A 230,686-nucleotide genomic window follows, 5' to 3' on the forward strand; every position below is an offset into this window, starting at 1 on the left:
CGAGGCCTAGCAGCCACAGGCGGTGATCGCTGAAGGTACTCAATCGCTCCTCGGCCTCTTCCCTCGCAGCCAGGTGCTGATCCAGATACCGGAACCCGACCCTCCGTGCGGCCTCGTGCAGGACGCTCTCGGGCACATCGTTTTCATACAGCGCGTCGAACCGGGTCAGCCAGAAGCCTTGCTCGGTCAACGCGATCCGGTCGAACGCGCGAGGATCTTCCACGCTGAACTCGACGAACTCCAGGCCATCCGGATGCGCGCGCAGGCCCGTCACCCGGCTGCCGCGATCCCACAGCGGAACCCATGGCGGCCCGTCGGGTGCGCGGGCACCGTGGTACGCAAGGAACGGCGGGCCCAGGCAGACCGTGCGGAACGCTTCGTGGAGGCACTCGCCCATCGCCAATTGCACCAAGGGCGCAGACGCCCCAAGTCGCTGCAGTGTCGCCATCCGCAAAGTCTCTGCCACCACCGTCATCCTGCGTCCTCCTTGATCTGCTTTGGGCCGATGTTAGCCATGCCCGCCCTGTGCAGCCGCTCTTGTATTCTTGCTTCCACGCCGCGCGACGTTCATTGGCGGACTGCGCGGCCGCTTCAAGCCATGACTCCCTCTCACACCGACTTCTTCACCGACAAAGGCTATGTGCGGTTGGAAGGCTTCCATCCGCAAAAGCAGATCGCGGGCCTGCGGCAGAAACTGCTCGACGAGATCAAACGCCTGAAAGCCTTGTCCGGTGGAAAGAGCCTGCCCGGCGCGCTGCAAAAACTCCCCGTCTTCCAGCAGATCGGCAAGCTGTCGGCGCTCCTCAAGGTGCCCGGCGTGCACGAAGCGCTGGTGACGCCGACGCTGATCGACTGCGTCACCCGCCTGGGCGGGTGCGCTCCAACCGCCATCCAGGACACGCAGCTGCTGCTGTCCCCGCCCCTTCAAGGCGCCTCGACCCTCACGGGCCTGAACTGGCACGTCGACGTCTCGACCCGACCGCAAGACCCGTTGCCGGGTATCCAGGCCTTCTTCCTGATCGACGACGTGGCGCCCGGCGGCGGCGCGACGCTGGCGTTGGCCGGGTCGCATCGCGTCGGCACGCCGGGGCGGGTTGCAGCTTCCGAGCTGCGGCAGCTTCTGAAGACGACCGGCGACCTGGCGCAAAGCCTTCACCCGCTGGGCATCGACCTCGTCGAGATGTCAGGACGCGCCGGTGACGTCTTCCTGATGGACCTGCGCCTCTTGCACACGCCCTCCGTCAACTCGACGAAGAACGTGCGGATGATGGCGACGACGCGCTGCTTCCTGAACACCTGAAGCGAGTTCACGAAGGGCCTCGCATCACCAAACAGGTTACCCACCGCACTGGCATCGCACCCGCCTCAGGCGTAAGCTGACCACCACCCGGCCAGCCATGGCCATGCCGCCAAGCGGCACCCGCTGCGCCGAACTGTGCGAAAGGACCCACCATGCTGTCCGACTCGTCTGTCACGACCATGCTCCCGGTGAAGGACATGGACCGCGCGCGTGCCTTCTACGAGGGCTGCCTGGGCCTGAAGGCGGGCGGCTTGCGGCCCGATGGCAAGTTCGTCTACACGGTGGGCGGCAGCACGCTCGCGCTGTTCCCCAAACCCGAAGGCACCAAGGCCGACCACACGGCGATCAGCTTCCAGGTGCCGGACATCGCCGCCAGCATCGACAAGCTCAAGCGCGCCGGCGTGGTGTTCGAGGACTACGACTTTCCCGACCTGAAGACGGTCGACCATGTCTGCGTACTCGGTTCGGAAAAGGCGGCCTGGTTCAAGGACACGGAAGGCAACTTCCTGTGCATCCACGAGGACCTTGCGCCGGCGTAGCTGGCTCGCCGTGAGCAGCTACGGCGCCAGAGATTGGCCGTCCGGCAACTTCCGTCCCGCGGCGCGCCGTGTCGAGGCGAACACGCTGGTGCCCAGCCACCGCCACAGGTCTTGCGCGTCGCACCTCGCCCCATCGACACGGATCTCGCGCGACTGAAGCGCCTGCTCAGGCGTGCGATCGCCCGTCCACACTTCGGTCAAGGCGCGCACGGAGGCATCCACCACGAGCGTCAGCTCACGCCCCGGGTCGTCGCGGCACAGATCGGCCACGCCGTCCTCCACCACGAGCCACCACGTGCGCTCGCGCGTCCGTGCGTCGCGAAGCTGGAAGTGGATGATCACGGGTCGGGGCGGGAACTCCTGAATGCACGCGAACCGGCGCATGTCCCACATGAGCAGGCCCGCATCCAGTTCATCGTCGCGCAGGCGGCTGCCGATCCACTGCGCACCCCAATGGCCCAGTGCCATGACGATGGGTCGAAGTTCCTCGCCGGCCTCGGTAAGGCTGTATTCCCACACCTTGCCGACGGTGCTGCGGCGCACGACACCGAACTCCTCGAGGCGATGAAGCCGCTGCGCCAGCAGGCTGGTGGACATTCGCGGCACGCCGCGATGCAGGTCGTTGAAGCGCTTGCTGCCGCACAGCAACTCGCGCACGACCAGCGGCGTCCATCGCTCGCACAACACCTCGGCCCCCCTGGCGACGGTGCAGAACTGACCGTAGGTGTTTTCCATCGCCTCGTCTCCAGAGCGGCAACGCTTCAGATTCTGGACTTGTTCGCTCGCCTGGTCACGCGCAAGCTGCCCCCGACTTCCTCATTCTTTTCGGAGACGACTCATGACGATCCAACTCACACGCATGGACGGCGGGACGGTGGACCTTTCGCCGGAGATCCTGCAGTCGTTCAAGGCCACGTTCAAAGGCCAGGTGCTGACCGCGGAAGACCCGGCCTACGAGGAGTCGCGCAAGGTCTGGAACGCGATGATCGATCGCCGCCCGGGCCTGGTGGCGCGCTGCACCGGCACGGTCGATGTCGTGCAGGCCGTCCGGTTCGCGCGCCAGCACGGGCTTCTGAGTTCCGTGCGCGGCGGCGGCCACAACATCGCAGGGCTCGCGGTCTGCGAGGGCGGCCTCATGATCGACATGTCGCCGCTCAGAGGTGTCTGGGTCGATCCAGCGCGCCGCACGGCGCGCGCACAAGCGGGCTGCACGCTGGGCGACGTCGACCGCGAGACACAGCTGCACGGGCTCGCCGCCGTGCTCGGTTTTGTGTCTGCCACCGGGATTGCAGGCCTCACCGTGGGCGGCGGATTCGGCTACCTCACGCGTCGCCACGGCTGGACCTGCGACAACGTGGTCTCGATGGAGGTCGTGACGGCCGGCGGCGAGGTCCTGCGTGCGTCTGCGGACGAGAACGAGGACCTGTTCTGGGCGCTGCGTGGCGGCAGCGGCAACTTCGGAATCGTCACCTCCTTCGAGTACCGGCTCTTTCCCGTCGGCCCCGAAATCCTGGGCGGTGCGATCGCATGGAGCGGCGACGACGCCCGGCAGGTTCTCGACGCCTACCGTGCGTTCAGCGCAGAGGCCCCGCGCGAACTGACCAGCGTGGCCGTTCTGCGGATCGCGCCGCCGGCGCCCTGGCTCCCGAAGGAGGTGCACGGCAAGCCGATCGTGGCCATCTTCGTCTGCTACACCGGCAAGGTCGAAGAGGGAGAAGCATTGATCGCACCGCTGCGCGGGCTTGGCCGGCCAGTGGCCGACATCGTGACGCGCCGGCCCTACACGCAGATGCAGAGCCTGCTCGACGCCACGCAGCCCAAGGGACGGCGCTACTACTGGAAGTCGCACTACCTGCCAGGCATCGATCAGCGGACCATCGACCTCGCCGTGACGCATGCGGGCCGGATTCAGTCGCCCCATTCGGCCATCCTCCTGTTCCAGATACAGGGTGCGCTGGGCGAGCTGCCTGCCGGGCATTCGCCGGCGGGCAACCGGGACGCGGCCTATGTGCTGAACATCGCGGGCTCCTGGGAGAAGCCGGGCGACGACGACATCCACATCCAGTGGGCGCGGGACTGCTTCGAAGCGACGCGCGCCTGCTCGACAGGCGGGGCCTACATCAACTTCCTGACGGAGGAAGAGGGTCAGGACCGCATCGAAGCCGCGTACGGCCGGGCCAACCTGGACAAACTCGCGGCACTCAAGCGCAGGTACGACCCCGAGAACTTCTTCCGTCACACAAAGAGCGTCTCCGGCTGAACCGATCGTCGGCGACTTATTGACGGCCCTTCACAGCTGCATCCAGCGCAGGCGCCCGGTGACCTAGTCCCACGCAGGAAGCTGCAGCAAGGCATCCGTGGGACGGTCCAGGATGTCGACGCCGGCGAAAGCGGTCCCGCCCGGCAAGAGCCGGGCGTCGCAAATGACTTCCCAGCCGTGGTTTTCCGTGCGCCGGGCCAGGCACACCTCCTCGCCGGCCGCAAGGAGCTTGACGCATTCGCCGACGCTGACTCGCTGTGCCGTGCCAAGGGCAAATTCCGTCGAACCGAACTCCTTCTCCACGACCGGGTGAATGGCGACGAGGTCCACCTTTCCGTCCTTGAAGTGAACAGCGGTAATTGCGTGCTGGGCCATCTTCGACCTCCATTCGTGCAGAGAGAGCCCCGACAGGCCCACGCTTCGACTGTACGCCCGCAGCGGCAAGCTCTGCGTCGTCGTGGCGAAAAGCCGATGCCGGCAAAGGGGGCGACTGGCTCGCCAGCCGGCGCTACAAGCTGCGGGCGATCTGCTCGCGCAGCCACCGATGCCCCGGGTCGCGATGCCGGCGCTCGTGCCACAGCATCGCCATCTCGTAGCCCGGCACCTCCAGCGGCGCCTCCACCACGCGCAGCCCTGGCGCGCCGCGCGCCAGGCGCTCGGGCAGCATGGCGACCATGTCGGTGCTGGCCAGCACCGACATCATGAAAAGAAAGTGCGGCACCGACAGCGCCACGCGCCGCGTGAGGCCCTGCGCCGCCAGTGCCTCGTCGGTGGGGCCGGCAAAGCCGCCGCCGCTGAGCGACACCACCACATGCTCCAGCGCGCAGAACTGCGCGAGCGTGGGCCGGCGCTTCAGGCGCGGGTGCTCTGCCCGTCCGGCCAGCACGTAGCGCTCGTGGAACAGCACGCGCCGGTGCAGGCCCGGCGGCGCGCCCACGCTGGTGTGGAAGAACAGGTCGATCTCCGCCTGCTCGAGCTGACGCGCCATGCGCGTAGGCACGGCCTCGACCACGGCCAGCCGGGTGTGGGGCGCGGCCGCGCGCAGGCCGGCCAGCGCGGGCAGCAGGATGGCCGACTCGGCGTAGTCGGCCGCGGCCACGCGCCAGGTGGTGGTCGCCTTGGCCGGGTCGAAGGGCTGGCTGGGCGCCACCGCGCGGCCCAGCGATGCGAGGGCTTCGCGCAGCGGCTCGCGCAGTTCGTCGGCGCGCGCGGTGGGCCGCATGCCGCGCTGCGCGGGCACGAGCAGCGGGTCGTCGAAGAGCTCGCGCAGCTTGGCGAGCTGCACGCTCACCGAGGGCTGCGAGAGGTTCAGGCGCTCGGCCGCGCGGGTCACGTTGCGCTCGGCCAGCAGGGTGTCGAGCGTGACCAGCAGGTTGAGGTCGATGCGGCTGAAATTGTTCATGGCGATACCTGGCATTCAAACTATTCATTTCCAATATAGCTTGGCAATCCCTAACCTGAGGGCATCTTCACTCGAACCCTTTGACACCGTGAACATCCTGCTGGTTATTGCCCATCCAGAAGCCGCCTCGCTGAACGGCTCGCTCCATCGCTTCATGGTCGAACGCCTCACGAGCGCCGGCCATTCCGTGCGCGTGTCCGACCTGTACGCGATGCGCTGGAAGCCCGCGCTCGACGCCGACGACTTTCCCGCGCGCGACACCGCCGCGCCCTTCGACCCCGTGCTCGACTCGCTGCGCGCCTTCGAGGGCGGCACGCAGACCGCCGACATCGCCGCCGAGCAGGAGAAGCTGCTGTTGGCCGACGCGGTGATCCTGCAGTTCCCGCTGTGGTGGTACTCGATGCCCGCCATCCTCAAGGGTTGGATCGAGCGCATCTACGCCTACGGCTTTGCCTACGGCGTGGGCGAACATTCCGATACACACTGGGGCGACCGTTTCGGCGAAGGCACGCTGGCCGGCAAGCGCGCGATGCTGGTGGTGACGACCGGCGGCTGGGCCTCGCACTACGCCCCGCGCGGCATCAACGGGCCGATGGACGACCTGCTGTTTCCCATTCACCACGGCATCCTCTACTACCCCGGCTTCGACGTGCTGCCGCCCTTCGTGGTGCACCGCACGGGCAAGGTCGATGCCGCAGCCTATGCGCGCATCACCGGCGAGCTGGGCGAGCGGCTCGACACGCTGTGGACCACCGACCCGATCGCGTTCCGCCCGCAGAACGGCGGCGACTACGAAATTCCGGCGCTCACGCTGCGCGAACACATCGCGCCGGGCCGCGCGGGCTTCGGTGTGCACCGCAAAAACAGCGAATCTGAAACTTTGGTTTTCGAGCCCGGCCGCCTTTAACCACGCCGGGAACAGGTGGATTCGCGGGAGACTTCAAATCGTCGCGACAACGCAGCAAGATGCGCATCCGCCGATTCGTCCGAAGGAGCTTGTCCATGTTCGCTACGCCAGAACGCACCGTCAAGATTCCGGGCCCCGACCATGCGATCACCATCACGCCGAATCCGTTGCGCGTGGTGGTGTCGGTGGGAGGCCATGTCATTGCCAGCTCGCGCGAGGCGCTGACCTTGCGCGAATCGCATTTCGGCACGGTGCATTACCTTCCGCGCAAGGACGTGCGCATGTCGCTGCTGGAGCGCACCACGCATGCGACCTATTGCCCGTACAAGGGCGAGTGCGCCTACTACAGCATTCCAGCCGGCGGCGAGCGCTCGGTGAATGCCGTGTGGACCTACGAGTCACCCTATGAATCGGTCGCGCCGATCAAGGACTACGTGGCCTTCTATCCGGACCGCGTGGGCACGATCGAAGAACGCTGCTTCTGACGACCGCCCCACTCCGTTCGTGAAAAAACCGGCCCTTGCTTTCGCAAGGCCGGTTTTTCTTTCCCTGGCCCGCCGACACCCGCCCCGTAGGGCCGAGTGCGCGCGCCTGCCTGTCAGACCGATCGATTACAGCGGCAGTGCTTCGCCGCGTGCGGCGGCACGGGCCTCGGCGCGCACGCTGGCGCGGTCCAGGCCGCTGGCCAGCACCGGGGCCACGCGGGAGGTCACGGCCTCGCTGTAGGGGTTCTCGCTGCGAGCGGCCACCACGGCCTGGGCGCGGACGGCGTCGCGGCTCACGGTCGACACGAACACCTGGGCGGGGCCTGCCTCGGCGCCGGTGGCATAGGGGTCGGCGCTGTGCGCGGCCACGACGGCTTGTGCGGCGACGTCGGCGCGGCTGGCGGCCGAGGTCAGGCGATGCACGCCTTCGTAGGTTTCAGCGTGGGCGGCACCGGCGACGGCCATCAGGGCAACAGCAACGGCGGAGAGGATCTTCGAGGCGTTCATGGCGGTTTCCTTCTTCAATTCAGTTCAGTAGTACAAGTGTTGGCTTGGATGGTTTGAACCGGTCTGGGGTGGGTCACCGTCCCTCTTCTTGAAGGGCGGCCAACTCGCTCGGGGCCTGTTCATCCGGACCGGCTTTTGGGGGCCGGTCCGTGAGATGAATTGTGCGGCGTGATCTAGGTAAAAACCCGCAGCAAAAAGAACCACGGCGTTCCCGAAAAGGAAACAATGCGGCGCGCCGGCGCGGCCATCAGCCCCAGGTCAGCGGGTCGAGCCGAAGATAGAAATCGAGCCGGCCGTCGTCGGGCGCGTCGATGCCCAACTGCGCGAACAGCAAGGCATGCGCGGCGCGCGCGTCGGCCGCATCGCGCCAGCTCTCGCGCGCATTGCCCAGCAGCAGCGACAGGTCGACATACCGATCCGCCGTGCCGAGCCGCCCCACGTCGATGAGGCCGGTGCATTGCAACGTCTGCGGGTCGACCAGGAAGTTCGGCAGGCAGGCATCGCCGTGGCACACCACGAGGTCTTGCGCTTCCTGTGCCAGCCGGTGCGGCAGGTCGGCGTGCAGCCGCGCCAGCAGCAATGGTGGGGGAACATCCTGCTGGTCGGGGTCGAGAAACTCCGGGTTCACCGCGCCGCGCGCGACGACATCGGCGGCGCGGTCGAACATGGCCGACAGCGGGCGCGCAAACGGGCACTCGCCCGCCGGAATCTCGTGCAGCGCGCGCAGGCGCCGCGCCATCGACGGCCAGGCACGCAGCAGATCCGCCGCCGGCAGGTCGCTGGCCGGCACGCCCGGCACCGCGGCCGTGAGCAGGCAGGCGCCCTCGGGCGTCGCGCGCCAGTCGAGCACGCGCGCGGAGCCGACGTTGTACGGCGCGAGCCATTCGGTGCGGCGGCGCTCCTCGTCGAGCTGCGCGACGCCCGCACCGAGCGACACCTTCGCGAAGGCCGCGCCGTCGCTGCGGCGGAACACCGCATCGCCCGACTCGCCCTCGCTGGCCGGCGTCCACGTCGTGCCGGCGGGCAAGCGGGGCAACAGCTGTTCGATCGTGCCCATGCCTCAGTGCCCCACCGACTTCGAGAACACGTTGACCACCACCACGCCCGCGATGATCAGCCCCAGCCCGACGATGGCCGGTGCATCGAGCGTCTGGCCGAACCAGAGCCAGCTCACGACCGAGATCAGCACGATGCCAACGCCCGACCAGATCGCATAGGCGATGCCGGTGGGCAGCACGCGCAGCGCGAGCGAGAGAAAGTAGAACGACACCGCGTAGCCCACCACCGTGGCAACGCTGGGCCAGAGCCTGGTGAAGCTGTCCGAGGCCTTGAGGAAGCTGGTCGCGAGCACTTCGACGACGATCGCGACAGCGAGGTATGCATAGGTCAGGGTCATCGCCGGACTCTAATCGCGCGCGCTCTGCGCCGCCTCGGTGGCCTTGCGCGATCCGGGGCCGAAGGCGCGTGCGTTTGACGCTCTCTCAAAGCTGTGCGCACAGCACCGGAAGCTTCAGGGCGGCAGCAGCAACGGTCCGCAGTTGCTGTCGGTGACGAACACCGCCATGAGCTTCGCGGGCTTCACCGGGTCGGGGTTCTCCGCGAACATGTGCAGCGTGTTCGGCGGCTCGAAGAAGGTCTCGCCGCTCTTGAAGGTGCCCACCGGGCCGCCGCCCAGCTGCGAGCGGATGGTGCCTTCGACAATGATCGCGGTCACCGAGCCCGGGTGGCGGTGCGCGGGCGAATAGGCCAGCGGTGGAAAGTCGACCAGCACCGTCGTCACCGACTTGCCGGGCACATGCGGCAGTGCCTCGCACGACAGCACCTTGACCTGCGTGGCCGGCCGCGCCGTCGCCTCCGAGCCTGCGGGCACGGGCGCAGACGCGAACATCGGCCGCGCCACCGAACTGCACACGTCGGCGAACCACTGCACGGCCTCCTGCTGGCCGGTGCGCGGCATCAGCGCCCAGCCGGCGGCGAGCACCAGCGACAGCCCCGCGAGGCCCGCGCCGATGGAGGGCGTGCGATGCCAGCGTGCGGCCTTCATGACACGACCTCCTGCGACAACCGCAGCGCCGCATGCCACCCCAGTTCGCGCTTTGCCTTCTCGCTGCTGACCTCGGCGCTGTCCTCCGCGATGTTGAAGATGCCGCCGCGCGCACGCCGCATCGCGAGCAGCGCCGCCCAGGCCGCGGCCTCGACATGCACCGGGCTCGCGCCCTTCGGTGCCGCGTTCGATGTGCCCGGCCCATGCAACTGCCCATAGCGCAGCACCGTGCCCGTGAGGCCGACGGCACCCAGCACGCTGCGCTCCAGCGCCGCCACGCCGTCGATGCTGATGCGGCGACCGCCTTCGGCCCCGAGGTCGAGCAGGTCGTCCTCGGTGTGCGGCGTCGGCCCGGGCGCATAGGCCCAGGCGATGCTCTGCGCAATCAACTGCGTCGCACCGGCCGCCAGCGCCGCCGCGACGAGGTGCCGTGTGCCCTCGATGCGCACGCGCGCATTGCGGACCACCGCCTCGGCCATCAGCGCCGGGTCCAGGTCCCGGGGCAGATCGGTGAGCTGATGGATGACCACCGTGGGCGCGATGCGCACCAGCGCGTCGTGCAAGGCCTGCGCGTCGAACACGTCGACGACGACCGGCGTGGCGCCGCGTGCTTCCAGCGCCGCAACGCGATCGGCACGGCGGGTGCCCCCGTACACCGCGTGGCCGGCCTCGACCAGCAGCGGGATCAGCGCCGAGCCCACGGCCCCGGTCGCGCCCGCCACGAATACCTTTTCGCCCATTGCGTGTCCTTCTTTCCTGCTGGCTGTTCGAAGCCATGAGCTTAGGATCGGAATGCACCAGACGAAAGAACCAAGAATTCTCAAAATGACTGGGCCATGATCGAACCACCAGACAACGCCCTCCCCGGCATCGACCGCTCGACCGCGACCCCGCTGCATCGCCAGGTCTACGAGCGCTTTCGCACGGCCATCGAACACGGCGTGCTTCGCCCCGGCGACCGCGTGGCCTCGGCGCGCAGCCTGGCCAGCGAGCTGGGCGTGGCGCGCGGCACAGTGGAAGCGGCCTACAGCCAGCTCGCGGGCGAAGGTTATTTCTGCGCGCAGGGACAGGCGGGCACGGTGGTGTCGCCGTCGCTGCCGGTGCAGCGGCCGGTGCGCGCCGGTTCACGCCCCGTTGCAGATGCGCCAGCACTGGCCGGGCCCGCCGCCCCGCCACCGCTGCAACTGGGCATCCCCGCGCTCGACGCCTTTCCGCGCAAGCTCTGGGCGCGGCTGATGGCCCGCCGTGCGCGCGCCATGGGCGCGGCCGACCTGTTCTACGGTGACCCGGCAGGCCATGCGCCACTGCGCGAGGCCATCGCGGCCTACCTGCGGGTGTCGCGTGGCGTGGCCTGCCAGCCGGCGCAGGTCTTCGTCACTGGCGGCTACCGCGCGTCGCTGGCGCTGGTGGCGCGCACGCTGCTCGCCCGGGACGACCGCGTGTGGATCGAAGACCCGGGGTACGCGCCCACGCGCGACGTGCTGCACAGCGCCGGCCACCGCGTCGTGCCCGTGCCGGTGGACGACGAAGGCCTGGTGGTCGCGCGCGGCGTGCGCCGCTCGCCGAAGGCGCGCATGGCGGTCGTCACGCCCTCGCACCAGGCGCCGCTGGGGGTGTCGATGTCGCTGGCGCGCCGGCTGCAGCTGCTCGGCTGGGCCTCGCGCGCCAAGGCCTGGATCGTCGAGGACGACTACGACGGCGAGTACCGCTATGCCGGCGCGCCGCTGCCCGCGCTCAAGAGCCTCGACGGACACGACCGCGTGCTGTACGCGGGCAGCTTCTCGAAGGTGCTCTACCCGGGCCTCGCGCTGGGCTACCTGGTGGTGCCCGAATCGCTGCGCGAACGCTTCGAGGACGCGGCGCGCATCGCGTCCAACGGCTGCCCGCAGATCACGCAGGCCACGGTGGCCGACTTCATGCGCGACGGCCATTTCTCGCGCCACCTGAAGAAGATGCGCCTGCTCTACGCGCGCCGCCGCGCCCTGCTGGTCGAGGCCTTGCAGAAGGCCTTCGGCGACGGCGTGCGCATCGACCTGCAAGCCGGCGGCATGCACCTGATCGCGCGCTTCGAAAGGCACCGCGACAGCGACGTGGTGCTGGCCCGCCGCGCGCAGGCGGCCGGCCTGAACTGCCAGCCACTGTCGGCCCGGGGCACCACGGCCGTTGAAAGCCAGGGGCTGCTGATGGGCTTCACCAACGTCGCCTCGCCCACCCAGGCGCGCCAGCTCGCGACCCGGCTGCGCGCGGCGTTGGGCTGAGGCTCAGGCGCGCAGATCGACTTCGGGCCGCATCGACGACGCGCCGTTCCAGCGCACCTCGAAGCCCGCGTCGCGAAACTGGCCGACCACCAGTTCGCCGACGCGCTGCATGTCGGCATCGCCGCCCTCGGGCGCGCCCCAGAACGCGAGCGAGAGCTGGCTGGTGCGCTTGGCGCGGTTCTGGTCCTGCCGCGTGTAGAAGCAGAAGCCGTGCACGCCGGCCTTCTTGCCGCCGCGTTCGCGGAACGCTTCGGAGCAATCGGAGAAGCCGTCGGACTGCGTGTCGCCCGCGTCCTGCAGCGCGACCAGGCCCGCCTGCGTCAGCGCGGCGAACACCTCGGCGATGCGTGCCTCGGCGGCGCGCCACTGCGCGGCGCTCATCTTCACCGGGTCGGGCTCGGGCGGTGGCGGCTCGGGCAGCGCGTGGCCGGTGATGCGCGACAGCAGCTGCGCAACCTCTTCCTCCATCGCGTTCTCCGTGATGTGGTTGCCGTGGCTGTCGCGCACGTCGGGGTTGGCGCCCGCGTCGATGAGCAGTTGCACCGGCGCCGTGGTCGGCGAGAACTCGGCCGCGAGGTACAGCGCGGTGCGGCCGCCGGTGCCGGTGTATTCGAGCGGGCTGCCGGCCTCGAGCAGCAGTTGCAGCACGGCGAGGATCGGTTCGAGCTCGGCTTCGTTCGTACCCGCCGCGGCACATTGCAACGCGGTGAAGCCCTGCTTGTTCACGGCGGCCATGTCGGCACCGGCCGCGATGCAGGCACGCACCGTGTCGACATCGGCTTCGCCCGCCGCGTCGAAGATCTTCTTCGGATTCATGGCATCTCCCTGTTGGTTTTTGGATTCTGCCGCAGGCGCCTGGCACTTCACAGACCGCGCGAACCTCGCTACATTCGACGCCTCGATCAACAAACCGGACTGGAGGTGCGCGATGGAAGACACTGCTATTCACTCTCCCTCCCACGTACGGTTCGTCGGGTCGCATCCGAACTGCTGCTGAAGCGCTTTCCACGCTCCAGGTGCCGCTGAAGGCACCACCAGCCAGCCCGTTCGACCCTCGCGGTGTCCTGCCGCGACACGCCGTCCGATTCAGACAAACAACGCCACGCCGGCACACGAGTGCCGCGCGCGGTCCGTTCCCTTTTCGAATCAAGGCTCACCATGCTTGAAACCCGTGCCGCCGATGCGCGGCAGTTCGTGACTTCTCTTTTCGATCCGCAGCGGGCGTCCGCTGACGAATGGGCGCAGGCGCTGGCCTACTGGCGCCAGCGCCACGACGAAGACTTTCCGGGTGAGCCGCAGCCCGACGACGCCCACACCCAGCAGGACGTGCGCCAGCACACGCCGCTGCACGTGGTGCACCGCGCCTTCGCGCGGGACGCACAGGGGCGCATCGTCGGCAGCCTCAACATGGGCGTGCGCCGCGAAGGCTCGCCCGACTACGCGACCTTCGCGCCTTTCATCGACGTGTGGGGCGGCGTGCTGCGATCGCACCAACGCCAGGGCGTGGCCAGCACCTTGCTGCACCGGCTTCTGGCGCTGATGGAGACGCGCGCCCCCACCACCGCGACCTTCAAGGCCCACTTGCCGGAAGGCCGGGCGTTCCTCGCGGCCATCGGCGCGACCGAAAAGCACCGCAGCATCGAGAACCGCATGGCCTTCGACAGCCTCGACTGGGCGGCGCTCGCACGCTGGCGCGCCGACGCCCTCGCGCCCACGCACGGGCTGCGCCTGGAGATCCACGCAGGCCGCGTGCCCTTCGATCGGCTGGCCACGCTGATGGCGCCGCTGTCCGCGCTGCTCGAAGACGCGCCCACCAGCGCGCTGGAGCGCGCGCCCCTGCGCTTCGAGCTGGAAGGCTTCCACGCCTGGTACGCCGAAATCGACAGGCGCGGCGGCGAGCACTTTCTCGTGCTGCTGCGCGATGCCAATGACGAGGTGGCCGCCGTGTGCGACGCCAGCTGGAACCAGCTGTACCCCGACCGCATGTTCCAGCGCCTCACCGGGGTTGCCCGCCATTGGCGCGGCAAGGGACTGGCCAAGGGCGTGAAGGCGATCATGCTGCAGCTCGTGCGCGAGCGGCATCCCGAGGTGGCGATCGCCGTCACGCAGAACGCGGAAGTCAATGCGCCCATGCTCGCCATCAACCGCCAGCTGGGCTTTGCCGCGCACAGGCATGATGGCGCCTACCAGATCGGCACGGAAAGCCTGAGGGCCTTCCTCTCGACCCGCCCCCTGGCTGTGCCGGAGGCGCACGCATGAAGACACCCCAAAGACTGCAATCCCTCGTCGACGAAGGGCTGATCGACAGCGTCGTGCGCCAGCTCATGAGCGGCAAGGAAGCCATGGTCTATGTCGTGCGCTGCGGCGAGGAAACGCGCTGCGCCAAGATCTACAAGGAAGCCGATAAGCGCAGTTTTCGCCAGGCCGTCGACTACACCGAGAACCGCCGCGTCAAGAACACGCGCGAAGCGCGCGCCATGGCCAAGGGCACGAAATTCGGCCGCCAGGTGACCGAGGCCATCTGGCAGAGCGCCGAGGTCGATGCGCTCTACCGCCTGGCCGCGGCCGGCGTGCGCGTGCCCACGCCGCACAACTTCCTCGAAGGCGTTCTGCTCATGGACCTGGTGACCGACGCAAACGGCGACGCCGCCCCGCGCCTGAACGACGTGGCCTTCTCGCCCGAAGACGCGCTGCTGCACCACGCGAGCCTGCTCAAGGAAGTGATGCGCATGCTCTGCGCGGGCATCGTGCACGGCGACCTGTCGGAGTTCAACGTGCTGCTGGCCGAAGACGGCCCGGTGATCATCGACCTGCCGCAGGCCGTGGACGCGGCCGGCAACAACCACGCCAAGCGCATGCTGCTGCGCGACGTGGAGAACCTGCGCAACTTCTTCGGGCAGTACGCGCCCGCGCTGCTGCAGACGCACTACGGCGACGAGATCTGGCAGCTCTACGAGCGCGGCCTGCTGCGCCCCGAGACCGAGCTCACGGGCGCCTTCGTGCGCGAGACCGGCCCGATCGACCTCAGCAACGTGCTGCGCGAAGTGGACGACGCACGCGCGGAAGAAGCGGCGCGCCAGCTGCGGATGCAAGCGCCGCGACAATAGCGGGCTGACTCCGCCCGCCCCGATGACTTCCAACGCCCTGCCCCAGCGCCCCCCCTTTGCTTCCACCGCCTTCCGCCACATCGCCCGGGCCGCGGCCTTCGTGGCGCTGGGCCTCGGCCCGGCCGCGCACGCCGGCGCCATCCGGCTGGAAGACGACCGAGGCCGCGTGCTCGAACTGCAGGCGCCGGCCAAACGCATCGTGTCGCTGATGCCCTCGCTCACCGAGACGGTCTGCGCGCTAGACGCCTGCGACCGGCTCGTGGGCATCGACCGCCACGCCAACTGGCCGGCGGCGGTGAAGGGCCTGCCGCAGGTGGGCGGCATGGACGACGCGAACATCGAGCGCATCGTCGCGCTCAAGCCCGACCTCGTGCTGCTGCGCCCGCGCAGCCGCGCCGCCGAGGCACTGGAGCGCCTGGGCATCAAGGTGCTGGCGCTCGACGCCAAGACCCATGCCGACATGCGCCGCGTGATGGAAACCGTGGCCCGCGCCACCGGCAAGCCGGGCGCGGGCGAGGCCTTCTGGCGCACCCTCGATGCCCGGCTGAACGCAGCGCGCGCCCGCGTGCCGCTGAACTGGCAGGGGCGGCGCGTGTACTTCGAGGTGCACGGCGGCGTGGCGGCGGCGAGCGAAAGCTCCTTCATCGGCGAGACCCTGGCGCGCCTGGGCCTGGCCAACGCGGTGCCGGGCTCGCTCGGCCCCTTCCCCAGGATGAACCCCGAGTTCGTGGTGCGCGCCAACCCCGACGTGCTGATGGTCTCGGCCCTCGGCGAAATCTCGGCGATGGCGGGGCGCCCCGGCTGGTCGGCCATGTCGGCCATCCAGCGCGGGCGCGTCTGCAGCTTTGCCTCGGCGCGCTTCGACCTGATGATGCGGCCCGGCCCCCGGCTCGACGAGGCGGCCGACGCCATCGTGAACTGCCTCGCGTCGTTGGACGCGCCGCGCAACTGATCCGCAGCACGCCATGCATCTCGACATCGTTCCCGCCGCGAACTTCAGCACCGACGAACTCACCGCCCTGTGGAACCGTTCGTACGAAGACTACTTCGTGCCGATCGCTTTCGACCGCGCGATGTTCGAGCGGCACGTGCGGCGCGCCCAAGCCGACCTTGGCCTCTCGCGCGTGAGCGTCGTCGACGGTGAGGCCTGCGGCCTCTCGCTCGTCGGCCGGCGCGGGCCGCGCGCCTACCTCGCGGGCTTCGGCATCGCGAGCGCGCAGCGCCGCCGGGGGCTGGCGAAGCAGCTCATCGAGGCGCAGCTGCGCGACCTGTCGGCGGCCGGCGTTGCGCAGGTGCAGCTCGAAGTCATCGAGCAGAACCCCGCGCGGCAGCTGTACCAGCAGGCGGGTTTCGTCGAAACCCGCACGCTCGAGGTGCTCGAAGGCAGCTTCGAGCCTCGTGCCGATGCTGCCTCGACGGCGCCCGGCACCGACGCGCTCGCCGCCCTGCATGCGGCCTGCGCGACCGTCTCGCGCCCCACCTGGCGACGTGAATGGCCGACCGTGCAAGGCGCGCTCGCGCACGACGGCGCCGCAGCCCTCGGCGCGGCAACAGGCGGCTACGCCATCCTCCTGCCGCCGGCCTTGCCGCTGCACATGCTGCTGGACGCCGCCGCGCCCGACGAAGCCTCGGCCCACGCCTTGCTCGACGCGCTCGCGCAGGCACGCCCCGGCGCGCGCTGGCGGCTGGTCGACGAGCCCGAGGGCAGCCCGATGCACCGCGCCCTGGCCGCACGCGGCGCCACCGTTGTCATACGCCAGATCGAGATGACCGCGACACTCCAGCCCCAGCCCACCTCTTCTTCCGATTCCTCGCGCCCCGTCCGTTCATGAAGTCCCCCAAGCGAACCTCGTCCACCCCCTTCATCCGCGTGGGCCCCAGCGGCGTGCATGGCCTGGGCGCCTTCGCCACGCGCGACCTGCCGGCCGAAGCCTTCCTGGGCCTGTACGAAGGCCGCCGCTACACCAAACAGGAAGTCGCCTCCAAGCTCTGGGACGACCAGCTCACCTACCTGTTCACGCTGACGACCGGCGAGACCATTGACGGTGCCAAGGGCGGCAACGCCACGCGCCACCTGAACCATTCCTGCGAGCCGAACTGCGAGGCGGTCGAGGAGTACGACGAGGCGGGCGAGATGGTGCTGCGCTTCCAGACGATGGAGGCGGTGGAGGCCGGCGACGAGCTCTTCATCGACTACTCGCTCACGGCCGACGACGGCTCGCCGCCATCGAAGTACCCCTGCCATTGCGGCTCGCCGAACTGCCGCGGGACGATGCTGGCGCCGGTCGAGGCCGTGGCGGAAAAAGACGGGCCGGCCACAGCGGCCGATGTGGCGCCGGCTGCGTCAGACCCGCGCAGGCAACTCAGCGACCTGCCCTGGTGACCTAACGGCGAGCCGCCAAGGCTCAGGGCGACTCGCTCTTCACGCTGCGCAGTTGCGCCTCCGCGCGTTCGAGCTCGGTGCGCAGCGTGCGAATCTCGCGTTCCAGTTTCTCGATGCGCGCTTCGCGGCTCATCGGCGCCAGCGCCTGGCAGCGCTGCTGCAGCGCGCTCAAGGTGTCGGCCAGCTCGCGCCGGCGCAGCATCTGGCCGCGCGAACGGGCCAGGGCCATGTCGCGCTCCAGCACGGCTTCCTGCGCCTTGCACTCTTCGGCATTCAACGGCTGCGCGGCCGCCTCGGTTTGGGCAAAGGCGGCGGGCATGGCCAGGGTCAACGCAAGGGCCAGGAGACGGGGTTTCGGACGCATGCCGTACGGTACCCGAACTGCCTGGCGGAACAGGCCTTCAGCCCTTCAGGCTGCAGCTGTTCTGGCGATGCACTTGATCTCGATCAGCCAGTCGGGGCTGCCGAGCCGCGCCACCTGCACCAGCGTCTGCGAGATCTGCGGCTCACGGCCGAACATCTCGGCGCGCAGGGCGAAGAGCGCGTCGGCCTGGCCGAGGAAGCCGTCGATGTCGGTGACGAACAGGGTTTCGTCCACCACGTCGGCCATCGAGGCGCCGAAGGATGCGAGCACGCTGCGCACGTTGACGTAGGCCTGACGCACCTGCGCCGCGATGTCGCCGGCGCCGAGGGTGCGGCCCTCGCCGTCCACGCTCACCTGGCCCGAGAGATAGATCGTGTCGCCGACCTGCACGCCGTCGGCAATGATGTGCTTGAACGCGCCTTCGCGCACCACGCGGCGGGGAGTGACGGACATGGGGTTTCCTGGGTTTCGTTGGGAGCGCCGCAGTATCGAAGGCGCCACCTGCAGCGGTGCGCCACGCGGCGGATGCCCCTTCTCGTCCCAAGTCGATCCACGAGCGCCGAGGCGCGCCCCACGATCCTGTGATTCAGGCGCTGAGGTAGCGCGCGTCCCACTGCGCGGCCAGCTGCCGCGCCCGGTGCAGCGGCGTGCGGGCGCGCTCGAAGTCCATCACGCAGGCGACGTCCGCCGCGGCGGGGCGCGCGGGGCTTTCGTTGCTGCGGCCGTCCGTCAGCAGCCAGAGCCAGCGCTGGCGGGCCTCGTGCTTTGCCAGCAGCTGCTGCGCGCGCAGCACGCCCAACGCCAAGGGCGTGCCACCACCGGCCGCGATGGGCGCAACCCAGTCGTCGTTCCAGGCGCTGGCGCGGCGCGGCGGCAGGCGCAACTCGACCACGTCGCCGGCAAAGCACAGCAGCGCCACATGGTCGCGCCGCTGGTAGGCCTCCTGCATCAGCGCGAGCAGCTGGCCCTTGGCGCGCGCCAACTGGCCGTCGTGCCGCATGGAAGCCGAGCAGTCGAGCAGGAAGCAATGCAACGCACCGCTGCGCGCCTCCTGCGGGCGATGGCGCAGGTGCGCGGCCTGCAGCCGGTCCGCGCCGCGGGCGACGAGCGTGCGCGGCCAATCGAACGCGGTGCCGGGCGCGGCGGCGCCGTGCCAGGCGTCCCGTTGCGTGCCCTGCCTCCGGTCACCCTGGCGTGCGCCAGCGGGTGCGGCGTCCCGGAGGCTCAGGCTTTTTTTGGGGCGGCCTGGGACGCGGAGATCAGCGGGCGCAGCGGCTTCACGCGCTCGATGCCGACGGACTCGGGCGGCATCGCGCCCCAGTCGCCGTCGCCGGCATGACGTGCAGGTGCATCGCCCGGATTGCGGTGCGGTGCGGGTGATGCCATGGGAGGCGCCACCGCCGCATCAGCCGCCGGGTGGCGCCGGTGCAGCAGCACCGCCTCGGCGACGCGCTGCACGTGGTCGTCGGTGATCGATGCCGCGCCCTCCCACGCCGCGAGTGCACGCGCCGAGCGCAGCATCACGAGGTCGGCGCGCAGGCCGTCCACGCCGGCCGCGATGCACAGCGCGCCGACGGCTTCGTGCACCGCATCGCCATACGGCAAGGCCGCCGCGTCCGCCACGCGCGCGCGCGCACGCACCAGCGCCGCCGCGAGTTCGGCCTCCTCCTTCGCATGCGCCGCGCGAAAGCCTTGCGGATCGGCATCGAAGGCCAGCCGCGCACGCACGATGGCCTGGCGCTCGGTCGCGTCCTGCAGGTTGCGCAGCCGCACGCACAGGCCGAAGCGGTCGAGCAGTTGCGGGCGCAGCGTGCCCTCTTCCGGGTTCATGGTGCCCACGAGCACGAAGCGCGCGGCATGCCGGTGCGAGATGCCGTCGCGCTCCACCACGTTGACGCCGCTGGCCGCCGCGTCGAGCAGCGAGTCGATCAGCGCGTCGGGCAGCAGGTTGATCTCGTCGACGTACAGCACGCCGCCGTGCGCGCGCGCCAGCAGGCCGGGCGCAAACTTCAGTTCGTGGCCGGCCAGCGCCTGCCCGAGGTCGAGCGTGCCCACGAGGCTTTCGAGGCTCGCGCCCAGCGGCAGCGTGACGAAGGGCGCGCCGGGCAGCAGCTCGGCGAGTGCGCGCGCGGCCGTGGTCTTGGCGGTGCCGCGCGGGCCTTCGATGAGCACGCCGCCCAGCGCGGGATCGACGGCGGCCAGCAAGAGCGCCTGGCGCAGCTGCGGCTGGCCGGCGATCGCGGCAAAGGGGAACGGCACCGGCATCGGGGCGGCTGTGGTCATCGGGGGCTTCCTTCCATCTGCTGCTCGTGGTCGAGCAGCAGGTTTTCCAATTGGTCCTTGTAGTCGCCGGGCGACTGCCAGAGGCCGCGCTGCATGGCTTCGAGCAGGCGGTTGAGCATGTCCTGCAGCGCGCGCGGATTGTGCGCGTTCACGAACGCGCGGGTGGCCTCGTCGAGCACGTAGGCGTCGGCCACCATCGCGTACTGGTGGTCGCCCACCACGCGCGCGGTGGCGTCGAAGCCGAACAGGTAGTCGACCGTGGCGGCCATCTCGAAGGCGCCCTTGTAGCCGTGGCGCTTCACGCCATCGATCCACTTGGGGTTGACCACGCGCGAACGGATCACGCGGCTGATTTCTTCCTTCAGCGTGCGCACGCGCGGGGCCTGCGGGTTGCCGTGGTCGCCGTGGTACATCGCGGGCTGCTGCCCGCTCAGGTGGCGCACGGCGGCGGCCATGCCGCCCTGAAACTGGTAGTAGTCGTTGGAGTCGAGCAGGTCGTGCTCGCGGCTGTCCTGGTTCTGCAGCACGACGTTCATGGCGCGCAGCCGGCGCACCAGCGCATCGCTGGCGGGCACGCCGTCGCTGCCCTGGCCGTAGGCATGGGCGCTGCCGCCGACGTAGGCCTTCGACAGGTCGTCGTCTGTCTGCCAGTCGCCATGGTCGAACAGCGGCTGCAGGCCCGAGCCGTAGCTGCCGGGCGCGGAACCGAAGACGCGCCAGCCGGCCTGCGTGCGCGCCTCGCCGGGCGCCAGGCCCTGCGCTTCGAGCGCCGTGGCCTCGCGCAGGATGCGCGCGCGGATCGGGTTGCGCTCGGCGTCTTCGTCCTCCTGCGCGGCCACGGCCTGCACGGCGGCGTCGAACATCTGCACGGCATTGGGAAAGGCATCGCGGAAGAAGCCCGAGATGCGCAGCGTGACATCGATGCGCGGACGGCCGATGCCGACCGTTGGCAGCACTTCGAAATCGACCACGCGCTGGCTGCCCGGCGCCCACTTGGGCCGCACGCCGATGAGCGCGAAGGCCTGCGCCAGGTCGTCGCCGCCGGTGCGCATGGTGGCCGTGCCCCAGACCGACAGGCCCAGCGCCACGGGGTAGTCGCCGTGTTCCTGCAGGTGGCGTTCGACCAGCTGAGCGGCGGACTTGAGCCCGAGCATCCAGGCCGTGGGCGTGGGGATGGCGCGCGTGTCGACCGCGTAGAAGTTGCGCCCGGTTGGCAGCACGTCGGGCCGGCCGCGCGAGGGCGATCCGCTCGGGCCCGGCGGCACGAAGCGGCCCTGCAGTGCACGCGACAACTGACGCAGTTCTTCCCCGCCACACGCATCGAGCGCGGGCGCGAGACGGTGCGCGATGCGGCCCATCACGGCAGCGGTGCGCGGCAGTCCGGCCGGGCAGGCGTCCGCTTCGAGCAGTTGCTGCGCCAGCAGCTCCAGCCGCTCGCGCGTGTCGCCCTGGTGGCGCCAGGCCTCGTCGCTCACGGCCGCCAGCAGCGCGGGCCGCGCGCCCTGCCAGGGTTTCGCCGCGTCGATGTCGAGCGGGTCGAAGGCGTCGCCGGGCAGCAGGTCGGCCGCGAGCGCGCCGAGCAGCCCGGCGTTCTCGCCCGCGCCGTCGCCGGCCGGGTAGCGCGCGAGCGCGAGCAGCGTGTCGCGCCGCAGCCGGGCGCGCGGCGACTCGCCGAACACATGCAGGCCATCGCGGATCTGGGTTTCTTTCAGCTCGCACAGGTACGCATCGACGCGCGCCAGCACGGCATCGTCTTCCGCGCCCGGCATCCCCAGTTCTTCGACCAGGTGCTGCGCGCGCACGGTCGCGAGGATCTGGGCGCGCAGCACCTTGGCGCGGCGCGCGTCGACCAGCAGCGCGTCGTAGTACTCGTCGACCTGGCGCTCCAGGTCCTGCAGCGGGCCGTGGTTCTCGGCGCGCGTGAGCGGCGGCATCAGGTGGTCGACGATCACGGCCTGCGTGCGGCGCTTGGCCTGCGCGCCCTCGCCGGGGTCGTTGACGATGAAGGGATACACGTTGGGCAGCGGCCCGAGGATGGCGTCGGGCCAGCAGGTGGCCGACAGTGCGAGGCTCTTGCCCGGCAGCCATTCGAGGTTGCCGTGCTTGCCGACGTGGACGACCGCGTCGATGGCGAACACATCGCGCAGCCAGAAATAGAACGCGAGGTAGCTGTGCGGCGGCACCAGCTCGGCGTCGTGATAACTCGCATAGTCGGCCAGGCCCAACGGTCCCAGCGCGCGCGCGGGCTGGATGCCGACGAACACGCGGCCCAGCCGCAGCCCGGCGATCATGAAGCGGCCCTGGCGCAGCATCGGGTCGTGCTCGGGCGGGCCCCATTGCGCGTCGATGGCGGCGGCCATGCCCTCGGGCAGCGCCGCCAGGCGCGCGCGGTAGTCGGCGAGCGCGTAGCTCTGCCACGCGGGCCGCGCGGCCCACTGCGCGGAATCGTTGGCGATGCCTTCTTGCAGCGTGCGCATCAGCGCGTCGCCGTCCGCGGGCAGCGTGTCGAGCGTGTAGCCCTCGGCCTGCATCGTGCGCAGGATGGCCATCACCGAAGCCGGCGTGTCCAGCCCCACGCCGCTGCCGATGCGGCCTTCGCTGCCGGGGTAGTTCGCCAGAATCAGCGCGACGCGCTTCTCGTCGGCGCGCAGGCGGCGCAGGCTGCACCAGCGGCGCGCGAGCTCGGCCACGAAGGCGATGCGGTCGGGCTCGGGGCGGTAGCCGACCACCTCGGTCTGCGTGAGTTCGCAGCGGTGCGACAGGCCCTTGAAGCTCACGGCGCGCGTGACGATGCGCCCATCCATTTCGGGCAGCGCGATCTGCATCGCGATGTCGCGCGGGCGCAGGCCCTGGTTGTCAGCAAGCCAGTCCTCACGGTTGCCGCCGCTCACGATCACCTGCAGCACAGGGGCGTCGCCCGCGAGTGCCAGAGGCTCACCGCTTTCGTCCGAAGCGCCCTGCCCCAGCGCGGCGAAGGCGGTGGTGTTGAGCACGATCTGCACGTCGTGTTCGCTGCACAGCGCGCGCAGTGCGGACAGGCACAGCGGGTCTTTGAGCGAATCGAGCGCCACGGGCAGCGGGTTCAGTCCCTCGGCATGCAGCGCGGCAGCCAGCGCATCGAAGGCTTCGGTGTTGCCCGACAGCAGGTGCGAGCGGTAGAACACCAGCGCGACCACGGGTGCATCCGCATGCCAGCCGGCGCGCAGGTCGTCGATGCCCGCGACCGTGTGCGTCGCGTCTACGCCGCCCGGCACATGCAGCGCCACCTGCGGCAGGCTGCGCGGCGGCAACGGCGCCTCGCCATGGCCCAGTCCATGGAAGGCCACCGCGCGCAGGAACTGCGCCGCGTTGCCCGCGCCGCCCGAGCGCAGGTACTGCCACAGCTGCCGGCTCACGCCGCGCGCCACGGTGCCGCGCGCGAGCAGGTCTTCGTCTTCCTGCAGGTCGCCCGAGAACATCGCGAGTTGCTGGCCCTGGCGCTTCGCCAGCTTTTCGAGCTGCTGAAGCCCGTAGGCCCAGGCCGATTCGGCCCCCAGGTGATCGACCACCACCACGCGCGCATGCCGCAGCACCTCGTCGACGTACAGGTCGAGCGACGCGGGCTGGCGCAGGTGCATGAGGTTGGCCAGCCGCAGCGACGGATAGCCGGGGTCGGTGGCCGCCAGCGCCGTGCGCGCGGCGGCGAGCAGCGCGAGCGTGGTGTCGGCCGAGCTGAGCACCACGATGTCGCCCGGCGTCTGGTCGAGCCGGGTGACGACGCTCGGGTCGTCTTCGACGAAGCGGCCGGGCTGGGTGCTCAGCAGGTGCATGCGGTCAGGCGGGAACGGCCGCCACGCCTTCCAGTGCCTTGCGCAGCGCGCCTTCGTCCAGGTCTTCGCCGATGAACACGAGCCGCGTGCGCTGCGCCTCGCCGTCGCGCCAGCGGCGGTCGAAGTGGTGGTCGAAGCGGCGGCCCACGCCCTGCACCAGCAGGCGCATCGGCTTGTGCGGCACGGCGACGAAGCCCTTCACGCGGTAGATGGTGTGCCGCTCGACCAGCCCGCTCAGCACAGCGATGAGACGGTCCCGGTCCACGGGCGGCAGCTCGATCACGAGCGAATCGAACTCGTCGTGGTCGTGGTCCTCCTCGTGGTCGTGGTGGCTCTCGCGCAGGTGGATGGTGCTTTCGGCGGCGCGGCCCTGGCCCAGCAGCAGCGCGAGCGGCAGCTTGCCTTCGGTGGCGCCGACGATCTTCACCTCGGGCGGCAGCTCTTCGCGCACCAGGGCCTCGACCTGCGCGCGCGCGGCGGCGTCCATGAGGTCGGTCTTGTTGAGCACCACGAGGTCGGCGGCCGAGAGCTGGTCTTCGAACAGCTCGTGCAGCGGCGACTCGTGGTCCAGGTTGGGGTCGGCGCGGCGCTGCACGTCGACCTGCGCGGGGTTCGCCGCGAACTGGCCCGAGGCGGCGGCGGGGCCGTCGACCACGGTGACCACCGAATCGACGGTGAAGATGTTCGCGATGTCGGGCCACTGGAAGGCCTGCACCAGCGGCTTGGGCAGCGCCAGGCCCGAGGTCTCGATGAGCACGGCGTCGATCTGGTCGCGCCGCTCGGCCAGCTGCAGCATCACGGGCAGGAACTCTTCCTGCACGGTGCAGCAGACGCAGCCGTTGGCCAGTTCGTACAGCGCGCCTTCGCGCTCGTTGCCTTCGTCGTCGCAGCCGATGCCGCAACCGCGCAGGATGTCGCCGTCGATGCCGAGTTCGCCGAACTCGTTGACCACCACCCCGATGCGGCGGCCCTCGGCATTGCCGAGGATGTGGCGCAGCAGCGTGGTCTTGCCGCTGCCGAGGAAGCCCGTGACGATGGTGACGGGGATCTTGGCGTTGCTTTGTGTCATGGAGTGAATGCTTTCAGGCGCGCAAGGCGCACGGGGAATCGGGCGCGCGGCGCGTGCGTGGCGCACGCGCCGGCGAGCGGCACGCCCTCTTCAAGAGGGGCAGCCGGCGCGAATCAGACGGCGCTGTACAGGCGGCGCTCGACCAGGGCCGTGCCCTGCAGGCGGCGCCAGGCCTTGGCCGCGGCCAGCACGCCCAGGTCAACCAGCGGCTCGACCAGCACGACCGTCATGTAGGCCGCGCCGAAGCTGGCGATCTGGCTGAGGTTCTCGAGACCGGTGCCGCGACCGTAGAGCGCCCAGAAGCCCACCCACACCACGATGCCGCCCTGGTAGGCCACCGACAGCTTGAAGGCCTGCTGGTAGCTGATGTCCACATAGGCCATGTTCGCGGGAATGATGCGGCGCGCCAGCGCGGTGGTCGCGAACAGCGGCACGAGCAGGGTGGTGACGTTCATGCCGTACTGCGGCAGGTCGGGCGGTGCGAAGAACAGGCTCTGGATGAGCAAGCCGCCGGCCAGGCCGATGGCCGCGGGCGCGAGCCCGAAGAGCAGCATCAGCGTGGTGCCCAAAATCAGGTGCACCTCGGACACGCCCACGGGATGGTGCGGAAACACCTCGAAGAAGCAGAACACGAGCATCACGGTGAAGACCGAGCGCAGCAGCAGGCCGATGGGGCCGTCCTTGCGCAAGGTGTCGAAGGCGACCTTGCCTGTGTAAGCCAGTGCAGCCGCCCCCGTGGCATAGCTGAGGAAGATCTTGGATCCGTCGACGAGTCCGGGTTCGATGTGCATGCGCACCTCCTGAAATGCACCGCAGTGCGAAAGTTGATTGTTGGGGGATGGACTGGCTTGCGCAAGTCCCCGTCATGAAACCCGGGAGCCTTGCAGCCCCCGTTGAACAGGCGAAGGCCCTGGCTTGCGCCGCAGCCGCCGCCAGCCGATCACCACGCCGCTCGCCGAAGCGACGACGCCGATGACCGACAGGAACCACATCACCAGGTCCCAGGCCGGCCGGTACTGGATGAGCCAGGGAAAGTCGAGGCTGTGCGCGGCATTGAAGAGCCAGCGGCGCAGCCGCGCGTTGCGGTCGTTGCTGCCGGCCACCTGGCCGCTCGTCGGGTCGATGTAGAGCCAGCTGCGCGCGGCGTCGTCGAACTCGAGCCGCCACACGGGCAGCACGCGCGTGCGGTGGTGGCCGTACCAGTGGAAGTCTTCCTGCGTCTGCAGCGTAGCCTGCGTGATCGTTGCGCCGGGGCGCAGCCGGGCGGCGACGCGCACGATGTCCTCGCGGGCGATGGCAGCCAGTGCACCGGTCGTGGCATCGACAACCTGCACGCGGGCCTGCGCATCACGCAGTTGCAGCAGCGGCTTCCCGTCGAACCACATCAGCAGCGCCTCACGCGGTGCGGCAGCGCCCTCGCCTGCCGGCAGCACGGCCGGTGGCCAGGGGAACGGCGATGCGCCGGCGCCCGTGTAGCGCGCCATCGCGGCCGCATCGGCGGGCGCGCGCTGGAGCCAGCCGTTGGGGTTCATCGAGAGCCAGCCGCTCACGATCCAGGTCAGCACGAAGAAGCCACCGATGAGCCCGGCGATGTGGTGCCAGGCCATCCAGCCGGTGTACGGCGTGACCGCGCCGCTGCGAAAGCGCCGCCGCAGCCGGATGCGCAGGATGCCGATGACGATGCCCGTCACGGCCGAGACGATGCAGGCGGCCGACAGCCACACGACCACGTCGTGCCACAGCGGCGGGTCGGCGCGCAGCGGCGTGAAGTAGATCCAGTGCGGCACGGCGCCCAGCCAGTTCCAGAAGCGCTCGGTGCGCGTGGTGTCGCGCACCACCTCGCCGGTGCGCGAGGACACGTACAGCTCTGTGCCCGCCGCGTCGCCGACTTCGATGCGGTGCAGCGGGCGCAGCGGGTTCAGGCCTTGCGGCACGGTCCACTGGTCGCGCTCCAGCGTCTCGGCCCATCGTGCGCCGGGCTGTGCGGAGAAGTCGCGGGCGATGGCCTCGGCCCGCGCGGCATCGACCGGGCCGAGCACATGGCCGTCGCGCGCGGACACGGCATGCCGCCCGCCGCGCGCATCGACGATGCGCCACACGGGCTGCGCGTCGGTACCGGCCTGCATCTCCAGCGCCATGCGCCGGGGCGGCTGCGCACGCACCGCTGGCGGCAAGGCATCGAGCGCGGCAGCCGGCGCGACCACCGCCTGGTCGAAGCGCAGCGGGGCGAGCCCCGCGAGCCGCTCTTCGTCCGTGAGGTTCGGGTACCCCACGTACATCATGACCACGCCCGAGACGAACCACATGACGAACAGCAGGCAGCCGCCGATGCCCAGCCATCGGTGCGTCCAGTACAGCGCCCGCCGCAGCGGAGGCCATGTACGTTGCCATGCGGTGCTCATGCGGCCATGCTCAGAAGGTCACGAACGCCGACATCTCGAACGAACGCGGACGGCCCAGCAGCCACTGGTTGCCGCCGTTCGAGAACGAGACCGGGTACCTGCGGTCGGCCAGGTTGTAGGCGCGCAGCGCGAGCTTGAGCGACGGGTTCGCCTGCCAGCTCACGCCCGCGTCGGCCACGGTGTACGAACCGATCTGCCGCGTGTTGGCCGCATCGACCTGCCGCGCGCCGACGTGGCGCACGCCGAGCTCGGCCTCCCACTGCGGCAGGAAGCGCCAGTGCAGCCACAGGTTGGCCGCCACCTCGGGCACGCCGGCGGGCGTGTTGCCCGCGCGCGAGACCAGCGACTTGCCGACCGCCTCGTTGAAGTCGTCATAGCGCGCGCGCAGCCGCGCGGCGTTGGCTTCGAGGCGCAGCGTGGAGGTCAGCGCCAGGTCGAGCGTGGCCTCGATGCCTTCGGACGACTGCTTGCCGATCTGCTGCACGACTGTCGGGTCGTTCGCGTCGCGCGACAGCAGCTTGGTCTTCTCGATGCGGTAGGCGGCCACGCTCCAGGCGCCGCGGCCCTCGGCCAGCTGGCGCTTGTAGCCCACCTCGACCTGCTTGCCCACGCTGAGCTCGAACGGCACCTGCGTGGCGGACGTGCTGATGAGCCCGGTGAGCGGATCGGCCGCGCGCGCCACCTGCGCATAGAACGACTGTGCGGCGTCGGGCGCGTAGACCACGCCCAGGCGGCCGGTGGCGTACTCGAAAGTCTTGTCCAGGCGCGGGGCGCGGTTCTGCGGGTCGGTGCGCACGATCTTCGCGTGGTCCCAGCGCAGGCTGCCGACCACCGACCATTGCTCGTTGAAGGCCAGCTTGTCTTCGGCGAAGAAGGCGTAGGTGCTGGTCTTGGTCTTGTAGCGCGGCAGGTAGGGCGTGGGCGAGACGTAATAGCCGGGGTTGAAGACGAAGGCGTCGACCACCGAGCGCCCGCCATAGGGCGTGTCGCTCGAATTCAGGAAGTCGATGCGGTTGGCGTCGAAGCCCACCAGCACCTGGTTCTTCAGGCCGAACAGCGCGTGCTTGAAGGTGGCGTCGGTGCGGTTGCCGATCTGTTCCTGGTCGTGGCCGATCTCCAGGTAGTCGCCGCGCGTCACGCGGTTCGTGGTGGCGCTGTAGGTGTAGGTTTCGCTGTCGCGCCAATGGCGCTTGCTGTCCAGGCGATAGAGCTGGTTGCGCACGGTGACGGCGTCGTTGGGCGTCCACTGCGCATCGAGGCGGGTCCAGCGGTCGCGGTACTTGACCTCGGCGTCGTCGAGGTTGTAGTTCTGTTCGCGGTTCAGGCTGCTCAGGCGGCCGTTGACGAGCGGCACGCCGAAGTAGCGCTGCGGCGTCTGGCGGCCCTCGTCGTGCGAGAGCGTGAACTGCAGCCGCGGCGACACATCGAGCCGCACCGCACCGCCCACCGCCAGGCTCTCGGCCTCGCCGCGCTGCATGAAGCCGTCGGTCTTGCGGTGGCTGATGTCGAAGCGGTACGAGAGCATGTCGTTGATCGCCCCGCCGCTGCCGAAGGCGACCTGGCGCGTGGCGTCGGAGCCGACGGTCACGAGCGCCTCGTTGCGAATCGGGCCGCGCGTGGGCTTCTTGGGCACCACGTTGATCGCGCCGCCGATGGCGCCTTCACCGAACATCACCGAGGCGGCGCCGCGCAGCACCTCGATGCGGTCGGTCGACCAGGTTTCGAACGGGAAGGTGACGGTGCCCGCGCCCACATACAGGCGCGTGCCGTCGTACAGCTGCATCACCGAGCCGTGGCCGTTGAAGCCGCGCGCCGACAGCGACGAACCGCCGTTGCCCGGCGCGGGCGAGCCCGTGATGCCGGTGGCGCGGCTCGCGGCCTCGACCACCGACACGTCGCCGCGCGCGCGGATGGTGTCGCCAGTGAGCACCTCGATGCTGGCCGGCGTTTCGAGCGGCGTGAGGCCCAGGCGGCTGCCGGTCTGCGTGGGTTCGTCCAGGGCCAGCGGCGTGTGGCGGCTGGCTTCGACCTGCACGGGCGTGAGGCTGGGGCGACCGGTTGTGTCGCCCGATTGGGCCAGGGCGGGCCCGCATGCGAGGCCGAGCCCCAGCGAAAGACCTGAAAGACCCGAAAGGCGCGCCCGCTGCAGGGGTGGGCCCGAGCGATCGCGCGGTGGCGATGCAATGCGATTCATCCGACTTCTCCTGTGGCCCGCGTCCCCGCAGGCTCCTGACCGATCGCGGACGCCGAGGGAGAAGAGACGAGGGGCGGTGCCGTTTCGCGCGAGGGAAAAGCGGCAGGCCCGGACACGCACTCCCGCAGCATCCGAAGGCGGTTGCGAAGGCCGGTATCCGGGCTCGCGGAGTGCGTCGGGATGCAATGCATGCACCTCGGCGCCGAAGCCCTCGCCTTCCCACGCCGAAGCGCAGTGGCTGCCCCAGCGAAAGATCGCCGGGGCCTGAGGGTGTCGATGTCCGCTGACCGTTGCGGGGGCAGCGCAGGAATGGAAGGGTCGTTCGAAAAAACGACGCCTCGCACCTGCTTCCCGTTTAACCCCGCCGCCAATCCTGTGACTGGTCGTGCAGGGCACCTTCGAACCGTGGGGTGTTGGACGACACCGGTGTGAACCAATGTTTCCAACCGCCGGGATTATAGGGAGCGCCCTGCGGCGGCGCCCCTGCGGGCCCCGTCAGGCGGGCTTGCCGTCGGGCCCGAACAGCCGCCGCAGCACCGCCACGCCGGCCACCAGCGCATTCGAATACGTGGCGTAGGGCTCGTGGGCGGCTTCGAGCGGCACGTACACATGGGTGGAGTCGCCGGGCGAGCCGTCCACGGCCTCCATCAGCACCCAGTAGAACTCCCCTTCTTCCAGTTCGTGGACGGTGAGTGCGATGTCTCTCGGCGAAGGCATGACGGTCAGAAATGAAACAGGGAATGAACCCGCCTTTGAACGGGCCGGGGGCTGGCGCGGTTGTCAGCGTCAGTACTAGGGGTTCTCCTACAGTGCATGGACGCCGCGCGGCCTAATGTTAGGGGTGGGGAGTTGCATCAGAACAAGGAGTCAGCATGAAACATTTCACGCTTGAACCCAACATGCGCGCCGCCTTCGGTGGCGCGTTCTACCCGACCGGTTACTCCCTGGTGATGTTTCCGAGCGTCGAAGACGCCAGCCGCATCGGCCACGGGCTGATCGCGAAAGGCATCGTGAGCGGCGACGAGGTCTACCTGATACCGGCCGAAACCGTCCTGGCGGAAATCGCGCCGACCGTGCATGCCTCGCACAGCCCCCTGCCCTCCGCCGGCACCGACGGCGACACGGTGCGCGCCTTCATCCAGCTGGCCCACGAAGGCCACACGGGCCTGCTGATCCGCACCAAGGACGGCGCCATCACCGAGCGCGTGATGGAACTGGTGCGTACCGTGCCCTACTCGATCGCCGAGCGTTATCGCACGCTGGTGATCGAGGACCTTTGAATCGTCAAGCCGGCACCGCCATCGCGGCGGCGCGCTGCACCACATCGCGGGCCATGGCCTGGGCGAGTTCCTGTTCGCCCAGGAACACCTTCGCGTCGGTTTCGGCGGCCAGCAGGCGGGCTTCCTGCTCGTTGTGGCTGCGCACCACGGTCTGGATGGTGGGGTTCAGCGTGCGCGCGGTTTCGATCATCTGGCGCACGTTCATGGCGTCGGGCGTGGCCACCACGAGCACACGGGCGCGCGCCACGTGCGCCTGGATCAGCACCGCCGGGTCGGCCGCGTCGCCCCACACGGCCGGGATGCCGGCCTCGCGCAGCTTCTCGACCAGCTCGCGGTTCTGCTCGGCCACCACGTAGGGGATGTCGTTCGTCTCGAGCTCGGCGGCGATGCGCCGGCCCACCCGGCCGTAGCCGACCAGCACCACCTGGCGCGACAGGTACTTGGCCTCGGTGGTCATGGGCAGCTCGGCCAGCGGGTCGCTGCGCGCGTCGAGTTCGCGTGCGAACTTCGAATGCGCGTGCAGCCATTTCTGCAGCGGCGCGATGAGGCTGAACCACAGCGGGTTGGTGGCGATGGAGATCAGCGCGCCCGCCAGCACCAGGCTCTGCCCTTCCACCGGCAGCAGGCCGAGCGACACGCCCAGCCCGGCCAGGATGAACGAGAACTCGCCGATCTGCGCCAGGCTCGCGCTCACCGTGAGCGCGGTGGCCAGCGGGTAGCGGAACACCAGCACCAGCGCACAGGCCGCGAGCGACTTGCCCAGCACGATCACCAGCACCACGGCCAGCACCTGCAGCGGGCGCTCCAGCAGCACCGACGGGTCGAACAGCATGCCGACCGACACGAAGAACAGCACGGCGAACGCATCGCGCAGCGGCAGCGACTCCTGCGCCGCGCGGTGGCTGAACTGCGACTCGCGCATCACCATGCCGGCGAAGAAGGCGCCCAGCGCGAACGACACGCCGAACAGCGCCGCCGAGGCGAAGGCGATGCTCACGGCCGCCGCCACCACGCACAGCGTGAACAGCTCGCGCGAGCCGGTGCGCGTGACCTGCCAGAGAATCCACGGGAACACGCGCCGCCCCACCACCAGCATCAGCACCACGAAGCCGCCGACCTGCAGCAAGGTGAGGCCCAGCGTCTGCCAGACGGGGTCGCCGCTGGTGTCGACCTTGGTGCTGCCCAGCGCGCCCGCCAGCGGCGGCAGCAGCACGAGCACCAGCACCATCGCGAGGTCTTCGACCACCAGCCAGCCCACCGCGATGCGCCCGGTAAAAGAATCGAGGATGCCCAGGCTCTCGAGCGCGCGCAGCAGCACCACCGTGCTCGCCACCGACAGCGCCAGCCCGAACACCAGCGCCGTGCCCCAGCTCCAGCCCCACCACATGGCGAGGCCGCCGCCGAGCAGCGTGGCGACCGCGATCTGCGCGATGGCGCCGGGCAGCGCGATCTTGCGCACCGCGAGCAGGTCGGCCAGCGAAAAATGCAGGCCCACGCCGAACATCAGCAGCATCACGCCGATCTCGGCCAGTTGTGCGGCAATGCCTGCGTCGGCCACGAAGCCCGGCGTGAACGGGCCGATGATCACGCCCGCCAGGAGGTACCCCACCAGCGCCGGCAATCGCAGCCGCGCCGCGAGAAAGCCGAACACCAGCGCCAACCCCAGGCCGGCGGCAATCGTATTGATGAGGGAGACGCTGTGGGGCATCGGTCCATTTTGCAGGAACGGCCCCCAACCTTTGAAGCCCGCAGGCTTCTACGGGCCTGCGTCTACACCCCTACGGAAGCGACGCGAACTATCGTAGGCATAAAGCACTTCTATTCGCATCGACACCTTTCTCATCCAGAATTTGAGCGGTCCCCCCGTCCCCCCAACAACAGGAGCCTCCCCATGAGCAACGAGAAAACCGAAGCGAAGTGCCCGTTCAGCCAGGCCACCGGCGCCGGCACCACGAACCGCGACTGGTGGCCCGAGCAGCTGCGCCTGGACCTGCTGCACCAGCACTCCTCCAAATCCGATCCCCTGGGCGCCGGTTTCGACTACGCCAAGGCCTTCCAGAGCCTGGACCTCGCCGCGGTGAAGAAAGACCTCGCCGCGCTGATGACCGACTCGCAGGACTGGTGGCCCGCCGACTTCGGCCACTACGGCCCGCTCTTCATCCGCATGGCCTGGCACAGCGCCGGCACCTACCGCATCGGCGACGGCCGTGGCGGCGCGGGCCGCGGGCAGCAGCGCTTCGCGCCGCTCAACAGCTGGCCCGACAACGTGAGCCTGGACAAGGCGCGCCGCCTGCTGTGGCCGATCAAGCAGAAGTACGGCCAGAAGATCTCCTGGGCCGACCTGTTGATCCTCACCGGCAACGTCGCGCTCGAGACCATGGGCTTCAAGACCTTCGGCTTCGGCGGTGGCCGCCCCGACGTGTGGGAGCCCGACCAGGACGTGTACTGGGGCCGCGAGAAGACCTGGCTGGGCGGTGACGTGCGCTACGCACAGGGCTCGCCCGGCGTCGAGAAAGACCGCGGTGTGCTCGTGAAGGACGACGACAGCAAGGTGCCGCACAGCCGCAACCTCGAGAACCCGCTGGGCGCCGTGCAGATGGGCCTGATCTACGTGAACCCCGAAGGCCCGGACGGCAACCCCGACCCGATCGCCGCGGCCCACGACATCCGCGACACCTTCGCCCGCATGGCCATGAACGACGAGGAAACCGTGGCGCTCATCGCCGGCGGCCACACCTTCGGCAAGACCCACGGCGCGGGGCCGGCCTCGAACGTCGGCAAGGAACCCGAGGCCGCCGGCCTCGAAGACCAGGGCTTCGGCTGGAAGAACAGCTTCGGCACCGGCAAGGGCGGCGACACCATCACCAGCGGCCTCGAAGTGACCTGGACCACCACGCCCACGAAGTGGAGCAACAACTTCTTCGAGAACCTGTTCGGCTACGAATGGGAGCTGACCAAGAGCCCCGCCGGCGCGCACCAGTGGGTGGCCAAGGGCGGCGCCGGTGCCGGCACCATCCCCGACGCGCACGACGGCTCCAAGCGCCACGCGCCGACCATGCTCACCACCGACCTGTCGCTGCGCCTGGACCCGGCCTACGAAAAAATTTCGCGCCGCTTCCTGGCCAACCCCGACCAGCTCGCCGACGCCTTCGCGCGCGCCTGGTTCAAGCTCACGCACCGCGACATGGGCCCGCGCGCCCGCTACCTCGGGCCCGAGGTGCCGGCCGAAGAGCTGATCTGGCAAGACCCGATCCCGGCCGTCGACCACCCGCTGGTCGACGCCAGCGACGTCGCAGTGCTGACGAAGAAGGTGCTGGCCTCGGGCCTCACGCCCGCGCAGCTGGTGTCGACGGCGTGGGCCTCGGCCTCCACCTTCCGCGGCTCCGACATGCGCGGCGGTGCCAACGGCGCCCGCGTGCGGCTGGCGCCCCAGAAGGACTGGGCCGTCAACCAGCCCGCGCAGTTGGCCCAGGTGCTGAAGGTGCTCGAAAGCATCCAAAGCGAGTTCAACGCGACACAGACCGGTGGCAAGAAGATCTCGCTGGCCGACCTGATCGTGCTGGCCGGCGGCGCGGGCGTGGAACAGGCCGCGCGCAATGGCGGGCGTGAAGTGAAGGTGCCCTTCTCGCCGGGCCGCGCCGACGCCTCGCAGGAACAGACCGACGTGCCTTCGTTCGAGCCGCTGGAGCCCGCGGCCGACGGCTTCCGCAACTACCTGAAGGGCCGCTACAGCGTGCCCGGCGAAGCGCTGCTGATCGACAAGGCGCAGCTGCTCACGCTCACGGCGCCCGAGATGACGGTGCTGGTCGGCGGCCTGCGGGTGCTCGACACCAACGTCGGCCAGACGCGCCACGGCGTCTTCACGAAGACGCCCGGCACGCTGAGCAACGACTACTTCGTCAACCTGCTCGACATGGGCACGGAGTGGAAGGCGGTGTCGGACGCCAAGGAGGAATACGAAGGCCGCGACCGCAAGACCGGCACCCTCAAGTGGACCGGCACACGCGTCGACCTGGTGTTCGGCTCCAACGCGCAGCTGCGCGCCATCGCCGAGGTCTACGGCGCTTCCGACAGCCAGCAGAAGTTCATCGACGACTTCGTGGCCGCCTGGACCAAGGTGATGAACCTGGACCGCTTCGATCTCGCCTGAGGCGGGGCGCCAGCGCCGTCCGCGCCCCGGGGCCCTGCCCCGCGGGCGCGGACTCCCATGAACGAGGTATTCGGTTTTCAGGCCGGGGCACTAGATTCGGCCCCATGAAATTCGCGAAGGCATGGCTTGCCGCCGGCGTCGTCCTGGCGGCCTCGCAGTTCGGCGCGCTGTACGCGCAGGACGGCAACCCCGAGTGGCGCAGGCTGCGCCAGGAACTCGTGCAACGCATCAACGCCAACTGCTACGACGTCGGCACGCTCGAGCTGGCGCAGCAGGTGTTGCAGACGGCGCAACGCACAGGCGGGGCTGAGTCCGCCGACGCGGCCCTCAGCCTCGTGCTGCTGGCCCATGTCCACCAGCGGCAGGGGCAGCTGACGCGGGCCGCGCAGTCGTACACGGCCGCGCTCGCCATCCAGGAAAAGACCGCCGGGCCGGACAGCCCGCGGGTGGCGTTCACGCTGAGCGCGCTGGCCGGCCTGCACTACCGCCGCGAGGCCTTCGACCAGGCCATTGCGCTGTACGAACGCGCCCTGGCGATCCACGAGAAGCAGCGGCGCCCCGACGCACACGCCGTACTGGTCAGCCGGCAGAACCTGGCCGCGGCCCATCGCGCCCAGGGCGCCTACGCCAAGGCCGCCCCGCTGTACGAACGCGAGCTCGATGCCAGGGCGCAGCCGCTGCTCGCGGTGGCCCTGGTGCACTGAAGCGCACCGAAACGCGCCGCACCGCACCGAAACGCGCGGGCCGGCGCCCTGCTCCAGCTACTGCGCCATCTTCGATTCGCGCGCGTTCACCAGCTCCTCGGGCTCCTGCGACTCGACCCAGCTCTCGTTGTTGAGCCCGGCCTGCAGCCGCTCGGTGTCCAGTTCGTTGGTCCACTTGGCGACCACGATGGTGGCCACGCCGTTGCCGATCAGGTTGGTGAGCGCGCGGGCTTCCGACATGAAGCGGTCGATGCCCAGGATGAGCGCCAGCCCCGCCACCGGCACGTGCCCCACCGCCGACAGCGTGGCCGCCAGCACGATGAAGCCGCTGCCCGTGACACCGGCCGCCCCCTTCGAGGTGAGCAGCAGCACGGCCAGCAGCGTGATCTCCTGCGTGAGCGTCATGGGCGTGTTGGTGGCCTGCGCGATGAACACCGCCGCCATCGTCAGGTAGATCGAGGTGCCGTCGAGGTTGAACGAGTAGCCCGTGGGAATCACCAGCCCCACGCAGGTCTTGTGGGCGCCCAGGTTCTCCATCTTCTCCATCATGCGCGGCAGCACCGACTCGCTGGACGAGGTGCCCAGCACGATCAGCAGCTCTTCCTTGATGTACTTGATGAACTTCCAGATGCTGAAGCCGTGAAAGCGCGCAATGAGCCCCAGCACCACGAAGATGAACAGCAGGCAGGTCAGGTAGAAGGTGCCCATGAGCTTGCCCAGCGACAGCAGGCTGCCCAGCCCGTACTTGCCGATGGTGAAGGCCATCGCGCCGAAGGCGCCGATGGGTGCGAGCTTCATGATGTAGTTGACGATCACGAACAGCACGTGCGAGCCCTTCTCGATCACGTCGAACACCAGCGTGCCGCGCCCGCCGAAGCGGTGCAGCGCAAAGCCGAACAGCACCGCGATGAGCAGCACCTGCAGGATCTCGCCCTTGGCGAAGGCATCGACCACGGTGGAGGGAATCACGTTGAGCAGGAAGTCGACCGTGCCGGTCATCTTGCCGGGGCCGGTGTAGGCCGCGATGGCCTTGGTGTCGAGCGTGGACGCGTCGATGTTCATGCCCGCGCCGGGCTTGAGCAGGTTCACCAGCACGAGGCCGACCACCAGCGCGATGCTGCTCACGATCTCGAAGTACAAGAGCGCCAGCCCGCCGGTCTTGCCGACCTTCTTCATGTCTTCCATGCCGGCGATGCCGACCACCACCGTGCAGAAGATGATCGGCGCAATGATCATCTTGATGAGCTTGATGAAGCCGTCGCCCAAGGGCTTCATCGACTCACCGAGCGAGGGGTAGAAGTACCCCAGCAGCACGCCGACGATCACCGCGGTGATCACCTGCACGTACAGAGAACGGTAAAGGGGGAGCTTCCTGGGTACTGTGCTTGTTGTATGTGCCATGACTGCCTCCTGAAAAGATGAGGGAAAACGCAGAAGAAAGGGTTCGTGCCGGGTTGCTTTCGATGGTTGAAGTCGTGTGTCCTGTGGGTGTGGTGCCGGCCCAAATGAAAAAACCCGCCGAAGCGGGTTTTTGTTTTCAGGGCGTGGCGCGCATGCTCAGTGCATGTGGAGGCCGCCGTTGACCGAGAAGTCGGCCCCGGTGCTGTAGCCGCCTTCGTCGGTGGCGAGCCACGCGATGATGGAAGCGATTTCGCTCGGCTCGCCCAGGCGCTTGACCGGGATCGTGGCCACGATCTTGTCGAGCACTTCCTGGCGGATGGCCTTGACCATGTCGGTGCCGATGTAGCCCGGGCTCACCGTGTTCACGGTGACGCCCTTGTTGGCCAGCTCCTGCGCCAGCGCCATCGTGAAGCCGTGCATGCCGGCCTTGGCCGCCGAGTAGTTGGTCTGGCCGGCCTGGCCCTTGGCGCCGTTGACCGAGCTGATGTTGATGATGCGGCCCCAGCCCTTTTCGACCATGTCGCCCACCACCTGCTTGGTGACGTTGAACATGCTGTTGAGGTTGGTTTCGATCACCGCGCTCCAGTCCTCTGGCGTCATCTTGAGGAACATGCGGTCCCGCGTGATGCCGGCGTTGTTGACGAGCACGTCAATCGCCCCGTGGGCCGCCTTGGCGGCGGAGAAGGCCTCGACGGTGGATTGCCAGTCGCCGACATTGCCGACCGACGCGTGGAACTCGAAGCCTTCGGCTTTCTGTTCGGCCAGCCACTTGGCGTAGTCCCGCGTGGGGCCGCAACCTGCGACCACGGTGAACCCGTCCTTGTACAGACGCTGGCAGATGGCTGTTCCGATGCCACCCATGCCTCCGGTGACATATGCAACTTTCTTGCTCATGAGATTTCCTTGATTGAAGCTAGCAAAAAGCCTGAACGGCCGCCTTCACTCTAGCCATTTTCAGGCCACACAACTCTGAGGGAGAACACTGAGCCAAGCTTGCAACCAGCTGTCACGGACATCACCTCGGCGGCACTCTATATGCTTGCGGCTTCGCGCCCGTGACATGGCCCCTGCCGGCCACCCCACCAGGAGTTCGCACGCATGAATTTCGCAATCGTCGTCTTCCCCGAGGTCGAGGAGCTCGATTTCGTCGGTCCCTGGGAAATGCTCACCATGTGGAGCAAGCTGGCCGGCGGCCCCGCCAACTGCCTCGTGGTGGCGCAAACGCATGGCCCGGTCGTCTGCGCCAAGGGGCTGTCGATCAACCCGCATGTCTCGTTTGCCGACTGCCCGCCGCTCGATTTCGTGCTCGTGCCCGGCGGCATGGGCACGCGGCGCGAGGTCGACAACCCCGCCATGGTGCAGTTCCTGGCCGCGCAGGCGCCGGGCTGCAAGGCGCTGCTGTCGGTGTGCACCGGTGCCTTCGTGCTGCATGCGGCCGGCCTGCTCTCGGGCCGCACCGCGACCACGCACTGGGGGTCGCTCGATCGCCTGCGCGCGCTCGGGGACGTGAAGGTGGTGGAGCAGCGCTTCGTGCAGGACGGCCACGTCTGGACCTCGGCCGGCGTGTCGGCCGGCACCGACCTGATGCTCGCCTTCATCGCTCATGTGTCGGGCGAGGAAGCCGCGGCCAAGGTGCAGCTGCAGGCCGAGTACTACCCGGCCGACACGGTGTACGGCCACACCTCGAGCCACGAGCGCGCGCCGTCGTATGTGCGGCGGCCGGGCTCGCGCGCGGGCCTCGCCTGACAGTTCGTTCATCCGTTCACCCGTTCCCTTGATCGATCGAACGGTCGGTCATTTCTTCTTTCTTACTTCTTTCGACCTCCATGTCCACGCCCGACCTCACCGACCTCGAACCGCTTTCCGTGCTCGCCGCCCGCGTGGGGGCGACGCTGCGCGAGCGGCGCCAGACGGTGGCGGTGGCCGAATCGTCAGCCGGCGGCCTGGTCTCGGCCGCCCTGCTCGCGCTGCCGGGCGCCTCGGCCTACTTCCTGGGTGGCGCGGTCATCTATTCGCGCCGCGCCGGCAAGGCCCTGCTCGGCCTCACGCCCGAGGACATGGGCGACATGCGCGGCGAGACCGAACCCTACGCGCGCTTCATCTCGGGCCGCATCCGTGATGCCCATCGTTCGAAGTGGGGCATCTGCGAGAGCGGCGCGGCGGGGCCGTCGGGCAGCCCGTACGGCGATGCGCCCGGGCATGTCTGCATCGCCGTGACCGGCGCGGACGGCCTCGTGGTCAGCCGCACGATCGAGACCGGTGCGACCGACCGGCCGTGGAACATGGATGTGTTCGCGCGGCTGTTGCTGAAGTTGTTCGAGGAGACCTTGCTGGCGAACGGCGACGCATGACCGAGACCGTGATTTCGACCGCCTCCGAAGAGGAGGTCCGCTCCGGCGTCCTGGGCCGCCGGTTGCGCGAGTTCAACTACGGCTTCGTCGGCGAGTACCCCGATACACAACCCGTGTGGCTGAACGCGAAGGATGCGCAGGGCCGCCTGATGGGCGGGCTGCGCGGCTTCGTGTTCCTCGAATGGCTGCGCATCGACGTGCTGTTCGTCGAGGAGGAAGCCCGGGGCACCGGCCTGGGCCGCCGCCTGCTCGCGGAGGCGGAAGCGCGCGGCAAGGCGCTGGGCGCCGGGAATGCCGCGCTCGAGACCTTCGAGTGGCAGGCGCGAGGCTTCTACCTGAAGCAGGGCTACGAAGAGTTCGCGCGCATCGACAACTACGCGCGCGGCAACTACCTCGCCTACATGAAGAAGAAGCTGTGAGCCCGGGGCATTGCGACCCCTGACTCCCAACCTCTCAAGCTGCCGTCTTCAATCCGCCTGCACCCCCGCAGCCCGGATCACCTTCCCCCACTTCTCGATCTCCGCCGCCAGATGGCTGCGCAGCGCCTCGGGCGTGACCTTCTCCATCGGCACGGCCTCGGTGCTCAGCTCGGCGAAGCGCTTCTTCACGTTGTCGTCCTGCAGCGCGGCGCGCAGGGCCACGTTGAGCTTCTCGATCACGGCCGGCGGCGTGCCCTTGGGCGCGTACACGCCGTGCCACACCTTCACGTCGAAGCCTTTGAGGCCCTGCTCGTCGAGCGTGGGGATGTCGGGCATGCTCGACAGGCGCTTGGGCGTGGTCACGCCGAACACCTTCACGCGCTGGCCGTCCTTGATGACGGGCGCGGTCTGCGTGGTCTGGTCGCACAGCAGGTCGACCTGCCCGCCCATGAGGTCGTTGAGCGCCGGGCCTGCGCCCTTGTAGGGCACGGTCGTCAGCTGCACGCCGATCTGGTGCGCGAAGAGCATGCCGCACAGCTGCGAGACGGCGCCGATGCCGGCGTTGGCGAGCGAGACCTTCTCCTTGTTGGCCTTCACGTAGGCCAGCAGTTCCTTGAAGTTGTTGGCCGGGAAGTCCTTGCGCGACAGCAGGGTCATCGGCACGTCCATGACCTGGCCGACGTACTCGAAGTCTTTCAGCGGGTCGTAGTTGAGCTTCTTGTACAGCGCGGGTGCGGTGGCCATGCCCATGTGGTGGATGAGGATGGTGTAGCCGTTGGGCGCCGCCTTGGCCACGCGGGTCGGCGCGATGGTGCCGCCCGCGCCCACGGTGTTCTCGACCACCACGGTCTGCCCCAGCGACTTGCCCATGGGCACGGCGAGCATGCGCGCCACCACGTCGGTGGGGCCGCCGGCCGAGTACGGCACGACCATCACGATGGGCTTGTCGGGCCACGCGGCCTGCGCGGCGGCGGGCGATGCGGCAGCGAGCAGGCAGGCGCCCGCCGATGTGGCAATGAGGGCTTTCAGTTTCCAGGTCTTCGTTGCGTTCACTTCTTTGTCTCCTTGTGGTTTGTCTGTGGATCAGTGCGTCACGGATGAATCGCCCGGGCCGTGCTGCGGGGCCAACGCGAGCCAGCGCTCGGCCAGCCGCACCACGGGCCCGTCGACCATGCGGCCGTCGAGGCTCACGACGCCGCCGCCGGCCGCGCGCACGGCCTCGGTGACGCGGTGCGCCCAGGCCACCTCGTCGGCCGTGGGCCCGAGCGCGGCCTGCACGGGTGCGACCTGCTCGGGGTGGATGCACAGCTTGGCGCCGAAGCCGCCGCGCCGGGCGCGCGCGGTGTCGGCGGCGAGCCGCTGCGCATCGCGCCAGTCGGGTGACACGCCGTCGATGGGCGTGGCCAGCCCGGCGCGGCGCGAGGCCAGCACGAGCGCGAGACGCACGGGCACCAGCTCGGCCTCGTCGGCCTCGCAGGCCATGCCGAGGTCGGCCTGGAAATCGAGGTGGCCGAAGGCCAGCCGCAGCACCTGCGGGGCACCCGCGATGGCATCGACCGCCGCGAGCCCCGCGGCCGATTCGATGAGCGGCACCAGCACGGCCTTCGGTCCGACCGTCGCGGCCAGCCGATGCAGTTCGTCGGCATGCTCGGCCTTGGGCAGCACGACGCCGGCGATAAGGCCCTCGGCGATCCAGCCCGCCGCGCGCGCGCAGTCGTCGTCATGCCACGGCGTGCCGCTGGCGTTCACGCGCACCAGAAGTCGCCCTCGCCCTTCGGCGGGCAGCGCCGCCAGCGAGGCGCCGAGCGCGTCGCGCGACTCGGCCTTGCGCGCGGGCGCCACGGCATCTTCGAGGTCGATGATCACGCCGCCCGCGCCCGTCGCCAGTGCCCGCGCATGGCGCTCGGGCCGGTCGGCCGGCACGAAGAGAAAGGCGCGCGCCAAAGCGAGCGCTTGATTAGCGGGTCCGCTCATACCGCGCCGGCCGCGCGCAGCGCTGCAATCGCGTCGTCGCCGCGGCCCAGGCTGCGCAGGATGGCGTCGGTGTGCTGGCCGACTGCGGGCACCGGGTCCATGCGGTAGTCGAACGCGCTCTGACGACCGGCCGGCAGCAGCGCCGGGATGTCGCCGGCCGGCGAGCCCACCTGGCGCCAGCGCTCGCGTGCCTGCAGCTGCGGATGCGCCCACAGCCCGGCCATGTCGTTCATGCGCGCGTTGGCGATCTGCGCGGTGTCGAGCCGTTCGAGCACCTGCGCCGCGCTGAGCGCGCCGAAGGTGTCGACGATGAGCGCACGCAGCGCCTCGCGGTGTTCGTTGCGCCGCGCATTGCTGTCGAAGCGCGGGTCGCTCGCGAGCTCGGGGCGCAGCAGCACCTTGTCGCAGAAGGCGCGCCACTCGCGCTCGTTCTGCAGGCCGAGCATCACGGTGCCGCCGTCGCCGGCGGGGAACGGGCCGTAGGGGTAGATGGTGGCGTGCGAGGCGGCGCTGCGCGGCGGCGGCGGCGCGCCGTCGTAGGCGTAGTACATCGGGTAGCCCATCCACTCGGCAAGCGATTCGAGCATCGACACGTCGATGTGCGAGCCCTTGCCCGTCTTGCCGCGCTGCATCAGCGCCGCGAGGATGCCGGTGTAGGCGTACATGCCCGCCGCGATGTCGGCGATGGAGTTGCCCGACTTGCACGGGTCGTCGGGCGTGCCCGTCACCGAGAGAAAGCCGGCCTCGCTCTGAATGAGCAGGTCGTAGGCCTTCTTGTCGCGGTACGGTCCGTCTTCGCCGTAGCCCGAGATGTCGCAGACGATGAGCGCGGGGTGCTTCTCCTGCAGCACCTGGGCGCCCAGGCCCATGCGCGCGGCGGCGCCGGGGGCGAGGTTCTGCACCAGCACGTCGGCGCCGGCCACCAGCTCCTGCAGCACGGCGAGCGCGGCGGGTTGCTTCAGGTCGAGCGTGAGGCTTTCCTTCGAGCGGTTGACCCACACGAAGTGCGAGGCCTCGCCGTTCACGCGCTCGTCGTAGGCGCGCGCAAAGTCGCCGCCGCCGGGGCGCTCGACCTTGATGACGCGCGCGCCGAGGTCGGCGAGCTGGCGGGTGCAGAACGGCGCCGCGATGGCGTGCTCGAGCGAGATGACGGTGATGCCGTCCAGGGGTCTGATCATGGGCTTCTTCTTTCTTTCCTTGCGTCAGGCGAGCTCGGCCGTGGCCTGCATCGTGAGCCAGCCGTCGGCGTCTTCGCCCCACAGGCTGAAGGTCTTGCCGTCGGTGCTGCCTTCGGCGGGCTTGCCGTGCACGCGGAACGGCGCGATGTCGAAGGTCGGGCGCACGGCGCGGAACTCGAAGCGCGCGAGCTGCGCATCGGCCGGCGCGTTGCGACGCAGCAGGTCGACCAGCAGCGTCGCGATCAGCGGCCCGTGCACGATGAGGCCCGGGTAGCCCTCGACCTGCGTGACGTAGCGGCGGTCGTAGTGGATGCGGTGGCCGTTGAAGGTCAGCGCCGAGTAGCGGAACAACAGCACGTCGTCGGGCACGAGGTCGCGACTGAAGGCGGCGTCCTTCGGTGCGGGCGTGGGCGATGGTGCGGCCTCGCCCGGTGCGGCGGCGGCGCGGTAGACGATGTCGTGCTCTTCGGTCAGCGCGAGGCCGCGCGCGTTGCGCACTTCATGGCGCACCAGCACGAACACCAGCTCGCCCGTGCGGCCGGCCTTGTGCGTGACCGAGGCGATGGTCGACGTGCGCTCGACCGCATCGCCCACCTGCAGCGGATTGCCCGGCTCCCACGTCAGCCGGCCGCCGGCCCACATGCGGCGCGGCAGCGGCACGGGCGGCAGGAAGCCGCCGCGTTTCGCGTGGCCGTCTTCGCCGATCTCCGACTGGCGGTGGTGCGGCAGGAAGTAGAGCCAGTGCCACAGCGCAGGCAGGCGCGTGCCCGCCTCGGGCAGCGAGTCGTCGCGGTCGAGCGTGGCGGACAGGCCGCGCACGGGCGCGGCGGTGAGGTCGTCGCGCAGCGTTTCGGTGCGGCCCTGCCAGGCCTGCAGGTGCGCGAGGGCTTCGGCGTCGATCAGGGGAGAAGTCATGTCGTGTGTGTCGGGAAGAAGGATGAGTGGCGAGGTCAGTCGACCGCGGCGCCCGAGGCCTTGACGATGCGCGCCCACTTGGCGAGGTCGGTGCGCAGCAGCGCCGAGAACTGTTCGGGCGAGGTGGCCGCGGCGATCTCGACGCCCTGCTGGTCGAGCTTGTCGCGCAGGTCCTTGGCCGCGAGCGCCTTGCGCGTCGCGTCCTGCAGGGTGGCGAGTACGTCGGCGGGCACGCCCGCGGGGGCGAACAGGCCGATCCACAGCGTGCCGTTGTAGCCCGGCACCTGCTCGGCGATGGCGGGCACGTCGGGCAGCACGGGCGAGCGCTTCTCGCCGCTCACGGCCAGCGCGCGCAGTTTGCCGGCCTTGATGTGCGCCAGCGCCGAAGGCAGGCTCGCGAACACGATCGGCAGTTGCCCGCCGAGCACGTCATTGATGGCAGGCGCCACGCCCTTGTACGGCACGTGCTGCAAAGAGATGCCGCCCATGCTGTTGAGCATTTCACCCAGCAGGTGGTTGAGCGTGCCGTTGCCGGCCGAGGCGTACTGGTAGTTGGCGCCCTTCTCGCGCGCCAGTTTCAGGAATTCGGCGAAGTTCTTCGCGGGGAACGACGGGTTCACCAGCAGCACGTTGGGCACGGCGCCGACCAGGCCGACGGGCTTGAAGTCTTTCTCGGGGTCGAAGCCCGGGTTCTTGTACAGCGCGGGGTTGATGGCCTGGCTGCTGCTGATCGTCATGAGCAGCGTGTAGCCGTCCTTCGGGCCCTTGGCGACCAGCTGCGTGCCGATGTTGCCGCCCGCGCCGGGGCGGTTGTCGACCACCACGCTGGCGTTGTTCAGCACCTCGCCGAGCTTCTGGCCGACGAGGCGGCCGACGATGTCGTTGGTGCCGCCCGCGGCCTGAGGCACGACGAGCGTGATGGGGCGCGAGGGGTAGGTCTGGGCGGTGGCGGCGCTGGTGGCCAGCAAGGTGGTGGCGGCGAGGCCGAAGGCGATCAGCGCCTTGGCGCGAAGCCGCAAGGCGGGGGTGGTGTCGTGTGTCTCCATGGCCGCATGGTCTTCTGCCCGCCCCGCCGGCGCAATCTGCGATTTCGGAAGCCAGGCTTCTGAAATTCCGAAGGCTTGACTACCATCGCCCCATGCTCTTCGACCTCACCGACCTGCGCCTGTTCGTGGCCACGGCCGAACTCGGCAACCTCACGCGGGCGGCCGAGCGCCAGCACCTGTCGCTGGCCGCGGCCAGCGCGCGCATCAAGGCGCTCGAGACCCAGGCCGGCCTGCAGCTGCTGCAGCGCGAGGCCCGCGGCGTGCGCCTGCTGCCGCCGGGCGAAGCCTTTTTGCACCACGCCCGGCTGGTGCTGCACCAGGCCGACCAGCTGCGCGCCGACCTGCTCGAGTACGGCGGCGGGCTGCGCGGCCATCTGCGCGTGTTCGCCAACACCACGGCGGTGACCGATTTCCTGCCCGAGATCCTGCCCGGCTTCCTGGCCGCCAACCCGCGCATCAACGTCGACCTTCAGGAAAAACCGAATGCTCAGATCCCGCGCGGCGTGCGCGACGGGCGCGCCGACATCGGCATCGTCGCGGGCCAGATGGACACGCTAGGCCTGGACACCATCCACTTCAGCACCGACCGGCTGGTGCTCGTCACGGCGCGCCAGCACCGCTTTGCGCGGCGCCGCCGCATCTTGTTCGCCGAGACGCTCGACGAAGACGCCATCGGCATGCAGCAGGGCAGCACGCTGCAGGCCTTCCTGGGGCAGATCACCGACCACCTGGGCAAGCGCCAGAAGCTGCGCATCCAGCTCGGCAGCTTCGACGCCATGTGCCGGATGATCGGCAGCGGCGTGGGCATCGGCGTGGTGCCGGAGTCGGCCGCGCGGCGCAACCAGGAGAGCATGGGGCTCGCGCTGGTCGAGCTTAGCGACCCGTGGTGCGTGCGCGAACGCTACCTGCTCGTGCGCGACCGCGCCGCCCTGCCCGTGTACGCCCAGGCGCTGGTCGAGACCTTGTGCAAGCACTACGCCGACGCGCAGGCCGAAACCGGCTGACGGCCCGATTTCCGGCCAAAAACAGGCACTTGCAGGCGGCTTGTGAGAAACCCGATGTCTTCCCCATTTTCTGTGCACAACTTTGGGGGTAAGTCAGGGGCAGCGTTGTAAAGCGATTGCAAGTCGTTGTTTTATAAAGAGAATAGTTAGTCTGCTTAAAATTTTTGCAGTGCACAAGTCTGGCGGCCGACAGATCCAAAAATGGCTCTAAAACAGGAAAGTCAAGCGAAAAAACAGGGGGTTGCCTGTGCTAGGCCACCCTTTGAAACCAACGACTTGCCGCCGGTTGTGAAGAAGTCCGCTTCAATCCCCACTTTCTGTGGGCAACTTTGGGGGTAACTGGGGCGGAGCTTTGTAAAACGAATGCAAGTTGTTGTTTTACAAAGGGATTCCACACATTGCTCAATTTTTGAGCGGTGAACAAGAGCGTCAGCCAGTCGGGTGACCGTCGCCCAAATGAATCCAAAGGTTCTCAGAACGCCGAATCGGGTCGATGCGAGGCGCGAAAGAGGGTCGCTACAGTCGCCCTGACATGCTCGAAGCCCTCAGCTCCCCCTGGTCCTGCCTCGGCGCCGTTGCCGGGCTGCTGATCGCCCTGGGGGTTCACTGGCTGGCACCCGCAGACATCGACACGGTGCACGCCGGCGCGTGGCTCGTGGGCATCGGCTGGCTCGCGGGCCTGGCCTGGGACCTCGTGGACTCAGACCGGTCGAAGTAATCCGCAGGCGAAACCCGCAAACAGCGCGCACAAAAAAGGGAGGGGAGGCATCGGCCCTTGCGAGCCCCTGCCTCCCCTCCCCGTACCGGTTCACCCGGTGATCAGGCTCAGCGCTCGATCGTCAGCGCCACGCCCATGCCGCCGCCGATGCACAGCGAGGCGATGCCCTTCTTGGCGTTCTGGCGTTGCATTTCGTGCAGCAGCGTCACCAGGATGCGGCAGCCCGACGCGCCGATGGGGTGGCCGATGGCGATGGCGCCGCCGTTCACGTTCACCTTGTTCACGTCCCAGCCCATTTCGCGGTTCACGGCACAAGCTTGCGCGGCGAAGGCTTCGTTGATCTCGAGCAGGTCGAGGTCGGCGGCCTTCCAGCCGGCGCGCTGCAGCGCCTTCTGCGATGCGGGCACGGGGCCCATGCCCATGATGGTCGGGTCCAGGCCGGCAGTGGCGTAGCTGGCGATGCGGCCCAGCGGCTTCAGGCCCAGGGCGGCGGCCTTCTTGGCCGTCATGACCATCACGGCGGCTGCGCCGTCGTTCAGGCCCGAGGCATTGCCCGCGGTCACGCCGCCGGCCTTGTCGAAGGCAGGACGCAGGCCGGCCAGCACTTCGGCGTTGGTCTTGCGGTTGATGAACTCGTCCTGGTTGAAGACGATGGGGTCGCCCTTCTTCTGCGGAATGCTCACGCCGACGATCTCGTCCTTGAACTTGCCGGCGTCCTGCGCGGCGGCGGCCTTGGTCTGGCTGGCCAGGGCCAGTTCGTCCTGCGAGGCGCGGTCGATGTTGTACTTCTTGGCCACGTTCTCGGCCGTGATGCCCATGTGGTACTGGTTGTACACGTCCCACAGGCCGTCGACGATCATGGTGTCGACCAGCTTCCAGTCGCCCATGCGCTGGCCGTTGCGCGAGTTGGGCAGCACGTGGGGCGCCATGCTCATGTTTTCCTGGCCGCCGGCAATGACGATTTCGCTGTCGCCCGTGGCCACGGCCTGCGCCGCCAGCATCACGGCCTTCAGGCCCGAGCCGCACACGGCGTTGATGGTGAGCGCCGGCGTTTCCTTGGTGCCGCCGCCCTTGAGCCAGGCCTGACGCGCGGGGTTTTGGCCGGCGCCGGCCGCGAGCACCTGGCCCATGATGGCCTCGCCCACCTGGTCGGCCGTGAGGTTGGCGCGCGCGATCACTTCCTTGATCACGAGGGCGCCCAGCTCGGTGGCGGGAATGCCGGCGAGCGAGCCGCCGAATTTGCCGACCGCCGTACGCGCAGCCGAAACGATGACGATGTCTTCCATGAGGTTCTCTCCGTTGAGGTGATTTGAAATCGGTTGCGATCTTGCGGGAGCTGGCGCCCGTTCAGGCCTTGGCCTTCACGTAGCGTCCCGGCGCCGGTTCGATGGCCTTGTAGGCCTTGCCGTTGCCGTAGCCCTTGGGCGCGGGGATCTGCTTGCCCGCGTGGCCCTTGAGCCATTGTGCCCAGTCGGTCCACCAGCTGCCCGGCTGCTCCTGCGCGCCGGCCAGCCATTCGGGCTGGGTCTTGGGAAACTTGCCGTCCTCGCGCAGCCAGTGGCTGCGCTTGTTCTTGGCCGGCGGGTTGATCACGCCGGCGATGTGGCCCGAAGCGCCCATCACGAAGCGCTTCTTGCCCGTGAGCAACTGCGTGGAGGTGTAGGCCCCGCCGATCGGCACGATGTGGTCTTCGCGCGAGCCGTAGATGTAGGCCGGGATGTCGATCTTGCCCAGGTCGACCTTCTCGCCGCAGACGGTGAGCGCATTCGGCTTGGCCAGCTTGTTCTCGTGGTACGTGTTGCGCAGGTACCAGGCGTAGAACGGGCCCGGCAGGTTGGTCGCGTCGCTGTTCCAGTACAGCAGGTCGAAGGCCGGCGGCGTCTCGCCCTTGAGGTAGTTGCCGACCACGTAGTTCCACACCAGGTCGTTCGGGCGCAGGAAGCTGAAGGTCGAGGCCAGGTCGCCGCCGGGCAGCAGGCCGCCCTTGCCCAATTGCATCTCGCGGTACTGCACCATGGGCTCGTCCACGAAGATGTCGAGGATGCCGGTGTCGCTGAAGTCGAGGAAGGTGGTCAGCAGCGTGACCGACGCGGCCGGCTTCTCGCCGCGCGCCGCGAGCACGGCCAGCGCGGTGCTCAGGATGGTGCCGCCCACGCAGAAGCCCAGCGTGTTGATCTGCTTGCTGCCGCTGATCTCCTGCACTGTGTGGATCGCCTTGATGGCCGCGTTCTCGATGTAGTCGTCCCAGGTGGCCTGGGCCAGCGACTCGTCGGGGTTGCGCCAGCTCACCACGAACACGCGGTGGCCCTGCTCGTTCGCATAGCGGATGAGCGAGTTGTCGGGCTGCAGGTCGAGGATGTAGAACTTGTTGATGCACGGCGGCACCAGCAGGAACGGCCGTTCGTACACCTTGGCGGTGAGCGGCTTGTATTCGAGCAGCTGGAAATAGTCGTTCTCGAACACCACGGCACCTTCGGTGGTGGCCACGTTGCGCCCCACTTCGAAGGCGCTCTCGTCGGTCATGCTGACGTGGCCCTGCTTCATGTCGTGCAGCAGGTTCTGGATGCCCTTGGCGATGCTCTCGCCCTGGGTGTCGATGGCTTTCTTCTGCGCCTCGGCATTGAAGGCGAGCGAGTTGCTGGGCGAGGCCGCGGCCATCCACTGCTCGACCGCGAAGCGCAGGCGCGCCTTGGTCTTGTCGTCGGCGTCGATGGCCTCGGCCATGCGCATCATGGTGCGGCCGTTGAGCAGGTACACGGCGGCCGAGAAAGCGGCCATCGGGTTGCTGCCCCAGGCCTCGGCGGCAAAGCGCTTGTCGCCCTCGGGCCGGGCACCGAAGCCGCGGCGCCACAGGTCGGTGGCGTCGCTCAGGTACTGCTGCTGGATCGACTGGAGCTGCTCGGGATCGATGGAGAACTTGGGCAGCTCGGGCATGGCGGCTGCGCCCGGGAATTGCGCCATTTGTGGCAATTGCCATAGCGGCGTGCCGCCGACGTCGAAAGCGGCGGTGCCTCCTGGGCCCCCAGCTTTCTGGAAAGCCTCCATGGCCTGGGTCCAGCCCTGCGTGAGGGCTTTTTGAAAGGGCGCGAACGCATCGGCCCCCGTGTCTTGTTGCTTCATCATGTCTCCTGGCCGTGGCCTGGGTCGATACGAACGGATGGCTTGCGTGTTTTGAGTATGCTGCATTCGCAAGGCACTCACAACGCCGCGCTTTCACTAATCCCTTGAAACAAAACGTCTGCGCCTGTGTTCATCCATTTGATCGTGATCGGCTGGCTCTATGTGGCCGTGATGATGGCGGTGGCCGAGGCCACCAACACCACGGGCACGGTGCTGGGCGCCATCTTCACATTTCTTCTTTACGGCCTCGCGCCGGTGGCGCTGGTGATCTACCTGATGGCCACGCCGGCGCGCCGGCGGGCGATCAAGGAACGCGAGGCGCAGGCCCAGGAGGCCGCGCGCCGCGCCGCCGCGGAGGCTGCGGCTTCAGACCTTCCAGACCAGCGCGGCGAAGCGCCCGCTGACGCCGTCGCGCCGGTGCGAAAAGAACCGTGACGGCTGCGCGACGGTGCACCACGCATCGCCGCTGTCGTTGCCGTGAAGCGACGCGACACCCGCCGCACGCAGCCGCTGACGCGCCAGCGCAGGCAGGTCGGCCAGCCACTTGCCTTCGGCCGCCGCGGGCGTGAAGCACGACGTCGCCTCGGGCGACTGCGCCTCGAAGGCGGCCTTGACCTCCGCCCCCACCTCGAAGGCCTTCGGGCCGATGCAGGGGCCGAGCCAGGCCATGAGGCGCGGCGCGCCTTCATCCTCCGCGAAGGCGCGCACGGTCTGTTCGAGCACGCCGCCGGCCAGCCCGCGCCAGCCCGCATGCGCGGCGGCCACGCGGTGGCCGCGTTCGTCGGTGAAGAGCACGGGCAGGCAGTCGGCCACCATGACCGTGCAGGCGCGCGCGGAGGTCGCGGCCGTGCAGGCATCGGCGACGGTGCCGTCGGGCACGGCCTCGTCGAGCGACACGAGCCCCGTGCCATGCACCTGCTGCAGGAACACCGGCCGCGTGCCAATCGATTGCTGCAGTCGCCGGCGGTTCTCGGCGACGTGCGCGGCATCGTCGGCCACGTGGTCGCCGAGGTTCAGGCTCTCATAGCGCCCGGTCGACACGCCGCCGTCGCGCGTGGTGCACAGCGCGCACACGTTCGGCGGCGCGGGCCACTCGGGCACCAGCCATTGCGGATTCATCGCGACGTGCCGGCTCAGGGTTCCGCGTCGGGCGACTGCGAGGGCTGTGCGCGCTGGAAGGCGTCAAGCTTCATGCAGGCGTCGAAGGCGGCCATGGTGCGCGGCAGGCCGCTGAAGTCGCAGTCGAAGCGGCGGCCGTTGAAGATCTGCGGCACGAGGCAGCAGTCGGCGATGGTGGGCGTGTCGCCCCAGCAGTAGGTGCCGCCCGGGTGCTGCGCGAGCTGACGCTCGAACGACAGCAGGCCGTCGCGCACCCAGTGGCGGTACCAGGTGTTCTTGGCTTCGTCGTCGACCTTCAGTTCCTTCACGAGGTACTTGAGCACGCGCAGGTTGTTCAGCGGATGGATCTCGCAGGCGATCGACTGCGCCAGCGCGCGCACGTGGGCGCGGCCCACCGGGTCGCTGGGCAGCAGCGCCGGCTCGGGGTGCGTTTCGTCCAGGTACTCGATGATGGCCATCGACTGCGAGAAGCGCTCGCCCTCGTCCTCGAGCAGCGGCACGAGCATGTCGGCCGAGATCGCCGAGTACGGGCCGGTGCGGTGTTCGCCGCGTGCGATGTGCACGGGCACATAGTCGTAGTCCAGGCCCTTGAGGTTCAGGGCGATGCGCACGCGGAACGATGCGGAGGAGCGGAAATAGTTATGCAGCTTCATGATTTCTCGAGGATAGCGCCCTCTCAGGAGCGCGGTGTGGCCGGGAGCGCGCAGCGGAAATCGCGCAGCCGGGCGTCGGGGTGTTCTTGCTGCCACGTGTCGAGCAGCGCGCGCGCCGCGGCTTCTTCGCGCGCGGCGATGCCCAGGTGCCACGGCCCTTCGGCCGCGGGCGGTTCGCCGGGCGCATGGTTGTGCTGGTCGTCGGGGCGTCCTTCGGAGCAGGCCTTGCACAGCACCTGCATGCTGCTGGTCCAGTTCTCGGCGCTGAGGCCCGCTTCCTCGAAGCGGTGCACCAGCGCATCGATCGCTTCGGCCTGCACCTCTTCGACGAAGACTTCGTAGGTCGCGTGGTCCGACGGTGCGATCAGCGCGAGCGCGTCGAACACCGGCACCTCGCGTTCGCCGCGGCGGCGGTAGCCGTTGGCGGCGCCGTCGTGCAGCACCAGGTCGCCGTAGCGGTGGCCGCTGGCGGGCGTCGGCACGTTGCGCAGGATGGCGCGCGCCGGGTCGATGCGGTCGGCCCAGACCACCTCGCTGGCCTCGTCGCCGTGCACGCGGATGGGCGTGAGGCCGACGAAATATTCGACCGGCCCTTCACCGTCCGGGATGCCGATGCCGTACTGGCGCCACGCGCGCCGCGCCGTGGGCCAGTCGCCCAGCGCGGTGGCCGCGATGCCCAGGTTCCACAGCGCGCCTTCGTTGCCCGGCTCGCACTGCACGGCGCGGGCGTTGGCCTGCAACGACGCGGCCCAGTCGCCGCGGTACTTGTGGATGAGCCCGGCGTTGTACCAGGGCGCCGACCAGTACGGATGGATGGCGCTGGCCTGCGCGTAGGCGGCCAGGGCGCCGTCCTGGTCGCCGGCCTCGTCGCGTTCGCGGCCGAGTTCGTTGAAGGCGGTGGCCTTGCCGGCTTTGCCGAGTCGGATGGGCATGGTGGAGCGAGGGAGAAAAGAGATCGGGGAAACGCGCAGAAGCGCCTATTGTGGGCCGCCGCAAAATCCCGAGTCCGGCGTGCCGGCAAGCCCGTGCCGCCTCTGGCACACTGCCGGTCTCCCCTCCCGCTTCGCTGAAAAAGGACACCTTCCCATGGCTTCCGAGTTTGTTTTCGCCCCGCCGGCCACCGTTTCGGTGCCGGTGGCCGGTCAGCCCGCACGCTTCCCGGTGCACCGCATCTACTGCGTGGGCCGCAACTACGAAGATCACGCCAAGGAAATGGGTTTCACCGGCCGCGAGCCGCCCTTCTTCTTCATGAAGCCGGCCGATGCGCTGGTGACGGTCGATGCGGGCCAGACCGGCACCATGGCCTACCCCACGCTCACGAAGAACCTGCACCACGAGATCGAGCTCGTGGTGGCCATCGGCACCGGTGGCAAGAACATCAAAGCCGCCGACGCCCACAAGCACATCTACGGCTACGCCGTGGGCCTGGACATGACGCGCCGCGACCTGCAGAACGACATGAAGAAGCAGGGCCGCCCCTGGGACATCGGCAAGAGCTTCGAGCAGAGCGCGCCCATCGGCCCGATCGTGCCCGTGGCGCAGGCCGGCAACGCCGAGCAGGCCGAGATCTCGCTGCAGGTGAACGGCGAAGACCGCCAGCGCAGCACCGTGAGCAAGCTGATCTGGAACGTGGCCGAGACCATCGAGCACCTGTCGGCGGCCTGGGAGCTGCAGCCCGGCGACCTGATCTTCACGGGCACGCCCGAAGGCGTCGCGGCCGTGGTGGCCGGCGACACGCTGGTGGGCCAGGTCGCAGGCCTGCCCGCGCTGACCGTCAAGATCGTCTGACGCCCGCGCGGTCCCGCTTCATGCTCCTTCGCGTACCCATCAAGCATTGCAAGAACTGCGGCACGGCGGTGGTCTACCGCGTGCCGGACGACGGCGACACCAAGCAGCGCGCGGTGTGCCCGGCCTGCCACACGATCCATTACGAGAACCCGCTGAACGTGGTGGGCACCATCCCCGTGCTGGGCGATAAGGTGCTGCTGTGCAAGCGCAACATCGAGCCGCGCTGGGGCAAGTGGACGTTGCCCGCGGGCTTCATGGAGCTCGAGGAAACCACCGCCGAGGGCGCGGCCCGCGAGACCGACGAGGAGGCCGGCGCGAACTTCGAGATCGAGGGCCTGTTCGCCGTGATCAGCGTGGTGCGCGTGGGCCAGGTCCACATGTTCTACCGCGCCCGCCTGCTCGACGACCGCTTCGACCCGGGCCACGAGACGATCGAAGCGCGCCTGTTCACCGAGGACGAGATTCCCTGGGACGAGATCGCCTTTCGCACCGTGCGCCAGGCGCTCGAACATTACTTCGAAGACCGCAAGCGCGGCAGCTTCGACCGCGTCCACGAACTCAGCATCGTTTGAAAAATTTTCCCATGCTCAAGACCCTGCGCGCCACCCTCCTCTGTGGCGCCAGCCTCGGCTTCGCACTCGCCGCTTCGGCGGCCAAGGCCGACACGGTCGGCGAGGTCGACACGGCCTTCAAGCTCATCGGCCCCGACCACAAGATCGTGGTCGAGGCCTACGACGACCCGAAGGTCAGCGGCGTCACCTGCTACGTCTCGCGCGCGCGAACCGGCGGCATCGCCGGCGCCTTCGGCGTGGCCGAGGACAAGGCCGAAGCCTCCATCGCCTGCCGCCAGGTCGGCCCGGTGAGCATCACGCAGCCGCTGCCCAAGCGCGAAGAGGTCTACAGCGAACGCCTGTCGGTGCTCTTCAAGCGCCTGCGCGTGGTGCGCATGGTCGATCCCAAGCGCAACACACTGGTCTACCTGACCTACTCCGACCTGCTCATCGACGGCTCGCCCAAGAACAGCGTAACGGCCGTGCCGGTCGATCGCGGCACGCCGATTCCGCTCAAGTGAAGGGGCTGCTGAAGGGCCCGGCGATGCGAGTTTGCTAGCATCGTCCGAGCGGCCGACACCGACGTGTCGGCCTTCGACGGAACCCTCCGCAACGAATCCGTTCCAACAGCGTCATGCACCTTCAGACTTTTGTTTTCCGAACCGCCGCCACGCTGCTCGTGGCTGGGGGCATTGCCGCCTGCACCACGCCCGGCCCCACGCCGCCGCAGCAGCCTGTTCCAGGCGCTACGCCGCCGCCACCGCGCCAGGCGCTCTTCATCCGCCCCGCCGCCGGCACCACCGTGGGCCGCTTCGACGGCGTGCGCAACAAGGGCCTGGACATCGCGGGCAACCTGGGCGACCCCATCGTGGCCTCGGCCGACGGCCGCGTGGTGTACGTGGGCGGCGAGCTGCGCTCCTACGGCAACATGGTCATCGTGAAACACAACGAAACCTTCCTCACGGCCTACGCCCACGCGAAGACCATCCTCGTGAAGGAAGGCGCCGTGGTGCGCCAGGGCCAGAAGATCGCCGAAATGGGCAACAGCGAATCCGACCGCGTGAAGCTGCATTTCGAGATCCGCAAGAACGGCACCGCCGTCGATCCCGAGCCGTACCTCAACGGCCGTTTGCAGCAGTAAACGTAAAAGCCGTTACAGCAGGCTTTCGGGCACCAGGGGCGCCAGCAGCTCCAGCCGCCAGCGGGCCCAGAAATGGGTCTCGGGCTCGGTGTGCAGGATGGTGTCCGCCCCGTCGCCCGACGCCGGGTTCACCCACTCGATGCCGCCGCGCGGCCCCAGCTGCAGCTGGTAGGCGCCGTCCAGCCGCATGAAACCGATCAGGCTCGTGAGCTGCTGCGCGATCTGCGGACTGAAGATGAACAGGCCGATCTCCGTGTTGTGCAGCGCCGAGCGCGGATCGAAGTTCATCGAGCCGACAAACACCACCTGCCCGTCGATCACGGCCGACTTGCCGTGCAGCCGCCCGCTGGCCGAGCCGTAGATGCCGAAGCGCTTCGTCTGCTCCACGCGCTTGGGGCTCAGTTCGTACAACTCCACGCCCAGGCGCAGCATCTGCGCGCGGTAGCGCCGGTAGCCGATGTGCACCAGCGATTCGTCGGTGGCCGCCAGCGAGTTGGTGACGATGGTGTAGCCCACGCCGTTGCCGCGCACGATCTGCATCGTCTCCATGCCGCCGCGCCCGGGGATCAGGTACGGCGTGGTCAGCAGCACCCCGTGCTGCGCGCCGCGCAGGTAGCGCTGCACGTTGTAGAGCACGCTGTCGGCGGCCTGGTCGGCCGGCAGCCCGCGCCCTTCGTCGGTGGGCGCCAGCGCCTTGGCGGGCGCGTCGGCATACGCCTCGGCGCGGGCCCAGCTCAGCGCGAGCTTGCCGGCGTTGAGGTCCTTGGCCAGCGGGTTGTGGCCCAGCAGGTCCGTCGATTCGGGCTCTTCGGGGTGCAGCGTCTCGGGGCCCGTGGTGAGCCGGTCGAAGCGCTCGCGCAGCGCCTGCGCCGACTCGCCGCCGCGCGGCACCAGCGACTCGATGGGGTAGACGTATTGGCTGTTCCAGTACATGTCGAACAGCGAGGACAGCCGGGGCACCACGGCGCCGGCCACCAGCGTGTCGATGTCGATGAAGTTGGAGCCGCCGTCGCGCAGGAAGTACTCGTTGGCGATGTTGCGCCCGCCCATGACCGCCATCGTGTTGTCGACCACGAACAGCTTGTTGTGCATGCGCCGGTGCACGCGGTCGAAGTCCAGGATCGACCACGCCCAGCGCGTGCCGAAGCGCGAACGCCCGCCCGGGAACGGGTTGAACAGGCGCACCTCGACGTTCGGGTGCGAGGCAAAGCTGGTGAACAGCGGGTCGGCGCCCGCGGTGTACAGGTCGTCCACCAGCAGGCGCACGCGCACGCCGCGGTCGGCCGCGTCGCGCAGTGTGCGCAACAGGTAGCGGCCGGTCTCGTCGTTCTGCACGAGGTAGTACTGCACGTCGATGGAACGCTGCGCGCGGCGCGCCAGCTCGATGCGCGCGTGCAGCGAGAACTGCGGCATCGGCAGCAGGCGAAAGCCGCTGAGCGGCTCGCCCGGCGGCGCGGCGGCCCGCACGAGCCGGCCCAGCGCGGTGTCCGCGCCGTCGGTGATGGCACTCGAGGGCTTGCGCACCACCTCGGTCGGCAGGCCGGCGCAACCGGCGAGCACGAGCATCGCCAGGCTGCACAGCAGCCAGGCGAACCACCGGGCGCGCGGCACGTCAGCCCGGGGGGACAGGTTGCGCATGAACGACAGAAAAGAGGGAGGGCAAGGGCACGGGAGCGAAGGAGAAAAAACGCCGCTGCCGCGCGGCGCGGTGCACGACCGCGCCCACGGGTGGCGGTTTCTACCACGCGCGGCGCGAGCGCGCAGCCAACGCCTTCGTCAGTGCGCGCGCTCGGACCACTGCCGCACGAAGTGCTCCGCGCGCACGTTCGCGCGCGCCACGGCCGAGTCCCACGACAGCTGCTGGGTGATGACCAGCGCGCAGCGCGGAATGCCGTCCAGGCTCAGCGCCGCGATGCCGGCGTACGTGCCCTTCGGGGTGCGTGTGAGTTCGAACCATCCCGTCCAGCCACCTGGCACGTGAAGGTCGAGTCGGGCGGAGTCCATGATGAATTCATCATAGGCCTTTAGTTTTCATTTGCAAACATTGCATACAAAAGCAACGACTCAGGCGTGCATGTCCGAGCGGCGACCGGTCGGCAGGCGCTGCAGCGCCTGGCGCAGCGTGGAATCCACCCGCCGCAGCGACAGCCCGTGCCGCACCGCCACCTCGTGCCGCGTCAGCTCGTGCACGCGCAAGGCCACGAAGATGTCCTGATGGCGGTGCGGCAGCCCCTGCATCGCGCGTTCGACCGCCTTCAGGTCGGAGCGCGCCTCGGCGATCAGCTCGGGCCCCGGTGCGTGGTCGGCCACCTGGGCCAGCGTGTCGTCCGCCTCGCCGGCGTACTGCCAGGGACGCTCGGCGCGCAGGCGGTCCATCGCGGCATTGCACGCCACGCGGAAGATGTAGGCCACGGGGTTGTGCAAGGCATCCGTGAAGGCGGCCTCGCCCAGGCGCAGCCAGGCGTCGTGCAGGCTTTCGGTGGCGGCGTCGGCACACCCCAGGTGCAGCGACAGCCGCCGGTGCAGCTGCGCGTAGTGCGCCACCAGGAGTTGCTGGACGTCCGGCGGCGCAGGGGCGGTCCCCGCGGCATCGCCGCGGGGCAGCAGGCAGGCGTGCGACATGGTGCGTCGCCGCCTAGCGGCCGCGCGGCAGGCCGCGCCGTTCGGGCTCGTTCAGGCGCGTCAGCTGCGCGTCGGTGAGCGCACCGTGCCCCACCATCTGGACGAAGCCCGACGGGTCGTAGCTCGCCTGCTCCGCCGGCCTGCGCCGCACCTCGGGGGCCTCGGGCGCGCCGGACGCGGGCTCGTTGCCGAAGCCCAGCACGCGCACCGAGAACACCGACGGCAGGCTCTGACGCGCCGCCGCGCGTTCGCGCTGCATCACGTCCTGCGCCGCCGCCGTGGCCTGCGAGGCCGCGGCGCTGGCATTGGTCAGTGCACCGACATTCACCGACGCCACCACCGGCAGCCCCGTGCTCTTGCCCTGCACCGCCATGTTGTCGGCATTCACGATCTGCAGCGCCGCCAGGTTCACGTTGCCCGACACGCGGATGCCCGCCTCGCCCGCGTCGATGGTGCCCAGCGGCGCGATCAGGTCGATGTCGCCGGCCGGCACCTCCGGAATCGGGTTCAGCGTGGCAATGCCCGCGCCCGTGCTCGGCACGTCCGACGACAGCACCACATTGCCCCAACGGTCGTACACGCGCTTGGGCGGCGTGTAGACCACGGTGGTCTTCGAGCCCCGGCCCGCGTTGATGTCGCCTTCGGCCGACCAGCCCAGCACGCTGCCGCCGAAGGTGGTCATGATCCGGCTCTGGCCCAGCAGGATGCTGCCCAGCGCGTACAGAGAAATGTCGCCCGCGCCCTGCGTGATGACACCCGGAATCAGCGTGCCCACGGCCTTGGGCGCTGCGCCCTCGATGCCGAACACCTGGCGTCCGCCCGGCGTGAGCAGCGCGATGTCGCCGCCGAACAGCGTGTTGATGCCGGCCGCGCCGAACATCGTGATGTCGCCCCTGTAGCTCGTTCCCGGGAACAGCGACGCGATGGCGTTGCGCCCGCGCAGGTAGCTGCCGTAGCGCACGCCGCTCTCGTCGTTGTATTCGCGCCCGCCCTCCTTCAGCTCCGCGAAGTACACGCCGCGCAGGTAGCTGCGCTGCTGTTCCGGCGGCAGTGCGTTGAAGAAGGCCAGCGCCTCCTGTGCGCCTCCCTTGCCGCTGTAGGCCTGCGAGGCTTCGAGCCAGTTCACCAGGTACAGCTGGCTCGCCTGCCGGTAGTCGTTGGCGAGCACGCGGCGCGGCGTGCCGGTGTCCGCGTCGAGACTGGCTTGCCGCTGCGCCATCCAGGCCGCCGCGCCGTTGTCGTCGCCGCTGTAGCCATGCTCGGCGCGCAGCCAGTCGCCCAGCGTGAGCTGGCGGTTGTAGTTCTTCACCACCTTGCCGGCCTGGTCGGCCAGCGGCTGGCCGCTCTGCATCAGGTGGGCCGGGTCGAGGTAACGCTGCGCGAAGCCCGCGTAGTCGGGCCCGTGGGCGCCCACGCCGGCCAACATCGCGATGCCCGCGCCGGGCCGGCTGTCGCCCGGCACCACCGCGCCGAGGCTGCTGACCGAGGCCCTGTTCTCCATGCGGATGTCGCGCCCGGCCGTGATCTCCAGCGTGCCGGGGCCGGCCACGTTGAAGGTGCTGAACAGGATGTCGCGGCCCGCCGAGACCACCGAGATGTCGCCCGGCTTCTGGTGAGCGAACAGGTTGCCGCTGCTCGCGAAGTAGGTCTGCGCAATGCCGCCCGAATCCTCGGCCTGCCCGACGGGCGTGCCGCTCGCCACGATGTCTCGCCCGGCCATCATCCACACCGGCTGCGCGCCCTCGTACCAGGTCTGGCCGGCACGCGTCGCATCGTCAGGCCCGAAGCGCAGGATGCGCCCGCTGCTCACGCCGACCAGGTCGCCGTGCACGGCGTAGAACCGCGCCGGCTGCGTGCCCACCGCTTCACCCGACATCGTGTTGGGGCCGAAGGCGAACAGCGGACGCACGCCGCCGCCGTCCAGGTTGTTGCCACCCGACAGGTTGCCGAGCACCGTGCCGTTGCTGGCGGTGCCCTGGAACGCCGGACGCCGCGGCGTCGCCAGCGCCGAGGCGGCCGCGCCCGACTGGCTCACGGTGTTGCCTCCCGCATAGATCGAGTCGCTGGCCAGGAACTCCAGCATGCCGTGGACCGAGGGCGCCAGCACCAGCGGCGTGCCCGTGCCGGTGTTGTCGAAGGTCGCCGCGTCGCCATAGAACAGGCTGCCGCTGGCGGCCACCGCACTCAGGATCGAGGGGTACACGAAGGCCGAGTCGGTCACGGGCACGCCCGCGCCACCCGTCACCGGCACCAGGTTGCCGCCTGCGCCGAAGAGGCGGATGGCCGTGTGCGGTGTCCACAGGGTGAACCAGCTCTGGCCCCGTCCTTCCAGGCCGTTGGCGCTGAACGGCGTGGCATTGGGGAGGTCGACGCGCGTCGGATCGATCACCCCCTTGACCACCAGGTCGCCACGCGTGGCGAGCGTGTAGTTCGCATCGCCCGGGGCCAGCACGATGCCGCCTTGCGCCATGCCGCGGGTCGCGGTGTAGGGGTCGTAGGCGCGGGTCTCGCGCGGCGACTGCGTCCGTTCGGTGAGCCCGTAGACCAGGGGCAGGCTGCCGAGGGTGCCGGCCTGCAGCTGCACGTCACCCCGGAGGTTGACGATCGCCCCGTTGAGCCCGGCGTCGGAGTCGCCACCGGCACCCTCGACGTAGGGCCTGTGGAGCGGATTGAAGGCACCGCCCACGCGCACGAGCACGTCGCCACCGCCCGTCAGGCTCAGGCTGCCGTCGGCCAGCACACGGCCGGTGCCGCCCACCGCCAGCACCAGGCCCTGGCTGCGCCGGCTGTCGGCGTACGAATCTGTCTTGGCGCCGCGCCGTCCCTGCAGGCCCGCGTTGCCGCCCACGTCCACGCGCAGGTCGCCGCCGCCCAGCGTGCCGAAGCCGGTGAAGCCAAGCAACTTGTCGGCCGCCTCGGGCGTGCCGACATAGGAGCCGAAGTTGATCCACCACGCCGTGGGCTGGTCCTGCCCGCCACCGAGGCTCGCGCCCGTGCCTTGGCGCCACAGCCAGTTGCCGATGGCGCCGCTGCTGAAGCCCTTGTCCGCGGGATTCGGCCGCCCCGCACCGCTGCCCCCGGCGACCAGCATCGTGTCGCCGGTCAGGTCGCCGCCGGCCTTCAGCGTCAGGTTGCCGCCGGAGGCGGGGTACCAGGCGCGTGCCAGGTTCTGCGTGCCGCCATCGACGAACTTCTCGTAGCCACCGCTCGCGTCGTTGAGCACCGTGCCCTTGGCGCCCACCGCGCGCGGCAGGTTGTAAGGGTCGCCGGCCCGCGTGGCCTGCGACGAGGCGCCGGCGGTGTACACGCCGAACAGCGAATCCATGCGCAGGTTGCCGGCGGCCAGCAGGTCGAGATCGGCCGCGCCGGTGCGCACCACGCTGAAGCGCGTGCTGCCCGGCAGGTAGCTGTACTCCGGGGCGGTGATGACGCAATAGCTGGGAAGGTCCACGCAAAGCTCCGGGTACTGGATGTCCGCGAAATCGATGGGCTTGCCAGCCATGCTCTCGTCGCCCACGAAGTTGATGGACCCTTCCACGCTCCACAACTCGCCGCCGGGCTTCAGCTTGCCGAACATCCCGTAGTGGCTGTCCGCCAGCCGCAGGTTGCCCCGGCCCGCCGCCGGATGCACCTGCACGATGCGGTTGTCCGCCGCGTTCAGGTCTGCACCCGCGGCCAGCCGCACCGACCACGACTGCGAACCTTCGGGCAGCATCGCCGCCGCGGCCCACAGCCTGCCGGCGCCGTCCGGGCGCAGGTTCACCGAAGTCACCCCGCCGGGCAGCTTGATGTTGGTCGCGGCCGGGAGCAGCGCGCCCAGCGGCAGCGTGAGGGCGCCGTTGAGCACGAACTTCTTGCCATCGCCGGGCAGCGGCACGCCCTTGGGCCACACCACGCCCGACAGCGTGGCCGCCGACGGCAGGCGCATGCCGGCCCCCAGCCGCGTGCCCACCGGCAGCGTCACGTTGGCGCCGCTCACGATGCTGCCCGCCGCGAACAGCAGCGCGCCCGCGGCGTTGCGCACGTCGGCGCTCAGCACCGTGCCCACCTTCAGTTCGAGCGCCTTGGCCAGCACGCTGGCCACCGGCATCACCTGCCCGGCCACGAAGAGCGTCGACTTGATCGGCAGGTCGTAGTTGAGGGTGCCGGCGCCCCCTTCGAAGGTCGTGCCGTCGGCCAGCACCACGCCGCCGCGCGGCAGCACGGTGTCGCCGCGCAGCAGGTTGACGCCCGGCAGCAGCAGCCAGCCGCCGTCGTCCGGCGTGGCGGGCGGCGGCGCGAAGCCGTCGTTGAGGCTGCCGAAGATGTCGAGGTTGCCGCCCGCGCGAAGGGCCAGCGCGCCCACCTCGCCCGAGCCGTACACGCCGGTCTTTGGTGTGTGCGGGTTGGCGCTCGCATAGCGGTAGCCCGACAGGTCGATGTCGCCCTGCACCACCAGGTCGCCGTCGGGTGTCTTGCTGACGACCTCCACGCCGGGACGCAGGTGGAAGGCATCGGCATAGCGCGCGTTGTTCAGGCCTGCGAGCTTGCCGTTCATCAGCGCGCCGTTGGCCAGCGCGTTGTCGATGAAGACGGTGCTCTGCAGGTGCTTGGCGTCGAGGTACGCCTGGTCGATGACCTGGTAGGGCCGGCCGGTGGCCGCGGCGTCGGTGCCGAAGCGTGCATCGTCGTAGCGCCACATGCCGTTCACGGCGATGGAGCGCGCGCCCTCGATGGCGAGAGTGCCGCTGGCGTCGATGCGGATGTCGCCGACGGTCTCGCCGGTGCGGCCCGCGTTGAGTTCCAGCGTGCCGCGCGCCCTGCCGTCGTTCTGGCCCGGTTCGCCGCCCACCTTGGCGTCGGTGCCGTGGCGCAGGTCGATGCGCGAACCCGAGGCCAGCGTGAGCTGCCCGTCGTTCGACGTGAGCTCCACCATCGCGCGGTTCGGCGAATCGATGATCTGGCCGTGGCTGTCCACGCGCAGCGTGCGGCCGTGCGCGTCGAGCACGGCGCTGCCGGCCAGCGTGAGGTTGTGTTTCGCGGCCAGGCTGATACGGCCCACACGCTCGCCGCTCGCGTCGATGGTGCCGGTGACGGTGAGGCTGCCGTTGTCGAGCGACACGTTCACCTCGCCGGCCTTCAGGCCGTTGCCGATGGCGAGGTCGCCCTGGCGCAGCTGGAAGCCGCGCGCCGAACACGCCGCCGTCGTTCAGGCGCTGGTTGAGCGCCGCGAACTCGGCATCGCCGAGCTGCCGTGCGCGCACGTCCACACTGCCCGCCGCGAACGGCACCCGCGTGCCGCCCGCGTCGTAGTGGCCGCTGCTCGCGCCGAGGATGCGGCCCTGCAGGTCGACCTGGCCGGCGGCATCGTCGAGCGCCATCGCCTTCAGCGTGCCCGCACGGTTGTTCTGCGCCGAGATGTCGATCACCGACCCCGCCGCCTGCCGCAGGTTGCCGTGCAGGCTTTCGAGCACCACGTCGCCACCGGCGCTGTACCTGCTCAGGTCGTTGAACACCACCTCGCGGCCCGACAGGTCGAGCACCGCGCGGTCGGTCAGCACGAGGTCGCGTTCGGCGCTCAGCGTGAGCTTGCCGCTGGGCAGCGCCACGGCGGTGTCCAGCGTCAACTCGCGCCCGCGCAGGCTCAGCTCGGCGCCCAGCGCGGCATCGCCGGTGGCCGCCGCCGGCGCGCCCGCGGGTGCGGCCACGCGCAGCGTGCCACCCGCCGTGATGCGGTTCACCGAGCCCGCCTCGCCCGTCAGCAGCGGCGCCACGATGCGCAGGTTGCCGCCGCTGTACGCATAGCCCTTGCCCGCTTCGTACGCGCCCTGCGACTGGTAGACCGACAGACTGCCCTTGTGGTTGGCGCTCACGCGCTCGGAGGCCTTGAGGTTCACGTCGGCAAAGCCCAGCACCAGGCGACCCGCGTCTTCCAGGCCGCTCGGCTGGCTGTGGGGGCCATAACCGAACTCGATGTGCTCGGCCTCGATGTTCAGCGTGCCGCTGCCGGTGCCCGCGCCACCACGCACCACGGCCGACGGCGCCGTGGTCGCGCCCTGCCACACCAGGCGGCCGGTGCGGATGGTGGCCACGTCGTCCGCGCCGCCCTGCCCATAGATGGCAGGCGTGGCCAGCACCAGCTGCGCCATCGTCGCCTTGCCGGTGGCGGGGTCGATGGTGTCCAGCGCCGCGGTGCCGAAGAAGTTGACGCCGCCGCTGGCGCTCAACTCCAGTGTTTCGAGCGCGGGCGCGCCGTACTGCCGGTCGCCGCGCAGCAGGCGGTCGAGCAGGGCCTGGCTCATGGCCAGTCCCGGCGGCAGCGTGTGGTTCTGCGCGGCGGCGGCCAGCGCGGCGCTGTCGCCCACGTTGATGCCGCGCACCGCCAGCGTGAGGTGGCGCGTGCCGTAGCGCACCGCCTCGTTCATCTCGAAGCGGTCGGGCGTCACCATGGCGATGGTGCCTTCGGAATACAGCTCGGTCTGCCCGCTGCACGACGCGCTGGCACACACGCCGATCTGCAGGCTGCGGTTGTCCGAGGTGGCCTGGGTCTGCGGCACCGGCAGCGTGCTCACCCGGCCGTTGGAGACCATCAGCATCTGGCCGGTCGCGGCGTAGACGAAGCCGTCGCCGGCATCGTAGGCGGCCTTGCCACGGCCCAGGGTGTGGATGCGCGCGCCCTGCTCGACCACCACGCTGAGCGGCGTGCCCTCGGTCGCGCCCACCGCGGCCAGGAACACCTCGGGTGCGGACAGCACCGCCCCCTGGCGAAGCACCACGCTCTGCCCGCCGTCGCCGGTCTGGATGACGTTGCCGCTCTGCCCATAGTCGGCGCCCTGCAACCCGCCGATGACCAGGCGCGACGCGCCCATGCCACTGAGCGCGCCCGCATCGAGCGTGACGCCCTGGAAGCCCGCCGTCGCCGACGCGCCGGCCGCGACGATCTCGAGGCCCAATTGCTCCTCGCTGCTCGTGGCCACCACGGAACCGCCCCGCCCGCCCGCGCCCGCCCGAAAGCGCGCCGTGCCGTCGAAGCGCAAGGCCTCGGCGCCCGCGCCGGGCGCGAGCTTCAGGTGCAGGTTGCGCGCGTCCGCCGGCAGCATGGCGCGCGGCACGCCCACGCGCAGCGCGTCGGCACGCACGAAGTCGCCGTAGCCCATCTCGTTGTATTGCGAGTAGCTGCGCAGCACCTCGCCCGAAGTCACGATCGCCTGACGGAACAGCGTGTCGCCGATGCCGGTGCGGCCCACGCCCAACTGCGCGGCCGTGAGCCACGAGCCGTTGCGCATCGCCATCGTGCCGGTGGGCGCGCCCAGGCCGGCCGCGCCGTTCAGCTCCACGCGGAAGGCGCCTTGCTGCAGCGCATAGGTCGAGGGCATCAGCGTGTAGGTGCCCGCGGGCAGGCCCGGCACGCCGGCGCCGATGGTGATGTGCTGACCCACGAGCGGATCGACCGCGCCCTTCTCCGCGCCCGTGGGCGCCACCGCCGGCTGCACGCCGGGCACGATGGCATACACGGGGTTGGTCGCGAGCCCCGGCAGCGTGAAGCCGCCGCGGGCGCCGACCTGCATCAGCGGGCTGAAGCGCGCGTCGGTCGAGCCGCCGCGTCCGCTCACGAAGCCCGCGCCCCGGAGGTTGCCGCCGCCCGACAGGTCGAGCGTGGCGCCTTCCTGGCCTTGCACGCTGGCCCCCATGAACGTGAGGCCGATCGTCTGGTTGCGCTTGTAGGTGTCGCCCGCGCCCACGCCGGTGAGCTTGACCTGCTTGCCGTCGTACAGGTAGTTGATGCCGTCGACCGTGCCGCCATAGGGCATGTCCAGCCCCTCGCCGCTCACCGACGTGAGGCTGCCGGGCAGCAGCCTGACCTGCGTGGTGAGCGCATCGCCGAGCGTCAGCTGCCCGAGCGGCACCCGCACCACGCCGCCCTGCTCGATGACGCCGGCGCGCAGCGACAGGTCGCCGAAGGCCGAGTACGGCACGTCCGGGGTCGCGCCGGTGCCCTCGATGCGCAGCACCGTGTCGGGCCGGTAGGTGCCGTCCGGCGCCAGGCCCGCGGACACCAGCGCCACCACGCCCGTGGCAGGGTAGATCTGCGCGGCGCGCAGGGTCAGACTGCCGGGCACGACGAGGCTCGTGGAAACGCCGACGTCTTGCCGGCCTTGCAGAAAGCGCAGGTCGCCGCTGCTGGCCAGCGTGACATGGCCGAAGGCGGCCAGGTCGACCGTGGGCGCTTCGCTCGCGCCGTCGAGCACGGGGACCTTGCCGTTGACGCCGAAGCCCATGCCGTCGCGGATATCGATCAGCTCACCGGCCACATCGAGGCGGGTGCCGGACGGCACGCGCACCACACCGCCTTCGGCGACAGGCGCCCTCAGCACTTCGCGCGAGAACGACGGCATCGCGCCGGCCAGCCGCACGTGCGCAGCCGACAGCGCCACGTGCGCGTCATCGGGTGCGTCCTTGCCGAGCGCGAGGCCGCCCGCGTAGATCTGCAGGCCCTGCCGCATGCGCAGGTCAACGCCGTCTTCGAAGGCGAGCGTGGAGCCGGCAAACAGCGAGAGGCTGTCGAAGCCGCCGCGCCGGACCGTGTCGGTACCCAGCCGGGCCTGGCCGTAGGCGAGCGCACCGTCGTCGACGCCGGCCTGCAGGGTGTCGGGCGCGAGCGGTGCGCCTTGTTCCACACCCAGCACCAGCACGCGGTGCCGGCGCACGCGGTCTTCCGCCTGCTGCAGCGGGTCCAGGTGCAGACGCAGACCCGGCGTGCCGAGCACCACGGCCAGCGTGCCGCCGGCCGCGCGCTCGCCGCCCGCGACGGCGCGCAAGCTGCCGTCCAGTTGCAACCCGTTGTACGACGCGAGCGAGATGCTGCCGCCATTGCTGCTCACATCGGTGGCGCCCATGCCGGGCACGTCGAGCACCGCATGCGTGCCCGAGGCATCGAGCAACGCGCCCGGGCGCACGACGACGAAGTTCTGCGACGCGGTGGCCTTGCTCCCCACCGCATCGATCTCGCCGCCGACCACGATGCTGCCGCCGTCGCGCACCAGGCCGTAGCGCTTGCCGGTGGTGTCGGTGGCGGTGGCCGCGTGCGCCGACGCATCGAGCACCGCTTGCCCACCGATCCAGATCGAGCGGGCATGGGCCGTTGCATTGGCAATGTCGGCCTCGAGGTCGGTGATGTCCACCGTCTTCAGCACGATGCGCCCGCCGTTCGCGCGCAGCGTGCCGTCCACCGTGAGCTGACCGGCGCTGCGCACCTCAATGGCCTGGCCCGGGTCGACGTGGATGGCCGCGCCCTTGCCCACCACGGCCTGCACCGTCGGCAGCTCCTTGGCGAGCGTGGTCGTCGTGCCGGCCTGCAGCGACAGGCTCGCGCCCTTGCGCTGCGTGAGCACGGCCTTGGTCGCGTCTTCCTGGTAGAGCGGCGGCGTCCACACCTCGAGCGCGTCGGCCGGACGGCTGCCGGTGGCGACGTCCTGCGCGTGGGCGCCGAAGCGGTACACCGGCATCGTCACGTCGATCCGCGCACCGTCGGCCACCGTGAGGCCATGGTTGCCGATGAGCGCATAGCGGCTGAAGCCCTTGTCGAAGAAGCCGGCGTCGAGCATCAGCGTGTCGGCCTGCGCCGCGCCCGAGGTGTCGCCGATGGCGACGCGCATCGTCTGCACGGTCAGCGTGCCGCCGCCGTCCACGCCGTGGCCGCGCAGCACCGCACCGTCGAGCGCGACATGGCCGCTGCCCGTGTTGAAGCCGTCCGCCTCGAGCGTGACGCTGCCGCCCTTGCCACCTTGCGGTTTGGCCTTCGACAACAGCGCCGCGCCGGACGACACGTCGATGACGCTGCCGGCGCCCAGCACCACGTCGCCGGTGCTGCGCACGGACACGCTGCCGCCGTTGCGGTACGCCACGCCGCCCGCGTCGGCCGGGTTCGTCAGCAGGTGGGTCCACAGGCCGCGGGTGTCGAGCGTCGCACCGCCCGCGAGCACCACCGAGGTCGTGCCGCCGTCGGGCGCGGTGAGGGTGCTGGTGTCCTTCAGGTAGTTGAGGCTGATCTGTTCGAGCACGTTGCCCAGCTGGATGCCGCCGCCGCGCGCGACGAGGTCGGCGTTGACCTTCACGTTCGGGCTGTACAGCACGAGGTGGCCGCCATCGCCGACCTGCACCGCCTTGTCGACCGCGATGCTGTCGGTGGCCGCGATGCGCACCGCGCCCAGGCCAAAGCCGCTGAGCTGCGCCGCATCGAGCACCAGCGTGTCGCGGCGTTCGGCCGGCAGCGCCGTCGCGAGGTCGAGACCGGCCGCAATGCTGTCGGCCGCATCGCCCAGCACCACGTTTTTGATGCCGGCGCTGTCGAGCCGCCGGTGGATCGCACCGGCCGTCTTGTCGTAGTAGGCGTCGTAGCGGCCCACGACGAGCTGCCCGCGCTGCGCCACCGCGCCGGCCGACTGCTGGTAGCCGTCGAGCCCGGCCTGCCGCGCCTGTGTCTGCCGCTCGCCCTGGAAGGTCTCGCCGACGATCTCGCCTTCGAGCACCGCGGCCTGCGTGCCGACGATCAGCAGGCCGGCGTCGCGGCCCACGGTGTAGCCGCTTTCCAGCCGCGTCTGCGGGCCGATCAGCGGGTTGTAGAAGAAGCCCGTCGTCTTCTTGCCCCAGCGCGCGTGTTCGTCTTCGAAGCCCTTGTAGACGCCCGTGTAGCGCAGGTCGCCCGGCGCCTTCGACACTTCGTAGAGCCGCCCGTCCGCGCCCTTGAGCCAGCTCTGGTTGAGCTTGCCCGTGAGCATGTCGAGCGTGCCGCCCGAGATGTTGATGCTCGCGCCGCGCTGCGTGACGAGTTCGCCGCCGCTGAAGCCCACCACGCCGCCCTGCGCCATCCACTCGCCCACGCCGTGCGCCTGCGTGCCCAGGTAGCCGCCCACCTCGAGCAGGCCGCCGCCGGTGTACCAGCGCTCGCCCTGGTAGCCGCCGGTGCCGCCGGGCACGAAGACCAGCGAGCGCCGGTCGATCCACAGGTCGTTGTTGTTGAGGTTCTTGCTGTCGCGGTTGAGCGGCGCATCGCGCTGCTCGTTGCCCTGCACGTTGATCTTGATGTTGTTGGACTCCATCGCGAGCTTCACGCCCACCGCGCCCGACACGTCGATGCGCGCACCCTCGCGCACGAGGCTGCGCTGCTTCGCGTCGACCACCACCTGGCCGCCGGTGGCCAGCGTGAGCGAGCCGGTCTGGAACTCGACCGTGCCGCCGCTGGCGACTTCGACGCGCGACAGGTCGCGGCGGTCGTTGCCCGCCAGCACGATGGTGCCGGTGCCCAGCGGGACCGCCGGCGCCATGAGCCCGGCGCGCTGGCTGTCCAGCGCGGTCGCGCCGCCGGTGTCGAGCACGATGGCCGTGGTGCTGCCTTCGCCGAACCTGACCTGGCCCGCAGCGCCGGTCGCGTTCAGGTGCACCGTGCCGCGTGTGTTGACCGAGGTGCTGGAAAGGACGACGCCGCCCTGCACCACTTCGCGCCCGGCCAGCGTGACGTCGCCGGTGGTCGCCTGGATCAGCCCAGTGTTGCGCACCGTGCCCGCCGGGCTGTTCGTGTCCAGTGTCACCGCGACTTCGTTGCCGCGCGTGGTCGAGCCCAGGTTGCCGTCGGTGCCCACGCCCTTGCGGATGGTGAAGTGGTCGCCCGCCGCCAGCAGCGTCTGCCCGCCGGGCGTGGCGATCTCGCCGGCGTTGTGCACTTCGCTGCCCAGCAGCAGCACATAGCCGCCGCCCTGCGTGGCCGAGCCCGGCGCGGGCGTGGAAAGGCGTGCGCCGGACTGCACCTCGACGCGGCCTTGCGCGTTTTTGAAGTTGGGCGCGCTGCCGTTGGCGTACACGCCGTGGGCCTGGAACTGCGCGTCGTCGATCTGCGCCGCCGCGGCCACGAGGTTGCGCGTGTCGACCTGGCTGCTGCCGCTGAACACGATGCCGTTGCGGTTGGCGACCATCACCGTGCCGTCGGCCTTGATCTGCCCCTGGATCTGCGAAGGCCGCGCCTGCGGGTCGTTCACCTTGTTGAGCACCGCCCAGTCCTTGCGCTGCGCGAAGGCCACGGTGGTGTTGCGCCCGACGTTGAAGGTCTCCCAGTTGAGGATGGCCTTGTCGGCCGTCTGCTCGACGGTGACGACCGTGCGGCCGTCGACCTGCCGCTGCGAATCACCGGTCAGTGCGCGGGCATTCGACCAGCCGGCAGTCAGCGAATTCGTGTCGACCTTCAGGCCGCCTTCGGTCAGGCCGTCGGGCACCGAGGGGTCGTTCTGCGCGGCGCGCCGCGCGGCCGCCTGTGCCGCCTGCTGCGCCGCGATGCCGCGCGCCGCCAGGTTCAGGTTGCCGATCGACTGCTGCAGCTGCTCGCTGGCGCGCTGCTGCTGCGCGAGCGGGCTCGTGAGGTTCGCCGCCGGCAGCCCGTTGGGCATCAGGCCGGTGGCCGTGGCCGTGGCCTGCGCCGCGCCCTTGGCGTTGAACCAGGTCGGGCTGAAGGCGCGCTGCGCATGCGCCGGCGCGGCGGCCGCACCGGCGGCCAGCGCCAGCGCCATGGCCTGCGCCAGCGGCGAAATCCGGAAACTCCTCGCCTGCACGGCAGCGCCCTGGCGGCGGCTGCGGTGTCCCTCGTGTGTGTTCATCTGACGCCCAGTAAAGAATGAAATGCACCGGCACGGAATCCGTGCCCCTTACTGGACAGACCGACAGACGCAAACAAAACCGCTAAGTTTCTGGACCAATCCTGAGCGCACGCGAGGGCCAATCAGGCTGTCACATTCATCAGCTAAGCAGCAGCACGCCGCCCGGCAGCGCACGCGCCTCGAGGTCGTACGAGCGCTGGATCTGCACCAGCACCGTGTCGAGCGAGGCGATGGCGAAACGCCCGCTGACTTCGCGCCCGGCCAGGCGCTGCGCCAGCAACACCACGCGGCCCGGCCGATAGCGGTTGATCTCCTCGATCACGTGCGCCAGCGGCGTCTGCCGGAACACCAGCACGCCGCTGCGCCAGGCCGAGGCCTCGCGGCTTGCCACAGCCGCCACCGGCCCGAGCGAACCCGCGTCGTACAGCACCTGCTCGCCGGCCTGCAGATCGCGCGTGCCCCTCGCGTGCGTGACGCGCACGCGCCCTTCGAGACAGGTCACGCAGCCCCGGCCCGCGAGGTAGCGCACCTCGAAGCGACCGGCCTGCGCCTCGCTGCGGGCCGCGCCCGCCACGACGCCGAAGGGCTCCGGCCCGGCCACCAGATCGACCGCCGCCTCGCCCGCGATCAGATCGATGCCGACGACGCGGCCCTCGACGCTGCGGCGCTGCACGCTGGTCTGCGTGTTGAGCACCAGGTCGACGCCCTCGGCCACCTGCACCGCGCGCTGCTCGCCGGTGGCCGTGCGGTAGTCGGCGTTCCATTCGCCGAGCGACGGCCACAGGCCCAGCGGCGGAGAGACCACCGCCACACCCGCGGCGCCGGCTGCGCCCACCGCCGCACCGAGAAACGCGCGGCGCGCAGCCACCGGCCGCGCCGACGACACGGGAGGTCGCTGGACTTCAGCCGGCATGCCGCCGATGGCCGGGTCGAGCGCCTGCCACAGGCGCCGGGCCTGCGCCAGCGCGGGCTGGTGCAGCGGGTTGCCGTCGCGCCAGCGGCGAAAGCCCTCGACGTCGTGCTGCGTGGCCGCGCCGGAGGACAGCCGGCGCAGCCAGGCCTGCGCTTCGCGCAAGGCCTGGGCGTGTGCATCGGGCGGGGTCATCGGGGCTTCAACCCGTGCGCGCTGAAAGATGTCGCATACCCATGAGACGGCTCTCGACGCGGTGAACCGCACTTTATTTTTCATGCGGCTCCTTCGCGTCGGGTGCGCGGTCCGCGCGGCCCATGCGGGCGGCGATGTGGTCATGCGCCTCCTTGAGTTCCTTCTCCACCGTGCGCAGCGAGATGCCCAGCCGCGCCGCCACCTCGCGCTGCGGCAGGTGCTGCCAGCGCACCATCACCAGCACCTGCCGGCGCCGTGGCGGCAGCCGCTCGATGAGCGCGCGCAGCGTGGCCAGCTCCGCGCGGTCCTGCGCGATCTGCGCGGGCCCCGGCGCGGGATCGGGCGTTTCGTCGAGCAGCGCCTCGATCTCGTCGGACGTGGCCAGGCGCCCCTGCTTCGCGACCTGGTCGTAGGCCAGGTTGACGGCCACGCGCAGCAGGTAGGCGGCGGGGTCGTTCACGCCGTCGATGTCGTCGCGGCTTTCCAGGCGCAGCCAGGTGTCCTGCAGCGCGTCGCCGGCGCGCTCGGCGTTGCCCAGCCGCCGCGCAAGCCGCTGCTTGAGCTCGTCGTAGCGCGCGACCAGGAAGTCGCGCAACGCGGGCAGCGCGTTCTCGGGCATGGCGCTGGCGTCAGTGGCGCACCGGGCACTCGAGCCCGGGCGTCTGCGAGCGCGGCAGGATCAGCATCGTGAGCGGCTGCGCCATGTCCGGCGGCGGCGCGCGGTCGATGCGCAACTGCCGCAGCGTGTCGAGGATGGCCTCGTCGCGCACGCGCTCGCCGCTGGTGTGCAGCAGGAAGGCATGGGCGATGCGGCCGGTGCCGTCGATCACGAAACGCATCGCCGCGCGGTAGCCGCCCGGCGCTGCGCGCGGGTGGGCGCACAGGGCTTCCCAGACGCGGGTCTGGACCAGTCCGTCGTAGCCGCGGTGCGCGGTGGCGGGCGCGGCCTGCACCGCATCAGCTGGGCGTGCCGGCGCGGGCACAGCCGGCGCGAGCCGGAGCACGAAGGCGGTCGTGGCCCCCACGCCGGCGTCGTCGGCGACCAGGCCCGTGCCCGCGAGCAGCGCATCGAGGGCGGCCTGCGCATCGAACAGGCCATGCACGGGCGCGGCTTGGCGTCCGGCCACGCGTTCGGCATCGAAGAACACCGGCAGGCCGGTGGCGCGGCCGTACTGCTCCAGCGCCGCAGCCAGCGGCTGGGCCTCGATGTCGAAGGCGATGCGCGCGGCCTGCGGCCGAAGCGGCGCCGCATCGGACTGCGCGCGAGCGCTCATCCACGGCCCGGTCATGCAGGCGACCAGCGCGATGCTGGCCAGGGAGACGAAAGGAAAGGAAAGAGGTGCATGCCGCATGAGTTCGATACGCCCGGCGAAAGCCACGGCCCGGGGGGCATGTCGAAGCGGATGCTAGGTTCGCTGCATGACGTTCGGATGACTTGGCCGGTCAGCGCGAGGCCTTCTCAGCACTTTGGCGACCCGGCCTGCGCGCAGATCGGCACGAAGATCCGCGCCCCCGCGCGCTGCACCAGCAACGCCGCCGTGCCGTCGGCCCCCTCCAGCGCCTGGGCCAGGGCTTCGGCGCTGTCGATCGGCTGGCCGTTGAGCGCCAGGATGACGTCGCCCGGCTGCACGCCCGCGCGCGACGCCGCCACGTTCACGCGCTGCACCAGCAGTCCGCCCTCCACGCGCAGGAACTGCCGCTCGGCCGGCGCCAGCGGGCGCACCGCGAAGCCCAGGCGCGAAGGCACCGAGGCCGCTGCCGCCGCATCGCCCTGCAGGCGCGGCGTGTCGTAGCCCTCCACCTTCACCTCGACCACGTGCTCGGCGCGGTCGCGCCACACCATGAGGCGTGCGCGCTGCCCCGGCACCTGCTCGGCGATGAAGCCCAGCGCGTCGGCCGCCTGCACCACCTCGCGGCCCTGCACCGACAGGATCACGTCGCCGGTCTTCAGCCCGCCCCGCGCCGCCGCGCCGCGCGGCTCGACGTCGGTCACCAGCGCGCCGGCCGGGCGCGGCAGGCGGAAGGTGTCGGCCAGCGCCTGCCCCACCTCCTGCACGGACACGCCGATGCGCCCGCGCGTGACGGTGCCGGTGGCCAGCAGCTGGTCCTTGATGCGCATGGCGGCATCGATGGGAATGGCGAACGACAGCCCCTGGTAGCCGCCGCTGCGGCTGTAGATGCGCGAGTTGATGCCGATCACCTCGCCGCGCAGGTTGAACAGCGGCCCGCCCGAATTGCCGGGGTTGATCGGCACGTCGGTCTGCAGGAACTGCATCGACTCGGCACCCGGCAGCAGCCGCCCCTTGGCGCTGACGATGCCGGCCGTCACCGAGTTGCCGAAGCCGTAGGGCGAGCCGATGGCGGCCACGCCGTCGCCGGGCTCCACGTCCGCCGGGTCGCCGATGCGCACCGTGGGCAAGCCGGTCGCGTCGATCTTCAGCAAGGCCACGTCGGCCAGTGCGTCGAGGCCGATGAGCCGCGCCCGGAACTCGCGCCGGTCGGGCAGCTTCACGCGGATCTGCGTGCCGTGCGCGACCACGTGCGCGTTGGTGAGGATGAGCCCGTCGGCGCTCACGAGGAAGCCGCTGCCCAGGCTGCTTTCATCGGCCTCGGCCGGCGGCGCGCGCAGCAGCCAGCGGTCGCTGAAGCGGCGCGCCGGCACCGACGGCCGCTCCACGCCGATGTGGACCACGGCCGGCCCGAAGGCCTTCACCAGTGCCGCGAGCCCCGGCACGGGCCAGGGCATGGCGGCGTGCAGCGGTACTGCAGCCGCAAGGCCCAGCAGCGCCACGCAAAGGCGCCGCGATCGGTCAGGTGCGCGCGACAAAGCTCAGCGTGAGTTGCAGCACCATCGGCTGGCGCATGTCGCGCGGCGGCGGCTCGGCCAGCGGCTGCGCGGTGAGCAGCGCGCGCAGGTCGGTGTCGGCCTGCGCATCGCCCAGCGAATCGAAGGCCACGCGCTCGACCTTGCCGCTGCCCGCGACCCACACGCGCACCACCACCGGCGCGGGCGGCACGGGCTGGCCTTCCTTCAGCATGCGTTCCTGCATCCACGTGTGCAGCCGCACCACGGTGTCGCTGGCCGGGTCGCTGAGCGACGACTGCAGCTGGTTGCTGGCGAGGTTGGCGTAGCTGATCCAGTGCTGCGGCACCTGCGGCTGGGCCTGCGCCGATGCGGCCAGGGGCGCGGCGGCGGCGGACAGCCCGAGGCCGAGCCCGCCGAGCGCCAGGCGCAGGCGGCGCCAGCCGCGGATCTTGCCGGAAGAAGAGGTCATGGGAGTTCCAATGAAAAGTCGAAGAAGGACGCTCAGCCGCACAGCACGCCGACCGACAGGGTCGAGGCCCGTGCGGCGGGCGACTGCTGCGGGCCGAGCTGCGGTTCGCGGCTTTGCGCGTAGGCGATGCCGTGGGCGTCCAGGAAGTCGCGCAGGCGCGCCGCCGGCACCGCGCGCACGCGCGTCACGCCGCCCGCCACGCCCGCGGCCGAGGCCGCGCGGCTGAGCACCATGCCCGACGCATGCGGCGCGGCGGCGACACGCTCGACCACCACGCCGAGCAGCAGGCCGTCGGCGCCCAGCACCGCACTGCCGCTGGCGCCGGGTTGCACGCCCGACAGCAGCTGCAGGCCTTCCACGCCGGGCACGGTCATGGCGTTGCTGAGCAACGCCGCGCGATCGGGCATGCGCTGCAGCACCGCGTAGGCCTCGGTGAACACGCCCACGCTGCCCGGGGCCGGCGTGCGCGCGTCCGCCGCGAGCGTGGCGTGCAGGTACGGCGTGAGGGTGGTGCGCAGCACCGCGACATCGAGTTCGGCGCTCTCTGCGATCACCCGGGCCTGCGCCACCTGCGCGTCCTTGAGGGCGAACAGCGAACGGCAGCCGGCCACCGCATGGCGCGCGGTCAGCACGTCACCGGCGGCGTTGAGGAACACGCCGCTGGCGTTGGCCTCGGGCGGCGCGGCATGCACCGCACCGGCCAGGACGGCGAACGCCGTGGCCAGCAGGAACGACGCCCACGGGCGCGGGCGGGGGCCGGCAGAAGACAACAGCAGAGGGGGCATCGGACAGTCACGAAAGCTCTGAGACAAAGACGGAACTGCGCGCCCCGGAATGTCGTTTGTCACAAAAATTTCATCTGCCGCCCTTCCCTCTCACTGCCCCAGCAGACGCCGCTCCTGCGCCGTGAGCTTCGTCTTCTGCGCATCGCCCAGCGGCCCGCGCCCCAGCACCTGCACCGGGCTGTGCGCGTCGTAGCCCACCGGGCGCGCCGTGGCGCGGCCCGCATCGGCCGGCGCGGCGGCGCCGTCGGCGGCCTCGTTGCCGAAGCCCAGCACGCGCACCGAGAACACCGACGGCAGCGCCTGGCGCGCCGCTGCGCGTTCGCGCTGCATCGCCTCCTGCGCCGCGCCCACGGCCTGCGAGGCCGCCGCGCTGGCGTTGGTGAGCGCGCCCACGTTCACCGAAGCCACCACCGGCAGGCCGGCCGACTCGCCCTTGACCTGGATGTTGGCCGCGTTCACCACCTGCAGGGCCGCGAGGTTCACGTTGCCCGACACGCGGATGCCCGCCTCGCCCGCGTCGATGGTGCCCAGCGGCGCGATGAGGTCCATGTCGCCCGCCGGCACTTCGGCGATGGGCGCCAAGGTGGCCAGGCCGGCGCCCGAGCTGGGCACCTGCGACGACAGCTTCACGTTGCCGATGTTGTCGTACACGCGCTTGGGCGGCGTGTAGACCAGCGTGGTCTTGGAACCGCGACCCGCGTTGATGTCACCCTGCTCCGACCAGGCCAGCACGTCGCCGCCGAAGGTGGTCATCACGCGCGACAGGCCCAGCAACAAGCTGCCTTCGCTGAACAGCTGGATGTGGCCCATGCCCTGCGTGATGACGCCCGCGCTGCCCGGCGGCACCGCGCCCTGCACGCCCACCACGATCTGCCCGCCCGGCGCGAGCATCTGGATGTCGCCGCCGAAGTCGGTGTGCACGCCCGAGGGGCCGTACAGGATGATGTCGCCGGTGCGCACGATCTCCTGGCCCGCCGCGTCGAGGTCCGGGAACAGCGTGGCGATCATGCCGCGCCCGCGCAGGTAGCTGCCGTAGCGCGGGCCGTCCACGTCGTTGTACTCACGCCCGCCTGCACGCAGCTCGGCGAAGTACACGCTGCGCAGGAACACGCGCTGCTGCTCGGGCGCCAGCGCCTTGAAGTACGCGAGCGCGCTGCCCGGGTCCTTCACGTCGGCGCTGGTGGCGACGAAGCCGTAGCGCGCCTTGAGCCATGCGGCCAGCTCGGCGTCGTAGGTCTTCACCACGCGGCCCGGCTGGCTCGCCAGCGACTGGCCGGGGCCCGACTCGGCGCGCTTCGCGGGGTCGAGGTAGCGATCGGCAATGGCCGAGAAGTCCGGCCCGCCCACGCCCATCGCGCCCATGCCGGCCATCATCGCGATGCTCGCGCCGGGGCGCGTGTCGCCCTCGGCCAGCGCACCGCGGCTGACCACGCTGGCGCGGTCGTCCTGCGTGATGTGGCGGCCGGCCGACACCTCCAGCGTGCCGGGGCCCGCCACCTGCAGGTTCGCGTACAGGATGTCGCGCCCGGCCTGCACCAGCGACACGTCGCGCGGGTCGTTGTTCACGATCAGCGCCTCGGTGCCGACGATGTCGCGCCCGGCGCGGATGCGCGCCGGCGCGGCCGAGCGGTACCAGGTCTCGGGCGCGGGTTCGCCGCTGGCCTGCACCTTGCGCGCCGTGCCGCTGGCCAGGCCCAGGATGTCGCCGCGCACGGCGTAGAACAGCGAGGGCGGCGCATCGGCTGCGTGCAGCGCGCGGGCGCCCAGCGTGTCCGGTCCGAAGGCGAACAGAGGGTGGTTGTCGACCACCCCGTAGTTCGGCACGCCGGGCGATCCGACCATCGAGCCCTCCGGGCTGGTGTTGTAGACCACCGGCTGCTGGCGCGAGTTGTAGCCCACGAAGGCGGGCGCCCAGGGCGTGGGCAGCGGCGTGACCGCGCCCGACATCCCCACCGGATAGCCGCCGCCGAACAGCGAGTTGCCCGCCAGGAACTCGAGCGCGCCCGACGGCGACGGCGCGAGCACCAGCGCACGGCCAGGCGCCTGCGTGGCGGGCGTGGCCGAGAAGCCGAAATACAGGCTGCCCGAGGCCGCCGTCGCGCGCAGGATCGACGGGTAGACCGTGACGTTGTCGCTCATGTTGATGCTGCCCAGGTACCGGCCGGCGGCCTCCCGGTTCGCCAGGTCGGTGCCAGGCGTGAGGTTGCCGCCCGCGCTGAACAGGTTGATCGCGGTGCGGTCGGTCCACAGCGTGAACCAGCCCTGGCCGATGCCGTACTCGGTGCCGCCGAACTTGAATGCCGAGCTGTTCGGCACCCGCGCGCGGCCCGCGTCGGCCACGCTGGTGAGCACCAGGTCGCCCGGCGTGTCCAGGTACATCGCCGAATCGCCCGGCACGAGCACGATGCCGGCATTGCCGACGCCGATGGTCGGGGTGAAGGGGTCGATGGGGCGCGTGTCCTTCACATCGCCCTCCTGGCCCGGCAGCGAGAACGCGTACTTGCGGTAGCGCACCTCGACGCCGCCGATGGCGGAGGCCGACACGGTGGCCGCGCCGCGCAGGTTGACCAGGGCGCCGTTGAGGTCCTGGTACTGCGTATTGGTGCCAGAGCTGCCGTACTGCGCCGCGGCCAGGTTGGGGTTGACGACGCCGCCGATGCGCAGCTGCAGGTCGCCGCCGCCGGTGAGCGTCAGTTGCCCGTTCGCGTCGACGCGGCCCGTGCTGCCGACCGCCGCCACGATGGCCTCGCTGCGCTGCCAGACCTGGCCGTTGCCCAGCCGCGTGGTGAGGCCCGCGTCGCCGCCCGCGCGCAGCGTGAGGTTGCCGCCGCCCAGCGTGCCCATGCCGGTGAAGCCCACCAGGAAGGGCTCGGGGCTGCTGTCGGTGCTGACCTGCGCACCGGCCGGCAGTGCGTAGGTGCCGAAGTTGATCCACCACGACGTCGCGATGCGGTCGCTGCCGGCCAGGGCCGTGCCCGAGCCCTGGCGCCACAGCCAGCTGCCCACCGCGGCGCTCGGCGCCTGTCCGCGCTCGCCCCCGAAATGACCCCAGACGTCACCGACGACGTTGCCGCCCACCGTGATGTCGAGGTTGCCGCCCTGCTCGGGGTACCAGGCCTGGTAGGCCGCGAGCGCGGCGCTGTAGTCCGCCGTCTGCGGGCCGATCACCGAGCCGCCGACGGCCTTGCCGCGTGCGAGGTTGAAGGGGTCGAGGCCGTTGGCGTCGAGCAGCGGTGCCGAGCGCGTGCCGGCCGTGTAGACGCCGAACGGCGACTCCATGACGAAGTTGCCGGCCGCCGCCAGGCCCAGGTCGCCGGTGCCGGTGCGCAGCACGCTGAACATCGGCGACAGCGGCGTGTACTTGGTGACGTCCTTGACGGGGTTGATGACCGTCGTGCAGATGCCCGGCCCCCACTCGCAGATCGTGACGTATTCGGGCAGCACCGGCGTGCCCTCGACGAAGCTCGGGTCCCAGTCGTCGCCGTTGGGGCCCCAGAAGTAGGAAAGGCGCGCCGGGTCGACCACGCAGGTGCCCTCACCACCCCAGTCGCAGTAGCCCGCCTCGAAATCCAGCGGGTCCATCGGCGTTCCCTCGTCGTGGCCCCACATGGGCCCGTTCGGACCCCACAGGAAGCCGCTGCCGCCCGGCGTGAGCTTGACGTTGTACATCGCGTGGCTGTCGGCCAGGATGAGCGCGCCGTGCTTGGCCGGGTCGACCGCGCGGCGGTCGGCCGAATCCAGGTCGGCGCCGGCCGTGAGCTGCAGGCTCCAGCTCGTCGCGCCCTGCCCCAGCATCGGCGCCACGGCCCAGTTGCGGCCCTGCACGCCGTCGACTTCGGGCCGCAGGTTGACGGCCGCGTCGTTCGGCAGCTGCACATCGGTCAGCGACGGAATCACCGCGCCGCGCGCCAGCGCGATGGTGCCGTCGGCCTTCATCGCGACCGGCAGGCGCACGCCCTTGGGCCACACCATCGCCTGCACGCTGGCCTCGGCGCGCAGCGCGGTGCCCGCGCCCAGCTTCATGCCGCTGTCCAGCACCACGGCCTCGCCCAGCACCGTGCCGGCCTTCAGGCGCACGCTGCCGTCGGCGTTGTAGACGTTGGCGCGCAGCACCGTGCCGGCGGGCAGCGTGTAGGCCGCGCCCAAGGTCACGGTCACGGGCAGCACCGTGCCGGCCGGCAGTGCCATGGCTTCGGCGGGCACGTCGTAGTTGAGCAGCGCGTCCTTCGGGAACACGGTGCCCTTGTCGAGCACCACGCCGTCGATCGGCACGACGATGTCGCCGCCGTCGGGCGTGAACGGCGTGCCGAACTTCGTGCGCTGCTCGGTGAGGTACCAGCCCTTGTCGTCGGGCGTGGCCGGCGGCGGTGCGAAGCCGTCGTTGATGCTGCCGTACACGTTGAGGTTGCCGCCCGCGCGGATCACCAGCACACCGGGCTCGCCGAAGCCGCGGCGCGCCGGGTCGGTGCGGTTCGCACCGGGGCCGTAGCGGTAGCCCGAGAGGTCGATGTCGCCGACCACGCTGAGGTCGCCCTCGCCGGTGCTGCTGACGATCTCCACGCCGGGGCGCAGGTGGTAGCTGCCCAGGCCCGCCAGGCGCGCCGACAGCGAGGTGTTGCCCAGCGCCTTGTCGATGAAGGCGCTGCTGTGGCCGTCGATCTCGTCGAGGTACTTCTGCGTGACGAGCTGCGGCACGTGGCCCGTGACGTCGGGCGCGCTCGCCAGCGGTGCGTCGCTGTAGGTGCGGAAGGCGTTGACCGCGATGGTCTTCGCGCCCTGGATGGCGGGCGTGCCGCCGACGTTCACCGCCACGTCGTTGTCGCCGCGCCGTGGCGCGTTCAGCGCGAGCGTGCCGCGCAATGCGCCGTCGTTGCCCTGCGCCGCGCTCACGGCCGTGCCGGCACGCAGGTCGATGGCCGCGCCGCCGCCCAACGTCAGCGTGCCGTGCGTGCTCGTGAGGTCGACGATGGCGCGGTTCGGGCTGTCGATGATCTTGCCGTAGCTGTCCACGCGCAGGCCGGTGGCGTGCGCGTCGAGCGTGCCATTCACCGTGAGGTCGCCCTTGGCCGCGAGGCGGATCGCGCCCACCTGGAAGCCGCTGGCGTCGATGCGGCCGTTCACCGTGAGGCTGCCGCCGTCGAGCGTGACCTCGACCACGCGCGCCTTCACTTCGTCGCCGATGGCGAGGTCGCCCTGCTTGATCTGGAAGCGCCGTGCGCCGGTCACGCCGCCTTCGTTCAGGCGCGTGTTCAGGCCCGCGAAGTCGGCCACGGTCTGGCCGCGCAGGCTGATCTCAGCCGCGTCGTAGGGCACGATGGTGCCGCCCGCGTCGTACGTGCCGCTCGCGGTGCCGAGGATGCGCCCGCCCAGGTCGATGCGGCCCGCGCCGGCGCCCAGCGCCGTCACCTGCAGCGTGCCGCCGCGGTTGTGCGTGGCCGACAGGTCGATCACCGAACCCGCCGCCTGCGCGATGTTGCCGGCCGTGCTCGTCACCTCCAGGTCGCCGCCGCGGCTGTAGCGCGTCTGCTCGAAGAACTTCACGGCGCGGCCCGCGAGGTCGATGCGCGACTCGGCGCCCAGCGTCACGTCGCCGCTGGCCGTGAGCTGCAGCTTGCCCGAGGGCAGGCCGACCGTGCCGTCGATGGTGATGTTGCGACCGGTGAGCGCCAGTTGCGCGCCCAGCGCCGCATCGCCGGCCGGCTGCGCGCCTGCCGGTGCGCTGACGACGATGTCGCCGCCCGCCGTGATGCGGTTGTTCGAGCCGGCCTCGCCGGTGAGCAGCGGGGTGCGCAGGTTCAGCTGGCCGCCTGTGTGGTCGTAGCCCTTGCCCGTCACGTACGCGCCCTGCTGGTGGTACACGCCCAGCGTGCCCTTGCCGTTGGCGGTGATGCGCTCGCTCGCGTTCAGGTTGACCGTGCCGAAGCCCAGTGCGAGCCGGTCCGCCGAGTAGCCCGCGTCGGGTTGCGTGTGGGGCGCGTGGCCCAGCACGATGCGCGCGGCCGACACGTCGAGCGTGCCGTGGCCCAGCAGGCTGCCGATGGCGCCGCCCGGTGCGTTCCCACCGGGAAAGATCTCGTCGTTGCCGGGCGGGCGCGGCGTGAGGCCGGTCCAGATGAATTCGCCGGTCGTGATCTTCGCGGTGTCGCCCGCGCCGCCGTAGCCGTAGATGGCGGGCGTGCCCAGCACCAGCCGCTCGATGGACGACACGCCGGTGGCGGGGTCGAGCGTGTCCAGCGACACCGCGCCGTAGATGTTCACCGACTCGCGCGCGTTCAGCACCAGCGTCTCGACCGCGGGCACGCCTTCGCCCTTGTTGCCGGCCAGCAGGTTCGCCAGGATGACCTGGTTCATCGACAGGCCCGACGGCAGCTGGCCGTTGGCCGCCGCCTGCTGCAGCGCCGCGTCGCTGCCCAGGTTGACCGAGGACACGGCCAGCAGCAGGTTCTTCGCGCCGTAGCGCACGTTGTCGGCCATCGTGAACGAGCGGTTGGTGGCCACGGCCAGCGTGCCCTCGCCGTACAGCGTGGTGTGGCCGGTGCAGGCGCCGCTGGGGCACGCGCCGATCTGGACCATGGCGGGTATCCCTCCGGCGACGGGCGGCAGCAGGTTGATCCAGCCGTTCGACAGGCCCAGCACCCCGCCCAGGCCCGCCGAGAACACCACGCCGTCGGTGGAATCGTAGGCCGGCGCACCGGCGCCCAGCGTGTTCAGCGACGCGCCCTGCTCCACCTGGATGCCGTCGCCGTAGCCGCCGGCCACGAGGAAGATTTCCGCGCCGCGCAAGGTCGCGCCGCTGCGCACGACGACATGGCCGGTGTTCGACTTGAAGGTCGCGTAGTTGTCGGCATAGGGCAGATCGATCTGGCCGCCCAGGATCATCCGTGGTGCGCCGAAGGCGTTGAGCTGGTCGGCCTGCAGCGACGCGCCCGTGAACCCGGCCGTGCGCTGCGCGCCCGGCGCCGTCACCTCGATGGCGATGCCCTTCGCCGACAGCGTGCCGCCGAAGCCCGCGCTGCCGGCCGCCGGGTTGAACAGCGCCTGGCCGTCGAACTGCAGCATCGACACGCCGTCCTTCGGCTTGGAATAGAAGTAGTCCAGCAGCAGGTTGCGGGCGTCGGCCGCGATCTCGCCGCGCACGCCGCCGCGGCGTGCCGCGTCGGCCACCACGAAGGCGTCGTAGCCCATCTCGTTGTAGCTGGCGTGCTGCTTCACCAGCGCCGCCGGCGTGACGACCAGCTGGCTGGCCAGCGACGACTTCACCGCCGTGTTCGCCACGCCCAGATAGCCGCTCGCCACGTACGAGCCGTAGCCCGCCGGCAGCGGCGTCGCGGGCAGCGCGCTTTGCGCCCCCACTTCCACGCGGAAGGCACCGGGCAGCAGCGCGTAGGTCGAAGGCAGCAACGTGTAGGTGCCGGCCTTGAGCCCGCCCACGTCGTGATCGAGCGTGACCTGCCGGCCGATGGCCGGCTCGCCCGCGCCGGCATCGGGCGACACCGGCGCGTAGCCGCCCTGGAAGCCCGGCACGATGGCGTACACGCCGTTGCCCGCCTTGCTGAAGGTGTTGGCCGGGTTGGCATTGGCCAGCGGCGTGCGCAGCACGTCCACCGAACCGCCACGCCCGCTCACGAAGCCCGCGCCCGTGAGCTCGCCGCCGCCCGACAGGTCGAGCAGCGCGCCCTGGTGCCCGACCACGCTGTCGCCCGTGAGCAGGATGCCGCTGCTGCCGATGGCGCGCTTGTCGATGGGCGCGCCCGCGACGCTGTAGCCGATGCCGTCGGTCGTGCCGCCGTAGGGCATGAGCAGCCCTGCGCCGCTGACCGAGGTGATGCTGCCCGGCAGCAGGTCGACCACGGTGGCGCGCGCCTCGAAGGTGCTGCGCCCGTCCTGCCCCACGATGAGGTTGCCCAGCGGCGCGCGCACGATGCCGCCCTGGCGCACCGTGCCGCCGCCGAGCGCGAGCGTGCCGAACGCCGACTGAGGCATGGCCACGTCGCCTTCGACCTGGCGGCGGATGTCCAGCACGCGGCCCTCGTCGTAGCCCGCGCGGATCTGCGCGTTGGCGCCGGTGGCGGGATAGATCTGCGCGGCGGTGAGCGTGAGGTCGCCCAGCGTCGCCAGCTCGGTCGTGGTCGCGCCGAGCAGGCCGAGCGTGGGCGTGCCGCCCAGCAGGCGCAGGTCGCCGCGGCTGGTCATGCTCACGGTGTCGAAGCCGCGGCGGTCCACCACCTGCGCGGGGCCGGTCTTCATGGCGATCTCGCCGTGCGCGCCGAAGCCCACGCGGTCGCGGATGTCGATCAGGTCGGCCTCGGCCGAGAAGGTGGCCTCGCTCGCGCGGGTCGATGCACCGTGGCGCCAGGTGGTCGTGTAGATCACCTCGTTGTCCTGCTTGGGCGCACCGGTCACGCCGGCCAGCCGCAGGTAGGACGAGGCAAGCCGCACGTTCGAATCGGTCGCCGCGCTGTCGGCCAGCGCGAAGCTGCCGGCGTACACGCGCAGGCTCTGCGCGGTCGTGAGGTCGACATGGCCGTCGAAGCTCAGCAGGCCGTTGACCAGCAGCGAGAGGTTGCCGAAGCCTCCGTCCCGCACCTGGTCCGCGCTCAGGCGCCCCTTGCCGTAGGCCAGCGCCGCATCGGCATGGCCCGGCTTGAGGGTGGCCGGCAATCCGCTGGGCTGCTGCACCTGCGAGATCACCAGCTCGCGCGCCTGCCGCACGGCGTCGTCGACGGTGTAGATCTTCGAGAACACCGGCGCCTCGAGCGCCACCGCGAGCGTGCCGCCCGCCGCATTCGCACCGCCCGCGTGGGCGCGCAGCGTGCCGTCCAGGTACAGGCTGTGCGCCGACTTGAGCACGATGCTGCCGCCGTCGCTGGCCACGTCGAGCTCGCGCCACAGGCTGCCGGCCGCCGGCACGTCGATGCGCGCATGGCTGCCCGAGGCATCGAGCAGCGCGCCGGGGCGGATCACGATCGCGAGGTCGGGTGCGTTGGCCGCGCCCTTGGCTTCCCAGTCGAGCGCGCCGCCGATGGAGATGGTGCCGCCGTTGCGCACCGTGCCGTAGCGGCGGCCGTCGTCGTCGATGCCGGTCTGCGCGCGCGCCGCCACGTCGAGCACCGCGCCCTCGCCGATCCACACCGAGCGGTTGTGCGGCTGCAGCGACGTGCTCAGCGGCGAGTTGAAAGCCGGCGCCTCGATGTCGATGGCGATGCGCCCGCCCCAGGCGTTGAGCCGGCCATCGACCACGAAGCTGCTCAGGCCGCCGCCGAGCAGCTGGATCGAGCGTCCCGGATCGACCGTCACCACCGCCCCCGCGCCGATGGCGAGGTTGCCGCCTTCGGTGATGCGGCGCTGCGAACGCAGCACGAGGTCGGCGCCCTGGCGCTGCACGGCCTGGCGGTTCACGGTGTCCTGCTGCAGCAGCGGCGGCGTCCACAGTTGCAATGCGATGCCGCCTTCATGATCGGCACCGGCCCCGGGCGCGATGCGGTAGACCGGCATGACCACCTCGAGCTGCGCGCCCGGCGCGACCGTGAGGCCCGCGTGGCCGTTGAAGTCGTAGGTGGAAAAGCCCGACTGCAGGCGCGACGCGTCGAGCACGAGCTGCGTCGCGTCCGACAGCGCCGGGTCGGGACCGATGAGCAGCGCGTGGCCCGTTTCGATCTTCAGCGTGCCGCCGCCGTTCACGCCATGGCCGCGGATCTCGCCGCCGAGCGACAGGCGCCCCTTCGCATCGGTGGGCGACGCGGCCGAGTCGGCCACCAGCGTCACGTTGCCGCCCTTGCCGCCCTTCTGCTTGCCCTTGGCCAGCAGCGCCGCGCCCGACGACACGTCGATCAGGCTGCCCTGCCCGATCGTCACGCCGTGCGTCGATTCGAGGCGCACCGTGCCGCCGTCGATGACCGCGAGCGTGGCCGAGTCTTCAGGCGCCGTGCCGATGTCGACGCGGCGTCCGCGCAGGTCGAGCGTGACGCCGTCGCGCACGGTGAGCGACGAATCGGCGTCCTTCGCCAGCACGCGCGGCTGGGCGCCCGCCACCGGCGACGTGAAGACATTGCCGGCTTCCAGCGCGCCGCCGCGCACCGTGACGTCGGCGCCGATGTCGATGAACGCGCCGAGCAGGGCCATGCGCCCGCCGTCGGCCAGCGTGAGCGCCTTCTCGACCGTCACGCTGCCGCGCGTGCCGATGTCCAGCACCGACAGGCGCTGCGCATTCAGATGCGCCGCGTCGAGCCACAGCGTGCCGATGCGCTCGTCGGCCAGTGCGTCGGCCGCGGCCATCTGCTGCGTGACCGGTGCCACGTCGCCGAAGCGCACATCGGTGTCGAACAGGTCGATGCGGCCCAGTGCGCCGTAGCGCCCCACCGCCAGCACGCCGCCGCGCGCCACCGCCGTCTGCGACTGGCGGTAGCCGTCGTCCAGTGCGGCGTCGCGGGCGCGCGTCTGCTGCGCGCCGTTGAACACCTCGGCCACGATGTCGCCTTCGAGCACCGCCGTGGGCGCACTCACCACCAGCCGGCCGGCGTCGCGCCCGACGGTGTAGCCGTTCTCCAGCTTGCGCTGCGGCCCGATCAGCGGGTTGTAGAAATAGTCGGTGTTCGCCTTGCCCCAGCGCACGTGCTCGGCCTCGAAGCCCTTGTAGACGCCGTCGTACAGCAGGTCCGACGGCGCGCTGTTCAGGTTGTACAGCCGACCGTCGCTGCCCTTGAGCCAGGTCAGGTAGATCTTGCCGGTCTGCACGTTGAGCGAACCGCCCGACAGGTTGACCTTCGAGCCCGCCTGCGTGACCACCTCGCTGCCGCCCAGCACCACCGTGCCGCCCTGCGCGGCCCATTCGCCGATGCCGTGGCCCTGGTTGCCCAGGTAGCCGCCGACCTCCAGCAGGCCGCCCGCCGCGTACCAGCGCTCGCCCTCGTAGCCGCCCACGCCGGGCGCCACGCGCACCAGCTTGCGCCGGTCGATCCACACGTCGTTGTTGAACAGCTTGCCGCTCTCGCGGTTGCGCGGGGCGTCGCGCATCTCGTTGCCCTGCACGTTGACCTTGACGTTGTTCGATTCCATCGTCACGTTCACGCCCACCGCGCCCGACACATCGAGGCGCGCCTTGTCGGCCACGAAGCTGCGGCGCGCGGCGCTGGCCGCGATCTGCCCGCCGGTGGCCAGCGTGAGCGACTCGCCCTCGAAGCGGATGTCGCCGCCCGAGACGATCTCGATGCGCGACTGGTCGCGGCGGTCCGACAGCCGCGAGAGGTTGTCGAAGAGCGCGGGCGGCACGAGCGCGCGCGCGGCGTCCTGCGCGGCCGATTCCTTGAGGAGCGCGTCGCGCTGGCTGTCGAGTGCGCTGGCCTTGCCGTCGTCCTCGATCAGCACGGCCGTGACCGCGCCCTTGCCGACAGCGACATTGCCGCGCGTGTCGGCGGCCGAGTTCAGCAGGTGCACCGTGCCGCGCACGGCGACGGTGGAGGTGGCCAGCGCCACGCCGTCCTGGCGCACGTCGCGGCCGGCCAGCGTGATGTCGCCTTCGCGCGCCACAATCAGGCCGGTGTTGCGCACCGTGCCCGCCGTGCTGTCGGCCGCGAACTGCGGCGCGATCTCGTTGCCGCGCGTGGTCGAGAAGGCGTTGGCCTCGGTGCCCATGCCCTTGCGGATTACGAAGCTGTCGCCCGCCGCGAGCTGCGCCTGGCCCTTGCGCGCGGCGATCTCGCCGGCGTTGGCCACTTCCTTGCCCAGCAGCAGCACATAGCCGCCGCCCTGCGTGACGGAGCCGGGCTCCTTGGTGGTCAGCCGTGCGCCGGCCTGCACCTCGACCTTGCCCTGGTCGTCCTTGGCCGTGGTGAAGCTCGGCGTGGTGTCGTTCGAATAGATGCCACGCGCCTTGAACTGGTCGTCGCCGATGTGGGCGGCGGCCGCCACCAGGTTGCGCGTGTCGGTCTGGCTGGTGCCGCTGAACACGATGCCGTTGCGGTTGGCGATGAGCACCGTGCCGTCGGCCTTGATCTGCCCCTGGATCTGCGAAGGCCGCGCCTTCGGGTCGTTCACGCGGTTGAGCACGGCCCAGTCGGCCTGCTGCTTGAAATCGACCGTGGTGTTGCGCCCGACGTTGAAGGTCTCCCAGTTCAGGATGGCCTTGTCGCCGGTCTGCTCCACGGTGACGACGGTGCGGCCGTCGATCTGCTTCTGCGAATCGCGGTTCAGCGCGCGGGCGTTGAGCCAGCCGGCGCTGAGCGAGTTCGTGTCGACCTTCAGGCCGCCCTCGGCCAGGCCGTCGGGCACCGAGGGCTCGTTCAGCGCGGCGGCGCGTGCGGCGGCCTGTGCGGCCTGCTGCGCGGCGATCGCCTGCGCTGCGAGGCCCAGGTTGCCGAGCGACTGGCGCAGCTGCTCGTTGGCCTTCTGCTGCTGCGCCAGCGGGTTCGTCAGCATCGAGGCCGGCGTGCCGTTGGGCAGGTAGCCCGTGACCACGGCGGTGCCCTGCGCCACGTTCTTCTGCGCCATCCACGCGGCGCTGAAGGCGCGCTGCGCCTGTGCATTGCCCGCCAGGCCCGCCATGGCCAGCGCGAGGGCGGCGGCGTGCGCGACCGGCGCGCGGCGGAATGTCTTGTTGCTCATGTCATACCCCAGAGAAAAACCGTTCTGGAGAAGAGACCGGGCTCACCGGATGCGACCGACACGCGCGCTGCAAAAGTTCGGGAGAATTTGCGAACGCGGACGCGGCACTGTTTTTTTCACAGCCGCGTCACACAGCGCGGCTATCCGAGCAGCACGATGCCGGCGGGCAGGCTCGTGAGCTTCGCGCCGTAGCTCACGGCGATCAGCGTCTCGACATGCGGCAGTTCGTCCAGCCGCAGCCGCGCCTGCACCTTGCGGCGGCCGAGTTCGGCGCGCGTGACGATGAGGCGGCCCGGCCGGTAGCGGTTGATCTCGTCGACCACGGCCGCCAGCGGCGTGTCGTCGAACACCAGCACGCGCTCGCGCCAGGCGGCCACCGCCGCGAGGTCGGGCGCGCGCGCCACCTCGGCCTCGCGCCAGCCGCCGTAGCGGATCTGCTGCGCCTCGCCCGCCACCAGCACGCGCTCGCCGTCGCGCAGCTCGACCGAGCCCGCGAAGCAGGTCACGCACACCTCGCCGCCGGTGGCGCGCACATTGAAGCGGCTGGCCGACGCGGCCACGAGGCGCGCGCCGCCCACCGTCATGGTGAAGGGCGCGCGGCGCGCCGCGTCGAGCTGCACCTGCGCCTCGCCGCCGAGCATGTCGAGCACGGGCGGCTCGCCCTCGGCGCCGCGCGCGAGGTTGAGGCTGGTCTGCGTGTTCATCTCGACCACCGCCGCCGCATCGGCCAGCACCACGCGGCGCTGCTCGCCGGTGCCGGTGCGGTAGTCGGCCGTCATGTCGGACAGCGCGGGCCACAGGCCGGCCGGCGGGCGCACCACCACGAAGGCGGCGGCACCGGCCGCGAGCGCGGCGCCGAGGAACTGGCGGCGGCCGAACATCGGCGGGCGCGACACGGCGATGGCCGCGTGCGGCGGTGTGTCCATCGCGGGCATGCGCCGTGCCACCGCTTCGGCGGCGGGCCGGGTCAAATCCCACAGCCGCGTCGCTTCGGCCATCGCCTGCGCATGCTGCGGACTGCGGGCGCACCAGCGGCGGAAATCCTGCGCGTCGCCGGTGGTGGCGCGGCCGGAGGTCAGGCGCACGAGCCAGTCGTGCGCCTGCGTTTCCAGCGCGGCGCGTTCGCGGTCGATTGGAGTGGGGGCGGCCATCATGTCTTCTCAGACTGTTTTCCCGCGCCGGGACCGAACCGCTGGATCACATCGCGGCCCAAACGGCCGGCGCAATGCACCAGCGCAGCCTTCACTTCGCGCTCGACGATGCGCACCGACACGCCGTAGCGCCGCGCCAGGTCGGCATGCGGCGTCTCGTCCACGCGCGAGGCAATGAAGATGTCGCGGCGGCGGCGCGGCAGCTCCTCGAGCGCGCGCTCCAGCGCCTGCACCTCGCTGCGCGCCTCCGAGACACGGGCCGGGTCGTGGCTGTCGTCCGAAAAATGCAGCAGCTCCTCGACCTCCACGAAGTCGAGCAGCCGCCCGTGGGAGATGCGCCGGTCTTCCGCCACGTTCGACGCGATGCGCAGCAGGTAGGCCATGGGGCTTTGCACCGGGCCGGGGTCGCTCATGCGCTGCACGCGCAGCCAGGTCTCGTGCAGCACGTCGTCGGCCTGCTCTTCCGAGCCCAGGCGGCGGCGCAGGCGGTTGCGGAAGTCGATGTAGCGGCTGGTCAGCAGGCTGCGCAGAAAGCCGGGGGTGTCCTGTTCCACGGCGTGCTCAGGGAGAAACCGCTGTGTCGCAGACGTCGGGACGGTCGCCGGTGCGCGGCAGCAGCAGCACCGTGAGCGGCTGGTCGGCCTCGCCTTCGGGCGGGCGCTCGAGCACCAGCGTGTTCATCGCGGCTTCGAGCGCGGCGTCGCGCTGCGCCAGGCCGGAGGAACTGAGCAGCCGCGTGCGCCGCACATGGCCGCCGGGCCCGACCCACAGCTGCACGAGCGCGCGGTAGGTGCCCGGGCGCGCATGCGGCCAGCGGCACAGCGTGCGCTCCAGCGCCTGCTGCACCACGCGGGCATCGCGCGGGGACATGGCGGGGGCGGCGGGCGCGGCCGGTGCCGTCGCGGCCACGGGCGGCGGTGCCTCGGCTTCGACCAGCGTGAAGGTGCGCGCGTCGGTGTGGCGCGCGGCCAGCCGCGTGCCGGCGAGCAGGCGCTGCAGCGCCTCGCGCGGGGTGAACAGGCCGTGCAACGCGGCGGATTCGAGGCCGGCGGTGAGCTGCCCGTCGAAGAACACGGACTGCCCCGTCGCCTGCGCGTAGACCTGCACGGCGGTGGCCAGCGGCTGGGCCGGCAGGTCGAAGGCGATGCGCCCCGCCGCATCGGGCGAAGGCGCGGGTTCGCCGGCATGCGACACAGCCGCGAGGGACAGAATTCCGAGGATCAGGGTCAAGACACACACCCACCGTGACCGAGCAACGCGAGACATGCCGGGTCCTGTGACGAAGGAGGAATCGCAGGCGCCGGGCCGGTGCCGCGTACTGCTTTGGTGCTCGGAATGCTAGTGACGCTTTGTGACAGCTTGAATGCATCGCAGCCACCGCCACGGTCCGAAGCGCCCCTGCCGCTGGCGACAATGCCCCCATGACGTTCGACCTCTTCGACGCCCCGCCGCGCGCCGCGCGCGAGCCGATCGGCCCGGCCGCCTTCGTGCTGCCGGGCTTTGCGCTGCCGCGCGCCGAGGCGCTGCTCGATGCCATCGACGGCGTGGCGGCGCACGCGCCGTTCCGCCACCTGGTCACGCCGGGCGGCTTCACCATGTCGGTCGCGCTCACCAACTGCGGCGCGCTCGGCTGGACCAGCGACCGGCGCGGCTACCGCTACAGCGCGGTCGACCCCGACAGCGGCGTGCCCTGGCCCGCGATGCCCGAGGCCTTTGCGCAGCTCGCGCGCGACGCGGCGGCGCTGGCCGGTTTCGACGGCTTTGCGCCCGACGCCTGCCTGGTCAACCGCTACCAGCCGGGCAGCCGGCTCTCGCTGCACCAGGACCGCGACGAGCGCGACCACGGCGCGCCGATCGTGTCGGTGTCGCTGGGCATGCCGGCGGTGTTCCAGTTCGGCGGGCTCGCGCGCGCCGACAAGACCACCCGCATTCCGCTGGTGCACGGCGACGTGGTGGTGTGGGGCGGCGTGGACCGGCTGCGCTTTCATGGCGTGCTGCCGCTCAAGGACGCACCGCATCCGCTGCAGGCACGGCTCGGCGCGCAGCGCATCAACCTCACCTTCCGCAAGGCGGGGTGAAGCGCGCATGACGGGTTCGACCACCTCCTCCACCGAATCCCCCGGCCGTGCCATCCGCGCGCTCTACGCCGCGCTGTGGCACTTCGCGGCTGGCGCGCGTGCGCAGCTGCTGGCCGCCACCGCATTGCTCGCCAGCTCGCAGCTGATCCGCCTCACGCTGCCCTACCTCGCCGGCCAGGCCATCAACGCGCTGCAGCGCGGCGACCTGCCCGCGGCGGGCCGCTGGATCGCCACGCTCGCGGGGGTGTACGTCGGCGCGTGGGCGCTGCACGGGCCGGGCCGCATCCTGGAGCGCAACGTGGGCCTGAAGGTGCGCGAGACGCTGGCCGACCAGCTCTATGCGCGCATCGCCGCCGCACCGCTCGCCTGGCACGACAGCCACCACTCGGGCGAGCTGCAGCACCGCGTGCACCAGGCCAGCCGCGCGCTCGCGGACTTCGCGCAGAACCAGTTCATCTGGCTCACTAATGCGGTCAACTTCGTCGGGCCGCTGGTGGCGCTGGCGCTGCTGTCGCGCACCAGCGGCGTGACGGCGCTCGCGGGCTATGTGCTGATCGGCGTGGTGATCGTGCGCATCGACCGCGCGCTCATGAAGCTCGCGCGCGCCGAGAACGACGCCGACCGGCGCTACGTGGCCGCGCTGCTCGACTTCCTGGGCAACGCCTCCACGGTGATCGGCCTGCGACTGCAGGGCGCGTCGCGCCTGCTGCTGCGCCGTCGCATGGCGGCCGTGTCGCTGCCGCTGAAGCGCACCGTGGTGCTCAACGAGGGCAAGTGGTTCGCGGTAGACCTGATGGGGCTGGCGCTGACCTGGGGCCTGGTCGTCATCTATGTGTGGCAGGCGCGCGCACCGGGCCAGGCCGTGATGCTGGGCGCGGTGTTCATGATCTACCAGTACGCCCAGCAGGCGGCGGGCGTGGTTACCTCGGTGGCGGCCAACTTCAGTTTCTTTGCGCGCATGCACACCGACTACAGCAGCGCCGAGCCGATCTGGCACGCGCCGACGAGCCCCACGCTCGAGGCCCCACCCGAAGCCGTGCCGGCGTACGAACGCATCGACGCGCAGGCGCCGTGGACGCAGTTGCAGGTCGAACAGCTGCAATGGCGCTACGCCCCGCGCGGTGCCGTCGCCGACGATCCGGCCGCGCCCACGCGCAGCGGCCTGCACGACGTGGCGCTCTCGCTGCGCCGGGGCCAGCGCGTGGCGCTCGTGGGCCCCAGCGGCGGCGGCAAGAGCACGCTGCTGCGCGTGCTGGCCGGCCTGTATGCACCGCACGGCGGCACGCTCTTGCTCGACGGCGAGCGGACCGACTGGGCCCGGCTGCGCCAGCTCGCCACGCTGATCCCGCAGGAGACCGAGCTGTTCGAGGCCAGCGTGCGCGAGAACCTGGCCTTCGGTCGTCCCTGCGACGACGAGCGCCTGCGCGCCGCGCTGCACACCAGCACCTTCGACGAGGTGCTGCAGGCCACGCACGGCGACCTCGACAGCGCGATCTCGGAACGCGGCTTCAACCTGTCGGGCGGCCAGCGCCAGCGGCTGTGCCTGGCGCGCGGCGTGCTCGCCGCCGAAGGCAGTTCGCTGCTGCTGCTCGACGAGCCGACCAGCGCGCTCGACGCCGCCACCGAGGCGCGCGTGCTGGGGCGCATCGCGGCGGCGTTTCCGCAGGCCTGCGTGATCGCCTCGGTACACCGGCTGAGCCTGCTCGAGCGCTTCGACACGGTGATCCTCATGGAAGCCGGCCATGTGCGCGACCACGGCCCGCGCGACGAGGTGATGGCGCGCCAGCCCCTGCTTCGGGAGGCAGCGTCCGGTCACAAGCAGTAGGAACCCTCCTGCGCCAGAACGCGGCGTTCACACCCGCCGCGCTGGCATGCCTTCTGCAACAGTATCGGCATCCATTTGTTCACGCTTGGTCCTGCGCGGTCCCTTTTTGCGCCTCGGCTGCGTTCCAATCACATGGTTCTTCATTCCGCGAGCGTTTCCCGCCCCATGCGTTCTTCCCGCGCCACCCTTCCGCTCGCCCTGCTCGGTGCCCTGCTGGGCCTGTCCGCCTGCACCACCGGCACCACGGCCGAACAGCGCCAGGCCGCCGCCAGCAAGCCGCCGCCCACCGACTGCATGGCCTGGGTCGGCGCCGACCGCAACGCGCGGGTGGGCGGCTACCTGCTGCCGCAGGCCGGCACCGCGGTGAACGCCGGCGGCCCGCGCGTGTGCGTGCCCGTGCTCATGAGCGCCTACCCCGTGCCCACCAACTATGCGGGCGGCGACTACCACGTGGGCGCGTTCACCGACGACCAACTCAAGGCGCGCTGGCGCACCTGCAAGGCCGAGCCGGTCTGCTTCGAGCGCGTGAACGCGCAGATGCAGCGCTGGCTGCCGCCCAACAAGGCGCGCGCCACGCGCGTGACCGGCGCGGTCGATCCGGCCGGGCGCATCGATGCCGACAGCCCGACGGTCGATCTGAAGCAGATCCGCCGCCCCGCCTTCTTCGCGAAGGCGCCCTACCGCGAAGGCATTGCCGAGGCCGACGCGCGCACCCACATCGTCGAGTTCACCGTGCCGCGCGACGCCTTCGAGCGGCTCGACCTGAAGCTCAGCGACCCGATCAAGCTGCGCGGCTGGTACCTCGAAGGCGCGGGCGTGGACGACGGGCGCGGCCGCAAGGTGCGCGCCCTGGCCGTCATGGCGGCGGGCGGCGGCGGGCAGCTCACGGCCCTCCAGCACCCGGACGAGGTGGCCTACCGCATCGAGGGTGCCAGCGGCAAGGCCGTGCCGGTGTCTTTCCCCAACGGCACCACCGAGGCCATGGGCCAGCGCTGGTGGCGCGAGAACCTGCACGCACTCAACCAGGCCGGCTTCGACGTGCTGGCCTACGACCGGCGCGGCGAAGGCCTGTCGGGCGGCGTGAGCGACACCAACACGCTGGAGCAAGGCGAGGACGTGTTCCGCGTGCTCGCGCAGCTCGAGCACGGCCAGGGCCTGCGGCTGCTCACGCCCACGGGCCAGCTGCTCGAAGGCAATGCCGCGCGCGGCCGGCTGCTGGCGGGCCAGAAGGCCAGCGAGATTCCGCTGGTGCTGGGCGGCTACTCGCGCGGCTCGATGTCGACCGCCTGGGCCCTGACGCGCAACTACGTGGCCGCCTGCAGCTTCGACATGCCAGTGCCCAACTGCACGCCGGCGCGCGGCTGGCGCAACATCCGCGGGGCGATCCTGCTGTCCTCGTTCGCCAGCGGCGCGGGCTACCTGCCCGACGCGCCCGACCTGGCCGACCGCAACCTGTTTTTGGGCGGCATGGCGGCGGAGCACCACATCCTGTTCTATCCGAACTCCGCCACGCTCGCGGGCATGGACCGCTGGCCCGCCGCCTTCTTCGGCAAGGGCCTGTGGGACCGCGCCGAATCGCTCGAAGGCACCGTGGCCGCCTACAACCGCATCCGCGGCGTGAAGGAGATCGTGCTGTCGCGCGGCCCGCACGCCATCGAGACCTGGCCCGAGTCCGAGCGCCGCTACCTGCGCGAGCGCATGGTGGCCTACGCGAAGGTGGTGGTCGTCGGCGGGCGCACGGTGCCGGGCGCGCGGCCGTGGAAAGACTTCAAGTCGCTGGTCGCCACCACGCCCGATGTGTGGGAGCCGTCGTCACGGCCCGGCACAGGCCCCGGACGACAGCCCTGAGATCGACAGGCCACCGCCACAATGGCGGCCATGGACCTGCTCAAGACCCTCGGCCTCTTCATCGCGACCGCGCTCGCGGAAATCGTCGGCTGCTACCTGCCCTACCTGTGGCTCAAGCAGGGCCAGTCGGCCTGGCTGCTGCTGCCTGCCGCGCTGAGCCTGGCGCTCTTCGCGTGGCTGCTCTCGCTGCACCCGACCGCCGCGGGCCGCGTGTATGCGGCCTACGGCGGGGTCTACATCGGCGTGGCCATCCTGTGGCTGTGGGCCGTGGACAAGGTGACGCCCTCGGCCAGCGACTGGGTCGGCGTGGCCGTGTGCTTCGTCGGCATGGGCATCATCATGTTCGGGCCGCGCAGCGCGGCTTGAGGGCCCGGCCGCGATGAACCTGCGCGACTGGGCGCGCCGCATCAAGCGCGACGCCGTCACCCTCTGGTTCGCCTGCCGCGACCCCGTCACGCCATGGCTGCCGAAGGCGCTGTGCTGGTTCACCGTGGCCTATGCCCTCAGCCCCATCGACCTGATTCCCGACTTCATTCCCGTGCTCGGCTACCTCGACGACGTGCTGCTGCTGCCCGCGCTGATCTGGCTCGCGGTGCGCCTGCTGCCGCCCGAGGTCATCGTGCGCAGCCGCGCGCGGGCCGAGGAATGGATGGCGCGCACGGGCAGCAAGCCGAAGAGCAAGGCCGGCATGGCCCTGGTCATCGGCATCTGGGTGTTGGTGGCGGCCGGATTGGCTTGGTGGCTCTGGTCGCGCTGACGACAATCCGCTGGAAGTTCATCCTCTTCACAAGGAGCCGATGTGTTTTCCCATGTCTTCTTCAGCGTCTCCGATTTCGACCGCGCGCTGGCCTTCTACGACGCGGTGATGGACGGCCTCGGCCTGGAGCGCCGCTTCTGCGAGCCGGAGAAGCCCTGGGCGGGCTGGCACAGCGCGGGGCGCGCGCGGCCCTTCTTCGTGATCTGCCAACCCCACGACGGACGGCCGCACGACGCAGGCAACGGCCAGATGGCGGCGTTCACCGCCGGCACGCGGGCGATGGTCGACGCGGTGCACCGCATCGCGCTCTCGCGCGGCGGCAGCTGCGAAGGCCCGCCGGGGCTGCGCGCGCACTACCACCCCGACTACTACGGCGCGTACTTCCGCGACCCGGACGGCAACAAGCTGTGCGTCGTGTGCCACGACGCGGCGGGCTGAGCTTCTAGCTCGCGCGGCTGCGCGAACTCTTGCGCGGGCTCTCGGTGCGCGCCACGCGCGCAGCCTCGGCGGCGGCGTTCACCTGCTCGATCCACAGCAGCGCATCGACGTGCGCCATGAAACGCTGCAGGTACTGCGGCGACAGGTCGCGCATCAGCGTGAGCGCGCGCTGCACGAGGTGGTGCGTGTTGAGCGGGCCGGCGTTCTTCGGCACCTTGGCGAGCGACTGCGTCACGCGCTGGTCAGCGGCGAGCTTGGACCAGGTGCCGCGGAAGTAGCTCAGCGTCTTGAGCTCGGGTGCCGTGGACAGGCTGGGCACGGTGTCTCCGTCGGTCGCCTCCGCATCGGGCGGGGGTGGCAGCGGTGCGAGCTGGGCGATGTGGTTCATCAGCTCGGCGAGCGCGGTGTGCAGCGGTGCCTCTGCCGGCGCTTCGGCCTCGGGTTCGACCTTCTCCAGATCGGCGCGGTAGGTCGCCATGAGGCTGGCCAGCCGCGCATCGAGCAGGCGCCGCGCCTCGCCCTCGTGCGCCGCCGCGCGCTGCGCCATCGCCTCGATGAAGCGGAAGCGCACCGGGTCAAAACGGTCGTCGCCGCGCGCGCGCCAGGCGTCGAGCGTGACCACCGCATCGACCTGATCGTCCGGTGCGCTGTCGTTACTCACGGGACTTCACAGCGTCGGGTGCGTTCTTGGGCCGGGGCGTCGGCGCCATCTCCACGCGCCGGTTCTTCGCGCGGCCTTCGGCGTCGCTGTTCGAGGCCACGGCCTGCTCGGCGCCGAACGCCGCGGCGAACACCGACGACGAAGGCACGCCCTCTTCGATCAGCGCGCGCGTCACGGTGAGCGCGCGCTGGGCCGACAGCTCCCAGTTGTCGGCGAACAGGCGCGCGCCTTCGCGCATCTGCCGGTCGTCGGTGAAGCCGCTCACCATCAGGATCTCGTCGCGCGCCTTCAGGTAGGCGCCCAGCGGGCCGGCCAGGCTTTTCAGCAGTTGCCGCCCACCGGGTTGCAGGTCGGCGGAGTTGAAGGCGAACAGCACGCTGCCGCTGATGCCGATGCGGCCGTTGTTGAGCGTGACGCGGCCCGCCGCGAGCGGACCGGCCAGCGCCTGCTCGAGCGCTTCGCGGCGCTGCGATTCGGCGCGGCGCTGCTGCACCTCGGTTTCGAGGCGGCTCGCCAGGTCCAGCTGCATGCCGAGCACGCACACCAGGATCAGCACGAACGCACCCAGCATGCCCGCCATCAGGTCGCCGAACACCGCCCACACGGGGACGGTCGGCTCCAGGCCGGCGTCGAGGTCGATCTCGTCGCGCACCATTTCAGGCCTCGCTGCCTGCGGTCTGGCGGCTGGCGAACTGCTGCAGGTCTTCGACGATCTGCTTCTGCGACATGATGCTCAGGTCGATCACCTCGCGCGCCTGCGCCACGTAATAGGCCAGCTGCTCGTCGCTGCGCGCCAGCGACTTGCCCAGCGCGCCTTCGATGCGCTGCAGGTGCGCCACCAGCTTGTCGTTCGATTCGCCGAAGCGCTGCACGGCAAAGCCGAAGGCCTCGCCCAGGCTCGCCACCTCGACCGCACCGCCGGTGATCTGCGCGGCGATGCCGGCCATCTTCTCGGTCTCGCTCTCGACCTTCTCGGTGAAGCGGCTGCCCACGCGCTCCATCATGTCGGCCGAGGCCGTGACGAGCGCGTCGATGGCGCTGCGCTGTTCGGTCGAGGCATGGTTCACCGCGCCCAGCAAGGTCTCGAGCGTGCCGAGGATGCGGCTGCGCTCTTCGAGCATGTCGTTGTCGCGCGCCATGCCGTCGGACAGCTTCTGGCGCAGTTCGGCGATCACGTCGGCCGCGGCCTTCGGTGCTTCGGCCGCCACCTGCAGCAGCTGCGCGACTTCGGCGACGGTCTGCTTGGCGTTGGCCTCGGCCTGCGCCGACATGTCGCGCACGGTCTGCGCCAGCGTCTCACTCATCTGCTGCTGCTGGCTCAGGCTGTGCGCGCCGGCCTGCTGCCATTCCTTCTGCAGCGAGGCGGCCATGGTCTCGAGCGACCCGCTCCAGGCCGCGAGGCGCTGCGCGTCGCGCGTGGCGAGCTCGGTCTGCAGGTTGGCGTGCGCCTCGCGCACGGTGTCGAGCAGCGAGGCAGCGGCGCGGGGTGCGTCCGACGCGGCCTGCAGCAGCTGCGCGACTTCGGCGACGGTCTGCTTGGCATGCGCCTCGGCCTGCGCCGACACGTCGCGCGCGGCCTGCGCCAGCGTGTCGCTCAGTTGCTGTTGCTGGCTCAGCGTGTGCGCGCCGGCCTGCTGCCATTCCTTCTGCAGCGAGGCGGCCATGGCCTCGAGCGACTGGCTCCAGGCCGACAGCCGCTGCGCGTCGCGCGCGGCCAGCTCGGTCTGCAGGCTGGTGTGCGCCTCGCCTACGGTGCGCAGCAGCGCGACCGAATGCTGTTCGAAAGTGGCGGCAGCGGCGGCGAGCGCCTGGTGCGAATCACCGGACAGTTTTTCGCTGACGCGCTGGTGCTGCGCGAGCGCGCTGCCCCAGGTGTCGGACACGCTGCCCACGGTGCTTTCGAGGCGGGCCGACACGCCCTCGACCAGCGCGGCCGAGCGCTGCTCGAAGGTCTCGGCAAAGCGTTCGAGCGTGCCGCGCAGGTCGCTCGACAGCGCCCCGCTCGCGCGCTCGTGTTCGGCCAGTGCGGCCTTCCAGGTGTCGGCGACGCCCGCGGTCGAGGCCTCGAAGCGGCCCGTGAGGCCTTCGAGCTGCCGTTCGACGGCCTGCGCCATGCCGCCCTGCAACGAGGCCGCTTCGCGCGCGATGCCGAGCATGGCCGCCTCGACCACGGGTTGGATCGTCGCGCCAGCGATGCGGGCGGTATCGGTGAGGCTGTCCTTCAGCGAGCGGTCGACCGAGGCGGCCAGGCCGCTGTAGGCGGCTTCGGCCTTCTGGTGGAAGCTGTCCTGGCTGGCGACGAGGCGCTCGTTCTGTGCCTGGCCCTGGCGCTCCAGCGCGGCCATCATGGTCTGCAGCTGGCCGACCAGCTCGGGCATCACCTTCGCCACGGGCTGGATGGTCTCGCCGGCGATGCGGGCACTGTCGGCCAGGCTGTCCTTCAGCGAGCGATCGACCGAGGCGGCCAGCCCCGTGTAGGCGGCTTCGGCCTTCTGGTGGAAGCTGTCCTGGCTGGCGACGAGGCGGTCGTTCTGCGCCTGGGTCTGGCGCTCCATCGCGGCCATCATGGTCTGCAGCTGGCCGACCAGTTCGGGCATGACCTTCGCCACCGGCTGGATCGTTTCACCGGCGATGCGGGCGCTGTCGGCCAGGCTGTCTTTCAGCGAGCGGTCGACCGATGCGGCGAGCCCCGTGTAGGCGGCTTCGGTCTTCTGGTGGAAGGTGTCCTGGCTGGCGACGAGGCGTTCGTTGATCGACTGGCTCTGGCGGTCCATCGCGGCCACCATGGCCTGCAGCTGGTCGACCAGTGCGGGCATCGCGTGGGCCTGTTGCTGCATCAGCTTGAACGACTCTTCGCGGCGGTGCGCCAGCGAATGGCCGCGCAGCGACGTGGCGATGAGCGTGTCGAGCGACTGCCCGGCCAGCAGGCGTTCGCGCCGGCACAGCGCCGAGGCCAGGCCCAGCATGGCCGATGCGGCCACGCCCGCCACCGAGGTGCCGAAGGCCAGGCCCAGGCCGCGCACGGGCGCCGACAGCGAGTTGCGGATGGCCTGCACGTCGGTCGCGCTTTCGAGCGCCAGCCCCGTGCCGTTGAGCGTGACCACCATGCCCAGGAAGGTGCCCAGCATGCCCAGCAGCACCAGCAGGCCCGCGAGGTACGGCGTGAGCGCCGGGCCCGGCAGGCCGACGCGCTCGCCTTCGATGCGCAGGCGCACCGCGTTGCGCAGCGAGGGATGCAGGCCGGCGAGCCAGTCGCCGAGGCTGGCCGGCGGCGCCGACAGGTCGTTCACCGCATGCGACAGCGTGCCGGTAGCCTGGTGGAAGCGGTGCAACTCCAGCGCGCCCATCAGATAGAACGCGCCGATCAGCGCCGTGATCACCAGGGCCAGCGGGTTGTGGCCGACATAGCTGGCACCGACCCAGCACACGACGGCCAGGCCCACGAGGAAGACGGCGTAATGGAAAAATCTGTTCATGGAAGCTTGTTGTCTCTTGTAGGGCGGCAGGCTAGCGGTCGCGAAGGGCCTCGAGCAGGCCTTCGACCGGTTGCATGCGAATGTCCAGCTCGGCCCGCAGCACGCTTTGCATGTCGCGGCCGAACACGTCCAGCCAGCCGGCGGCGGCGGTCGCTGGCGGCTGGGGGGTGTCGGGGGTGGCGTCCTGCGCGGCCTGATGGGCCTCGCGCAGGCGCTTGAAATGTTTCTCCAGCAGCGTGGGCACGCTCGCCAGCAGGCTGCGTTCGCGCGCGCCCACCACCTGTTCCAGGATGGCGTCCACCGCGGCCAGCCGGGCCAGCTCGGGCGAGCGGGTGGCCAGCCGGGCCCGCAGGCGGGCGCGCAGCGGTTCGATGGCTGTTTCCATGGCCTGCTGCCGCGCGAAGTAGCGGCGGCGGTACGGCGGAAAGTCGTCGTTCGCGCCGGGCAGCACGGAGGCCACACCGCCGTCTGCATTGCCCTTGGCCAGCGCGGCCTTCAGGCGCGCGCACTCCTGCGCCTCCTCGGCGCCCTCGGACGCCCGGGCGCCGGACACGGCGACGCCCAGATCGGAATCCAAAGCTGCAGACAAGGAGATGGCGTCGGTCCAACTGAACCACTGACTCAAACGATCCGCGAGGGCTTGCCTGGATTCGGGAACGTCGATGTCGCTCAATTGAGCGAGCAAGCGAGTGAGCGCCGAGCCGGTGAAGCCTGTGCGCCGTGACACTTGCACCATACCGCGAGAGAGGGAGAAAACCGGGCAGTTTACACCGGTCAACTGGCGGCTTTCCCTCTGTGAACTGGTGCACAGGAAGCGCGGGAGAAGTGAAACGGGGTGTGACCGAAACCGAGGAAATCGGGGCGCGAATACCCAAATCAGGTGAGTGTGCTTGTTTACATTTGTCGTAAGAATGAATACTTTCAATTCCCAGTAGCCGAAGAGCCGCAGAGCTTGGTCAGGGTGGGATCTGGACAGCATGGTCACTCTGACAAATGTCGTCGACTCATTCGGTTTCCGCCTGCCCCTGCCACCTTGCTGACATGGACCGCCAGCCGCGCAGAGGGTGGATGCGCCTGTTGCCCTGGCTGCGCCTGTACCGCTGTTCCAACTGCAACAGGATGCGGCTCCTGTCCAAGCAGAAGGTGGACAGCGCCCGCCTCCTGCATGCGGCCCAGGTGCGCGCACGCGGGGGCTGAGGGCGTCGGCTCCGATTTCCCTGCTATCATTTTTTTGTTCGCGCGCCCTGCGCGAACCGGGCCGAGGACGACCTCGGTCTTGCACCTTCACCTTGCAAGGGACGGCCCTTTCCTGACTTCTCGCGAAGTTTCGACATGGCCGCACTGCTCCCTTCCTGGCGCCTCGCCGCGCAACGCTTCTTCTCCCGTTTCCGCCTTCCTCGCGCTCGCGCCACCGTGCCGGATGCCTTCCGGTTGACGCTCGGCGCCGTGCGCCTGCACGTGCGCACGGGCGCGACCCGGCTGTCCTACCGCGCCGAATGCCCGCGCGCACCCACCGCATCGGGGGCCGCGCGATGAACGGTCTTGATCTGCACTGGCCCGCGCTGACCATGGCGGTGGCGCTGGCCTACGCTGCCTGGCATGCGCGCCGCGAAGGCTGCGAACCCCGCGACGTGAAGGCCCTGTGGGCCGCGAGCGGGCTGAGCCTCGCTGGCAGCGGCCTGCTGGCCCTGGCTTCCCTCTTGATGTCGGAGTGACAACGCCCATGACAACAACACCCTCCTCCACCCGCCTCGTGCCGCCCGCCACCTGGGCCCTGATCGCCGCCGCCTGGCTCGTGGTCGGCCTCTTCGTCGCCTTCGGTGACCGCTGGCTGGCCGCGCCGATCAGCCCCGTGGTGGCCGGCTGCGTGTTCCTGGCGCTGTTCGTCACCATCCTGGCCGCATCGTTCGGCGTGGTGCGCGAGGCAGACCACCTGGCGCACCAGCTGGGCGAGCCGTACGGCACGCTGATCCTGACGCTCTCGATCGTGTCGATCGAGGTGATCCTCATCGCCTCGGTGCTGCTGGGCCCGGGCGAGTTTCCGACCATCGGGCGCGACTCGATCTTCGCCGTGATGATGATCATCCTGAACCTCGTCATCGGCATCTGCCTGATCGCGGGCGCGGCACGCCACGGCGACCAGGAATACAACGCGCAGGGCGCCGGCGCCTACCTGTCGATGATCGTGCTGCTGACCGGCACGGCGCTGGTGCTGCCCAACCACACCTCGGGCGCGGGCGAGTTCACGCCGGTGCAGGCGATCGGCATGTCGGTGCTCACGGCCGTGCTGTACGGCGCCTTTCTCTGGATGCAGATGCGCAGCCACCAGCGCTTCTTCATCCAGCCGGCGCCGGGGCAGATGTCGGTGCGGGCGGTCGCGCCCTCGCCTGCCGCGCAGGCCGATCACGCCCGCCTGGACAAACGCGCCGTGGTCGTTCGCTCACTGCTGTTGCTCGCGATGATCCTGCCCATCGTGCTGCTCGCGCACTACCTCGCGGTGGTCACCGACTACGGCATTGCCGCGGCCGGCGTGCCCGCGGCCGTGGGCGGCGTGCTCATCGCCATCATCGTGTTCACGCCTGAGTCGATCACCGCCGTGCGCGCCGCGATGAACAACGAGATGCAGCGCGCCATCAACCTGTGCCTGGGCGCCTTCGTCTCCACCGTCGGGCTCACGGTGCCGGCCGTGCTGGTCATCGGGCTGGTCACGGGCAAGCAGGTGCTCATGGGCATCTCGGGCGCGGAAACCCTGCTGTTCGCGGTGACGGCGGTGCTGAGCCTGCTGAGCTTCAACGGGCAGCGCACCTCGCCGATCCAGGGGCTCATGCACCTGATGCTGTTTGCGGTGTACGGGATGCTGCTGTTCCTGCCCTGAGGCCGCGCAACGGGGTTACCCCGCGGCCTGCGCCTTCGCCAAGGCAGGCGGACGCCCCGTTGAGGTACCTCGCCCTCTCCGAGGCCTCCCCAACCGGCACCACGCCCTCTCGCCGCCCTGTGCAGCGGCCTCATTTATCCGCATGCAATCCAATGCAAATATAGTTACCAAACGTTAATGGAACGAGATTTCAATTGCATCTGAACACCAAAGTAGTAATGTGAACTCGTCACACGTTGTGGTCTCTGGCAAGAAAAATGTATTCCAAACTGTCACTGCCGAGCGCTCCCGTCCGTACCGCGATCTCCCGCGGTGCCTGACATGGTCCATGCACCGGATGCATCCCCATGCGAGCGCACGGCTCCGCCCCCAGCCTCGACGCCAGCCTGGCGGCGGATGCGCTCATGGTGGGACGCATGCGGCTCGTGCTGTCGATCTCGGCCCTGCTGGCGATCACAGTCGACGCCGCCGATAGCCGGCAGCAGGTCCCCGCAGCGGTCTGGCTGGCCTTCTTCGGTTACATCCTTCACAGCCTGCTGATCCACGTCTGCACGGCGATGGGGCGGCCCTATTTCCAGGGCCGAACCATCCACTGGTCCGACGTGCTGTGGTTCACGCTGATCATGGCGGTGACCGACGGCACCCACAGCCTGTTCTTCCTTTTCTACTTCTTCGCCATCCTCACCTCGTCGTTCCGCTGGGGCTTCGAGGAAGGTGCCCGCGTGACGATCGCCTCGGTCGCCTCGTTCGCAGCCTGCGGACTGGCCACGGGCACGGACGACACGCCGCAGCTGCTGATGCGCACCGCCTTCCTGTTGGCGCTGGGGCACATGATCGTGTACTGGGGCGGCTCCAAGCTGGCGCTGCAACGGCGCCTTGCCCTCCTGGGCGAAGTGAGCCAGCTGTCGAACCCGCGCTTCGGCGCCGGACGCACCATCGCCCGCACGATGGAGCGCACGCTGGCCTTCTTCCGGGCCAGCCACTGCATCCTGCTGACGCGCGACCGCGCCACCGGCACCTGGCTGTTGCGCACGCTGCGCGAGGACGACACCTGCGAGCAGGTGAGCATCGAGACCATCGGCCGCCTCGCGGAATCGCCGCTCATGGCCCTGACGCCCGACAGCGTCGTGCTCAGCAACCGCCTGCCCTGGCCGCTGAACCACCTGCGCGCGCAGCACCGTGTCTTCGAAGCGGGCGCCACCGCCTGGCGCAGCGCCGACGAAGCCGGCGCGCAGCGCTGCACCACCATCGCCGCCCTGCTGGAGGCGCGGGCCTTCATCAGCGCGCCGCTGCCGATGCGCCTGGGCGAAGGCCGGGTGTTCATCTCGTCGCGCGACGGGCGGCTGGGCAAGTCCGACGCGCTGTTCCTCGCCCACCTCATGGAACAGATCTTCCCGGTCATCGAGACCATCGAGGTGCTCGACCGCATGGCCTCGGAAGCCGCGTCGACGGAGCGCCTGAAGATCGCGCTCGACCTGCACGACACCGCCATCCAGCCCTACATCGGCCTGCGCATGGGCCTGTGCGCGCTGCGCAAGCGGGCCGCCGCCGACAACCCGCTGCGCGAAGACCTGGACAAGCTCGCGGACGTCGCCGACGGCGTGATCGCCGACCTGCGCCGCTACGCCGGCGAAGTCAGGCACGGTGCGAACGACGATCCCGGCGGGCTGGTGCGGCCCCACCTGGAGCGCCAGGCCGCGCGGATCAAGGGCCTGTACGGCATCGACATCGACATCGTGATGGCCGTCGACGGCCCGCTGCACCTGGACGACCGGGTGACCGCGGAGCTGCTGCAGATGGTGAGCGAAGGGCTGAACAACATCTGCAAGCACACCCATGCGCGCCACGGCAGCGTGCGCATCGATTGCAAGAACGGCCAGCTGGCGTTGTGCATCGAGAACGACGCCTGCCAGGAAAGCTTCACCGCCTTCCACCCCCGCTCCCTCACCGAGCGCGCCGCGGCCCTGGGCGGCCAGGCGCATGTCGACCGATGCGCGAATGGCGGCACGGCGGTACGGATCGAAATCCCGATCTGACCGCCCGCCGCAGACACAGGAAGGAGTCCGTCATGCAAGCCCTCGACCATCCCGACCATCCCATTGCCGTGCTGCTCGTGGACGACCACAAGACCATGCTGTGGGGCCTGTCGAAGCTGATCGACGGCGAACAGCCGCGCATGAAGGTGGTCGGCACGGCCAGCTGTTGCGACGAAGCGGTGGCCACGGCGCAAAGCCTCGCACCCGACGTCATCGTGCTCGACCTCGACCTGGACGGCCACAGCGCGCTGGACATCCTGCCCCGGCTGCTGACCAACGAGGTGTCGCGCGTGATGGTGCTGACGGCCGAGAAAGAGCAGCGCACGCTCGACCTGGCCATACTGCGCGGCGCGCGCGGCGTGGTGGGCAAGGACGCGTCGGCGCAGCAGCTGCTCGACGCCATCGAGCGCGTGTTCCGTGGCGAGCTGTGCGTCGACGCGCAGACCATGGGCCGCGTCTTCTCCGAACTCACGTCGGCCAGGAAGCCGCCGAAGGCCGACCCCGACACGGCGCGCCAGGCCACGCTGACGCACAAGGAGCGCGAGATCATCCGCATCGTCGCGACGGGCTGCGGCGCTTCCAACAAGGCGCTCGCCGAGCGTGCCTTCGTCACCGAGCACACGCTGCGCAACCACCTGTGCGCGATCTATCAGAAGCTGGGCGTCACGAACCGGCTCGAGCTGTACATCTACGCGATCAAGCACCAGCTCGACACGCTGGCGGCCTGATCCGTCCGCTGCAGCGGCGCACGCGGCGCGCCGCGTGCGCGCCCTCTCACAGCTGCCCGGCCAGCATCGGCCCGATCATCCGGATCACGCGGATCGCCGCCGGCGTGAGGATCACGAGCGAGATGCACGGGAAGATGCACAGCACCAGCGGCAGCAGCATCTTGGTCGGCACCTTCGCCGCCAGCTCCTCGGCGCGCACCTGGCGCTTGTGGCGCAGGTCGTCCGAGAACACGCGCAGCGACTCCCCGATGCTGGTGCCGAAGCGGTCCGCCTGGGTCAGCATGGTGGCGAAGGTGCCTATCTCTTCCACGCCGGTGCGCAGCGCCAGGTTGCGCAGCGACTTCTCGCGCGTGCCGCCGGCGCGCATTTCCAGGTTGGTCCAGTGCAGCTCCTGCGCGAGCGCCTGGCTCTTGATCTGGATTTCCTCCGTGACCTTGGCCAGCCCGGCATCCAGCCCGAGCCCCGCCTCCACGCACACCAGCATGAGGTCGGCGGCATCGGGAAAGTTCTCGAAGATCTCGCGGCGCCGCGCGCGGATGCGCAGGCGCAGCACCAGGTTGGGCAGGTAGCAGCCGGCCAGCGCCGCCAGCGCGAGCCACAGCAGCATCGTCATGCCCCCCTCCGACCCTGCCGCGCGCAGCATGAGGAACGCGAGCGCCGCGAAGCCCAGCGGCAGCAGCGTCTTCAGGCCGAAATAGAGGAGGTACGCATCCGGGTGGCGGATGCCGGCGTTCAGGAAACGCACGCGCAGCGGCGACAGATCGGCGTCGCCGGTCGGCGACGACAGCTGCGCGAACGGACCGACCAGCTTGACGGCCGTCTCGGTCCAGGACGACTTGCCGGCCGGCTGCGCCACCGCCTGCAGCCGCTGCGCGGCGCGCGTCGGGGACAACCACACCGCCAGGCCGATGACGGCCAGCGACACGGACAGGAACACCAGGATGGGAAACAGCATGGCCATGGCGCTTCTCCTTCAGACGTGGATCTTCACGATCTTGCGCAGGAGCACGATGCCCACCAGCATCAGCACCAGCATGTATTGCAGCACCGTCTGGCCGATCGGGTCGGTCCACAGTGGCGCCATGAATTCGGGATTGAAGATGTTCATGAGCGCCGCCAGGGCGAATGGCATGATGCCCAGGATCCAGGCCGACAGCCGCCCCTCGGACGACAGCACCCGCACCCGCGCGAGCAGCTTGAAGCGCTCCCGGATGAGCCGGCTCAGGTTGCCCAGCACCTCGGTCAGGTTGCCGCCCGAATCGCGCTGGATCAGCACCGACACCACGAAGTAGCGCAGGTCGGTGAGCGGCACGCGCTCGCTGAGGTTGGTCAGCGCCTGCTGCAGCGAGACGCCGAAATTCACCTCGTCGGCCACCAGGCGGAACTCGCTGGCGATCGGCTCAGGCATTTCCTCGCCGATCATCTGCACGCCGCTGGCAAAGGAATGGCCCGCGCGCAGGGCGCGCGTCACCAGGTCCAGCGCGTCCGGCAGCTGCTTTTCGAGGCGCTCCAGCCGCTGGCTGCGCTGATGCTGCAGGTACAGGACCGGAAGCACTGCCGCCACGGCCCCGGCCAGCAGCGCCAGCCACACGGGCTGGTGCGCCAGCCACACGGCGCAGAACGCGAACACACCAAGCACACCGCAGGCCAGCAAAAAGCTGGACACCGTCCAGTCCAGCCCCGCCTGCAAGATGAAACGGTCCAGCCGGTGCGCGCGCGGCAGCGCCAGCAACTGGCGCTGCATCCAGGGCACGTCGCTGAGCATGCGTTCCTTCGCGAGATGGGCCTGCGGCGTGCGGTCGACCGCGGCGGACATCGCCTGCAGCCGCTTCTCGATCTTGCGTGCGTCGGGCCCCTTGTAGGACCGCCACAGCAGGTAGAACCCCTCGATCATGAGCAGCGCGGTCACGAAGACCAGCACCGCGACCGTGATCAGCGTGTCACCCCCCAGGTTGTCGAACATGGCGCGCTCCTATTCGTAGTGCTTTTCGGGATCGAAGATGGTGTCGGGCAGCAGCACGCCGTACGCCTGCAACCGCTCCATGAATTTCGGCCGGACGCCGGTCGCGTGGAAATGGCCGCGCACCTGGCCGTCGGGACCCATGCCCGTCTGGTGGAAGGTGAAGATCTCCTGCATGGTGACGATCTCGCCCTCCATGCCGGTGATCTCCTGGATGCTGGTGACCTTGCGCCGCCCGTCGATCAGCCGCAGCACCTGGACGACCACCGTGATCGCCGAGGCGATCTGCTGGCGCACCGTGCGGTGCGGCAGGTTCAGGTTCGCCATGCCGATCATGTTTTCCAGCCGCGCCAGCGCATCGCGCGGCGAGTTGGCGTGGATGGTGGTCAGCGAGCCTTCGTGGCCGGTGTTCATGGCCTGCAGCATGTCGACCGCCTCGGCGCCGCGCACCTCGCCGATCACGATGCGGTCGGGCCGCATGCGCAGCGCGTTGCGCACCAGCGCACGCTGCGTGATCTCGCCCTTGCCTTCGATGTTCGTCGGCCGCGTCTCCATGCGCGCAACGTGCGGCTGCTGCAGCTGGAGCTCGGCCGCGTCCTCGATGGTGATGATGCGCTCGGACTCCGGAATGAAGCCCGAGAGAATGTTCAGCAGCGTGGTCTTCCCTGCCCCGGTGCCGCCCGAGATCAGCATGTTGACCTTGGCCTGGGCCAGGCCTTCGAGCATCTGCGCCATCGGCGGCGTGAGCGACTTGAGATCGTTCACGAGGTTGTTCATGCGCAGCGGGATCTTCGCGAAACGGCGGATCGACATCATCGGCCCGTCCAGCGCCACCGGTGCGATGACGGCGTTGACCCGTGAGCCGTCGGGCAGCCGCGCATCGACCATGGGACTGGACTCGTCGATGCGGCGCCCCACCAGCGAGACGATCTTGTCGATGATGCGCAGCAGGTGCTTCTCGTCGGTGAAGCTCACGTTGGTCAGCTCCAGCCGGCCGCGCCGCTCCACGTAGATGCTGGTGGGCGAGTTGACCAGGATGTCCGACACGGTCGGGTCGGCCATCAGCAGTTCGATGGGGCCGAAGCCCAGCATCTCGTGCTGGATGTCGCGGATCAGCGTGCGCCGCTCGATGTCGTTGAGCGCCTCGGGCTCCTCCTGCAGCAGCCGCCCGACCATGGTCGAGATTTCCTGCCGCAGGGCGTCGGGCTGGAGGGTTTCGAGCGCCGCCAGGTCGAAGCGATCCAGCAGCTTCAGGTGCATGCGCTCCTTCAGCAGCTTGTAGGTGTCCGAGGCGAAAGGCGACGTGGTCAGCTCGAGGACCGGCCCTGCTGGCCCCGCCGGCCGCGCGCCCGCATCGCTGTCGATCGCATTGAGTTGGTCCCTGAATGACATGTTGGCACCTCCGCCTGGGTATTGATGGGAATCCGCCCTGTCTCAGGCACGGCGGAACAGCCGCCCCATGAAGCCGGGCGTCGCCTCCGGCCGCGGGCTGAGCGTGTGGGCGATCTCGTCCAGGCGCTTGGCGAGTGCGCTGCCGCGCGACATCTCCGCCAGCGGCACGCCGCGGTTGATGGACGCATCGACATCCTTGCCGCCGTCCGGCACCGTCGTGAATGTCGCGCCGGGCAGCGACCGGCGCATGTCCGACAGCCCGATCTCGCCGCCGCCGGTGCTGCGGTTCACCAGCAGCTCGACTTTGCCGGCGGCGTAGCCGAGCGACTTGAACACCTGCATCAGGCGCGTCACGTTGCGGATGTGCGGCAGGCTGGTCTGCATGACGGGAAAGATGCGCTCCGCGCGGTCGAGCACGCGCAGCGTGAGCGTGTCGATGCGCGTGCCGAGATCGAAGATCACGAAGTCGTACTGCGCGAGCGCCACCTGCAGGATGGCGTCGATGTGCTCGGCCTTGACGTCCATCGCGCGCGCCAGGTCCTCGGGCGCGGGCAAGATGCTGTAGCTCGGCGACACGCGCACCACGCTCGCCGCCAGCAGCGAGGCGTCGAGGCGCCCGATGTCGCGCGCCACGTCGGCCATCGTCGCGGTCGGGCGCAGGTCGCTCACATACGACAGCGCATCGCCGAACTGCAGGTTCAGGTCGATCAGCAGCACCGAGCGCTCGCGCGACAGCTGGTGCGCGACGTTGGTCGCAAGAAAGGTCGCGCCGCTGCCGCCCTTGCAGGGCATGAACGCCACCACCCGCCCGGGGCTGCGCGCCTGCGAGCCGGCCATCTTGAGCGCGATGCGATCGACCGCGGCCTCGAGCGCGGCGGTGTCGGCGGGCGACGGCAGCACCTCGCGCACGCCCGCGCGCATCGCGTGGATCAGGAACTCGGGCGTCTGCATCGCGCACAGCAGCACCACCGCCACCGTCGGATGCCGCAAGGTCAGGGCCTCCACCAGCGAGAGCTCCTGCGGGTCGCAGCACATGCCGTCGACCAGCAGCAGGTCGGGCGCGACCTTCTCGACGACCGCCTGCATCCGGCTCTTGCCGCCTTCGAAGAGCGACACGGCATGGCCGCGCGGCTCCAGCACCTTGCGCATGTCCTGCAGGTGGTTCGGATTGGGGGAAACGATGGCGATCTTCATGGTCTTGTCCGGTGTGCTGTCAGGAACAGATGGCCGCGCTGTGCGGGTCTTGCCGCATGACCTCGCGGGGCAGGAAGGTGGAGAACCCCGGCATCGGGATGAGCGGCGCGGCGGCCCCCACGATCGGGGAGATCCATTGGTAGTTGAGGCCGGTGATGCTCACGGTGACACCCTGGCAGGTGCTCGCCGTGCAGCCCGAGGGAACCCAGGCCACGCTCACCGTCTGCACCTGCGGCAACAAGGCCCGCATCCTGGCGAGCACCAGGGCCTGCTGCGTGGTGTCGTCGCACACCACGGCATAGCGCGCGCCGGCGCGCGTCGCCTCGTTGGCAGCGTTCCAGGTGAACAGCATTCGGGAGAAGTCCACGATGCCCAGCACCAGCATCAGGAAGATCAGCAGACCCAGCGCGAACTCGAGAGTGGTCGCGCCCTTGGCGTGGTGTTTCATGATGGCGCCCTCATGGTGGCGGCGATGTCGCTGAAGACGATGTTGCCGTTGGCGTCGGCGAAATTCACGCCGAACACCGATGGAAACAGCGAGTGGAAGGTGTAGCCGGTGATGCGCACCGTGACCGTGTTGATGATCGGGTCCGCCCCCGCCGATTGCCAGGTGCAGCAGTTGGCGGCCGGCACGTTCGCCAGGCTCAGGCCGCGCGCCAACGGCGCGCCGGTGCCGGCGGTGTTGCCGTACACGACCAGGTTGCGCGCCTGGGTGATGTTCGTGCCGGGCGTCTGGACCGAGAGATAGCGCACCGCGTCACGGGCCGACTTGGTGACCGTGTTGTATTCGTACATGGCACGCCCGAACTCTGTGGTGATGAAGGTCAGCAGCAGCAGCAGCGGCGTGATGAGCGCCAGCTCGATCAGCGCGGCGCCATGCTGGGTGCGATGGGACTTTTTCATGATGTTCACCTCACCAGGACCGGAACCAACGGGCCTGCCGATCCACCGGCCAGCCCGCTCGTGGTGCAGGGGCTGCCGGCGGCTCCCGCATTGCCGAGGAATTCCAGTTGCGTGTCGGTCATCGGAATGCTCAGCGGCTGCAGCATCAGCATGCAGAGGTAGTCGATCACGTGGTTGCCGCCGTCGATGACCGGCACCGTGACGAAGCGACGGTCCATGCCGTACTGCATGTGGCCTCCGGCCACGTTGCCTGGCGTGGCCAGCTTCTGGAAACTGTTGAGCGACAGCCCGGTGATCGACTCGCAGCTGTCCGCGCCCTTCACCTTGGTGCCGGTGTCGGCGCAGGACGCGAAAGCGGCTCGCTTGGTCACGAAGTTCTGGGCGGTCGGGTCTGCGCCACCGCCCGGCGCGCCGGCATAGGCATTGAACTGCGCGGGCCAGTTGAGCGAGGTGTAGGCATAGCCGGTGTAGTCGGGTCGATTCACGCTCGGATCGCCGCTGTTCTTGTAGATGCCGAAGCGGTAGTTCCAGGTGTCGGCCACCGAGGTCTGCACGCCGGGGGTGCCGACCGTGTCGCCCACCTTGGCGCCACAGCGGCCGTTGAGCTCGGCTTCGGTTTCCGAGGCGCTGTTGCTGCCGTCGAGGTTGGCCCAGCCGATCTGGCCGCCCGTGGCCGCGTTCTGCGCCATGATGAGCGTCACCCATTCGCCGACGGCAAAGCCGTAGTTCGGCGCCGTGCCGCCCGGCTTCGGCTTCGCTGCGACCGGAATGGGGCATGCGGTCTGTGCGCTCGCGCGGGTGGCGACTGCGCTCGCCGCCACGCTGCGCGTCGCGGGGTTGCCGACGGTATCGCCCGAGAAGGCGCCCACGGCCTGCATCAGCCACATCTTGATGTTGGGTTGGGTGTGGGTGCACTGCGCATAGCGTGCATTGGCGGACGCGGTGGTGGCCGCGTAGGACGCGTCTCGGAACGTGATATCGGCCGTGGTGAGCTTGCCTTGACCACTCCAGGTGGCCGACTGCAGGTTCACGTTGTTGGCGTTGCCGGCGGTCTGTCCCGAGCTGCGCGCCCGGTTGATGGCCGTGCTCTCTCCGTTGAGCTCAGCCGCGGCGGCCAGCGCACAGCTGTCCACCGCTGTCTGCAGCTCGGTGCGAGCGACGAAGAGGCGGCCGAAGTCGAGCGCGATGCCCATGAAGCCGAGCAGGAACAGCAGGAACAGCGCGGCCGTGATGATCATCGCGCCACGCTGGCGGCGGGGGGAGCGGCGGGCTTTCATGATCGGACCTCGGTCTGGACGATGAAAAAGAGGACACCGGGCGCGTCACACGCAATTGTTTCCGGCGAAGCAATCGGCCACGCGGGTGAGCACGGCGTCGATGCTCGCCGTGAGCGTCCCCGGTTGCAGCGCGATCACCAGCGCGATGGAAATGACGGCAATGATCAAGGCGTACTCGACCACCTGGGCGCCGTCCTCGTCTGTCAGCAATGACTTGAACATGGTGATGACCTCGTTTCGTTGTGCTGGGAAGTCGCGCAAGGCATCGGGAATTGCGGAAGAAAGCGTGCCTCGAGGAAAAGCCCGCCTTCTTCCGCCCTCCCAACACACTTCAGACGCAGCCGCCGTTCGTCGAGGTCAGGCAAAGTGCGACCCGACTGATGAAGGTCCCGAAGCTGCCACCGTTGGACGTGAGTCCCTTCAACGCGACAACCAGTGCGATCGAAACGACCGCGATGATCAGTGCGTACTCGACGACCTGAGCGCCTTCTTCGTCGCGCAGCAAGCCGCTCGCGGATTGACCGATGGTCTGGAAAAACTTGTTCATGGCTATTTCCTTTCAAGGTGTGGACTACAGAAAATCAGGTTGAAAAAACAAGGGAGTCGAATGTCATGCGTGTCGTGGCGTTCTCCTTTCCATGAGGAAGCTGTTGCAAAACGGGTCCGCAAGATCGCGGTCTTTCATTTCCCCGAGCCGCCGCCCTGGCCACCGATCTGCCCGCCGATGTTGATGACGTTGACCGCCGGCGGCGGCGTCTTGTAGGACTCCTGGTACTGCACCATCGCCTCGCGCGACGCGCGGCCGTCCATGCCTGTGACCGGGTCGCCGCTCTTGCCGGCGTTCGGGTTCAGCGTCATCTTCTTTCTGGCATCGCGCACGGCTTCGCCGAAGCGCGCGTCGTAGTGGGGCGTGACGCTCGAGCAGCCTGCAGCCAGGAGGCATGCGAGCAAGAGGGGTGTCGATCGGATGAACATGGCGGGGCTCCTCACGGGGTTTCGCTGGCCGGGGCGGCCGGGGCCGGGGTGCTGCTTTCGAGGGCGCCGTTGAGGTAGACCTCGGCGCGGCTGGGAAGCACGTGGTTGTCGGTCGGCACGCGCGGCGACTGGGCCAGCGGGCGCACCAGGCGCGGCGTGATGACGAACATCAGCTCGGTCTGCTCGTTCTGGAACTCGGTGCTGCGGAACAGCGCCCCCATCACCGGCACTTCGCCCAGGCCCGGATAGCGCTTGATCGCCTCCGTCGCGTTGCTCTTGATGAGCCCGGCGATGACGAAGCTTTGGCCGTCGTTGAGCTGCACCGTGGTGTCGGCGCGCCGCACCGTGAGCGAAGGCACGACGGACGTCACGCCCCCGACCGTGGTGAAGGGCGAGCCGGTCTGCGACAGGTCCGACACCTCCGACACCATCTTGAGATTGATGCGGTCGCCGTTGAGCACCGTCGGCATGAACTTGACGCCAATGCCGAACTCCTTTTCTTCCAGCGTGATGGTGCTCCCGGTGCCGTTGCCACCGGTTTGCGCCACCGGAATGAAGATCTTGCCGCCCGACAGGAAGCTGGCCTGCTGGCCGCTGATGGCCATGATGTTGGGCTCGGCCAGGATGCGCACCAGACCGTCGTCCTTCTGGCCGTCGATGGTCACCACGCCGCGGCCGATGCGCAGCGCCTCGACCAGGCCGCCGCCCGTGCTCAGGAAATTGGAGATCAGCGAGTAGTTGTGCAGGCCGCCGCCGCTCGTGCGCGAGTAGCCCACGCGCGAACCCAGCCGGTCGAGCAGCGTCTTGCTCACCTCGGCGATCTTCACCTCGAGCATCACCTGCTGGGGCGTCCCCACGCGCAGCAGGTTCACCACCTTCTTGCCGTCGGCGCCGTAGGCCGCGGCCAGGTTCATCACATCGTCCAGCTTCAGCGCGTCGCTGATCTCGCCGGTGAGCACGATGGAGCGCTCGGCGCTGCGCACGCGGATGCGGCGCTCTTCCGGCATCAGCTCGGCCAGCTTGGCCTGCAGCGCCCCGGGATCGATGGTGACGATCACGTCCTTGATGTAGCAGGTGCCGTCGGCGCTTTGCAGCACCACGTTCATCGAGCCGGCCTGGCGGCCGCGGAAGAACAGGTCGGTCGGGCTCAGCAGCGTGACCTCGATGTCACCGACGCCATCGCTGCGGGGCTGGGGGGGCGCCGCCATGGCTGCCGCACCCTGCGGAGCTGCCACCGGCGCGGCCGCCTGGTTCTGGGGCTGGCCGCTGACCACGATGCGCACCACGCGCGCCTTCAACGGAATGACCACCGACTTGCCGAGCACGGCATAGGTCGGGTCGGAGTCCGGAATGATGGCGGTGCAGCGCCGGCTGGCCGGGGCCGCGGGTGCTGCCGCAACCGTTGCAGCAGCTGCAGCAGGCGCAGGCATGGCGGCGGCTGTGGTAGGGGCGGCTGCCACGACCTCTGCGGCCATGGCGGGGGTCGCCACTGTCGCGAGGGTCGCCAGCAGACGGGCGATGGTTGTTGTGAGTGGGCGCACTTGGTGTTCCTCCTGACGACGATCAGAAACAGGTGAGCGAGCGGCCTGCGTGCTGGATCACTTCCACGCACTCGGAGGCTCGCGGCGTGGCGGGGCCTGCCTGCCGCACCCGCGGGCGGGCCGGGGCTGCCGCGGTGGAGACCGGCACGATGTCCTTCTTCTCGCCGAACAGCTGCCCCTTGGTGATGCCCAGGGTGGCGACCGTGGTCTTGTCCATCTGGTTGCGCAGCACGAGCGACAGGGTGCCCACGCTGCGTGCCAGGTCGAGCTTCTCGGAGTCTTCGAGCGAGAGCTCGAGCGTCACCGCGCTCACGACCTTCGGCTTGGTGTCGTCGCGGTTGGCCTCCTGGGCCACCGCCAGCACCAGCACTTTCTCGAGCACGGTCTTGCTGATCTGCAGCGCGTCTTCGCCGCGCCCTTTGTCCTGCTGGGCGTTGACCATCACGTCGACGTAGTTGCCCGGCAGCGCGAAGCCCGCCACGCCGACCACGTCGTTGACGCGCACCGTCATGGCCCGCTTGCCGCTGGCGATCACCGCCGACAGCCCGCCCTGCGTGCCCACCGGCGCCAGCTTGCCCTCCATGAGCGCTTCGCCGCGCAGCACGCCGACCTTCACCACGCGGTCGTTTAGCGCCTTGATGTCGCTGAAGGAGCCGTTGGGCACCGAGCCGCTGGGCCAGTCGACCGTGGACAGCATCTGCGCATTGACGCGGCTGCCCAGGTCGATGTCGACGGCGGCCACCACGACCTTGTTGGACGCGATGCCGCTTTGTCGGGAGATCCAGCCGGTCGCGTAGACCGCGGCCGCCAGCCCGAACAGCAGGGCCAGAAAGATCAGCCCGATCGCCTTGATGTTCTTCATACGAACCTCCGCCAGGGGTGAAACATGTAGGAGCTAGACATAGCCCAGCTGGTGCGCCAGCACTTGGACCACCGTGCCCGCCGCGATGCAGACGCCGTAGGGCAACTTGCCCACGGACTGGCCTGCCTGCAGGCGCCCGTCGGGCCGCACGCCTGCGATGCCGGAAATGAGCATCCCCTGCGCCGCGGTCTTGACGTTGCCGAGCATGTGAGCGAGGCGGCGGCGATGGATCGCGAAAGCCAGCGCCGAGACGCCGCCCGCGATGAAAGTGAAGAGCAAGGCCATCAGCGTCTGCTGGGGCCCCAGGAAGGCCCCGGTCATGGCCATCAGCTTGACGTCGCCCGCGCCCATGATCCCGAGCGCATAGAACGGCAGCATCACGACGAAGCCCACGCCCAGGCCACCGAATGCACTCAGCGCGCCCGACGACGGCGTGCGTGCCGCCATCGTTCCGTAGATGAGGGCGAAGCACGCGCCGCCGAAGGTCAGCCAGTTGGGAATGCGATAGAAGCGCCAGTCGCTCACAGCCGCCACGCCGAGCAGCGCGAAGAGCGCCAGCATGCGGATGTCGGTCGCCAGCATCGCGAGCAGTTCGAGAACAGCGTTGAATTCCTGCATGGCGGGCTCCCCGTGTTCAGGCACTGCGCCGCAGGGCGAGCACCAGCAGAAGGACGACGACCATCACCAGCGCACCGATCAGCGCGAACTCCATGAACGACATGCCGGCGTCTTCGCGCAGCAGGCTCAGGGCGGTTCTCGGCAGAACTTCGAGCGGTTCCATGCGGTGTCCCCGGTGATCGTGGCCGGCCGAAACCGCTGGCCTTCCCGGCGTGGGAAGAAGCGTTCGGCATGGGGATGACTGTAGGAATCGCACCGCTTTCGCACATGAGCGGAGCGCCCTTTTCTGGGGGAGTCAGGTGTCCCGCGACGACACGGGGACAGGCATGACAAAACGCCTACCCCGCAGGGCAGGCGAAAGCGCAGGCGCGCTTCAGATCACCTGCGCGTCGCGCAGCGCCACGAGCTGTGCCTCGTCCAGGCCCAGCCCTCCATACACCTCGGCGTTGTGCTGCCCCGTGCGCGGCCCCGTGGCGGCCGGCCGCACGCCTTCGCGCCCCACGAAGCGCGGCACGGCCGCCGGTGCCGGCACGGTGCCGAACTGCTCGTCGGGCACGTCGATGAAGGCGCCGCGTGCCTGCATGTGCGGGTCGGCCCGCAGGTCGGCGATCGAATACACCTTGCTGTAGGGCACGTCTTCGCGGTCCAGCCGCACGGCCAGGTCCGCGAACGGCAGGCTGGCGCACCAGTCGGCCAGGATGCGGTCCAGCGCCTCGAGGTGGCGCAGGCGCGCGGCGTTGTCAGCAAAGCGGGCGTCGGTGAGCAAGTCTTCGCGGCCGATGGCGCGGCAGATGCGCGCGAAGATCGGCCCGCCCGTGCCCACCAGCGTGAACCACACGCCGTCGAGCGCGCGGAACACGTTGGACGGCGCGGTGTAGGTGGCGCGCGAGCCGGTGCGCTCGCGCACCACGCCGCCGATGCGGTGCTCGGCCGCCAGCGGATCGAGCAGGCGCGACATCGCCTCGGTGGCCGACAGGTCGATCTCGGCGCCCCGTTGCTGCGCGAGCGGCAGCGCGTTGCGCTCTGCCAATGCGGTGCTGATGGCAAAGGCGCCGAAGAGGCCCGCCACCACGTCGCCCAGCGGATAGTTCATGTGCTGCGGCGGGCCGTCGGGCTCCCCGGTCAGGTGCGTGAAGCCGCTCATCGCTTCGAAGATGCGGGCAAAGCCCGGTCGGCGCGCATACGGGCCGGTCTGGCCGAAGCCCGTGAGGCGCAGCACGATGAGGCGCGGGTTGGCCGCGTGCAGCGTGGCGATGTCCAGGCCCCACGCATCCAGTGTGCCGGTGCGGAAGTTTTCCACCAGCACGTCGAAGCCGGCGATGAGCCGCAGGAACAGCGCGCGGCCCTCGGGCTTGCGCACGTCCAGCGAGATGCCCTTCTTGCCGCGGTTCGCGGTCTTCCAGAACAGCGGATGGCCCTCGTGCACCGGCGTGAGCCCGCGCAGCGGATCACCGCCGCCCGGCAGTTCGAGCTTGACGACGTCGGCGCCCATGTCGCCGCACAGCGTGGCCGAGAACGGCGCGGCGAGCACGGTCGCCATGTCGAGGATGCGCACCCCGTGCAGGGGCGCGTGGTCGGCAGGCTGGCCCATCAGTTGCCCTTCAGGTCGACGCGCTTGAGCACGGGATCCCACAGCTTGCGGTCGGCGGCGATGCGTTGGCCGTAGGCGGGCAACGACGGGTCGAGCGCGGCCGCGCCCAGCTTGGCCAGCTTGTCCTTCACCGCGGGCAAGGCCTTGGCCAATGCCGCCCGCAGCGGACGCATGACGGCATCGGGCGTGCCCTTGGGCGCGACGATGCCCACCCACAGGCCGCTGTCGAAGCCCTGCAGGCCCAGTTCGGCGAAGGTGGGCACATCGGGTGCCGAGGGCGAGCGCGTGCGGCCGGTCTGCGCCAGGATGCGGATCTGCCCGCTGCTCATGTAGGGCAGCGTGCCGCCGAGGTTGTTGCACATCACCGGGATGTGGCCCGCGATCAGGTCGTTCACCGCCGGCGCATTCCCCTTGTAGGGCACGTGCTGCATCTTGATGCCGGCCTGGTGGTTGATCATTTCGCACACCAGGTGCGACGGCGTGCTCGGGCCCGCGGAGCCGAAGGCGAGTTGCCCCGGCTTGGCCTTGTCGGCGGCGATGAGCTCGGGCAGCTTCTGGTACGGCGTCTTCGCGTTGACCGCGATCACGTTGGGCAGGTCGGCCACCAGGCCCACGGGCACGAAGTCGTCCACCGGATTCCAGGTGAGTCCCTTGTGCACGTAGGGCAGGAAGATGTTGGTCAGGCCCGCCATGAGCAGCGTGTAGCCGTCGGGCGCGGACTTGGCCACGAGCTCGGAGCCGATGAGGCTGCCGGCGCCGGGCTTGTTCTCCACGATGACCGGCTGGCCCAGCACGTGGCCCAGTTCCAGCGCCACCTCGCGCGCCACCAGGTCGGTGCTGCCGCCGGCGGGGAAAGGCACGACCAGCTTCACGGGGCGGTCGGGGAAGGCAGCCATCGCCAGCGAGCCGGCCAGGCCGAATGCAAGGCCGGCAGCCAGGTGCGAAAGTTTCTTGGTCAAGGACGTCATCGTCAGTCTCCAGTTTCTCTGTGTGTTCAGCGTGTCAGTGCGTGAGAAAGCGGCGCCCGAGCGTGGCGCGGTGCAGCTCGGAGGCGCCGTCGTAGATGCGAAACGGCCGCAGCTCGCGCACGATGAGGGCGATGGGCGCGTCTTCCGACATGCCCAGCGCACCGCACATCTGCGCCGCGCGGTCGGCCACGCGGCTCAGGGCTTCGGACACGAAGACCTTCGTCATCGCCGACTCGGTCTTCACCGACAGCCCCTCGTCCATGCGGCGCGCGCAGTCCAGGCTCATGAGCCGGCTGGCATGCAGGTCGATGTGGCAGTCGGCCACCATCGCCTGGATCTGCTGCAGGTCGGCCAGCCGATCGCCGAACGACGTGCGCTCGCACACGTAGGCCTGCGCGATCTCGAGCGCGCGCCGCGCGCGGCCCATGAGCCGCAGGCAGTGCGACAGGCGCGCGGGCTCCAGCCGCTGCTGCGCCGCCACAAAACCCGAGCCCACCTCGCCCAGCACCGCGTCGGTGCCCACGCGGCAGGCAGTGAAGCGCAGCTCGCCATGGCCGCCCACGGCGAAGGGGTCGATGGCGCGGATGGCGCGCACCAGCGAAAGGCCCGGGTGGTCCATGCTCACGATGAACTGCGTGGGTCCTTCGTCCGTCTGCGCCAGCACGATGCAGAAGGCCGCGCCCACCGCGCCGGTGATGAACCACTTGTGGCCGTCGATGACCCAGCCGTCACCTTCGCGCCGCGCGGTGGTGCGCAGCATCGACGGGTCGGAACCCGCGCCGGGCGCCGGCTCGGTCATCGCGAAGCACGAGCGGATGCGGCCCTCGGCCAAGGGCTGCAGGTAGCGCTGCCGTTGCGCGGGCGTGCCCTGGCGCAGCAGGCTGATCATGTTGGGCTGGTCGGGCGCGGCGCAGTTCAGCGCGGCCGGGCCCAGGTAGCTGCGGCCGGCCTCCTCGAACACCGCCGCGCGCTCGACCCACGACAGGCCCAGCCCGCCCTCCTCCACCGGCATCTGCGGCAGGTACAGGCCCAGCTCGCGCGCGACCGGGCGCAGCTGCGACAGCGCCGCGTCCATCGCCCGCGGGTCGTGCACATGGGCATTCGATTCGAGCGGGATGCAATGCCGCTCGACGAAGTCGCGCACCCGTGCCGCGAGGTCGGTGCGCAGGCTCATCGCGCACCCGCCTCGCGCAGCGCCAGCTTGGCGATGTTGAGCTGGTGGATCTGGCTCGTGCCCTCGTACAGGCGGAACAGGCGCACGTCGCGGTAGTAGCGCTCGATGGGGCTGAAGTCGGCCACGTAGCCCGAGCCGCCGAACATCTGCACCGCGCGGTCGGCCACGCGACCGCACATCTCCGACGCGAAGTACTTGCACATCGAGGCCGACAGGGCCACGTCCTCGCCGCGATCGCGTGCACGCGCCGCCTCGAGGATCATCGAACGCGCCGCGTAAATCTCGGTGCGGCCGTCGGCAATCATGGCCTGCACCAGCTGGAAGTCGGCCACGGCCTGGCCGAACTGGTTGCGGCTGCTGGTGTGCGCCATGGCCAAGTCCAGCATGCGGATCGCCGGGCCCGTGCACAGCGCCGCCAGGTGCAAGCGCTGCTTGTTGAGCACCTTCATCACCGTCTGGAAGCCCATGCCCTCGCGCCCGCCGATGAGCTGGTCGGCGTGCACGCGGCATTCGTCGAAATGCACGTCCGACACGAAGGAGCCGGCCTGGCCCATCATGCGATAGGGCGCGCCTGTGGTCAGGCCCGGCCCGCGCTCGACCAGGAACGCCGACACCCCCTTGCTGCCCTTCGAGCCGTCTTCGGTGCGGGCGATGACGGTGAACACATCGGCCACCGGCGCGTTGGTGATGAAGCGCTTGCTGCCGTTGAGCACGTAGTACTCGCCCTCGCGGCGCGCGGTGGTCTGCACGTTGCTGGCCTCTGATCCCGCCTCGGGCTCCGTCAGCGCCAGGCAGCCGGTGAGTTCGCCCGTGGCCATGCGTGGCAGCCAGCGCTGCTTCTGCGCTTCGGTGCCGTCGGCCACCAGCGCTTCGGAGCCGATGCCCGTGTTGGTGCCCACGCGGGCACGCAGCGCCACCGACGACTGCGACAGCTCCATGGCGCACAGCACCAGCTCCTCGGTCGTGAGGCCCAGGCCGCCGTAGGCCTCGGGAATGCTCCAGCCGAAGTAGCCCTTGCGCCGCAGCTCGTCGACCACGTCGGGCGGGATGTCGTTGTCGCGGCTGACCTGGTCTTCCAGCGGATGCCAGCGTTCGCGAACGAAGGCGCGGATGTCGGCCCGCAGGGCCTCGAAGTGGGGGGTGTCTCGGATCATGGTGGCCGCGACTGTAGGAAGCAGGTCCACAATTGCCGGCACTGAATTTCAATCATTGAAACTGCAATTCACTCCCATGCCCCGCCCTGTCCAGAATCGCCGCCAGCCCATGAAGCATTCCGACGACCTGCGCCGCGTGCGGGACGAAGACCCGTACATCGCCGGCACCCTGGCCAAGGGCCTGCTCATCCTGCAGACCTTCGTGGGCGACCCGCGCGCGCACGCCAACAGCGAGTTCGCCGCCAAGCTGGGGCTGTCGCGCCCCACCGTCTCGCGCCTGTGCCGCACCCTGCTGACCATGGGTTTCCTGGACCACGACGAACGCCTGGACCGCTACTTCATCGGCCCCGCCGCCGTGGCGCTGTGCTACCCCTACGTCATCAACACGCCCATGCTGGCCCTGCTGCGCCCAGCCATGCAGCAACTGGCCGACCGCGTCGAGGGCGCGGTGTCGGTCGGCGTGACCAGCGACCTCGACGTGGTCTACCTGGAAACCTGTGCCCACGAGGGCGGCACCCTCAAACGCCCCGGCGTGGGCGCCGTGCGCGGCATCGTCGAGACCGCCATGGGCCGCGCGTGGCTCGCGCAGCTGCCCGCGGGCGAACGCCAGGAGTTCCTTGCGCATGTGAAGCGCGAGCGGCCCGACGAGCACGCGCGTTGCCTCGAAGGCGTGCGCGAGAGCGTGGCGCACTACGGCAAGCGCGGCTTCGCCATCAATCTGGGCGATTCAGGCTTCGGCGTGCTCGCCGCGGGCGCGGCCGCACGCATCCGCTACGGACCGCGCCGGCTGCTGTTCAACTGCGCGGTGCCGGGGTTTCGCTGGAAGAAGGCGCAGCTGCTGGACACCATCGGGCCGGGGTTGATGCAGCTGGTGGAGGCGGCGGATCGGCAATCGGGGTTGCGGTGAGGGCGTGCGGATTGCGGGATTCGTGATCTGTATCGGGACGGCGGCTGGCTGCATTGCGCAGCAACGCCGAACGCTCGCGCAGCGCGCCAGGCCGCGATGCTCTTAAAATGAGAGTAATTCTCAATTGCATCGCCTTCCCTCTTCATGCCTTCCGCCGACACCCACACCGTGCACGCGCTCTACACCGAGCATCACGGCTGGCTCAGCACGTGGCTGCGCCGGCGCCTGGGCTGTGCGCACAGCGCCGCCGACCTGGCGCAGGACACCTTCGTTCGCGTCCTGCTGCGACCGCAGGTGCTGCCCACGTTGCGGGAGCCGCGCGCCTACCTGACGACGCTGGCCAAGGGCGTGGTCAGCGAACACTGGCGCCGGCAGGCATTGGAGCGCGCGTACATCGATGCGCTCGCGCAGGTGCCCGAGGCGCTGGCGCTGTCGCCCGAAGACCGCCTGCAGCTGCTGCAGACGCTGGACGCCATCGACGCGATGCTGGACGGCCTGCCGCCCAAGGCGCGCGAGGCTTTCGTGCTGTCGCAGCTCGAAGGCCTGACCTACGCACAGATCGCCCAGCGCCTGGCGATCAGCGAACGCACCGTCAAGCGCCACATGGCCCTGGGCTTCGCGCATTGCCTGGCGCTGGTGGAATGAGCGCACGGCCATCCGCACCCGACAGCGCCGCGCTGGGCGAGGCCGCGCAATGGCTGGTGCGGCTGCACTCCGGCCGCGCAGGCGAAGCGGACCACGCGGCCTGCGCGGCCTGGCGCCGTGCGGACCCGGCGCACGAACGTGCATGGCAGCGTGCCGAGCGCCTGTCGCAACAGTTCGGCGCCGTGCCGGCGAACATCGGCGTGCCGGTGCTGGCGCGCCAGGCACGCAGCAACCGAAGGGCCGCACTGCGCACGCTGGCCGTCCTGGCGACTGCCGCGCCGGCCGCCTGGCTCGCCTGGCGCCTGGCGCCGTGGGACAGCTGGACCGCCGACCACGCCACCGCCACCGGTGAACGGCGCGAGGTGCGGCTGGCCGACGGCAGCCGCGTGCTGCTCGACACCGGCAGCGCGATCGACGTGCGCATCGACGGCACGCAGCGCACGGTACGGCTGCGCGCGGGCGCCATCCGGGTCACGACCGCAGCCGACGTGCGCCCCTTCATCGTGGAAACGGTGCAAGGCCGGCTGCGCGCGCTCGGCACGCGCTTCACCGTGCGCCTGGGCGACGACGCGCACGAGACCGCATCGCCCGATGTGCGTCTGGCCGTCACCGAGGGCGCGGTCGAGATCACCTTGCGCGGCGCGTCGTCGCCTGCGGGGATCGTTGCGGCCGGCCGGCAGACCGTGTTGAACGCCCAGGGCGCCTCGGCCCCCACCGCCGTCTCGCCCGAGAGCCAGGCGTGGACACAGGGCGTGCTCTACGCAGAGAACATGCGCCTGGCCGACTTCTGCGCCGAGCTGTCGCGCTACCGGTCCGGCCTTCTGCACTGCAGCCCGGAAGTGGCGAACCTGCGCATCTCCGGTGCGTTCCAGCTGCGCGATACCGACTACGTGCTCTCGATGGTGGCCACCACACTGCCCGTGCAGGTGCTCACGCGCACGCGGTGGTGGGTGACGGTGGTGCCGGCCTGAGATCGAAAATTTTTTCGCTGATCCCTGTCCCTTTTTGAAGCCTGGTCGGGCAAGCCATGGAGCCGTGCTGCGAGTACGGCAAGAACAGGACCACCGAACCATGGCATTGCCCTCCTCCCGCACCGCGCCCATGCGGCCACTTTCCCTTTGCATGCCCGCGCGCCCGAGCGCCGTGACCCACGGCGTGAGAACCCTCTGCCTGGCCTTCGCGCTCGCCGCTTCAGGCGCCGCGACCGCACAGGCGAACCCGCCGGCAGCCGCCACCGCGGCCTACGACATTCCCGCAGGCGCACTGGGCCCGGCGCTGTCTCGCTTCGCCGCACAGGCCGGCGTCACGCTGTCCTTCGAACCCTCGCTGACAGAAGGCCGCCGCACCGGTGGATTGCGCGGCACCCACGCGGTCGGCGACGGCTTTTCGCGATTGCTCGCGGGCACCGGCCTCGAAGCGGTCGCACGCGCGGGCGGCGGCTACACGCTGCGTCATCCGGCACCGGGCGCGACCCCACCGGCCGCACCCGCGGACGCGCAGAGCCACCTGCTCAGTGAAGTGCGCGTCACGGCGCAGGCCGAGCGCAGTGCGATCACCGAGGGCTCGGGGTCGTATGCCAGCCGCATCGTCACCGTCGGCAAGGGCGAGCAGACACTCAAGGAGATCCCCCAGTCGGTCACGGTGGTCACGCGCCAAAAGATGGACGACCAGAACCTGCACACCATCGACGACGTGCTGGCCCAGACCACGGGCATCACGATGTACGACAGCCCGATGGGCGGGCGCTATGTCTACTCCCGGGGCTTTCGCGTGGACAGCTACCAGTACGACGGGGTGAACCGCGCCTTCTACTATCCCCAGGCCAACAGCTTCACGAGCAGTGCCGCCACGCTGGATCGCGTGGAGGTGGTGCGCGGCGCCACGGGCCTGCTGCAAGGGGCCGGCTCGCCCAGCGCCACGATCAACATGGTGCGCAAGCGTCCGACGGCCGACAAGCAATTGCAGTTCTCGGCCAGCGCGGGTTCATGGAACAACTACCGCGCGGAGGTCGATGCCAGCGGCCCCCTGAACGAAGCCGGCACGCTGCGCGGCCGCGTCGTCGCGAGCGGCAACGACCGCGACTACTTCTACGACACCGCGAAGAGCCGCACTGGCGTGCTGTACGGCGTGCTCGCCGCCGACATCGGGCCGCAGACCGTGCTCACCCTCGGCGTCAGCCACGAAAAACTGCGCGCCACCCCGTTCTTCCAGGGCTTGCCGAGCTACAGCAACGGCGCCGACCTGCACCTGCGCCGGTCGACCTACCTGGCGGCCGACTGGAACCGCTGGAAAAGCGCGCAGACCTCGGCGTTCGCCGAACTCGCGCACCGCTTCGATGCCGACTGGTCGCTCAAGGTCACCGCCGGCTACGTGCGCGAGCAGCAGGACATCAAGTACGCCTTCCCGCTGGGGGCCGTGAATCCGGTGACCCTGGCGGGCAACGTGATGTACGGCGGCCTGTTCGATTTCAAGACCGACAACAAGACGCTCGACCTCGCCGTCGACGGCAAGTTCGACGCCTTCGGCAGAAGGCACTCGGTGAGCTTAGGCGCCAACACCGGACGCATGTTCAACCACAGCGACTTCTCGCTGATGCAATTGGCGGGCGTTGCCAACAACGTCTTCGCACCGGTCTCGGCGATCGCCGAGCCGAGCGACGCGACCTTCGTCGCCAGGCGCTACCGCGGCGGCGACACCGAGACACGCATCACCCAATCGGGCGCCTACGGTGTCGCACGCCTGAGCCTCAGCGATCCGTTGACGCTGGTCGCCGGCGCCCGCGTCACGCGTTACCGGGCCAGCGATCGCGACCGCATCACCGGCGACCCGGCGACCGCGCCCTATCGCGAAAACGGCGTTCTGACGCCCTATGGCGGACTCATCTACGCCCTGACTCCGCAATGGTCGGCGTACGTGAGCTATGCCGACATCTTCCAGCCACAGAACGCGATGACCGCCGCCGGCGACATGCTGCCTCCCGTCAAGGGCCGCAACTACGAGGCGGGCCTGAAGGGCGAACTGCTCGACGGCAAGGTCAACGCTTCGCTGGCGCTGTTCCGACTCGACCAGAACAACCGGGCGCAGGAAGACCTGGTCAATGTCTGCACGAGGAGCACCTACTGCTCCGTGTCCACCGGCAAGGTGCGCAGCGAGGGACTCGACGCGGAGATCAGCGGCGAAGTGGCGCGCGGGTGGCAGGTGTTCGCGGGCTACACGTTCAACCACTTCAAGTACCTGAACGACACGGCCAACGCCGGCATCGATTTCGCCAGCACGTATTCACCCAAGCACATGGTGCGCGTGTGGACCGAGTACCGACTGCCCGGCGCGCTGAACGCCTGGACGCTGGGCGGCGGCGTGAACTTCCAGACCGCGAGTTCACGCACCACGGGCGCGATCAAGCTGGAGCAGGCCTCGTACGCAGTCTGGAGCGCGCGCGTTGCCTACCAGATCAACCGCAACTGGTCGGCCGCACTGAACGTGAACAACCTGTTCGACAAGACCTACTACCAGACCGTCGGCGCGCCGGCCTGGGGCAATGTCTACGGCGAACCGCGCAGCGCCATGGTGACCTTGCGCGGCAACTTCTAGACAGGATGGCCGCCTGCCCAGGCAGGCGCCCCCATACCAGATGTCTAGGGGAAAAGAACGGCGCCTCCGCGATTGAGGTCCGCCAGCAATGCGCCCTGAACATAGACCGCATAGTCCGCGAAGAACATCGCGGCGCCCCCGCTCGCTCCGGTAGGAACACTCAGGCCGGCGTAGAAAAATCCTTGGCTCGCCTGGTCATTGAGTCGCGCGAGTCCTTCGGTCGTATTGATATCGACCGGGCCCCCAGGCATTTCATCCGAGAAGCGATAGGCCACCGCCGCGGGCTTGCTGCTGTCGAGCTCGTAGGTATTGAAAACGCCTCGGACGGGCTGTCCGTTGCGGTTCGCAAAGTACTCGAAATAGCCCCTGTAGCGGAATCCGCTTTGACCGCGGCTGGTGAGTTGCGGCTTGGGATCGGAGACGATGGGTTCGAACGCGTAACTGTAGGTCGCCCCTGCGGCTGCAGAGCTTTTGACGACGATCGCATTCACGCTCGGGCTGAGACCCAGCTCCGTATTCAGGAAGCGATAGCCTTCCCGTCCCCACGCATTCAACTGGGCGATGAAGTCTGCCGGCATCATCAGATCGAAGCTGAACTTCCGATAGGTGTAGGTGACGGGCTGACTTTCGTTCTTGACCAGGATGAAGCTGGCCTTGCGGATGGCGTTGAGGGAATCGTCCAGGGTGTGCGTCTCCCCCACCAGGTGGTGCAGCACATAGCCCTTGGCGCCCTCGTCTTCCAACCGCTGCAGCAGCGCGTTGCTGGCCCCGTCCCAGCCATCGCGACCGGAGAAGGTGAGCGTGAATTCCTTGTAGCTGTATTTGTCGTTGGTGGCTTGCGGATTGACATACAGCGAATTGCTTCCCACGGGGCGCATGCGAACACTGCCCTTGGCGCCCTGGTCGTTCAGTTGCTGCACGACGGCCGGCACCGATGCGATGTAGGAATCCTTGTCGCCGTCCCAGGCAGACGGGAGCGTCTCATATTGCGCGGGTGCAGGTGTTCCAGGTTCCTGGGTTCCAGGTTCCTGCGTTCCTGGGCCCGGCGTTCCAGGCCCCTGCGTCCCGGGCCCTTGCGTTCCAGGGCCTAGTGTTCCTGGCCCTTGTGTTCCGGGGTCGTCCGTTCCAAGCCCGAAAGACCCCGGTGGGAACCCACCGCCGCCCCCTCCTCCTCCGCCACCCCCACATGCCGCAAGCATCAAGGCGACTGCCGTTGCAGCAGCCACTGCAGATTTTCTGAATTTCATTCCCTTGCCTTTCAATTTTGTCGAAGCCAATGCTGCCGAGATGGCAACGTTGTCCATGGCGATCGGGCCTCCCAGCGTGGCCCGTCAGATCGCCGTCGACGTTTGTATGGCTGGCGGGAGAAATTTCCCCATGCCGAAAGTCACACAACCGGAAAGCTATGGGAAATTGATATTTGGCTGTGAGGCAGTTATGACTAATTTGAACCATGAGATCGGAAGAGAGACGGCGTCTTCTCTTTCCAATATCGAGAGGATGCACGTGACGATTCGGGATTTTCCTTCCCGATCTATTTTTCTCAACTGACTTTGAAAAGAAACGTCTTGGCAAGGCGTCTCTGAAACTGGAATCGGCCCACCAGGCGAGCAGCGCCGTGGCAATGACGCGGCAGACAATCAGGTCACCGGCGACGGGTCTCTGAAGTACCGAGTCGCTGGAGAAAAAATCCGCGTCTTCGCCGTGACGGATGTCAGTTCCGCCATCGCCTGCAGGAGCGCAGCGGCGCTCACCGGCTTGAACAGCATCGGCACCCCCGATGCCTGTGCACGCCGCAGTTGCTGCGGGGCCGTCTCGCCAGTTATCAGCAGAAGGGGAATGTCGAGCTGAAAGCGCTCGAGCAAGCGCAGGCCGACCTCGAGTCCATCTCCCCCGTCGGCCAGCCGGTAGTCGCACAAGAGCATCGAGAACGGAAGGCTTTTCGCATCCGGGTGCGTCAATGCTTCGACCGCATGCGATTCGTCCGTCACAGCCACCACATCGACGGCGTGCGCGCGCAGCAGTGCCGCCATGGCCAGGCGAATCTCCGCTTCGTCGTCGATCAGCAGCACGGGCCCGTGCAGGTTCGGCGGCGCAAGGCTGCGATGCGCGGGAATCTCCAGTTCATCGAGCAGCAGTTCAGCGGGCGCGGTGATCGTTGCATCGGCTTGCGGCAGGACCACGCGGAAATGCGTGCCACGTCCCGGTCGCGAGTGCACCTCGATCGGGTGAGACATCAGGTGCGACAGGCGCTGGACGATCGACAGCCCGATTCCGAGTCCGCGCGCCCGGTCGCGGCCCGGGTTGTCGACCTGATAGAACTCCTCGAAGATGCGGCTCAACTGCTCAGGCGCAATGCCGACGCCGGTGTCGCGAACCTCCAGCCACACCTTGTCGCCTCGCCGCCGCGCGACCACGCTCACACCGCCCTCGTGGGTGTACTTCAAGGCGTTGTCGACCAGATTCGAAAGCAGGCGGAACAGCAGCTGGATGTCGCTGCGCACCCACATGCCACTGGCACGGATGCGCAATTGCAGACCCTTCTGCTCAGCGTAGGGGGTGAATGTCTGGTTGAGGACAAGAAGCAGCGCATCGAGTTCCAGGGCCTGCGGTTCAGACACGACGACGCCTGCATCGAGATGCGACACGTCGAGCATGGTGTCCAGCGACGCGCCGAGCGCGTCGACGGCGCGCATCAGGCGTTTGGCATTCGTTCTTTCAGGATGGTCGTGCAGTGCGGTTTCCATGGCCGCGCCGAACAGTGCAATGGCATGCATCGGCTGGCGCAGGTCGTGACTGGCCGCGGCAAGAAAGCGGGTCTTTTCCGCGCTGGCTCGCTCCACGGCGGCGATGCGTTCGCGCAACTGTGCGGCGAGCATCTCGTTCTCGAACTGCAACATCAAGGAGGCTGTCAGCCGCTTGTTCTGCTTCACCCCTTCGTGCAGTGTCAGTACCAGATTGGCGAAACTGAAGAGCGCCAGAAACCAGTGCAGCGTGCCACCGTGCCAGATCAAGGCAAGAATCAGCCCGCCCATCACGGGGATGCCGCAGCCGAACATGGCCCCCTTGATCGGCCAACGGGCCTGAATGGCCCGGGTCCAACTGACCATGATCACGACGATCACAACGGTCGTCATTGCCGGGCTCTGGATGAGCACGAGGAACAAGGCGCATGGCAGCGCCGTGGTCACGCTGACCAGCGTGACGATCCACGTGTAGCGGCGCGCCCAATGGTGGCTTTCGGACAAGGGGACATCCGGCGTCCACCGCGGCGCAAGCAAGGCATACAGATTCATCGACACGACGGCGGCGACCATGCCGATCACCAGCAGGTGGTGGGTCGAATCGATGTTGAAGTAGCCGAAGATGCCAATGGCAATGGCGAAGCCGATGTGCGCACAGGTGGCCGTCGTGTGCGCGGCATACACCGAGGCCACGTGTTCGCGGAGCACCCGATGGTCCAGATCGGCGGCCGCCGGGGCCTGATGCATCGATCGGGCAGCGTCATTCATGAATTGGCCCTTCGTTCTTGTTTCTTCGACGATCGCGTTGCACCTCCTGCGGTGAATCAACGCAGGCTGCTGATCAGTTCCGCGCGCGATTGCACACCGAACAGCAAGAGGATCGTCGAAACATAGTTCTTCACCGTGCCTTCGCGCAACTCGGCCAACAGTGCGATCTCCTTGTTGGACTTGCCTTCGAGAATCATCTGCAGCACACGCGCCTGGCTTCCTGTCAGCGAACTCAGGGCGCCACCAGCGGCACGGCGGGGTGCCCGCGCAACCCACCTGGACGTACCTGGCAGGCCATCGACAACGTCTCTCCCGAGCAGGCCGCAGGCACGGATGAAGCTCACGACCTCCTTGAGGTTGGCCGATTTCGGCAAGAACGCGCTGGCGCCCTGAGCCAATGCACTTTGCGCAATGGCGTTCTGGGCCAGCGCGGTGGCGCCGGCGCCCGACAACGCGACCACGCGGGCCTGCGGATAACGCTGGAGAAAAACGGACACGCCGCTCAGGCCTCGTGTGTCAGGAAGTGCCAGATCGAGCAACACCAGCCCGATGCTCGCCTGAGAGCGCTCATACACAGCCAGTGCCTGCGCCATGCTGCTGGCCTCGAAGACCTCGACCGCAGGCCCGTCGGGCGAGGCCTGCGCCTGGAGCAAGGCACGCACGCCCAGGCGCACCAGGTCGTGGTCGTCCACGATCAGGATGGCGGACGCCCGGGTCGACACAGGAATGCTCATGGCGCGCATGTTAGGGTCATGCGCCGCCGGCCGAAAGTGACGAAAGTCAACTCGCCAGCAGACCTTCACTCCCTTTTCAGCCCGATCTGCAGCGCAATCTGCCCAAAGCGCGCAAGGTCTGACCGGGCCCGCGCCGCTGCCTCAGAGGGCGAACTGCCAACCGGCATCCACCCCGCATCGATCAAGCGCTGGCGCGCCTCGGGCCGCGCCATGCCCTGGACGATCACCGCGTTGAGCCTGTCGATGACGGCCTGCGGCGTGCCCTTGGGCGCGGCCAGCCCGAACCACCCCGAAGTCACGAACCCCGGCAACCCCGCCTCCTGCGCCGTGGGCACGCCGGGCAGCGACTCGCTGCGCTCACGCGTCGTGACGAACAGCGCGCGCACCTTGCCGGCCTGCACGTTCGCAACCTGCGCGGCGGCGTTGTCGATCATGGCGTCGATGTGCCCGCCGAGCAGGTCGGCGATGGCGCCCGTGCCGCCCTTGTAGGGAACGACGTTGGCCGAGATGCCGGCCTCCTTCATGAACATCATCTGCGTCAGGTGGGCCTGCGTGCCCACGCCTGCATTCGCGAACGAGATCTTTCCCGGATTCCCCTTGGCATGGGCGATGAATTCCTTGAGGGTGCGTGCGGGAAAGTCCGGCCTTGTCACGACCACGAAGGGAATGTTGACCAGGATCGTGATCGGCGCCAGGTCTTCCACCGGCTTGTACTTCAGGTCGTACAGGTACGGATTGACCGCCATCGTTCCGCTGGCCATGAGCACCAGCGTGTGCCCGTCGGCGTGGGCGCGCACCACCTGCTGCAGCGCCATCGATCCACCGGCGCCCGGCTTCGCGTCCACGATGACCGGCTGGCCGAGCGCCTTGGCCATGAGGTCCGCGATCTGGCGCGTCATGGCGTCGGTCGCACCGCCGGCCGCATAGGGAAACACGATGGTGATCGGCTTGCTGGGGTAGCCCGGTCCGGCTGCACGCGCCGCGGTGGCGAGCGATGCCGCACACAGGGACACGGCAGCATTCAGCACGAAGGTTCGGCGAGGGATCGTCATGCGGGCATCTCAACGTATCTGAGCGGAAGAAGCAAGGATGCGGCTTGTTCGGCGACGCGCATCAACGCGGGCACCATGTCGGGCTGGTACCAGTGTTCCTGATGCAGGAGGTTCAGGGAACCGATCGTGCGGCCGCCGTGCCGGATCGGCACGTTGATGGCAGACCGGCACCCCAGCGCGTCGATCAGCGCATGGTCGGGAAACGCACGGCGGCAGGCTTCCCGGTCAGAGCAGATGCGCGCCCGACCGCCCTGCACCACCTCACGAAAGAAGTCGTTGTCATGGTGCAGTGGCTTGGTGCCGCCGCACGGATAAGCCACCGGGTCGCTCGTGTACAGGCGCCGGGACGCCGCAAGGCCGGGGTCGACCACCAGCACGGTGAACAGCCGATGCCCCGGAAACCGCCGCAGCGCGTGGTCCAGCGCCTCGAAAGAAACCTGCGCCGTGTCACTCACTGCGCAATGCCCAGCCGATCGATGATGGGCCCCCAGGCGGCCGACTCGCGCTGCGTGAACTTCAAGACATCGGCCGGGGTCGACTTGACGCCGATCAGCATCTGGCCGGCCAGGCGTTCCTTCATCTCGGGCGTGTCCAGGGCCTTGTTGATCTCGGCGTTGAGCCGCGCGACCGCGTCGCCGGGTGCGCCTGCGCGCGCCACCAGGGAGTACCAGCCGGGCACTTCCATGTCGATGCCCAGCTCCTTGAACGTGGGCACGTCGGGCAGTTGCGGCAGTCGCCGCTCGCCGGTCACCGCCAGCGGCACCAGCTTGCCGCTCTTGACCAGCGGCACGACGCCGACGGGGACGGTCGTCATCACCGGCGTGTCGCCCGCCATCACGCTGGTCAGCGCGTTGGGGCCACCTGCGCCGCTGATGGGCACGTGCTGCATCTGGATGCCGGTGCGCGACTTCAGCAGCTCGCTCGCAAGATGGGTGGAGTTGCCGATGCCGGCGGATGCAAAGCTGAGCCGCTGCGGCTCTGCCTTGGCCATCTTGATGAGCTCGGGCAGCGTCTTCACGCCCAGGCTCGGCGACACGACCGTCACGAACGGGGTGTTCGCGATGACAGCGACGCCGGTGAAGTCACGCGCCGGCTGGTGCCCCAGCGACTTGTACAGGTGCGGGTTCCACGACATGTTCGAGACGCCGGCCAAGAACAGCGTGTAGCCGTCCGCGGGTTGCGAGAGCACATAGGCCGCAGCCAGCGTGCCGTTGGCGCCGGGGCGGTTCTCCACCACGACGCTCTGCCCGATGCTCTTGGCGAGCACATCGGCCAGTGTGCGCGCCAAGGTGTCCGGCCCCGAGCCGGCCGGCTGCGGGACCACGACCTTGATCGGTTTGGAAGGAAAGCCCTTCGCGAAGGCGGGTGCGGCGAGCAGCGAGGCGGCAACGGCCAACGCGGAAAGCATGGTGCGGCGGGTGGTCATGATGAAGTCAAGGTCGGTGGTTGCGAAAGGTGTGAGCGGTATCAACCGACGGTGGCGTAGTCGAGCGACTTGGGCGTGGCGGTGAGCACACGCGGCGTCGCGCCCACCACGACCGTGTCGTCGATGCGAAAGCCGCCCACGCCGTAGACGTACAGGCCGGGCTCGGCCGAATAGACCTCGTTGTCCCGCAGCGGGCGCTGGCTGAAAGCCATGTCCTCCGGGTACTCGTGGTGCACGATGCCGATGGCGTGGCCCGTGCGGTGGCGGATGCAGTCGGCAAAGCCGGCGCGCTCGATCACGGCCTGCGCCGCGGCGTCGATCGCGCACACGGGCCGGCCTGTCACGGCCGCGCCGATGGCCGCATCGGTCGCGTCGCGCGCGGCCGTCCACAGCGCCTTCTTCTGGTCGTCGGGGCGCCCGCAGAACCAGGTGCGCTCGTTCTCGATCGTCAGGCCGTTGAGCCGGGGAATGACGATGTTGACCAGCACGTCGCCTTCGCGGATGCGCGCGCCGCAGGAGGCACCGTCGCCGTGCGGCGAGGCCGATGCCGGGCCGCTGAGCGTCCAGCAGCGCACGACCTCGAACTGCTCGCCGGGAAAGCGCTCGGCAGCCTCCTGCACGAACAGGCTGGCCATGGCGCAGTCCATCTCCTGCACCAGGCGGCCGGGCTTGATCGCGTCGCGGTAGCGGTCCTGCAGCCAGTCCGTCAGCCCGGCCATGGCCTGCATGACGGCCAGTTCCTCGGCGTGCTTCTGCCAGCGCAGGCTGCGCACTTCCGCGGTGGCGACGCGCACGTTCAGGTCGGGCAGCAGGCGCTGCACGGCCGCCATCACGCCGCTGCCGGCATCCAGCGCGATGCGCGAGCGGCGCAGGCCGGCGCGGCTCAGGCGCTCGGCGAGGATCTCGGGGAGCTGCGACACGAGCGGCAGGCGGTTGCTCACCATCGGATGCTCGGCATAGAACGTGACGTCCGTGATCCACACCTTGTGGGCTTCCATCGAGAAGCGCATGTGGTTCGTCGACAGTTCGTTCATGACCAGGAAGCCCTCGCCCTGGCGCGGCACGACCGCGAAGATCGGCCGTTCCCAGGGCTGCACGTCGGTGTAGAAGTTGGTGGCGAACTGAAAGAAGTCCGCGGTGGTGAACACCAGCGCATCGACGGCGAGTTCGTCCATCAACCGGACCATCTGGTCGTGGCGGTACCGCCAGACGGCTTGCGTCAGCTTGGGCATGTGTCGTTTCCTTGAAAGAGCCGGAGGCATCCGGCGGGTTGTCTGAACAGCTCGGGGTGCGGGCTACAGCGCGTCGAACTCGACCACGCCGGCCTTCATCACCAGGGGAATGCGCTCGCCCTGCCCCAGCAGGCAATCAAGGTTGCGCATCGGGTCGCCATCGACCAGCAACAGGTCGGCCAGCGCGCCCGGGATCAGCCGGCCGAGCCGGTCGCTCATGCCCAGCACCTCGGCGCCGATCAGCGTGGCGCTGGCGATGATCTCGGCCGGCGACAGCACCTGGGCACGCAGGCGGAACTCGTCGCTCTGCAGCCGATGCGACTCGCCCAGCAGGTCGGTGCCGAAGCCCATCTTCACGCCGGCCGACTTGTAGATCTCGAGCGAGCGCAGCCCGGCGCCGCGCACGTCTTCCACCTTGGCCACGCTGGCGGGTGGCAGCCCCAGCGCCGCGCCTTCGTTGGCGAGGGCGTCGTAGGTCACCAGCGTGGGCACCACATAGGCGCCGTGCTCGGCCATGAGCGCGGCGGTGGGCGCATCGACCAGGTTGCCGTGTTCGATCGTGCGCACGCCGCAGCGCACCACGCGCTGGATCGCGGCCGGGGTGTAGGCGTGGGCCAGCACGTAGGTGTTGCGGGCTGCCGCTTCGCCGACGATGGCGCGGATCTCGTCTTCGCTGTAGCCCAGCGCATCGACCGGGTCGGTAGGCGACGCCACGCCGCCGCCGGCCATGATCTTGATCTGGTCCGCGCCCATCTGCAGTTCTTCGCGCGCAGCCTTGCGCACGGCGTCCACGCCATCGGCCACACGGGCCAGCATGCCCACGCGGGCGCAGTTGGGGCACACGGCGTTGGCCACCAGATAGTCGGAGCGCGCGCGGCCGTCGCCATGGCCGCCGGTCTGGCTCAGCGCGCGGCCCGAGACGAACAGGCGCGGCCCCTGCGCCAGCCCCGACTGCACCGCCTGCTTGAACGCATCGCCCGCGCCGGCGGCGTCGCGAACGGTCGTGAAGCCGCGGCGCAGCATGCCGCGCAGGATCGGCAGACTGCGCAGCGTCGCCAACACATTGGGCATCAGCGCCTGGCGCTGCAGGTTCAGGTCGACGGCCACCACGTGCACGTGCAGGTCGATCAGGCCGGGCATCACGGTCTTGCCGGCGGCATCGATGACCCGCGCATCGCGCGCCACGATCGGCCGGTCGGACACCTCGCGGATGGTGTCGCCCTCGATCAGGATGTCGTGGCGGTCCTGCAGCTCGGGCTTCAGCGGATCGAGCAGGCGGGCGTTCTTGACGAGGATCTGAGTCATGGGTCTGTTTGCCGGGTTCCGAGGGCATGGGCGGTGAGGAATGACGGGATCGTAGGATCGCGTCACAATTCCGAAAAATTTATATGCTGAATCCACTCCATTGACTGCATGAATGGTTTCAGGCTCCCCTGCCCATGAACTACCGCAACGCCGATCTCAACCTGCTGAAGGTCTTCGAAGCCCTCATGAACGAAGGCAACGTGACGCGCGCCGCGTCCAAGCTGTCGCTCACGCAGCCCACGGTCAGCAATGCGCTGCGCCGGCTGCGCGAAACCTACGGCGACCCTCTGTTCGTGCGCAACGGCGCGGGCATCCGCCCGACGCGGCGCGCCACGGAGTTGTGGGCGCCGCTGGCGCGCTCGCTGCGCACCATCCGGGGCACGCTCGAGGGCGAGAGCTTCGATGCCTCACAAAGCGACGCCCGCCTGACGGTCTCGATGACCGACTACGTGGCCTGCATCGTCGCCCCCCGCCTGCTCGAACGGCTCGGCGAACTCGCGCCAGGGATGCGGCTGCACACCCACCCCGGCACGGTCGTGGACTTCGGGCAGTCGCTGGACGACAACCGGGCCGATTTCGCCATCGGCGCCTACAACGATGACGTGCAGCGCCCGGGCTTCATGCGCTCACGCCGGCTGTGGTCGGTGGACTTCGCCTGCTTCATGCGCAACGACCATCCGCTGGCGAAGCTGGACAAGATTCCGCTGAAGAAATTCCTGGCCGCCCGCCACCTCGACGTGAGCCTGGCGGGCCGTGTCGGTGGCATCTACGACCGCGTGCTGCAAAGCCGTGGCCTGCAGCGCAACCTCGTCAGCACGGTGAGTCACTACTCCGCAGCCTACGAGGCCGTACGCCGCTCCGACCTGATCGCCGTGCTGCCCTGGTCCGAGGGCCTGGAGACGATGCGCATGACGGGCCTCAAGCGCGTGGCGCCACCGCTGGCGGCGCCGGCGCGCACCGTCGAGCTGGTCTGGCACGAGCGGCACGAGACCTCGGCGCTGCACCAGTGGTTCATTGCTTTGGTCGTCGAGATGCTGGCGCGGGAGCCGGCTGCGCGCACTGCGCGGGCTAAGCCCGGAACCAGATCCTGAGCGTCACGTACATCGCATAGCCCAGGCCCAGGACGCACCACGCCAGGAAGAACAGGTTGGCCCAGTAGTCGCCCGCATGCGCCGCCAGCGTGTAGACCTGCCCCGCGCAGCCCTTTCCGACGCACGGCACCTCGCCCCGGACCAGGGCGCGCAGCATCGCGAAGAAGAGGTAGCAGGTCACGCCACCGGCCATGAGGAATCCGACGGGCCCTACGAGCCCCTGGGTGAGTTCGCCCTCCTCATCGCGATAGCCCTTGCGCAGCAGCTTCTGTCCGTACCTGTACCAGGCATATCCGAGCAGGAGCATCAGGGCGTAGTAGAGGAAGGCGCGCATGTCCTGCGATCGTCGGGGTGTGGCGGGCGTGAGTGTTTCGGCAAGGATCGTAGCCGAGCAACTCACGCTCGCCGCCCGCGCCCACTACCGCGCGCTTGCCACGATGGCGATACCCCGAATCTGCCCGGCGCTGGGTGCGTCCACCGGCTTCGCGTAGCGCGACGGCGCAAAGCGGTGCAGCAGCTCGGCCTCGCGCAGGCGCGCCGCGTCCAGGTTCGCCAGCTTCACATGGCCGAAGCCGCGCACCGACAGCGGCAGCGCCGCGATGCGTGCGGCGGTCGGCTGGTTGTCGGGGGTCAGCGCGGTGGCCATCTCCTGCAGCAGGCGGTCGAAGTGCTCGATCAACGCGCGCTCGGTGCGGCGCTCCGCCGTATGGCCGAACAGGTCGAAGGGCGTGCCGCGCAGGCGCTTGCCGTGGGCCAGCCACTTCATGGCCGGCAGCATCCATCCACCGAGGCGCACCTTGGCGGGTGCCTGCCCGTGCGCTGGGCGCGAGAGCAGTGGCGGGGCCATGTGGAACTCGAGCTTCAGATCGCCTTCGAACTGGTCCTTCAGCTTCTGCAGGAACGCGCCGTCGGTGTACAGGCGCGCGACCTCGTACTCGTCCTTGTAGCTCATGAGCTTCAGCAGGCTGCGCGCCGCGTTGCGCGTGAAAGGCAGGCTCGCATCACCGCCCGGCAGTGCGGATTCGACCGCCTGCAGTGCACGAATGCGCTGCTCGAAGCGCGCGGCCCACGCGGCGCTCTGGTAGCCGGTGAGATGGCGACGCGCATCGGCGAGCAGCGTTTCCAGCGGGCGGTCGTCGACCTGGTGCGCCGCAGCCTCGACCGGTGCCGCGCGCAACTGATCGAGCGCCGCGGGGTCGCCAGCCGCGAGCCGCCCCAGCGAGAACGCCGACTGGTTGGCCGCCACGGCCACGCCGTTGAGCTCGATCGCATGCATGAGCGCCTCCAGGCTCAGCGGCACCAGGCCGCGCTGCCACGCATAGCCGGTCGCGACGATGTTCGCGGCCAGCGTGTCGCCCAGAAACTCCTCGGCCAGGCTCTGCGCATCGAAGGTCTCGACCTGTTCCTCGCCGGCGACGAAGCGCATCTTCTCCAGCAGCAGGTCGACATGCAGGTCCGCATCGGGGTTGCGCAGCGACTCGGCCACGGGAATCTCATGGATGTTCGCGAGCACGCGCGTGCGCCCGTGCCGCACGGTCTGCAGCGCGTCGGCCGAGGCGCCCACCACCACGTCGCACGCGAGGATGGCGTCGGCCTGCTGCGTGTCGATGCGCACCTGGTTCAGCCGTTCGGGCGTGTCGGCCAGCCGCACGAAGCTCAGCACCGAGCCGCCCTTCTGCGCGAAGCCCATGAAGTCGAGCACGCTGGCCGACTTGGCCTCGAGGTGCGCGGCCATCGCGATGACCGCGCCCACCGTCACCACGCCCGTGCCGCCCACGCCGGTCACGAGCAGGTCGTACGGGCCGGTCCATGCATGCGGCGCGGGATGCGCGAGCGCCGCCACGCGGTGCAGGAAGGCATCGCGCCCGGCCGCGAGCGCCCCGCTCTTGCGGCGCAGCTTGCCGCCGGTGACGCCCACGAAGCTGGGGCAGAAGCCCTTGGCACAGGAGTAGTCCTTGTTGCAGCTGGTCTGGTCGATCTTGCGCTTGCGGCCCATCGGCGTCTCGTGCGGGAGCACGGCCACGCAGTTGCTCTGCACGGTGCAGTCGCCGCAGCCTTCGCACACAGCCTCGTTGATGAACAGGCGCTTGGGCGGATCGGCCAGTTCGCCCTTCTTGCGGCGGCGGCGCTTCTCGGCGGCGCAGGTCTGCTCGTAGATGAGCACGGTCACGCCGGGCATTTCGCGCAGGCGGCGCTGCACCTCGTCGAGCGCGGCGCGGTCATGGAACTCGGTGCCCGCCGGAAACTTGTTCTTGATGGCGTCGTAGTGATGGATGGCATCGCTCACGACCACCACCTTGGTGACGCCTTCCGACTCCACCTGTCGCGCAATGGCGTCCACGCTGATGACGCCGTCGACCGGCTGGCCGCCCGTCATCGCGACCGCGTCGTTGAACAGGATCTTGTAGGTGAGCGTGGCCTTGGCCGCCACGGCCTGGCGGATCGCGAGGTAGCCCGAGTGGTAGTAGGTGCCGTCGCCCAGGTTCTGGAACACGTGCGGCGTCTTCGTGAACATCGCGTGCGAGATCCAGTCGACGCCCTCGCCGCCCATCTGGATCAGGCCCGCCGTGCTGCGGTCCATCCAGTTGGCCATGAAGTGGCAGCCGATGCCCGCGCGCGCCGTCGAGCCTTCGGGCACCTTGGTGCTGGTGTTGTGCGGGCAGCCGGCGCAGAAGTACGGCAGGCGCTTGACCGCATCGCTCGCGTTGCCCAGCAGCTCGGGCGGCGTGAAGTCGCGCACATGCTGCAGGTGGTCGCCGAGGTCGTGGTTGTCGGGAAAGTGCACCGCCAGCCAGTGCGCGACCAGTTCGATGAGGCGCGACGGACGCAGCTCGCCGAGCGCGGACACCAGCGGCTGGCCCTCGCGGTCGTGCTTGCCCACGAGCACGGGGCGCGCATCGGGCGGTGCGTTGTAGAAGATGTCGCGCAGCTGCGTCTCGACCACCGCGCCCTTCTCTTCCACGACGAGGATCTCGTCGAGCCCGTGCGCGAATTCCTTCAGGCGCGTCTGCTCGAGCGGAAAGCTCAGCCCCACCTTGTAGAGCCGCACGCCGGCGCGCGCGAGCTGCTCAGGCGAAAGCTCGAGCCGGCGCAGCACCTCCATCAGGTCGTGGTGCGCCTTGCCGCAGGTGACGATGCCCACCTTGGCGTGCGGGCTCACGATGACGTGGCGGTCGATGCTGTTGCGTTGGGTGAAGGCGGCCACGGCCGCGAGCTTGTCTTCCAGCCGCGACTCGATGCGCAGCGACGGCAGGTCGGGCCAGCGGTAGTGCAGGCCGTCGGGCGGCGCGGCGTGGCCGGTGGCGGCGCGCACGGCATCGGCGTCTTCCCAGGCGGCCACGCGCGCATTCACCGCATCGAGGTCCACCGTGCCCGCGCTCTCGACGATCTCGGACAGCGCCGCCATGCCGACCCACGCGCCCGAATAGCGCGACAGCTCATAGCCGTACAGCCCGAACTCCAGGTACTCGGCCACGCTGGCGGGCTGCATCACGGGCATGCGCCAGGCCATGAAGGCGTGGTCGCTCTGGTGCGGCATCGACGACGACACGCAGCCGTGGTCGTCGCCCGCCACCACCAGCACGCCGCCGTGCGGCGACGAGCCGTACGCATTGCCGTGCTTGAGTGCATCGCCCGCGCGGTCCACGCCCGGGCCCTTGCCGTACCACATGGCGTACACGCCATCGACGGTGCGCTCGGGGTCGGATTCGACACGCTGCGTGCCCAGCACCTGCGTGGCGGCCAGTTCCTCGTTCACGGCGGGCACGAAGCGGATGCCGGTTTTCTTGAAGCGCTCGCCGGCCTTCCAGATGGCCTGATCGACCATGCCCAGCGGCGAGCCGCGGTAGCCGCTGACGAAGCCCTGCGTGTGCAGGCCGCGTGCCGCGTCGCGCTGGCCCTGCATCGCCAGGATGCGGATCAGCGCCTGCGTGCCGGTGAGGAAGACCGAGCCGGCATCGGCCCAGAGGTTGTCGGAAAGTTGGTAGTCGGGCCGTCGGAGTGCGGTCGCTTCAAGTGGGGCGTTCATGCCCGGAATTGTTCTGCGCCCCCCCAAGTAAGTGTTTCTTCAATACACTGGCGCAGACCCTTGTTTGAAGAAGAATTCACTCAAAAATCACGATGAACGTCGGTTCTGTTTCTCTTGACGAGCATTGCCTCAAGATTCTTTCTGCACTGCAGCATGACGGCCGGCAGACCGTGCAGCAGATTTCCGAGGCCGTTGGCCTGTCGCCCACACCCTGCTGGAAGCGCATCAAGGACATGGAGGCGGCCGGCGTCATCCGCGGCTACACCGCGCTCGTCGACCCCGAGCACGTGGGCCTGCACGTGTCGGCCGTGGCCGAGGTGAACCTCGACCGCCACAGCGAGGCGATGGTGCAGCGCTTCGAAGAAGCCGTGGCCGCGAGCCCGCAGATCATCCGCTGCGTGTCGGCCACCGGGCCCGCGGACTACATCCTCAACGTGACCGTGCCCGACATGAAGCACTACGAGCGCTTCCTGCACGAGGTGCTGTTCAGCCTGCCCGGCGTGACGCACGTGCGCTCGAGCATCGTGCTGCGCGAGATCAAGTCGGAAACGGCGCTGCCGCTCGGGCACCTGCTGGACGCGAAGGCCGGGCTGGCGGGGTCACGGCGGTCGCCGTGAGGCGTGGCGCAGTGGCCTCTAGCGCTTGCGCCGGATGACGTACGCGTTCTGCGCCAGCTCGAAGCCGAGCGTCGGGTAGTAAGACATCGCGTCGGGCGCCGAGAGCAGGATCAACGACACCTCCTCGCCGATGATCGCCTGCGTGCGCTGCACGAGTTCCCGGCCGATGCCATGGCCCTGGTACTTCTTGTCCACCGCCAGGTCCGACAGGTAGCAGCAGTACGCATGGTCGGTCAGCGACCGCGACAGCCCCACCAGTTCGTTGTCGACCCAGGCCGACAGCAGGAGGCTGGGCGCGGCGAACATCCGCGCGATGCGGGCGAGGTCGTTCGTGGGGCGCTTGATGCCGGAGCGGTCGAAGACGCGGGCGACGTCGGCCGGGTCCAGGGGAACGTCCTGACGGTAGTCGATGGTGATGTGGTTCATGTATTTCCTGGGTAGCGCCGGCGCCAGCGTCATTCCGTCTCGGAAGACCCGAGCTTCTTCAGTTCAGCGAACTTGGCCGCCATCGTCGGGTTGCCGCGCGTCAGCTTCTTGATCGTCACGTCCTGTGCCTTGTCGTTCGCAAGGCGCAGGTTCCGGTCGGTGCCGAGCAGTGCCTCCTTCGTCTTCTGCAGGTGGTCGATCGACTTGTCGATCTCCGCGATCGCCTTCTGGAAGTGGCCGTGGGCCAGGTCGTAGTTCCTGCCGAAGGCGGCCTTGAAGGTCTCCAGCTCGGTCTCGAACTTCGTGATGTCGATGTTCTGCGCCTTGACCAGCGCCAGCTCCGACTTGTACTTGAGCGAATTCATCGCCGCATTGCGCAGCAGCGTGATGATGGGCAGGAAGAACTGCGGGCGCACGACATACATCTTCGGGTAGCGATGGAACACATCGACGATCCCGGTGTTGTAGAGCTCGTTGTCGGGCTCGAGCAGCGACACCAGCACCGCGTACTCGCAGCCTTTTTCGGTGCGGTCCTTGTCGAGTTCCTTCAGGAAGTCTTCGTTCCGGTTCTTCGTGGCCGTGCGGTCGTTCTCGTTCTTCATCTCGAACATGATCGAGACGATCTCGGTGCCGGCCTCGTCCGCGTCGCGGAAGATGTAGTCGCCCTTGCTGCCCGTGCGCGCGTCGTTGTCCTTCTCGAAATAGGCGCGGGGAAACGCCATCGACCGGATGCGGTTGAACTCGGTCTCGCAGTGCTGCTCCAGGGTCTCGCCCACCATCTTGGTCGAGAGGCGCGCCTTCATGTCGCGCAGCCGCTCGATCGCGTCGTCGCGGTCCTTGATCTGTGTTTCGTACTTGTCCTTGAGCGATTTCTCGGCGAGTTGCTTCTCGAGCTCCGCCCGCTCGAGGCCGCTCTTCCACTGGTCCCGCTCCTTCTCGACCACGCTCACGGCCTCGCTGATCGCGAGTTTCTTCGCCACCTCGATGGCGTCGAGCCGGGCCTTCAGTTCCTGGATTTCCACGTCCTTCGCGGCGGCGCTCTTCTGCAGTTCGCCCACGTGCCGCGCCTCGGCGAGCGCGGTGGCGGCCAGCTTGTCCTGCTTGGCCTTTTCGAGCTCGTTGGCGAGCGCGTCGCGCTCCCGTTCCACGGCGCCCAGGGCTTCGCTCACGGCGAGCTTGCGCGCGACATCGCCGGCCTCGAGCTTCGCCTTGAGTTCCTGGATCTCGCCGTCCTTGGCGGCGGCGGCCTTCTGCAGTTCGCCGGCGGCCCGGGTCTGTGCGAGTTCGACGGCGGCGCGCTTGTCGCGCTCGGCCAGTTCCAGCCGCTCGTGCAGCTGCTTCTCGAAATCGCCGTCGCGCACCTGCTTCAGGATGTCCGCGTAGCCGGCTTCGTCGATCTTGAATGCCTTGCTGCAATGGGGGCAGATGATTTCGTGCATGGCTATGTGCGCTCCACCGTCAGGGTGGGCGTCGACAAGAGAGGGAGTGCAGCGAAGCGCCGCGCCGTTCGGGCGGGATCGCGGGGAGTGATGCTGTTCATAGGGTCAGGGACATGGAGCCATCCGACTGTAGCCGGACAGGGAGCGCCGGCGAGTGGCAGGCGCGTGAAGACCGGGCCGACATCTGCGAGCGAGTGATGCGTTCTCGATCACGTTGCTAGAATCGCCGCTGCAAAAATCGACTCTGACCTGTTCAGAGCTCCATCCAGCCGTAAGCGTTTACGTCAACCAACGCATCACCAGTGGCACCCGCATGCCGACTGGCGGTGCGCGTGGGTCGCTTCGGTGCTCATCGTCCCGCCCATTCGACCGGCTGGTGCCGCCTTTGAAAACTCAAGGAGCGGCGCTCGATGACGAACGTCCAAACAAACTCTTCTTCCCTGCGCACGTTGGTCTGGATGACCCTCGCGCTTTTTCTCGCTTACCTGTCTGTCGCGATGTCGATGCCGGCCGTGACGCTCCACGTGTCGCAGACGCTGGGCATGGGCAACGTCGCGTCCGGCCTGGGCGTCGGCATTGCTTTCTTGTCCACCATCCTGAGTCGCGGCTGGGCGGGTCGGCTCGCTGACGAACGCGGCGGCAAGGTCGCCATGTTCCGGGGCCTTGTCCTTTATGCGGCGGCTTCGCTCCTGTGCTGGGCGTCCTCGCTGCCCGTGCTGGGCCATGGCGTCGGCGCGTACCTGGTTCTTCTGGTGGGGCGTCTCGTGCTGGGCCTCGGCGAAAGCTTCGCGCTCGTCGGCATGCTGGGCTGGGCGATGGCGGCCATGGGCCCCGCGCGGTCCGGGCAGGTCATGGCGCTCGTCGGCACCGGCATGTACGGCGCGTTCGCGGTGGGCGGCCCGCTGGGCCTCTGGCTGCTGGAGCGGCTCGGCTTCGCCGGCCTGATGGCGGGCAGCATCGCCTTGCCGCTGGTCAGCGGCGCGATGCTGTGGTCCATCGCGCCCGCCATGTCCGCACAGGGGCGCCGCGCGCCCTTCTCCGATGTGCTGGGACTCATCTGGAAGCAAGGCGCGGTCGTGGGCCTGCAAGGCGTCGGCTTTGCGGCCTTGGGCGCGTTCTTTCCCCTGTACTTCCTGGCCCATGGCTGGCAGGGTGCCGGCTACGGACTGACATGCTTCGGCCTGGGCTTCGTCCTGGTGCGCCTGCTGGCGGGTCGCTTGCCCGACCGCATCGGCGGCACCAAGGTCGCGCTGGTCTCCCTCGCGATCGAAGCTGTGGGTCAAGCGCTGCTGTGGCTGGCGCCCCATCCCGTCGTGGCGATGGTGGGCGCACTGCTGACCGGCATGGGGTGCTCGATGGTCTTCCCCGCCATGGGACTGGAGGCCGTCAAGCGCGTGCCCGCCCACCTGCGCGGAACGGCCATCGGCGGCTTCGCGGCGTTCCAGGATCTGGCGTACGGCGTCACGGGCCCGATGGCGGGGCTGATTGCCGACCACTACGGTCACGACAGTGTGTTCCTGGTGGGGTTGATCGCGACGGTTGTGGGGATCGGGATGACTTGGCGGCTTGCGAGGGGGGCTCTCGCTAAGCGCGTATCGACACCAGCCTGAGGCGGCAAGAGAGAGAGAGCCTCTTGGCTCTCTCTTCGGCAGCGGCATCCGTCACCTGCGCACGAATCTTTCAATCTGCGACGCGACGTCGTCTGGCGCAGCATCGCTGCGGAAACGGGCACACGGCATCGCCATGAACTTTGGGAATCGCTCCCGTATCCGCCGCTCCTCGCTTGCGCTGTCACCGCGCAAATACGGCCGCGAAAGCTGGCGTTGCACGGTCACCTCCACGCATGCCTCGAGTTCGAAGGCTGGCAGCAGCAGCGAGGTCAGCGCGTCGGTCTCGATGGCGCAACGCAACGTGGGATACCCCTCCTCCACGTCTTCCGGATACGTGAGGAATCCGGACGAAAGCGCGAGAACGGTGGGACGGGTCAACGCAGATCGAACCTCCCGATAGACGGCCGCGTTCCGCCTTGCATAGCCCAAGTAGCCAGACGCCTCGATGACGGCGTCGATGTTTCCTTCGCGGGACATGAAGTGCTGGTCGAGATCGACGAACGCCCAGCCCAGTCGGCGAGCCAGATACGGACCCACCGTGGTTTTCCCCGCCCCGCCGGGTCCGATGAGATGAAGGATCGTTGTCATGCGCCCCCGAGGTCGCTCTTCAAGCAAAGGACCGTCGATATTTGACGAGCCCACGCTTGATCGAGGCATCGAAGCCGCAGCGCTCGAAGAACCGATGGGCATCCTCACGCTCCACCGAACTCAGCAACATGATCTTCGAGCAATCGCTCGCCGCACAGAACGCCTCGACCTCCCGCATCAGCGCGGCCCCCACCCCTCGATTGCGAGCGGCCGCGTCGACGACGACGTTCTCCACGACCGCGAATGGCTGCCGCTTGTACATCACGTCTTCGCACAGCGAAACCAGCACCGTGGCGCACACCTGGCCGTCGACCTCCGCAACAAGAAGCGCCGTCCTCGGGTCTTCGGACAACGCCTGCAGGCGTTCGGGCAGCACGCAGCGCGCCGCGTCTGCGACCAGTTGGCCGTAGAGCGCATCGATGCGGGCGGCGTCGTCGGACACCGCACGACGGACGCTGAGGGACGGGATGGGCATGCAGGCGGTCTCCGCAAAATGACGTCGAGTTCGGGCGAGGCCCACTTCTGACTGGATTCTCCCGCAGCCCCACGCCTGCGAAGCGCGCGATGCCCACATAGACTGTGGAAATGTCCCAGCCCACGCCCGCCTTCAGCACGTCGTCCACCACCAACAACTACGCCGAGAAGACCGCCCGCCTGGTGCCAGGCCTGCACGACCTGCAGACGATGACAGCCCTGCTCGTCGCCGAACGCGCGCCGGACGCTGCCAACGTGCTGGTCATCGGCGCTGGCGGTGGCATGGAGTTGAAGGTGCTCGCGCAGGCCCATCCCCGATGGCATTTCGTCGGCGTCGATCCGTCGCAGCCCATGCTCGACCTCGCCGCGGAAACGCTGGGTCCGCTCGCCGAGCGGGTCGCGCTGCACCATGGCTACACCGACACCGCACCCGAAGGCCCCTTCGATGCAGCGACCTGCCTGCTGACGATGCACTTCCTGACGCTCGATGAACGCAGGTCGACGCTGATGGAAATTCGTCACCGCCTGAAGCCCGGTGCGCCGTTCGTCATGGCGCATCTCAGCTTTCCCCAGGCACATGGGGAGCGAGAGCTGTGGCTCTCACGCTACGTCGCTTTCGCGGCGGCTTCCGGCGTCGATCCGGACAACGCGCGCAAGGCGGCCTCCGCGATCGGCTCGACGTTGACACTGCTCAGCCCGGCGCAGGAAGAGGCACTGCTGGATGACACAGGCTTCACCAACGTCCGCTTGTTCTATGCGGGCATGGCGTTCAGAGGCTGGGTCGCCAACGCCTGAGCGACATCTCCATCAGCGCGCGTTGCAAAACGCCTTGATGTCGTTCTGCGCCACCTCGCGATCGTAGGTGTCGGTGGGCTTGTTGCGGCGTGCTCGGGCACCACTGAGGATGTCTCGGGCCAGCGCACAACGCGAGGCATTCGTGCCGTGGTCGATGCCGTCTGAAACCGCCTTGGGTCCCTTGCGTTCGGGTGGTCCATAGGGCCGGAGCGACTGGGTCGACGTGGGGAGGCCGGACCGGTCACGTGGACGCCAGTCGCTGATGGGCGGCGTGAAGGTATTCGACGTGTCAGGTGGTGGGGAGACTTTCAGTTCCTCGGTCTTGGCGTTGCCCGCATCGGCCTTGTGCTGGGTGTAGTGCGTCTGGCCTTTGGCGTCGACCCACTTGTAGATTTCTGCATGCCCCAGCGATGAGAGCAGCACGCAGGTGAGCGTCGCAAGCACAGCGCGAACCAGATTTGAAATCTTCATGCGTTGCCCACTGTCAGGTGATGGGGTCAAAAGGAGAGCGGATGCCGCAGCCAGTCGACGCAGGGGCGGCAACCGGTGCGACATGCAAAGAATCCTAACCCGCGCCTTACTCGGGTGTTCGCAACTCCGCCCACGCCGTCAACATCTTCACCTGCGTGCGCAGCCAGCTCGTCGGCATCGACTGCGTGCCCCACACCGCGATGCGGCCCGCGTGTTCGCCCATGAGCCAGAACTGGCGCACGGCCATGAAGGCGGCGACGGCGTCGACATCCGCCGAGGGCAACGGGCGCGCGCTGCGGTAGCCCGCCAGGTAGCTGCGCCAACGCGCCAGCGACGTCGCGTCGAGCGATCCGCCCACGGTGCGCGGGTGCATCGCCCACAGGTACACGCACAGGTCGTAGGCCAGCCAGCCGGGGCCCGCGTCGTCGAAGTCGAAGAACGAGGCGACGCGCGCGCCGTCAAGACCCTCCGTCACGAAGTTGTTCATGCCGTGGCAATCGCCGTGTCCGTGAACGCGCGTCAGGGTCGGCATCGCGGTGATGCGGGCTTCGAGCGTGCGTGCGATGGCGCTGAACTCCGGGCGCAGCGCGTCGGTCATGGTGGGCGCGGCGTGCAGGCGCTCGAGCGACGCGTGCAGCAGGTCGGGCAGTTCCAGGGTGTAGCGGCTGGCGGGGCCGTGGTAGTCCTGCGCGGCTTCGTGCAGCTGCGCCAGGCCGTGGCCGGTGGCTTCGACGTCGGGCAGCACGTCGCCGGGCACGTCGCCGTCGAGGTGCTCGAACAGGATCAGCGGACGCTCGCCCTCGGGCAGGTCCATCGCGACAGCATGTGCGCCATCGCGTGCAGCCAGCGCGCCGGCCACCGGCACGCCCCTGGCCTTCAGGTGCACGAGCAGCGCCGTTTCGTAGCCGATGTTGGGGGCGCCGCGCGGGCGGTCGGCGCTCAGGCGCGCGACGGCGTGGCGGCCGTCGGCAAACTGCAGGCCGTAGACATGGTTGAAGCTGCGCCGCAGCAGCTCGCACGACCGGACCTCGCCGAAGTCGTAGGCCTGCGCCACCTTCTCTGCGATGGCGGCGCCCGTGGGCGTGGTCTGGGCGATCTGGGCAGAGCGGGCGGGCGTCGTCACGGGGCGGCCTTTCGGGAGCGTGGGGCGGGCGATTCTGCCCTACCCTCCGCGGCCTCGCCGCCGTGCGTCAACGCTCCAGATCGCGATCGAGCGAGGCGCCCCCGTCTCCCACCTGGCGCCACGCAGGCGCCAGCGCCTTGCGCGCCGCATTGAGCTCGGCCATCGAGATGTGCAGCTCCGCCATGGTCTGCACCAGGAGCTCGAGCAGCGCGGCGCGCTGGCGCAGCCGCACGGTCTCGGCGCGGCGCGCACGCTGCGCCTGGCGCGCTGCGGCCTGGATGGCGCGGCCCGTGGGCGAGTCGTGCGAGGGATGGTGGTGGTCGTCCACGGACAGGCCGGATGCAGCGCGCATGGGCAGTGGCATCACGCGGCGGCGGGCACACCCTGGACGGCGGCGGTGGCAGCTGCGGCGGCGTCGGCATTCGCCGCATCGCCGCGCGTCTCGGCGGCGGGGCCGTAGTTGCGCAGGTGCAGGAAGAACTCGCCCATCATCTGCATCCACAGGCGCACGGCAAACGCCAGGTAGGCGGGGCTGACGCCACCGGCCACGACCACGTCCATCTCGAGCACGACGAAGTCGCCGTGCTGCGCCACGCGCGCAAAGCGCTTGCTGCGGTGCCAGGCGGCGAGCACGGCCTCGGGCAGCGTGCCGCCCTGCACGCGCAACGGGCAGCTCAAGGTGAAGTCGGTGTACTGGGTGGTGGTGACGGCATTGCCCCACAGCACCTGGAAGCCGATGCCGTGGCTGGCGCTGTGCAGGCGCACCACGCCATCCTGTTCGATGGCGGTGACGGCGCCGCCGGCGGCCTTGATGGCGTCCGACACCTGCTCGGGCGTGACGGCGTCGAGCATGTCGAAAGGCACTGGCGTGGCGGCCTGGTCGTCGGCTTGCGGGGTCGTGGCGGTGGTGTTCATGGTGTGCTTCTTCTTTCTGAAAAGGGGGAATGGGTTCAGTTGGTTTTCTTGAGCGCGGCGTCGAGCGCGGCGCTGTCGATGCTCAGTTGCGCCGGCGGCGCCAACTGGGCCATGTAGGCCTGCACCAGTTGCTGCTGCCGCTGCTGGCGCAGCGCGGCCTGCAGCTGCGGCTTCATTTCCTCGAGGGTGGCGGTGCGCGCGGGCTGGGTGTCGAGCAGCTTGACGATGTGAAAGCCGGCCTCGGCCTGCACCGGTTCGCTGACCTGGCCCTGCTTGAGCCTGGCCACCGTGTCGCGCAGCTCGGGCAGGATGCGCGCAAGCGGCAGCGTGTCGACCTCGCCGCCGCGTTCCGCGCTGCGGCGGTCCTGCGAGCTGGCGCGCGCCACGGCGGCGAAGTCGCCACCGCGTGCCTGCTTGGCGAGGCGGTTGGCTTCGTCGCGCACCTTGGCGATGGCGGCCGGGTCGCGCTCGGGCGTGGCCAGGTAGATCTGCGCCACGCGGTAGGCGGCCGGCAGGTTGAAGCCGGTCTTGCCCTGGTCGTAGGCGGCCTTCACCTCGGCGTCCGACGGGAAGCCCGCGGGCACCTGGCTCACGGATTCGAGGTAGGTGGTGGCGACGATGCGCGCGGTGATCTCGCGCGTGGCGGCGTCGATCTTGGCCTTCACGTCGGGCCGGTCGGCCCAGCCCTTGGCACGGGCGTCGCGCAGCAGCGCTTCGCTCACGAGGCGCTGGCGCAGCCAGCCGTCGAGGCTCGCGCGGTCGGCCTTGACGGCGGCGCGTTCGGTCTCGGGCAGGGTCTGCAGCAGCTTCTCGATCTCGTCCTGGCCGATGGTTACTTCGCCGATGCGTGCGACCACGGCGGGGCCGGGCGCGGCGGGTTGCTGCGCGGCGGCCACGCCGACCGACGAGACGAGCAGCACGCCGGCTGCCGCGCGCAGGCGGCGGCCGAGCCCGGCTGCGGGGGTGGCTTGTGCGGGGTTCATTGGGGCTTTCCTTCCGTGGCGGATGCAGCAGCCGCAGGCGCCGGCGCGCTCACGGCGCGCACGTCGAAGCGGCTCTCGTAGAGCTTGTCGCCGTACTGCTGCGCGATCTGTTCGTACTTGACGCGGCTTTGCGCCGCGAAGGGCTGGCGCGAGGCGAGCACGCTGCCCACGTCCATGGTTTCGTAGGCGCGCAGCACCTCTTGCCCGACGGCATACAGCTGCGTGTTCTTGGCCTCGCACTGCGTGAGCGCGGTGCGCTGCAGCGCGGCCTCGCCGGCCAGGCGCTGGCGCTCGGCCTCGGAGGCGCGCGCCATCTTCAGCAGCTCGTCGTAGGCGCCGCGGAACTGCGCGATCTGCGCGCCCGCCTTCTCGCTCGCGGCCTGGGCCTGCTCGCGCAGCTGCGCGTTGCCGGCGCTGGCCTGGCCGCGCGCGTGGCGCTCGGACGCGAGCTGGGCCTGGCTGGCGGCCAGTTCCTTCTTCAGCGTCTCGAGCTCGGACGCGGCCGGCGGCGCGCCGGGTGCCGCGGGCGCCTTGCCCGCGGGCTGGCCGGCCTTGAGCGCGGCCAGCTCGTTCTGCGCCTGCTGCAGCTGGGTGGTGGTGGTGCGCAGCTGCGCGCGCAGCCGCTCCTCCATGCTCTGGCCCTGCGGCTGCTGGGCCTGCGCGACGCCGGCCGTGGCGGCCAGCGCGGCCAGGGCCAGCGCCGGGAAGATCGTTCGGGACACGGCGGACTCCTTCTTAGAAACGCGCATTGAATTCGAGCTGCAGGGTGTCGATCGACAGCGGCGGGCCGTAGACCTCCTTGGTCGAGATCCAGCGGCCGGTGAACCACATGTTCTTGTCGATCGCGTACGAGCCGCCCAGGAAGTAGCCGCGCGCATTGGTGCCGCCGCCGTGGAAGCTCGAATCGTTGTAGCCGTCGGGCATGGCGTCGGGCTCGATGCGCTTGTAGCCCGCGAGCACGTTCCAGTCGCCGCGCGCGGCCGGTGCCGGCTTGCCGTAGGTGGCCTGCAGCATGTAGGCGTTGCCGCCGCTCTTGAAGTCGGACTGGGTGGTGCCGCCGGTCGGGCCGAAGTTGTTCACGATGGCGCCACGGATGCCGCCGCGCTTCCAGATGTCGTTGGCGTCGTAGGCGGTGTTGCGCACGAAGTTGGCGTCCAGGCGCAGGTTGTTGCCGGCCACCTGGGTGTCCCAGCGCAGGTTCAGGTCGATCAGGCGGAACTTCGAGGCCAGGCCCACGTACTGCGGCTGCGGCGTGCCGGCCGGGTTGAGCGGGTCGAGCGAGATGTCGCGCAGCAGCATGAGCGTGTTGCCCTTCTGCATGAAGGCCGGACGCGACCAGTCGGTGCTGCAGCCGTCGGCGCCCGCGTACAGCGCGCAGGGCTCGGAGACCTGGCCGCTGACGTTGCGGAAGTTGTAGTACGCCAGCGCGCCGCGCACGCGGTTGTCTTCGTTGATCTTCCAGTCGGCGCCCACCTGCGCGCCGAGCAGCCACTTGTTCTCGCTCTTCATCTTGCGCTGGCTGCGCGTGGGCGAACCGTCCGCCGAGTACTCGAGCGGAATGAGGCCCAGCGTGCCGAACAGCGACAGGTCGCGGTTCGCAGCGAGTTTCTTGTCGAACTGCGCGGCAATGCCGTCGAAGTTCAGGTCGCTCGAATACAGCAGGTCGGTCGACATGAAGGGGTTGCCGAAGCGGCCGCCGGTCACGGTGAGCCAGTCGGTCGGCTTGTGCGAGATCCACATCTGGTCGAGCCACACGCTCTTCTTGCCCAGGCCGCCGCCCAGCGTGGTGGTGGTCGAGACAGGGCTCTCGTCGCCGCCCGAGGCCAGGCGCACGCCGGCCTTGGTGTTCTCCGACAGATCGGCCAGCAGGCCCACGCGTGCGCGGGCGCGGAACAGGTTGCGGCGGTCCTGGCGCGTGTTCAGGATCGACGGCAGCGACAGGTTGGTGTTCGGGTTGACGTCGTAGCCGGCGCCCTGGTTGAGCGAGGGCCAGTTGATCTCGATGTCGCTGTTGTTGCCGGCGTAGCTGCGCGACTCGTTGCGCACGCGCACGTCGCCTTCGAAGCGGATGCGCTTGCTCCACTCGGGCGTCTCGTTGGGCGCGGCCCAGCCTTCGTCCTTGGCCTGGGCCATGACCTGCGCCTTGACCTCGTCGCGGATCTGGTCGCGCACGGTCTGCGAGATGTAGGGCACGCGCACGTCGCCCGCTTCGAGGCGCATGCCGCCCGCGACGGTGGCCGATGCGGCGGTGGCCGACACGGCCGCCTGGCGCTGTGCCTGCTGCGCGGCGATGGCTTCGGTCTGGGCCTGGGCCAGCAGCGCTTCGCCCACGTCCTTGGCGAGCGTGCCGCTTTGAATGAGGCCACGGATCAGCTTGACCATGGCGGATTCGCCCGCGGGCGCGGCGGCGGTCTGGGCCATGGCGGTGCCGGCCGACAGCACGAAGGCGGAGGCCACGGCCGCCGCGAGCGCGCACTGGCGCAGGGCCGGCATCGCGCCCCGGCGCGGGAGGGTGTTGTGCAGGGTGTTCATCGCTTCGTTCACTGGAGGAAAGGAGTCGGGCCGGGCGTCGGCCGTACAGGTGTGGAAAGTCATGGCCGGCGGCCTCTCATCGACACGCGCATCGGAAAGCGCATCGAGGCCGGCGGACGTTCGTCGACGCGATCGAGCCCGCGCACCAGCGCCAGCACGGCCTCGTCGATGTCCTCGGTGCCGGTGCCGCGCACCAGCTGGGCGCGCGTGGTCTTGCCGTCGGCGCCGAGCCACAGGTCGATCTGGATGTCGTCGAACACCAGCTGGCGCGTGCGCGGGTCGCGCGACAGCGCCTGCTGCAACATGCTCGAAACGTAGCGCGCATACGAGCCGCTGCCCAGGCCGCCGCCGGCGCCGGTGCCGCTCATGCCGCCGCCGCTGCCGGCCTGGATGCCGAAGGCGTCGTTGCCGGCCTGGCCGGCGCTGTCCATGGTCACCGGGTCGCCCAGGTCCTTCGAGGGACTGGGCGGCGCGTCGTCCTTTGGCGCTTCCAGCGGCTCGACCGGCTTGGGCTCGGGCTCGACCACTTCGGGCTTGATCTTTTCCGGCTCGGGCTCGGGCAGCTTCTCGGGTTCGGGCGGCGGTGGCGGGGGCGGCGGCAGCATCAGCGTGGGCGCGTCGGCCACCACGCGCTTCTGGCTCGCGGTGTCGGACAGGAGCCGCCACACGAGCAGCGCCAGCGCCACGACGATCGCCAGGCCGATGACCACCCCGCCCCAGCGGCGCCACAGCGCGGCCGTTCCACCCGTGCCGCTGGAGCGCGGCGCGGGCGAGGCAGAAGAAATCGGGTCGCGAGGGTTCACGCTCCGGTCCTCACTTCTGCTTGCCGGTCACGAGGCCGATCTGGTTCAGCTCGATGCGGCGCAGCAGGTCGAGCACGTCGACCACTTTCGCGTACTGCACGCTGGCATCGCCGCGCACGATCACGGGAAAGTCGGGCGACAGCGCCTTCTCGGTGCGCAGGCGCTCCTCGAGTTCGGGCAGCGTGACCGGGTAGGCGTCCAGGAACACGTTGCCCGCGTTGTCGATCGTGATGGCCTTGGTCTTGGGCTTTTCCAGCGCCACCGAGGCGCTGGCCTTGGGCAGGTCGACCTTGATGCCCGGGATGCTGGCGTTGCTGGTGAGGATGAAGATCACCAGCACCACCAGCAGCACGTCGACGAAGGGCGTGATGTTGATGCCGCCCGTGCGCTTGCGCACGGCGAACTTCGCGGCTGTGTTTGCCATGGTGCGCGGTCCTCAGGCGCGGCGCGCCTGCACGGCCACCGGCAGCGAGCGGCCCTCGCCCTGCTCTTCGGCCAGGCGCGTGACGAACTCGTCGACGAACACGGCCATGTCGGCGCCGATGGCGTCCGAGCGCGAGGCCAGCCAGTTGTAGCCGAACAGCGCGGGGATCGCGACGCCCAGGCCGGCGGCGGTACACAGCAGCGCGGCGGCCATGCCGGGCGCCACCGAGTTGATGTCCACGGCCCCGGCCATGGCCGCCACCACGAACACCAGCATGATGCCGATCACGGTGCCGAACAGGCCCACGTACGGCGCGCCTTCGATGGTGGTCGACAGCCAGTTCATGCGCTTGGACATCCGCTCGGTCTCGCGCACCATCACGCCGTCCATCGCGGCGCGGATCGCGCCGATGGTGGAGGCCGACACGGCGTTCAGGTCGTAGCCGCGGTCATGGCGGCGGCGCATTTCCTCGATGGCCACTTCGTACAGGCGCCACAGCGAGGAATCGGCACGCACTTCCTGCGGCACCGTGTTGTTGGTGGCCAGGCGGTCCAGCGGCGCACCGGCGGCTTCGCGGAAGTGCTCGATGAAGGTGGCGTTGGCGCGCGAGGTGGCGCCGAAGTTGCGGCCCTTGCCGATCATGATGGCCCACGACAGCGCCATCATCAGGCCCAGCAGGCCGACCACGATCCATGCGTCCAGCGGCATCGCGGCCAGGATGAAGCCGAAGTGGCTCTTGCCGGCCTGCTGCTCGTCGGGGCCAAACGCGGCCAGGCGCGATTCGGCGCCTTGCGACACGGCATCGGCCAGCAGCAGCGCGTCGGGGCGTGCGACCTTCGACAGGCGCACTTCGTCGATCGCACCGGTGAACGGCGCGAAGCCGGCCACGGGTGCAGCGCCCGGTGCAGCGGGTGCGGCAGCCGGCGCATCGGCGCCGAGCGCCGCGGCGGTGTTCAGTGCGGGCAGCTTCGCGGCCAGCGACACGGCCGGACGGCCGCCCACATACAGCGCGACGCTGTCACCCTCGGCCTTCACCGCCAGGTGCGACCACTGGCCGGCCTGCACCGGCTGGCCCGGCGTGCTGCGCTGGCCGTTCACCTGCACGAAGGGCACGCCCTGGTCGATGCCGACCACGAGCTCGCCGGCGCCGTCGCGGCGCGCATAGATCGCCTGGCGCGCACCGAGCGAATCGGGCTTGATCCAGGCCGAGAAGGTCAGCGTGCCGCCGGCCGTCACGGCCAGCGAGGGCGTGGCGGGCAGCATCAGCGCGCCGTTGCCGAGCTGGGCGCCCTTGCCGATGACCGTGCCTTCGACGGGCACCGCCGCGGTCTGGCCGTTGTTGCCGTAGGCGGTGGTGTCGCGCGGCGGCACCGCGCCTTCGGCGAAGTGGTAGACCAGCGTGTAGTCGGGGTCGAAGCTGCGCTGGCCGTTGCCCGAGGCCGGGGCCTTGGGGTTGCCGTAGTACATCCACAGCTTTTGCGGCGTGCCGGCCGAGACGTTGGGCACGTCGACCCAGATCAGCGCGATGCCCAGCAGCGGATCGAACTGTTCGATCTGGTGGTTGAGCACGGTCTTGTCGTCGCCCGCGACAAAGCGCAGGTCGGCGCCGGTCTCGCTCACGCCCTCGAACTTGAAGTTGCCCGTGTGCAGGCGCACCAGCACCGGCACGCGCCCGGCATCGCTGCCGATGGCGCCGGCCTGCGGGCCGCCGTCGATGGTGACGGGTTTGCGGTAGGCCCACTCGGCCTGCCACCAGGCATGGGCCAGGCCCGGCAGGAGCGTGCTCAACAGCGTGAGCGCGATGAAAAGAAGTCGTCGCATGACAGGGTTCTCCGGAAAGCTCGTGGAATGAGAAAAAAATCGAAAAGAGGAATGGCTGTTGCCGTCGGTCGTTCGTTCGGTCAGTAGCTCGCGGTGATGCTGAAATTCACCTGCGTGTCGTGCTTCCTGGTGCGCGGCCCGTCGACCAGCGGATAGCCGATGTCGACGCGGCCCGAGAAATACGTGCCCACCTTGAAGGTCGTGCCCACGCCCACCGAATACAGCGAGAAGCGCTCGGCCTGCTCGGGCAGCGGGCTCTTCAGGCGCAGCCGCGCGGCGTCGGCAAAGGCGTACACGCGCCAGTTCTCGACGGTGCTGCCCAGGAAGGCCAGCGGCTTGCTGCGCAGCTCGACCGAGCCGACCACGCCGTAGTCGCCGGTGGCCTCGGCCGAGAGGTAGCCGCGCACCGAGTTCATGCCGCCCGCGGCGATCTGCTCGCTCGAGACGAGCGGCGAATCGGTCATCTGTGCGTTGACGCGGAAGGCCACCTGCGTGCCGCCCTCGAAGCTGTGCGCGCCGTTGAGGTCGGTCTTGAGCACCATGAAGCTGGGCGAGGCCTTGTAGCGCTTGTAGTCGAAGGCCGCCCAGTCGCTGCCGTACTTGAACGAGCTGCTGGTGCCCGCCACCAGCGACACGCCCACGCCGTACTGGCTCTTGTCGGTCTGGCGGAAGCCCGAGTACGACAGCGTGATCGGCGCGTACTTGAGCGGCACGGTGTCGCCGCTGCCCTTGAGCGTCAGCGCTTCCTTGTTGTTCTTGAAGTCGACGCCCACGCTGAAGGCATGCCACCAGTTGCCGGTGTTGGGCACCGTGTAGGTGGCCTTCAGGCCGATCGAGTGGCCCTTGCCCAGCACGGTGGTGCCGCCCACGGTGGCCACGTTGCTGTCGGACACGAAGGCGTTGGCCTCCAGGCTCCAGTTCGTGCCCTTGAGCGGCGCGTTGTAGGAGGCCGAGAACACCTGCGTCTGGTTCAGGTCCTGCGGCGCGCCGAAGAAGCTGATGGAGGCGCTGTGGCCCATCTGCCAGAGGTTGTCGTGGCCCAGCGAGGCGCTGGCGCGCAGCTTGCGCGTGTCGGCGCTGTAGTCGTTGTTCAGGCCCACGCTGGCACGCCACGGGCTCTGGTCCTCGACCTTCAGGTCGACGTCCATCGTGCCCGGCATGGTGCCGGGGCGCACCAGCGGCATCACCTGGCGCTTGGGGCTGCGGTTGAGCGCGGTGAGCTCGGCCTGGGCCTTGTTGAAGTCGGGCACGCCGCCCTCCTTCAGCGCCGGCACCTGGTCGCGCACGTCGAGCGGCGAGTTGTACTCGGCGCCCACCACGCGCACGCGGCCCACGCGGGTCTCGTTGACCTGCAGGAACACCACGCCCTGCGTGACCTGCTGTTCGGGCAGGTCGACGTACACCGACTGGTAGCCCGCCGCCTGGTAGGCCGCGAGCAGCGCGTCGCGCGCGCCCTCCACGTCCTTGAGCGTGCGCTCGGGGCCGAGGAAGGGCGTGACCGCCTTCTCGATGGCGCGGGCGTCGAGCACGGTGTTGCCGCGCACGATGTATTCGGCGATGTCGACCTTGCGGGCCGGTTCGGTGGTTGCGGGCGCGGCCGGTGGGGTGGCCGAGGTCGCGGCCGGCGTGGAGACAGCGGCAGGTGCTTGTGCGAACGCTGCCGCCGGGGCACCGATCGCCATCACCGCCAGCCACACCGCTCTCCAGCAGGTCGGTGGGGCGTTCTTCTTCATGTCATGCATTTACAGCTCGGTTCTCAAGGATGAAGCTCGCGTGGCAGCGGCTCATGGTGGAGAGCCTTCATGTCGCTGCTGCGTACCGATACCTAGACGCACGGCGTGCGCGGCGACTGTCGTTTGTCACGAAAACTTCATCAAGAAATCGGCACGAGGTCCGGCGCGGCGGGTTTCGCGCACATAAGAAGAAGGGCCTCCGCATGGGAGGCCCTTGTGTTTTTTCCGCCTATGCGGGTAGCGCAAAGGTTCAGCGCCTCAGCGTTTCAGCCCCCGCTGCTCGCCCGGCGTGAGCGACTGCATCTGCGCGGTCGTGAGCGCGCCCGCGCCGAGCACCTGCACCACGCCCCTGGGGTCGTAGGCCGCGCCGCTGCGCTCGCGGCCGGCACCGCTACCGCCCTCGCCGCCCGCGGGTTCGTTGCCGAAGCCGAGCACGCGCACGGTGAACACCGAGGGCAGCGCCTGGCGCTGGGCCGCGCGGTCGCGCTGCACGGCGTCCTGCGCCGCGGTCGCGGCCTGCGAGGCGGCGGCGCTGGCGTTGGTGAGCGCGCCCACGTTCACCGCCGCCACCACCGGGACGCCGGTGGACTTGCCCTGCACCTGGATGTTCTCGGCATTGGCCACGCGCAGCGCCGCCAGGTTCACGTTGCCCGACACGCGGATGCCCGCCTCGCCCGCGTCGATGGTGCCCAGCGGCGCGATCAGGTCGATGTCGCCCGGCGGCACCTCGGGGATCGGGTTCAGCGTGGCGATGCCGGCGCCGGTGTTGGGCGTGGTCGGCGACAGGCTGACGTTGCCGGCGTCGTCGTACAGGCGCCGCTGCGGCGTGTAGACCACGGTCGACTTGGAGCCGCGCCCGGCGTTGATGTCGCCCTGCGCCGACCAGGCCAGGATGCCGCCGCCGAAGGTGGTGAAGATGCGGCTCTGGCCCAGCAGGATGCTGTCCAGCGAATAGATCTGCACCTCGCCCGCGCCCTGCGTCAGCACGCCCGAGCCCTCGCCCGGCACGAAGCCGCCGTCCACCCCCACCAGCGTGCGCCCGCCCGGCACGAGGATGTTCACGTTGCCGCCGAAGTTGGTGTGGATGCCGGCGTCGAGCGCGTCGTACACGCCGATGTCGCTGGGCCGGCCGGCGGCCGTCCAGGCATCGCGCCGCAGGTAGCTCTTGCCGGCCTGCGGGCGCTTGGTGAACGGGTCCGAGCTGCTCGCGTAGTAGTTGGCGCTGCTGAACATGGTCAGGTCGCCCTGGTAGCGGCGCGCGCTGCCGTCGGCGCCCTGCGCGGGGAACAGCGTGGCGATGGCCTCGCGCCCGCGCAGGTAGCTGCCCCGGCGCGGGCCGCCCTCCTCGTTGTACTCGCGCCCGCCGGCGCGCAGCTCGGCGAAGTACACGTTGCGCAGGTACACCTGCTGCTGCTCGGGCGGCAGCGCGGCGAAGAAGGCCTGCGCGTCCATGGTGGCGGCGTCGAAGTGGCGGCCCTGGCTGTTGCGCCCGCCGAAGCGATCGCGCAGCCAGTTCACCAGGTGCAGGCCTTCGGCCAGGCCGAACTCGCGCACCAGGTCGCGGCGCGTGCTGCCGCCGCCTTCGCTGCGCTGGCCGTCGATCTCGGCCTGCTTGCGCTTCAGGTAGGCATCGGCGCCGGCCTCGTCGCCGCCGTAGCCGAACTGCTGCGACAGCCACCCGGCCAGCGTGAGCTCGCCGCCATAGCTGTACAGCGCGGTGCCGGGCTGGTCGGCGAAGGGCTGGCCGCTCGCGGCGCGGCGCTTGGGGTCGAGGTAGCGCGCGGCAAAGCCGGCCCAGTCCGGCCCGTCGCGGCCCACGCCCACCGCCACCGAGATGCCGGCGCCGTTGCTGCGGTCGCCCGGCTTCACGTTGACGATGGCGCCCAGGCTCTTGAGCTCGCCCTTGTCGGCCATGTACAGCTCGCGCCCGGCGCTCAGTACCAGCTCGCCGGGGCCGGCGATGTGGAAGCTGCTGTTGCGGATGTCGCGCCCGGCCTCCACCACCGACACGTCATCGGCGTGGCGGTGCACGATCAGGTTGCCGCGCGCCGAGGCGGCGTTCAGCGTCTGCGGCTGCGGCGGCAGTTCCGGCCGGCCGGGAAAATCGCGCCCGCGCCAGCCCGCGCCCTCCGACGGCACGAGATCGACCTCGCCCAGCGCGGTGCCGGCGCCGACGATGTCGCGCCCGGCGCGGATCGCCACCGGGCCGGCGCCTTCGTACCAGAGCCCGTTCGGCGTCGCCACGCCGGTGTTGGAGCCGCGGTAGACGATCGAGCCGGTGCGCAGGCCCACGATGTCGCCCTCCAGCGCATAGAAGCGCGACGGCGGCTGGCCCGCCGGCGCCACGTCGGCCACGCTGGGCGAGGTGAGCGTGAACAGCGGAAAGCGCAGCCACGAATTCTGGCCGTCCAGTGCAATGGAGGGCAGCAGCGCGTCGGCGGCCGTGTTGTGGATCAGCTCGCGGCCGTACCAGAGTTCGCCGCCCAGCGCGGCGAACTCTGGTACGGGTCCACCAGCCGCGACGGATCGGCGCCCGAGGGCGTGATGGTGTAGCCCGCCGCATGAATGGAGTCGCGCGCCAGCAGCTCCAGCTGCGCGGTGCGCTTCACCGCGTACTGCGGGCCGACCGGCGACGGCGCCAGCGTGAGGCTCCAGGGCGACAGCACCGGCCCGTTGCTCGATTCGTCGCGCACGCCCGAGCTCGCGCTGCCGTAGTACAGGCTGCCGCTGGCCGCCAGCGCGCGCAGCACCGCCGGGTAGACGAAGCGGCCGTCGGTCGCCTGGTGGTTGGTGCGATCGCCCAGGTCGGTCCAGCCCAGCGTCGGCGTGAGGTTGCCGCCGGCGCTGAACAGGTCGATCGCGGTCGACGGCGTCCACAGCGAGAACCAGGTCCAGCCCTCGCCCGGGTGCTGCGTGCCGTTGGCGCTGAAGGGCGTGCCGTGCGTGAGCGTGGGCACGCGCCCCGGATCGGCCACGCCGCCCAGCACCAGGTCGCCGCGCGCATCGAGCCGCACGCCGGCGTCGCCGGGAATCAGCACCGGGCCGCCCGAGGCGATCGACGAGCCCGCGACGTAGGGGCTGAGCGCGCGCGAGTCCTTCGGGCCGGGCGTGCCGAAGTCCAGCTCGATGCCGCCCACCGCGCCGCTTTCCAGCCGCAGCGCGCCGCGCAGGTTGGCAAAGACCCCGTTCAGGTCCAGCCGCATGCGGTCGTAGCGCTGGAGGCTGCCGGCCTGCCAGGTGGTGCTGGCAGGCACTGCGCGCACCTCGGGCGCCGGGTTCAGCGTGCCGCCGATGCGCACGTCCAGGTCGCCGCCGCCGGTCAGCAGCAGCTCGCCCGCGCGCGTCACGCGGCCGGTGCTGCCCACGGCGAGATGCAGGCCCTGGCTGCGCGCCACGTAGGTGGCGCTGTGGTCGCCCATCTGCTCCATCATCCCGGCGTTGCCGCCGGTCTCGAACACCAGGTTGCCGCCGCCCAGCGTGCCGATGCCGGTGAAGCCCACCAGATAGGGCCAGAGGCCGCCGAGGTCGTAGGTCGTGCCTTCGTGGCCCGCGACGTAGCTGCCGAAGTTGATCCACCACGCGGTGGGCACGCCCTCGGCGCCCGGCACCACGCTGCCGGTGCCCTGGCGCCACAGCCAGTTGCCGAGCATGGCGCTGGGCATCTGCTTGCGGAACACGCCCAGTTCGTCGGTCGTGCGGCGCATGTTGCCGCGCACGCCGATGGTGTCGCCGCGCGCATCGCCCTGCACGCGCATGCGCAGGTTGCCGCCGTGGTCGGGGTACCAGGCGCGGTACAGGCTCTGGCTGTCGACGAACTGCTCGAAGATGTCGTAGCCGCCGTTGAGCACCGTGCCTTGCGGGCCCTTGGCGCGCGGCAGGTGGAAGTCGGCGTCGTCCGCGCGCGCCGCGGCGCGCGTGCCGGCGGTGTAGATGCCGTAGGGCGAGCGCTGCGTGAAGTCGTTGCCGGCCAGCAGGTCCAGGTCGCCGGTGCCGGTGCGCACGACGCTGAACAGCGGCTGGCGCACGGGGTAGGACTTGAAGTCCCAGACCTCGGGGGTCTCGGAGACCAGGTCGCAATAGCCGATGTCGCACATGCCCCAGGACACTTCCTCCGGCGTGAGGATCACGCCCTTCCCGCCCAGGCCTTCGTCCTCCGCCTGCTGGTTCCAGGACCACACCTTGCCGCCGGAGACCAGCTGCTTCGTGAAGGCGTTGCCGTAGTGCGTGTCGGCCAGCAGCAGGTCGCGCTGCGGCCCGCGCGGCTGCAGCGCGCGGCTGTCGGCGGCCTGCGTGTCGGCGCCGGCCACCAGGCGCATCGACCACGACTGCGAGCCCTCGGCCAGCATCGGCGCGATGGCGAAGTTGCGGCCCTGGTTGCCGTCACCATCGGCCAGGCGCAGCCGCACCGACGCCGCGCCGCCGGGCAGCACGACCACCGTCTCGGCCGGGATGACGGCGCCGCGCTGCAGCGGCACCTCGCGCGCCAGCACCGGGCCGTTGTAGCGGTAGAACGGCGGCTGGTTGACGTCCAGCACGGCGCCGTCGGGGAACGGCAGCGGCACGCCGACCGGCCACAGCATCGGGCCGACCTTGGCCGCGCCCGCCAGCCGCACGCCGGGGTCCAGCTGCATGTTCGCGCCCAGCACGAGCGGCCGCGCCAGCACGGTGCCGGCCGTATGAAGGACCTGGCCGGACGCATCGCGCACCGCGCCGCCGAGCACGGTGCCCGCGGGCAGCGTGTAGCCCTCGGTGAGCACCGCGCGCACCGGCAGCACGGTGCCGGCGGCCAGGCTCATGGCCTTGAGCGGCGCCTGGAAGTTGAGCGCACGACCGGGCTGCAGGAAGGTGTTCTCGGCCAGCGTGACCACGCCGCCGCGCGGCACCACCACGTCGCCGCCGAAGGGCACGCGCCCTTTCAGCAGCACCCAGCCGTCGTCGTCGCGCGTGGCCGGCAGCGCCGAGGTGTCGAAGCCGTCGTTGATGCTGCCGTGGATCTTCAGGTTGCCGCCCGCGCGCATCACCAGCGCGCCGGCCTCGCCCGAGCCGTAGACGCCGGTGCGCTGCGTGCGTGCATTGAGGCTGTCGTAGCGGAAGGCCGAAAGGTCGAGGTCGCCGTCGATCTGCAGGTCGCCGTCGGGCGTCCGGCTCACGATCTGCACGCCGGGGCGCAGGTGGAAGGCATCGCCGTAGGCGCGCAGGCCCGCCAGCCGGCCGTCGACCAGCGCGCCGTTGGCCAGCACGTTGCGCATGAAGGCCGTGCTGTCCTCGTGCTTGGCCTGCAGGTAGGCCTGGTCGATGCGCTGGTAGGGCCGCCCGCTGATGTCCGGGTCGGTGCCCGTGGGCGCGTCGTCGTAGCGGAAGAAGCCGTTGACGGTGATCGTGCGTGCGCCCTCGATGCGCTGCGTGCCGCCGGCGTCGATGTCGATGTCGTTGCCGCGCGCGCCGCCCAGGCGCGGCGCGTTGAGTTCCACCGTGCCGAAGGCGCGCGGCGTGCCGTCCGTGCCGGCGCGCAGGTCCATGCGCGCGCCGCTCTCCAGCACGAGGCGGCCCTTGCCGCTGTCGATCTCGATGGTGGCGCGGTTGGGCGCCTCGATGGCCTGGCCGTAGCTGTCCACGCGCAGCCGCGTGCCGTGCGCGTCGAGCAGCGCGTTGCCGGCAATGGTGACGCCGTCGCGTGCCGCCAGCCGGATGCTGCCGACCTGCACGCCGCCGGCGTCCACGGTGCCGGCCACGGTGAGGTGGCCGCCGTCGACCGACAGGTTGATCTCGCGCGCCTTCAGCTCGTCGCCCACCACCAGGTCGCCCTGCTTGAGCTGGAAGCTGCGCTCGCCGACCACGCCGCCGTCGGTCAGGCGGCGGTTCAGGCCGGCGAAGTCGGCCAGGCGCTGCGCGCGCACGTCGATGCGCCCGGCCGCGTAGGGCACCGCCGTGCCGCCCGCGTCGTACTCGCCGCTGCTGCCGCCGGCGATGCGGCCCAGCAGCTCGACACTGCCGGCACCCGCGCCGAGCGCGGTGACGGCCAGCCGGCCGGCGCGGTTGTTCTGCGCCGACAGATCGATCTGCGCGCCCGCGGCCTGGCGCACGTTGCCCGTGCGGCTTTCGATCTCCACGTCGCCGCCCCAGCTGTACTTGTCGACGTCGAAGAAGCGCAGGCGCCGCCCGGCCAGGTCCAGCCGTGCGCCGTCGTTCAGCTGCACGTCGCCGTCGGCGCGCAGCACCAGCTTGCCGCTGGGCAGCACCACGGCGGTGTCGAGCGCCACGCTGCGCCCGGCGATGGCGATCTCGGCGCCCAGCGCGCGCGACGCTTCGGCGTCGGTCATCGTGGCCGGCTGCATGCCTTGCGGCGCGGCCACGCGCACGTCGCCGCCAGCGGTGTAGCGCATCACCGAGCCGGCCTCGCCGGTCAGGAGCGGCGTGTCGATGCGCAGCGCGCCGCCCGTGCGCACATGGCCCTTGGCCGCCTCGTCCCACGCGCCCTGCGACTGGTAGACCGAGAGCGAGCCCTTCTGCCGCGCCGTGACCTGCTCGCTGGCGTTGAGTTGCACCTCGCCGAAGCCCAGCACCAGCCGGTCCATGTCGTGCACGGTGTCCACGCGCATGTCGCGCGCGGCGCCCAGCTCGATGCGCCGGGCGTCGATCTGCAGCCGGCCGCTGCCGGTGCCCGCGCCGCCGGTGGCCACCAGGCCGGGCGGCGTGCGCGTGCCGTTCCACACCAGCACGTCGGTGTGGATGCGCGCCACGCTGTCGGCATCGCCCCAGCCGTAGATCGCGGGCGTGGTCAGCATCAGGCGCGCGATCGTCGACTGGCCGGTGGCGGGGTCGATGGTCGACAGCTGCGTCGAGCCGAAGAAGTTGACCGCGTCGCGCACGGTGAACACCAGGTTCTCCAGCGCGGGTGCGCCGGTGCTGGTGTCGCCGCGCAGCAGACGGTCGAGCACGGACTGGTTCAGCGTCAGGCCCGGCGGCAGCGCGCCGCGCGTGGCGGCATCGCCCAGCGCGCGTTCGCCGCCGACGTTGATGCCGCCCAGCGCCAGCACCAGGTTGCGCGTGCCGTAGCGCGTGCTGTCGCCCAGCGTGAAGGCCTGGTCGGTGGCGGCGGTGATGGTGCCTTCGGAATACAGCCGCGCGCCAGCGCTGCAGTTGCCGCTGGGGGCGCACACGCCGATGTCGATGCGGCCGGGGCCCGTTTGGCCGCCGCTCGATGCAGACGGCGGCTGGATGTCGATCCAGCCGTTGGACACCGCCAGCACGCTGCGCAAGCCCGGCTCGTAGATGTAGCCACGGCGCGAGTCCCAGGCCGCCGGCCCGCGGCCCAGCGTGTCGATGCCGGCACCGGACTCGACGGTGATGCCCGAGTCGCGGCGGTCGGTGACCAGGAACACCTCGCCCGCGCGCAGCACCGCGCCCTCGCGCAGCACGATGCCCTCGGCCGCGCCGCTGAAGCCCAGGCGGTTGGCGTCCCTCAGCCGGTCGGCCGCGGTGGCGTCCTGCACGAAGGTGCCCGCCGGCGCGCCGCCGATGGCCAGCTGCGCGGCGCCGATGGCGTTGAGGTCGCGCGCATGCAGCGAGGTGCCCTTGAAGTCCGGCGTGGGCGCGGCGCCGTCGCCCAGCACCTCGAAGGAGCGCGCCGTTCCGCCGAGCACCAGCGCCGTGCCGCCCATGCCGTCGCCCACCGTGGCGTAGCGCGCGGTGCCGGCGAAGCGCAGCGCGGGTTCGCCGGGCATCTCGCCCGCCGTGCCCTTCAGGCCGAACTGGAAGCGCAGCGCCTTGGCGTCGCGCTCCAGCAGCGGGCGCGGCACGCCGTCGCGCAGCGCCTGCGCCACGGCGAAGTCGGCATAACCGGTCTCGTTGTACTGCGCGTAGGTGCGCAGCACGTCGCCCGGCGTGAACACCGCCTGCAGCGGCAGCGCGTCATGGATGCCGGTGCCGGCCACGCCCAGTTGCGCGGGCGCGGTGTAGGAGCCGTTGCGCATCGCCGTCGCGCTGCCCGGGGCGCCGACCTGCGCGGCCAGCCCGTTGAGCTCGACGCGGAAGGCGCCGGGCAGCAGCGCGTAGGTAGAGGACATCAGCGTGTAGCGCCCCGGCGGCAGGCCGGGCACGCCAGCACCGACGGTGATCTGCCGGCCCACTGCCGGATCGCTCGCGCCCTTCTCGGCGCCGAGCGGCGCCTGCAGCAGCTGCACGCCCGGCACGATGGCATAGACCGGGTTGGTGGCCAGGCCGGGCAGCACGAAGCCCTTGCGCTGCGCGCCCACCTGCACCAGCGGGTGCATGCGCGCGTCGGTGGAGCCGCCGCGTCCGGCCAGGAAGGCGGTGCCGGTGAGCGTGCCGCCGCCCGACATGTCGAGCACCGCGCCCTCGCGCACGTCCACCGCGTGACCGGACAGCGTGATGGCCGGGCCGACGCCGGGCACGCGGTAGGCCACGTCCTTGCCGTTGAAGAGATAGGTCAGCCCGTCCTGCGTGCCGCCGTAGGGCATCAGCAGCCCGTCGGCGCTGACCGAGGTCAGGCTGCCCGCATGCAGCTGCACGGTGCTGGTGGCGGTGTCGCCGAAGACGCTGCCCAACGCGATGCCGCCCAGCGGCGCGCGCAGCACGCCGCGCTGCTCGATGTGGGCGGCGTGGAAGGTGAGCGAACCGAAGGCCGACTGCGGCATGGCCGGCGTGTCGCCCACGCGCTCGATCACCAGCCGGCGGTTCATGTCCATCTCGGCCTGGCGGGTGCCCCACTTGTCGATGACGTTGCGCTGGCCGACCTGCACCAGCCCGCTGTCGCCGGTGGCCGGATAGATCTGCGCCGCCGCCAGCGTGAGGTCGCCCGGCACGTAGAACCTGGCGTTGTTCGAGAACCGCAGGTCGCCGCTGCTGCGCAGCAGCGTGCGGTCGAAGGCGTTGCGCTCCACGACCAGCTCCTCGGGCACGTTGCGCACGATGGTGCCGCGCACGCCCTGCTGCACCATGCCCGCCAGGTCGATGAGCTGCGCGTCCAGCCGCAGCGAACTGCCGGCCGACACCAGCGGCACGCCCAGCGTGCCGGCCCCCCCGCCCGCGTTGCGCGAGCCGAGCACCGGGTTGGGCAGGATGTAGTCGTCGATCTGGGTGCGCCCGCTGGCGGCCAGGCGGATGTAGGGCGCGGCCAGCGTCACGCGCGCATCGGGCGCGGACGCATCGGCCAGCGCCAGCGCGGTGGTGGTCAGGCGCAGGCTCTGGCCCAGCGAGAGATCGACGCTGCCGTCGAAGGACAGCATGCCGTGGCTGAGCAGCGACAGGTTGTCGAAGCCGCCGTCGTGGATGCGGTCGACGCCGATGCGCGCCGTGCCGTAGGCCAGCGCGCCGTGCGCCTGGCCGGGGCGCAGGCCGGCGGCGTCGGCCACCGCGCTGCGGCCCTGCACCTGCGCCAGCAGCATCTCGCGCGGCACGCGCACCGCGTCGTCGACGTTCTCGCCCTTCAGGTTGTAGCGCGCCACCGTGCCGTAGATGGGCGTGTCCAGGTTCAGTGCCAGCATGCCGCCGGCCGCGCCCGCGCCACCCGCCGCGGCGCGCAGGTCGCCGTCCAGGAACAGGCCGCGGAAAGAACTCAGCGCGATGGTGCCGCCGTGGCTGGCGACCTCGGTGGCGCCACGGCCCGGCAGGTCGAGCGTCGCCGACGTGCCCGAGGCCTCCAGCCGCGCGCCGGGGCGCAGCACCACGAAGGCATCGGCCGCGTCCACCTGCGTGGCATCGAGCACGTGGCGCGCGCCGATCTCGATGGTGCCGCCGTTGGCCACCTGGCCATAGCGGTGGCCGCGCGCGTCGGTGGCCACCACCGGGCGCGCGGCGACGTCGATCAGCGCGTGCTCGCCGATCCAGTACGAGCGCGCGTTGGGCATGCCGTCGGCCAAATTGCGCGCGTTGCCCATGCCGTGCTCGCCCGGCAGCAGCGAGACGCGACCGCCCCAGGCCGAGAGCGTGCCATCGACCGTGATCTGGTCGTTGCCGCGCAGCGTGAGCGTGCGGCCGGGGTCGAGCGCGATGTGGGCGCCCTCGCCCACCACCAGCGGCGCGCGCTGGTAGAGCGTGCCGGCCTCCAGCGTCAGGTCGGCGCCGGCGCGCTGGGTGAGCTTCTGCTTCACCGGATCGTCCTGGTACACCGGCGGCATCCACAGCGGCAGCGCGGTGGACGGGTCGGCGCCGGTGGGCGCGAGCGCGCCGGCGACGGGGTCGAAGCGCTGCACCGGCATGCGCACCTCCACGCGCGCGCCGTCGGCCACGGCCACCCCGTCCTGGCCGCGCACCGTGTACTGCGCGAAGCCGCTGTGGAACAGGTCGGTGTCCAGGCGCAGCAGCGGCTGCACCGCGACCGCGCGCGGCAGCGCGGTGCCGGCGACGATCGCCGTGCCCGCGGGCATCACGGTGTCGGCGGCGGCCACCGTGCCGGCCTTGTACGACGTGGTCTTGGGCGGGATCGGCAGGCCCGAGGGGAACACGTCCCTGGGCAGCACGTAGCCCTGGGACAGCAGGGTGATGGCCGCCAGCACGCTGCCGGCCGGCACCGTCTGGCCCGGCTCGTAGCCCTTGCCGTCGAGCAGGAACGCCTGCGTGCCCGGCGGCACCACCCAGTCGGCGCCGGTGATGACGGTGCGCGCGTTGCTGACGCCGGGTTGCACGCTCTCCTTGAGCGCCTCGCCCGGCAGCGCGCGCGACACCGTGACGGCGAAGTCCATCGGAATCTCGCCGCCGGCCGCGATCACGTAGTCACCGGCCAGCCGCAGGTGCACGGTGCTGCTGCGTCCCGCCGCGAGCTGGCCGTCGCCGCCCGCGGGCAGTTCGCCGATGCCGATGGCCGCGCCGTTGGCCAGCGTCAGCTTGCCGCCGCCCTTCACCCCGTGGCCGCGCACCTCGCCGTCCATGCGCAGCGTGCCGGGGCCCGCGCCTTCGTTGCCGGGCTGGGCCGCCATCAGCGTCACGTCGCCGCCGCGGCCGCCGCGCAGTTCGTTGCCGGCCAGCAGGGCCGCGCCGCCCGACACGTCGACCAGGCTGCGCGCGCCGAGCACGACACCGCCGGTGCTGCGCAGCGTGACCTGCCCGCCGTCCACGTAGGGCAGGCCCTCGATGCGGTCGGGCGACTGCGCGATGTGGCTCCACAGGCCGCGCGCATCCAGCCGCACGCCCTCGCCCACCGCCACGCGCGGCGCGTAGCCGACCGGCAGCACGTCGGCAATGGAGATGTCGACCCAGCTGCCGCCGTTGGCGCTGGCGAAGCGGCTGACCAAGTCGCCCAGCGCGATGCTGCCGCCGCGCGCGACCAGGTCGGCCTCCACCGCCACCGTGGGCGCGTGCAGCGCGATGCTGCCGCCGGGTGCGACGGCAAGGGCCGACGTCACCGCCACCGTGTCGTTCGCATAGGCGACGACGCCGCCCAGGCGCTGGCGCTGCAGCCACTGGCTGTCGATGCGCACATGGCCCGCGAGCTCCTTCGGCAGCGCCTCGCCGGCGGCCAGCGCGGCGGGCGAGATCGGCGCCTCGGCGAAGCTGACGCGGTCGACCCGCGCGGAAGGGTTGTCGCGCAGCAGGCCGGTGGCGGCGTCGTAGACCGGCGCCACGCCGCCAATGACCAGGCGCCCGGCCAGCGGGGCCGCGGTCTGCAGCTGGCGGTAGCTGTCCAGGCCGGCATCGCGCTTGCGCTGCTGGCGCTCGCCCTGGAACACGGTGGCGTCGATGTCGCCTTCGAGCACCGCGGCGCGCGTGCCGACCTGCACCTGGCCGGCGTCGCGGCCCACGGTGTAGCCGTTTTCCAGCCGTTCGCGCGGCGCGATCAGCGGGTTGTAGAAGTAGCCGGTGGTGGTCTTGCCCCAGCGCGCGTGCTCGTCCTCGAAGCCGCGGTACAGGCCGGTGTAGACGATGTCGGCCGGCGCGGTCGACAGGTTGTACAGGCGCCCGTCGGGGCCCTTGAGCCAGCTCTGCTGCAGCCGGCCGGTCTGCACGTCGAGCGTGCCGCCGGCCACGTTGATGCGCGAGCCGCGCTGCGTGACCAGCTCGCCGCCGGCGAAGGCCACCGTGCCGCCCGACGCGGCCCATTCGCCGACCGTGTGGCCGTCGGTGTTGAGGTAGCCGCCGACCTCCAGCAGCCCGCCGCCGGTGTACCAGCGCTCGCCGACGTAGCCGTTGACGCCGGCCGCCACGCGCACGAGGTCGCGGCGGTCGATCCACATGTCCAGGTTGTTCAGGCGCTTGCCGTCGCGGTTGAGCGGCGCGTCGCGCTGCTCGTTGCCCTGCACGTTGATCTTCACGTTGTTCGACGCCATGGCCACGCCGACGCCGACCGCGCCCGCCACGTCGATGGCGGCGCCGCTGGCCACGCGCGTGCGGCGCCCGGCGCGCGCCTGCACCTGGCCGCCGGTGGCCAGAGTGAGCGAGCCGCCGTCGAAGTCGATGTCGCCGGCCGAGTCGATCTTCACCAGCGACTGGTCGCGGCGGTTGTAGCCGCCGTCGCTCAGGCGCATCGAGTCCTTCAGCAGGGTGTCGCGTTGCACGTCGAGCGCGGTGGCGCCGTCGTTCTCCAGCACGATCGCGCTGGTGCTCTGCGGCGCCAGCGTGACGCGCGCCTCGCCGGCTTCGCCCACCGCCCGCAGGTGCAGCGTGCCGCGCGTGTTGACCGAGCTGCTGGACAGCAGCACGCCCTGCTGCTCCACGGTCTTGCCGACCAGGGTCACGTCGCCGGTCGGCACGGCGATCAGGCCGGTGTTGCGCACGCGGCCCGCGGCGCTGCCGGCCAAGCGCAGCGGATCGACCTCGTTGCCGCGCGTGCTCGAGTCGCTGTTGCCGTCGGTGCCCATGCCCTTGCGGATCACGAAGGCGTCGCCGGCGGCCAGCACGGTCTGGCCGTTGGCGGTCGTGATGCTGCCGTGGTTGTGCGCCTCGCGCCCGGCCAGCAGCACGTAGCCGCCACCCTCGGTCACGCTGGTGGGCCGGCGCGTGGCGATGCGCGCACCGGGCTCCACCATCACGTCGGCGGTGGCCGCGCCGTGCGTGGCGCCGGTGGCGTGGAGCACCAGGTCGTTGGCCAGCACCGGCACCTGGGTGCTGCCGCGCGTTTCGCTGTACAGGCCCCGCTTGAACTGCGCGTCGCTCATGCCCACGGCCGCGGCCACGAGGTTGCGCGTGTCGACCTGGCTGCTGCCGCTGAACACGATGCCGTTGCGGTTCACGACCATCACCGTGCCGTCGGCCTGGATCTGCCCCTGGATCTGCGAGGGCCGCGCCTTCGGATCGTTCACGCGGTTGAGCACCGACCAGCTGGCCTGCTGGTCGAACTTCACGGTGGTGTTGCGCCCGACGTTGAAGGTCTCCCAGTTGAGGATCGCCTTGTCGGCCGTCTGCTCGACCGTGACCACGGTGCGGCCCGCGGCCTGGCGCTGCGAATCGGGCGTGAGCGGGCGTGCGTTGTGCCAGCCGGCGGTGAGCGCGTTCGTGTCGACCTTCAGGCCGCCTTCGGCCAGGCCGTCGGGCACCGACGGGTCGTGCTGCGCGGCGGCGCGCGCCGCGGCCTGCGCCGACTGCTGCGCCGCAATGGCGCGCGCCGCCAGGTTCAGGTTGCCGAGGGACTGCTGCAGCTGTTCGTTCGCACGCTGCTGCTGCGCCTGCGGCCCCGCGAGCATCGCGGCGGGCAGGCCGTTGGGCAGGCGGCCGGTGGCGAGCGCGGTGCTCTGCGCCATGTTCTTCTGCGCCATCCACGCGCCGCTGAACGCCTGCTGCGCCTGCGCGCCGTCGAACGCGGCGCCGCCGGCCAGCAGCAGCGCGATGGCGCGCACCAGCGGCGTGAGCCGGACCTGCGCGAATGCGGCGGACGAATAAGAAGAAGAGGACGCGTTCGGCGGATTGCGCCGGGACACCGTGCGGCGGCTGCTGCGTTGCATGCGGACTTCCATGGGTTCGTGTTTCGTTGCTCGATCGGGGCCACGAAGCGCAAGGGCCCGTGGACTACCGAGCTATGACAGCGAAGGTCCGGCGCGACTGCACCATGTCACGAAATCTTCACGAACACGCGGATCGGCACGCTGCGACGCACTTCAGGCGCTGGCGGCGCCCAGCAGCACGATGCCGCCGGGCAGCTGCGTGAGTTCGGCGCCGTACACGTCGCGCACCAGGAAGGCCACGTCGTCCAGCCGGTCGATGGAGAAGCTGGCCTGCACGCGGCTGCGGCCCAGCGCCTCGTTCGTGAGGATGAGCCGGCCGTGGCGGTAGCGGTTGACCTCGGCCACCACCTGCGACAGCGGCACCTGGTCGAACACCAGCTGGCGCCGGCGCCACGCGACGACGGGGCCGGTGTCCACACCGGTGACGACGCCGAGCCCCGCAGGGCCGTAGCGCAGCTGCCGGCCTGCGTCGAGCCGCGCCTGCTGCGTGCCTTGCGCCACATCGACCTGGCCCGCGAGGCAGGTCACGCAGACCTCGCCGTCGAGGTGGCGGATGTTGAAGCGCGCACGCGTGGCCGACACCATGCCGCCGCCCGCCGCGACCGTGACGCGCGCCGAGGCCGGGCCGCCGGCCAGCACCTCGGCCTCGCCGGACACCAGCTCGATGGCTTCGCCCGCATGCTCCGAGGCCGTGCCGTGACGCAGGTTGATGCGCGTCTGCGTGTTCATCTGCAGCACCACGCCGTCGCCCATGGCGACCTCGCGCTGCTCGCCGGTGGCGGTGCGGAAGTCGTCGCCCCACTCGGCCACCGAGGGCCACAACGCCAGCGGCGGCGACACCGCGAGGTAGGCGACCGACGCCGCGACCGCACCGCCCAGGAAGGCACGGCGTCCGGGCACCGGCAGACGGCGGGCCGCTTCGCGCGCTTCCTGCTGGCGCACGCGCTGCGCGGCCGGCGCCATGGCCTGCCACACCTGGCGCGCCTGCACGAAGGCCTGCGCGTGGTCGCGGCTGCGCGCGCACCAGCGCCGGAAGGCCTGGGCGTCGTCTTCGGTGGCCTGTTGCGAGCCGAGCCGCACCACCCAGGCTTGCGCTTCGCGTTGCAGGGTTTGCTTCATGGCCTCGGTCGCCTGGGGTTCTTCAGCGGTCATCATGGGGAGACTGTTTTCCGGCGCCAGGACCGAAGCGCTGGATGAAATCCCGCCCGAGCCGCTCGCAGCAATGTTCCAGGCCGGCGCGCAATTCCTTCTCGACGGTGCGCGCCGACACGCCGTAGCGCGCCGCGATGTCCTTGTGCGGCATCTCGTCGACGCGCGCGGCCAGCACGATGGCGCGGCGGCGGCGCGGCAGCTCGGCCAGCGCGCGCTCGAGCGCCTCGAGTTCGTTGCGCGCCTCGGCACCGCGCGCGGGGTCGGCGGCCTCGTCGGCCATGTCGTACAGCGCCTCGACCTCGCCCACGCTCAGCAGCCGCGCGTTGCTCTTGCGCTGGTCTTCCGCCACGTTGAGCGCAATGCGGAACAGGTAGGCCGAGGGGTAGCGCACGGCGCTGCGCACGGTCGAGTTCTCCACGCGCAGGTAGGCCTCCTGCAGCGCGTCGTTGGCGAGGTCTTCCGACCCGAGGCGGTGGTGCAGGTGCTTGCGGAACTGCGCGTAGCGCGCCAGGAACAGCGCGCGCAGCGAGGCCTTGATCGATTCGGACATACGACTCAGCCTGTGCGCGCGCGCAGGTACGGCCGGCAGTCGCGCGCCGGGTCGGGGCGCGGGGTCAGCAGCAGCGTGACGGGCTGCGGCAGCGCGGCCGGCGGCGGCGTGTCCAGCCCGAGCGTGCGCAGGCTGGCGAGCACGGTGGCGTCGCGCGCCGGCACGCCGCTGCCCTCGAGCAGGCGGGCCTCGGTGACGGCGCCCGCCGGGTCGATCCACAACTGGACCGCGAGCCGGTAGCGGCCGAAGGCGTCGGGCTGCGCGATGCACAGCACGCGCGTGACCGCCCCCTGCAGCACGGCCGCGTAAGCCTGCAAGGCCGGGGCATTGCCTGCCGGGGCGGCGCCCGCTGGCGCGCGTTCGTCCGGGACGGCAGTCGCCGGCTGTGCCGGCACGAGCGTGAACGCGCTGGCGCCGGTGTAGCGCGCCACCAGCCCGGTGCCCACGAGCATCCGCTGCAGCGCGTCGCGCGGCGCGAAGTCGCCCTGCACCGGCGACGCCTCGCGGCCGTCGGTGAGGCGGCTGGTGACGAGCACCGAATGCCCGGTGAGGTGGCCGAAGACGGCGAGGGAGCGTGCCAGCGGCTGCGCCGGCAGGTCGAAATGCAGCGCCGGCGCGTCGCTCGCCATGTCCTCGGCTGCCGCGGCGTGGGCGGCGCACATCACCAGCGCCATGACGAGGCACCAGGACAGTGTCAGGCCACCGCCCGATGCGGAAGTACGTGTCATGTGACGGAGGATCAACAGCAGCAACGAAGGGTCTGGAAAGCGGCCGTCCGCCGTGCGGCCCGGGTGAGCGTGCGGGCGAGACTAGCGACCGTGCATGACCGACATGTGACGTTTCGTTCACACTTCCGACCTCGCGAGATTCCGTCTTCTTCCTGACTTGCACGCGGTCCAGACTGCCCGGTTGGCCGTGATCACGGCACGGCGTTCCTTCTTCTTTTTTTCCTGGGGTGCAACGATGCGCGTCGGTGTGTGGCTGTTCGGCGTGATGCTCTCGGTGATCGGCACTGGCGCGGCGGCGCAGACGCCGCCCTCCGGTGGCGGCGAGGCCGACGGCAGCTGCGTCGAAGTGGTGGTGAATGGCGAGCGCACGCCCGCCTACGACTGCCTGACCCGCAAGCTCGCGCCCACGATGCCGGCACGCGGGCCGGACGACGCCGCGCCCGGGCTGGCCTCGGAAGCGATCACGCAGCGGCCGGGCAATCAGTTGGGCTTGTTCAACCGCGCGGCGACCGGGCACCGCATGGGCAACACCTTCGGCACCTCGGTGTATCCGCAGCGTCCGCCGCCGGCGGTGTACACCTCGCCGCTGCTGCCGCCCCGGCCCTGAGCGACGCCATGCGGGAAGAGAGGCCGGGCGTTCAGAGTTGCTGGGTCACCAGCACCACGAACCCGGCCAGCGAAATGGCGACGCCCATGGCTTTCCTGAAGGTCTTCAACATGTCGTGTGCTCCATCGGTGAGATCCGTGAGCCTCGATGGTGCGCCGCTTGCGGGCGCAGCGGGTTTGGCAATCCCGATGGCCGGGATAGAAAAACTTCAACCGCGGGGTGCGGATGAACCCGGTCAGCTCGCCCGTGCGCCGGTCCGGGCTTCGGCGAGCGACAGGCGCTCGCGGGCGAACTGGCTGGCCCGCAGTCGCACGCGCGCGACCGCGGCGTCCAGCGAGGGCTGCTGCATGAAGACGAGCACGCCGCGCTTGAGCCCGCGCAGGCGGAGTTCGGCCACGCCGGCATAGCGGCCGCCGGTGGTCTGGCGGATGTCGATCTCGCTGGACCAACCGTCGGAAAGTTCGACGAAAAGATGTTGCTGTGTGGCGCCCATGTCAGTGAGGAGCTTAGGGCTACTGCCGGCGCCGCCCTAGGACATAGTTCCTAGGTATTAGCATTTAATTTCGTTTAATAACAATTTCACGCGCTTCGCGCAAAGGGACACCATGTGTGAACATCCGCATGACTTTCGGCACTCGCGCCGAAACAGCGTGCCATCTAGGATGGAGCGGCCGTGATCCGTCTCCCTCTTTCTGCGCATCCTCCCGACCGGCCTGCCCCGCAGGTCGACACCGTCCGTCCCGATTTCCGTGCCGCCGCATGAAGGACGAGATCCACTCCGCCGAACACCTCTACACCATCGAAGTCGAGGGGCGCAACGTCACGGTGCGCGACGTGATGGTGGCGGCATTCACCTACCGCATCAAACTCGAGGAACTGCTCGGCTCGCCCCGGCAGGTCGCGCACTGCTACCGGCTCTGGCGCCGGCTCGAGCGGCTCGACGAACCGCCCATGACCCGCCTGGACATCAAGTACGCCACCGCCTGGCGCGACGCGCATGCGCAGGCCTGGCAGGTGGCGCAGGTGTTTCTCACCGACCCGCACACCAAGACCTTCGTGCTGCGGCTCGCCGCGCCCTAGCGCGCGTCAGCGCATGTGCGCCATGTCCCGGATGTCGGAGCGCAGCGCGCTGCGGTCGGCGCCCACGAGCGGCAGGTTGACCAGCAATTCGAGCCGGCGGCGCAGCGAATACAGCACCTGCAGCGCGCCATGCGCCGCGTCGTCCGGGCCGGTGTTGGCGCCGGCCACGTCGGGGTAAGGCCACAGCGCCGCATCGGGCTGGCCGGGCCAGCGCGGCTGCAGCGGTTCGAGCGAGGGGTCTAGCGTGATGACGACATCGGCGTTGTGCGATCCCGCGCGCGCCAGCAGGTCCCAGCTGCGCGGCGGCGAGGTCGGCAAGGCCATGCCGGCGCTGCCCAGTGCCTCGACGGCCGCGGGGTGCACGTCCGCCGCCAGCCGCCCCGGCTGCCCGCACGAGCGCACCGAAAAGCGCTTCGCATCGAGGTGGGCAAGACAGGCCTCGGCCAGCACGCTGCGCAGCGAATTGCGCCGCGAGACAAAGACAACCTCGATCCGTTTCTGCATGGTCGAACGACTATAGCCACGCCGTGTGGCAGGTGGGTGCCGAAGCACAGGGACCCTTTTGCAGACGCCTGTTTACCCCGGACCTGCAGACATGACAAATAAGTGTAAACACTCGTAAACCTTGCGGGACGGGTCGGCGTTAGAACCGCATGACAACCGACCCCTCCCTCGTTGTGCTTGCTTTCCTGGTCGGTCTTGCCGCGGGCGTGACGCTCATGAGCATGCTGGCGGTCCTGCGTTCCGACCAGGACCGCCTGCCGCGCTCCGAGCACACCCGGCTGTAAGGCAGACCGCGGGCATCGCCTGCCGGCACGTGGCCGGCCGGCGCAAGCGGGCGCGCTTGTTCAGAACCCCGACTGCTCGATCAGCACCGCGGTCGCCGCATGGACCCAGCGGCGGGCCAGGCTCTCGCGGGTGCCTTCGAAATGCGCGCGCACCTCGCGCACCCCATCGACCGGCGCGTCGTCTTCTCCCTCCACCGTCACGCGGAACCAGGCTTCGGCGGGGCGCAGGTCTTTCTTCTGCGCGGTCGGATTGAGCGCGATCGGCCCGCCGTGGTCCTGCGCCAGCAGCAGGTGCGGCAGCCGGCGCACCGGGCTGTTGTCGATGGCGCGCACCTGCCCTTCGAGCTTGCGTGTGCGGCCCTTCACGAGGATCACCGCGCGGCTGCCGGCCGCCAGGCGCTGGCGGTCGTGCTCGGTCACCAGCGCTTCCACGCGCCAGCGCCGGCCGTCGACCACCATCGCCATCAGTTGCGACGGCGCCACCCACGTGCCGGACTGCAGCAGCGGATCGACGTCGCGCAGCGTGCCGCCGTGCGCCGCCACCAGCCGCAGGCGCAGCAGCTCGGCGTCGCGCGCGCGGCGTTCGGTGTCCCAGCGGCTGGCCTGCTGCTCGGCCAGCACCTGCTGCGCCGCCGGGCGTTCTTCCAGGCCCATGGCGCCGCGCGCCGCGCGCGCGTAGGCGCTGGACATCGCGCGCGCCTTCTCGCGCTCCTCGGTCTGGCCGGGCGCTTCGAGCGTGACCAGCGACTGCCCCGCCGCCACGGCCGCGCCGTCGTTCGCTTCCATCGCCGCCAGCCGCGCCGCATAGGGCGAGAACACCGGTTGCTCAACGCCCGCCCGGATCACGCCCGGCGCCGAGATGCCGCCGTGCCACGGCACCAGCAGCACGACCGCGATGAGCGCGAGCAGCAGCACGGCCACGACGCGCCGCCGCGGCTTGATCTCGCCGCGCCGCGCGTGCCACACGCGCAGCTCGGCCATCACCGGCCGCACCACGAACACGCCCATCTCGACGATGAAAAGGAACACACCCAGCGCCTTGAAAAACGCGTGGTAGACGACGACCGCGATGCCGATGAACAGCACCAGCCGGTAGACCCAGGTGGCGAACGCGAAGGCGATGAGAAAGCGCCGGAAGCCGGGCGTCAGCGTCTCGGGCGACGGATCGTCGAAGCCCAGCAGCCAGCGCCGCAGCGCGCGCTTCGCCTGCTGCCCGGCGCGCTCGTGCAGGCCGGGAAAATCCAGCGCGTCGGTCAGCATGTAGTAGCCGTCGAAGCGCATGAAAGGACTGGCGTTCACGGCCAGCGTCAGCACCCAGGCCGTCGTCGCCAGAAAGAACAGCGCGTTGCGCAGGTCGCCGTCGGGCATGAAGGCCCACAACAGCGTCGACCACGCGGCCAGCACCAGCTCGGCGCAGATACCGGCCGACGCGATGGCCAGGCGGTGCCGCGAGCGCGCCAGCTTCCAGCTTTCGCCGGTGTCGGTGTAGGCCATCGGCCACATCACGAGCAGCGCGACGCCCATGTGCCCCACGCGCACGCCGTGGCGCGTGGACATGAGCGCGTGCCCCATCTCGTGCAGCAGCTTCGACACCACGAGCGCGCCCGCAAAACCCAGCACGCCTTCCCAGCTGATGGCGCCGCGCAACTGGGCCGCCACCGTGTCCCACTGCCGCGCGGCCAGCAGCACGCCGACGCCGGCGGCGAGCACGCTGAGCGCCACGAACCAGCGGCTGTAGAGCCACTCGACCCAGGGCAGCATCTTCTCGAGCAGCCGCGCCGGCCGCACCAGCGGAATGCGCACGAACAGGTAGTTGTTGAGCAGCCAGCGCCAGGCCGGCATCGGCGGTTTGCGGCGCACGGTGCGCAGCAGCTGGTGCTGTTCGAGAAAGCCCTGGAAGCGCGCCACGTCGTCGGCATCGGGTGCCAGCGGGGTGTCGCGTTCGATCGCCTGCGCGATGCACGCGGCGTCGGCCATCGGCCAGCGCTGCAGGATCTCGAACTCCAGCCAGCCGATGCGAAAGAACAGGTTGCGCACCGGGTCGCACACGTGCCAGGCCGGCGAGCCGTCGCCGTTGGCGCCGGCCGGATGGATCTGCAGTTCCTCGCGCAGGGCCGGCCACGGCGGAGGCGCTGCAGCGCCCGCAGGGGCGCCGCGGCCTGCGGGCGCCGTGCCGCTCAGCATCCGCACCACTCCCGCGCCGCCGCGAACGGCCGGCGCAGCAGCAGGTAGCCGAGCACGGTCCACTCGCCCGACACGCGCGCCGTGCCGCGCAGGCCGATGCGCGCCACGCCCGAGGGCTCGCTCAGGTGGCCGCGCAGCTGGTAGCTGGCCACGCCGTTGGGCGCCTCGACCGCCTGGTAGCCGGCGTGATCGAGCCGGGCCGACACCGGGTCCAGCGGCGCCACGCGCAGGAACAGCGTCATGGGCGCGCCCGGCGCGAGGTTGACCGCCTCGCTCACCGGCGCCCAGGCCTGCACGCCGAGCACGGCCGGGTCGGCCAGCAGCCCGACGCGCTCGCCGGTCTGCACCGGACGGCCGGCCCAGTCGTCGGGGTCGGAGTACACGAACACGCCCGCGGCCGGCGCCTTGATCTGCAGCTGCGCCACTTCGCGCTGCAGCGCACCCACCTCCACCTCGCGCTCGCGCAGCTTGCCTTCGGCCAGGCTCAGCTCGGCCTTGGCCGACTGCGATTCGATGGCCCGCTGCGAGGCCTGGTGCAACTCCAGCCGCGCGGTCGACAGCGCCGCGCGCGCCACGGCCAGGCGGTTGTCCAGCGTGGTGTCGTCGAGCTCAGCGATGGTCTGGTCGGCCACCACCGGCGTGTTGGGCGGCACCGTCATGCGGCGGATCACGCCGTCGCGCGGCGAGGCGATCACCTGGCTGCGCGTGGAGATCACCTCGGCCTGCAGCAGCGCGTACTCGCGCACCGGCACCAGCAGCGCGAGCGGCAGCAGCGCCAGCGCCCAGCGCAGCGGCTTGCGCGCCCACGCTTCGTGCAGCAGCGTGCCGATGGAGCGGCGGCGACCGGTCAGCGCCCACCACGCGTGGCCGTACATCGCGGCGGCCTGCAGCAGCAAAAACTCCGGCGCCTTGGCATCGAACTCGGTAGGCCACGGCGCCTCGCGCGCCAGGAACAACGCGGCGCGCGCGCGGCCGTCGGGGTCGGCCATGGGCAGCACCCACACCTGGTCGGGCAGCCAGTCGGCCCACGAGGCGGCGAGCGCGGGCGGCAGCATGCCGGGCGACAGCGCCAGCACGCGCGCGGCGGCCGGCAGTTCGTCCAGCCGCGCCTTCAGGTGGTCGGCCACCGAGGCCAGCCACAGCGCATAGGGCGAGTCGGACTCGACATCCGCCAGCCCCGAATGCGCCACCAGCCGCGTGCGGCGCGCACCGAAGAAGCCGACCAGCGCGGCCTGCCGGTACGGCGCGATCGCGTGGGTCTCGTTGCAGATCAGGAAGGCCAGGTCGGCCGGACGCTGCGCCGCGCGCACCTTGGCGGCCAGCGCATGGAACGCGAGATCGGTCACGACGCTCCGCCCTTGCCGCGCGCGGCGCTCATCCCCTGCCGACCGGCGCGCGCACCTGCCCGCTCATGCCCGGCAGCACCTGGCCGGCCGCGTCGCCCGCGAGTTCAGCCTCGATCTCGATGGTCTGGCTCACCGCGTCCACGCGGCCCGACACGCGCGTGACCTTCAACACCACGGCGGCGCCGGTCTCGTCGACCGTGGCGTCCAGGCGCTGGCCGGTCTTCAGCCACGCGAGCCATTGCGAAGGCACGTTCATGCGCGCCTTCAGCGGGCCGTTGCCGACCAGCTCGACCACCGGCGCGCCGGGGTTCACGCCCTGCCCCACCTTCACATGCACGCGCGCCACCTTGCCGGCGAAGGGCGCCACGAAATTGCACTGCGCGATCTGCGCGTCGAAGATGCGGACCTGGCTCTGCGCCTTGTTCACGTTGGCTGCCGCCAGCTCGACCTCGATCTCGGCCGCCGACTGCAGGCCCTGCAGCTTCAGCTTGCCCACGTACTGCACCTTGGCCGCCTCGTGCTCGGCACGCGCGGCGGCGCGGCGCGCCTGGATCTCGTCGCATTCGTAGGCGGCCAGCACCTGGCCCGCGCGCACCGTATCGCCCAGGCTCACCGGCACCTTCGCGAAGCGGCCCGGGGCCGAGGCCGAGAGCACGCTTTCCTGCGCGGCCACGACGAGAAAACGCACCGGTGCCAGGTTGCCCGGCGCACCCGCCGGGGCGCTGCGCGGCGCGGGGACCGGCTGGGCCCCGGCCTGCAGGGCACCGCCCAGCGCGCAGGCCAGGAGCACGCCGATGCGAAGCACGGAGAAGGACGACGGTTTCAAGGGCGGGCTCGCTTTCACTTCTGCGTCACCGTGGCGCCCGTGCGCGCGAGGCGCCGCACATCCGTGATCACCGACAGCGTCGCCGCCTCGGCGAAGGCGCTCACGGCACTCTCCGTCGTCACGGCCGGCACGTAGCTCGCGTAGTTCTGCGACAGCAGCTCGCGCCCGCCCGGCTCGGCCAGCGTGAGCCGCCACTGGGCGCGCGTGGTGCCGCGCTGCTGCGGCACGTTACGCTGGAAGGCCAGCGTGAGCACGAGGGCATCGGCCGCCCCCGACGACACCAGCTCGTTGCGCGTGACGATGCGCTCGACCGCGCTGCGCACCGCCGCTTCGCTCACGCCCGACGGCAGGTCGCGCACGCGCACGGTCACCGGCCGGTTGCGCACCGGGATCAGCGCCGCCTCGAGGAACACCGCCTTCTCGCCTTCGGCCATGCTCTGCTCGATGGCCCTGGCGACGGTCTTGATGTCGGTGCTGGCCACCGTGGCCGGCATCAGGTCGATGCCGACCGAGTTGAGCACCCGGCCGTACGAGGTCTGCGTGGCCGCATAGGCCGTGGCGAGCTGGAAGCGCGACACCAGCGCGCGCGCATCGACGCGCAGCGCCTCGAGCTCGCTCTCGAGCTGGTTGCTGGCACCCGCGCGCGCCACGCTGGCCATGCGCTGGTCGACGCGGCTGGATTCGGCCGCCAGCTCCTGGTCGACCACCGCCAGCTTGTAGCGCTCGGCCGACACGCGCACCTGCGTGACCACCGCCATGGTCAGCGCCAGGCGGCGGGCCTCGTCGGTCTTCTTGCGCGCGTCGTTGGTGCGGTTGATGGCCGGGATGGCCGCCAGCCGGAACAGGTCCATCGACAGGCTCACGCCCGCGTCGCTCCAGTTGCTGTTGTAGAGGAAGGAGTTGGAGTCGTAGCGCGCCCCGGCGTACAGGTTCAGGCTGGGGAACAGCGAGGCGATCTGCTTCTTGGTCTCGGCGATGCCGATGCGCGCCTTGTAGTCTTCCTCGCGCAGCTCGGCGCGGTTTTCCAGCGCGGCGACCTCGAGCTTGTCGATGTCCAGCGTGACCGGCGCGCGCCCGTCCTGCGGGCCTTCGACCAGCGTGAAGTCGACGCCCGGCGGCAGGCTCATGAGCGCGGCCAGCTCGCGCTTGGCGAACTGCATTTCCTGGCGCTTGGCGTTGACCAGCGACATCGCGTCGAGCAGCGCGCGCTGGTAGGCCAGGCCCTGCGCGGGCGGCAGCACGCCGGCGCGCTCGGCCTCGCGCGACTTCTTCAGGGCATCTTCGATGCGCACGGCCAGCCGATCCGCATCGCCGATGAGCTGCTGCGCGCCGATGGCGCGCCAGTAGGCGCTGCGCACGTCCTGCGCGATGTTCTGCAGGATCTTGCGGCGGCGCTCTTCCGCGATGTTGACCTCGTCGGCCGCCTGCTTGGCGCGGAAGTAGCTGATGCCGAAATCGAGCGCGTTCCACGACAGCGTGGCGCGGCCGTAGTAGTGCGAACGCTGCTCCGAGGTCGAGGGCCGCAGGCTCACCACGCGGTCTTCGATGCCGATGCTGGTGCCGCCCGAGTCGTTGCTGCGGTCGTTGTAGCCGGCGTCGGCCACCAGCTTGGGCAGCATGTCGGCGGCCGACACGTCGAGCAGGCCCCGCGCCAGGGCCGACTCCATGAGCTTCAGGCGGTAGTCGGCGTTGTACTTGAGCGCGCGCGCCAGCACCTCGGAATACGTCATGGGCGTGGCGACCGCCGCCTGGTCCTTGTAGAGCTGCTTCTGGTCGTGGCGCACGCGCACCACGATCTCGTCGCGCGTGAGCTGCACCGGCGTCATGCTGCAGCCGGCCAGCATCAGCGCGGCCGCGGCGGCGGGCCACGACAGGGGGAAACGGAAGGTCGACGCGGGTTGCTTGTGAATGTCGGTCATGGTGCTCGATGGATAGGACATGGTTCGATGGCTCCGGCGTTTTTCTCTGCGTCGATCAACTCGTGGGCACGCGCACAGTGGGCGTGGCGCGCTGCGGATGCCGCAGCAGGTCGCGCACCGCGTCGCGCTCCGCGGCGGCCGCGGCCACGCGGCTGGAGAACGAGCGCGCCGTGTCAGCGGCCACCGGTGCGGCGGCGCCGGCCGCCAGCGCCGCATCGGCCTGCGCCGCCTCGGTGGACGGATGCGCCGCATCGGCGCGCGGCACCACGATGCGCCCGCCGTCGCGCGCCGGCGCCTCCTGCGGCGCTTGCTGTTGCGGCGCAGAGAAGCTGTCGAAGTCGCCGAAGAGCGGGCTCGCGCCGTCGACCAGCTTGCCGGCCGTGACACCGCGCAGCGCGAGCGTCTGCTCCACGTCGCGCACCATGCGCAGCGAGAAGGCCACGCCGTCGCGGCTCACGTGCTCGGCGTAGTCCACGCCCTGCGGCTCGCCCCACAGGTCGGTGGGACGGTCTTCGCCGAAGAGGCGGTCGCCGCCCAGCGCGCGCGCGGCGATCGCGCCCGACAGCATCTGGCTCAGGCGCTGCGATTCCTGCACCGCGATCTGCACGAACAGCGCCGGCGTCATCGACTGGTCGATGCGGCGGCTGGGGTCGCCGAAGTCCGCCGGGAACACCTGGTCGCCCGTGAGCGGCCGGTGCTGCGAGGTGCCATTGATCGTGACGACCAGCTTCGCCGTGCTGGTGCTGCCGTCGGCGTCGGTGATGACGTAGTCGAACACCTCGGTCAGCGTCTGGCCGTCACCCAGCGAGGCCACGCGCACGTTGCTGGCGTTCACCGAATAGCTGTAGCTGCCGTCGGCGTTCAGGCGCAGGCTGCCGTAGCGGCCCGCCGTCGATCCGCCGATGGTGCCGGCCACGCCTTCGAACGAAACGCCCGTGACCGGCGTCGGCGTGCCGTCCGCACCCAGGCGGTCGGCCACGTCGTTCGCGCCCATGCCGTCGCCGCCGAACACGTTGCCGGTCGCCGTGGCGCCGGGGCGCGCAGTGCCGATGGCGGTGGCGTCGTTGCGCGCCGTGGGCACGTCGTCGATCACCAGCACGCGCAACGTGCTCTGCGTGGTGTCGCCGTCGCGGTCGGTCACCTGCAGCGCGATGTCGTCGGTGACCTGCCCGCCCGCGTGGCTCTGCGCGGCGCCCAGCACGTAGGTGTAGCGCACGGTGCCCGTGGCCGCGTCGAAGCCGGTGAGCGTGATGCGCCCGCGGTCGGTGGCGATGGTGACCGGGCTCGTGCCGAGCGCGGCCAGCTGCGCCGGCGTGAGCGTGGTGCCGTGCACCGCGATGCTGCCCAGGCCGTCGGGCGCGGTGACGAAGAAGCTGCCCGAAACCATCTCGCTCGCGTCGCCCGGCTCGACCAGGCCGCGCTCGTACACGGTGGCCTGCCCGGCCGTGTCGGGGCCGTTGTTGTCGCCGATCACCAGCGTCACGCCGTCGTTGGCGCCGTGGATGGTGAGGGTCAGCGTGGCGGTGCTGGTGTCGCCGTCCGCGTCGGTGATCGTGTAGCTCACCACCTCGGTCAGCGTGTCGCCCACGACCAGCGCCTGCACGCGCGGGTCGGCGTTGTTCAGCGTGTAGGTGTAGCTGCCGTCGGCGTTCAGCACGATGCGCCCGTAGGTGGTGGTGATCGGCACGCCCACCGTGCCGGCCACGCCGCCGAAGCTCACGCCCGTCACCGGCACGCCGTTGGCGTCGTCCGCGCCGACGATGTCGTTGGCCTTCACGTCGCCGCCCACCGTGTTCGGCACGCCGTCCTCGGTGATGGCATGGGTGTCGTTCACGGCCTCGGGCACGTCGTCCACGATGCGCACGGTGAGCGTGCCCGTGGCCGTGTCGCCGCCGGCGTCGGTCACCACCAGCGCAATGTCTTCCGTGCTCTCGGTGGCGTTCGGCTGCGCCACCTGCCCGTCCAGCGTGTAGGTGTAGGCCAGCTCGCCCGTCGTCGGCACGCCGCCCACCGAGCTGGTGGGCGTGAAGCCGGTGAGCACCAGCGTGCCGCGCGGCGTGTCGATGGTGACCGGCGTCGTGCCCAGGTTCGCCAGCTCGGCCAGCGTCAGCGTGCGGTTGCCCACGGTGAGGCTGCGCATGCCGTCGCTCGCCGAGACCACGATGGTGCCGGTGGTGTGCTCGCGGGTGTCGGGGCCGGCCGGGCCGTCGACCAGCCCGCGCTCGTGCACCTCGGCCTGCCCCGTGGCTGCGCCGTTGCCGTCCACCGCGCCGATGGCCGGGTCGCCGTCCAGGCGGCCGTGGATGGTGATCGTCAGCGTGGCGGTGCTGGTGTCGCCGTCGGCATCGGTGATCGTGTAGCGCACCGTCTCGGTCAGCTGCTCGTTGGTCTTGAGCGCGTTGACGGCGGCGTTGTCGTTGTCCAGCGTGTAGGTGTAGCTGCCGTCGGCGTTCAGCACGATGGCGCCATAGGTGGTCGTGAGCGACACGCCCACCGTGCCGGCCGCGCCGCCGAAGCTCACGCCCGTCACCGGCACGCCGTTGCCGTTGTCCGCGCCGTCGCGGTCGTTGGCCTTCACGTTGCCGCTCACCGTGTCGGGCACCGCATCCTCGGTGATGGCGGCCGTGTCGTCGGTGGCCTGCGGCGTGTCGTTGACGATGAGCACGGTGAGCGTGCCGTTGGCCACGTCGCCGTCGCGGTCGGTCACCGACAGCGCGATCTGCTCGGTCACTTCGGTCAGCACGCCGCCGGAGCGGTGGCTCTGCGGCGCGCCCAGCACGTAGGTGTAGCTGACCGCGCCCCCGGTCACGACGCCGTTGGGCAGCGTGGTGCCGCTGAAGCCCGTCAGCTGGATCTGGCCGTCGGGCGTGTTGATCGTGATCGGCGCGCCCGGCGTGAGCGCCTGCAGCTGCGCCAGCGTCACCACCGTGCCGCCGACGTTGATGCTGGCCACGCCGTCCGGCGCGGTGATGTTGAAGCTGCTGGCGGCGCGCTCGCCCGTGTCGGTGATGCTCACCAGGCCCGACTCGAACACCGTGACCTGCCCGGTCGCCGCGCCGTTGGCGTCGGTGACGGCGATGCCCGGCAGGTCGTTGGCGCCGCGGATGGTGATCGTGAGCGTGGCGGTGCTGGTGTCACCGTCGGCATCGGTGATCGTGTAGCGCACCTGCTCGGTCAGCGTCTCGCCGACCGACAGCGCCTGCACGCGCGCGTCGGCGTTGTTCAGCGTGTAGGTGTAGCTGCCGTCGGCGTTCAGCACGATCGAACCGTAGGTCGTGGTGATCGACGCGCCCACCGTGCCGGCCGCGCCGCCGAAGCTCACGCCCGTCACCGGCGCCACGTTGAAATCGTCCGCGCCGATGGTGTCGTTGGTCGCCACGTTGCCCGACACCGTGTTCGGCGCGGCGTCTTCGGTGATGGCGGCCGTGTCGTCGGTGGCCTGTGGCACGTCGTCCACGATGCGCACGGTGAGCGTGCCCGTGGCCGTGGCGCCGCCGGCGTCGGTCACCTGCAGGGCGATGGCTTCCGTGCTCTCGGTCGCGCCCGGCTGCGGCACCTGCGCGCGCAGCGTGTAGGTGTAGGCCAGGTTGCCCGCCGTGGGCACGCCGCCCACCGAGGTGGTGGCCGTGAAGCCCGTCAGCGTGAGCGTGCCCAGCGGCGTCGTGATGACGACCGGCGTGGTGCCCAGGTTGGCCAGCTCGGCCAGCGTCAGCGTGCGCCCGCCCACGGTGACGGTCTGCAGGCCGTCGGCCGCCGACACCGTGACGACGCCGCTGCCGTTCTCGCGCGCATCGGGGCCGCCCGGGCCGTCGACCAGCCCGCGCTCGTGAACCTCGGTCTGGCCCGTGGCCGCGCCGTTGCCGTCCACCGGCACGATCTCGGGGCTCGCGTCGGAGCGGCCGTGGATGGTGATCGTCAGCGTGGTGGTCGAGGTGTCGCCGTCCGCGTCGGTGAGGGTGTAGCTCACCGTGTCCGTGAGCGTCTCGCCGTCTTTCAGCGCGTTGACGCGCGGGTCGGTGTTGTCCAGCGTGTAGCTGTAGCTGCCGTCGGCGTTCAGCACGATGGCACCGTATTCCGTGTCCAGCGCGCTGCCGACCGTGCCGGCCGTGCCGCCGAAGCTCACGCCCGTCACCGGCACGGCCGTGTCCGCGCCCTCGCGGTCGTTGGTCTTCACGTTGCCGGTCACGGGGTTCGGCGCGGTGTCTTCGGTGACGCTGTTCGTGTCGGGGTTCGCGGTGGGCACGTCGTTCACGATCAGCACCGTGAGCGTGCCGCTGGCCACGTCGCCGTCGCGGTCGGTCACGCTCAGCGCCACCGCTTCGGTCACTTCGCCCGCGCTGTGGTTCTGCGCCGAGGTCAGCGTGTAGGTGTAGCTGACCGTGCCGCCGGTCACGACGCCGTTGGACAGCGTGGTGCCGCTGAAGCCCGTGAGGCGGATCTGGCCGTCGGGCGTGTTGATCGTGATCGGTGCGCCCGGCGTGAGTGCCTGCAGCTGCGCCAGCGTCACCATCGTGCCGCCCACGTTGATTCTCGCCACGCCGTCGGCCGCCGCGATATTGAAGCCAGCGCCCGCCGTTTCGCTGGTGTCGCCCACGCTCGTCAGGCCCGACTCGTGCACCGTCACCTGGCCGGTCGCGTTGCCGTTGGCGTCGGTCACCGTGATGCCCGGCACGTCGTTGCTGGCGCCGCGGATCGTGATGGTGATCTGCGCGATGTCGGTGCCGCCGGCGCCGTCGGAGATGGCGTAGGTGAACAGGTCGGTGAGCGTCTCGCCGGCGATCAGCGCCTGCACGCGCGGATCGGTGTTGTCCAGCGTGTAGGTGTAGCTGCCGTCGGCGTTCAGCACGATGCTGCCGTGGGTGCCGGTCAGCGGGCTGCCCAGCGTGCCGGCCGTGCCGGCGCCGGCCTCGGGGCCGGTGCGGATGCTGGTGACCGTGAGCGTGGTGCTGTCGGGGTCGTGGTCGGCTTCGCCGGAAATACGCCCGCTGATGACGTTGCTGCCCACCGAGGGCGTGTCTTCGTCGATGCTGTGCGTGTCGTCGACCGCGGTCGGCGGGTCGTTCACGGCGGTGATCGCGAGCGTGCCGGTGAGCACGTTGCTGTTCAGTGGCTGCGGGCCGCCTGCGTTGCCGCCGGGCTGCACGTTGTTGCCGTCGTTGAGCACGATGGTGTAGACGCGCTCGTTGTCGGTGCCGAACGCCGTCGGGTTGTCGCTGCTGCTGCGGTAGGACAGCTGGTCGAGCACCGCCCGCACCTCGGCCACGGTGGTGTCGGCGTCGAACTGCACCACCAGCGGCGCGCCGTTGCCGCCCGAGACGCTGACGCCCGGGGGCAGCGCGCCGTTGACGAACAGCTGGTCGCCCGGCTGGTAGCCGTCCAGGCTCACGGTGAGCGAGCCCGTGCCGAACACGCCGGCGGCCAGGCCGGGCGTGGTCGCCAGGTCGAGGTCGCCGACGGTGCCGCCGCTGACCAGCGCCACGGGCGGAATGCTGACGCCGGTGCCAGTCTGGTTGTTCTCCACCGCGGTCGCGCCGGTGGTGCCGCCGATCACCGGCGCGTCGTTGCGCGGCGCGATGGTGGTCGACACGTTGCGCAGCACCGACCACTGGCTGGTGGCGTCGTTGGCGGTGGCGCTGATGTCGCCGCTGCCCGCCGCCACCGGCGCATCGGACACGCGCACGACCAGACCGCCGGGCGTGCCGTTGAAGTCGGCCGCAGGCACGAAGCGCAGCTGCGCGCTGGTGGGCAGCAGCAAGGCGCTGGTATCGGACGCGCCCGTCGGCACGGCGAGCCAGTCGGTGCCGTTCAGGCTGTACTCCCACGCGCCCTGCGCGGCGTTGGCGTTGTTGCCCACGATGGCGATGCCGCCGAACGAGGTCGATGCATCGCCGCCGCCGCTGATGGACGTCTGGTTGTCGGTCGCGTCGCCGTAGCCGCCGCCCAGCAGCGTGTCGACGCGCACGCCGGCACCCGTCACGTCCTCGACGCCGGCGGGCACGGTCGCATCGGTCGCCGTCGGCCGGTCGTTCACGTTGATCACCGTGGTGCTGAGCACGATGGTGCCGGCGCTGTAGACGGTGGTGCCGCCGTTGCGGGCACCGGACACGTCGACCTGGCTGCCCGAGGTGGGATCGGCCGTGGCGCTGTCGTTGTTGGTGTCGGTCTCGACCAGCCGCACGGTCAGCGTGGTGGGCGTGCCGTGGAAGTTGGCGGCCGGCACGAAGCGCAGCTGCGCGTCGGCGGCCAGCACCAGGGCCGTGCCGTCGGTGCGCGCGCCGACGGGAATCCAGGTGGCGCCGTTGTCCAGCGAGTACTGCCAGGCCCCCTGCGCGGGGTCCGGGACGTGGCCCGTGATCGCGACGCCGAAGAAGGTGTCGGACGAACTGCCGCCGGTGCCCCCGTTGCCGCTGTTGTCGATCAGGTCGGCGGCGTCGTCGAAGTGCGAGCCGAACAGGGTGCCCACGGGGGTGCCGGCTGCGTTGTTGCCCACGTCTTCGGTGACGTTCGGCAGCGTCTGGGTGGTGCCGCCCACCACCACCGGCGCGTCGTTGACCGGCGCCACCGTGAAGACGAAGGTGCGCGTGGTGACCAGGCGGTTGCCGACCCCGTCCGCGTAGGCGAAGGTGCCGGTCGTGCTGTTGTCGCCGGGCGCCAGGCTGCCCGGACGCCCGCCGGTGTGGCCCTCGTCGTTGACCACCACGGTCACGGTGAAGGCGCCGTTCCAGTCGGCCGGCAGCGCGGCGCCGGGGGCGTCGGGCAGCGCGATCGAGATGGCGTTGATGCGGCTGTTGATCTGCGCCAGCGTGCCGGTGATGGTGATGCTGGTGCCGCCCAACGGGCCGACCGAGCCGCCGCTGCCGCCCACGCCGTTGATGACGAAGCCCGGGGGCACCGACACCGTGGCCGTCAGCACGTCGGTGGCGGCCGCGTCCTGGTCGGTGACCGTGAGGCCGGTCAGCGTGACGCTGCCGTTGCCCTCGTCCACCGTCGGGTTGCCGGCCGCGATGTGGGCCGGGTCGTTGATCGACGACGGGAACAGCGTGCGGTAGGCCGAGGCCACGTTGGCCGTCAGCCCCGCGGGGATCAGCGCGTAGGGGTTGACGTTGGTGGTGGGCACCGCCACCGTGCCGCCGTTCGCGTTGTTGTTCTCGCCGCCGTTGGCGCCGCCCGCCAGCGCGCCGCTGCTGTTCTCGCGCAGGCGGTCGTCCACGATGACCTGCACGCGGTAGGTCTGGTCGGTGTTGGCCAGGCTGCCGCCCAGCGCCACCTGCAGGCCGTCGAGGTAGGCCTGCACCTGCGCGCGCGTGCCGCGGATGACGAGCGCGCTGCCGGTGCCGTCGTAGGTGCTGTCGATGGTCACGCCCGAGCCGGCTGCATTGCTCGAGGTGATGGTGATGGCGTCGCTGCCGCCGTCCGTGTACTGCGCCGCGCCCAGCGGCGCGCCCGTGCCGTTGGTGATGCGCACGGTGACCTGCAGGAAGTCGGCTTCGCCGGGCGCGATGCCGCCGCCGTCGCCGTCGATGTCCAGGTCGCGCACGACGAAGCCTGGCACGGCCGACGGCGTGCTGCCGCCCGTCAGGTACAGCGGCGTGTTCGGGTTGGTGCCCGGCGTGAGCCCGGCCGTCGGCGCGTCGTTGACCGCCACGATGGTCAGCGCCATCGTCATGTCGGGCGGGTTGTTCGACACGCTGCCGCCGCCGGTGTCGCCGCCGATCTGCGAGCCGGTGTCGTCGAAGGACACGGTGAGCGTCACGTCGCCGGCGTCGGCGCCGTTGAGGTCGTGGTTGACGTGGGTGGCGCTGCGGTAGGTCAGGCCCGTGGCGGCGCCGCTGGTGATCAGCTCCTGGATGTCGCTGGCGCGGCCGGTGAGCGTGAGCGCGCCGGTGTTGTCGCCGGCGATGGTCACGACGCGCCCGCTGGGCAGCGTGAAGCTCGTCTGCCCGCCGGTGCCGCCGATGCCCAGCGTGCCGTTGGGCACGGTCAGCCGCAGCGTGATGGGCGTGCCGAAGGCGGCCGATTCGGGGTCGGACACCACGAAGCCCGTGCCGATGTAGGTCGGCTGGTCTTCATAGACCGTGTGCACGGGCGGCACGACCAGCACGCCCGGGTCGTTCTCGCTCGACGCGCGCACCAGCACCGAGGCCGCCGCGATGTTGCCCGTGATGTCGCCGGTGGTGGGCACCGTGTCGGCGTACCAGTCGTACTCGGTGGTCGGGATCGCGATGTTCGGCCCGCCCGGAACGCTCGGCTCGTTCTGCGGGCCGCCGTTGGCGCCGGGCTGCAGCACGCCGGTGGCGGTGTCGCGCAGGCGGTCGTCGACGATCACCTGCAGCCGATAGGCCTGGTCGCGGTCGGTGTCGAAGGTGAGCGTGAGGCCCGCCAGCGCGGCGTTCACCTGCGCGCGCGTGCCGCGCAGCGTGAGGAAGTCGCCGTTGCCGTTCTTGTCGGCATCGACGGTCACGCCGCCCATCGAGGTCGAGCCGATGGTGGCGCCCGCGTAGGCCGCGGCATTCAGCGGGTTGCCGTTGGCGTCCAGCAGCCGCACCGTCACCTGGACGAAGTCGGTCTCGCCCTGGATCACCGCGTCCAGGTCGGTGTCGCCGACGTTGAAGCCGGGCACGGGGTTGTGCGCCGGGTTGCTGCTGTCGATGTCGATGGGCCCGGCCGGCGCGGTCACCGTGGGCGCGTCGTTCAGCGGCGTGACGTAGATCCAGAACTGGCCGCCGGTCTGTTCCTTGTCGCCGTCGCTCAGCGTGAAGGTGAAGCGGTCGCTCGGCGGATCGCCGTTGGCTTCGGTGTGGCCGTCGGATTCGTCGCCCGAATTGAAGTAGTAGATGCGCCCGGCGTTCACGTCGGCCTGCGTGAACGAGGAGCCCACGCCCAGCGCCACGAAGTTGACGCCGTCGGTCGAGTACATGATGCGCCCGTGCGTGGTGACGGAGGTGATCGTGTACTGCAGCTGCGTGAGCGTGCTGTCGGGGTCGAAGGCCCTGAGCATGCCCGGCGTGATCTGGCCGCGCCCGCCCTCGGCCACGGTCAGCGGCTGGTTGGCGGTGCCGGGCGGGTCGGGCTGCGTCGGGTCGGGCGCGATCACCGGTGCGTCGTTGACGTTGGTGATCTGGATGCCGACGGTGACGGGATTCGACGCAGCGCCCCAGCGGTCCACGGCATGCACGTTGAACTGGGTGGTGCGCACCTCGGAACCGTCGCTCACGAAGCGCAGGCCCGTGGTGCCGGCGCTGCCGGTGATGAGCGAGGCGTTGATGCGCTGCCCCACGGCCACGGCCACCCAGGCGGCGCCGTTCCAGTACTCCAGCTGGCCGCCGGTGGGCAGGCTGTCGAACTCGAACTGCATCGCGCCCGGCCCGCTGCCGGCGTTGTTGAAGGCGTAGTTCGGGTCGCCGTTCAGCAGCGTGGCCGAGCCCTCGAGATAGCTTTCGCTCGCGGCGTCGTCGGCATCGACGACGCGGATCTGGCCGGTCGTGAGGTAGGCGGTCTCGCCTTCGCGGATGACCGTGTTCGACGAACCGGTGGCCACGGGCACGTCGTTGACCGGCGTGATGAAGAACGAGAAGCTGGTGTTCCAGACGTTGCGCACGCCGCCGACGGCGACGCCGGCCGTCACCGAGAGCGACACGGCCGATTCGAAGTCTTCCACGTCGCCGTCGTGCTGGAAGCGGATGCGCCCGGCGTTCAGGTCTTCCTGCGTGAAGGTCTCGTAGGTGTCGATGTCGACCCAGGCCGCGCCGTCGAAGCGCTGCAGCACGCCGTTGCGCACCGGCCCCGTGGTGCCGGTGTAGTCGGTGACCGTGTAGATCACCTGCGACGGCGGCACGCCTTCGACCACGTAGCTCAGGCCCGGCACGGTGTTGAAGTCGGAGCCGGTGCCGCCCAGCACCACCGAGCCGCCTTCGCTGAGCGTGCCGCGCGTGGCGCCGTTCTGGTCGGTGCCCGCGTGGTTGGAGCCCGAGGTGGTGACGGTGCCGTCGATGGTCTGCAGCGGATCGCCGTTGCCCGCCGGGGTTTCGACGAGGTTGATCGTGAACTCGTAGGTCTTCAGCGTGCCGTCGGGGTTGCGGTCGGCGCCCTCGCGGATCACGGTGTTGCCGTTGGCGTCCCAGGTGGGCCCGAGCGTGTTGTCGACCACCTGGAAGCTGAAGGTGTCGGTGTCGCCCGCCGCCGCGCCCTGCGTCTGCACGTACTGCACGCGGCCCGAGCGCACGTCTTCCATGGTGAAGGTGCCGCCCGGCGGCAGGATCTTTCCGTCGAGCAGCAGGTAGCCCTGGTTCAGGCCGTTCATCGAGGTGACGGCAAAGGTCAGGTTGTCGTCGCTCGAGTCGACGTCGGTCGCGCCGAGCATGCCGGGCGTGAGCGTGACGGTGTAGCCGCCGCCCGCCGGGTCGACGGTCGCCTCGAGCGTGCTGCCGGGGTCGAGCACCGGGTCGTCGTTGGCCGGGCGCACGTTGATGGCGATGGTGCCCGAGGTGGACGACGGCGTGCCCGTGCCGCCGCCGGCGTCGCTCACCGTGACGCCGAAGCCGTCGGTGAACGGGTAGCTCTGTCCGTTGTTGTCGCGCTGGCCGTTGTTGCCGTAGGTGAGGCCGCCGCGGTCGTCGTAGCCGAACACGAAGCCGGCATCGATGTCGGCCTGCGTGATGGCGCGGTTGGTGACGTTCTGGGGCACGCCGCCGATCAGCACCGTGCCCGTGAAGTACAGCGTGCCGTCGGTGGGCAGGCTGGTCAGCCGCACCGTGAGGTCGCCGCTGGCGTCGTCGCCGCCGCCGTCGGCGACGATGAAGTTGCCCACCACCGAGGCCGGGTTGCCGCTGGTATCGATGGCGTTGGGCGGCTGCCCTTCGAACACGCTGCCCCCGCCCGAGACCACGGGCGGCTGGTTCAGCGGCGTGACGTTCAGCGTGATGGTGGCGTGGTCGGAGCCGGCCAGCGGCGTGGCGCCGTCGTTGACCACGATGACGAAGCTGTCGTCCAGGTTCTGGTCCGCGCCGGTGGCCGTGTGCACGTAGGCAACGCGGCCCGCGAGCACGTCGGCCTGCGTGAAGACCGAGCCCACGCCGATGCGTTCGCCGTTGAGCGTGAGGTAGCCGTGCGTGGTGTTGGTCGCGATGCCGTAGACGATCTGGCCGGTGTTCTGCGAGCCGATCGTGACCTCGGGGTCGACGGCGTTGAGCGTGGTGCCGGTCAGCAGCGTGGTGCCACCCTCGGAGACCGTCTGCGCCGCGTCGGCCACCGTGGTCGGGTCGTTCGACGGCGTGATCGTCACGTCGAGCGCGCGGTTGGCGGTGAGCGCCGGCGTTTCCGAATCGGTGATCGACACCAGGATGCGCGTGGTGGCCGTGGCGTTGCCCAGTTCGGTGTCGGCGGCGGTGAACACCAGCTGGTTGATCCAGGCGTTGGCATCGGCCACGCTGCCGACGAAGCGGTAGCCGCCGGGCACGGTGGTGACGCCCGCCATGCTGGCGCTGGACAGCGCGCCCAGCGCGGGGTTCTCGACGGTCACGTCGACCGTGACGTTGCCCGCGCCGTCGTCGGTGAGCGTCCAGCCGCTGAGCGTGGCGCGGTCGGCGCCCGGCGCGTTGAGCGCGCTGGGTTCGCTGACCGTGATGCGCGGCGTGGTCGTCGAAACCGTGGGCGCGGCCAGCAGGCCGTCGTAGTCGGCGGCGGCGAAGGCGCGCGACTCGATGAGGCCGGTCGCGACCTCGAGCGACCAGTCGCCCTGGCGCGACGCCGCGCCGGTGGCGTCGCTCGACGCCGCCACGTCGGCACCCGTGGCGCGGCCCAGGGCCTGCACGAAGCGTTGCCCGTCGGCGCCCACGTCGCACCCGTAGAGCAGGATGTCGCCGTCCGCACCCAGGCTCGCGCCGATCGCCTGCCAGGCGCCGGCCGTACGCGCCAGGCCCGCGACGTCGAGGGTTTCGTTGCCCAGCGTGATCTCGCCCGCGCTGCCGTGGCTGAGGATGTGCAGCGCCGTGAGGCCGCTGCGCCCTTCGAGCGCCTGGCGCAGTTGCTCGACGCCGGACGAGCCGGTGTCCAGCAGGATCAGGTCGGCGCCCTGCGGCACCGAGGCGGCGAGCTGCTGCCAATTGGCAACATTCTTGTCGACGACGTAGACCTCGCTGGACGAGGCCGGGGCCGGGCCGGGCCCTGATCGCGCGTCCGCTTCGGGCGTGCTTTCGCGCCCGTGCGGCACGGCAACGGGCGCCGCCGCGTCGGCGGCATGCGGCGCATCCCCGTGCGGGCCCTGCGGCGCGTCCGCCGGTGCCGCCGCGGCGGCCTCCACAAAAGCGGCGCCATCAAATAGCTGCCGGCTTTCCAGCGCAAATCGATGCGCGCGTGGGCGAAGGAATTGGGGCGATTGAGACCTTGGCATGGCTCAAAGTGTGACGACAAATATGCAAATGTGTCCACTATTAACGTTCTCTCGTTTCGCGCCAACCACGTCAAAAAAACACAAAAATCACGTCTTTCCTTGCTTTCCTCCGTATTTTGAAATTAATTGTTACCCCGCATCGTGGTTCATTCACCGGCTCATATGAAAGGAATATCCATTGCCGTATTTCCCTCTGTGCAAGGCGATCTTCCCTCGACAGCCGGGCGCCTGGCGCCTTTGCAACCTCGTCCGCTCGAAGCGTCTGATCCATTGCCGGTTTTCAACTACGGAATTCCGTGGAAAACGGGGGCGGGAATTCCCTCTTCCTTGGCGACAAGGCATTCGCTAATCGCGATATATGGAACAACGTCTCAATTCATCGAGGCCGATTCACAACTGTTAAAAATATGCGGAGCGCAATCGGCAATGAAAACCTTCGCCATAAGAATTAATTGATGCAATGCACAAACCAAGGGTCCGGAGGCAATTCGATCACCCGGGAACGGGGCCTCATCCGGCCATTGCTTGCCCGCGGCCGCGCACCACGACGGGCGGGTCCGCGGCATGGGGTTGTAACCATGTGCGCGACGGCCGAAGGGCACGGCAAGGCCGCTCGGCTGGCTTTCGAAACGGCCCGCACCGCGCATCCGGGAAGCTTCGCGCGGTCTCCTCGCTTCGATGTAATTCGAAAGAATCAACAACATCCGCTTGCAGATGCGAGGCCGGTCGAGCCCCCGGTTCGACGGGGCATCGCGTCCCCTGCGCACCTTCGAATGCTTAACCCGGCAATATTTAACGATTCAAGATGATTGTTACGTTTTTGGAGCATCTGCGGACCCGCGATTCCTGCCTTCGCGGGGGTCTGTTGCACAGGGCGCGGTGATACTGTTCCGGCCCCGAATCTTGCGTTCCTGGTGTGCGCACTGCGCGCCGGAGGACACGAGGCGTGGCACATCATCCAACTCGCTCATGTAAGAAAAAATGAACAAACTGCTCGCACTCATCTTCGTGGCTGCCGCCATCACCGCTTGCTCGAAGCAAGAGTCCACGCCCGCAGCGCCGGCCGCTCCCGCAGCACCTGCTGCCACCGCACCGGCCACGCCGGCACCCGCACCGGCCGCCAGCGCACCGGCTGCTGCAGCCCCCGCAGCCACCACGACGGCATCGGCCGACGTGCCCAAGGAATGCCAGGAGTACCTGGACAAGGTGAGCGCCTGCGTGGGCAAGCAAAGCGGCGCCGCCGCTGACGCCCTGAAGTCCAGCCTCGAGCAGACCAAGGCCACCTGGGCCAGCTACGGCGCCAACGCCGCCCAACTCGGCGCTGCATGCAAGGCTGCTTCCGACGCCTTCGCCGCACAAGCCACGGCCATGAAGTGCTGATGCACTGAGTCGCTGACGCCGGCGAGCTTGCCCTCGCCGTGCGACGCGACACACCTCCTCGTCACCGACGAGGAGGCGCCGCTCCCACAACAACGGTCGGCGCAAAACGGTCCCTGTCAGACCGAAAGAATCCAGTCCCATGACAGACCTCCTCACCAACCTCACCTGGCACGCCCTCTCGGGCCCGCATGCGTCTTTTGCCGCCGGCACATCGACCGCACGCCGCTACGCCACAGGCTTCTCCCCCATCGTCGGCTTTGCCGACGCATTGCATCCCGACCTCGACGCGCTGCTGCCCTACTGCACGCCGGACGAGCACTTCTATGCCATCGGCTGGTCGGGCCCCGCGCCGTCCACCTGGCAGGTCGACATGGAATCGGTCATCGTGAAGATGATCTGGGACGCGCCTGCGCCCGTGGCCGACACGCTTCCCGATGTGGTCCGACTGGGCGCGGCAGATGTAGAACAAGTGCTGGCCCTGGCCGACCTGACGCGCCCCGGTCCCTTCTCCACGCGGACCATCGAACTCGGCGAGTACGTCGGCTGCTTCGACGCCGACGGCCGTCTCGTCGCAATGGCAGGTGAACGCATGGCCGCCGGCACACTGCGCGAGATCAGCGGTGTCTGCACGCATCCCGATGCGCAAGGCAAGGGCTATGCGAAGCGGCTGGTCACGCGCCTGGTGACGCAGCAGATGCGGCGCGGCGAAGTGCCGGTGCTGCATGTGATGCAGGGCAACGCGGGCGCGCGGCGCATCTATGAGCGCATGGGTTTTCGCGTGCACAGCGAACCCGTCGTTCGCGTGATCTCACGGCGCTGAACAGCGCCGCGCCTGCGGCCTGGATCAGGCCGCGGCCACCCCGCGCTCGCTCGTGATCTCCGCACCTTCGCGCATCGTCTTCGTGACCGGCGTGTTGGCCACCACCTCGAGCAGCCGGCTCCACTGCGCATCGGTCAGCGGTGCGCTGGCGTGCAGCACGCGGTGGATGTGCGCCTTGCCGTCCGCGTCTTTCGTGAAGCTCAGCTCGGCCTTGAACTCGCCCAGCTCCCAGCCCTTGCGCTGGGCGTACATCCGCAGCGTGATCGCGGTGCAGGCGGACAGCGCGGCCAGGTAGTAGTCGTAGGGCGCCGGCCCCGCGCCCTGCCCGCCCAGCGACGCCGGCTCGTCCGCCACGAGCTGGAACTTGCCGACCTGGATGCGGTGGTTGAAATTGACGTCGGTGGAGACGATCGTTGCGGTGTGGCCCATGGGTGTGCTCCTGTTGACAAGCAAGCATTCTGGCGCGGCCGAACGCCCGAAAACATCAGCGCCAACGCGGTTGATCCAGACGCTCATAATGCTCGCCGGGCGGCCATGCCAGGGGTCGCCAGCCACCCGGCACAAGCGGGTGCGCCGCCTTCCTGCCTGGCATCGACGGAACGACACCATGAGCGCTTTGCACATGTTTCTACCGGTCTCCGAGCCCGCGCGCAGCGAGGCGCTGGCGCTTTTCATCAAGACACATCACGTGCCCCGCCACCTCGTGAGAGGCACCTCGCGCAAGATGCCGGACGACTGCGGTCCCCCCGCGCCGGTTCGCACCTCGCAGGAACAACCGCAGGCCGCATCCGCCCAGCCATCGGCCGCATCGGCCTAGGGCGGACAGACCGCAAGGAAGACAGCCCTCGCCGCGCCGGTCGCGCGCGGCGCGTGTTCGTGCGCCCTTCTTGGCTCGCCTCCGGCGGCCGCTGGGCCTCGCGTGCCACATCGCCGCGAGGCAGCCCATCTTTCCATTCGCCTACACCGAAAACCCGGGATAAAACCCACCTTCATCGGTCACACTGGCGACATCGACAAAAGAATGCGCGAGTTGTCGCGACATACTGCACGAATGCAAAAAAATCACATGGAAACGAGCCGCCCCACGATGCGCTCGTTCCGCAGCCAGCCATGACGGAGTTGAGGGTCAGTTGGGAGCACACGTTCCCCGACGACGGGACGAAGCTGGTCATCCATTCGAACTGGGTTTCCAACACCCCCGCCACGCAGGCCTACCTCGAGGCGCTGATCGCGCGGGTCGGGCAGATGGACCCGGCGCCTCACTGCGTTTTCGAGAAACGCCAGGCCGTCCCTTCGCGCTCGTTGCCGCCGGACCTCGGCACCTTCACCTCGGCCGAGTTCTGGCAGGTGGCCGAACTGCTGCACCTGCAGGCCACCCCGTCCCTCGCCGCCGCGCGGCTGGTGCTGGTCGAGGGCATGCGCCCGGCCAAGGCGGCGAGGCAGCTCAACACGAGCCCGCAGGCGTTGACGAACACGCTGCGCAAGATCCGCACGGAGCGCGCGACCTCGTCGCGGCTGGGCAGGCTGCCCGCCGACCGGCCGCCATCCGAAGGCACCGCGCCGCAGGAGCCCTGAGCGGCCGGCCGGCGCGCCCTCCCCGGCTTGCATCGGCACGGTCAATCCCGTACGCTGGCCCGGCGTCGATGCGCAGCACCCGAGCCCTTGCGGGCCGCCGGGCCGGCCTTGCGGACGCGCAAAGGAGTCCCGCCATGCCAAGCCGATCGAACGGCCTCGCGGCCGAAATGGAAGCAGTGCGAACGCTGGCGCTGGTGGGCGCGGCGGCCGCCGGCAAGACCTCCCTGGCCGAGGCCCTGTTGTTCAAGGCGGGCGCCGTCGGCGCGTGCGGCAGCGTCGAGCGCGGCAGCACCGTCAGCGACCACGACCCGCTCGAGCGCCGCATGCTGCACTCGCTCAACGCCTCGGTGATGCACCTCACGCACGCCGCCACGCGCATCCACCTCATCGACACGCCCGGCGGCCCCGACTTTCTCGGCCAGAGCCTGCCGGCGCTGGAGGCGGTCGAGACGGTGGCGGTGGTCATCAATGCCGCCACCGGCATCGAACCGATGGCGGTGCGCATGATGGACTACGCGGCCTCGCGCCACCTGGCCCGCATGATCATCGTCAACAAGATCGACTCGCAGGGCGTCTCGCTGTCGGGCCTGCTGGCCGACATCCAGGCCACCTTCGGCCGCGAATGCCTGCCGCTGAACGTGCCCGACGGGGTCAACAGGCAGGTGATCGACTGCTTCTTCAACCGCTTCGGACGCTCCGACTTCGGGCCCGTCGAAGCGGCGCACCGCGCGCTGGTGGAACAGGTGGTCGAGGTCGATGCGGCCTTCGTCGACCGCTACCTCGAGGAAGGCGACGTCGACCCCTCGGAACTGCACGCGCCGCTCGAGCAGGCGCTGCGCGAAGGCCACCTGATCCCGGTGTGCTTCGTGTCGTCGCGCAGCGGCGCCGGCGTGGCCGAGTTGCTGGACGTGATCGTCAAGCTCCTGCCCGACCCGACCGAGGGCAACCCGCCGGAGTTCATCATGGGCGAAGGCGCGCAGGCCCAGCCCATGAAGGCCCTGCCCGATGCGTCGCTGCACGTGCTGGCGCACGTGTTCAAGGTCACCATCGACCCCTTTGTCGGCAAGATGGGCGTCTTCCGCGTGCACCAGGGCACGGTCACGCGCGACAGCCAGCTCTACATCGGCGACGGCCGCAAGCCGTTCAAGGTGGGGCACCTGTTCATGCTCCAGGGCAAGGACCATGTCGAGGTGTCGCGCGCGGTGCCCGGCGACATCGTGGCGGTGGCCAAGGTCGACGAGATCCACTTCGATGCCGTGCTGCACGACGCGGCCGAAGACAGCCACGTGCACCTCGCGCCGCTGCCGTTCCCGGTGCCGGTGTACGGCCTGGCGGTGGAGCCCAAGCGCCACGGCGACGAGCAGCGCGCCTGGGAAATTCTCGGCAAGCTCGCGGCCGAAGACCCGTGCCTGCGCATCGAGCATGTGGCCGCGACCAACGAGACGGTGCTCTACGGCCTCGGCGAGCTGCACCTGCGCCTCGTGCTCGAGCGCCTGCGCGAGGTGTACCGCTTCGAGGTCCTGACGCGCCCGCCGCGCATTGCCTACCGCGAGACCGTGACCGCGCCGGCCGAGGGCCACCACCGCCACAAGAAGCAGACCGGCGGCGCCGGCCAGTTCGCCGAAGTCTTCCTGCGCATCGAGCCACTGGCGCGCGGCGCGGGTTTTCAGTTCGCCGACGAGGTCCGGGGCGGCGCCATTCCGAACCAGTTCATCCCCGCGGTCGAGAAAGGCGTGCGCGAGGTGCTGGCCTACGGCGCGATCGCCGGCTACCCCGTGGTCGACGTGCGCGTGGTGGTGTACGACGGCAAGCACCACAGCGTGGACAGCAAGGACATCGCCTTCGCAACCGCCGGCCGCAAGGCCTTCATGGCGGCGATCCGCGAGGCGCAACCGGCCGTGCTCGAGCCGATCGTCCAGATCGAGATCGCCGTGCCCGAGCATGCCGTGGGCGACGTCACGAGCGACCTGTCGTCGCGGCGCGGCCTGGTCACCGGCACGTCGGGCCTGGGGGCCGGCACGGTGGCCATCGGCGGACAGGTGCCCGAAGTCGAGCTGGCCAACTACCAGTCGCGGCTCAATGCGATGACCAGCGGCCAGGGGCGCTACACCCTCACGTTGTCGCACTACGAGGCCGTGCCGCCGACCGTGCAGCGCACGCTGATGGGGCAGTACCGGGTGCGCGACGACGACTAGGAACGCACCGGGGGATACGGCGTCGCCATGGCTTAATGGCCTGCATCCGTCATTCGTCCCGCACGGGCTCCCCGATGAAGAAACTGCTGCCGCTGGTCCTGTCCACCCTGTTCGTTCTGCCCGCCTCCCAGGCCCACGCCGCACCGCGCCAGCCGTACACCCCGGACCAGGCGCGGGCGCTGCTCACGCAACTCGGTGTGCACGTGATGGTCATCAATTCCGACCAGACGCTGATCAAGAAAAAGCCGGCGAGCGCGTTCGACGTGCTGACCTACTACCCGCTGCCCAAGGCCAAGGTCGACGAATACAAGCGCAACGGCCACATCGTCAACACGAACGACGACATCGCCGACGCTGCCACCTACCGGATCAAGGACTACGCGCTGACGAACGAGAAGAACGAAAAGCTGCGCCTGAAGGACGACGGCGGTGCGCCGTCGCTGCAGGACTTTTCTCTCTGGACCTACGACAACGCCCTGAGCAGCCAGCGGGGCTTCTACGTGAAGCTGGACAAGCCCTTCGAGCGCGTCAAGGGACACCTCACGGTGGTGTTCGAGATGCCCGGAAACATCCGGCACGAGACGCGGGTGCCGGTCGACCTGTCCATCACGGACAAGGACCCGCGGCCCGGCACCTGATCCTGCGGTCGCTTCACGGCGATCCTGGCTCGAAGAGCTCGCGCTGCGACGTCGTCAAGGCCGCGAAGCTGTCCCCCATGGGCTGAAGAATGGCATCGGCGATCGGCTGCAATTGCCGGGTGAGGTAGTGCTCGTAGTCGATGCGCGAATGGCGGGTTTCCAGCGGCTCCGGCCCGTTGCGGGTCATGACGTACTGGATCCAGCCGCCCTTCTGGTACTGCTGGGTCCGGCCGACCCGGGCGTTGTGCTCGTCGGCGATGCGCGCGGCCCGCACCTGCGGCGGCACGTTGACCAGGTAGTCGTCGAGCCGGTGGCGCAGGCGCTTGCGGTAGATGAGCAGGTCGTCCTTGGCGCCCGCCAGCGTCGCCTTCGCATAGTCGGTCACGAAGGCCTTGTAGGGCTCGCCCTGGAAGATGCGCGACAGCAGGCCCTCCTGGAACTGGCGCGCCAGCGGGGTCCAGTCGCTGCGCGCCATCTCCAGGCCGCGGTACACCATCTCCTCCTTGCCCGCGGCATCCACGCTGAGACCGGCATAGCGCTTCTTGCTGCCGACCTCCGAGCCGCGGATGGTGGGCATGAAGAACTTCTTGTAGTGCGTGTCGACCTCGATCTCGAGAAAGCTCTGCAGGCCCTGTTCTTCGCGCAGCGTGCGCGCCCACCATTCGTTGATGTCGGCCGCCAGGCGGGCCGCGACGGCATGCGCCTCCTCGTTGGAGTGGGTGCGCCTGAGCCAGATGAAGATCGAGTCGGTGTCGCCGTAGATCGCCTCGTAGCCCCGCTGCTCCACGAACTCGCGCGTGAGCTTCATCATCTCGTGCCCGCGCAGGGTCACGGCGGACACCAGTTTGGGGTTGAAGAACCGGCACTCGGACGCGCCCAGCACGCCGGCGAAGGAGTTCATGAGCAGCTTCAGCGCCTGCGACAGCGGCTCGTTCTTCGCCCGCTTGGCCTCGTCCCGCGCGTGCCACAGCGTGGTCACGATCTGCGGCAGGCAGTGCCTGTCGCGCGAGAAGACGGTCTCCTGCGGTCCGTGGATGAGCCCGGTCGGATCGGCGGCGTTCGAACCTTCGACGAGGCCCACCGGATCGACCAGGAAGGTGCGGATGATCGAGGGATAGAGGCTCTTGTAGTCCAGCACCACGACGGAGTCGTAGAAGCCCGGCTTCGAGTCCATCACGTAGCCGCCCGGGTAGGCCTTGCTCGCGATCTCGCCCACGTTCGGCGCCACGTAGCCCAGGCGATGCATCCGCGGCAGGTAGTGGTGGCTGAACGCGGCAATGGAGCCGCCGAAGTGATCGGCCTGCAGGCCGGTGACCTGGGCGCGCTCCATCATGAACTGCAGCAGCTTCGCCTTCTCGAAGATGCGCAGGACCAGCTCGCAGTCGCGGATGTTGTACAGCGCGAGCGCGGGCTTGTCGTGCTGGTAGCGCCGCTCGATCTCCGCCATCTTGTCGTACTCGTCGCCGATGGCCTTGCCTTCGCCCAGCAGCGTCTGCGAGACGTTCTCGAGGCTGAAGGACGGAAAGCTCCACACCGCGGCCCTGAGCGCCTCGATGCCATCGAGGACGATCCGCCCCGGTGTGGGCGCGAACAGGTAGCCCTGCTTGCCCGGGTGCGTGCGCCATTCGATGGGCCGGCGCTCCCGCCCCAGCAGCAGCGGCACGCCGCAGTCGTTGGCGGTTTTCTGCAGCACGCGCAGGTCGAACTGGACCACGTTCCAGCCGATGAGGACGTCGGGGTCGTTGCGCTCGAACCAGTCGTTGAGCTGCTCGATCATCGCCTTGCGACTCGGGCAGTAGACGAGCGAGAAATCCATGGGGTCGCCCGGCTCGGGCGGCGGCTCGCCGAGCATGAAGACGACGCGCTCCGGCGTGCCGTCCAGCGCAATGGAGTAGAGCCCTTCATGCTGGCTCGTCTCGATGTCCAGCGACACGACCTTGAGTACCGGCCGGAATTCAGGCGCTGGGCTGAGCTTGCAGTCGACGAGCGTGGCGCCCTCGGCGCGCCCGCCTTCCACCCGCAGGCCGGCGGTGATGAAGCGCTCCATCAGGTAGCGGTCGTGCGGGCGCACGTCGGCTTCGAGCAAGGGAATGCCCTGCGCCTGCAGGGCGCGCGCCAACCGGCCGATCTGGCGGAAGTGCGTCGCATAGACGCCGAGGACGGCTTCCTGCTGGAAACTCTGGAGCTCGAGCTCGCGCAACTGCACGCCCGGCATGGCCGCGAGGTGGACTTCCACCGCCGTCCTGTGCCGGGCGGCGACGAACGCGACGCTGCTGCGGGAAGTCAGCACCACTTTCCTCGGCCCCGCCTCGGTGGCCAGCCAGTACTCGATCTCCGTGCCGGTCGGTGCATCACGCCAGTGGCGCGTGAGGATGAAGCCCTGGAGGTCGGTGGAGGTCACGGGCGTTCGAAGATCGGGTCGAGGGAGAAGGCGGACTTGGGATCAGGAGATTCTCGCCCGGCCGCGTGCGAGCTGCAGCCGGCGTGGTGGCTTGCCATCCGCAAGGGGGCGCATCCGCCCCGCCCCCTCAAAGCACCCCAGCCTCATCCCCCTGCGCACCGTCATCCACCACCGGCACCTCGCTGGCCACCAGTGGCTTGCCGATGGGCGCGCCGGCCTTCCCCACCTGGACCGCCGCCATGTCGGCGTCGTTCGGGTACTGCCCTGCAATCCAGTAGTCGAACACCCGCCGCACGATCGGCGCCGCGTGCGCCGCACCGAAGCCCGCGTTCTCGACGATCGCGGCCACTGCGATGGTCGGGTCTTCGGCCGGGGCGAATGCCATGTACAGCGCGTGGTCGCGCTGGCGCGCCTCCAGGGCCTTGCCGCTCGCGCGCGCCTTCGGGCTCAGGCCCACGGCCTGCGAGGTACCGGTCTTGCCGGCCGAGGTGTACGCGGCGCCCGCGAACACGCGCGTGCCGGTGCCGCCCTTGGTGACCGCCACCATCGCGTCGCGCACCACCTCGACGTGCTTGCGCGCGTAGCCCAGGTCCTGGGCCGGGGGTTGGACCTGCCGCACCACCTCGCCGGTCGACGTGTCGCGGATGGCCCGCACCAGGTGCGGCTGGTAGCGCACGCCGCCGTTGGCCAGCGTGGCATTGGCCGAGGCCAGCTGCAGCATCGTGAAGCTGTTGTAGCCCTGGCCGATGCCCAGCGAAATCGTCTCGCCCGGGTGCCAGGTCTTCATGTCGGCACGCCGGTAGGCCGCGCGCTTCCACGCCCGGCTGGGCAGCACGCCGCGCGACTCGCCCTGCAGGTCGATGCCGGTGAACTGCCCGAAGCCCAGGGGCGCCATGAAGTCGTGAATCAGGTCCACGCCCATCTCGGCGGCCAGCGAATAGAAGTACGTGTTGCTTGAAAACTGGATGGCGCGGTGCATGTCGACGCCACCCAGCCCGCCCCGGTGGCTGCGGAAGGTGCGCCCGCCGAAGTTGTAGAAGCCCGGGTCGTTCTCCACCTTCTCGGCGCTGCGCTTGCCGGTCTGCAGCGCCGCCATCGCCATGAAGGGCTTGTAGGTGGAGCCCGGCGGGTAGGTGCCGCGCAGCGCGCGGTTCAGCAGCGGGTTGTCGGGCGACTCGGTCAGCGCCTTCCAGTTCTCGGTGTCGATGCCCTCGACGAACAGGTTGGGGTCGAACGTGGGCTTGCTCACGAAGGCCAGCACCTCGCCGGTCTTCGGGTCGATGGCCACCAGCGCGCCCCGGCGCTCGCCGAACATGTCTTCCACCAGCTTCTGCAGCTTGATGTCGAGCGACAGCATCACAGTCTGGCCCGGCCTGGCGGGGTGGCGCGACAGGCGGCGCACCGCGTGCCCGCCGGCCGAGGTTTCCATCTGCTCCACGCCGGTCTGGCCGTGCAGCGCCTTTTCGTAGCTCTGCTCGATGCCGACCTTGCCGATGTAGTCGGTGCCCCGGTAGTTGGCGCGCTCGTCTTCTTCCCAGTCGTCCATCGCAGTCTTCTCGCGCTGGTTGATGCGCCCGATGTAGCCGATCACGTGCGCGCCCACCTCGCCGTGCGGGTAGGTGCGAAACAGCCGCGCCCGGATTTCCACGCCGGGAAATCGGTAGCGCTGCGCCGCGAAGCGCGCCACCTCTTCATCGCTCAGGCGGGTGCGGATGGGCAGGGAGTCGAAGCTGCGCGAATCCTCGCGCAGGCGCTGGAAGCGGCGGCGGTCCTTGGGCGTCACTTCGAGCAGCTCGCCCAGCTCGTCGATGACGGTGGCGATGTCGCCCACCTTCGAGGGCGTGATCTCCAGCGTGTAGGCCGCGTAGTTGGACGCCAGCACCACGCCGTTGCGGTCCAGGATCTGCCCGCGGTTGGGAACCACGGGGACGATCGCGGTGCGATTGCTCTCGGCCCGGTCCGCCAGCGTTTCATGGCGCACCACCTGCAGATAGACCAGCCGCGCGCCGATCAGTCCGAATCCGAACAGCACCGCGCAACCGACCACCACCACGCGGCGGCGAAAAAGAGCGAGCTCGGCGGCGGCATTGCGGATTTCATTCATCGGGCGAAACGGGGGGAAAGAAGCGGAGAAGCCAGATAGGAGGCCCTGCTCGCCCGAAGGTTCCGCGTCGGCGGTCGACGAGACGCGATCGTCCGCTCAGGCCCACGCCTCTTCGGCACCGATGCGAACCTGGCGGGTCGGCACCACCTGCTTGAGGCCGTACCCCGTGCGCTCGTCCCCTTCGGAGATCAACCGCATCATGGCCTCGCGCAGCGCGGGGCACACGCCTGTGCCTGCGTGCAGGTCACGAAAGAAGCGCATCGTAGCGCCCGCCACCACCTCGGCCATCTGCACGCCGGCCGCTTCGTGCGATTGCCTGAAGTCGAGGGCGGCCACTTCTTCGAAACGGTGGTCGGACGGAGGCGTGCACAGCAGTTCCATCGCACGGTCCGGTCCTTCGGCCAGGGCCTTCCCCTGACCCAGGATGCGCTGCACCTCGAAATTCTGGTCGTGCACCAGCCGGACATCGGCCAGGCAGTGCCGGTAGTAGAGGTGGATCCGGGCGTAGATGCGCATGAACGACGTCAGGTTCGGCAGCGTCCAGGCCTGCGTCGACGACGTGTTGAGCTCGGGCGGCGGAAGAAACTCCAGCCAGGGCTGATGCTGGGCGCCACTCAGCGCGTGGTACTCGGTGTTCGCCGCTTCGACGATGCGACCGAACCCCTTGGCGATCTGCGCCGCGGCCTCTTCCTCCTCCTCCTCGGCGGTTTGCGTGGCCAGATCGCGCAGGCTGGCAAACGATGCGTGAAGTGTTCCAGCCTCCGGCGTCAGGCAGGACGCGACGAAGCTGTCCAGCACCTGCGCATCGGCATGGACGTGCAGGAAATCCGAGACGGCATTCCTGAGGAAGTCGAGCCGCATCGACTCGGGGTAGCCAAGGCAGGACGGCAGCAGCTGGAACGACGTGATGCAGCTGCAGATGAAGTAGCGCTTGTCGACCAGCTCCACAAAAAGCGGGGCCCGCCGGTCGAGCAAGGCGTGGATCACGGCCGCGGAGAACTCCGGCCTGGATGCCTGCGATCGGGCTCCGGGTTCGCCCGAGGGAATGCGATGACGATCGCGCAACGCCTGGAGGCGTGCATCCCACTCCTCTTCGTCTTGCAGCCCGACGCCCGCCAACGCAAAGTAAGGCTGCCGCTTGAAGTCGTAGCCCGCGCCGCTGCCGACCATGTCGCCACTGTGGCCGCTTTCGTCGATGTAGATGGTGGTCATGGCGCGGGGCGAACGCCTCGCGTCGGGTCTCCCTTCGCCCTCGCGAGGTGGTGCGGGACGTCGGCGGGACGAAGCGCCTTCAGTTCTCCGTCGATGCCGAGCAGATCGTTCAGGACGAAGCGCAGTTCGCGCAAAGGTGCTTTGTAGGACGCAGGAGGTGACATGCAAGAATGACGAGTGCGCGCGTTGGCCTTGGATTGAAGTGAGGTTCGGGGCTCGCGGCCACCGGCTGCCTTGGGTTGGAAGAAGTCTAGGAAATCGACCGGGCAGGCATGTTCAGTTTTCGGGACGCACCCCGAGGCCTTGATTTCCCTCTGCAACGAGGCCCTCCTCCTTGCGTGCGCCGTCCCGGTGTTCGCTTTTCAGCCATGACGACCGCTCTCAAGCCCCGACGCAAACCCTCCCAGTCACGCGCATGGATGACGTCCATCGCCATCCAGGACGCCTTCGTGCTCCTGCTGCTGGAAAAGGGCTACGAAAAGACGTCGATGCGCGACATCGCCAACGTGGCCGGCGTCAGCGTCGGCAGCGTCTACCAGTACTTCCCCGGCAAGGAAGCGGTCGCGGCCATGACCGTGCGCACCTGGGTGCGCAAGCTCTCGACCGCGCTGTCCAGCGCGGTGGACGACGTCGTCCAAGCGGAAGGCCAACGCACGCTGAGCGAGATCACGCGTCTGCTGGCGCAGACCCAGGTGCACACGATGCTCGAGGGCGGCGGGCGCTGGCGGGTGCTGAGCTCCATCGAGCGCCGCGTCTCGCCGCAGCTCGTCTACAACCGCCTGTACCAGCACAACGTCAACCTCTTCGGCAAGGCACTGACGTGCGCGGTGGACTGGCCCGAAGGGCTGCACGATGCGCGCGTGGCCTTCGGCGCCTACACCGTCGTCGATGCGCTGGTGAAGCAGACGCTGCTGGTGAGCGCCGTGTTGCCGAGCGCGGACGTCATGGTTCAGGAGGTCCTGCTTGCATTGGACGGGTATCTGCAAGCCGTGCGCCAAAGCCACGCGCGCCAGGAATGAGCGCTGGCCCGAATATGCGAGTGGGGGTGCCCAAGCCGGTCAGTGCGGCCATGCTCATGCAGGCCGTCTCCGAATTGATGAGTACAGACATCGCCTCGCAGTTCAATGCGACGACAACGCCAAGGGTCGCGATGTCACCGCCACCAGCCGCCATCGTCCCACAGGCCTGATTCCTCGATCGCCTGTCGCGCGAGCTTGTGCTCGCGAGCGCTTTTCAACCCCACCATCAGGCGCCTCAGAGGGCCGGGCTGACTCAGGAGACTCTGGATGTCACCGTGCGCCAGCGCTGGCATCTGAAACATGGCCAGGCTTTCGAGCGCCGGTGCAGAGGCCACCCACCTCAGGTCCTTCAGCCCCACGTTGTTGAGGACGATCAGTGCCAGATCCTTGAGCGCAGCCAACGAGGGCAAGCTGGCAAGGTGTGGCTGATCTTGCGCGGTCAACCTTTGCAGTGCCTCCAGTTGGCTGACGACCGACAGGTCCGACAAATCCTTGATCCGCAGCAGTGCCAGGTGTCTCAGGGCGTTCAGGCCCGCAAGCGTGTCCAGGTTCTGCGCTTCCGAATCCCAGTTGAAGCGTATGCAGGTGGGGCAGATGCCGTAGAAAGACCAGGTTCGACAGAGGCATCCCCATGAGGGACACCTCATTCAAGGTCGACAGCTTTCCAATCACCTCGAGGCCTCGCGTGTGGCCGGCAACAACGAGCTGTCTCAGATGGGAAAAGCGCTCCAGCCCGAAAAGGTCGGTCTTCTTCGTTTTCGTCTTGCCAATTCTGAGTCTTTGCAGGTCCGTGGGCACTGCGTTCAACACATTCAGTGAATCTGCTTCGTACACATCAAAGACGAACTCCTTCAGCTTCGGCAAGGCCTCTACGGCATGCGCATTGCTGACCCGGGTGAGGCAGTCAAGGCTCAACCTTTCGACATGGGGCATGAGCCTCAGACAAGAAAGATCGCACACACGCGCGTAGCTTCCATACATCCGCCATGTGATGTCCGGCCGATGCCTGAAGAGATCCTCGTTCAGGATTTCCAGCAGCGAAGGCGGCACCTCCTGTGCGGCGGCAAATTGCAGGATGGACACCTCGCCATTTGCGGCCAGTTGCCGGACCTGTTTTCTTGTCCAATCAAGCTTCAGTTCGATTCGTTCCGACATGGGGTTGACGTTTTCAATGGATCAAAAGCCGGCGAGTGACCGGCATGCTGCTGACGACGATTCAGCGCCGCACTGACCGGCCGCGCCCGATGCCGTAGTACGCGATGCCGGCGGCTTCGACTTCGGCGGCGTCGTAGAGGTTGCGGCCGTCGAAGATCGCGGGCGCCTTCAATGTGCTGGCGATGCGCGCCAGATCGGGGCGGCGGAACACGGGCCATTCGGTCACGAGCGCCAGCACGTCGGCACCCTGCAATGCGTCTTCGGGCGTGTCGCACCAGCGCACGTCGCCGCGCTCGCCGACGATGGCGCGTGCATTCGGCATCGCCGCCGGGTCGTGCACCTGCACGTGCGCGCCCGCCGCCCACAAGCGCTCCAGCAGCACGAGGCTCGGCGCATCGCGCATGTCGTCGGTGTCGGGCTTGAAGGCCAGGCCCCAGAGCGCGATGGTCTTGTTTGCGATGTTGCCTTCGAAGTGGTGCGTCATCAGGTCGAAGAGGCGCCCCTTCTGCTCATGGTTCGCATCCTCGACGGCCGCGAGGATGCGCAGCGGCTGCCCATCGCGATCGGCCGCATGCCGCAGCGCCCGCACGTCCTTCGCCAGGCACGAGCCGCCATAGCCCGCGCCGGCCTGCAGGGAGTCGGGGCCGATGCGCCGGTCCGAGCCGATGCCGCGGCGCACCATCTCGATGTCGGCGCCCGCATGCTCGGCCACGCGCGCCATCTCGTTCATGAAGCTGATGCGGGTCGCGAGCATCGCGTTGGCGGCGTACTTGGTGAGCTCGGCGGAGCGCCGGTCCATCACCAGCAGCTGCTTCGCCGGGTCGCGCACGAAGGGTTCGTAGAGCCGCGTCAGCAGGTCGATGGCCGCGGGGTCGGTCGCACCGATCACCACGCGGTCGGGCTGCCGGCAGTCGCGCACGGCCGAGCCCTCGCGCAGGAACTCGGGGTTCACGGCCACCGCGACGCGATGGGCCGCACCCCGCTGCGAAAGCGCCGCGTGCAGCACGGCCTCGACCTGCTCCGCGGTGCCGACCGGCGCGGTGGACTTGCAGACGACCACGGCGTCGCGGTCCCGGTGCTGGCCGATGCTGCGGGCCACGGCCATCACATGCCGAAGGTCGACATCGCCTTGCGCATCGGCCGGCGTGTTGACCACGATGAAGAGCACGTCGCCGTGCAGGCTCGCCGCGCGCTCGTCGGCCGTGAAGCGCAGCTTCCCCGTCGAGAGGCCCGCTGCCACCAGCGCCTCCAGCCCCGGCTCGTGCAGCGGCATCCGGCATTGCTGCAGCCCTTCGATGCGGCCGGCATCGGCATCCGCGCACAGCACGTCGTGCCCCGCTTCGGCCATGCAGGCGGCGAAGCTGAGGCCCACATAACCGGCGCCGAAGATGGCGAGCTTCATGCGTAAGCCCCTCCCCCAAGGCACTGGCCGCGGCGGCGGTTGTGAGATAAAAGCAGGATGCAAGCCTTCAAAACAATGTCCCGACAGGAAAATTCGATGATGCCCGATCAAGTTGCTGCGCGTTGCGCGCTGGTCCTGGAGACCAACAACCTGCGCGGCGGAGCGGATGCCGAAGCCGCCGCAAGCACCAGCCTGCAGCGCCTGGTCGCCCTGTTGGCAAAGCAGAAGCTGCCGCTCACGGCCCTGGCCCAGGTGGTCATCACGCACGACGGGCTGAGCGCCGCATCGTGCGAGGCCGTCACGGCGCTGGCGGGCCGCCCCATCGACTTCGTGCGCATCGACGCCGCCACCGGCTACTACGACGCCAAGAACGTCGGCTTCGCGGCCACCGATGCGGCGCGCTGCGACCACGTGGTGTTCGCCGATGCCGATTGCCTGCCCGACGACGACTGGCTGCTGCAGATGCTCACGCCCTTCACGCGCGGCGCCGATGCGCCCGCGGTGGTGGCCGGCCGCACGAGCTACGCGGCCAGCATCGTGGGCACCGCGCTCACGACCATCGACTTCATGTATTTCCCCAACGCCGACCACGCGGGCGCGACGAGCAACTTCTACGCGAACAACGTGGCCTTTCGCCGCGACGTGTTCGAGCAGCACAGCTACCAGGCGCTCGATGGCGTGTACCGCGCGCACTGCCAGGTGCTGGGCATGCGGCTGAAGGCGGCCAACGTTCCCATCCACTACGCGGCCGCGGCCCACACCGAGCACCGCCTGCCCGACACGCGTGCCGAAGCGCTCAAGCTGCGCTGGATGCGCGGGCAGGACACGTACTCGCTCACGCCGCACCTGCTGCGCAGCTATGTGTCGGCACGCTGGCAGTGGCTTGCGAAGAGCGGACCGATCGGGCCGCTGTGCGTACTGTTCACGCGGCTGGGTTTCAGCGTGCGCGCGCTCAACCACCAGGATCTGCCGCCCCTGCGCGGCCTGCGCTGGCTCGCGGGCGTGGCGCTGATCGTGGGCTTCTCGGCCATCGACATGCTGGGCGCCTTCGCGCGCGGCATCGGCCTGCACACGACGGGCCGCACGAACGCGGATGCGCAGGCGCTTTCGTACCATCGCCCGACATGAACAGGAAAAGCATCCTCGGCCTTCTCGTGCTGGCCGGCGCATGCGCGACGGCGGGCGCCGCCGACTTCACCGGACGCGGCGTCTTCAATTTCAAGTCCGACAGCGGCTGCCCCTTCTCCGCGCTCGCGGGCCCCGCCAACGAGTGCAACCGCCTCGCCCTCGACGACGCCGACACGCGCGCCGCACTCGACAGCACGGCGCACACCCTGCGCTTTGCGAACCCGCGCAGCTACGGCCGCAAGACCATCGTGGGCGACGTGCTGCTGCAAGGCTCCGGCCAGTCGCGCCACAGTGGCCAGCGCGTGCCGCTGACCTTCCATGCGTTGCTGAGCCGCTCAGGCAACGAGTGGTCGGTGAGCAGCCATGCGCACTCGCCCGTCGGTGGCGAGTTCAGCGACATCCGCATCGACCCGTACCAGGTCGTGGTGATCGAGGGCGGTGCCGAGCGCGTGGTGCTCACGCCGGCGCAGATCGCCGAGACGCTCTCCAGGCCCTCGATCGCCGCGCGGCTCGCCAACGAACTCGTGCAGGTGCGGGACAACCGCAAAGGCGGCGCCACCGATGCGGACATCACTGTCGGGCTGGGGTTGAGCCGTGCCTCCAAGTCGGTGGCCCGCGCGCATTTCCACGCGCCGGGGGCCAAGGGCGGCGAGCTGTCCGAAGCGATGCGTCAGGGCGACTGGTCGCTCGAGTTGCAGGCGTTGAGCGGGCAGATTCCGCGCCAGGTGGTGCAGCGCGACCTGTTCCTCTATGGCCTCGAATCGCAATCGCTGCTGCTGCCGCTGATGCAGCGTGGCTTCCACAAGAACGAGAAGCTGGTGCTCGGTGCCGCGGGCGGCAAGGGCTACGTGCGCTACGACGGCCAGCAGCGCGAGTTCGCCGGTGCCGATGCATCGGCGCGCGCCTTCCTCCAAGGCAGCTTCATCGGCCTCGTGCTCGGTTGGCAGCAACTGCAGCCGCAGACCCCGGTGGCAAAAAAAGCCGATGGACGCTGACACCGCCCCGGCGAACGCGGCATTCGACTGCCTCGCACCGCCGCAACTGCGTGGCTGGCCGGCGCTGCAGGCCCGGCTGGTGCATCACATCAAGCGCGCCGCATTGCGCCAGATGCATGCGAGCCGCGCCGGTGAAGTGATGTTGCTGCGCCTGTATCTGATCGGCGAGGAATCGTCCGAGCAGGCGCTGCAGCGCGAGCTGCGCACCAACGCGCCCGAGTGGCTCACGCGCCAGCTCGACCAGCACCTGGCCGACGAGCAGTTGCATGCGCGGCTCTTCGCCGACGCCATCGTCGCGCGCGGCGGCACGGCGCAGGCGGCTGCATCGCCGGAAGCAGCGCCGAAGCCCGACTGGCTGAGCCAGCGCAAGCTCGCGCGCTGGCAGCGCCTCATCCAGCGCCATGCACCGCACTTCGCGCACGGTGGCCTCGTGCCGGCGTATGCGATCGGCCTCGCCGCCGAGCAGATGGCCTCGCGCATCCTGCAGCGCCACTGCGCGCTGATCGGCCCGCGGCATGCGCTGCACCCGCTGCTCACGCGCGTGCTGGCCGACGAAGACCGCCACATCCGCCTGTGCAGCCACACGCTGCAGCGCTGCGTGGCGCCGCATGAAGAAGCACGGCTCGCGCAGCTGATGCGCGAGGTGCGCGACACCGAGCGCGGCTTCGGCATCACCGGCGCGCTGGGCATGTACCTCGCGGGCGTGGCCTTGCGCCTGCGCCCCGGCCGTGCGCGGCCGGTGGCGGCCTGAGTCCGTCGATGCCGCCGCGCATCGTCTACCTCGCGACCGCGGACGCGCGCGGCCACCTGATGCGCGCGCAGCTGCTCACGCATTCGCTGCGCGCCGCGGGCGCCAGCGTGCAGGTGCTCACCACCTCCGACGAAGGCGCGCGTTTTCTTGCCTGCTTCGGCATCGAGGCGCCGGTGCTCTCGCGCCACTACGCGGTGCAGTTCGACCGCGAGCAGAACATGCTGCGCCGCGAAACCGACCGCAACGTGGCGCACTACGTTTTCCGCCCGGAGCGCATGCTGCGCGACATCCTTCGGCTGCGCGCATGGTTCCGCGATGCGGACCTGGTGGTGAACGACTCCTTCCACCCCGCGCTGCTGTTCATGGGCTGGATGCCGGTCTGGCGGCGCAAGGTGGTGCATGTGTACGGCGCGAGCCTGCGGCATGCGCTGCAGACCAACTTCAGCGGGCGCATGCCGGCGTGGATGGCGAACATCTTCGGCCGCATCGTCGCATGGCAGATTGACCGCAGCCGCGCGCGCATCGCGCACGATTTCGCCTACGGCGAGCCGCAGGCCGACGGACGCGGCGGCCACCGGCTCGCCACGCCGGTGGCCGTGGTCGACGCCGACACGGAAGCGCACGACGACCTCGCGCCGCAGGCCGCGGTGTACCTCAACCCGCATTTCAAGGAAGCCGCACTGGCCGATGGCCTGGAACGCGGGCTGGCCGATGCCCGCGCGCCGGCGCACCTCGTCGGCGAAGGCTATGCGCAGCGCGCGGGCTGGCACGCGCAGGACGAACACTGGATCGAGAGGGCCGCGCGCAGCGCCTTCATCGTCTCGGCACCCGGCATGGCGGCGCTGTCGGTCGCGGCGGTGTACCGCAAGCCGATCCTCCTGCTCCTGACCGACCAGCCCGAGCAGGCGATCAATGCGCAGCGCGCCGCGCAAATGGGCCTGCACCATCGCATCGTGGTGTGGCAGGGCCGCACCGAGGATTTCGCGCGGGCCGTGACGACGGCGGCCCACGAACTGATCGCGCTGGCCGACGACGGCAGCGGTCCACAAGCGGCGCAGAAAGGCCGCGAGGCCGCCATGGCCCGACTGCAGCACTGGACGGTGCTGCTCCACGGCCTCGCGGCTGCGCCGCCTGTTCGATGAATGAAGCACCGAGGAAGATGCACCCTTCGACGCAGAAACTCCTCGACGGAAATTGCCGGGTTCAGGGACTCAATGTCCTCTGGATTCAACGGGGGACGAGGATCGACGCTGCTGGATCAGCATCGCCGTCATGCCGCCTGTGACGATGACCAGCCCGGCAATGGCTGTGGCGCTGGGCCGCTCATCAAGGACCAGCAAAGCGAGCAGCGTCGCTGCGCCGGGAACGAGTGCAGCGAACGTGGCACCGACGGCTGCGCCCAGAATCTGTACCGACTTGCTGAAAAAGAACAACGCCACCGTGGAGACCATGACCCCCTGATAGAACGCCTGCACGCCGATGTCACCCAGCGGCGCTTGCAACAGGTGCAGCCCGCGCGTCGCGAGGTAGGCGGGCAGGTAGATGACCATCGAGAACACCGAAACGATGGCGGTGGCGTGCAGCGCCGATGCAGAGAACTGCTTGGACGAGACGGTGTAGATGGCCCACAGCAGCCCGCCCAGAAGGAAGATCAGGTAGGCCCACGGCGAGGAGCGGACGGCGCTGAAATTGTGGAAGCCGACCAGCGCGACCCCGAGGATGATCAGCGCAATGCCCGCCGTCTCCCTGCGCGAGAGCCTGGCGCCGAATCCCCAGGCGCTGATGAGCGCGGAGAACAGGATCATGCTGCCAGGCGTGACCACGGCGAACTGCTCCACCGGCGCCATGCCGAGGCCGAAGGCGACCACCAGCATGTAGGGCGCGCCAATGCCGGCGGTCATGAGCGCGATGGCGGTCCAGCTCAGCCCCATGAGACCTCGTCGTACGAGAAACGGCAGCAGCATCACGCCCGAGACCGTGTACCGGATGCAGGTGATGTCGTAGACGTCCAATGCCGTGTGAGTCAGCCCGAAGCGAGTCACGACCGGAAAGGCGCCCCAGATCAGGGCCGAAGCGAGTCCGAACAGCACACCCACCCATCGACGATCGATGCCGAGTTGGGAAATTGGCGGTGAGGCAGAAAGCCGAGTCATCGAGTGGGGTTCCTTCAGAACGATGCCAGTGTCTTGCCTGGCGCCGCGGGCATCGCCTGCATGGCGGACGGATTATCATTGACAGTATTGTCAAGTTTGACGTCGTTGTCAAAGATAGAAAGCGCGAGGATTTCTCATGGCAGGAGTCAGGCAGTTCGATGAGGCCAAGGTGCTGGACGCCGTGCTGGACGTGTTCTGGCAAAAAGGCTGGCGGGCCACGTCCATGGCCGATCTGGCAGAGGCCGCCGATGTGCAGCGCGGTTCGCTCTATCACGCCTATGGCGGCAAGGAGGAGCTGTTCTTGCTGGCCTTCGAGGCGTACGCCACCAGGTTTCTGGACAACGCGCGCACAGCCCTCGACAAACCGCGCGCAGAGGCGGCGTTGCGCGCCTTCTTCAAGGTCGCGATCGCCAACATGACGCAAGGCGTACCGCCTCGGGGTTGTCTCACCACGAAGACAGCAACGGAGGTCGATGGTGCAGGCCCACGCATCCAGGAACGGCTGCGTCAGTTGCTCGATGAGCTCCAGGGCGTCGTCTCAGCAGCCATGTCGAAGGGGGATATGTCGACACAGCTTTCGCTGTCCCCCAAGGAAACCGCGCAGGTTGTCATCACATTCACCCGAGGCCTGGCAGTGATGGAGCGGGTTTATCAGAACGCGCCGTCTCTTCATCGGATGGCCGACGCGGTGATCAAGGCCTTGGTTCCGAATGTGAATCGCCGAACGAGCTGACGCCGTTGCACGGAGCCGCCGGGTGCAGGCGTCGACCGGAAAGGCTCAGCGGTTCGAGCATCGCCTGACTCCGCGCGAACAAACGGTCATGCGCTGGATGGCTGCCGGAAAGCGGCCGGCGGAAGCCTGCATCCAGCATGGGCCTTTCCGAACGCAACATCGAGAATCACCTGCGGCGTGTCCGCCGACGACAGCCGAAGCCTGAAGGGGGAAAAGGCGCGCCGCCGGCCAAGCACTTGGCCCGCGAGGCGCTCACTGTCATCATCCGCTTCGCGGGCCCGGCGCCTTGGCGGCTGCGGCCATTCGGACACCCGAATGAGAGGAGTCAGCGATGGCAACCTACAGGAGCGCATTGCCGCAGCTCGGCGATGATTTCTTCATGACCGACGGCGGCATCGAGACCACCCTGATCTTTCTGGAGGGGCAGGAACTTCCCGACTTTGCCGCCTTTCACCTGCTCCGGACGCCGGAAGGCGAAAGAGTGCTGCGGAAGTATTTCCGGACCTACGCGGCGCTGGCCAGAAGCTTCGACGTCGGGCTGATTCTGGAAACCGCAACCTGGCGGTCCAATCCAGACTGGGGGAACAGGCTGGGCTACGGCCCCGAGGAGCTCGCGGCGGTCGACCGGCAGCTGGTGGGTCTGCTGGAGGACATCCGCGATGCCTACCAGACCCGCCGGACGCCGATCGTCATCAGCGGATGCCTTGGACCTCGCGGCGACGGCTATGTCCCGGACCGTGCCATGTCGGTGCGCGAAGCGCAGGACTACCATCGTGCGCAGGTCGAGACCTTCGCCGGCACCGCGGCCGACCTGGTGACCGCCATCACCATGAACTACGTCGAAGAGGCGTCGGGGATCGCGCTGGCCGCGAAGCAGGCGAACATGCCCGTCGTCATTTCCTTCACGCTGGAGACCGATGGCAGGCTGCCGACGGGGCAGTCCCTGGCGGACGCCATCCAGCAGGTGGACGGCGCCACCGCGGGTTATCCGGCCTACTTCATGATCAACTGCGCCCACCCCAGCCACTTCCAGCAGGTGGTGCATGCCGACGCGCCGTGGGCTGGGCGGATTCGCGGTCTGCGCGCGAACGCCTCCAGGATGAGCCATGCCGAGTTGAACGAGGCGCCCGAACTGGATGCGGGCGACCCGGTGGAGTTGGGGCAGGCCTATGCCGCGCTCAAGATGCACCGGTTGAAACGCCTCAACGTCATGGGCGGTTGCTGCGGCACCGACGACCGCCACGTCAAGCAGCTTGCAATGGCCTGCCTGCCCTTGTTCCGGGGCGTGGTCTAGCCGTTCACCCAGGGTTTGCACCCGCCCGCCCATCCGGCGATTCAGACGGCCCTTGCGTCTCCGATCCGGATCGTCGGCCGGTCGCGCCACGCGCCGATGCATCAAGCCTCGTGAAATCAACGTAGGCGCGGGTTCAGCCCTCTCTTGACGCCGGGAGCCGTGTGAACGTGGCGCTCAGATGTCGGGCATATGCCGCAGCATGTAGAGCGGCACCCGCCACGAGTGGCCGTTGCCGGTATCGACGGTGGCCGTTCTCTGATCGATGCGCACGACGATGTGCTCGTACAGCTTGGACAGTAAGTGGAACAGCAAGGCGCCACCGGCCTGACTGAAAGGCACGCAGGCCGAGTTTTTTAGGGACGGCTTTGCGTATTAGCCCTTGTTGCCGAACGTCTCGATATCGGGCGGGGAATCGGGATCAAGTTAGGGATGTGCTCGAATCACCGGAGCCATGAGTCTGGTGTAAACCTTTGCAATGACCATGCCCAGTTCGCGCTTGATCTGGAGTTTCAGCGCGGGGTCGCCGATCTCCTCTACTCGCGTGGTAAGGGTGCCTAGGTGGGCGTTGACACCCGTTTGAAGGGAACATACCCGAAGGACGGCTATGCAGCGGTTGCCGTCGTTGGCGCCTGCGAGACGAATAGGTACTATCGGCCACAAGCGGCCGTTCGTCGCGCCCCCTCAGCTTTTCTACTGGTTGGCTTTTCACGGACGGCCCTTGGGCGCTAAGTCAAACAAAGAAAAACCCAAATATGGTGGCCTGATCGGGTTGTGAAGGCCCAGCTTCTCACGGCAAGGCGAGGTCTCACAGCGTGGTCGCCGTGAGGCAAATGGGCCCTTGATCGGCTCCGATTTGCTTCACGGCGCACCTACACGCACGCGGCCATGAATTGCTGGATCTCAGCTGCTACTTCTCCTTGCTGCGGCTGACAGGCAGCTCCATCTTCACAGCCAACTGCGCAGTGATCTCGGTGATCTGCGACTTTGGGTCCCATTTACACGTGGCATCCACGAACGCAGCGATCACATCAGTATCTGGGACAAGCACCCGCGGGCCTTTCCGGCTCATCAGATTGATAGCCGCAAGATAACCCTGGACCCAGCCGTAAACCCCACGTTCTACCTCTGAGACTCGCACGTTCTTGTAGCCCCACGCTCGAGCCGATACCCATTGCTCGCATGTCACGGTACCCGCTTCACCAACAACAGGGTCGTCGTCGGCGCTCACGCTGCTCATGGCCATTAGCAAGCAAACGCACAGCACGCGTTGAATCAGTCTCATAGCTTTGGCGCTCCTCCTCGCCAGGGTCGAGTGTAGTCAGCAAAACTCCGGATTCGAGAGATCGATCCCAGCGCCCTTGCACTTGAGCGACATCTGTTTTGGAGGGTGATCTATGACGGCTTCGGTCTTCTTCGCGACGGCAGCGAGACCGGCTACAGTCGGCCAGAAGCTGACCTTCCCGGCACACACTAGATCATGAGAAAAGAGCAGGTCGAAATCTATTCCGATACGAGCAACGCCGCAGTTCTACGGCACCCGGACCGTCACTTTCCCGGCTGCTTAGTTCAAGGCGATACGCTTCACGGACTTCAGCAGTCGGTTCGTCGCGTCCAACGCAGTGCCTATCTCCTCGACGAAGAGGCTGCTGCAGATCTCGCCGATGTTGCAGATCATCTTGAGAGCCTTCTGAACCACTACAAAACAGTGCTCGCAGCCCACGCGATCAAACTACCGTTCACTGATACCTCGAACGGCTGACGACGCCATCCGGCCAGAACCAGACATTTACTTGCGGGCGCACCATAGTTTCATGCACACCCGTACCACCTTGATCCAAGCAACTCTAGATGAGGTGGCTGCATTACGCTTAGCCAACCATCAGGGCAGCGATGACACGGTGATTCGCCTGCTCGATGAATATGGAGATGATTCGGATCTGGCGGAGTTGCTCTGGGCTGATCTGCCCGCCACATATCGCGCTGAAGACGTAGCGGTGCTGCTAGATCTTTGGACTTGGCGGACAAACGACAATGGTGCGCGTATCGGGCGGACTCTGGAGCGTTGGATCGTCGAGTCGTCAGACGAACGGAAGGTTTGGATCGCGCTCAACCAAGAGGCATATCCGTTCATAGACGGCAATATTCGCATTACCCACTTACTTAGGTTGAAATCCGCTTTTTCGGCACTCGAGGAACGCTGCGACGCAATGATTGCCTTCAGTCGAGAACTTCTTGAGCGCGAGCGTCTGAGGAGCGGTCCCAGCAACTCGCCGGGCCCTTCTTCGGCGCAGAAAACCCCTACGAAGAAGCCTTGGTGGGCTCTGGGCCGAAGGTAGTGGGGCTGCGGTTGCGTAGGGGTGAGAGAAAGCGGAGCGACTGCTTCAGAGGACCGCGAACTACTGCTTTGGGCCCGATGCGGTCCTGCGATGCGAGAGGTCGACCGACTGCTTTGCAGCGATTTCCGCCGCCGGACTCGGGGCCGCCGATGTCTGCTTGAAGGACGATCCCGACAGGCAAGTCCGTAGAACGGCCTGTCGTAGACCGCATTGGAACTCCCTTTGACCTGAAATTCCCTGTGCGATCGCAGCAACTGCCGCCTGCTCGCTCGGCAATGCACAACTCGATGCACTGAGCGCTCGCGGCGACGCGCCGATGATCCTGGCCATCGGCCCCGACAGCGATCTGCGTTTCGACGTGGCGATGCGCGCTTATGACTACACGCCGTCGGTGCGCGCGGACGGTCCGACCTGGGACGACGAGGAACCTGGCCGACCAGGCGGCGGCGCCGATCATTTTCTCGACTTCATCGTCGCCCAAGCGGTGCCGGCCCTGGCGGCGCGCGCACCGCTGGATCCGCGACGCCGCACGCTGTGCGGGACACTCGTACGGTGGTTTGTTCGCGCTGCACGCGTTGTTGCGCCGGCCGCAGTTCTTCTCGCGCTGCGCGGCGGCGGCCCCCTCGTTGTGGTGGCAGGACGGCTTCATCCTGCGCGAGGCCGAACACCCCGCCCCCTGCCGGCGGGGCGCGAGACCATGTTGTTGTTCATGCAAGGCGCCTCGACCGAAGGCGAGAGTCCTGCCGCGCCACCTCCTGCAGGTGTCAGCGCGGCGCGCGCCGAACGCCTGCGACGCCAGCGTGCCGCCGTGCCACCGCAGGCAGGCTGGGACCTGGCGGGGCGACTCGACCGCGCAGGCGTGCGTGCGCAGTACCTCGCCTTTCCCGGCATGCCTCATGGCCCGATGTTGGCGGCATCCCTGCCGCCCCATTGGCACGGGCTGCGCGCCCGTCGCCGGCTTGAGCCGAAAGCTGGAGAAAAGTCGTTTCGCCCCCCACAGGTCGCGAGAATCCTTGCGGGGCCCATGGCCGCATATCCGACCCGGGCGGCCGGAATTCGGATGCATCAACCATTGCGCATGAGAAGCTCGGTGAGCTTCATCACTTTGAGAGCGCAATGGTCAAAAAGACAACTGAACAGAAAGCTGCAGAGGCGCTTCGTTACATCGCTGCCAGTGGAGCGTCCGATGCGGTTGAACTCGAGCCCTTCTTGACTGATCCCAATCAGGCCATACGCGCCGTGGCGGCCATGAACCCGGATGCAGACGAAGAGATCCTGGATCGTTTTGCGAATGACAAGTTCTGGGGCGTCCGCATGGAAGTGGTGCGCAATGCCAATGTCAGCCAGGCCACGTTGCGCAGGCTGCTGGAGTCCGACACGCGCAAACGCGGCGTGGTGCACCACGCCGCGCGCGAGATGCTGGAAGAGCGCGGTGTCGCATTTGGTGCTGATGGCATGCCGGAAGACGCGGCGTAGAGAACGAAGTCGCATTTCCTGAGCGTCATTTGATCGGGTCGCTTTCGATCTCGATCACTGCGGCCGGTGTTCGTGAGGGGTCCTGTTATTGGCGCTCCGGCCTCTTGTTTCGGACGAGCAGTGCCATGGCCGCCAGCGCGACCGGAACATTCGAATCACGTATCTCAGTGCTGCCCCCCACCAGACGCTTGTCTGTCAGGTGGCCCGTCAACCCGCGGACCTGGGCGCCGGCTTTGCCTTGAGGCCCGCCTCGATGAAGTTCACCAGGAAGTCGACGCCGGCCTCCATGCTGGTCTGCTGCAACTTCTCGGGCCACAGCGCCTGCACCCGCGTGTGCGTGCTGTGCGCATAGAAGAATGCGCCGTAAACGAAGATGACCCGCCAGTAGAACTCTTCGCTGCTCAAGTGAGGAAGCTCGTGGCTTACGACATCCACGAAGCGGCGCGCGAAATCGTCCACGATGGATGCTGTCAGTGCATGCACTTCATCGGCAGGGTCCATCAGCATGCGGCCGTAGAACGCACGGAACGACTCGCGCTCCTGGACACTGGCTCCCGCGACAAGCAGTGAGGGCGCCATGGACGCCCGCAGGATGTCTCGCAACGGGACCTTCCGACCCTCGAACGCATCCAGGCGCTCCTTGCGCTCCTTCATCACCGGCCCCAGGCGGCGCTCCAGCACGGCCTTGCACAGCGCCTGCTTCGATCCCCAGTAGTAGTGGAAGGCTCCCAGGTTGGCGTTGGCCCGCTCCGCGATCGCTCGCATGCTGGTGCCCCCGTAGCCATGTGCAGCAAACAGGGCCTCGGCGGCGTCGAGGATCTGGTTTGCGGTGGTGTCGGAAAGCGCCTGCCGCTTCGAAGAGACGGCGGTTTTCGCTGCGGTGGGCTTGGGCATGAGGGAAGTGGCGAGGTATTGAAGTTCGTTGACAGCCAATCCTTGAAATCATACAGTTGTATATTTATACGCACGTATGACTTAAAGGAGACTTCATGAGATTGATCGATCTGTCCTCGACGCTGGACCCGCACGACCGCGATCTGCTTCCTCCCGCCATGGCCGCCGCCGCGGGCGTGGTGGCGCCCCGGGTGGACTACTCCCATCCGGCGACGCCGGACGGCCGAGATCGCTTCTGCCACTTCTTCGGCTGCAGCCACGATGACCTGCCCGACGGCGAGGGTTGGGGTTCGGAGGTGCTCAACGACATGTCGTCGCATTGCGGCACGCACGTGGACGCACCGCTGCACAGCGGATCGACCTGCGAGGGGCGAGCCTCACGCACCATCGACCAGGTCGAACTGAACGAGCTCTTCTGCCCCGGCAAGGTGCTCGATGTGCGCCCTTGGGCGCAGCCTGGGCAGGCCATCCCCGTCGATGCGCTTCGCCAGGCGTTGTCCGCAGTGGGCGAGCCCATCCGTCCCGGCGACGCCGTGCTGATCCGAACCGGACAGGAGCGATATCGCCTGGGCGAGCCGGCCTTCTTTCAGTACCCGGGGATGAGCCGCGAAGGCACGCTGTTCCTGTCGGAGCAAGGGGCCACCGTGCTCGGCACGGACGCGGTCGGCTGGGATCGTCCCTTCGCCGTGATGGCCCAGGCCTTCAAGGAAACGGGCGACAAGCAGCAACTGTGGGATGGCCACAAGGCGATCCGCGAGAAGGAGGCCTTCATCGTCCAGCAACTGTGCAACCTCGGCGCCTTGCCGCTTCGCGGCTTCCACGTCGGCTTCTTCCCGCTGAAGCTGGCACGCGCCAGCGCCGCCCCCGCCCGTGCCGTGGCCTTCCTGTCCAACTGAGGAGCGACTTCAATGCGTATCGTGACTTTCGTGCGTGAGGGCTTTGACGCACCTCGCCTCGGTGCCCTCATCGGCGTCGACGGCGTGTTGGACCTCACGGCTCGCCACCCTGGCGAAGAGGCTTTCGACTCTGCGTTGGCTTTCCTGCGCGCAGGCCCTGCATCCTGGGACCTTGCGCGTGCACAGATCGCCAAGCACGGCGGCGCTGCAGAGTCCCTGGCCGGCGCCGCGTTGCTTCCCCCGCTGCCCAATCCGCCGCTGATCCGGGACTGGGGAACCATGATCGAGCACCCCAGGTTCTTCCTGCGGCGACGCGCCGAGCAACTGGCCGCCCGGTCGGCCGACCCGGAGGCCGCCATGGCCGCCGCACAAGCCGATGGCTCGCTCGAGTTGCCCCCGAACTGGTTCACCGTGCCTCGCTTCTACACCGGCAATCCGCTCAACATGACCGGGCCGGATGCCGAGATCGCCTGGCCGGGTTTCGCCGAATCGCTGGACTACGAACTCGAACTGGCCGTCGTCATCGGCGTGGGTGGCAAGGACATCCCCGTGTCGCGAGCACGCGACCACATCTTCGGGGTCACGCTGTTCAACGACTTCACCGCGCGGGATACGCAAGTGGCTGAAGGCAGCCCGGCCGGCAAGAGCAAGGACTTCGATGGCGCCTACGCCATCGGCCCCTGCATCGCCACGCTGGACGAGATCCCCGACCTCTACCAGCTGCAGGTGCAGTCGAGGCTCAATGGCCTCGTCCAGACCACCCGCAGCACCGCCGACATGCGGCTGACCTTCGAGGACATCGTGAGCTATGCCAGCCGCTCGTGCACGCTGCACCCTGGCGAACTCTTCGCCTCGGGCACCTTCGAAGGTGGCTGCGGCGTGGAGACCGGCCGGCTGCTGCGCGATGGCGATGTCATCGAACTCGAGGCGCAGGGCATCGGCACGCTGCGCAACCGGATCCGCCGCACGGCAGCGCCCGCCGCGGCAGCGAAGGCCTGAGATGACGGTTCCGCTGTACATCGTGGGCGTGGGCAGCACGCCCACGGGCCGCTTCGCGGACGTTGCGCTGCGCACGATGGCCCGCCAGGCCATCGATCTCGCCCTGGCCGACGCTGGTGCGACTGCCGACCAGGTGGGTGCGGCGTTCTTTGCCAACGTCGGCCAGTCGCTGCTGCAGGGGCAGCACATGATCGGTGGTCAGGTGGCGCTGCGCGAGGCAGGATTGGATGGCATTCCGATCATCAACGTCGAGAACGCATGTGCCAGTGCTTCGACCGCCTTCTACCTCGCCTGCGCGCATCTGCGCGCCGGGCTGTGTGACGTCGCATTGGCGGTGGGAGCGGAGAAGCTGTCGCACCCGGACAAGGCCCGCACCTTTTCCATCTTCGATGGCGCCCATGACGCCGAAAGGCCTGAGGCACTGCTGCGCTTTCTCGCACAACAAGCTGGTGAGGACCCCACACAAGCCGCCGTCGCACAGCAACGCAGCGTCTTCATGGACATCTATGCGGCCCTGGCCCGCGCGCACATGGCGCGCCACGGCACCACGCAGCGGCAGCTGGCCCATGTGGCCGCCAAGAACCACAGCCACTCCGTGCACAACCCGCTGGCCCAGCATCGCGTCGCGATGTCGGTCGACGAGGTGCTCGCGGCGCGCGCCATCACCTGGCCCCTGACTCTGCCGATGTGTGCGCCGATCGGCGATGGCGCGGCTGCGGCGTTGATCGTGCGCGAGGACGCCCTGGAGCGCTTCGATGCGAAGCGTGCGGTGCGCGTGCGGGCCAGCGTTCTGGCCAGCGGGTCGGCACGCGCCGGCGGAAGCGAGACGCCCATCAGCCGCCGCGCAGCACTGCGCGCCTACGCTGATGCCGGCGTCGGGCCTGAGGACATCGACGTGAGCGAGGTCCATGACGCCACGGCCTTCGGAGAAATCGTCCAGTGCGAACACCTGGGCTTGTGCGAGCCCGGCCAGGGTGGATGGCTCGCGGAGCATGGTCACACCGCACTGGGCGGCCGCCGGCCCGTCAACCCCTCAGGGGGACTGGAGTCGAAGGGCCACCCCATCGGCGCAACCGGCTTGATGCAGATCCATGAACTCGTCCTGCAACTGCGCGGCGAGGCCGGCGGGCGACAGGTGGCCAATGCGCGCCTGGCCCTTGCCGAGAACGGCGGCGGCTTCCTGGGCCATGAGGAAGCGGCCGCGACCATCACCATTCTTGAACGGGCTGCACAACACGGATGAAGCACACCACCATGTATTCCAGACGCACTCTCCTCGGGCAATCGATCGCCCTGGGCTTGTCCAGCCTCGTCGGCAACGCTGCCAGGGCCGCCACGGCGGCCTGGCCGTCCAAACCGATTCAGGTCATCGTGCCCGCAACCACCGGCAGCGCACCCGAGATCGTGGCGCGCCTGATCGCCGACGCGTTGTCGGCGCGCCTGTCGAACCCGGTCTATGTGGAAGGCATGCCGGGGGCCTCGGGGATCATCGGCACCGACAAGGCGCTCAAGGCGCCCGCCGACGGGCACACGCTGCTCTACGCCATGAACCAGGTGGCGACGATGAACCCGCACCTCTACCCGCGGCTTCCCTACAACCCGGCCAGGGACATGGCGCCGATCAGCCTGGTCGCGCGCGGCGGGTACGTGCTGCTCGCCCACAGCGGCCTGCCGGCCTCCGACCTTCCATCGCTGATCGCCCTGGCGAAGCGCGAGCCCGGCAAGCTGGCCTATGCCTCCACGGGCAACGGCAGCGCCTTCCACCTGGGCATGGAACTGATCAAGGCGCAGTGCGGCATCGATCTGCTGCATGTGCCCTACCGCAGCGGCGCCAATGCCAACACCGAGTTGATGGCGGGGCGCGTGCAGGTCCGGCTCGAGCCCCAGGCCTCGGCGCTGGCGCTGGTTCGCGGCGGTCGCGTCAAGGCGTTGGCGGTGACCACGCCCACGCGACTCTCCGTCCTGCCGCAAGTGCCGACGGTCCGGGAGACCCTGCCCGGATTCGAGCTGAGCGGCTGGAACGCCTTGTGGGCACCGGCGGGCACGCCCGCGCCGGTCATCGTGCGACTCAACGCCGAAGTGCAGCAGATCCTGAAGAGCGACGCATTCCGAAGCCATCTGCTGCAACTCGGCCTGACACCCGAGGGCTCGACGCCGGCTGAACTGGCTGCGCTGACGGCGCAAGAGACAGCCCAATGGAAGGCCCTGATCGACAAGACGGGCATCAAGGCGGACTGACATGACGGACTTCAAGAACCTGGCCGATCTCGTCGGCCACCATGCGCGCACGCGTCCCCATGCGATCGCCCTCACGTTCGAGGCGGGCCCGGCCTTGCCCGAGCAGCACCGCAGCTTCCTGCAACTGCACGAGAACGGCCTGGCGCTGGCCCGGGCGCTGCAAGGCCTGGGCGTCCGACGTGGCGACGCCATCGCGCTGGTGATGGCGAACCACCCCGAGTTCGTCGAAGCCATGGTGGCGGCCGCGCACCTCGGGGCGGTCCTGGTACCGATCGATGCGCGGGCGCAAGGCGACAGGCTCGCCGCACTGATCGATCGCACGCACTGCGTGGGTGTGATCGCCGCGGACTATGCCGCCGCTGCGGTCGCGCAGATTCGATCGCCCGCCACCCACCTGCGCTGGGTCGTGCGTGTGGTCTCGGGCGAACTTGCGCCAGATGCGCCGCGCGCCTGCGAAGCGCTGGACTACGCGCAACTGCTGGCCCGCCACACACAGGCAGGCCTCCCCTCGGCACACTTCACGCCCGTCGATCCCGATGACCCCATGCAGATTCTCTTCACCTCCGGCACGACCGGAGAGCCCAAGGGGATCGTGATCACCCACCGCCGCTTCGTCGACACGGCGGCACTGGCGGCCTCCGCCTTCGGCTACACCGGCGACGATCGCCTCTACTCCGGCCTGTCGCTGACGCACGCCAATGCCCAGTTGGTCACGCTGGGTGCAGCCCTGAGGCTCGGGATCGCCTGCGTCATGTCGCGCCGCTTCACCAAGTCGCGGTTGTGGGAGATCGTGCGTCGGCACCGGTGCACCGCCTTCACCCTGCTGGGCGGCATGACCACCGCCGTCTACTGCGAGCCACCGTCGCCCGGCGACCGGGATCATGCCGTGCGCTTCGTCGTCGCCGCGGGCATGCCGCAGGCCATCTGGCGTGACTTCGAGCAGCGCTTCGGCGTCCATGTTCTGGAGTTCTACGGCACCGCCGAAGGCGGGCTGACGGTCAACCCTTTCGGGAAAGGTCCGATCGGCAGCATCGGCCGCCCGCACCCGGCGTTCTCCGTCCGCATCGTCGCCGAAGACGGCAGCGATGCGCCTGCGGGCACGCCGGGCGAACTGGCGTTCCGGCCGGCCAACGGCGCGCCCTTCGACATCGCGTACTTCGAAGACCCACAGGCCTCGCAGACCAAAGGCAAGGATGGTTGGCTCTGGACCGGCGACATCGTGCGCGCCGATGCGCACGGCTGGCTCTACTTCGAGCACCGCCGCGGCCATGGCATTCGCCGCAACGGCGAATTCATCGACTCGGCGCAGATCGAGAAAGCCATCGCGGACACCGGACTGGTCCGCGATGCGTTTGTGTTCGGCACGGCAGCGGCCTCGGGGGCGCCTGGCGAACGCGATGTCGTCGCAGCCGTCGTCCCCCATCACGCCGACCTGGACCTTTCGGTGCTCCATGCGCGTTTGCGCGAGACGCTGTCGAAGAACGCCCTTCCCGGGCGGCTGATGGCCATCGAAGCGATCCCCAAGACCGCGTCGGAAAAGCCGTTGGCGCGGGTTCTGGAGGAATGGCTGCGCGACGGGACGGTCGCGACCGTGTTCGAGGCGCCCTCAGCCTAGACACAAGACCTGGGCGCAGGCGGCGGCAGGCCGTTTTCCCCCTGCGCAATCAAGAACAACGAAGGAGACATTCATGCACAACCACGGGCGTAAGCTTTTTCTTCCCATCTCACTTGCATCGCTGTTCATCGGGCCTTCGAGCTGGGCGCAGTCTTCTGTGACGCTCTTCGGCGTCATTGACATCTCGGTGAGCCACTACCAGACCAAGAGCGTGCTGCCCGCGGGCCTGCCTTGGTGGTCCCTGGCAGCGCCGGCATCCATCTCGCAAGGCGCCACGAAGCTCGCGTCGGGCGCGCACACCCCTTCTCTCTTGGGCATTCGCGGACAGGAGGATCTGGGCGGCGGGCTTGCTGCAGGCTTCTGGCTGGAATCCACACTCACGCCGGACGACGGGGCCCAGGGGCTTGGCGTTTTCGACCGCCGCTCGACGGTCAGCCTGTCGGGGCCGTTTGGCGAAGTGCGCCTGGGCCGCGACTACGTGCCGACCTATTGGAATCTGACGGTCTTCGATCCCTTCGGCACGGTCGGGGTTGGCGCGAACCTATGGAATCCGATCGGCACGGGGCTCACCACCAGCCACGGAAAGTCGCCCGCGAACCTGATGCCCTTTGACAACTACGTTCGCGCCTCCAACAGCGTCGGCTATTTCCTGCCTGGCCATCTTGGCGGGTTCTACGGCCAGGTCATGTACTCGCTGCATGAGAACCTGAAGCAGAGTGGCGTGAGCCACAGTCCGAGCAAGGGCGGGCGAAACGTCGGGGGGCGGTTCGGCTATCAACGTGGCCCGCTCAACCTGGCCATCGCCTACCAGGAAGACACCAAGGACGATCTCAGCGGATTCGACAAGGACCGTTTGAAGATCCTCAACGCTGGGGTCTCCTACGATTTCGATGTCGTCAAATTGTTCGGCCAGTTGTCGCAGATCAGGGATGAGCGCAGCAAGATGAACGTAGCCAATATCGGCGGCATTCCGCATCCCTTCAGGAACGAGAGCAACGGAAAGTACACCGGCGGCTTGATCGGCATCACGGCCCCGGTCGGGCCTGGATTGATCCGTGCGTCCTATTCGCGCGTGAACTATGCATCTCCTCATGCGGTGAATGCCTTGAATCCCGTTGCATGGGTGCAAGACAACGATGCCAGGATCGAGAAGTTCGCCGTCGGCTATGTGTACAACCTGTCAAAGCGCACCGCGCTCTATGCCACTGTTGCGCGAACCAAGATGAAGTGGAACGGGTCCGTGAATGCGGCGATGGCCATCAGTCCCGGAGGCGGGGTGAGGTTTGCGAACGGCATTGCCGGGATCAGCGCACCTTATGTCCCCTCGAGCACCACCGGCTACGACATGGGCATTCGGCACGCCTTCTGAGGGCACTGACTCGCGCTGCGGACCTTTCCGGTGGTCGGCCCTGAGCTCCCGCGTGCTGCAGCGCTGCGCGCTTGCCGGGCAAAGGGAAGGCCCGCACAGGGGCCGCCTCCTCCGCCCTGGAAGGGCAACGCTCTTTGACTCACAAGGCGTATGCGGTGCAACGGCAAGGATCTAGAAGGAGCGATGCATCACTGTCTAGCGTGCTCGATTGCGCATCGCATACAACAGCACGAGCGTCGCGATGATGCGAAGGACCGTGTCGTGTTCGGCCGCCCGATCGGTCAGAACCAGGGCGTGCAGTTCCCGATTGCCGAGAGCCACATCGAAGTGGAAGCCGCCGACCTCATGCGCTGGCGTGCCTGCGAGCTTTTCGACGCCCGACAGCCTTGCGGCGCGGAAGCGAACATGGCGAAGTACCTGGCCGCCAAGGCCAGCTGGGAGGCCGCCAATGCGTGCCTGCAGTTTCATGGCGGTTTCGGCTTTGCCAACGAGTACGACGTCGAACGCAAATTCCGGGAGACCCGGCTCTACCAGGTGGCGCCGATCTCGACCAACCTGATCCTCGCGTATGTCGCGGAACATCTGCTCGGTCTGCCGCGCTCGTTTTGAAGAAGCCAGGCTGGGGCTGCAACACAAGTGGAAGCGGACACTCAGGCGGGCCAGGTTGAGTGTCGGCAACCCGTCTGGAGCCGCCGTACGCGAAGGACTGCCATGCAACGAATGCCCACGTCGGACTTGCAGCCACCGGCGTCAAGCTCGAGAGCCTGATTGCTTACTGGGAGCATCGCGCCGTCAGTCCCACGTCCGATTCCCTCCTCGCTGAAATTGCCGCCGGTACGCAGAAGGCGTCGC

189 protein-coding genes and 1 riboswitch (2 of these 190 only partly in view) are annotated in these 230,686 nt (G+C 69.5%); of the genes, 71 read left to right on the forward strand and 118 right to left on the reverse strand.

The genetic code is table 11. The annotated features are described in order from the left end of the window. Positions 1–475 carry the 5' portion of a hypothetical protein gene (locus tag AC1RAD_RS11910; RefSeq protein WP_492734926.1) on the reverse strand. The gene continues 35 nt to the left of window position 1, outside the view, so the window shows 475 of its 510 coding nt (coding positions 1–475); the start codon lies at positions 473–475; the stop codon falls past the left edge of the window. Positions 476–598: 123 nt separating this feature from the next. Here AC1RAD_RS11910 and AC1RAD_RS11915 point away from each other — a divergent pair, with 123 nt between their 5' ends. Together AC1RAD_RS11915 and AC1RAD_RS11920 are read left to right on the forward strand one after the other, a co-directional pair. Further along, on the forward strand, positions 599–1,300 hold the full coding sequence (locus AC1RAD_RS11915) for a phytanoyl-CoA dioxygenase family protein (RefSeq protein ID WP_492734928.1): 702 nt from the start codon (positions 599–601) through the stop codon (positions 1,298–1,300). A 152-nt stretch (positions 1,301–1,452) separates the two neighbouring features. Next, entirely contained in the window at positions 1,453–1,839 is a 387-nt protein-coding gene (locus AC1RAD_RS11920; RefSeq protein WP_095745770.1) for a VOC family protein, read from the forward strand. A gap of 18 nt (positions 1,840–1,857) precedes the next feature. Here AC1RAD_RS11920 and AC1RAD_RS11925 read toward each other — a convergent pair whose 3' ends face one another. Next, positions 1,858–2,574, reverse strand: coding sequence for a winged helix-turn-helix transcriptional regulator (locus AC1RAD_RS11925; RefSeq protein WP_492734930.1), 717 nt, complete (start codon positions 2,572–2,574; stop codon positions 1,858–1,860). A 103-nt stretch (positions 2,575–2,677) separates the two neighbouring features. On the opposite strand from AC1RAD_RS11925, the gene AC1RAD_RS11930 reads away from it, so the two are divergent. Then, positions 2,678–4,099 carry an FAD-binding oxidoreductase gene (locus tag AC1RAD_RS11930; protein ID WP_492734932.1) on the forward strand — a complete coding sequence of 474 codons (1,422 nt, stop codon included), beginning with the start codon at positions 2,678–2,680 and terminating at the stop codon, positions 4,097–4,099. A 63-nt stretch (positions 4,100–4,162) separates the two neighbouring features. Here AC1RAD_RS11930 and AC1RAD_RS11935 read toward each other — a convergent pair whose 3' ends face one another. Both AC1RAD_RS11935 and AC1RAD_RS11940 read right to left on the reverse strand, forming a co-directional pair. Beyond that, positions 4,163–4,474: a hypothetical protein gene (locus AC1RAD_RS11935; RefSeq protein WP_095947274.1), complete on the reverse strand. Its 312-nt coding sequence runs from the start codon at positions 4,472–4,474 to the stop codon at positions 4,163–4,165. Positions 4,475–4,607: 133 nt separating this feature from the next. Continuing rightward, the gene (locus AC1RAD_RS11940; RefSeq protein WP_492734934.1) at positions 4,608–5,501 is read right to left on the reverse strand and encodes a LysR family transcriptional regulator; all 894 of its coding nucleotides are present in this window, start codon (positions 5,499–5,501) and stop codon (positions 4,608–4,610) included. 88 nt (positions 5,502–5,589) lie between these two features. Here AC1RAD_RS11940 and AC1RAD_RS11945 point away from each other — a divergent pair, with 88 nt between their 5' ends. Beyond that, on the forward strand, positions 5,590–6,408 hold the full coding sequence (locus AC1RAD_RS11945) for an NAD(P)H-dependent oxidoreductase (protein ID WP_492734936.1): 819 nt from the start codon (positions 5,590–5,592) through the stop codon (positions 6,406–6,408). 95 nt (positions 6,409–6,503) lie between these two features. Next, complete coding sequence (locus AC1RAD_RS11950) at positions 6,504–6,893, forward strand: DUF427 domain-containing protein (RefSeq protein ID WP_062481469.1); 390 nt, start codon at positions 6,504–6,506, stop codon at positions 6,891–6,893. Between the two features lie 126 nt (positions 6,894–7,019). On the opposite strand, the gene AC1RAD_RS11955 is transcribed toward AC1RAD_RS11950, so the two are convergent. From AC1RAD_RS11955 to AC1RAD_RS11975, 5 genes are all read right to left on the reverse strand, one after another. Beyond that, the gene (locus AC1RAD_RS11955; RefSeq protein ID WP_095947133.1) at positions 7,020–7,400 is read right to left on the reverse strand and encodes a helicase SNF2; all 381 of its coding nucleotides are present in this window, start codon (positions 7,398–7,400) and stop codon (positions 7,020–7,022) included. Between the two features lie 247 nt (positions 7,401–7,647). After that, positions 7,648–8,457 (reverse strand): APH(3'') family aminoglycoside O-phosphotransferase, encoded by an 810-nt coding sequence (locus tag AC1RAD_RS11960; RefSeq protein WP_492734938.1) that lies wholly within the window; start codon positions 8,455–8,457, stop codon positions 7,648–7,650. A 3-nt stretch (positions 8,458–8,460) separates the two neighbouring features. Next, positions 8,461–8,796 carry an SMR family transporter gene (locus AC1RAD_RS11965; RefSeq protein ID WP_095947131.1) on the reverse strand — a complete coding sequence of 112 codons (336 nt, stop codon included), beginning with the start codon at positions 8,794–8,796 and terminating at the stop codon, positions 8,461–8,463. 114 nt (positions 8,797–8,910) lie between these two features. Continuing rightward, positions 8,911–9,444, reverse strand: a complete 534-nt coding sequence (locus AC1RAD_RS11970) for a cupin domain-containing protein (protein ID WP_159276347.1) — start codon at positions 9,442–9,444, stop codon at positions 8,911–8,913. Then, positions 9,441–10,184 carry an NAD-dependent epimerase/dehydratase family protein gene (locus AC1RAD_RS11975; protein ID WP_492734940.1) on the reverse strand — a complete coding sequence of 248 codons (744 nt, stop codon included), beginning with the start codon at positions 10,182–10,184 and terminating at the stop codon, positions 9,441–9,443. Before AC1RAD_RS11975 ends, AC1RAD_RS11970 begins: the two co-directional genes overlap by 4 nt. Positions 10,185–10,280: 96 nt before the next feature. Here AC1RAD_RS11975 and pdxR point away from each other — a divergent pair, with 96 nt between their 5' ends. Further along, the gene (pdxR, locus tag AC1RAD_RS11980; RefSeq protein WP_492734942.1) at positions 10,281–11,702 is read left to right on the forward strand and encodes a MocR-like pyridoxine biosynthesis transcription factor PdxR; all 1,422 of its coding nucleotides are present in this window, start codon (positions 10,281–10,283) and stop codon (positions 11,700–11,702) included. 3 nt (positions 11,703–11,705) lie between these two features. On the opposite strand, the gene AC1RAD_RS11985 is transcribed toward pdxR, so the two are convergent. Further along, positions 11,706–12,518: an ankyrin repeat domain-containing protein gene (locus tag AC1RAD_RS11985; protein ID WP_492734944.1), complete on the reverse strand. Its 813-nt coding sequence runs from the start codon at positions 12,516–12,518 to the stop codon at positions 11,706–11,708. Positions 12,519–12,860: 342 nt separating this feature from the next. Here AC1RAD_RS11985 and AC1RAD_RS11990 point away from each other — a divergent pair, with 342 nt between their 5' ends. The 5 genes from AC1RAD_RS11990 to AC1RAD_RS12010 are packed head-to-tail and all read left to right on the forward strand — an operon-like array spanning position 12,861 to position 17,192. After that, positions 12,861–13,961 carry a GNAT family N-acetyltransferase gene (locus AC1RAD_RS11990; RefSeq protein ID WP_492734946.1) on the forward strand — a complete coding sequence of 367 codons (1,101 nt, stop codon included), beginning with the start codon at positions 12,861–12,863 and terminating at the stop codon, positions 13,959–13,961. Then, positions 13,958–14,809, forward strand: coding sequence for a PA4780 family RIO1-like protein kinase (locus AC1RAD_RS11995; protein WP_492734948.1), 852 nt, complete (start codon positions 13,958–13,960; stop codon positions 14,807–14,809). Before AC1RAD_RS11990 ends, AC1RAD_RS11995 begins: the two co-directional genes overlap by 4 nt. Positions 14,810–14,831: 22 nt before the next feature. Continuing rightward, on the forward strand, positions 14,832–15,761 hold the full coding sequence (locus tag AC1RAD_RS12000) for an ABC transporter substrate-binding protein (RefSeq protein WP_492734950.1): 930 nt from the start codon (positions 14,832–14,834) through the stop codon (positions 15,759–15,761). Positions 15,762–15,774: 13 nt separating this feature from the next. Next, positions 15,775–16,641, forward strand: coding sequence for a GNAT family N-acetyltransferase (locus AC1RAD_RS12005; RefSeq protein ID WP_492734952.1), 867 nt, complete (start codon positions 15,775–15,777; stop codon positions 16,639–16,641). Next, entirely contained in the window at positions 16,638–17,192 is a 555-nt protein-coding gene (locus AC1RAD_RS12010) for an SET domain-containing protein (protein WP_307693206.1), read from the forward strand. The genes AC1RAD_RS12005 and AC1RAD_RS12010 overlap by 4 nt, the downstream gene beginning before the upstream one ends. A 22-nt stretch (positions 17,193–17,214) precedes the next feature. On the opposite strand, the gene AC1RAD_RS12015 is transcribed toward AC1RAD_RS12010, so the two are convergent. From AC1RAD_RS12015 to AC1RAD_RS12060, 10 genes are all read right to left on the reverse strand, one after another. After that, complete coding sequence (locus tag AC1RAD_RS12015) at positions 17,215–17,511, reverse strand: DUF1090 family protein (protein WP_492734954.1); 297 nt, start codon at positions 17,509–17,511, stop codon at positions 17,215–17,217. A 90-nt stretch (positions 17,512–17,601) separates the two neighbouring features. Continuing rightward, positions 17,602–18,009 carry a RidA family protein gene (locus AC1RAD_RS12020; protein WP_492734956.1) on the reverse strand — a complete coding sequence of 136 codons (408 nt, stop codon included), beginning with the start codon at positions 18,007–18,009 and terminating at the stop codon, positions 17,602–17,604. Positions 18,010–18,142: 133 nt separating this feature from the next. Beyond that, a complete protein-coding gene (locus AC1RAD_RS12025) occupies positions 18,143–18,589 on the reverse strand; it encodes a vWA domain-containing protein (RefSeq protein ID WP_492734958.1) in 447 nt (148 codons plus the stop codon). A gap of 191 nt (positions 18,590–18,780) precedes the next feature. Continuing rightward, a complete protein-coding gene (locus AC1RAD_RS12030) occupies positions 18,781–19,839 on the reverse strand; it encodes a magnesium chelatase ATPase subunit I (protein ID WP_492734960.1) in 1,059 nt (352 codons plus the stop codon). Further along, positions 19,836–23,648 carry a cobaltochelatase subunit CobN gene (cobN, locus tag AC1RAD_RS12035; protein ID WP_492734962.1) on the reverse strand — a complete coding sequence of 1,271 codons (3,813 nt, stop codon included), beginning with the start codon at positions 23,646–23,648 and terminating at the stop codon, positions 19,836–19,838. The genes AC1RAD_RS12030 and cobN overlap by 4 nt, the downstream gene beginning before the upstream one ends. A 4-nt stretch (positions 23,649–23,652) precedes the next feature. After that, positions 23,653–24,717 carry a cobalamin biosynthesis protein CobW gene (cobW, locus tag AC1RAD_RS12040; protein WP_492734964.1) on the reverse strand — a complete coding sequence of 355 codons (1,065 nt, stop codon included), beginning with the start codon at positions 24,715–24,717 and terminating at the stop codon, positions 23,653–23,655. 113 nt (positions 24,718–24,830) lie between these two features. Next, complete coding sequence (locus tag AC1RAD_RS12045; protein WP_492734966.1) at positions 24,831–25,508, reverse strand: energy-coupling factor ABC transporter permease; 678 nt, start codon at positions 25,506–25,508, stop codon at positions 24,831–24,833. Between the two features lie 72 nt (positions 25,509–25,580). After that, on the reverse strand, positions 25,581–27,119 hold the full coding sequence (locus AC1RAD_RS12050; RefSeq protein ID WP_492734968.1) for a PepSY domain-containing protein: 1,539 nt from the start codon (positions 27,117–27,119) through the stop codon (positions 25,581–25,583). A gap of 10 nt (positions 27,120–27,129) precedes the next feature. Then, a complete protein-coding gene (locus AC1RAD_RS12055) occupies positions 27,130–29,154 on the reverse strand; it encodes a TonB-dependent receptor (RefSeq protein WP_492734970.1) in 2,025 nt (674 codons plus the stop codon). Positions 29,155–29,444: 290 nt separating this feature from the next. Continuing rightward, positions 29,445–29,727: riboswitch (cobalamin riboswitch) on the reverse strand. Positions 29,728–29,808: 81 nt separating this feature from the next. Beyond that, positions 29,809–30,030 carry a hypothetical protein gene (locus tag AC1RAD_RS12060; protein ID WP_492734972.1) on the reverse strand — a complete coding sequence of 74 codons (222 nt, stop codon included), beginning with the start codon at positions 30,028–30,030 and terminating at the stop codon, positions 29,809–29,811. A gap of 155 nt (positions 30,031–30,185) precedes the next feature. Between AC1RAD_RS12060 and AC1RAD_RS12065 the strand changes: the two genes are divergently transcribed. Further along, positions 30,186–30,593 carry a hypothetical protein gene (locus AC1RAD_RS12065; RefSeq protein ID WP_062480884.1) on the forward strand — a complete coding sequence of 136 codons (408 nt, stop codon included), beginning with the start codon at positions 30,186–30,188 and terminating at the stop codon, positions 30,591–30,593. Between the two features lie 4 nt (positions 30,594–30,597). Here the strand turns inward: AC1RAD_RS12065 and AC1RAD_RS12070 are convergent, their stop codons facing one another. After that, positions 30,598–32,301: a cation:proton antiporter domain-containing protein gene (locus AC1RAD_RS12070; protein ID WP_095745794.1), complete on the reverse strand. Its 1,704-nt coding sequence runs from the start codon at positions 32,299–32,301 to the stop codon at positions 30,598–30,600. 183 nt (positions 32,302–32,484) lie between these two features. Here AC1RAD_RS12070 and katG point away from each other — a divergent pair, with 183 nt between their 5' ends. Next, the gene (katG, locus tag AC1RAD_RS12075) at positions 32,485–34,743 is read left to right on the forward strand and encodes a catalase/peroxidase HPI (protein ID WP_492734974.1); all 2,259 of its coding nucleotides are present in this window, start codon (positions 32,485–32,487) and stop codon (positions 34,741–34,743) included. Positions 34,744–34,847: 104 nt separating this feature from the next. Further along, positions 34,848–35,447 carry a tetratricopeptide repeat protein gene (locus AC1RAD_RS12080; RefSeq protein ID WP_492734976.1) on the forward strand — a complete coding sequence of 200 codons (600 nt, stop codon included), beginning with the start codon at positions 34,848–34,850 and terminating at the stop codon, positions 35,445–35,447. 57 nt (positions 35,448–35,504) lie between these two features. Here the strand turns inward: AC1RAD_RS12080 and AC1RAD_RS12085 are convergent, their stop codons facing one another. Both AC1RAD_RS12085 and phbB read right to left on the reverse strand, forming a co-directional pair. After that, positions 35,505–36,848 carry a dicarboxylate/amino acid:cation symporter gene (locus tag AC1RAD_RS12085; RefSeq protein ID WP_062480874.1) on the reverse strand — a complete coding sequence of 448 codons (1,344 nt, stop codon included), beginning with the start codon at positions 36,846–36,848 and terminating at the stop codon, positions 35,505–35,507. Between the two features lie 156 nt (positions 36,849–37,004). Beyond that, positions 37,005–37,742, reverse strand: a complete 738-nt coding sequence (phbB, locus tag AC1RAD_RS12090) for an acetoacetyl-CoA reductase (RefSeq protein WP_062480872.1) — start codon at positions 37,740–37,742, stop codon at positions 37,005–37,007. A 204-nt stretch (positions 37,743–37,946) separates the two neighbouring features. Between phbB and AC1RAD_RS12095 the strand changes: the two genes are divergently transcribed. The 3 genes from AC1RAD_RS12095 to AC1RAD_RS12105 all read left to right on the forward strand — a co-directional run bounded on the left by AC1RAD_RS12095 (position 37,947) and on the right by AC1RAD_RS12105 (position 39,618). Further along, a complete protein-coding gene (locus tag AC1RAD_RS12095) occupies positions 37,947–38,594 on the forward strand; it encodes a DJ-1/PfpI family protein (RefSeq protein WP_390343221.1) in 648 nt (215 codons plus the stop codon). Positions 38,595–38,674: 80 nt separating this feature from the next. Beyond that, complete coding sequence (locus tag AC1RAD_RS12100; protein WP_062480868.1) at positions 38,675–39,199, forward strand: CinA family protein; 525 nt, start codon at positions 38,675–38,677, stop codon at positions 39,197–39,199. Further along, positions 39,196–39,618 carry a GNAT family N-acetyltransferase gene (locus tag AC1RAD_RS12105; protein WP_095947110.1) on the forward strand — a complete coding sequence of 141 codons (423 nt, stop codon included), beginning with the start codon at positions 39,196–39,198 and terminating at the stop codon, positions 39,616–39,618. The genes AC1RAD_RS12100 and AC1RAD_RS12105 overlap by 4 nt, the downstream gene beginning before the upstream one ends. Before the next feature lie 48 nt (positions 39,619–39,666). Here AC1RAD_RS12105 and AC1RAD_RS12110 read toward each other — a convergent pair whose 3' ends face one another. The 5 genes from AC1RAD_RS12110 to AC1RAD_RS12130 are packed head-to-tail and all read right to left on the reverse strand — an operon-like array spanning position 39,667 to position 44,731. Further along, on the reverse strand, positions 39,667–40,671 hold the full coding sequence (locus AC1RAD_RS12110; RefSeq protein ID WP_492734978.1) for a tripartite tricarboxylate transporter substrate binding protein BugD: 1,005 nt from the start codon (positions 40,669–40,671) through the stop codon (positions 39,667–39,669). Between the two features lie 30 nt (positions 40,672–40,701). Further along, positions 40,702–41,592 carry an HpcH/HpaI aldolase/citrate lyase family protein gene (locus tag AC1RAD_RS12115; RefSeq protein WP_492734980.1) on the reverse strand — a complete coding sequence of 297 codons (891 nt, stop codon included), beginning with the start codon at positions 41,590–41,592 and terminating at the stop codon, positions 40,702–40,704. Continuing rightward, on the reverse strand, positions 41,589–42,770 hold the full coding sequence (locus AC1RAD_RS12120; protein ID WP_492734982.1) for a CaiB/BaiF CoA transferase family protein: 1,182 nt from the start codon (positions 42,768–42,770) through the stop codon (positions 41,589–41,591). The genes AC1RAD_RS12115 and AC1RAD_RS12120 overlap by 4 nt, the downstream gene beginning before the upstream one ends. Before the next feature lie 24 nt (positions 42,771–42,794). Further along, positions 42,795–43,685, reverse strand: a complete 891-nt coding sequence (locus AC1RAD_RS12125; RefSeq protein ID WP_492734984.1) for an HTD2 family dehydratase — start codon at positions 43,683–43,685, stop codon at positions 42,795–42,797. 35 nt (positions 43,686–43,720) lie between these two features. Continuing rightward, complete coding sequence (locus AC1RAD_RS12130; protein WP_492734986.1) at positions 43,721–44,731, reverse strand: Bug family tripartite tricarboxylate transporter substrate binding protein; 1,011 nt, start codon at positions 44,729–44,731, stop codon at positions 43,721–43,723. A 92-nt stretch (positions 44,732–44,823) separates the two neighbouring features. Between AC1RAD_RS12130 and AC1RAD_RS12135 the strand changes: the two genes are divergently transcribed. Continuing rightward, entirely contained in the window at positions 44,824–45,735 is a 912-nt protein-coding gene (locus AC1RAD_RS12135; protein ID WP_492734988.1) for a LysR family transcriptional regulator, read from the forward strand. Between the two features lie 532 nt (positions 45,736–46,267). Next, positions 46,268–46,453, forward strand: coding sequence for a hypothetical protein (locus AC1RAD_RS12140; protein WP_492734990.1), 186 nt, complete (start codon positions 46,268–46,270; stop codon positions 46,451–46,453). A gap of 107 nt (positions 46,454–46,560) precedes the next feature. Here the strand turns inward: AC1RAD_RS12140 and AC1RAD_RS12145 are convergent, their stop codons facing one another. Then, positions 46,561–47,739: an acetyl-CoA C-acetyltransferase gene (locus tag AC1RAD_RS12145; RefSeq protein ID WP_062480264.1), complete on the reverse strand. Its 1,179-nt coding sequence runs from the start codon at positions 47,737–47,739 to the stop codon at positions 46,561–46,563. Positions 47,740–47,800: 61 nt separating this feature from the next. Then, positions 47,801–49,573 carry a class I poly(R)-hydroxyalkanoic acid synthase gene (gene phaC, locus AC1RAD_RS12150; protein ID WP_492734992.1) on the reverse strand — a complete coding sequence of 591 codons (1,773 nt, stop codon included), beginning with the start codon at positions 49,571–49,573 and terminating at the stop codon, positions 47,801–47,803. Positions 49,574–49,699: 126 nt separating this feature from the next. Between phaC and AC1RAD_RS12155 the strand changes: the two genes are divergently transcribed. After that, complete coding sequence (locus AC1RAD_RS12155) at positions 49,700–50,008, forward strand: hypothetical protein (protein ID WP_095745806.1); 309 nt, start codon at positions 49,700–49,702, stop codon at positions 50,006–50,008. On the opposite strand, the gene pgeF is transcribed toward AC1RAD_RS12155, so the two are convergent. Genes pgeF through AC1RAD_RS12170 form a run of 3 tightly spaced genes read right to left on the reverse strand, consistent with a single transcriptional unit; the run spans position 49,940 to position 52,277 of the window. Further along, positions 49,940–50,692 (reverse strand): peptidoglycan editing factor PgeF, encoded by a 753-nt coding sequence (pgeF, locus tag AC1RAD_RS12160; protein WP_492734994.1) that lies wholly within the window; start codon positions 50,690–50,692, stop codon positions 49,940–49,942. The two genes, AC1RAD_RS12155 and pgeF, sit on opposite strands and share 69 nt — an antisense overlap. 14 nt (positions 50,693–50,706) lie before the next feature. After that, on the reverse strand, positions 50,707–51,345 hold the full coding sequence (gene maiA / locus AC1RAD_RS12165; protein WP_062480269.1) for a maleylacetoacetate isomerase: 639 nt from the start codon (positions 51,343–51,345) through the stop codon (positions 50,707–50,709). 23 nt (positions 51,346–51,368) lie between these two features. Beyond that, entirely contained in the window at positions 51,369–52,277 is a 909-nt protein-coding gene (locus AC1RAD_RS12170; RefSeq protein WP_492734995.1) for a tetratricopeptide repeat protein, read from the reverse strand. A gap of 154 nt (positions 52,278–52,431) precedes the next feature. On the opposite strand from AC1RAD_RS12170, the gene AC1RAD_RS12175 reads away from it, so the two are divergent. The 4 genes from AC1RAD_RS12175 (at position 52,432) to AC1RAD_RS12190 (ending at position 54,825) form a co-directional block, all read left to right on the forward strand. Then, complete coding sequence (locus AC1RAD_RS12175; RefSeq protein ID WP_070061132.1) at positions 52,432–53,133, forward strand: fumarylacetoacetate hydrolase family protein; 702 nt, start codon at positions 52,432–52,434, stop codon at positions 53,131–53,133. Positions 53,134–53,153: 20 nt separating this feature from the next. Further along, positions 53,154–53,705 (forward strand): NUDIX hydrolase, encoded by a 552-nt coding sequence (locus AC1RAD_RS12180; RefSeq protein WP_062480276.1) that lies wholly within the window; start codon positions 53,154–53,156, stop codon positions 53,703–53,705. Positions 53,706–53,716: 11 nt separating this feature from the next. Next, the gene (locus AC1RAD_RS12185) at positions 53,717–54,205 is read left to right on the forward strand and encodes a CreA family protein (protein WP_062480278.1); all 489 of its coding nucleotides are present in this window, start codon (positions 53,717–53,719) and stop codon (positions 54,203–54,205) included. A 113-nt stretch (positions 54,206–54,318) separates the two neighbouring features. Then, a complete protein-coding gene (locus tag AC1RAD_RS12190; protein ID WP_062480281.1) occupies positions 54,319–54,825 on the forward strand; it encodes a murein hydrolase activator EnvC family protein in 507 nt (168 codons plus the stop codon). A gap of 12 nt (positions 54,826–54,837) precedes the next feature. On the opposite strand, the gene AC1RAD_RS12195 is transcribed toward AC1RAD_RS12190, so the two are convergent. From AC1RAD_RS12195 to AC1RAD_RS12265, 15 genes are all read right to left on the reverse strand, one after another. Beyond that, a complete protein-coding gene (locus AC1RAD_RS12195; RefSeq protein ID WP_492734996.1) occupies positions 54,838–56,463 on the reverse strand; it encodes a phospholipase D family protein in 1,626 nt (541 codons plus the stop codon). 138 nt (positions 56,464–56,601) lie between these two features. After that, complete coding sequence (locus AC1RAD_RS12200; RefSeq protein ID WP_070061133.1) at positions 56,602–56,829, reverse strand: hypothetical protein; 228 nt, start codon at positions 56,827–56,829, stop codon at positions 56,602–56,604. Between the two features lie 60 nt (positions 56,830–56,889). Further along, on the reverse strand, positions 56,890–57,447 hold the full coding sequence (locus AC1RAD_RS12205) for an RNA polymerase sigma factor (protein WP_492734998.1): 558 nt from the start codon (positions 57,445–57,447) through the stop codon (positions 56,890–56,892). A 13-nt stretch (positions 57,448–57,460) separates the two neighbouring features. Continuing rightward, a complete protein-coding gene (locus tag AC1RAD_RS12210) occupies positions 57,461–59,917 on the reverse strand; it encodes a filamentous hemagglutinin family protein (RefSeq protein WP_492735234.1) in 2,457 nt (818 codons plus the stop codon). 115 nt (positions 59,918–60,032) lie between these two features. Further along, positions 60,033–70,070, reverse strand: coding sequence for a two-partner secretion domain-containing protein (locus AC1RAD_RS12215; protein ID WP_492735000.1), 10,038 nt, complete (start codon positions 70,068–70,070; stop codon positions 60,033–60,035). A gap of 139 nt (positions 70,071–70,209) precedes the next feature. Then, on the reverse strand, positions 70,210–71,175 hold the full coding sequence (locus AC1RAD_RS12220) for a FecR family protein (protein ID WP_492735002.1): 966 nt from the start codon (positions 71,173–71,175) through the stop codon (positions 70,210–70,212). Positions 71,176–71,248: 73 nt separating this feature from the next. Then, positions 71,249–71,794 carry an RNA polymerase sigma factor gene (locus AC1RAD_RS12225; protein WP_492735004.1) on the reverse strand — a complete coding sequence of 182 codons (546 nt, stop codon included), beginning with the start codon at positions 71,792–71,794 and terminating at the stop codon, positions 71,249–71,251. Positions 71,795–71,804: 10 nt separating this feature from the next. Beyond that, positions 71,805–72,554, reverse strand: coding sequence for a TonB C-terminal domain-containing protein (locus AC1RAD_RS12230; RefSeq protein WP_492735005.1), 750 nt, complete (start codon positions 72,552–72,554; stop codon positions 71,805–71,807). An 80-nt stretch (positions 72,555–72,634) separates the two neighbouring features. Next, positions 72,635–73,921: a trypsin-like peptidase domain-containing protein gene (locus AC1RAD_RS12235; protein WP_095747650.1), complete on the reverse strand. Its 1,287-nt coding sequence runs from the start codon at positions 73,919–73,921 to the stop codon at positions 72,635–72,637. A 64-nt stretch (positions 73,922–73,985) separates the two neighbouring features. Next, positions 73,986–74,450 (reverse strand): YbaB/EbfC family DNA-binding protein, encoded by a 465-nt coding sequence (locus AC1RAD_RS12240; RefSeq protein WP_223301342.1) that lies wholly within the window; start codon positions 74,448–74,450, stop codon positions 73,986–73,988. 32 nt (positions 74,451–74,482) lie between these two features. Continuing rightward, a complete protein-coding gene (locus tag AC1RAD_RS12245; protein ID WP_492735008.1) occupies positions 74,483–75,235 on the reverse strand; it encodes a S1 family peptidase in 753 nt (250 codons plus the stop codon). Positions 75,236–75,325: 90 nt separating this feature from the next. Continuing rightward, positions 75,326–87,835: a filamentous hemagglutinin family protein gene (locus AC1RAD_RS12250; RefSeq protein WP_492735010.1), complete on the reverse strand. Its 12,510-nt coding sequence runs from the start codon at positions 87,833–87,835 to the stop codon at positions 75,326–75,328. A 140-nt stretch (positions 87,836–87,975) separates the two neighbouring features. Continuing rightward, a complete protein-coding gene (locus AC1RAD_RS12255; protein ID WP_492735012.1) occupies positions 87,976–88,986 on the reverse strand; it encodes a FecR family protein in 1,011 nt (336 codons plus the stop codon). Next, a complete protein-coding gene (locus tag AC1RAD_RS12260; protein WP_070061142.1) occupies positions 88,986–89,540 on the reverse strand; it encodes an RNA polymerase sigma factor in 555 nt (184 codons plus the stop codon). The genes AC1RAD_RS12255 and AC1RAD_RS12260 overlap by 1 nt, the downstream gene beginning before the upstream one ends. A gap of 7 nt (positions 89,541–89,547) precedes the next feature. Further along, a complete protein-coding gene (locus tag AC1RAD_RS12265; protein WP_492735014.1) occupies positions 89,548–90,216 on the reverse strand; it encodes an STN domain-containing protein in 669 nt (222 codons plus the stop codon). Between the two features lie 191 nt (positions 90,217–90,407). Between AC1RAD_RS12265 and alkB the strand changes: the two genes are divergently transcribed. The 6 genes from alkB (at position 90,408) to AC1RAD_RS12295 (ending at position 95,932) form a co-directional block, all read left to right on the forward strand. After that, positions 90,408–91,064: a DNA oxidative demethylase AlkB gene (alkB, locus tag AC1RAD_RS12270; protein ID WP_492735016.1), complete on the forward strand. Its 657-nt coding sequence runs from the start codon at positions 90,408–90,410 to the stop codon at positions 91,062–91,064. 7 nt (positions 91,065–91,071) lie between these two features. Continuing rightward, complete coding sequence (locus AC1RAD_RS12275; RefSeq protein ID WP_492735018.1) at positions 91,072–92,889, forward strand: ABC transporter ATP-binding protein; 1,818 nt, start codon at positions 91,072–91,074, stop codon at positions 92,887–92,889. Between the two features lie 165 nt (positions 92,890–93,054). After that, positions 93,055–94,737 carry an alpha/beta hydrolase gene (locus AC1RAD_RS12280; protein ID WP_492735020.1) on the forward strand — a complete coding sequence of 561 codons (1,683 nt, stop codon included), beginning with the start codon at positions 93,055–93,057 and terminating at the stop codon, positions 94,735–94,737. A gap of 30 nt (positions 94,738–94,767) precedes the next feature. Then, positions 94,768–95,103 (forward strand): YnfA family protein, encoded by a 336-nt coding sequence (locus AC1RAD_RS12285; protein ID WP_062474197.1) that lies wholly within the window; start codon positions 94,768–94,770, stop codon positions 95,101–95,103. A gap of 13 nt (positions 95,104–95,116) precedes the next feature. Next, a complete protein-coding gene (locus AC1RAD_RS12290) occupies positions 95,117–95,494 on the forward strand; it encodes a YkvA family protein (RefSeq protein WP_492735022.1) in 378 nt (125 codons plus the stop codon). 42 nt (positions 95,495–95,536) lie between these two features. Continuing rightward, entirely contained in the window at positions 95,537–95,932 is a 396-nt protein-coding gene (locus AC1RAD_RS12295) for a VOC family protein (protein WP_492735024.1), read from the forward strand. A gap of 4 nt (positions 95,933–95,936) precedes the next feature. On the opposite strand, the gene AC1RAD_RS12300 is transcribed toward AC1RAD_RS12295, so the two are convergent. Genes AC1RAD_RS12300 through AC1RAD_RS12315 form a run of 4 tightly spaced genes read right to left on the reverse strand, consistent with a single transcriptional unit; the run spans position 95,937 to position 100,805 of the window. Beyond that, positions 95,937–96,593, reverse strand: coding sequence for a DUF2894 domain-containing protein (locus tag AC1RAD_RS12300; protein ID WP_492735026.1), 657 nt, complete (start codon positions 96,591–96,593; stop codon positions 95,937–95,939). Continuing rightward, complete coding sequence (locus tag AC1RAD_RS12305) at positions 96,586–97,248, reverse strand: OmpA family protein (protein ID WP_492735028.1); 663 nt, start codon at positions 97,246–97,248, stop codon at positions 96,586–96,588. The genes AC1RAD_RS12300 and AC1RAD_RS12305 overlap by 8 nt, the downstream gene beginning before the upstream one ends. A 1-nt stretch (position 97,249) precedes the next feature. Beyond that, entirely contained in the window at positions 97,250–100,069 is a 2,820-nt protein-coding gene (locus tag AC1RAD_RS12310; protein ID WP_492735029.1) for a DUF802 domain-containing protein, read from the reverse strand. A 31-nt stretch (positions 100,070–100,100) separates the two neighbouring features. Continuing rightward, positions 100,101–100,805, reverse strand: a complete 705-nt coding sequence (locus AC1RAD_RS12315) for a DUF3348 domain-containing protein (RefSeq protein ID WP_492735236.1) — start codon at positions 100,803–100,805, stop codon at positions 100,101–100,103. A 596-nt stretch (positions 100,806–101,401) separates the two neighbouring features. On the opposite strand from AC1RAD_RS12315, the gene AC1RAD_RS12320 reads away from it, so the two are divergent. The 5 genes from AC1RAD_RS12320 (at position 101,402) to AC1RAD_RS12340 (ending at position 105,708) form a co-directional block, all read left to right on the forward strand. Further along, positions 101,402–101,605, forward strand: coding sequence for a hypothetical protein (locus tag AC1RAD_RS12320; RefSeq protein ID WP_095947072.1), 204 nt, complete (start codon positions 101,402–101,404; stop codon positions 101,603–101,605). Beyond that, positions 101,602–101,784: a hypothetical protein gene (locus AC1RAD_RS12325; RefSeq protein WP_095745833.1), complete on the forward strand. Its 183-nt coding sequence runs from the start codon at positions 101,602–101,604 to the stop codon at positions 101,782–101,784. Before AC1RAD_RS12320 ends, AC1RAD_RS12325 begins: the two co-directional genes overlap by 4 nt. 8 nt (positions 101,785–101,792) lie before the next feature. Then, positions 101,793–102,944, forward strand: coding sequence for a calcium:cation antiporter (locus AC1RAD_RS12330; protein WP_492735031.1), 1,152 nt, complete (start codon positions 101,793–101,795; stop codon positions 102,942–102,944). A 347-nt stretch (positions 102,945–103,291) separates the two neighbouring features. Beyond that, a complete protein-coding gene (locus tag AC1RAD_RS12335) occupies positions 103,292–104,980 on the forward strand; it encodes a sensor histidine kinase (protein WP_492735033.1) in 1,689 nt (562 codons plus the stop codon). Between the two features lie 32 nt (positions 104,981–105,012). Further along, a complete protein-coding gene (locus AC1RAD_RS12340) occupies positions 105,013–105,708 on the forward strand; it encodes a response regulator (protein ID WP_492735035.1) in 696 nt (231 codons plus the stop codon). Between the two features lie 46 nt (positions 105,709–105,754). Here AC1RAD_RS12340 and AC1RAD_RS12345 read toward each other — a convergent pair whose 3' ends face one another. The 18 genes from AC1RAD_RS12345 to AC1RAD_RS12430 all read right to left on the reverse strand — a co-directional run bounded on the left by AC1RAD_RS12345 (position 105,755) and on the right by AC1RAD_RS12430 (position 121,317). Continuing rightward, positions 105,755–106,669: a type II secretion system F family protein gene (locus AC1RAD_RS12345; RefSeq protein ID WP_307585234.1), complete on the reverse strand. Its 915-nt coding sequence runs from the start codon at positions 106,667–106,669 to the stop codon at positions 105,755–105,757. A 12-nt stretch (positions 106,670–106,681) separates the two neighbouring features. Further along, a complete protein-coding gene (locus tag AC1RAD_RS12350) occupies positions 106,682–107,671 on the reverse strand; it encodes a type II secretion system F family protein (RefSeq protein WP_159271409.1) in 990 nt (329 codons plus the stop codon). Between the two features lie 9 nt (positions 107,672–107,680). Then, positions 107,681–109,060: a TadA family conjugal transfer-associated ATPase gene (locus AC1RAD_RS12355; RefSeq protein ID WP_095745839.1), complete on the reverse strand. Its 1,380-nt coding sequence runs from the start codon at positions 109,058–109,060 to the stop codon at positions 107,681–107,683. Positions 109,061–109,102: 42 nt separating this feature from the next. Next, positions 109,103–110,254 (reverse strand): CpaE/TadZ family protein, encoded by a 1,152-nt coding sequence (locus AC1RAD_RS12360; RefSeq protein WP_492696771.1) that lies wholly within the window; start codon positions 110,252–110,254, stop codon positions 109,103–109,105. A 19-nt stretch (positions 110,255–110,273) separates the two neighbouring features. Then, positions 110,274–110,702, reverse strand: coding sequence for a TadE/TadG family type IV pilus assembly protein (locus tag AC1RAD_RS12365; protein WP_159271407.1), 429 nt, complete (start codon positions 110,700–110,702; stop codon positions 110,274–110,276). Then, positions 110,699–111,157, reverse strand: a complete 459-nt coding sequence (locus AC1RAD_RS12370; RefSeq protein WP_492684166.1) for a TadE/TadG family type IV pilus assembly protein — start codon at positions 111,155–111,157, stop codon at positions 110,699–110,701. The genes AC1RAD_RS12365 and AC1RAD_RS12370 overlap by 4 nt, the downstream gene beginning before the upstream one ends. A 5-nt stretch (positions 111,158–111,162) precedes the next feature. Beyond that, entirely contained in the window at positions 111,163–112,434 is a 1,272-nt protein-coding gene (locus AC1RAD_RS12375) for a pilus assembly protein TadG-related protein (RefSeq protein ID WP_492735038.1), read from the reverse strand. A 45-nt stretch (positions 112,435–112,479) separates the two neighbouring features. Then, a complete protein-coding gene (locus AC1RAD_RS12380) occupies positions 112,480–112,656 on the reverse strand; it encodes a Flp family type IVb pilin (protein WP_159271404.1) in 177 nt (58 codons plus the stop codon). Between the two features lie 109 nt (positions 112,657–112,765). Continuing rightward, positions 112,766–112,981, reverse strand: a complete 216-nt coding sequence (locus AC1RAD_RS12385; RefSeq protein WP_159271403.1) for a Flp family type IVb pilin — start codon at positions 112,979–112,981, stop codon at positions 112,766–112,768. Positions 112,982–113,115: 134 nt separating this feature from the next. After that, the gene (locus AC1RAD_RS12390; RefSeq protein WP_159271402.1) at positions 113,116–113,409 is read right to left on the reverse strand and encodes a hypothetical protein; all 294 of its coding nucleotides are present in this window, start codon (positions 113,407–113,409) and stop codon (positions 113,116–113,118) included. An 11-nt stretch (positions 113,410–113,420) separates the two neighbouring features. Continuing rightward, positions 113,421–114,884, reverse strand: a complete 1,464-nt coding sequence (locus AC1RAD_RS12395; RefSeq protein WP_370869523.1) for a type II and III secretion system protein family protein — start codon at positions 114,882–114,884, stop codon at positions 113,421–113,423. A gap of 88 nt (positions 114,885–114,972) precedes the next feature. Then, positions 114,973–115,812: a Flp pilus assembly protein CpaB gene (gene cpaB / locus AC1RAD_RS12400; RefSeq protein WP_492735040.1), complete on the reverse strand. Its 840-nt coding sequence runs from the start codon at positions 115,810–115,812 to the stop codon at positions 114,973–114,975. Between the two features lie 33 nt (positions 115,813–115,845). After that, a complete protein-coding gene (locus AC1RAD_RS12405) occupies positions 115,846–116,430 on the reverse strand; it encodes an A24 family peptidase (RefSeq protein WP_492735041.1) in 585 nt (194 codons plus the stop codon). 16 nt (positions 116,431–116,446) lie between these two features. Beyond that, a complete protein-coding gene (locus AC1RAD_RS12410) occupies positions 116,447–116,593 on the reverse strand; it encodes a hypothetical protein (RefSeq protein ID WP_174254357.1) in 147 nt (48 codons plus the stop codon). Between the two features lie 210 nt (positions 116,594–116,803). Beyond that, positions 116,804–118,021: a CaiB/BaiF CoA transferase family protein gene (locus tag AC1RAD_RS12415; RefSeq protein ID WP_447745324.1), complete on the reverse strand. Its 1,218-nt coding sequence runs from the start codon at positions 118,019–118,021 to the stop codon at positions 116,804–116,806. Next, a complete protein-coding gene (locus AC1RAD_RS12420; RefSeq protein WP_492735043.1) occupies positions 118,021–118,989 on the reverse strand; it encodes a Bug family tripartite tricarboxylate transporter substrate binding protein in 969 nt (322 codons plus the stop codon). The genes AC1RAD_RS12415 and AC1RAD_RS12420 overlap by 1 nt, the downstream gene beginning before the upstream one ends. Positions 118,990–119,023: 34 nt before the next feature. Further along, complete coding sequence (locus AC1RAD_RS12425; RefSeq protein ID WP_492735045.1) at positions 119,024–120,163, reverse strand: acyl-CoA dehydrogenase family protein; 1,140 nt, start codon at positions 120,161–120,163, stop codon at positions 119,024–119,026. Then, complete coding sequence (locus AC1RAD_RS12430; RefSeq protein ID WP_492735047.1) at positions 120,160–121,317, reverse strand: acyl-CoA dehydrogenase family protein; 1,158 nt, start codon at positions 121,315–121,317, stop codon at positions 120,160–120,162. The genes AC1RAD_RS12425 and AC1RAD_RS12430 overlap by 4 nt, the downstream gene beginning before the upstream one ends. 109 nt (positions 121,318–121,426) lie before the next feature. Between AC1RAD_RS12430 and AC1RAD_RS12435 the strand changes: the two genes are divergently transcribed. From AC1RAD_RS12435 to AC1RAD_RS12450, 4 genes are all read left to right on the forward strand, one after another. Continuing rightward, on the forward strand, positions 121,427–122,224 hold the full coding sequence (locus AC1RAD_RS12435; RefSeq protein WP_492696761.1) for an IclR family transcriptional regulator: 798 nt from the start codon (positions 121,427–121,429) through the stop codon (positions 122,222–122,224). A gap of 144 nt (positions 122,225–122,368) precedes the next feature. Next, positions 122,369–122,869: a sigma-70 family RNA polymerase sigma factor gene (locus AC1RAD_RS12440; protein ID WP_307693269.1), complete on the forward strand. Its 501-nt coding sequence runs from the start codon at positions 122,369–122,371 to the stop codon at positions 122,867–122,869. Next, complete coding sequence (locus AC1RAD_RS12445; protein WP_492735049.1) at positions 122,866–123,840, forward strand: FecR domain-containing protein; 975 nt, start codon at positions 122,866–122,868, stop codon at positions 123,838–123,840. The genes AC1RAD_RS12440 and AC1RAD_RS12445 overlap by 4 nt, the downstream gene beginning before the upstream one ends. A gap of 100 nt (positions 123,841–123,940) precedes the next feature. Continuing rightward, positions 123,941–126,460, forward strand: a complete 2,520-nt coding sequence (locus tag AC1RAD_RS12450; protein ID WP_492735051.1) for a TonB-dependent siderophore receptor — start codon at positions 123,941–123,943, stop codon at positions 126,458–126,460. A gap of 44 nt (positions 126,461–126,504) precedes the next feature. On the opposite strand, the gene AC1RAD_RS12455 is transcribed toward AC1RAD_RS12450, so the two are convergent. Then, positions 126,505–127,392 carry a hypothetical protein gene (locus tag AC1RAD_RS12455; protein WP_492735053.1) on the reverse strand — a complete coding sequence of 296 codons (888 nt, stop codon included), beginning with the start codon at positions 127,390–127,392 and terminating at the stop codon, positions 126,505–126,507. Between the two features lie 319 nt (positions 127,393–127,711). Here AC1RAD_RS12455 and AC1RAD_RS12460 point away from each other — a divergent pair, with 319 nt between their 5' ends. Then, the gene (locus AC1RAD_RS12460; protein ID WP_492735054.1) at positions 127,712–128,011 is read left to right on the forward strand and encodes a hypothetical protein; all 300 of its coding nucleotides are present in this window, start codon (positions 127,712–127,714) and stop codon (positions 128,009–128,011) included. Between the two features lie 89 nt (positions 128,012–128,100). Here AC1RAD_RS12460 and AC1RAD_RS12465 read toward each other — a convergent pair whose 3' ends face one another. The 7 genes from AC1RAD_RS12465 to AC1RAD_RS12495 form a co-directional block, all read right to left on the reverse strand. Beyond that, the gene (locus AC1RAD_RS12465) at positions 128,101–129,972 is read right to left on the reverse strand and encodes an ATP-binding response regulator (RefSeq protein WP_492735056.1); all 1,872 of its coding nucleotides are present in this window, start codon (positions 129,970–129,972) and stop codon (positions 128,101–128,103) included. A 56-nt stretch (positions 129,973–130,028) separates the two neighbouring features. Beyond that, on the reverse strand, positions 130,029–130,706 hold the full coding sequence (locus AC1RAD_RS12470; RefSeq protein WP_260684864.1) for a response regulator transcription factor: 678 nt from the start codon (positions 130,704–130,706) through the stop codon (positions 130,029–130,031). A gap of 65 nt (positions 130,707–130,771) precedes the next feature. Beyond that, positions 130,772–131,758 (reverse strand): Bug family tripartite tricarboxylate transporter substrate binding protein, encoded by a 987-nt coding sequence (locus tag AC1RAD_RS12475; RefSeq protein ID WP_492735058.1) that lies wholly within the window; start codon positions 131,756–131,758, stop codon positions 130,772–130,774. Beyond that, positions 131,755–132,213: a GAF domain-containing protein gene (locus tag AC1RAD_RS12480; protein WP_492735060.1), complete on the reverse strand. Its 459-nt coding sequence runs from the start codon at positions 132,211–132,213 to the stop codon at positions 131,755–131,757. Before AC1RAD_RS12480 ends, AC1RAD_RS12475 begins: the two co-directional genes overlap by 4 nt. After that, the gene (locus AC1RAD_RS12485) at positions 132,210–133,184 is read right to left on the reverse strand and encodes a Bug family tripartite tricarboxylate transporter substrate binding protein (RefSeq protein ID WP_492735062.1); all 975 of its coding nucleotides are present in this window, start codon (positions 133,182–133,184) and stop codon (positions 132,210–132,212) included. The genes AC1RAD_RS12480 and AC1RAD_RS12485 overlap by 4 nt, the downstream gene beginning before the upstream one ends. A 41-nt stretch (positions 133,185–133,225) precedes the next feature. Beyond that, positions 133,226–134,416 carry a M24 family metallopeptidase gene (locus AC1RAD_RS12490; protein ID WP_492735064.1) on the reverse strand — a complete coding sequence of 397 codons (1,191 nt, stop codon included), beginning with the start codon at positions 134,414–134,416 and terminating at the stop codon, positions 133,226–133,228. Between the two features lie 63 nt (positions 134,417–134,479). Then, the gene (locus AC1RAD_RS12495) at positions 134,480–135,721 is read right to left on the reverse strand and encodes a metal-dependent hydrolase family protein (protein ID WP_492735066.1); all 1,242 of its coding nucleotides are present in this window, start codon (positions 135,719–135,721) and stop codon (positions 134,480–134,482) included. Positions 135,722–135,855: 134 nt separating this feature from the next. On the opposite strand from AC1RAD_RS12495, the gene AC1RAD_RS12500 reads away from it, so the two are divergent. Next, complete coding sequence (locus AC1RAD_RS12500; protein WP_487848534.1) at positions 135,856–136,812, forward strand: LysR family transcriptional regulator; 957 nt, start codon at positions 135,856–135,858, stop codon at positions 136,810–136,812. Here AC1RAD_RS12500 and AC1RAD_RS12505 read toward each other — a convergent pair. Beyond that, entirely contained in the window at positions 136,790–137,146 is a 357-nt protein-coding gene (locus AC1RAD_RS12505) for a hypothetical protein (protein ID WP_492735068.1), read from the reverse strand. The two genes, AC1RAD_RS12500 and AC1RAD_RS12505, sit on opposite strands and share 23 nt — an antisense overlap. Before the next feature lie 84 nt (positions 137,147–137,230). Next, positions 137,231–140,839: an indolepyruvate ferredoxin oxidoreductase family protein gene (locus AC1RAD_RS12510; protein ID WP_492735070.1), complete on the reverse strand. Its 3,609-nt coding sequence runs from the start codon at positions 140,837–140,839 to the stop codon at positions 137,231–137,233. Positions 140,840–140,931: 92 nt separating this feature from the next. Here AC1RAD_RS12510 and AC1RAD_RS12515 point away from each other — a divergent pair, with 92 nt between their 5' ends. Continuing rightward, positions 140,932–141,456, forward strand: coding sequence for an Lrp/AsnC family transcriptional regulator (locus AC1RAD_RS12515; RefSeq protein WP_062474115.1), 525 nt, complete (start codon positions 140,932–140,934; stop codon positions 141,454–141,456). An 18-nt stretch (positions 141,457–141,474) separates the two neighbouring features. On the opposite strand, the gene AC1RAD_RS12520 is transcribed toward AC1RAD_RS12515, so the two are convergent. After that, a complete protein-coding gene (locus AC1RAD_RS12520; RefSeq protein ID WP_492735071.1) occupies positions 141,475–141,882 on the reverse strand; it encodes a GNAT family N-acetyltransferase in 408 nt (135 codons plus the stop codon). Between the two features lie 29 nt (positions 141,883–141,911). Further along, positions 141,912–143,321 carry a DUF2130 domain-containing protein gene (locus AC1RAD_RS12525; RefSeq protein ID WP_095745864.1) on the reverse strand — a complete coding sequence of 470 codons (1,410 nt, stop codon included), beginning with the start codon at positions 143,319–143,321 and terminating at the stop codon, positions 141,912–141,914. Positions 143,322–143,731: 410 nt separating this feature from the next. Here AC1RAD_RS12525 and AC1RAD_RS12530 point away from each other — a divergent pair, with 410 nt between their 5' ends. After that, a complete protein-coding gene (locus AC1RAD_RS12530; protein ID WP_492735073.1) occupies positions 143,732–144,931 on the forward strand; it encodes an MFS transporter in 1,200 nt (399 codons plus the stop codon). A 51-nt stretch (positions 144,932–144,982) separates the two neighbouring features. On the opposite strand, the gene AC1RAD_RS12535 is transcribed toward AC1RAD_RS12530, so the two are convergent. Beyond that, positions 144,983–145,519, reverse strand: coding sequence for a shikimate kinase (locus AC1RAD_RS12535; protein ID WP_492735074.1), 537 nt, complete (start codon positions 145,517–145,519; stop codon positions 144,983–144,985). 19 nt (positions 145,520–145,538) lie between these two features. After that, positions 145,539–145,994 (reverse strand): GNAT family N-acetyltransferase, encoded by a 456-nt coding sequence (locus AC1RAD_RS12540; RefSeq protein ID WP_492735075.1) that lies wholly within the window; start codon positions 145,992–145,994, stop codon positions 145,539–145,541. Positions 145,995–146,104: 110 nt separating this feature from the next. Here AC1RAD_RS12540 and AC1RAD_RS12545 point away from each other — a divergent pair, with 110 nt between their 5' ends. Next, positions 146,105–146,788 (forward strand): class I SAM-dependent methyltransferase, encoded by a 684-nt coding sequence (locus AC1RAD_RS12545; RefSeq protein WP_492735076.1) that lies wholly within the window; start codon positions 146,105–146,107, stop codon positions 146,786–146,788. A 12-nt stretch (positions 146,789–146,800) separates the two neighbouring features. Here AC1RAD_RS12545 and AC1RAD_RS12550 read toward each other — a convergent pair whose 3' ends face one another. The 16 genes from AC1RAD_RS12550 to AC1RAD_RS12625 all read right to left on the reverse strand — a co-directional run bounded on the left by AC1RAD_RS12550 (position 146,801) and on the right by AC1RAD_RS12625 (position 173,918). Beyond that, positions 146,801–147,259, reverse strand: coding sequence for a DUF4124 domain-containing protein (locus AC1RAD_RS12550; RefSeq protein WP_492735077.1), 459 nt, complete (start codon positions 147,257–147,259; stop codon positions 146,801–146,803). Between the two features lie 106 nt (positions 147,260–147,365). Next, complete coding sequence (locus AC1RAD_RS12555) at positions 147,366–148,382, reverse strand: phosphotransferase enzyme family protein (RefSeq protein WP_492735078.1); 1,017 nt, start codon at positions 148,380–148,382, stop codon at positions 147,366–147,368. Positions 148,383–148,449: 67 nt separating this feature from the next. After that, positions 148,450–148,734: a hypothetical protein gene (locus AC1RAD_RS12560; RefSeq protein ID WP_070061194.1), complete on the reverse strand. Its 285-nt coding sequence runs from the start codon at positions 148,732–148,734 to the stop codon at positions 148,450–148,452. A gap of 11 nt (positions 148,735–148,745) precedes the next feature. Beyond that, a complete protein-coding gene (locus AC1RAD_RS12565) occupies positions 148,746–149,297 on the reverse strand; it encodes a YbjN domain-containing protein (RefSeq protein WP_492696746.1) in 552 nt (183 codons plus the stop codon). Between the two features lie 35 nt (positions 149,298–149,332). Beyond that, complete coding sequence (locus AC1RAD_RS12570; protein ID WP_492735079.1) at positions 149,333–150,280, reverse strand: peptidylprolyl isomerase; 948 nt, start codon at positions 150,278–150,280, stop codon at positions 149,333–149,335. After that, positions 150,277–151,002, reverse strand: coding sequence for a hypothetical protein (locus AC1RAD_RS12575; protein ID WP_369646545.1), 726 nt, complete (start codon positions 151,000–151,002; stop codon positions 150,277–150,279). Before AC1RAD_RS12575 ends, AC1RAD_RS12570 begins: the two co-directional genes overlap by 4 nt. Before the next feature lie 13 nt (positions 151,003–151,015). Continuing rightward, complete coding sequence (locus tag AC1RAD_RS12580) at positions 151,016–152,875, reverse strand: putative porin (protein ID WP_492735081.1); 1,860 nt, start codon at positions 152,873–152,875, stop codon at positions 151,016–151,018. Continuing rightward, positions 152,872–153,615 (reverse strand): energy transducer TonB, encoded by a 744-nt coding sequence (locus AC1RAD_RS12585; RefSeq protein ID WP_492735083.1) that lies wholly within the window; start codon positions 153,613–153,615, stop codon positions 152,872–152,874. The genes AC1RAD_RS12580 and AC1RAD_RS12585 overlap by 4 nt, the downstream gene beginning before the upstream one ends. 10 nt (positions 153,616–153,625) lie before the next feature. Next, the gene (locus AC1RAD_RS12590; RefSeq protein WP_062474100.1) at positions 153,626–154,039 is read right to left on the reverse strand and encodes an ExbD/TolR family protein; all 414 of its coding nucleotides are present in this window, start codon (positions 154,037–154,039) and stop codon (positions 153,626–153,628) included. Between the two features lie 12 nt (positions 154,040–154,051). Then, positions 154,052–155,860: a DUF2341 domain-containing protein gene (locus AC1RAD_RS12595; protein WP_095947038.1), complete on the reverse strand. Its 1,809-nt coding sequence runs from the start codon at positions 155,858–155,860 to the stop codon at positions 154,052–154,054. Positions 155,861–155,940: 80 nt separating this feature from the next. Continuing rightward, positions 155,941–157,593: a ShlB/FhaC/HecB family hemolysin secretion/activation protein gene (locus AC1RAD_RS12600; protein ID WP_492735084.1), complete on the reverse strand. Its 1,653-nt coding sequence runs from the start codon at positions 157,591–157,593 to the stop codon at positions 155,941–155,943. Between the two features lie 258 nt (positions 157,594–157,851). Continuing rightward, on the reverse strand, positions 157,852–159,948 hold the full coding sequence (locus AC1RAD_RS12605) for a filamentous hemagglutinin family protein (protein WP_492735085.1): 2,097 nt from the start codon (positions 159,946–159,948) through the stop codon (positions 157,852–157,854). Positions 159,949–160,046: 98 nt separating this feature from the next. Beyond that, on the reverse strand, positions 160,047–171,488 hold the full coding sequence (locus tag AC1RAD_RS12610) for a two-partner secretion domain-containing protein (protein ID WP_492735086.1): 11,442 nt from the start codon (positions 171,486–171,488) through the stop codon (positions 160,047–160,049). Positions 171,489–171,641: 153 nt separating this feature from the next. Then, positions 171,642–172,607: a FecR family protein gene (locus tag AC1RAD_RS12615; RefSeq protein ID WP_492735087.1), complete on the reverse strand. Its 966-nt coding sequence runs from the start codon at positions 172,605–172,607 to the stop codon at positions 171,642–171,644. Positions 172,608–172,629: 22 nt separating this feature from the next. Next, positions 172,630–173,190 (reverse strand): RNA polymerase sigma factor, encoded by a 561-nt coding sequence (locus AC1RAD_RS12620; RefSeq protein ID WP_070061200.1) that lies wholly within the window; start codon positions 173,188–173,190, stop codon positions 172,630–172,632. 5 nt (positions 173,191–173,195) lie between these two features. Continuing rightward, positions 173,196–173,918, reverse strand: a complete 723-nt coding sequence (locus tag AC1RAD_RS12625; RefSeq protein WP_492735089.1) for a secretin and TonB N-terminal domain-containing protein — start codon at positions 173,916–173,918, stop codon at positions 173,196–173,198. A gap of 235 nt (positions 173,919–174,153) precedes the next feature. On the opposite strand from AC1RAD_RS12625, the gene AC1RAD_RS12630 reads away from it, so the two are divergent. Continuing rightward, positions 174,154–174,525, forward strand: coding sequence for a hypothetical protein (locus AC1RAD_RS12630; protein ID WP_095745878.1), 372 nt, complete (start codon positions 174,154–174,156; stop codon positions 174,523–174,525). A 235-nt stretch (positions 174,526–174,760) separates the two neighbouring features. On the opposite strand, the gene AC1RAD_RS12635 is transcribed toward AC1RAD_RS12630, so the two are convergent. Beyond that, positions 174,761–175,018: a hypothetical protein gene (locus AC1RAD_RS12635; protein WP_492735091.1), complete on the reverse strand. Its 258-nt coding sequence runs from the start codon at positions 175,016–175,018 to the stop codon at positions 174,761–174,763. Between the two features lie 266 nt (positions 175,019–175,284). Between AC1RAD_RS12635 and AC1RAD_RS12640 the strand changes: the two genes are divergently transcribed. Then, on the forward strand, positions 175,285–175,605 hold the full coding sequence (locus tag AC1RAD_RS12640; RefSeq protein ID WP_062482657.1) for a hypothetical protein: 321 nt from the start codon (positions 175,285–175,287) through the stop codon (positions 175,603–175,605). Between the two features lie 6 nt (positions 175,606–175,611). Here AC1RAD_RS12640 and AC1RAD_RS12645 read toward each other — a convergent pair whose 3' ends face one another. Then, positions 175,612–176,109: an arsenate-mycothiol transferase ArsC gene (locus tag AC1RAD_RS12645; protein ID WP_070061203.1), complete on the reverse strand. Its 498-nt coding sequence runs from the start codon at positions 176,107–176,109 to the stop codon at positions 175,612–175,614. A gap of 149 nt (positions 176,110–176,258) precedes the next feature. Here AC1RAD_RS12645 and AC1RAD_RS12650 point away from each other — a divergent pair, with 149 nt between their 5' ends. Next, positions 176,259–176,393, forward strand: coding sequence for a hypothetical protein (locus AC1RAD_RS12650; protein WP_260684871.1), 135 nt, complete (start codon positions 176,259–176,261; stop codon positions 176,391–176,393). A 60-nt stretch (positions 176,394–176,453) separates the two neighbouring features. On the opposite strand, the gene AC1RAD_RS12655 is transcribed toward AC1RAD_RS12650, so the two are convergent. The 5 genes from AC1RAD_RS12655 to AC1RAD_RS12675 are packed head-to-tail and all read right to left on the reverse strand — an operon-like array spanning position 176,454 to position 194,966. Next, the gene (locus AC1RAD_RS12655; RefSeq protein WP_492735092.1) at positions 176,454–178,577 is read right to left on the reverse strand and encodes a site-2 protease family protein; all 2,124 of its coding nucleotides are present in this window, start codon (positions 178,575–178,577) and stop codon (positions 176,454–176,456) included. After that, positions 178,571–179,923, reverse strand: a complete 1,353-nt coding sequence (locus AC1RAD_RS12660) for an efflux RND transporter periplasmic adaptor subunit (protein WP_070061204.1) — start codon at positions 179,921–179,923, stop codon at positions 178,571–178,573. The genes AC1RAD_RS12655 and AC1RAD_RS12660 overlap by 7 nt, the downstream gene beginning before the upstream one ends. 28 nt (positions 179,924–179,951) lie before the next feature. Further along, positions 179,952–180,749 carry an efflux RND transporter periplasmic adaptor subunit gene (locus AC1RAD_RS12665; protein ID WP_492735095.1) on the reverse strand — a complete coding sequence of 266 codons (798 nt, stop codon included), beginning with the start codon at positions 180,747–180,749 and terminating at the stop codon, positions 179,952–179,954. A 14-nt stretch (positions 180,750–180,763) separates the two neighbouring features. Next, positions 180,764–182,668, reverse strand: a complete 1,905-nt coding sequence (locus AC1RAD_RS12670) for a TolC family protein (protein ID WP_492735097.1) — start codon at positions 182,666–182,668, stop codon at positions 180,764–180,766. Between the two features lie 55 nt (positions 182,669–182,723). Continuing rightward, a complete protein-coding gene (locus AC1RAD_RS12675; protein ID WP_492735099.1) occupies positions 182,724–194,966 on the reverse strand; it encodes a cadherin-like domain-containing protein in 12,243 nt (4,080 codons plus the stop codon). Between the two features lie 1,071 nt (positions 194,967–196,037). Between AC1RAD_RS12675 and AC1RAD_RS12680 the strand changes: the two genes are divergently transcribed. Next, positions 196,038–196,436: a hypothetical protein gene (locus AC1RAD_RS12680; protein ID WP_095745880.1), complete on the forward strand. Its 399-nt coding sequence runs from the start codon at positions 196,038–196,040 to the stop codon at positions 196,434–196,436. 139 nt (positions 196,437–196,575) lie between these two features. Continuing rightward, complete coding sequence (locus AC1RAD_RS12685; protein ID WP_492735101.1) at positions 196,576–197,256, forward strand: GNAT family N-acetyltransferase; 681 nt, start codon at positions 196,576–196,578, stop codon at positions 197,254–197,256. Positions 197,257–197,280: 24 nt separating this feature from the next. Here AC1RAD_RS12685 and AC1RAD_RS12690 read toward each other — a convergent pair whose 3' ends face one another. After that, entirely contained in the window at positions 197,281–197,685 is a 405-nt protein-coding gene (locus AC1RAD_RS12690; RefSeq protein WP_307693297.1) for an OsmC family protein, read from the reverse strand. A 178-nt stretch (positions 197,686–197,863) separates the two neighbouring features. Here AC1RAD_RS12690 and AC1RAD_RS12695 point away from each other — a divergent pair, with 178 nt between their 5' ends. The 4 genes from AC1RAD_RS12695 to AC1RAD_RS12710 all read left to right on the forward strand — a co-directional run bounded on the left by AC1RAD_RS12695 (position 197,864) and on the right by AC1RAD_RS12710 (position 201,664). Next, complete coding sequence (locus AC1RAD_RS12695; protein WP_139702348.1) at positions 197,864–198,073, forward strand: hypothetical protein; 210 nt, start codon at positions 197,864–197,866, stop codon at positions 198,071–198,073. A gap of 293 nt (positions 198,074–198,366) precedes the next feature. Further along, complete coding sequence (locus AC1RAD_RS12700) at positions 198,367–198,831, forward strand: hypothetical protein (RefSeq protein WP_307585351.1); 465 nt, start codon at positions 198,367–198,369, stop codon at positions 198,829–198,831. Positions 198,832–198,965: 134 nt separating this feature from the next. Next, entirely contained in the window at positions 198,966–201,026 is a 2,061-nt protein-coding gene (fusA, locus tag AC1RAD_RS12705; protein WP_492735104.1) for an elongation factor G, read from the forward strand. 74 nt (positions 201,027–201,100) lie between these two features. Then, on the forward strand, positions 201,101–201,664 hold the full coding sequence (locus AC1RAD_RS12710) for a hypothetical protein (protein WP_492735106.1): 564 nt from the start codon (positions 201,101–201,103) through the stop codon (positions 201,662–201,664). Positions 201,665–201,677: 13 nt separating this feature from the next. Here AC1RAD_RS12710 and AC1RAD_RS12715 read toward each other — a convergent pair whose 3' ends face one another. The 3 genes from AC1RAD_RS12715 to AC1RAD_RS12725 all read right to left on the reverse strand — a co-directional run bounded on the left by AC1RAD_RS12715 (position 201,678) and on the right by AC1RAD_RS12725 (position 207,381). Further along, on the reverse strand, positions 201,678–204,065 hold the full coding sequence (locus tag AC1RAD_RS12715; RefSeq protein WP_492735108.1) for a DNA polymerase II: 2,388 nt from the start codon (positions 204,063–204,065) through the stop codon (positions 201,678–201,680). Between the two features lie 127 nt (positions 204,066–204,192). Further along, positions 204,193–206,169, reverse strand: a complete 1,977-nt coding sequence (mrdA, locus tag AC1RAD_RS12720) for a penicillin-binding protein 2 (protein WP_492735110.1) — start codon at positions 206,167–206,169, stop codon at positions 204,193–204,195. Between the two features lie 96 nt (positions 206,170–206,265). After that, a complete protein-coding gene (locus AC1RAD_RS12725; RefSeq protein ID WP_492735112.1) occupies positions 206,266–207,381 on the reverse strand; it encodes a DUF3800 domain-containing protein in 1,116 nt (371 codons plus the stop codon). Positions 207,382–207,800: 419 nt separating this feature from the next. Here AC1RAD_RS12725 and AC1RAD_RS12730 point away from each other — a divergent pair, with 419 nt between their 5' ends. Then, on the forward strand, positions 207,801–208,400 hold the full coding sequence (locus tag AC1RAD_RS12730; RefSeq protein WP_492735114.1) for a TetR/AcrR family transcriptional regulator: 600 nt from the start codon (positions 207,801–207,803) through the stop codon (positions 208,398–208,400). A 270-nt stretch (positions 208,401–208,670) separates the two neighbouring features. Here AC1RAD_RS12730 and AC1RAD_RS12735 read toward each other — a convergent pair whose 3' ends face one another. Both AC1RAD_RS12735 and AC1RAD_RS12740 read right to left on the reverse strand, forming a co-directional pair. Beyond that, positions 208,671–209,555, reverse strand: a complete 885-nt coding sequence (locus AC1RAD_RS12735) for a hypothetical protein (protein WP_492735116.1) — start codon at positions 209,553–209,555, stop codon at positions 208,671–208,673. Positions 209,556–209,616: 61 nt separating this feature from the next. After that, positions 209,617–210,957, reverse strand: a complete 1,341-nt coding sequence (locus tag AC1RAD_RS12740) for a UDP-glucose dehydrogenase family protein (RefSeq protein ID WP_492735118.1) — start codon at positions 210,955–210,957, stop codon at positions 209,617–209,619. 96 nt (positions 210,958–211,053) lie between these two features. On the opposite strand from AC1RAD_RS12740, the gene AC1RAD_RS12745 reads away from it, so the two are divergent. From AC1RAD_RS12745 to AC1RAD_RS12760, 4 genes are read left to right on the forward strand one after another with little or no spacing between them, the layout of a single operon-like run. Next, positions 211,054–212,085, forward strand: a complete 1,032-nt coding sequence (locus AC1RAD_RS12745; RefSeq protein ID WP_492735120.1) for a glycosyltransferase family 2 protein — start codon at positions 211,054–211,056, stop codon at positions 212,083–212,085. Then, positions 212,082–213,080, forward strand: coding sequence for a hypothetical protein (locus AC1RAD_RS12750; protein WP_492735122.1), 999 nt, complete (start codon positions 212,082–212,084; stop codon positions 213,078–213,080). Before AC1RAD_RS12745 ends, AC1RAD_RS12750 begins: the two co-directional genes overlap by 4 nt. Then, the gene (locus AC1RAD_RS12755; protein ID WP_492735124.1) at positions 213,070–213,831 is read left to right on the forward strand and encodes a hypothetical protein; all 762 of its coding nucleotides are present in this window, start codon (positions 213,070–213,072) and stop codon (positions 213,829–213,831) included. Before AC1RAD_RS12750 ends, AC1RAD_RS12755 begins: the two co-directional genes overlap by 11 nt. A gap of 8 nt (positions 213,832–213,839) precedes the next feature. Then, the gene (locus AC1RAD_RS12760) at positions 213,840–214,973 is read left to right on the forward strand and encodes a glycosyltransferase family protein (protein WP_492735126.1); all 1,134 of its coding nucleotides are present in this window, start codon (positions 213,840–213,842) and stop codon (positions 214,971–214,973) included. Positions 214,974–215,042: 69 nt separating this feature from the next. Here AC1RAD_RS12760 and AC1RAD_RS12765 read toward each other — a convergent pair whose 3' ends face one another. Further along, positions 215,043–215,984: a DMT family transporter gene (locus AC1RAD_RS12765; protein WP_492735128.1), complete on the reverse strand. Its 942-nt coding sequence runs from the start codon at positions 215,982–215,984 to the stop codon at positions 215,043–215,045. Between the two features lie 136 nt (positions 215,985–216,120). Here AC1RAD_RS12765 and AC1RAD_RS12770 point away from each other — a divergent pair, with 136 nt between their 5' ends. Next, positions 216,121–216,717 carry a TetR/AcrR family transcriptional regulator gene (locus AC1RAD_RS12770; RefSeq protein ID WP_492735129.1) on the forward strand — a complete coding sequence of 199 codons (597 nt, stop codon included), beginning with the start codon at positions 216,121–216,123 and terminating at the stop codon, positions 216,715–216,717. 331 nt (positions 216,718–217,048) lie between these two features. Further along, positions 217,049–218,011: a homocysteine S-methyltransferase family protein gene (locus AC1RAD_RS12775; RefSeq protein WP_492735131.1), complete on the forward strand. Its 963-nt coding sequence runs from the start codon at positions 217,049–217,051 to the stop codon at positions 218,009–218,011. A 174-nt stretch (positions 218,012–218,185) separates the two neighbouring features. Here AC1RAD_RS12775 and AC1RAD_RS12780 read toward each other — a convergent pair whose 3' ends face one another. Next, positions 218,186–218,350, reverse strand: coding sequence for a hypothetical protein (locus AC1RAD_RS12780; protein WP_492735240.1), 165 nt, complete (start codon positions 218,348–218,350; stop codon positions 218,186–218,188). Positions 218,351–218,918: 568 nt separating this feature from the next. Continuing rightward, positions 218,919–219,239 (reverse strand): hypothetical protein, encoded by a 321-nt coding sequence (locus AC1RAD_RS12785; protein WP_492735133.1) that lies wholly within the window; start codon positions 219,237–219,239, stop codon positions 218,919–218,921. Positions 219,240–219,488: 249 nt separating this feature from the next. Between AC1RAD_RS12785 and AC1RAD_RS12790 the strand changes: the two genes are divergently transcribed. From AC1RAD_RS12790 to AC1RAD_RS12805, 4 genes are all read left to right on the forward strand, one after another. After that, complete coding sequence (locus tag AC1RAD_RS12790) at positions 219,489–219,770, forward strand: DUF6959 family protein (RefSeq protein WP_492684216.1); 282 nt, start codon at positions 219,489–219,491, stop codon at positions 219,768–219,770. A gap of 52 nt (positions 219,771–219,822) precedes the next feature. Further along, positions 219,823–220,347 (forward strand): hypothetical protein, encoded by a 525-nt coding sequence (locus AC1RAD_RS12795; RefSeq protein WP_492684217.1) that lies wholly within the window; start codon positions 219,823–219,825, stop codon positions 220,345–220,347. A gap of 374 nt (positions 220,348–220,721) precedes the next feature. Beyond that, positions 220,722–221,429 (forward strand): alpha/beta hydrolase-fold protein, encoded by a 708-nt coding sequence (locus tag AC1RAD_RS12800; protein ID WP_492735135.1) that lies wholly within the window; start codon positions 220,722–220,724, stop codon positions 221,427–221,429. 34 nt (positions 221,430–221,463) lie between these two features. Further along, the gene (locus AC1RAD_RS12805; RefSeq protein ID WP_492735137.1) at positions 221,464–221,823 is read left to right on the forward strand and encodes a hypothetical protein; all 360 of its coding nucleotides are present in this window, start codon (positions 221,464–221,466) and stop codon (positions 221,821–221,823) included. 207 nt (positions 221,824–222,030) lie between these two features. Here AC1RAD_RS12805 and AC1RAD_RS12810 read toward each other — a convergent pair whose 3' ends face one another. Continuing rightward, complete coding sequence (locus tag AC1RAD_RS12810; RefSeq protein ID WP_492735139.1) at positions 222,031–222,717, reverse strand: TetR/AcrR family transcriptional regulator; 687 nt, start codon at positions 222,715–222,717, stop codon at positions 222,031–222,033. A gap of 95 nt (positions 222,718–222,812) precedes the next feature. On the opposite strand from AC1RAD_RS12810, the gene AC1RAD_RS12815 reads away from it, so the two are divergent. From AC1RAD_RS12815 to AC1RAD_RS12845, 7 genes are all read left to right on the forward strand, one after another. Beyond that, on the forward strand, positions 222,813–223,613 hold the full coding sequence (locus AC1RAD_RS12815) for a cyclase family protein (RefSeq protein WP_492735141.1): 801 nt from the start codon (positions 222,813–222,815) through the stop codon (positions 223,611–223,613). A 12-nt stretch (positions 223,614–223,625) separates the two neighbouring features. After that, positions 223,626–224,612 (forward strand): fumarylacetoacetate hydrolase family protein, encoded by a 987-nt coding sequence (locus AC1RAD_RS12820; protein WP_492735143.1) that lies wholly within the window; start codon positions 223,626–223,628, stop codon positions 224,610–224,612. 1 nt (position 224,613) lies between these two features. Continuing rightward, the gene (locus AC1RAD_RS12825; RefSeq protein ID WP_492735145.1) at positions 224,614–225,855 is read left to right on the forward strand and encodes a thiolase family protein; all 1,242 of its coding nucleotides are present in this window, start codon (positions 224,614–224,616) and stop codon (positions 225,853–225,855) included. Continuing rightward, on the forward strand, positions 225,852–226,850 hold the full coding sequence (locus tag AC1RAD_RS12830) for a Bug family tripartite tricarboxylate transporter substrate binding protein (RefSeq protein WP_492735147.1): 999 nt from the start codon (positions 225,852–225,854) through the stop codon (positions 226,848–226,850). Before AC1RAD_RS12825 ends, AC1RAD_RS12830 begins: the two co-directional genes overlap by 4 nt. Position 226,851: 1 nt before the next feature. Beyond that, entirely contained in the window at positions 226,852–228,465 is a 1,614-nt protein-coding gene (locus tag AC1RAD_RS12835) for a class I adenylate-forming enzyme family protein (protein ID WP_492735148.1), read from the forward strand. A 73-nt stretch (positions 228,466–228,538) separates the two neighbouring features. Next, a complete protein-coding gene (locus tag AC1RAD_RS12840) occupies positions 228,539–229,834 on the forward strand; it encodes a porin (RefSeq protein WP_492735150.1) in 1,296 nt (431 codons plus the stop codon). Positions 229,835–230,017: 183 nt separating this feature from the next. After that, positions 230,018–230,443, forward strand: coding sequence for an acyl-CoA dehydrogenase family protein (locus AC1RAD_RS12845; RefSeq protein WP_492735152.1), 426 nt, complete (start codon positions 230,018–230,020; stop codon positions 230,441–230,443). Positions 230,444–230,626: 183 nt separating this feature from the next. Here AC1RAD_RS12845 and AC1RAD_RS12850 read toward each other — a convergent pair whose 3' ends face one another. Next, a protein-coding gene (locus AC1RAD_RS12850) for a helix-turn-helix domain-containing protein (protein WP_492735154.1) crosses the window boundary here: on the reverse strand, positions 230,627–230,686 show its final stretch. 918 nt of this gene lie beyond the right edge of the window; only the last 60 of its 978 coding nucleotides appear in the window; the start codon falls outside the window, past its right edge — the gene reads right to left on this strand; it ends in the stop codon at positions 230,627–230,629.

The sequence above is a fragment of the Variovorax sp. GW823-FHT04B03 genome (genome assembly GCF_058796495.1).

Coding starts and splice junctions, on each gene's coding strand:
- AC1RAD_RS11925 (WP_492734930.1), bottom strand. CDS start 2,574: ATGGAAAACACCTACGGTCAGTTCTGCACCGTCGCCAGGGGGGCCGAG.
- AC1RAD_RS12415 (WP_447745324.1), bottom strand. CDS start 118,021: ATGGGCCAGCCTGCCGACCACGCGCCCCTGCACGGGGTGCGCATCCTC.
- AC1RAD_RS12740 (WP_492735118.1), bottom strand. CDS start 210,957: ATGAAGCTCGCCATCTTCGGCGCCGGTTATGTGGGCCTCAGCTTCGCC.
- AC1RAD_RS12335 (WP_492735033.1), top strand. CDS start 103,292: ATGCGAGCGCACGGCTCCGCCCCCAGCCTCGACGCCAGCCTGGCGGCG.
- AC1RAD_RS12750 (WP_492735122.1), top strand. CDS start 212,082: ATGAACAGGAAAAGCATCCTCGGCCTTCTCGTGCTGGCCGGCGCATGC.
- cobW (WP_492734964.1), bottom strand. CDS start 24,717: ATGACACAAAGCAACGCCAAGATCCCCGTCACCATCGTCACGGGCTTC.
- AC1RAD_RS11975 (WP_492734940.1), bottom strand. CDS start 10,184: ATGGGCGAAAAGGTATTCGTGGCGGGCGCGACCGGGGCCGTGGGCTCG.
- AC1RAD_RS12525 (WP_095745864.1), bottom strand. CDS start 143,321: ATGCACGAAATCATCTGCCCCCATTGCAGCAAGGCATTCAAGATCGAC.
- AC1RAD_RS12255 (WP_492735012.1), bottom strand. CDS start 88,986: ATGGCCGCCCCCACTCCAATCGACCGCGAACGCGCCGCGCTGGAAACG.
- AC1RAD_RS12845 (WP_492735152.1), top strand. CDS start 230,018: ATGCATCACTGTCTAGCGTGCTCGATTGCGCATCGCATACAACAGCAC.
- mrdA (WP_492735110.1), bottom strand. CDS start 206,169: ATGAATGAAATCCGCAATGCCGCCGCCGAGCTCGCTCTTTTTCGCCGC.
- AC1RAD_RS12095 (WP_390343221.1), top strand. CDS start 37,947: ATGAATTTCGCAATCGTCGTCTTCCCCGAGGTCGAGGAGCTCGATTTC.
- AC1RAD_RS12020 (WP_492734956.1), bottom strand. CDS start 18,009: ATGTCCGTCACTCCCCGCCGCGTGGTGCGCGAAGGCGCGTTCAAGCAC.
- AC1RAD_RS12275 (WP_492735018.1), top strand. CDS start 91,072: ATGACGGGTTCGACCACCTCCTCCACCGAATCCCCCGGCCGTGCCATC.
- AC1RAD_RS12215 (WP_492735000.1), bottom strand. CDS start 70,070: ATGAACACACACGAGGGACACCGCAGCCGCCGCCAGGGCGCTGCCGTG.
- AC1RAD_RS12030 (WP_492734960.1), bottom strand. CDS start 19,839: ATGACCACAGCCGCCCCGATGCCGGTGCCGTTCCCCTTTGCCGCGATC.
- AC1RAD_RS12220 (WP_492735002.1), bottom strand. CDS start 71,175: ATGACCCCGCCCGATGCACACGCCCAGGCCTTGCGCGAAGCGCAGGCC.
- AC1RAD_RS12280 (WP_492735020.1), top strand. CDS start 93,055: ATGCGTTCTTCCCGCGCCACCCTTCCGCTCGCCCTGCTCGGTGCCCTG.
- AC1RAD_RS12440 (WP_307693269.1), top strand. CDS start 122,369: ATGCCTTCCGCCGACACCCACACCGTGCACGCGCTCTACACCGAGCAT.
- AC1RAD_RS11965 (WP_095947131.1), bottom strand. CDS start 8,796: ATGACCCTGACCTATGCATACCTCGCTGTCGCGATCGTCGTCGAAGTG.
- AC1RAD_RS12815 (WP_492735141.1), top strand. CDS start 222,813: ATGAGATTGATCGATCTGTCCTCGACGCTGGACCCGCACGACCGCGAT.
- AC1RAD_RS12080 (WP_492734976.1), top strand. CDS start 34,848: ATGAAATTCGCGAAGGCATGGCTTGCCGCCGGCGTCGTCCTGGCGGCC.
- AC1RAD_RS11990 (WP_492734946.1), top strand. CDS start 12,861: ATGCTTGAAACCCGTGCCGCCGATGCGCGGCAGTTCGTGACTTCTCTT.
- AC1RAD_RS12445 (WP_492735049.1), top strand. CDS start 122,866: ATGAGCGCACGGCCATCCGCACCCGACAGCGCCGCGCTGGGCGAGGCC.
- AC1RAD_RS11995 (WP_492734948.1), top strand. CDS start 13,958: ATGAAGACACCCCAAAGACTGCAATCCCTCGTCGACGAAGGGCTGATC.
- AC1RAD_RS12185 (WP_062480278.1), top strand. CDS start 53,717: ATGCTCAAGACCCTGCGCGCCACCCTCCTCTGTGGCGCCAGCCTCGGC.
- AC1RAD_RS12450 (WP_492735051.1), top strand. CDS start 123,941: ATGGCATTGCCCTCCTCCCGCACCGCGCCCATGCGGCCACTTTCCCTT.
- AC1RAD_RS12000 (WP_492734950.1), top strand. CDS start 14,832: ATGACTTCCAACGCCCTGCCCCAGCGCCCCCCCTTTGCTTCCACCGCC.
- AC1RAD_RS12595 (WP_095947038.1), bottom strand. CDS start 155,860: ATGCGACGACTTCTTTTCATCGCGCTCACGCTGTTGAGCACGCTCCTG.
- AC1RAD_RS12375 (WP_492735038.1), bottom strand. CDS start 112,434: ATGAAAGCCCGCCGCTCCCCCCGCCGCCAGCGTGGCGCGATGATCATC.
- AC1RAD_RS12620 (WP_070061200.1), bottom strand. CDS start 173,190: ATGTCCGAATCGATCAAGGCCTCGCTGCGCGCGCTGTTCCTGGCGCGC.
- AC1RAD_RS12540 (WP_492735075.1), bottom strand. CDS start 145,994: ATGCCCATCCCGTCCCTCAGCGTCCGTCGTGCGGTGTCCGACGACGCC.
- AC1RAD_RS12355 (WP_095745839.1), bottom strand. CDS start 109,060: ATGTCATTCAGGGACCAACTCAATGCGATCGACAGCGATGCGGGCGCG.
- AC1RAD_RS12005 (WP_492734952.1), top strand. CDS start 15,775: ATGCATCTCGACATCGTTCCCGCCGCGAACTTCAGCACCGACGAACTC.
- AC1RAD_RS12805 (WP_492735137.1), top strand. CDS start 221,464: ATGGTCAAAAAGACAACTGAACAGAAAGCTGCAGAGGCGCTTCGTTAC.
- AC1RAD_RS11970 (WP_159276347.1), bottom strand. CDS start 9,444: ATGAAGGCCGCACGCTGGCATCGCACGCCCTCCATCGGCGCGGGCCTC.
- AC1RAD_RS12650 (WP_260684871.1), top strand. CDS start 176,259: ATGACAACCGACCCCTCCCTCGTTGTGCTTGCTTTCCTGGTCGGTCTT.
- AC1RAD_RS12830 (WP_492735147.1), top strand. CDS start 225,852: ATGAAGCACACCACCATGTATTCCAGACGCACTCTCCTCGGGCAATCG.
- AC1RAD_RS12360 (WP_492696771.1), bottom strand. CDS start 110,254: ATGAAGATCGCCATCGTTTCCCCCAATCCGAACCACCTGCAGGACATG.
- AC1RAD_RS12790 (WP_492684216.1), top strand. CDS start 219,489: ATGAGAAAAGAGCAGGTCGAAATCTATTCCGATACGAGCAACGCCGCA.
- AC1RAD_RS12085 (WP_062480874.1), bottom strand. CDS start 36,848: ATGGCACATACAACAAGCACAGTACCCAGGAAGCTCCCCCTTTACCGT.
- maiA (WP_062480269.1), bottom strand. CDS start 51,345: ATGAAGCTGCATAACTATTTCCGCTCCTCCGCATCGTTCCGCGTGCGC.
- AC1RAD_RS12330 (WP_492735031.1), top strand. CDS start 101,793: ATGACAACAACACCCTCCTCCACCCGCCTCGTGCCGCCCGCCACCTGG.
- AC1RAD_RS12560 (WP_070061194.1), bottom strand. CDS start 148,734: ATGCGCGCTGCATCCGGCCTGTCCGTGGACGACCACCACCATCCCTCG.
- AC1RAD_RS11985 (WP_492734944.1), bottom strand. CDS start 12,518: ATGAATCCGAAGAAGATCTTCGACGCGGCGGGCGAAGCCGATGTCGAC.
- AC1RAD_RS12760 (WP_492735126.1), top strand. CDS start 213,840: ATGCCGCCGCGCATCGTCTACCTCGCGACCGCGGACGCGCGCGGCCAC.
- AC1RAD_RS12775 (WP_492735131.1), top strand. CDS start 217,049: ATGGCAACCTACAGGAGCGCATTGCCGCAGCTCGGCGATGATTTCTTC.
- AC1RAD_RS12565 (WP_492696746.1), bottom strand. CDS start 149,297: ATGAACACCACCGCCACGACCCCGCAAGCCGACGACCAGGCCGCCACG.
- AC1RAD_RS12670 (WP_492735097.1), bottom strand. CDS start 182,668: ATGACCGACATTCACAAGCAACCCGCGTCGACCTTCCGTTTCCCCCTG.
- AC1RAD_RS12505 (WP_492735068.1), bottom strand. CDS start 137,146: ATGCGCGCCTTCCTCTACTACGCCCTGATGCTCCTGCTCGGATATGCC.
- AC1RAD_RS12825 (WP_492735145.1), top strand. CDS start 224,614: ATGACGGTTCCGCTGTACATCGTGGGCGTGGGCAGCACGCCCACGGGC.
- AC1RAD_RS12685 (WP_492735101.1), top strand. CDS start 196,576: ATGACAGACCTCCTCACCAACCTCACCTGGCACGCCCTCTCGGGCCCG.
- AC1RAD_RS12520 (WP_492735071.1), bottom strand. CDS start 141,882: ATGAACCACATCACCATCGACTACCGTCAGGACGTTCCCCTGGACCCG.
- AC1RAD_RS11960 (WP_492734938.1), bottom strand. CDS start 8,457: ATGGGCACGATCGAACAGCTGTTGCCCCGCTTGCCCGCCGGCACGACG.
- AC1RAD_RS12800 (WP_492735135.1), top strand. CDS start 220,722: ATGACTACACGCCGTCGGTGCGCGCGGACGGTCCGACCTGGGACGACG.
- AC1RAD_RS12725 (WP_492735112.1), bottom strand. CDS start 207,381: ATGACCACCATCTACATCGACGAAAGCGGCCACAGTGGCGACATGGTC.
- katG (WP_492734974.1), top strand. CDS start 32,485: ATGAGCAACGAGAAAACCGAAGCGAAGTGCCCGTTCAGCCAGGCCACC.
- fusA (WP_492735104.1), top strand. CDS start 198,966: ATGCCAAGCCGATCGAACGGCCTCGCGGCCGAAATGGAAGCAGTGCGA.
- AC1RAD_RS12530 (WP_492735073.1), top strand. CDS start 143,732: ATGACGAACGTCCAAACAAACTCTTCTTCCCTGCGCACGTTGGTCTGG.
- AC1RAD_RS11920 (WP_095745770.1), top strand. CDS start 1,453: ATGCTGTCCGACTCGTCTGTCACGACCATGCTCCCGGTGAAGGACATG.
- AC1RAD_RS12500 (WP_487848534.1), top strand. CDS start 135,856: ATGAACTACCGCAACGCCGATCTCAACCTGCTGAAGGTCTTCGAAGCC.
- AC1RAD_RS12115 (WP_492734980.1), bottom strand. CDS start 41,592: ATGAGCGGACCCGCTAATCAAGCGCTCGCTTTGGCGCGCGCCTTTCTC.
- AC1RAD_RS12210 (WP_492735234.1), bottom strand. CDS start 59,917: ATGGCGCAAGGCGGCATCGTGCTGGCCCCGGGCGATGCGAACTACACG.
- AC1RAD_RS12225 (WP_492735004.1), bottom strand. CDS start 71,794: ATGCCCGAGAACGCGCTGCCCGCGTTGCGCGACTTCCTGGTCGCGCGC.
- AC1RAD_RS12795 (WP_492684217.1), top strand. CDS start 219,823: ATGCACACCCGTACCACCTTGATCCAAGCAACTCTAGATGAGGTGGCT.
- cpaB (WP_492735040.1), bottom strand. CDS start 115,812: ATGAAGAACATCAAGGCGATCGGGCTGATCTTTCTGGCCCTGCTGTTC.
- AC1RAD_RS12200 (WP_070061133.1), bottom strand. CDS start 56,829: ATGGACTCCGCCCGACTCGACCTTCACGTGCCAGGTGGCTGGACGGGA.
- AC1RAD_RS12495 (WP_492735066.1), bottom strand. CDS start 135,721: ATGACTCAGATCCTCGTCAAGAACGCCCGCCTGCTCGATCCGCTGAAG.
- AC1RAD_RS12235 (WP_095747650.1), bottom strand. CDS start 73,921: ATGCCCTGGCCCGTGCCGGGGCTCGCGGCACTGGTGAAGGCCTTCGGG.
- AC1RAD_RS12105 (WP_095947110.1), top strand. CDS start 39,196: ATGACCGAGACCGTGATTTCGACCGCCTCCGAAGAGGAGGTCCGCTCC.
- AC1RAD_RS12370 (WP_492684166.1), bottom strand. CDS start 111,157: ATGAAAAAGTCCCATCGCACCCAGCATGGCGCCGCGCTGATCGAGCTG.
- AC1RAD_RS12285 (WP_062474197.1), top strand. CDS start 94,768: ATGGACCTGCTCAAGACCCTCGGCCTCTTCATCGCGACCGCGCTCGCG.
- AC1RAD_RS12515 (WP_062474115.1), top strand. CDS start 140,932: ATGAACGTCGGTTCTGTTTCTCTTGACGAGCATTGCCTCAAGATTCTT.
- AC1RAD_RS12290 (WP_492735022.1), top strand. CDS start 95,117: ATGAACCTGCGCGACTGGGCGCGCCGCATCAAGCGCGACGCCGTCACC.
- AC1RAD_RS12045 (WP_492734966.1), bottom strand. CDS start 25,508: ATGCACATCGAACCCGGACTCGTCGACGGATCCAAGATCTTCCTCAGC.
- AC1RAD_RS12700 (WP_307585351.1), top strand. CDS start 198,367: ATGACGGAGTTGAGGGTCAGTTGGGAGCACACGTTCCCCGACGACGGG.
- AC1RAD_RS12755 (WP_492735124.1), top strand. CDS start 213,070: ATGGACGCTGACACCGCCCCGGCGAACGCGGCATTCGACTGCCTCGCA.
- AC1RAD_RS12690 (WP_307693297.1), bottom strand. CDS start 197,685: ATGGGCCACACCGCAACGATCGTCTCCACCGACGTCAATTTCAACCAC.
- AC1RAD_RS12550 (WP_492735077.1), bottom strand. CDS start 147,259: ATGAAGATTTCAAATCTGGTTCGCGCTGTGCTTGCGACGCTCACCTGC.
- AC1RAD_RS11930 (WP_492734932.1), top strand. CDS start 2,678: ATGACGATCCAACTCACACGCATGGACGGCGGGACGGTGGACCTTTCG.
- AC1RAD_RS12205 (WP_492734998.1), bottom strand. CDS start 57,447: ATGTCGCACGCCTGCCTGCTGCCCCGCGGCGATGCCGCGGGGACCGCC.
- AC1RAD_RS12465 (WP_492735056.1), bottom strand. CDS start 129,972: ATGAATGACGCTGCCCGATCGATGCATCAGGCCCCGGCGGCCGCCGAT.
- AC1RAD_RS12315 (WP_492735236.1), bottom strand. CDS start 100,805: ATGGTGCAAGTGTCACGGCGCACAGGCTTCACCGGCTCGGCGCTCACT.
- AC1RAD_RS12070 (WP_095745794.1), bottom strand. CDS start 32,301: ATGCCCCACAGCGTCTCCCTCATCAATACGATTGCCGCCGGCCTGGGG.
- AC1RAD_RS12490 (WP_492735064.1), bottom strand. CDS start 134,416: ATGCCCAAGCTGACGCAAGCCGTCTGGCGGTACCGCCACGACCAGATG.
- AC1RAD_RS12430 (WP_492735047.1), bottom strand. CDS start 121,317: ATGATCCGAGACACCCCCCACTTCGAGGCCCTGCGGGCCGACATCCGC.
- AC1RAD_RS12050 (WP_492734968.1), bottom strand. CDS start 27,119: ATGAGCACCGCATGGCAACGTACATGGCCTCCGCTGCGGCGGGCGCTG.
- AC1RAD_RS12180 (WP_062480276.1), top strand. CDS start 53,154: ATGCTCCTTCGCGTACCCATCAAGCATTGCAAGAACTGCGGCACGGCG.
- AC1RAD_RS12485 (WP_492735062.1), bottom strand. CDS start 133,184: ATGACCACCCGCCGCACCATGCTTTCCGCGTTGGCCGTTGCCGCCTCG.
- AC1RAD_RS12345 (WP_307585234.1), bottom strand. CDS start 106,669: ATGGCCATGCTGTTTCCCATCCTGGTGTTCCTGTCCGTGTCGCTGGCC.
- AC1RAD_RS12145 (WP_062480264.1), bottom strand. CDS start 47,739: ATGGAAGACATCGTCATCGTTTCGGCTGCGCGTACGGCGGTCGGCAAA.
- AC1RAD_RS12765 (WP_492735128.1), bottom strand. CDS start 215,984: ATGACTCGGCTTTCTGCCTCACCGCCAATTTCCCAACTCGGCATCGAT.
- AC1RAD_RS12630 (WP_095745878.1), top strand. CDS start 174,154: ATGCGCGTCGGTGTGTGGCTGTTCGGCGTGATGCTCTCGGTGATCGGC.
- AC1RAD_RS12655 (WP_492735092.1), bottom strand. CDS start 178,577: ATGCTGAGCGGCACGGCGCCCGCAGGCCGCGGCGCCCCTGCGGGCGCT.
- AC1RAD_RS11935 (WP_095947274.1), bottom strand. CDS start 4,474: ATGGCCCAGCACGCAATTACCGCTGTTCACTTCAAGGACGGAAAGGTG.
- AC1RAD_RS12635 (WP_492735091.1), bottom strand. CDS start 175,018: ATGGGCGCCACACAGCAACATCTTTTCGTCGAACTTTCCGACGGTTGG.
- AC1RAD_RS12820 (WP_492735143.1), top strand. CDS start 223,626: ATGCGTATCGTGACTTTCGTGCGTGAGGGCTTTGACGCACCTCGCCTC.
- AC1RAD_RS12365 (WP_159271407.1), bottom strand. CDS start 110,702: ATGAAACACCACGCCAAGGGCGCGACCACTCTCGAGTTCGCGCTGGGT.
- AC1RAD_RS12810 (WP_492735139.1), bottom strand. CDS start 222,717: ATGCCCAAGCCCACCGCAGCGAAAACCGCCGTCTCTTCGAAGCGGCAG.
- AC1RAD_RS12425 (WP_492735045.1), bottom strand. CDS start 120,163: ATGAGCCTGCGCACCGACCTCGCGGCACGGGTGCGCGACTTCGTCGAG.
- AC1RAD_RS12435 (WP_492696761.1), top strand. CDS start 121,427: ATGAAGCATTCCGACGACCTGCGCCGCGTGCGGGACGAAGACCCGTAC.
- AC1RAD_RS12615 (WP_492735087.1), bottom strand. CDS start 172,607: ATGAAGCAAACCCTGCAACGCGAAGCGCAAGCCTGGGTGGTGCGGCTC.
- AC1RAD_RS12580 (WP_492735081.1), bottom strand. CDS start 152,875: ATGACTTTCCACACCTGTACGGCCGACGCCCGGCCCGACTCCTTTCCT.
- AC1RAD_RS12130 (WP_492734986.1), bottom strand. CDS start 44,731: ATGGAGACACACGACACCACCCCCGCCTTGCGGCTTCGCGCCAAGGCG.
- AC1RAD_RS12600 (WP_492735084.1), bottom strand. CDS start 157,593: ATGAAGAAGAACGCCCCACCGACCTGCTGGAGAGCGGTGTGGCTGGCG.
- AC1RAD_RS12420 (WP_492735043.1), bottom strand. CDS start 118,989: ATGACGTCCTTGACCAAGAAACTTTCGCACCTGGCTGCCGGCCTTGCA.
- AC1RAD_RS12325 (WP_095745833.1), top strand. CDS start 101,602: ATGAACGGTCTTGATCTGCACTGGCCCGCGCTGACCATGGCGGTGGCG.
- AC1RAD_RS12470 (WP_260684864.1), bottom strand. CDS start 130,706: ATGAGCATTCCTGTGTCGACCCGGGCGTCCGCCATCCTGATCGTGGAC.
- AC1RAD_RS11915 (WP_492734928.1), top strand. CDS start 599: ATGACTCCCTCTCACACCGACTTCTTCACCGACAAAGGCTATGTGCGG.
- AC1RAD_RS12840 (WP_492735150.1), top strand. CDS start 228,539: ATGCACAACCACGGGCGTAAGCTTTTTCTTCCCATCTCACTTGCATCG.
- AC1RAD_RS12125 (WP_492734984.1), bottom strand. CDS start 43,685: ATGACTTCTCCCCTGATCGACGCCGAAGCCCTCGCGCACCTGCAGGCC.
- AC1RAD_RS12610 (WP_492735086.1), bottom strand. CDS start 171,488: ATGCAACGCAGCAGCCGCCGCACGGTGTCCCGGCGCAATCCGCCGAAC.
- AC1RAD_RS12010 (WP_307693206.1), top strand. CDS start 16,638: ATGAAGTCCCCCAAGCGAACCTCGTCCACCCCCTTCATCCGCGTGGGC.
- AC1RAD_RS12385 (WP_159271403.1), bottom strand. CDS start 112,981: ATGAACAAGTTTTTCCAGACCATCGGTCAATCCGCGAGCGGCTTGCTG.
- AC1RAD_RS12195 (WP_492734996.1), bottom strand. CDS start 56,463: ATGCGCAACCTGTCCCCCCGGGCTGACGTGCCGCGCGCCCGGTGGTTC.
- alkB (WP_492735016.1), top strand. CDS start 90,408: ATGACGTTCGACCTCTTCGACGCCCCGCCGCGCGCCGCGCGCGAGCCG.
- AC1RAD_RS12590 (WP_062474100.1), bottom strand. CDS start 154,039: ATGGCAAACACAGCCGCGAAGTTCGCCGTGCGCAAGCGCACGGGCGGC.
- AC1RAD_RS12510 (WP_492735070.1), bottom strand. CDS start 140,839: ATGAACGCCCCACTTGAAGCGACCGCACTCCGACGGCCCGACTACCAA.
- AC1RAD_RS12710 (WP_492735106.1), top strand. CDS start 201,101: ATGAAGAAACTGCTGCCGCTGGTCCTGTCCACCCTGTTCGTTCTGCCC.
- AC1RAD_RS12140 (WP_492734990.1), top strand. CDS start 46,268: ATGCTCGAAGCCCTCAGCTCCCCCTGGTCCTGCCTCGGCGCCGTTGCC.
- AC1RAD_RS12730 (WP_492735114.1), top strand. CDS start 207,801: ATGACGTCCATCGCCATCCAGGACGCCTTCGTGCTCCTGCTGCTGGAA.
- AC1RAD_RS12770 (WP_492735129.1), top strand. CDS start 216,121: ATGGCAGGAGTCAGGCAGTTCGATGAGGCCAAGGTGCTGGACGCCGTG.
- phbB (WP_062480872.1), bottom strand. CDS start 37,742: ATGAGCAAGAAAGTTGCATATGTCACCGGAGGCATGGGTGGCATCGGA.
- AC1RAD_RS12680 (WP_095745880.1), top strand. CDS start 196,038: ATGAACAAACTGCTCGCACTCATCTTCGTGGCTGCCGCCATCACCGCT.
- AC1RAD_RS12545 (WP_492735076.1), top strand. CDS start 146,105: ATGTCCCAGCCCACGCCCGCCTTCAGCACGTCGTCCACCACCAACAAC.
- AC1RAD_RS12310 (WP_492735029.1), bottom strand. CDS start 100,069: ATGAACAGATTTTTCCATTACGCCGTCTTCCTCGTGGGCCTGGCCGTC.
- pdxR (WP_492734942.1), top strand. CDS start 10,281: ATGATCGAACCACCAGACAACGCCCTCCCCGGCATCGACCGCTCGACC.
- AC1RAD_RS12015 (WP_492734954.1), bottom strand. CDS start 17,511: ATGCCCGCCGCCTTTGCCCAAACCGAGGCGGCCGCGCAGCCGTTGAAT.
- AC1RAD_RS12340 (WP_492735035.1), top strand. CDS start 105,013: ATGCAAGCCCTCGACCATCCCGACCATCCCATTGCCGTGCTGCTCGTG.
- AC1RAD_RS12535 (WP_492735074.1), bottom strand. CDS start 145,519: ATGACAACGATCCTTCATCTCATCGGACCCGGCGGGGCGGGGAAAACC.
- AC1RAD_RS12060 (WP_492734972.1), bottom strand. CDS start 30,030: ATGCCTTCGCCGAGAGACATCGCACTCACCGTCCACGAACTGGAAGAA.
- AC1RAD_RS12735 (WP_492735116.1), bottom strand. CDS start 209,555: ATGTCGGAACGAATCGAACTGAAGCTTGATTGGACAAGAAAACAGGTC.
- AC1RAD_RS12175 (WP_070061132.1), top strand. CDS start 52,432: ATGGCTTCCGAGTTTGTTTTCGCCCCGCCGGCCACCGTTTCGGTGCCG.
- AC1RAD_RS11940 (WP_492734934.1), bottom strand. CDS start 5,501: ATGAACAATTTCAGCCGCATCGACCTCAACCTGCTGGTCACGCTCGAC.
- AC1RAD_RS12835 (WP_492735148.1), top strand. CDS start 226,852: ATGACGGACTTCAAGAACCTGGCCGATCTCGTCGGCCACCATGCGCGC.
- pgeF (WP_492734994.1), bottom strand. CDS start 50,692: ATGAATCCGCAATGGCTGGTGCCCGAGTGGCCCGCGCCGCCGAACGTG.
- AC1RAD_RS11950 (WP_062481469.1), top strand. CDS start 6,504: ATGTTCGCTACGCCAGAACGCACCGTCAAGATTCCGGGCCCCGACCAT.
- AC1RAD_RS12320 (WP_095947072.1), top strand. CDS start 101,402: ATGGCCGCACTGCTCCCTTCCTGGCGCCTCGCCGCGCAACGCTTCTTC.
- AC1RAD_RS12120 (WP_492734982.1), bottom strand. CDS start 42,770: ATGATCAGACCCCTGGACGGCATCACCGTCATCTCGCTCGAGCACGCC.
- AC1RAD_RS12305 (WP_492735028.1), bottom strand. CDS start 97,248: ATGGTGCGCGACGAGATCGACCTCGACGCCGGCCTGGAGCCGACCGTC.
- AC1RAD_RS12625 (WP_492735089.1), bottom strand. CDS start 173,918: ATGACACGTACTTCCGCATCGGGCGGTGGCCTGACACTGTCCTGGTGC.
- AC1RAD_RS12100 (WP_062480868.1), top strand. CDS start 38,675: ATGTCCACGCCCGACCTCACCGACCTCGAACCGCTTTCCGTGCTCGCC.
- phaC (WP_492734992.1), bottom strand. CDS start 49,573: ATGAAGCAACAAGACACGGGGGCCGATGCGTTCGCGCCCTTTCAAAAA.
- AC1RAD_RS12250 (WP_492735010.1), bottom strand. CDS start 87,835: ATGAGCAACAAGACATTCCGCCGCGCGCCGGTCGCGCACGCCGCCGCC.
- AC1RAD_RS12395 (WP_370869523.1), bottom strand. CDS start 114,884: ATGGCCGCAGAGGTCGTGGCAGCCGCCCCTACCACAGCCGCCGCCATG.
- AC1RAD_RS12695 (WP_139702348.1), top strand. CDS start 197,864: ATGAGCGCTTTGCACATGTTTCTACCGGTCTCCGAGCCCGCGCGCAGC.
- AC1RAD_RS12380 (WP_159271404.1), bottom strand. CDS start 112,656: ATGTTCAAGTCATTGCTGACAGACGAGGACGGCGCCCAGGTGGTCGAG.
- cobN (WP_492734962.1), bottom strand. CDS start 23,648: ATGCACCTGCTGAGCACCCAGCCCGGCCGCTTCGTCGAAGACGACCCG.
- AC1RAD_RS12170 (WP_492734995.1), bottom strand. CDS start 52,277: ATGCCCATCCGACTCGGCAAAGCCGGCAAGGCCACCGCCTTCAACGAA.
- AC1RAD_RS12190 (WP_062480281.1), top strand. CDS start 54,319: ATGCACCTTCAGACTTTTGTTTTCCGAACCGCCGCCACGCTGCTCGTG.
- AC1RAD_RS12245 (WP_492735008.1), bottom strand. CDS start 75,235: ATGCCCCCTCTGCTGTTGTCTTCTGCCGGCCCCCGCCCGCGCCCGTGG.
- AC1RAD_RS11955 (WP_095947133.1), bottom strand. CDS start 7,400: ATGAACGCCTCGAAGATCCTCTCCGCCGTTGCTGTTGCCCTGATGGCC.
- AC1RAD_RS12065 (WP_062480884.1), top strand. CDS start 30,186: ATGAAACATTTCACGCTTGAACCCAACATGCGCGCCGCCTTCGGTGGC.
- AC1RAD_RS12640 (WP_062482657.1), top strand. CDS start 175,285: ATGAAGGACGAGATCCACTCCGCCGAACACCTCTACACCATCGAAGTC.
- AC1RAD_RS12410 (WP_174254357.1), bottom strand. CDS start 116,593: ATGGAACCGCTCGAAGTTCTGCCGAGAACCGCCCTGAGCCTGCTGCGC.
- AC1RAD_RS12745 (WP_492735120.1), top strand. CDS start 211,054: ATGATGCCCGATCAAGTTGCTGCGCGTTGCGCGCTGGTCCTGGAGACC.
- AC1RAD_RS12135 (WP_492734988.1), top strand. CDS start 44,824: ATGCTCTTCGACCTCACCGACCTGCGCCTGTTCGTGGCCACGGCCGAA.
- AC1RAD_RS12570 (WP_492735079.1), bottom strand. CDS start 150,280: ATGAACCCCGCACAAGCCACCCCCGCAGCCGGGCTCGGCCGCCGCCTG.
- AC1RAD_RS12390 (WP_159271402.1), bottom strand. CDS start 113,409: ATGTTCATCCGATCGACACCCCTCTTGCTCGCATGCCTCCTGGCTGCA.
- AC1RAD_RS12405 (WP_492735041.1), bottom strand. CDS start 116,430: ATGCAGGAATTCAACGCTGTTCTCGAACTGCTCGCGATGCTGGCGACC.
- AC1RAD_RS12475 (WP_492735058.1), bottom strand. CDS start 131,758: ATGACGATCCCTCGCCGAACCTTCGTGCTGAATGCTGCCGTGTCCCTG.
- AC1RAD_RS12240 (WP_223301342.1), bottom strand. CDS start 74,450: ATGACCTCTTCTTCCGGCAAGATCCGCGGCTGGCGCCGCCTGCGCCTG.
- AC1RAD_RS12645 (WP_070061203.1), bottom strand. CDS start 176,109: ATGCAGAAACGGATCGAGGTTGTCTTTGTCTCGCGGCGCAATTCGCTG.
- AC1RAD_RS12350 (WP_159271409.1), bottom strand. CDS start 107,671: ATGTTCGACAACCTGGGGGGTGACACGCTGATCACGGTCGCGGTGCTG.